Below are 224,834 nucleotides of genomic sequence, written 5' to 3' on the forward strand. Positions count from 1 at the left end.
TGGGGGGGGGGGGGGGGGGGCGCGGGGGGGGGCGCCCCCCCGGCGCGGGGGGGGGGGGGGGGGCCCCCACGCCCCCGGCCTTCGGCCGGGAGGTGCCCCCACCGCATGGACTCCCTCCTCCGCACCGCCGATGCACGCACTCCAACGCCGCCCACTGATCCGACGTGACCCGAAAGACAGGCCCTCGTCGTCGTTCCGGCCCGGGCCCGGGACCGGGGCCGGGGCCGGTGCCGCCTCCGCTGCCGGTGCCGGTCAGCTCCGGTGCGGGCGCAGGGCGGCGCGCAGCCGGGCGTCGGGGAGGGCGGCCGGGCCGATCATCGCGACGGCGGTGAGCAGTTCGCGCTCGTCGTCGTCGGTGAGGCCGTGCTGGCGCGGCGGGCGGACCTCGCGCAGCACCTCCTGGCCGACCGGGGAGGCCCAGTGGGTGTAGGGGTAGACGTCGACCCGGGCCATCAGCAGGGTGCCCGAGGTGAGCACCAGCGGCAGCGAGAACCAGGCCAGCGGCGCCAGCGCGTCACCGTTCGAGAACCCGCCGACGGCCAGCGCTGCGGCCAGCAGCACCAGCGTCAGCAGCAGGGCGTGCCGGACCTGCCGGACCACCAGGACGGTGCTCTGCTGCACCAGTGCCGGGGTGGCCAGGCCGGCCAGCGCGAGCCGGCTGCCGATCTCCAGCACGGTGGGGTGGCAGGCCATCACCCGGCGCAGGTCGGCCGTGCGGCACTGGCCCTCCGGTCCGACGGTGGCGACCACCGCGCGCTCCAGGCGGCTGCGGCCCTTCGGGTCGACCACGGTGGTCCAGCCGGTGTGGGCGAGGTGCAGCCGGCCCCGGGAGGCCATCAGGACCAGGGCCAGTTCGACCACGCGGCCGGGCCCGCCGGCCAGGTACGCCGTCTCGTACAGCCCGATTCCGACGGCCTCGGGCGGCCTTGGCCCCTCCTGCCCGGCGAGCGCGTCGGCGGTGGCGGTCATCCGGACCAGCCGGATGCAGGAGAGCACCGCGGCGATGCAGGCCGGGATCAGGAAGAGCAACCACATGGCCTTGTTGTAGACCCGCTTCCGCTGTGAGCGGTACGAATTTCCGGACCGCGATACCGAACTGTGACTCGCAGGGGCCGGTCGGCCGTCAGGATCCGCAGCTGCTGCCGCCGCCGCAGCTGGACGAGGAGCCGCAACTGGACGAGGAGGACCCGCAGCTGCTGGAGGAGGAGCCGCAGCTGGACGAGGAGGACCCGCAGCTGCTGGAGCTGGAGCCGCAGCTCGAACCCGAGGAGCCGGAGCCGGAGGAGCCGCACCAGGTGCCCCCGCCGCAGGAGGAGGTGTAGACGGCGGAGGAGCAGGAGGTGCCCGAGCCGGAGGTGGCCGCCGAGGACCCGTACTTGGCGGTCAGCAGCTCGGCCGAGGCCGCGGCGAGCATCGCCTGCTGGAGCTCCGCGTCGTCCAGCCCGGAGGAGGACACCCCGCTGAGCGCGACCGCGCCGAGCAGGACGGCGGAGCCGGCCGTCCCGGGGATCAGGCCCGAGTTGGGCTTCCACGGCTTGCCGATCGCCATCAGGCCGAGCTGGCGGCGCCCGGCCGGGGTGATCCGGCCCTTCAGCGGCCAGCTCGCGATCAGCGAGACCAGGCCGACGGCCAGCAGGATCGGCGGGATCCACGGGGCCGGGCGCTCGGAGCCGGCGCTGCCGTCGTCGAGCAGGAAGGCGAGTCCGGTGGTCACCGCCGCGGCGAGGACGGCCAGCCAGAGCAGCCGCCGCGCCGTCTTCGCCCGGCGCATCCGGGCGGGGTTGCGCAGCAGACCGCGCTCGGCGAGCCCGTCGCCGATCTTCTGGACGGCGGGCGAGCGCATCACCTCGTGCCGCAGTGCGGCGAGCGGCCGCTGCCGGTCCGGGCCGGCGGCCTCGATGATCGCCTGGTCGACGGAGTCGTAGGGCCGTTCGGCGGTGATGGTGACCAGGCCGGAGCGGTTGACGACGACCTGGCCGGCCTGGTGCATCCGGACGAGGGCGGTGTCGAAGACCCGGCCGGGCCCGCCGGAGAGGAAGGCGGTGTCCAGCAGCGGCAGCCCGCGGCCGGGCAGGCCCTTGGCCTGCGTCACCCGCCGGACCAGCTGCTTGGTGCGTGAGGCGTGGAACGAGGCCGCGACCAACAGGAGGGTCGGGATGAGGAAGTACGTGTTGTGCCACATGGGCGGTTCCCCCGGGTGGTGAGTGAGGCCCGGGACCTGTCGGCTGGACAGGCCCCAGGGCCTGTCGGACAGGTCCTAGGAGGTGCGGCCGGGCCGCAGGGCCCGGCGCAGACGGGCGAGCGGGCCGGGCGGCTGCTGCGCCGCCGGGTCGAGCCACTGCTGTACGGCCCGGCGCTGGTCGGCGCCGAGGGCCGGGGTGCCGTCCGCGGGTGTGCCGTTGGCCGGGGTGCCCCGGGTCAGCGCCCAGGCGGCGAAGGCCCGGGCGTCGGCGCGGTAGCCCCCGGTCTGCGGATGCGTGCGGGCGTAGGCGAGGAACAGCGGACCGTACTGCCGGCCGAGCAGGCGCGGCAGCTCCGGTGCCACCTTGGCGGTGGTGTCGCGGCGCTTGGCGGCCAGCCCGAGCGACTGGGCCCGGACCTGGGCCGGATCGAAACCGGGCGGCACCGGACCGCCGGCCACCAGGGCCGTCAGCAGGGCCTCCTGGCGCCGGGCGAGCGCGGCGCGGGCGGCGTCGAGGCCTCCGGGGTCGTCAACCATCGCGCCGGGCCCCGTCCAGCACCCGCCGGATGGCGTCGAGTTCGGCGGAGAGCTCGGCCGGCGGCGGGAAGGCCGCGTCCCGCTCCAGCAGCACCCCGGGCGGTGCCACCCGCGCGCACAGCTCGGCCAGCACCTCCAGCACCGGCTCGGTGACGGGGTGCGCGTGGGTGTCGTGCCAGACGCCGTCGACCATCGTGCCGCCCGCCACGTGCACGTACGCGAGCGCCTCCAGCGGCAGGCGGTCCAGCTCGGCGGCCGGGTCCAGGCCGAGGTTGACCCGGTTGGTGTGCAGGTTGGCGACGTCGATCAGGAGCCGCACTCCGGTGCGCTCGACCAGCTCGGCGAGGAACTGCCCCTCGGTCAGCTCGTCGTCCGGCCAGGCCAGCTGGGCGGCTATGTTCTCCAGCGCCAGTGGTACCGGCAGCTGGTCCTGGGCGATCCGGACGTTCTCGGCGATCACCCGCAGCGCGTCCCACGAGCGCGGTACGGGCAGCAGGTGACCGGCCTCCAGGCCGCCGGCCCGGACGAACGCCAGGTGCTCGGTGACCAGCGGGGAGTCGAGTGCGGCGGCGGTCCCGGCGAGCCGGGCGAGCCTGGCCGGGTCGGGCCGCTCGGCCCCGCCGAGGCCGAGCGAGACGCCGTGCGGGACGACGGTGACGCCGCGGGCCCGCAGGACCGCCAGCGACTCGGGGAGGTGGCCGGCGCAGACGTTCTCCGCGACCACCTCGACCCAGTCCAGACCCGGCTGGCGTTCGACCACGACGTCGATCTCGCTGCGCCAGCCTAGGCCGACGCCGAGTGTGCCGCCCTGGGCGGGCACACGGGGCTTCGTGGCAGGGGAGGTCATCGGTGCGCCCCCTTCGGAGGGCTGGGTGGGGAGGCCGTCGGACGGTGCGGGCGTCGTCGCCAGGGCCGCCGGGCCGTGTTGCTGAGGATGTCCCCGGTCGGGGCGGCTGCCAAGCCCCACCCGGTCTTCTCAGAGCATTATTTGAGCTTGGCGGCCCGGCCGTGAGGGACTTTGGTCCTGTCCGGTGCACGGAACCGCAGGTGGGGGCCGGTCCGGGCGGAAAAACCGGAGGCGTGCCGACCACCCGGCGGTTACCGTAACGCACCTATGACGACACTGACGATTCGTGACTTCCGCCCCGGCGACGCGGTGGCCGCCGCGGCCGCCCACCGGGCCGGGCGCGAGCACCTGGTGCTCACGCCCGAGGTGTTCGGCTGGCTGGACGGCCGCCAGGCCGAGGGGGAGCACTACCGCACCCTGGTCGCCGAGATCGACGCCACCGTGGTCGGCTCCGTGCGCTGCGGCCTGGTCACCGGTACCTCCACGAAGGGCGTCGGCTACGCCAACGGCAGCGTGCTGCCCGGCTACCGCGGGCGCGGGGCCTTCACCGCGCTGCTCGCCGCGGCCGAGGCGCACCTCGCCGAGCACGGCGTGGTGGAGGTGCACAGCTGGGTGGACGACGAGCCCGGGGCGCTGGCGTTCGCGGCCAACCGGGGCTACACCGAGGGGCGGATCGCCCACTTCGCCCGCCGCGACCTGTCGCTCCCGCTGCCGGACGCCGCCGACCTGCCGCCGGGTGTCGAGCTGCGCCCGGCGAGCGAGTGGGAGGACGACCCGTACCCGATCTTCGTCGTCGAGGCGGACGCGCTGCGTGACGAGCCGGGCGAGGTGGAGATGGACGCCGCCGACTACGAGGAGTTCGTGAACGGCGCCTGGGCCCGGCCGGACCTGGACCGCGAGCTGACCACGGTCGCTGTCCTCGACGGCGAGCCGGTCGCGTTCAGCGCGGTGCAGACGGACGGGGTGGACCGCTACTGGTCGGCGTTCACGGCCTGCCGGCGGGACTTCCGGGGGCGGGGCCTGACCAAGCTCGCCAAGGCGCACTCGCTGCGCCGGGCGCAGTCGGCGGGCTACCGGTGGGCGTACACCAGCAACGACGCGACCAATGCGCCGATGCTGGCGATCAACTCCTGGCTCGGGTACGAGCGCTGCGCGAGCGAGCGGAAGTTCGTCAAGCGGCTCGACGGCTGAGCGACACCGCGGGCGACACCGCGGGCGACACCGCGGGCGTCGGCTCGGGTGTCGGGGTCTGCGTCGGGGCGGGGGGGGGGGGGGGGCCCCCCCCCCCCCGGGGGCGCCCCCCCCCCCCCCCGGGTGGCCCGGGGGCGTTTTGGCGGTCCCCGGTCAACCGGGGGGGGGCCCGGGGGGCCCGGGGGGGGGCCCCCGGGGGGGGGGGGGGGGGCGCCCGGGGGGGGGGGGGGGGGGGGGGGGGGGGGGGGGGGGGGGGGGGGGGGGGGGGCCCCCCCCCCCGCCCCGGATGCCGACCACGGCCCCCGCGGGTTCACCTGGGCTCTATTGTCGGTACACTGTCAACGGCTGAGGTGACCCTGGAGGCGGATGTGACGGGGGGTCACTCGAACGAGTGAGGCGGGCGCACTTTCCGCCTTCCGCGCCGGGTGGGCTGCTGTGGCGGGAGTTCCGGGTGTTCTACGGGGCATCACCTCACGGCAGACAGTTCGTATCCGAGTCTTCCGTGCGGGGGATGGTATGGAGATCCTGCTTCAGGTGCTGATCGGATTCTTTCCGGCCGTCATCGGCTTTCTCGCGGCCCGGTTCCTCGCCCGCACCCGGCTGTTCCTGCGCTACGGATTCCTCCGGGCCCTGCTCGCGCCGTACAGCCGGGTCCAGATCATCAGCCCCAGCATCGAGGTGGCGGAGTTCGCCTTCGCCAAGGACGGCCGCCGGCTGACCAGCAGGGGCCCGAAGAACGTGCTGTTCATGCCGATGGCCGAGGCGCGGGCGATAGCCCAGCTCATAGACCTGCTGCGGAAGGTCAACCGCAAGGCGACGATCGAGCTGGTCGCGGCGGGCTCGCAGGACCCCCGGATGCCGACCTTCTCGATCGGCGGACCGAGCGTCAACTCGTACTCGGGCGGCATCCTCGGGGCCGGGTTCCCGGACTTCCGCATCGAGTACCCGGAGGCGGCCCGGGCCCGCTGGGGCGGCATGACCTTCGAGGCGCAGTACAACGCCGCGGACGAGCTGATCCGCGACCACGGCTTCATCTTCGTGACGCGCACCTCGCGGCACGCGCCCTGCATCGTGCTCTGCGGCGTCTTCGCCTTCGGGTCGGCGATGGCGGTGGAGACCCTGGCCGCGGCGGGGCGGAAGTCGCCGCTGGCGGCGCTGTTCCGGTCCGGGGAGAAAGGATTCGTCGCGGTGGAGGGCCGGGTGATCGGCCTCGACACGGTGGACGTCACGGTCGAGGTCTGCCGGGTGCTGCCGGCGGTGTGACGGACGCGGTCCGGGTCGTGTCGGGGTCGCCGGGTGTGCGCCCCCGGAGCGCGTCATCCTGACCCTTGAGACGAAGTGGTCCAGACCTCACCGGTACGAAACGGGACAGGCCGGGAGCCTCTGGGGCAGGAAGTGGCCTGAATCGCAGGGGTTTTGCTCCACCCCTGTCACATCATCGGCATAATCGCGCCCATGACGATCAGCCGCGCGAACGTAAGCGCGATTGCCAAGGACCTGTACGTGTGGCTCCCCCCGAAGCGGGGCTGGGGTCTGGCCAACTGCGGGCTGCTGGCCTCGCCGAGGACCGCGGTGTGGATCGACACCCCCTACGACCCGTCCCTCGCGGCGGAGTTCCTGGCCGAGAGCCGTCAGCGGCTGGCCGACGGGGTGGACGTCGACCGGGTGATTGTCACGCATGCCAACGGCGACCACCTCTGGGGCGCCGGGGTGCTGCCGGACGCCGAGGTGATCTCCACCCGGGAGGCGCTGGAGCACATCCACTACGAGCCCACCCCGAAGCAGCAGCACGCGCTGGTCACCGGCAGCGACCCGGCCTCCCCGCTCGGCGGCTACCTCCGGCGCCACTTCGGGCAGTTCGACTGGTCGGACACCGAGCCGGTCCAGCCGCACACCGTCTTCCGCGGCGAGCTGGAACTGCGCGTGGGGGAGTACCCGGTGCAGGTGACCGGCCTCGCGGCGGCGCACACCGGTGGCGACCTGATCGTCCATCTGCCCCACCAGCGCGCGGTGTTCACCGGCGACGTGATCTTCGGCTCGACGCCGGAGCACCCCGGCGACCACCCCGTGCACTGGGCCGGGCCCCTGGAGAACGTGATCGCCGCCTGCGAGCAGGTGCTGGCGACCGGCGCCGAGATCTTCGTCCCCGGCCACGGCCCGGTGCTCGACCGCGCGGGCGTCCGCGAGCACATCGCCTACCTGGCGTACGTCCGGGAGCGCGCGCACGCGCTGCACGCCGCCGGGATCCCCGCGCTGGACGCCGCCCGCCGGGTGATCGCCGAGCAGCGCCACCCCGAACTGGGCCTGCCCGAGCGCCTGGTGCTCACCGTCGCCGCCGAGTACCGGCACCTGGACGGCTCCGCGGTGCCGAACGTCCTGGAGGCCATGGGCCAGGTCGCCCTGGTGGCCCGGGAGCTGGACGAGGACGCGGCCCGCACCGTGCTGCGGCCCCGGAGCGGGGAGGGCGCCCCCGCGTCGGCCTGACCGGGTCGGACCGGTTTCCCGACCGGCTCCGCCCGCCCCCTTCCAGTTCCCTTCGATCGATGACGTTCGAGGACTTCGAGGACTTCGATGACGCAGATCGCGTTGGTCGCCCTGGTGGCGATCACGGTGGCCGCCCTCGCGGCGGCCGCCGTCCTGGCCCGCAGCCGGTCCCGGGCCGTCGCCCGGGCCACGGCGGCCGAGGCGGCCACGGCCCACAGCGAGGAGCGGGCCCGCGCCGCCGAGGCCCGGGTGACCCGCCGCGACCAGCACCTGGGCGAGGCGCAGACGGCCGCCCGGCAGGCGGCCGAGGAGACCCAGCGGGCCGAGAGCCGCGCGCTGGTCGCCGAGGGCCGCACGCGGGAGGCGGAGCTCCGCACCGCGGAGGCCGACCACCGCACGGCCGAGGCCGAACTGCACACCCGCGCCGCGGAGGAGCGGATCCGGGCGGCCGAGCGGCTGGCCGCCGAGGCCGAGGACCGGACCGCCGAGGCCGGCCGGCAGGCGGACGGCGCCGAGGAGCGGGCCCGGGTGCTGCTCGCCGAGATCGGCCACCTGGCCAAGGAGCGGGTGGCCGCCACCGCGCTGCGGCTCAGCCACCCCAACGCCCCGGTCGCCGGTCCGCTCGACGCGCAGGGCGTCGGCCCCGAGGCCGTCCAGGCGCTGCAGGCCGTGCTGGACGCGGCCGCCGCCGCCGTCACCGACGAGCGCGAGCGCGTCGACGCGGCCGCCCGGGCCGCCATGCGCGGTGCCACCTCCAAGATCCAGACGCTGCTCTACCAGATCCAGAGCCTCGTCCAGCAGCTCCAGCACGAGAACGACGACCCCCGGCTGCTGGAGGTCGACTTCCGCAACGAGGTCGCGCTGCGCCGGATCCAGACCATCGCCGTGCTCTGCGAGGCCTGGCCCGGTCTGGCCCGCACCGACTCCCCGCTCGCCGAGGTGGTGGTCGGCGCGCTCTCCCGGGTACCCGGCTACGCCCGCATCAAGGTCGCCAACCACCTGCGCGAGAACCGGCTGGCCGTCGTCGCCCGGGCGGCCGAACCGCTCGCCATCACGGTGGCCGAACTGCTCGCCAACGCCACCGGGTACTCGCACCCGGAGACCGACGTCCCGGTCACCGTCCAGCAGGGCGGCCGCGGCGCGCTGGTGATCATCGACGACAGCGGGATCGGGATGGAGGAGGACCAGCTGCGGCGGGCGCGCCGACTGCTGGCCGGTCCGCCCGAGGTGCTGCTCACCGAGCTGGGCAACCCGCCGAAGACCGGCTTCGCGGTGGTCGGCAAGCTGGCCCGGCAGTACGGCTTCGCCTGCCACATCGAGCCCTCGCCGTACGGTGGCATGCGGACCATCGTCCGGATCCCGGCCGCGCTGCTCACGGTGGTGGACGACGAGCAGCCGCTCTCGGTGCTCACCCCGCTGCCCCTGCGGGCCGGCTCCGGCCCGGCGCCGGCGCCCACCATGGCGGCGCTGCCGTCCGTACCGGCCGTGCGCGGCGGCGACGCGGAGGAGGGCCGGGGCGGGGCGGCCGAGCCCGCCGGGCACGGCGTGCCGGCAGGGCACGAACTGCCACTCCGGCAGTCCGCGCCGACCATGCACGTCGTGCCACCCGTGCAGGCCGTGCCGTCCGACGACAGCGGACTGCCCAGCCGCCGCCGGCGCCAGCCGCTCCCGGACCAGGCCCAGCCGCCGCAGAGCGCGGGCGGCAGCACGGGCGGCACCGTGCGCACCGCGGAAGCCCCGTCCGCCCGGACGCCCGAGCAGGCCGCCGAGCGCTGGGGCGCCCTGCAGCAGGGCACCGGCTCCGGCCGGGCCGCCGTCGCGCAGGCCGCGGACCGGTCCGCCCGGTCCGGCGCCGCCTCGGCCGACCAGCCGGGGGAGCACCCGGGGGAGCGTGCTGCGGAGCACCCGGCCCCGACGGACCGCACAGCCGACCAGACGGACCGCGCCGACCACACGGGCGAGACCGACCAGACGGACGGGACCGACCACACCGGTCACCGCCGGGCCCAGACCTCCGAAGGAGCCGAGCAGTGAGCACGCCCAGCCCTACCGCCACCGATGAGATCTCGTGGGTGCTGACCCCGCTGCTGGAGCTTCCCGGCGTCCTGCATGCGGTCATCGCGACCGGCGACGGCCTCGTCGAGGGCGCCTCGGACGGCCTCAGCAGGGCCTCCGCCGAGCGGGTCGCCGCCATGACGGCCACCGTGCACGCCGCCGCCCGCGCGTTCACCAGCGCCTTCACCGACACCGAGCAGCCGAAGCCGGTGCAGACCGTGGTGGAGTCCGAGCTGGGCTTCGCCATCGTCGTCCCGGCGGGGGAGAACACCTCGCTCGCGGTGTTCACCACCCCCGACGCCCAGCTCGGCAACGTGGCCTACCAGATGCAGGTCCAGGTCGCCGCCCTGGGACGCGCCATGGCGAGCCCGGCCAGGCAGCAGGACACCACCCTCCGGTCATGACCGCCGTACCCCGCAGGCGGATGGTGCCGGCCTACCTCGCCACCGGCGGCCGGGTCCGGTCCGGCGCACCCGGCTTCGAACGGCTCACCGTCCTGCACGCAGCCGACACCGAGCCGCCCCACGAGCTGGAGCACGAGCACCGCCGGCTCTGGGAGCTGCTGCGCCCGGGCGCGCTGACCGTGGTGGAGGCCGCCGCGCACCTGCGGCTGCCGGTCAGCGCCACCGTCTTCCTGGCCGCGGACCTGGTCGAGGCGGGCTGCTTACGCGCCCGCAGTCCGATCCCCCGCGCCCAGCAGACCGACCGCACGATCGTCGAGAGGCTCCTCGTTGGACTCCGCACTCTCCGGTAGCGCCGCCGGCGCCGGGGACCCCGCCGGCCGGACGGGCCGCGTGGGCTACCTGCCCGACCGGGACCAGACCCTGATGAAGCTGCTGATCGCCGGCCCCTTCGGGGTCGGCAAGACCACGCTCATCCGCACCCTCTCGGAGATCCAGACCCTCCACACCGAGGAGGCGATGACCGAGACCGGTGCCCCCGTCGACGACACGGCGGGCCTGCCCGAGAAGACCACCACCACCGTGGCGGTCGACTTCGGCCGCCTCACCCTGCCCGGCCAGGTGGTGCTCTACATGTTCGGCACGCCCGGACAGCGCCGCTTCTTCCCGCTCTGGCAGGACATCGCGCGCGGCGCCCTCGGGGCCCTGGTGCTGGCCGACACCCGGCGGCTGTCCGACTCCTTCGAGATCATGGACATGGTGGAGGAGCAGGGCCTGCCCTACGCGGTGGCCGTCAACTGCTTCCCCGACGCGCCCGCGCACTCGGTCGAGGTGCTCCGCGCCCACCTCGACCTGCACCCCGACACCCCGCTGGTGCTCTGCGACGCCCGCGAGCGCCGCGCCAGCCTGGACGCGCTGATCGCGCTGGCCGAACACGTCCTGGACGGCCTGCCCGCAGCGCCCACCGCCGCCCTGGAGCAGCCGTGACCGCCGACACCCGCCCGATCCCGATCCACGGCCCGGTCTTCGCCGCCGATCCGCAGCTCGTCTACGACCAGCTGCGCCGGTACGGCGCCGTCGCCCCGGTGGAGATCGCGCCCGGCGTGGAGGCCCTGCTGGTCACCGACTACCAGGCCGCGCTGGACCTCCTGCGGGACACCGACACCTTCTCCAAGGACTCCCGGGCCTGGCAGCAGACCATCCCGCCGACCTCCCCGCTGCTGCCGATGCTCGGCTACCGCCCCACCGCGCTGTTCAGCGACGGCGAGGTGCACGCCCGCTACCGCTCGGTGATCACCGACGGGCTGGCGCTGCTGGAGCCGCACCTGCTCCAGCGCCGGGTCACCGAGGTCGCGCACCAGCTGATCGACCGCTTCGAGGCGGCCGGCAGCGCCGACCTGATCGCCGAGTACGCGCGGCAGCTGCCGGTGTTCGTCTTCAACACCTGGTTCGGCGTGCCCGAGGAGCACAGCGCCCGGCTGGTCGCGGGCATCTCCGGGATGATCGAGTCCACCGAGAAGGCGGTCGCGGCGTACGGGGACCTGGTGGCGGTGGTCACCGGGATGGTCGCCGAGCGGCGCGAGAAGCCCCGGCACGACCTGACCTCGTGGTTCCTCAACCACCCCGCCGGGCTGGACAACGACGAGGTGGTCCGGCAGATCACCCTCACCATGATCGCCGGGCACCAGCCGACCACCAACCTGATCGCCAACGCGCTGCTGCGGGTGCTCACCGACGCCCGGTACGCCGGCTCGCTGTTCGGCGGGGCGATGACGGCCTACCAGGCGATCGACGAGGTGCTCTGGCACGAGCCGCCGATGGCGAACCTCTCGGCGCACTACCCGCGCTACGACATCACCTTCCACGGCCGGGAGATCCCCGCCGGGTCGCTGGTGCTGGTCTCCTACGCGGCCGCCAACTCGCAGGCCGCGCCGCCCACCGACGGCAACGAGCTGCGCAGCGGCGAGAGCGCCCACCTGGCCTGGGCGGCCGGCCCGCACGCCTGCCCGGCCCGGGACCCGGCGCTGCTGATCGCCATCACCGCGATCGAGCAGCTGACCAGCCGTCTGAGCGACCTGGAGCTCAGCACCCCGATCGAGGACCTGCCCTGGCGCCCGGGCCCGTTCTTCCGCGCCCTGGTCAGCCTCCCGGTCAGCTTCGCCCCGGTCGCCGGGTAGCCGGTTGGCACGGCACCGGACGGCGCAGGGCCCGGAGGTCGCGACGACCTCCGGGCCCTGCGCCGTCTCGGCCGGCGGCTACTCGGCCGGCCGCAGCGTCAGCGAGATGCTGTTGATGCAGTACCGCTGGTCGGTCGGCGTGCCGTAGCCCTCACCCTCGAAGACGTGGCCCAGGTGCCCGCCGCACCGCGCGCAGCGGACCTCGACCCGGCGCATCCCCATCGAGCTGTCCTCGATGTACTGCACCCGGTCCTCGGCGAGCGGCGCGTAGTACGACGGCCAGCCGCAGTGGCTGTCGAACTTGGTCTCCGAGCTGAAGAGCTCCGCACCGCACGCCCGGCAGCCGTAGACGCCGATCGTCCTGGTGTCGGTGTACTCGCCCGTGAACGGGCGCTCGGTGCCCGCCTCGCGCAGGACGCGGTACTCCTCGGGGCTGAGCTCGGCACGCCATTCGGCGTCGGTCTTCTCGATCTCGTAGCTCATGACAGCGGACTCCCGGACGCGGTGGACTCAGACGTTGGTGGCAACGTTCGCGAGGTGCTTGAGGATTTCCGGCCCGAGGTTGGTGACGTCGCCGGCGCCCATGGTGAGCAGCAGGTCGCCCGGGCGGGCCAGGCCGGCCAGCAGCGCGGGGGCCGCGTCGAAGGCGTGCTCGGCGGCGACCTCGGCGCCGGCCTGCCGGGCCGCGTCGATGATCAGCTCGCTGGTGACGCCCGGGATCGGGTCCTCCCGGGCCGGGTAGATGTCGAGCACGACGGAGGCGTCGGCGAGGGCGAGGGCCTGGCCCATCTCCTCGGCGAGCTGCTGGGTGCGGCTGAACAGGTGCGGCTGGAAGACGACCAGGACCCGGCCCTCGGTCGCCTCGCGGATGGCCTCCAGGTCGGCGGTCATCTCGGTCGGGTGGTGGGCGTAGGAGTCGATCACCTGGACGCCGCCCGCCTCGCCCTTGAGCTGGAGCCGGCGCCGCACGCCGGTGTAGGCGCCGAGCGCCTTGGCGAGGTCGGCGGCCGGGACGCCGAGCGCGACGCCGGCGGCGAGCGCGGCGACGGCGTTGTGGGCGTAGTGCCGGCCGGGCACCGAGACGGTGAAGGCCAGCTCGGCGCCGTCCAGCAGCACGACGACCTCGCTGGTCATGCCCCGGGCGGTCACCGACAGCACGCGCAGGTCGGCGTCCTCGGCGGCGCCGACGGTGACGATGTTCAGGCCGTCGCGGCCCGCCACCCGGGCGGTCAGCTCGCGTGCGCCGTCGTGGTCGGCGGAGACCACCAGGGTGCCGCCGGAGGTGATCCGGCCGACGAAGGTCTCGAAGGACTCGTAGATCTCTTCGATCGAGGCGTAGTTGGCGTGGTGGTCCAGCTCCACGTTGAGCACGATCGCCACCTCGGGCGCGTACTTGTGGAAGCTGCGGTCGCTCTCGTCGGCCTCGGCGACGAAGATCTCGCCGGTGCCGTGGTGGGCGTTGGAGCCGGGCGCGTCGAGGTCGCCGCCGATCGCGTAGGACGGTTCGAGGCCCAGCTCGCCGAGGGCGACGGCGAGCATGCTGGTGGTGGTGGTCTTGCCGTGGGTGCCGGCCACGGCCAGCGCCCGGCGGCCGCCCATCAGCGCGGCGAGCGCGTCGGAGCGGTGGACGACCGGGATGCCGCGCTCGCGGGCGGCGGCGAGCTCCGGGTTGTCGGCGCGGATGGCGCTGGAGACGACCACGCTGCTGGTGCCGTCCGGCACGTGCTCGGCGGCGTGGCCGATGTGCACGGTGGCGCCGAGGGCGCGCAGCGCGAGGACGGTCTCGGACTCCTTGGAGTCGCTGCCGGAGACGCTGGCGCCGCGGACCGCGAGGATCTTCGCCAGGCCGGACATCCCGGCGCCGCCGATACCGATGAAGTGCGGGGCGTGCAGGTCGTGCGCGGCGTCGTTCAAGGCGGGGCTCCGTACGGGCGGGGGCAGACAAGGGGACTGCGGGCGGGGCAGTGGGCGAGCGGGGCGTGCGGGGTGCGAACCGTCCTCGCGGACGGACCGCAAGGACGATTCTGCACCACCGGCGTCGGGCTCCTCGATTCCCGGCCTTCGGCCGGGAGGCACCCCCGGCTCGGGGGCGGGCAAGGGGGTCAGGAGTCGCTGGCGAAGAGCCGCAGTACCGGGACGCCCACCTTGTGCCGGGCCTGGGAGGCCCAGTCGCGGTGGAAGAACTCCTCCACGAAGTGCGGCGAGGTGAGCACGACGACCTCGTCCGCGCGGTGCTCCTCGACCACCGAGCGCAGCCGGTCCAGCGGGGCGTCCTCGACCAGTTCGCCGACCGCCTCGGCACCGGCCTCGCGCAGGTGGCGCAGGCTGTGCTCCAGCGACTCGCTGGCCACCGTCGGGCCGCTCTCGGACTCGTCGTGCTCGTGCACCACCTTGTCGAGGTGGCCGAGGGCGACGTCGTCCAGCGCCCGCAGCAGCTCGTCCTGCTTGCCGCGCGGCTGCATCAGGACGACGAAGGAGACCTTCTCCTCGCTGTGGAGCGTGGTGACCAGCTCCACGTCGGCGTCGGAGAGCGCCTTTTCGATCATCAGTACCGTCTTGAACACGTGAGTCCCTTCCAGTGGCCGGCCCCCGGGCCCCGGCGTCGGATCCCATACTGCCCGGAGGAAGCTTTCCGCACGCTGCACACCCGGCACACGGGCCACGCGGACGAAAGCCCCCAGGTGGGAGCGGGATCACGATCCGGGGGTCACGGAGTCGGCGGACGCAGGTAACGGGTGAAGAGGAATCCTTTCTGCTCGATCAATGAGACCAGCCGCATCTGCTGCACGTCAGGCATTTCCGCATCGTGGATGATGCGCGGCGCGTCGCCGGCCGTGATCAGGGGGGCCAGCGACAGGCACAGCTCGTCCAGCAGGCCCTCGGCCGCCAGCTGTCCCAGCAGTCGCGGCCCGCCCTCGCTGAGCAGCCTGGTCCAGCCGCGCTCGGCCAGGGATGCGACGGCCGAACGCAGGTCCACCGAGCCCCGGCCGGCCAGCACCACGTCGGCCACCTCGGCGGCGGCCCGCAGCCGCTCCGGCGGGGCGTCCGCGGTGGTGACCACCACCGTGCGCACCAGCGGTTCGGTGAACAGCGGCGCGGTCAGGTCCAGCTCCAGGGAGCGGGTGACGACCGCGATCGCCGGCGCCGGTTGCTGTCCGGCCGCCCGGCGCGCCGCGGCGAAGTCGGCCCGGGCCCGCCCGGGGCGGTAGCCCTCGGCGCGGACCGTCTCGGCGCCCACCAGGACCACGTCCGCCAGTGCCCGCAGCACCCCGAAGATCCGCTTGTCGGCGTCCCCGGAGAGCCCCTCGGAGAGCCCGTCCAGCTTGGCCCCGCCGTCCAGGCCGGACACCATGTTGGCCCGCAGCCACGGCTGCCCGTGATTCACCTGGTCGGGGTACGCGTACACCGCGGCGAGCGACTCCAGCGAGGCCGGATCGGCGAACGGCGCGGTCAGAGGGCTGATCAACTGCTGCATGCCCCCAGTCTTCCACCGGCGCCCCGCGGCCGGCCCGGCCCCGGCCGCGCCGCCGGCCCCGCCCCGCCGTCGACCGGCCCGGCCACGCCGCCGACCGGCCCCGACCTGACCGGTCCACGACGAGGCGTACCCTCTACTGATGTGCCCGCAGCCCCACACCCCGCCGCCGAGCCGATAGCGACCGCGACCCCCGTCGCGCTCACCGACCGGCGCCCCGTCGTCCCCGCCGAGCGCCTGGTCGCCGAGATGGTCCCGCCGCCGCGCTTCTCCGATGTCAGCTTCGGGACGTACCTCCCGGACCCAGGCCAGCCGAGCCAGTACGAGGCCGTGCAGGTCCTGGAGGAGTTCGCGGGCGCGCTCAACAGCGGAAACGGTTCCGCGCCCAAGCGCAGCTGGTTCCGCCGCACCGCGCCCGTGCCCACCGGCCCGGCCGGCGTCTACCTGGACGGCGGCTACGGCGTCGGCAAGACCCACCTGCTCGCCTCGCTGTGGCACGCCACCCCCGGCCCGAAGGCCTTCGGCACCTTCGTCGAGCTGACCAACCTGGTCGGCGCGCTCGGCTTCCAACAGGCCGTGACCACCCTCTCCGGGCACCGGCTGCTCTGCATCGACGAGTTCGAGCTCGACGACCCGGGCGACACCGTCCTGGTCTCCACCCTGCTCGGCCGCCTGGTCGACAACGGCGTCAAGCTCTGCGCCACCTCCAACACGCTGCCCGAGAAGCTCGGCGAGGGCCGCTTCGCCGCCGCGGACTTCCTGCGCGAGATCCAGGGCCTGTCCGCGCACTTCCGCCCGCTGCGGATCGACGGCCAGGACTACCGCCACCGCGGGCTGCCGGACGCCCCGCCGCCCTACTCCGACGAGCAGGTGGGCGCCGTCGCCGCCCGCACCCCGGGGGCCTCGCTGGACGACTTCGGCGCGCTGCTCGACCACCTCTCCGCCGTCCACCCCAGCCGCTACGGCGCGCTGCTGGACGACGTGACCGCGGTCTGCCTGCGCGGCGTGCGGCAGGTCGACGACCAGTCCACCGCGCTGCGCCTGGTCGTGCTGGCCGACCGGATGTACGACCGCGAGCTGCCGATCACCGCTTCCGGCATCGCCTTCGACCAGGTGTTCCCGGAGGAGATGCTGCGTGGCGGCTACCGCAAGAAGTACCTGCGGGCCGTCTCCCGCCTGGTCGCCCTCGCCCGGGACAGCGCGAAGTAGGCACCGGTTGTCAGTGGTGGGTCGTACGGTTGGACACGTGCGACCCATCACGAGCATTGAGCGGTCAGTGGCGCCCTTCGAGGTCGTCAGCCCCTTCCAGCCCAACGGCGACCAGCCCGCGGCCATCGCCGAGCTGGAGCGCCGCATCCGTGCGGGCGAGAAGGACGTCGTCCTGCTCGGCGCCACCGGCACCGGCAAGTCGGCCACCACGGCCTGGATGATCGAGAAGCTGCAGCGCCCCACCCTGGTGATGGCGCCGAACAAGACCCTGGCCGCCCAGCTGGCCAACGAGTTCCGCGAGCTGCTGCCGAACAACGCGGTCGAGTACTTCGTCTCGTACTACGACTACTACCAGCCCGAGGCGTACGTCCCGCAGACGGACACCTACATCGAGAAGGACTCCTCGATCAACGAGGAGGTCGAGCGGCTGCGCCACTCCGCGACCAACTCGCTGCTCACCCGCCGCGACGTGATCGTGGTCGCCTCGGTCTCCTGCATCTACGGCCTCGGCACCCCGCAGGAGTACGTCGACCGGATGGTCCGGCTCAAGGTCGGCGAGGAGATCGACCGCGACGTCCTGCTGCGCCGCTTCGTCGACATCCAGTACACCCGCAACGACGTCGCCTTCACCCGCGGCACCTTCCGGGTCCGCGGCGACACCATCGAGATCTTCCCGGTCTACGAGGAGCTGGCCGTCCGGATCGAGATGTTCGGCGACGAGATCGAGGCGCTCTACACCCTGCACCCGCTCACCGGCGAGATCATCAGCCAGGACGACTCCGTCCACGTCTTCCCCGCCTCGCACTACGTGGCCGGCCCCGAGCGGATGGCCCGGGCGGTCAACGACATCGAGCTGGAGCTGGAGCAGACGCTCGCCCGGATGGAGAAGCAGGGCAAGCTGCTGGAGGCCCAGCGGCTGCGCATGCGCACCACCTACGACCTGGAGATGCTGCGCCAGATCGGCACCTGCTCCGGCGTGGAGAACTACTCCATGCACTTCGACGGCCGTGAGCCCGGCTCCCCGCCGAACACCCTGCTCGACTACTTCCCGGAGGACTTCCTCCTGGTCATCGACGAGTCGCACGTCACCGTCCCGCAGATCGGTGCGATGTACGAGGGCGACGCCTCCCGCAAGCGCACCCTGGTGGAGCACGGGTTCCGGCTCCCCTCGGCGATGGACAACCGCCCGCTGAAGTGGGAGGAGTTCCTGGAGCGGATCGACCAGACGGTCTACCTCTCGGCCACCCCGGGCGCGTACGAGCTCTCCCGCGGCGACGGCCAGGTCGAGCAGATCATCCGCCCGACCGGCCTGATCGACCCCGAGGTGATCGTCAAGCCGACCGAGGGCCAGATCGACGACCTGGTGCACGAGGTCCGCAAGCGGGTCGAGCGGGACGAGCGCGTCCTGGTCACCACCCTCACCAAGAAGATGGCCGAGGACCTCACCGACTACATGCTCGGCCTGGACATCCGGGTCCGGTACCTGCACAGCGACGTCGACACGCTGCGCCGGGTCGAGCTGCTGCGCGAGCTGCGGGCCGGCCGGTACGACGTGCTGGTCGGCATCAACCTGCTCCGGGAGGGCCTGGACCTCCCCGAGGTCTCGCTGGTGGCGATCCTGGACGCGGACAAGGAGGGGTTCCTGCGCTCGGGCACCTCGCTGATCCAGACCATCGGCCGCGCCGCCCGTAACGTCTCCGGCCAGGTCCACATGTACGCGGACCGGATCACGCCGGCGATGGAGAAGGCCATCGACGAGACCAACCGCCGCCGGGAGGTCCAGCAGGCGTACAACACCAAGCACGGGATCGACCCGCAGCCGCTGCGCAAGAAGATCGGCGACATCCTGGACACCCTCGCCCGCGAGGACGTGGACACCGACGAGCTGCTCTCCTCCGGGTACCGGGGTGCGGGCGGCAAGGAGAAGGGCCGGGGCAAGGCGCCCGTCCCGGCGCTGGGCGCGGAGCGCGGCTCCGCCAAGAGCCTGCCCGCCGCCGAGCTGGCCGAGCTGATCCAGTCGATGACCGACCGGATGCACGCGGCCGCGACGGACCTCCAGTTCGAGGTCGCGGCCCGGCTGCGCGACGAGGTCAAGGAGCTGAAGCGCGAGCTGCGGCAGATGCGCGAGGCGGGGATCGCGTAGGGGCGGCCGGTCGGTGCCGCGCGTCGGGTCCGACCCCCCGGGCTTGGCCGGTTTCGACACCGGTCAAGTCCGGGGGTGTCTCAGCCTTGCCACAAACGGGTAGACGGCGATCGATGCGGTCCACCGCAGGGCCTAGGCTGGCCTGCGGTGCCGCCCGGGGCGGGCGGTGCGCAGAGTTCGTACCAGGGGGCCTCAGCCGGGGGACGGCAACGGGGTGTTCCACCGTGGAGCCGGCGCGGTGACAGACCGCCCGGCCGGCAGAGAGGACAACGCCGTGTCGGTGAACCTTGCCAAAGGGCAGCGGGTCAGCCTGCAGAAGGGGTCGGGTGAGTCGCTGACGGTCGTCCGGATGGGGCTGGGCTGGAAGGCCGCGCCCAAGCGCGGCCTCTTCGGCAGCCGCACCCGGCAGATCGACCTGGACGCCTCGGCCCTGCTGTACGCCGAGCGGACCCCGTCGGACGTGGTGTTCTTCCAGCACCTGGAGAGCAACGACGGCTCGGTGCGGCACACCGGCGACAACCTGGTCGGCGGGGCCGGCTCGGGCGACGACGACGAGGCGATCCTGGTCGACCTGGTGCACGTGCCGGTGAACATCACCCAGGTGGTGTTCACGGTCAGCTCGTACACCGGGCAGAGCTTCGCCGAGGTGCAGAACGCGCACTGCCGGCTGGTGGACGAGGGGACGGGCCTGGAGCTGGCCCGCTACGAGCTGGCCGGCGGCGGCCCGCACACCGGCCAGATCATGGCCAAGGTGTTCCGGGAGCCGGACGGCGGCTGGGGGATGCAGGCGATCGGCGCCCCGGCCCGGGCGCGGACCTTCCAGGACCTCCTCCCGGCGATCGAGCCCTACCTGTAACGGGGGCGGCCGGACTCGGCAGCGACTCGGCAGGGGCGGTTTCGCACCGTTCGTCCGGGGCTGTCAGGGTCCGTGCGAGGTGGTTCTTTACCTTCTTTACCCTTTCTTGGGATACCTGTTATCCTCGGTGGCAGCGGAGGGGAGTATTCCCCCGCAGTGGTCCCGTCATCACGGGCGTCCCGAGCGGCGTCCCGGGGCCATTGGTCCGGGCGGGCTCGCAGTGGCGGGCCGACGGGCGGAAGAGACCTCCGGCAGTGACGATGACTGTCTCGCCTACCTGCCGGAGGAGCAGTAGTGGACGTTTCCGTAACCATGTGGGTTTCGACGATCGGTGTGTTGATCGCACTGATCGTGGCCGACTTCTTCATCGGAGGGCGCAAGCCGCACGAGGTCTCGGTCAAGGAGGCCGGGATCTGGACCACGGTCTGGATCGTGCTGGCGCTGCTCTTCGGCGGCTTCCTCTGGTGGCACTCCGGTTCGAAGCCGGCCGGTGAGTTCTTCGCCGGGTACATCACCGAGAAGTCGCTCAGTGTCGACAACCTCTTCGTGTTCATCCTGATCATGGGCAAGTTCGCGGTGCCCAGGATCTACCAGCAGCGCGTGCTGATGTTCGGCGTGATCATCGCCCTGGTGCTGCGGGCGGTCTTCATCGCCGGTGGCGCCGCCCTGGTCGCCCAGTTCTCCTGGGTGTTCTTCATCTTCGGTGCCTTCCTGGTCTGGACGGCGTGGAAGCTGATCAAGGAGGCGCGGGCCGACGAGGAGGACGAGGAGTTCGAGGAGAACCGCCTGCTCAAGTCGATCGAGCAGCGCTTCCCGTCGACCGACAAGTACCACGGCACCAAGCTCTTCATCCGGGAGAACGGCCGGCGCCTGATGACGCCGATGCTGATCGTCATGCTGGCGATCGGCACCACCGACGTGCTGTTCGCACTGGACTCGATCCCGGCGATCTTCGGCCTCACCCAGGACCCGTACATCGTCTTCACCGCCAACGCCTTCGCCCTGATGGGCCTGCGCCAGCTGTACTTCCTGATCGGCGGACTGCTGAAGAAGCTGGTCCACCTCTCGTACGGCCTGTCGGTGATCCTCGGCTTCATCGGCGTGAAGCTGGTGCTGCACGCGCTGCACGAGCAGGGTGTGCACGTGCCCGAGATCGGCATCCCGTTCTCGCTCGGCTTCATCGTGGTGGTGCTCGCCATCACCACGGTGACCAGCCTGGTCGCCTCGAAGCGGCAGGCGGCCGAGGAGCCGGAGAAGATCGACGCCTGACGCCTGATCCCCGGCGCCTGACGCCTGGCGCCGTATGACGCCCGAAGGCCCGGCCACTGGACCTGAGCAAGGTCCGTGGCCGGGCCTTCGGGCGCTCCGGCACCTACCAGCCGCGCTCGCGCCACTCCTGGAGGTGGGGGCGCTCGGCGCCGAGGGTGGTGTCGTTGCCGTGGCCGGGGTAGACCCAGGCCTCGTCGGGCAGGACGTCGAAGATCTTCTCGTTGACGTCCCGGAACAGGCTCTCGAAGGCCGCCGGGTCGCCCCAGGTGTTGCCGACGCCGCCGGGGAAGAGGCAGTCCCCGGTGAAGACGTGGGGGTGGCCCTGCGGGTCGTCGTAGACCAGCACGATCGCGCCGGGGGTGTGGCCGACCAGGTGCCGGACGGTCAGCTCGACCCGGCCCACCCGCAGGGTGTCGCCGTCCGCCAGCAGCAGCCCGGTGGGGACGTCGATGGCCTCGGCGTCGACCAGGCCGGCCGCGGTGCGGGCGCCGGTGGCCGCGACCACCTCGGCGAGCGCGCCCCAGTGGTCGTGGTGGCGGTGCGTGGTGACCACGGTGGCCAGGCTCTCGCCGACCGTCTCCAGCAGCACCGGGGCGTCCGCCGCGGCGTCGATCAGCAGCTGCTCGTCGGTGGCCCGGCAGCGCAGCAGGTAGACGTTGTTGTCGTACGGGCCGACGGCCACCTTGGTGATGATCAGGTGGGCCAGCTCGCGCACGTCCGGTGGTCCGCCGACCTTCACCGCTCCGTGGTACGTCATCCGTCCGCTCCTCGTCGTGTCGGGACTGCTGCTGTCGGGAGTGCTGCTGCTGTCGTGACTACCGCTGTCGGGCCGCCGTCGGCGGGCCCTGGAGCATCGTCGCGCGGTCAGCCCAGCGGGGGAAGCACGGGCAGCGCGGCGCGGCCGTCGGGGAGCTGCTCGCCACCCCGGTGGACCTGGAGGCCGTCCCCGTCGGAGCGGCCGGAGAGCCAGGCGGTCAGCGCCCGGACGGGACCCTCGACGGTCAGGGCCGCGGCCCCGGCGGGGCCCTGGTCGGCGCCGATCCGGGCCCGGTCCGCGGTGTCGTCGGAGACCAGCTCGACCGCGGGCAGGCCCTCGGCGCCGGCCAGCCCGGCGGACAGGCGGCGGAACTCGGCCACCGCGAAGACCTCGGGCCAGTGCGCGGGGGTGTAGCCGGCGTCCAGGTCGACGTGGTGGTACTCGACCTCCATCAGTCGCTTCCAGGGGAGGTCGTAGGCGGGGAAGAGGTAGCCGGTGCGGTGGCGCATCTCGGCCGTCCAGGCCTGATCGGGCAGCAGCGCGGCCGCCGAGGTGAAGTTGCGGTCCGACTCCCGCAGGTCGTCGAGGTGGACGTCCAGCGGGCGCCCGGCGCCGGCCTCGATGTCCCGGTCGCGGGCCCCGCCGTCGGCGTACTGCGGGATGTCGGTGCCCGTCCGGGCCCCGTCGAGCAGGTTGACCAGCGAGTCCGCGTTGCGGGCGAGGTGGGCCAGGACGTGGCCCCTGGTCCAGCCGGGCAGGGCGGAGGGCTCGGCGAGGGCCTCGGACTTGAGCCCGGCGGCGGAGTCCAGCAGGTGCCCGGTGGAGACGGCGACCAGGCGCAGCCGGTCCCCGGCGAGCGCGGCGGCGGCGGAAGGGGTGGTCACGGCGTTCTGCGGGTCGGTCATCGGATGCGGCCTCCGTCGGACTGGTTGGCAGCGTTGCCCAGGAGGGCGTTCGCTCGTTGACGAGGGTGACGCTATCTCCGATGTCACGGCTGAGCAGGGCTTTTCTCGAACAGCCCCGGTCAATGCCGGTCGGGCGACTCACTCGTTCGGGTGGACTCCACTGGACAAGCTCGATAATCGAACGCGTGAGCTATAGGCTGGCTGCCGCATCCTGGAAGAAGTACACCTCTCACGCACGTCCTCCTCGCCCCGGAGAAAGGCGCCAGAAGCAGTGGCCGACCGCCTCATCGTCCGCGGTGCTCGCGAGCACAATCTCAAGAACGTCTCGCTCGACCTGCCCCGCGACTCCCTCATCGTCTTCACGGGCCTCTCCGGGTCCGGCAAGTCCTCGCTGGCCTTCGACACGATCTTCGCCGAGGGGCAGCGCCGCTACGTCGAGTCGCTGTCCTCCTACGCCCGGCAGTTCCTCGGGCAGATGGACAAGCCCGACGTCGACTTCATCGAGGGCCTCTCCCCGGCCGTCTCGATCGACCAGAAGTCCACCAACCGCAACCCGCGCTCCACCGTCGGCACCATCACCGAGGTGTACGACTACCTGCGCCTGCTGTTCGCGCGGATCGGCAAGCCGCACTGCCCGCACTGCAGCCGCCCGATCGCCAAGCAGTCCCCGCAGGCCATTGTCGACAAGGTGCTGGAGCTCGCCGAGGGCACCCGGTTCCAGGTGCTCAGCCCGGTGGTGCGCGAGCGCAAGGGCGAGTTCGTCGACCTCTTCGCCGACCTCCAGTCCAAGGGCTACGCCCGCGCCCGGGTGGACGGCGAGACGATCCAGCTGGCCGAGCCGCCCAAGCTCAAGAAGCAGGAGAAGCACACCGTCGAGGTGGTCATCGACCGCCTCACCGTCAAGGAGGGCGCCAAGCGCCGCCTGACGGACTCGGTGGAGACGGCCCTGCGGCTCGGCGGCGGCATGGTGGTGCTCGACTTCGTCGACCTCCCGGAGGACGACCCGGAGCGCGAGCGGATGTACTCCGAGCACCTCTACTGCCCCTACGACGACGTGTCGTTCGAGGAGCTGGAGCCGCGCTCGTTCTCCTTCAACTCGCCGTTCGGCGCCTGCCCGGACTGCTCGGGCCTGGGCAACCGGATGGAGGTGGACCCGGAGCTGGTCATCCCCGACGAGGAGCGCTCGCTCGACGAGGGGGCCATCCACCCGTGGTCCGGCGGCCACACCAAGGAGTACTTCCAGCGCCTGATCGACGCGCTCGCGGGCGAGCTGGGCTTCCGTACCGACATCCCCTGGGCCGGGCTGCCGGCCCGCGCCAAGAAGGCGCTGCTGTACGGGCACAAGCACCAGGTCGAGGTGCGCTACCGCAACCGCTACGGGCGGGACCGGTCCTACACCACGGGCTTCGAGGGCGCCGTCCCGTTCATCCAGCGCCGGCACCAGGAGGCGGAGAGCGACAGCAGCCGCGAGCGCTTCGAGGGCTACATGCGCGAGGTGCCCTGCCCCACCTGCCAGGGCACCAGGCTCAAGCCGGTGGTGCTCGCGGTCACCGTCGAGGGCCGGTCCATCGCGGACGTCTCGGCGATGTCGATCAGCGACTGCTCGGACTTCCTCGGCGCGATGAAGCTCAACGCCCGGGACAAGCAGATCGCCGAGCGGGTCCTCAAGGAGGTCAACGAGCGGCTGCGCTTCCTGGTCGACGTCGGCCTGGACTACCTGTCGCTGAACCGCGCGGCGGGCACCCTGTCCGGCGGCGAGGCCCAGCGCATCCGGCTGGCCACCCAGATCGGCTCCGGCCTGGTCGGCGTGCTCTACGTGCTGGACGAGCCGTCCATCGGCCTGCACCAGCGCGACAACCACCGGCTGATCGAGACCCTGGTCCGCCTCCGGGACATCGGCAACACCCTGATCGTCGTCGAGCACGACGAGGACACCATCAAGATGGCCGACTGGGTGGTCGACATCGGCCCGGGCGCGGGTGAGCACGGCGGCAGGGTGGTGCACTCCGGCTCGATGAAGCAGCTGCTCGCCAACAAGGAGTCGCTGACCGGCCAGTACCTCTCCGGCAAGCGCTCCATCCCGATCCCGGCGACCCGCCGCGAGCGGGACAGGAAGCGCCAGCTGACGGTGCACGGCGCCCGCGAGCACAACCTCAAGGACGTCACGGTCGGCTTCCCGCTCGGCACCTTCACCGCGATCACCGGGGTCTCCGGCTCGGGCAAGTCGACGCTGGTCAACGACATCCTCTACACCCACCTCGCCCGGGAGCTGAACGGCGCCCGCAGCGTGCCCGGCCGGCACACCCGGATCACCGGCACCGACCTGGTGGACAAGGTGGTGCACGTCGACCAGTCGCCGATCGGCCGCACCCCGCGCTCCAACCCGGCGACGTACACCGGGGTGTTCGACCACGTCCGCCGGCTCTTCGCGGAGACGCAGGAGGCCAAGGTCCGCGGCTACCTGCCCGGCCGGTTCTCCTTCAACGTGAAGGGCGGCCGCTGCGAGAACTGCTCCGGCGACGGCACCATCAAGATCGAGATGAACTTCCTGCCCGACGTCTACGTGCCGTGCGAGGTCTGCCACGGCGACCGGTACAACCGGGAGACGCTGGAGGTGCACTACAAGGGCAAGTCCATCGCCGAGGTGCTCAACATGCCGATCGAGGAGGCGCTGGACTTCTTCGAGGCCGTCCCGGCGATCGCCCGGCACCTCAGGACGCTCAACGACGTCGGCCTCGGCTACGTCCGGCTCGGCCAGTCCGCTCCGACGCTCTCCGGCGGCGAGGCGCAGCGCGTCAAGCTCGCCTCGGAGCTGCAGAAGCGCTCCACCGGGCGGACGGTCTACGTGCTCGACGAGCCCACCACCGGTCTGCACTTCGAGGACATCAGCAAGCTGATCAAGGTGCTCTCCGGGCTGGTGGAGAAGGGCAACACGGTCATCGTCATCGAGCACAACCTCGATGTGATCAAGACCGCCGACTGGATCGTCGACATGGGCCCCGAAGGCGGCTCCGGCGGCGGTTCGGTGGTCGCCGAGGGCACCCCGGAGCAGATCGCCGCGGTGTCGGAGAGCCACACCGGCAAGTTCCTGCGGGACATCCTGCCGGGTGGGTTCGCCGACGCCCCGGTCGCCCCGGTGAAGGCGAAGGCACCGCGCAAGCGGGCCGCCGCCGCGAAGAAGTAGGCGCCCACGGGGTCGGCCGTACCGGGGATCACCGGTACGGCCGACCCTGCGGCGCATAGACTTCCGCCGGACCGGACCGGCCACCCGGGCCTGCCGCGTGGGCCCGCACCGCCGACCCGCACCGCAGACCCGCCACCCCGACCGGCCGTCGTCGAGCAGCCGTCACCGACCCAGGAGCACGCACCGATGTCCGAGGCCTTTGAGAGCCCCGCCGCCTCCCGCCGTACCGTGCTCTGCGGAGCCGCCGCCGTGCTTGCCGCCGGTGGTGCGGTCGCGGTCACCGGGTGCGCCTCCTCGGGCTCCGGCTCCTCCTCCTCCGGCTCCGGGTCCGCCGGGTCCGCCAAGGGCGGGCTCAAGGATCCCGTGGTGGTCGGCCCGGCCGCCGACATCCCGGTCGGCGGCGGCAAGGTCTTCCGCGAGCAGAAGGTCGTCGTCACCCAGCCCTCGCCCGGCACATACGAGGCCTTCAGCGCGGTCTGCACCCACGCCGGATGCGTGGTGGACAAGGTCGAGAACCAGCTGATCAAGTGCCCCTGCCACGGCAGCACCTTCAACGCCACCACCGGCGCCCGCGTCGAGGGCCCGGCCCCCACGGGGCTTCCCCAGTACCAGGCGGAGGTCCAGGGCACCGACATCAAGGTGTCCCCGCGATCCAGCAGTTGATCTCGACTCCACGCCGTCGGCGCGACTCGGTACGGTGGACCCATGGCTGACCCGTCCACCTACCGACCGTCCCCGGGAGCGATCCCGACCTCCCCGGGGGTGTACAAGTTCCGCGACGCCCACGGGCGGGTCATCTACGTGGGGAAGGCCAAGAGCCTGCGGCCCCGGCTGTCGTCCTACTTCCAGGACCTCGCCGGGCTGCACCCGCGCACCGCGACGATGGTCACCACCGCGGCCTCGGTGGAGTGGACGGTGGTCGCCACCGAGGTCGAGGCGCTCCAGCTGGAGTACTCCTGGATCAAGGAGTTCGACCCCCGCTTCAACGTCAAGTACCGCGACGACAAGAGCTATCCGGAGCTGGCGGTCACCCTCAACGAGGAGTACCCGCGGGTCCAGGTGATGCGCGGTGCGCACAAGAAGGGCGTGCGCTACTTCGGCCCCTACGGGCACGCCTGGGCGATCCGCGAGACCGTCGACCTGATGCTGCGGGTCTTCCCCGTCCGCACCTGCTCCAACGGCGTGTTCAAGCGCGCGGCGCAGGTCGGCCGCCCCTGTCTGCTCGGCTACATCGGCAAGTGCGCCGCGCCCTGCGTCGGCAAGGTCAGCGCGGACGAACACCGGGCGCTCGCCGAGGAGTTCTGCGACTTCATGGCCGGGCGCACCGGCAACTACCTGCGCCGGCTGGAAGAGCAGATGCAGGAGGCCGCCGCCGAGCTGGAGTACGAGAAGGCGGGCCGGCTGCGCGACGACATCGGGGCGCTCAGGCGCGCGATGGAGAAGAACGCGATCGTCCTCGCCGACGCCACCGACGCCGACCTGCTCGCCCTCGCGGAGGACGAACTGGAGGCCGCCGTCCAGATCTTCCACGTGCGCGGCGGCCGGGTGCGCGGACAGCGCGGCTGGGTCACCGACAAGGTCGAGGACGTCGACACCGCCGGCCTGGTCGAGCACGCGCTCCAGCAGCTCTACGGGGGCGGCACCGAGTCCGTCCCGCGCGAGGTCCTGGTGCCGGCGCTGCCCGAGCCGGTCGGACCGGTCAAGGAGTGGCTGGCCGGACTGCGCGGCAGCCAGGTCGACCTGCGCATCCCGCAGCGCGGCGACAAGAAGGACCTGATGGCCACCGTGCAGCGCAACGCCCTCCAGGCGCTGGCCCTGCACAAGACCAAGCGCGCCTCCGACCTCACCACCCGCAGCCGCGCCCTCCAGGAGATCGCCGACGCGCTGGAGCTGGACTCCGTCCCGCTGCGCATCGAGTGCTTCGACATCTCCCACCTCCAGGGCGAGGACGTGGTCGCCTCGATGGTGGTCTTCGAGGACGGCCTGGCCCGCAAGAGCGAGTACCGGCGCTTCCAGATCAAGGGCTTCGAGGGCCAGGACGACGTCCGCTCGATGCACGAGGTGATCAGCCGCCGCTTCCGCCGCTACCTCCAGGAGCGCGAGCAGACCGGCGAGTGGGCCGTCCCCGAGGCCGACGACCCGGGCGGCCAGGACGCCGTCGGCTCGGACACCGGTCATGACGCCGCCGGCCAGGACGCAGGCCAGGACACCGGCCCCGACGTCGCGGGGACCAGGGACGAGACCGGGCGCCCGCGCCGCTTCGCCTACCCGCCGCAGCTGCTGGTGGTCGACGGCGGCCAGCCGCAGGTCGCGGCCGCCCAACGGGCCCTGGACGAACTCGGCATCGACGACATCGCCCTGTGCGGCCTGGCCAAGCGCCTGGAGGAGGTCTGGCTGCCGGGCGAGGACGACCCGGTGGTGCTGCCGCGCAGCAGCGAGGGCCTCTACCTGCTCCAGCGGGTCCGCGACGAGGCGCACCGCTTCGCGATCGGCTACCAGCGCAACAAGCGTTCCAAGCGACTCACCGCCGGGGAGCTGGACTCCGTCCCCGGCCTCGGCGAGACTCGCCGCCAGGCGCTGCTCAAGCACTTCGGCTCGTTGAAGAGGCTCCGGGCGGCCACCGTCGACGAACTCTGCGCCGTACCCGGCATCGGACGGCGGACGGCGGAAACTGTTGCGGCAGCGTTGTCGTCCCGTCCACCCGCGGCACTCGCCGTGAACACCGCCACGGGCGAGATCATCGATGACAGCGCCGACGTGGCCGTCGGGCCGGCGCGCGCAGTGCCCGAGACCCAGACCGCACCATCCCAGGAGACGCCATGACGGCCGACGCCGCCCGTCAGCCGGTGCGCCCTGCATTCGCCCGTCCGAGTGAGACGGGGAAGCCTGGCCGCACCGCGCGCGTTCTCCTCAGCAGAACCATCGAGAGCGGGGAACCGAAGTGACCGTGTCCGATCATGGGGGTACCACCCGGCCGGAGGCCGGGGGAGAGAACACCCCGGAGCTGGTGATCATCTCCGGCATGTCCGGAGCCGGCCGATCAACCGCCGCGAAGTGCCTGGAGGACCTGGGCTGGTTCGTGGTGGACAACCTGCCGCCGGCCCTCATCCCGACCATGGTCGACCTCGGCGCCCGCTCCCAGGGCAACGTGGCCAGGATCGGCGCCGTGGTGGACGTCCGGGGCCGGCAGTTCTTCGACGACCTGCTCACCTCGCTGGACGAGCTGGAGAAGCGCGGCGTCCGGCTCAGCGTGGTGTTCCTGGACAGCTCGGACGACGCCTTGGTGCGCCGCTTCGAGAGCGTCCGGCGCCCGCACCCGCTGCAGGCCGACGGCCGGATCGTCGACGGCATCGCCCAGGAGCGGGACCTCCTGCGCGAGCTGCGCGGCGAGGCCGACCTGGTGATCGACACCTCCAACCTCAACGTCCACCAGCTGCGCGCCAAGCTCGACGCCCAGTTCGCCGACCACGACGAGCCCGAGCTGCGGGCCACCGTGATGTCCTTCGGCTTCAAGTACGGTCTTCCGGTCGACGCCGACCTTGTGGTGGACTGTCGCTTCCTGCCGAACCCGCACTGGGTCCCCGAGCTGCGTGCCCGTACCGGCACCGACAGTGATGTCGCCGACTACGTGTTCCAGCAGCCCGGAGCCAACGAGTTCCTCAACGGGTACGCCGAGCTGCTGCGGATCGTCACCGAGGGGTACCGCCGCGAGGGGAAGCGCTACATGACGCTTGCCGTAGGCTGCACCGGTGGCAAGCACCGCAGCGTCGCGATGTCCGAGCGCCTGACGAAGCGTCTCATCGCGGACGGCGTCGAAACGGTGCTCGTCCACCGTGACATGGGACGGGAGTAGCCGCCGTAACCCTGCCGGGCCGCCGGCGGAGACCGGCGGCCGGCAAAGGGAACGCGAGGTAGGTGTGACGGGATACGTGCCCGGGCGGCAGCTTCAGCACAGGGCCGCCGATCGGACAGGAGTCCCGGCGCGCACCGCCACGCCCGGTCGGGCGCGCACCAGCCCGGCCCGCACCAACCCGGCACCCAGAATCACCGCCCTCGGCGGCGGCCAGGGCCTGTCCGCCTCGCTGTCCGCGCTGCGCCGGCTCACCAGCGACCTCACCGCCGTGGTCACCGTCGCCGACGACGGCGGCTCCAGCGGACGGCTGCGCGAGGAGCTGGGCGTGCTGCCCCCGGGGGACCTGCGCAAGGCGCTGGCCGCCCTCTGCGGGGACGACGACTGGGGCCGCACCTGGTCCGAGGTGATCCAGCAGCGCTTCACCGGCAGCGGTGAGCTGGGCGGCCACGCGGTGGGCAACCTGCTGATCGTCGCCCTCTGGGAGAAGCTGGGCGATCCGGTCGCCGCCCTGGACTGGGTGGGCCGGCTGCTGAACGTCCAGGGCCGGGTCCTGCCGATGTCGGCCGTCCCGCTGGACATCGAGGCGGTCGTCCGCGGCCACGACCCGGACCGGCCCGGCGAGCTGTCCGCCGTGCGCGGCCAGGCCAGCGTGGCGGTCACGCCCGGCACCGTGCAGTCGATCCGGCTGCTGCCGGACGAGCCGCCGGCCGTCCCGCAGGCCGTCACCGCCGTCCGGGAGGCGGACTGGGTGGTGCTCGGCCCCGGCTCCTGGTTCACCAGCGTGCTGCCGCACCTGCTGGTGCCCGAGCTGGCCGAGGCCCTCACCGAGACCCGCGCCCGCCGCCTGCTCACCCTGAACCTGGCCCCCCAGCCCGGCGAGACCGAGGGCTTCACCCCGCAGCGCCACCTGGAGGTCATCGCCGACCACGCCCCCGGCCTCGCGGTGGATGCGATCCTGGTGGACGAGCGGGCCGTCACCGGCGGCGCGTTCGGCCAGGCCGACCTGGCCGGGCTGGAGAAGGCCGCCGAGCGGATGGGCGCGGCCCTGGTGCTCGGGCAGGTCGCCCGCACCGACGGCTCGCCGCGACACGACCCGGAGCTGTTGGCAGCCGCGTACGACCGGATTTTCCGGACACATGGAAGGATCGGGCCATGGCGATGACTCCAGCGGTGAAGGACGAAATCAGCCGGCTCCCGGTCACGAGGGCCTGCTGCCGCAAGGCGGAGGTGTCGGCGATCCTGCGTTTCGCGGGCGGGCTCCACATCGTGAGCGGCCGCATCGTGATCGAGGCGGAGCTGGACACGGGCGCGGCGGCCCGGCGACTGCGCAAGGACCTGCTGGAGATCTTCGGACACTCCTCGGACCTGGTGGTGATGGCTCCCGGCGGCCTGCGCCGGGGCAGCCGTTACGTGGTGCGGGTGGTCAAGGACGGCGAGCTGCTGGCTCGGCAGACCGGACTCGTCGACGGGCGGGGCCGGCCGATCCGGGGCCTGCCCCCGGCCGTCGTCTCCGGCGCGACCTGCGACGCCGAGGCGGCCTGGCGGGGTGCCTTCCTGGCGCACGGCTCGCTCACCGAGCCCGGCCGGTCCTCCTCGCTGGAGATCACCTGCCCCGGATCCGAGGCGGCCCTCGCCCTGGTCGGCGCGGCCCGCCGGCTCGGCATCCCCGCCAAGGCCCGCGAGGTGCGCGGCGTCGACCGGGTGGTCATCCGCGACGGCGACGCCATCGGCGCGCTGCTGACCCGCCTGGGCGCCCACGAGTCCGTGCTGGCCTGGGAGGAGCGCCGGATGCGGCGCGAGGTCCGCGCCACCGCCAACCGCCTGGCCAACTTCGACGACGCCAACCTGCGCCGCTCGGCCCGCGCCGCGGTCGCGGCCGGCGCCCGGGTGCAGCGCGCGCTGGAGATCCTCGGCGAGGAGGTGCCGGAGCACCTGGCCGCCGCCGGCCAGCTGCGGATGCAGCACAAGCAGGCCTCGCTGGAGGAGCTGGGGGCGCTGGCCGATCCGCCGCTGACCAAGGACGCGGTGGCCGGCCGGATCCGCCGCCTGCTGGCGATGGCCGACAAGCGCGCCTCGGAGCTGGGACTGCCCAGCACGGAGGCGAACCTGACCGACGAGATGGCGATGAACTAGGCCCCGTTCTAGCGCAATCCCGTCTCACAGAGTGAACGGCCGGCGTCCTGGATCATGGACGCCGGCCGTTTCGCGTCCGAACTTCCCGAAGGGCCGGTTTTGCGGCCCGCTCCGATGGCCTGGACCAACTGCCGCCGGAGCCAAGGGTGGAAGCCCTGCTCGGGCCCTCTTGACACGCCACGCCAAGGTGTCCCACCCGGGCTGATGTGCCCTCCCAGCCTTGGGAGAGGTAGGGTCATGGGTGGTCGGGGACATCCCAAATTCCACCCCGTCGGCATAGTTCCGGCGTACCTAACGAGGAGATCGGTTCGTGACGATCCGGGTAGGCATCAACGGATTCGGCCGCATCGGCCGCAACTTCTTCCGGGCGGTTCAGTCCCAGGGCGCGGACATCGAGATCGTCGGTGTCAACGACCTCACCGACACCAAGACGCTGGCGCACCTGCTCAAGTACGACTCGATCCTGGGCACCTTCCCGGGCGAGGTCTCGCACACCGAGAACAGCATCACCGTCAACGGCAAGACCTTCAAGGTCATCGCCGAGCGCGACCCGGCCAACCTCCCCTGGGGCGAGCTGGGCGTGGACATCGTGATCGAGTCCACCGGCATCTTCACCAAGGCCGAGGCGGCCAAGAAGCACGTCACCGCCGGTGCCAAGAAGGTCATCATCTCGGCGCCCGCCACCGACGAGGACGTCACCATCGTGATGGGCGTCAACGACGAGAAGTACGACGCCGCGAAGCACACCGTCATCTCCAACGCCTCCTGCACCACCAACTGCGTGGCGCCGCTGGCCAAGGTGCTGAACGAGAACTTCGGCATCGTCAAGGGTCTGATGACCACGGTGCACGCGTACACCAACGACCAGGTCACCCTGGACTTCCCGCACAAGGACCTGCGTCGCGCCCGCGCCGCCGCCCTGAACATCATCCCGACCTCCACCGGTGCCGCCAAGGCCACCGCGCTGGTGCTGCCGGAGCTGAAGGGCAAGCTGGACGGCACCTCGCTGCGCGTCCCGGTCCCGACCGGTTCGATCACCGACCTGGTCGTCACCCTCGAGCGCGACGTCACCGTCGAGGAGGTCAACGCCGCCTTCCAGAAGGCGTCCGAGGGCTCGCTCAAGGGCATCCTGCAGTACACCGAGGACCCGATCGTCTCCTCCGACATCGTGAACTCGCCGTTCTCCACGATCTTCGACTCGCTGATGACCATGGTTCAGGGCAACCAGGTCAAGGTCTTCGGCTGGTACGACAACGAGTGGGGCTACTCCAACCGCCTCGTCAACCTGACCTCCCTCGTCGGCGGCCAGCTCTGACGCAGCGGGAGCTGACGTGAAGTAAGGGGGGAGGGCCCGGACGACTGCGCACCACCGTCCGGGCCCTCCCCCTGCGCCAACCCTCAACTCCCTGGCGGCCCGCCGTCGTGCCGCCGACCGCAGCGCCCGTATCTCCCCAGGAGACCGAAGACAGTGAAGACCATCGAAGACCTCGACGTCACCGGCAAGCGCGTGTTCGTGCGCGCGGACCTGAACGTCCCGCTGTCCGACGGCACGATCACCGACGACGGCCGGATCCGCGCCGTCGCCCCGACCATCGCCAAGCTCGTTGAGCGCGGCGCGAAGGTCGTCGTCGCCTCCCACCTCGGCCGCCCCAAGGGCGAGCCGGACCCGCAGTTCTCCCTCGCGCCGGTGGCCGTCCGCCTCGGCGAGATCCTCGGCACGTCGGTGGCGTTCGCGACCGACACCGTGGGCGAGAGCGCGAAGGCCACCGTCGCCGCCCTGGCCGACGGCGAGGTCACGCTGCTTGAGAACCTGCGCTTCAACGCCGGTGAGACCAGCAAGGACGACGCCGAGCGCGGCGCCTTCGCCGACGAGCTGGCGGCCCTGGCCGACCTGTACGTCGGTGACGGCTTCGGCGCCGTGCACCGCAAGCACGCCTCGGTGTACGACCTGCCGGCCCGCCTGCCGCACGCCGTCGGCGACCTGATCGCCACCGAGGTGGGCGTCCTCAAGCGGCTCACCGAGGAGGTCGAGCGCCCCTACGTGGTCGTGCTCGGCGGCTCCAAGGTGTCCGACAAGGTCGGCGTGATCGACAACCTGCTCGGCAAGGCCGACCGCATCCTGATCGGCGGCGGGATGGCGTACACCTTCCTGTACGCGCTGGGTCACGAGGTCGGGCTCTCGCTGCTTCAGAAGGACCAGGTCGACACCGTCCTGGAGTACCTGGAGCGGGCGAAGGAGAACGGCGTCGAGTTCGTGCTGCCGGTGGACGTCGCGGTCTCCGGGAAGTTCCCCGACACCAAGACGCACGCCCCGGTCGAGGACTTCGCGGTCGTCGACGCGGACGCGATCCCGGCGGACAAGGAGGGCCTGGACATCGGCCCGAAGACCCGGGCGCTCTTCGCGGAGAAGCTGGCCGACGCCAAGACGGTGTTCTGGAACGGCCCGGTGGGCGTCTTCGAGCACCCGGCGTTCGCCGAGGGCACCAAGGCCGTCGCGCAGGCTCTACTCGACAGCGACGCGTTCACCGTGGTCGGTGGCGGCGACTCCGCCGCGGCCGTTCGCATCCTGGGCTTCGACGAGACGAAGTTCGGGCACATCTCGACCGGCGGTGGCGCGAGCCTCGAGTACCTGGAGGGCAAGACCCTCCCCGGTCTCGCCGCCCTGGAAGGCTGAGGCAATGACTGAGCGTCTCCCGCTGATGGCGGGCAACTGGAAGATGAACCTCAACCACCTTGAGGCCATCCAGCACACCCAGAAGCTGGCCTTCGCGCTGGCCGACAAGGACTACGAGGCCGTCGAGGTCGCCGTCCTGGTGCCGTTCACCGACCTGCGCTCGGTGCAGACCCTGGTCGACGGCGACAAGCTGAAGATCAAGTACGGCTCGCAGGACATCTCGCAGCACGACTCCGGCGCGTACACCGGCGAGGTCTCCGGCCCGATGCTGGCCAAGCTGAAGTGCGCCTACGCGGTGATCGGCCACTCGGAGCGCCGCCAGTACCACGGCGAGAACGAGGAGATCGTCAACGCCAAGGTCAAGGCCGCCTACCGCAGCGGGATCACTCCGATCCTGTGCATCGGCGAGCCGCTGGACATCCGCAAGGCCGGCACCCACGTCGAGTACACGCTGGCCCAGCTCGACGGTGCCCTGCAGGACGTCCCGGCCTCCCAGGCCGAGTCCATCGTGGTCGCCTACGAGCCGGTCTGGGCGATCGGCACCGGCGAGGTGGCGACCCCCGAGGACGCCCAGGAGGTCTGCGCGGCGATCCGCCGGCGGATCGCCGAGCTGTACGACGCCGAGCTGGCCGACAAGGTCCGCGTGCTGTACGGCGGTTCGGTGAAGTCCTCCAGCGCGGCCGGCCTGATGGCCAAGCCCGACGTCGACGGCGGCCTGATCGGCGGTGCCTCCCTGGACGCCGACGAGTTCGTCAAGATCGTGCGTTACCGTGAGCAGGCAGTAGGCTAACGCCGCTGCAGCAACGTAGGCTTTGGGGCCGGACCGCATCTTGGCGGCCCGGCCCCTTCGCCGAAGATACGAGAGAGTTGGTCCCGTCGTGGTTCTCGGGTTCTCGATTGCCCTGATCATCTTCAGTCTGCTGATGATCCTCCTGGTGCTGCTGCACAAGGGGAAGGGCGGCGGTCTGTCGGACATGTTCGGCGGCGGCGCGATGTCCACCGGCGGCGGCTCGGCGGTGGCCGAGCGCAACCTGGACCGCATCACGATCATTGTGGGCGTTGGCTGGTTCGCATGCATCGTTGTGCTCGGCCTGGTGCTCAAGTACAAGAGCTGACGTATCTCTGACGCCCTGTCGCCCCGCGGCCTATGCTGGAACGGTCCGGGGCGGAGGCGGTGGTGGTGGAACCTTAACTGCTGCTTACACTAGGACGACTTTCGCCACCGGCGCGCACGCGGCGGGTCGGCGCACCAGCACGCAGGGAGTCAGACCGTGGCAAGTGGCAACGCCATCCGTGGCAGCAGGGTCGGAGCCGGCCCGATGGGTGAGGCGGAGCGCGGCGAGTCCGCCCCCCGCAACCGGATCACCTTCTGGTGTGCCAACAAGCACGAGACCCGTCCGAGCTTCGCCGCCGAGGCCGTCATCCCGGACACCTGGGACTGCCCGCGCTGCGGTTTCCCGGCCGGGCAGGACGAGCACAACCCGCCGGCCCCCTCGCGCAACGAGCCGTACAAGACCCACCTCGCGTACGTCCGCGAGCGGCGCACCGACGCCGACGGCGAGGCGATCCTCGCCGAGGCGCTGGCCAAGCTGCGCGGCGAGATCTGAGAGCACCCGTCGCAGTGCCCCGAGGCGGCTCTGCGCCGCGAGGCGGGCGGCGAACCGCAGGACGAACCACGGAAGGGCGTCACCGTTCGAGAACGGTGACGCCCTTCGTGTGTCGGCGCCCGGTCGGCGCCGGGGTCGCTCAGGCCGAGGACGGCGGGTACAGCTGGGGCGGGATCTGCGCCGCCGCGGCCCGGTCCAGCAGCCACAGGGTGCGGCCGCGCCCGTACGCGCCCGAGGCGGGCGCCTGGAGCTCGCCGGGGCCGGACAGGGCCAGCGCGACCGCGCCCGCCTTGTCCTCGCCCGCCGCCAGCAGCCAGACCTCGCGGGCCGCCCGGATGGCCGGGAGGGTCAGCGAGACCCGGGTGGGCGGGGGCTTGGGCGCGCCGCGCACGCCGACCACCGTCAGCTCGGTCTCCCGGACGCCCGGGTGCTCGGGGAAGAGCGAGGCGACATGGGTGTCCGGGCCGACGCCGAGCAGCAGCACGTCGAAGGCCGGGACGCCGAGCCGGTCGCCGGGGCCGGCCGCCTTCGCCAGCTCCTCCGCGTAGCGGGCTGCGGCGGCCTCGACGTCCGAGCCGTCCACGCCGTCCGAGGCGGGCATCTCGTGCACCCGCGCCGGGTCGAGCGGGACGGCGTCGAGCAGCTCCGCCCGGGCCTGGACGGCGTTGCGGTCCGGGTCCTGGGCGGGGACGAAGCGCTCGTCGCCCCACCAGAGGTCCAGCCGGGCCCAGTCGACCGCGTCCCGGGCCGGGGAGGCGGCGATGGCGGCCAGCAGGGCGTTGCCGTTGCGGCCGCCGGTGAGCACCACCGAGGCGGAGCCGCGGGCGGCCTGGGCGTCCACGATCCGGGTGATCAGCCGGGCCGCGGCCGCCTGGGCCATCAGCTCCTTGTCCCGGTGGACCACCAGCTGCGGGGTGGCGGCGGTCATCCGCGCACCTCGCCGGAGCCGCCCGGCCCGGGGCGGGCCGGGCGCCCGGCCCGCCCGCTCACGAGCCGCTCCGCTTGGTGGTGCGCTTGGCCGCGGGCTTCGCCGCCGCCTTGCCGGAGGCCTTGGTGGAGGCCTTCGCCGGGGTCTTGGCCGGTGCCGCCTTGGCCGGAGCCTTGGCGGGGGCCTTGGCGGGGGCCTTCTTCGCCGTGCCGGCCTTCTTGTCGGCGGGCTTCCCCGCCAGTGCCTCGGTGACCGGAACCTCGGTGACCGGAGCCTCGGCGGCGGCGGCCTCGGTGACCGGCACCTTGGCCGTCACCTGGACCGGCGCGGCCACGGCGGCCTCGGAGACCGACTGGGCGACCTTGCCCGCCGCCGCCGTCTCGGCGTTGTCCGGCTCGCGCAGCCGCTCGACGGGCGTGCGCACGGCCGACGCGTAGATGTCGTCCGGGTCGAGCCGGCGCAGCTCCTCGGCGATCAGCTCCGAGGTCTCGCGGCGCTTGAGCGCCACCTGGCGGTCCGGGGAGCCGGGCATCGAGAGCGTGCCCATCAGGCCGTCCGGCCGGTCCAGGGTGATGTCCCCGTCCTTGGTGCGCAGGTGCACCGCGGTGATGCCGGGGCCGCCGGTGACGACCCGCTCGACCGGTACGTGCAGCCGGTTGTGCAGCCAGAGGCCGAGCAGTTCGACGCTGGGGTTGTACGACTCGCCCTCGACCACCGCGGAGAGGATCGTGGCGGGCCGCTGGTCCAGCGCGGCGGCCAGCATCGAGCGCCAGCCGGTGATCCTGGTCCAGGCGAGGTCGGTGTCGCCCGGGGTGTAGCTCTGGGCCCGCTGGGCGAGCTGGCCGACCGGCGACTCGGCGGTGACCGCGTCGGTGATCCGGCGCTGGGCGATCGAGCCCAGCGGGTCCTGCGCGGGGTGCGCGGGGGAGTTCTCCGGCCACCAGACCACCACCGGGGCGTCCGGCAGCAGCAGCGGCAGGACGACCGACTGGGCGTGCGAGGCGAGCTCGCCGTGCATCCGCAGGACGACCGTCTCACCGGAGCCGGCGTCGGTGCCGACCAGGATCTCGGCGTCCAGGCGGGTCTCGGCGCGGGCCCGGGGCGAGCGCCCGGCGCGCTTGATGACCGCGAGGGTGCGCGAGGGGTGCTCGCGGGAGGCGTCGTTGGCGGCCTTGAGGGCGTCGTACGCGCTGCCCTCGTCGGTCACGATCACCAGGGTGAGCACCATGCCGGCGGCGGTGGAGCCGCTGGCCCGGCGGGCCTCCATCAGGGACGCGTTGATCTTGCTGGACGTGGTGTCCGTGAGGTCGATCTTCATGGCCGCCGCCAGCTCCTGCCGTCTCGTGCGAGCATCTCGTCCCCTTCGACGGGACCCCAGGTGCCCGCCGGGTACTGAGCGGGCTTGCCGTGGGTGTCCCAGTACGTCTCGATCGGGTCGAGGATCTGCCAGGACAGCTCGACCTCCTGGTGGCGCGGGAACAGGTTGGCGTCCCCGAGCAGCACGTCGAGGATGAGCCGCTCGTAGGCCTCGGGGCTGGACTCGGTGAAGGACTCGCCGTAGGCGAAGTCCATCGTGACGTCCCGGACCTCGAAGGAGGTGCCCGGCACCTTGGAGCCGAACCGCACCGTCACGCCCTCGTCCGGCTGGACCCGGATGACCAGGGCGTTCTGCCCCAGCTCCTCGGTCGCGTAGGAGTCGAACGGCAGGTACGGCGCCCGCTGGAAGACCACCGCGATCTCGGTGACCCGGCGGCCGAGCCGCTTGCCGGTGCGCAGGTAGAACGGCACACCCGCCCAGCGGCGGTTGTTGATCTCCAGCTTGATGGCCGCGTAGGTGTCGGTCGTGGAGTCCGGGTTGATGCCGTCCTCGTCGAGGTACCCGACGACCTCCTCGCCGCCCTGCCAGCCGGACGCGTACTGGCCGCGCACGGTGTGCTTGCCGAGGTCGGCCGGGAGCTTGACGGCGCTGAGCACCTTGAGCTTCTCGGCCACCAGCGCCTTGGGGTGGAAGGACGCCGGCTCCTCGATGGCGGTGAGCGCCATCAGCTGCAGCAGGTGGTTCTGGATGACGTCGCGGGCGGAGCCGATGCCGTCGTAGTAGCCGGCCCGGCCGCCGATGCCGATGTCCTCGGCCATGGTGATCTGCACGTGGTCGACGTACGACCGGTTCCAGATCGGCTCGAACATCTGGTTGGCGAAGCGGAGCGCCAGGATGTTCTGGACGGTCTCCTTGCCCAGGTAGTGGTCGATCCGGAAGACCTCGTCCCGGGGGAAGACCTCGTGGACGATCCGGTTCAGCTCCTGGGCGCTCTCCAGGTTGTGGCCGAAGGGCTTCTCGATGACGGCGCGGCGCCACGAGCCCTGCGGCGGGTCGGCCAGGCCGTGCTTCTTCAGCTGCTGGACGACGGTGGGGAAGAACTTCGGCGGGACGGACAGGTAGAAGGCGAAGTTGCCGCCCGTGCCCTGGGCCTTGTCGAGCTCCTGGATGGTCTCGCGGAGCTTGTCGAAGGCGTCGTCGTCGTCGAAGTTGCCCTGGACGAAGCGCATGCCCTTGGCGAGCTGCTGCCAGACCTCCTCGCGGAAGGGGGTCCGCGCGTGGTCCTTGACCGCGTCGTGGACCTCCTTGGCGAAGTCCTCGTCCTCCCACTCGCGGCGGGCGAAGCCGACGAGCGAGAAGCCCGGCGGCAGCAGGCCGCGGTTGGCCAGGTCGTAGATGGCCGGCATCAGCTTCTTGCGGGACAGGTCGCCGGTGACCCCGAAGATGACCAGGCCGGACGGCCCCGCGATGCGCGGGAGCCGCCGGTCTGCCGGGTCACGAAGCGGGTTGACGTGGGCCGGCGAGGCATCGCCCGCGTCCGAGTCCGATGTCAACTCAGGGAAATCAGTGCTCACTTGATGGGCTCCGCTTTCGTGCGCTGGCTGTGAGCAGGGGTCACTTCTCGTCGGCGAAGGAGGCGAGCGAGGCGGTGACGGTGTCGAGCAGCTCGTTCCAGGACTGCTCGAACTTCTCGACGCCCTCGTCCTCCAGGACCTGCACCACGTCGTCGTAGTCCACGCCGGCCGCGGCGATGGCGTCCATGACGGCCCTGGCGTCGGCGTAGTTGGGGACGATGGTGCCGCCGGTGACCACGCCGTGGTCGCCGGTGGCGTCCAGGGTGGCCTCGGGCATGGTGTTGACGGTGCCCGGGGCGACCAGCTCGGTGACGTACAGGGTGTCCGGCAGGGCCGGGTCCTTGACGCCGGTCGAGGCCCAGAGCGGGCGCTGCGGCTTGGCGCCGGCGGCCTCCAGGGCCTTCCAGCGGTCGCTGCCGGCGGCCTTGCCGTCGACGCTGCCGAAGACCTCCTCGTACGCCTGGTAGGCGAGGCGGGCGTTGGCCAGGGCGGCCTTGGACCGCAGCTGCCGGGCGTCGCCGCCGACCTTGTCCAGGCGCTTGTCGATCTCGGTGTCCACGCGGGACACGAAGAAGGAGGCGACCGACTCGATCTGGGAGAGGTCCAGGCCCTTGGCCTTGGCGGACTCCAGGCCGGTCAGGTAGGCGTCGATGACCGCGCGGTAGCGCTCCAGCGAGAAGATCAGCGTGACGTTGACGCTGATGCCCTTGCCGATGACCTCGCTGATCGCGGGCAGGCCGGCCTTGGTGGCGGGGATCTTGATGAAGACGTTCGGGCGGTCGACCAGCCACCACAGCTGCTTGGCCTCGGCGATGGTGGCGGCCGTCTCGTGGGCCAGGCGCGGGTCGACCTCGATGGAGACCCGGCCGTCGCGGCCGTTGGAGGCGTCGTAGACCGGGCGCAGCACGTCGGCCGCGTCGCGCACGTCCGAGGTGGTGATCATGCGGACGGCCTCGTCGGTGGTGACCTTGCGGACGGCGAGGTCGCGCAGCTGGCCGTCGTACGAGCTGTGCCCGCCGCCGATCGCCTTCTGGAAGATGGTCGGGTTGGTGGTGACGCCGACCACGTGCTTGTTCTGCACCAGCTCGGCGAGGTTGCCGGTGTTCAGCCGCTCGCGGCTGAGGTCGTCCAGCCAGATCGCCACGCCTTCGTCGCTGAGGCGCTTCAGTGCGTCAGTCATGGTGCTTCAGTCCTTTTTTTCTTGGCAGTCTGTCTGTGGGGTCGTCAGACCGGGCCGCGCGCCCGACGTGCGGGCCGGGCGCGCGGCCCACGGTGTCAGCGGTTGACGGCTTCGAGCGAGCGAAGCGCGTTGTGGGCCTCGGCGACGACCCGCTCGGAGGTCAGGCCGAACTCCTCGTAGAGCACCTTGTAGTCGGCGGAGGCGCCGAAGTGCTCCAGGGAGACGATCCGGCCGTGGTCGCCGACCAGCTCGCGCCAGCCCTGGGCGATGCCGGCCTCGACCGAGACCCGGGCCTTGACGGTGGGCGGCAGCACGCTGTCGCGGTACGCCTGGTCCTGCTCCTGGAACCACTCGAAGGACGGCAGCGAGACCACCCGGGTGGCGATGCCCTCGGCCTCCAGGACCTCGCGGGCCTTGACGGCCAGCTGGACCTCGGAGCCGGTGCCGAGCAGGATCACCTGCGGGACGCCGTTGGACGCCTCGGCCAGGATGTAGCCGCCCCTGGCGGTGCCCTCGGCGGAGCCGAAGGACTCGCGGTCGAAGGTCGGGACGTTCTGGCGGGTGAGCGCCAGGCCGACCGGGCCCGGGTGGGTGGTCTGCCGCTCGATCACGGTGCGCCAGGCGACGGCCGTCTCGTTGGCGTCGGCCGGGCGGACCATGGACAGGCCGGGGATGGCGCGCAGCGAGGCCAGGTGCTCGACCGGCTGGTGCGTCGGGCCGTCCTCGCCGAGGCCGATCGAGTCGTGCGTCCAGACGTAGGTGACCGGCAGCTTCATCAGCGCGGCCAGGCGGACGGCCGGGCGCATGTAGTCGGCGAAGACCAGGAAGGTGCCGCCGAAGACGCGGGTCCTCCCGTGCAGGGCGATGCCGTTCATGGTCGAGCCCATGGCGTGCTCGCGGATGCCGAAGTGGATGGTGCGGCCGTACGGGCTCGCACTCTTCAGCGGGTTGCCCTCGGGGAGGAAGGAGCTGTCCTCGTCGATGGTGGTGAGGTTGGACTCCGCGAGGTCGGCCGAGCCGCCCCACAGCTCCGGGATCACCGCGCCGAGCGCCTTGAGGGTCTCGCCGCTGGCCTTGCGGGTGGCGATCTCCTTGCCGGCCTCGAACGCCGGGACGGCCTTCTTCCAGCCCTCGGGCAGCTCGCCGGCCTGGATGCGGTCGAACTCGGCGGCGCGGTGCGGGTTGGCGGAGCGCCAGGCGGCGAAGGACTGCTCCCAGCCGGAGCGGTCGGCCTTGCCGCGCTTGATCACCAGGCGGGCGTGCTCGATCACCTTGTCGCTGACCTCGAAGGTCTTCTCCGGGTCGAAGCCCAGGACCTTCTTGGTGGCGGCGATCTCGGCGCCGCCGAGCGCGGAGCCGTGCGCCTTGGCGGTGTTCTGCGCGTCCGGGGCCGGCCAGGCGATGATGGTGCGCATCGCGATCATCGAGGGGCGGGCGGTCTCGGCCTTGGCCGCGGCCAGGGCGTCCGCGAGGGCCGCCACGTCGATGTCGCCGTTGGACTTCGGGGCGACCCGCTGGACGTGCCAGCCGTAGGCCTCGTAGCGCTTGAGGACGTCCTCGGAGAAGGCGGTCTCGGTGTCGCCCTCGATCGAGATGTGGTTGTCGTCGTACAGGGCGACGAGGTTGCCCAGCTTCTGGTGCCCGGCGAGCGAGGAGGCCTCGGCGGAGATGCCCTCCTCCAGGTCGCCGTCGGAGACGATGGCCCAGATGGTGTGGTCGAAGGGGGACTCGCCGGCCGCGGCGTCCGGGTCGAACAGGCCGCGCTCGTAACGGGCGGCCATCGCCATGCCCACCGCGTTGGCGATGCCCTGGCCGAGCGGGCCGGTGGTGGTCTCGACGCCTGCGGTGTGGCCGTGCTCCGGGTGGCCCGGGGTGCGGCTGCCGGCGACCCGGAAGGCCTTGAGGTCGTCCAGCTCCAGTCCGTAGCCGGACAGGTAGAGCTGGGTGTAGAGGGTCAGGCTGGTGTGCCCGGGGGAGAGGACGAACCGGTCGCGCCCCGCCCAGGCCGGGTCGGTCGGGTCGTGGCGCAGGAAGCGCTGGAAGATCAGGTACGCCGCGGGGGCCAGCGACATGGCCGTCCCGGGGTGTCCGTTGCCGACCTTCTGGACCGCGTCCATGGCCAGGACCCGGGCGGTGTCCACCGTCCGCTCGTCCAGCTCGGACCACTCGAATGCATTCGTCGGCGTCGTGCTCACCCTGTCTCAGGGCTCCTTCCGTATTGAAGAGTGACCCCGTGAAGGGGACCGGGTCGGCCACGTCGCTGTGGTCCGGACGCTTGGGTGGTGCCGGTCACGGAGGGTAGATCCCGCTTCTTCGGGCGAGCCTACCGTCCGGGCCGTGGCTCACCCTCCGTGCTGAGACAACGGGGAATTCCGTATGGCGATTCCCACGAGGGTTCGATGGGCGGTTTTGTCCCAGGCTCTCCCGGTTTCCCGGTGTCTGCCCGCCCGATGGTCAGGACGGGGGACCGGTGCCGCACGGGGCCGGGTTCGTCGGTTCACCCAGGGGTGTGCGTTCCGCCCCGCCGGGGGACCCCGGAGCCGGTGGGGAGATATGGAGCGTCTAAGGTGGCGTGGTACGCGCAGAGCGGACGATTCGGGAACTTCGTTCCCAGGGACGCCTGCGAAGCTTCATCTTCAGTTGGGGTGTTAGTGACCGCCGTCGAATCCCGTCCCGCCGGGGTCACCGGGGCGAAGCCTGCGCACCGGCCGTTCGGGGCCCGTGTCGGTGCGTTCGTCGCACTGACCAAGCCTCGGATCATCGAGCTGCTGCTGATCACCACCGTGCCGGTGATGTTCCTGGCGCAGCGCGGTGTCCCGGATCCGTTGCTGGTCCTGGAGGTGGTCGTCGGCGGCTACCTGTCGGCCGGCGGTGCCAACGCCCTCAACATGTACATCGACCGGGACATCGACGCGGTGATGTCGCGGACCGAGCGGCGGCCGATCGTCACCGGCATGGTCTCGCCGCGCGAGGCGCTGGTCTTCGGCATCACGCTGGCGATCGCCTCGACCGTCTGGCTGGGCGTCCTGGTCAACCCGCTCGCCTCGCTGCTGGCGCTGGCCGCACTCCTCTTCTACGTCTTCGTGTACACGCTCGGGCTGAAGCGGCGCACCGCGCAGAACATCGTCTGGGGCGGCATCGCCGGCTGCATGCCGGTGTTCGTCGGCTGGGCGGCCGTCACCAACACGGTGTCGTGGTCCGCGCTGGTGCTCTTCCTGGTCATCTTCTTCTGGACGCCGCCGCACTACTGGCCGCTGTCGATGAAGGTGCGCGAGGACTACGAGCGGGCCGGCGTGCCGATGCTGCCGGTGGTCAAGGGCAACCTGGCGGTCGCCAAGCAGATCGTCATCTACTCCTGGGTGATGGTCGCCGTCTCGATGGCGCTCTGGCCGCTGGCCGAGACCAGCTGGCTGTACCCCGTCTCGGCGCTGGTGCTGGGCGCGGCCTGGCTGAAGGAGGCGCACGGGCTGTACGCCCGGGCCAAGGCCGGGGTGGTGGGCGCGAAGCTGAAGGAGATGCGGCTGTTCCACTGGTCGATCACCTATCTGACGCTGCTCTTCGTGGTGATCGCGGTGGACCCGTTCGTGAAGTAGTCGTCACCCGCAGTGTTCGCGAGGGGCCCCGGTCGGTGACCGGGGCCCCTCGGCGTTCCTCCGGGCCGGGGCTCAGCGGGACGGCAGCGTGCTGGGCCCGACGTGGCCGTCCAGCCAGTCCTTGAGGGGTTGGGAGACCCGCAGGAAGCCGGTGATCCGGTCGTAGGCGGCGGGGGTGCCGAGCCAGGCCTCGGGCGGCCACTCCTGCCAGGCGACCAGGCCCTTGTGGCGCAGCAGCCCGATCCTCGGGTGGTCCTTGGGGTAGCCGCGCGGGGCGGTCTTCAGGGAGTCCCGGCCGACCACCTGCGGGCCGGCCCCGCTCACCCGGGCGATCACCCGCTCCAGCTCGGCGCCCGCGACGTCCTCGGCGACGGCGGACCGGTAGCGGTCCAGCTGGTCGGGGGCGAGCTGGTAGAGGCCGTTGCCGCAGGCCAGGCCGTCGGCGGAGAGCTGGATGTAGCCGCCCGCCTGGAGGTGGGCGCCGATGTGCGTCTTGTACGGGGACTTGTCGGCGCTGAACCGGACGTCGCGGTTGGGCCGGAAGATCTTGCCCGGGCCGAACTCCGGCTCCAGCCGGGCCAGCAGGTGCTCCATCGGCTCGCGGACGTCCTGCTCGTACCGGGCCTTGTGGTCCTGCCAGAAGGTCTTGGAGTTGTCGGCCTCCAGGTGCGCGTAGAAGTCGAGCGCCTCGGCGGGCCAGCCTTGAAAGGTCACCCCTCCAGTATGTGGTCCGGTGCACACGCCGCTCCCGTCGCGAGTCGCGCTACCGGTCGGTAGCATGCGGCTATGAGCAGCGCAGAGACCGCCACCACCGCCGCGCCGGACGCCCGCGTCGAGCGCCGCGCCAAGCGCATCGCCAAGCACCTCACCGCCTTCGCCAAGCAGCACGGGGGCAGCGCCGACGGCGTCGTCGAGTACGTCGGCGCCGTGGCCACCCGGATCGTCCTGGTCGGTGCCGACGGCGCCTGGGGCGACCAGGTCGCCCCGAGCTACGCCGTGGGCCGGCGGGCCGCCGAGCTGGCCGGGCTGACCCTGCACGACGACTTCGAGGGCGAGCTCGGGCTCCGGGTGAAGACCGGCCCGTACGAGTGGAAGCGGATGGCCGGTATCCAGATCGGCGGCTGATCCCGTCACGACGACGGCCCGGTTCCCCCGCGCGGGGGAACCGGGCCGTCGTGTGTGCTGTCGCGGGTCGTCCGGTGGGCCGGCCGGTCAGGCGGTGGCGGCAGCCGGGACGGGCAGGGTCTGGGCCGGGAGGGCCTCCTGCTCCCTGGTCCGCAGCGCCAGCGGGATCCGCAGGGCGGCGATCCAGGTGAGCGTGGCGCCCAGCATGTGCAGGCCGACCAGGATCTCCGGGACGTCCGTGAAGTACTGGACGAAGCCGAGCACCCCCTGGACCAGCAGGACCAGGAACAGCTCGCGGGCCCGGGCCCGGGCGGCGGGCGGCGCCTTCACCGCGGCGAAGACGAAGACCACCGCGATCGCCAGGCCGACCGAGACGAACGCCAGGTCGGCGTGCACCTGGGCGAGGCGGTCGTAGTCGAGCGGGATCCGGGGCACCAGCTTGTTGTCCTTGGGCGTGCCCGGGTGGTGGCCGGCGCCGGTCACCAGCGTCCCGGCGGCGACCAGCAGGCCGATCACGGTGACCAGGACGTAGGTCAGCTGGACGATCGGGCGGGCCACCGCGGGCTGCGGCGGACCGTCGCCCTCCTTCGCCCGCTCCCACATCTGCAGCGCGACCCAGACCAGGGCCATCGCGGCGATCAGGTGCAGCGCCACGGTGTAGGGGTTGAGGCCGGTCAGCACGGTGATGCCGCCGAGCACGGCGTTGCTCATCACCAGCCAGAACTGGGCCCAGCCGAGCCGGGTGAGGCCGCGCCGCCGCGGGCGGTGGCAGCGGGCGGCGAGGATGGCCCAGCCGACCGCGGCGCTCAGGACGTAGGTGAGCATCCGGTTGGTGAACTCGACGACACCGTGGAAGCCCATCTCGGGCGTCGGCGTCAGGCTCTCGCCGGTGCAGCGGGGCCAGGTGGTGCAGCCGAGGCCGGAGGCGGTGAGCCGGACGGCGCCGCCGGTGACCACGATGACCACGCTCATCACCAGCGCGGTGAACGCGGCACGCCGGACCATGGCGGCGGAGGGCTGCCAGCGATCGGCGAGCAGGGAGAAGGGGGTACGCACGGGGTCAATCGTAGGCGGCCTTACAGCCGATCTTGGGGCGGGGCGGGCGGGTGCGCCGCGCCGCCCGGTGGGCGCCCTTCGCGGCCGGGGCGCCGGCCGGCCCCCGCGGGTAAACAGGACTGTTCGGTCATATCGGATATTGGTCTTGACCAATCACAGGTCCGGTCGAGAGAGTGCGGTTGGTCCATACCATTTTCGGGCCGCCCCCACCCCCGCACGTCAAGCGGAGATCCTGCACATGCGCATACCCATGCCCGCCGCTGCGCTCGCACTCGGCGGATCCCTCGCACTGGCCGGTCTGGTCGCCCCGGTCGCCGCCCAGGCCGCCGAGCCTGGCCAGCAGTGCCTCAACCTCGGGGTCGCCAACCTCTACGGCGAGTTCATCGAGGGTGACGACACCCACACGCCGGACGCCGAGGGCGCGGTGGCGGTCGGCGGCAACGCCGACTTCACCGGCGGCTTCTCGGTCGGCCAGGAGCTCACCGCCGAGCAGGTGGCGGCGCTGCCGGGCGGCAACGCGCTGGTCGTGGCCGGCAAGCTCACCGGGCACAACACCCAGGTGATGAAGGGCAACGGCGTCTACGGGTCGAAGGCCGAGGGTGCCGTGGTCGAGGCGCACCAGGGCAAGATCTCCCAGGGTGCCTCGCCGATCGACTTCGGTGCGGAGTTCGCCCGCCAGCGCGCGGTCTCCACCACGCTGGCCGCCCAGGCGCAGACGGCCGCGGCCAAGGTCGAGGCCAAGGGTGCGGACCTGTACCTGAGCAGCTCGGACGCCAGGATCAACAGCCTCACGGTGAGCGCCGCCACGCTGCAGGGCGCCACCAACGTCTTCCTCAAGGTGCCGGTCGGCTCGGTCACGGTGGTCACGGTCACCGGCGACGTGTACGACATGGCCGCCGCCAGGACCACCGGCTTCCACCTGTGGGACGAGGCCAAGAAGACGTACGTCCTGGACGACAAGCTGCAGAGCGCGGCGGGCGGGGCCGTCCGCTCCAAGCTGCTCTGGAACCTCCCGACCGCCACCAAGGTGGTCAAGAACAGCGCGGCCGCCTGGCCCGGCACCGTGCTGGCGCCGAACGCCGCCTTCGACCTCGGCAGCGGCGGTCCGGTCAACGGCTCGGTGATCGCCAAGTCGCTGACCGGCAAGGGCGGCGCGGAGACGCACCACTACCCGTTCACCGGCTGCCTGACGGTCGAGGTGCCGCCGACCGCACCGCCGACGGTGCCGCCCACCGTGCCGCCGACCGTCCCGCCGGTGGTGCCGACCGGCACGCCGTCGGCGAGCGTCACGCCGAGCGCCCCCGGTACGCCGGGCGGCTCGGCGAGCCCGAGCGGCTCGGCCAGGCCCAGCGGCTCCGCCTCGGCCAGTGCGTCGGCCTCGGCCTCCGGCTCGGTTGCCGCCTCGGCCGCCGCGTCGGCTTCGGCGGGCGCGCCCGCCGCCTCCGCCTCGGCGAGCCCGTCGGCGTCGGCCAGCGGCGGGGGCAGCCTCGCGCACACCGGATCAGGTCCGGTCGTCCCGCTGGCGATCGGCGGTGCGGTGGTGATCGCCGCCGGTGCCGCGATCGTGGTGGCCACCCGTCGTCGGGCGGCCAGGAAGGCCTGACCGTCGCCCGCTGATCGTTTCGGCGCCCCCGGTGATTGAACCCAATCGCCGGGGGCGCCGTTCTTCATGTCGGTGTGACGAAGTCCGGTCAACCTTGCCCGATCCGCATCCTGGGAGGTGGCGGGTGTGATGGGCTGGCTCGTGCACATCCTAGACAGGACGGACAGACGGATTCCGGTCTTACAGCGGGTGTGGAGAGGCGCGGGAGTGCCGGTAGAGTCCCCGGGACACTCGTGGCGGGCCAACCGCGAAGCACTCAAGATGCCTGCTGCACAAGACCGTTCGGAGGGACAACGAAATGGCGCGACAGCAGCGGCAACTCGGTATCAGGAAGACGGCACTCGTCGGGGCGGCGGCCGCGGCCGTCCTTATGCCGGTGGCCCTGGCCACCAACGCGTCGGCCCACGCGCCGACTTGGCAGGTGACCTGTGACAAGGTCACGATCGATCTGACCAACTACAGCGACTCGAACGGCATAAAGAACTCGGTCAGCCTCACCATCGCCGGTGAGAAGGTGCTCGACCAGAAGCAGTTCGGCAAGGAGTACCACGGGAGCTTCCCGGTGAAGGACCACTCGGAGCCGGTCACCGCGACCTTCGTGGTGACCACCACCGAGGACCCGAAGAACGCCGACTGGAACAAGACGGAGAGCAAGACGATCCCGGTCTGCCACACGCCGACCCCGACGCCGACTCCCACCAAGACCCAGACCCCGACCCCGACGCCCACCCCGACCCAGACCCCGACCCCGACTCCGACTCCCACGAAGTCCTCGACCCCGTCCCCGTCCCCGACGGTGGCTCCGAGCCCGAGCGCCTCGGCCACGCCGAGCCCGAGCGTGTCGCCCACCGCGGCCAAGACGCCCTCCCCGGTGGCCAGCTCCCCGGCCCCCGTGCTCGCCCAGACCGGTAGCAGCGACTCCACCCCCGTCCTCGCGGCGGCCGGCGCCGGTGTCCTCCTGGTCGGCGGCGCCCTCGTCCTGCTCGCCCGCAAGCGTCGCAGCGGCAACCAGGGCTGACCCGTTCGCCTGGTGACGACGGCGGCCCCCTGCTCGGTCGAGCGGGGGGCCGCTTCGCTGTGCGGGCCCGGGGTCAGCGGTCCTTGAACTCCTCGATGGCCTCCCGGACGGTCCTGGTCATCGCGTCGCTTCCGACGTGTCCCGAGTCCTCGAAGATGTGCAGCCGCGCGTCCGGCCACGCCTTCGCCAGCTCCCACGCCGTCTGCACCGGGCTGCCCATGTCGTGCCGGCCGTGCACCAGCACCCCCGGGATCCCAGCCAGCCGGTGGGCGTCGCGCAGCAGTTGGTCCTCCTCCAGCCAGGCGCCGTTGCTGAAGTAGTGGGCGCAGATCCGGACGAACGCGATCCGCGCGTCGAGCTCCCGGTCGCTGTACATGCCGGGGATCCCGTTGGGCTCGTCCGAGACGACCGCGTCCTCCCAGGCGAGCCAGTCGTCGGCGGCCTTCTGTCGGACCGCCCGGTCGGGGTGCTCCATCAGCCGGGCGTAGGCCGCGAGCAGGTCGCCCTCCCGCTCGTCCGCGGGGACGCCCTCGCGGAACCGGTCCCAGGCCTCGGGGTGGAACCGCCCGGCGCCGCGGTAGAGCCAGTGGGTCTCCTCGGCCCGGGTCATCGTCACGGCCTGGATGATGATCTCGCTGACCCGCTCGGGGTGCTGCTGGGCGTAGGCCAGCAGGAGCGTCGAGCCCCAGGAGGCGCCGTTCAGCAGCCACTTCCCGATGCCGAGGTGGTCGCGCAGCCGCTCCATGTCGTCGATCAGGTGCTGCGTGGTGTTGAGCGCCATGTCCGCCGCAGGGTCGCTGGCGTGGGGGGTGCTGCGGCCGCAGTTGCGCTGGTCGAAGCGGATGACGCGGTAGCGCTCCGGATCCCAGGCCCTGGTCGGCCGCTGCGGGGTGCCCGCCCCCGGGCCGCCGTGGACCTGCAGGACGGGCTTGCCCTCGGGGTGGCCGAGCTGCTCGTAGTAGACGCGGTTGCCGTCTCCGGTGTCGAGCATGCCGTGGTCGTAGGGATGGGTCGGGGGATAGAGGTCAACCATGGCCGTCGATCCTAGGCCGCGACCGCGGCCGGGTGCTCGGACTTTCTCCCAAGTTGCCGTGCTGCCACGGAGCTTGATCCGGAGTGGGAAGTCGGACCGGCCGACTTCCCACTCCCGGGGAGAGCTCGCGCGGGCTGCTACCTCGGGGCGGCGGTCGCGAGGACGCCCCGCACGGCCGTGCCGTCCGGCCAGACCCACCCGGCGACGAGGTCCACGGACGGGCCCTGCGCGGGCTCCGTCGGCCGCAGCACGCGGTTGAGCCGAACGTCGGGCGCGTCGCCGAGCCCGGTTCCGTGCACGGTGACGGTCGGGTCGGGGGTGTCGCTCGTGCTCTGGTGCTGCGGCACCGCCTCGCCCCGCAGCAGCGCCTGCAACTGCGCCTTCACCACCGGGTCGTGGACGCCGTCGTAGATCCACCGGGTGCCCAGCACCCCGTGCTCGGAGGTGCCGATCAGCGCCTCGTCGTCGGCGCCCTCCAGCGCTGCACCGCGGTAGGCCAGGGGCACCAGGTACGCCACCGGCTGCCGCCCGGCGGAGTCCACCACGACCATGAACTCGATCCCGACCGCACCCTCCGGATCGTCCAGGCGGAAGCCGCCGGCCCGCACCAGCTCAGGGGACCCGGCATCGCCCGCGTACCAGCTCTGCTTCGGCAGCCAGCCGGTGAGCAGCTCCAGCTTGGTGGGCGTCATCGTGGTGTGGTGAATGGCGGCCATGAGCTCCCTCATGCGTTGGTCCGGGCCCGTCGTGCCACGGGATGTGCTCGAACCTATCGGAAGCGGCCGCGCCGCCCGCGCAGCGGCGGAGGGACAAATGGCGGAGGAACAAAAAGAAGGTGGCTCGCCCGCACGACATCCCGCCGACTCGCGTAGTCATGAGGGGTATGCACGGGGATCACGAAGCAAGCGAACAGGCGGGGACCGAGTGAAGTCAGCACAGGAGGATGCGTACCTGGAGTTCGTGGCCGCGAGGACGAAGCCGCTGTACCGCTCGGCGTACGTGCTCGCCGCCGGCGACGCGCATCTCGCCGAGGACCTGGTCCAGGAGACCCTCAGCCGGGTGTACGTGCACTGGAACCGGGTGTCCGGTGCGCAGAACCCGGCGGCCTACGCCCAGACGGTCCTGGTCCGCACCTTCCTCAGCCTGCGGCGTCGGCGAAGCACCGGCGAGCGCCCCACCGGGACCATGCCCGACGGCGCGGCGACCGCCCCGGACACCGCCCTGCGGCTCACCCTGCTGGACGCGCTCGGCCAACTGCCGCCCCGCGACCGGGCGGTGCTGCTGCTGCGCTACTGGGAGGACCGCAGCATCGAGGAGACCGCCGAGATGCTCAGGCTGAGCAGGAGCGCGGTCCGCTCCCAGGGCACCCGGGCGCTCGCCAGGGTGCGTGCGCTGCTCGGCGACAGCCTCTCCGACCTGGTTCCGCACTGAGCACCGGTGTGCGCACAGGTCACAACCGCCGCAAGGCCCTCCATCAGCGACAGAACAGCGACAGAACAAGGTGACGCCAGCATGCCGTTCGAAGCAGACCTCGCCCATGCCCTGGACCGTACGACCGACTCCCTCGAACCCGATCTGACCGCGCTCATGGGCCGGGCCGTCGAGCGCGGACGCAGCCGACGGCGCCGGCGCAATATCGGGATCGCCGCGGGTGTCGGCGCCTGCGCCGTGATCGCGGCCACCGTCGTGGCGCTGCCCGGTGTGCTCGCCGCGGGCCGCTCCGCCGGATCCGACTTCGAGCCGGCGGCGCTGGCGCTGCCCCGCTCCGCGATCACCGACACCCAGATGATCGAGGCCCTGGAACGGACCTTCCCCGGGGGCCGGTTCAGCCAGGTGACCGGTCAGAGCAACAACCCCTCGGACCCGTCCGGCGGGCTCGTAGCCAACGCCGGGCTCGTCCTCGACGACGGCCAGGGCGCGGCCTTCGTCGGCGTCTCGACGGTGCGGCTCAAGATGCCGCTCGGGGACGGCGGCGGGCTGAGCTGCAAGCAGACGCCCGCCCGCGCCGCAGGTGACACCTGCACCCTGCGTGAACTGCCGAGCAGCGCCGAGCTTCCCGGCGGGGCCGTGGTGATGTCGGAGAAGAGCGCGGCCGAGCACCCGGTCCGCGCCGACACCGCCCACCGCTGGACGGTGACGGTGACCCTGAAGTCGACCGGTGCGCAGCTCCAGCTGGTGGAGTGGAACAGCATCGGCGGCGGCACCGGCAGCGAGACGCCGAAGCTGACCCGCCCCGCTCCGCCGCTCTCCGAGCAGCAGGTGGTGGACGCGCTCACCGGTGCCGTCTGGGCGCCGATCCTCGCGGCCGTCGCCTAGGCCCGGACGGGGCCTAGCCTGCCGGGGCCCCTGCTCAGGGAGTGGGCACCTGCTACCTCATTCACCGTAACGCCGATGCGGCGGCGCGGCGCGGGGTGTCCCCGGCGGGGCCGACTTCCCGTTCCGGCCGGTGGGGTGGGGGCAGCGGCGGCCGTGGCGGGGTGCGGTGTGAGACCCTTCGGTCGCGGTCGGCGGGGGCGTCGCGCAGGGCAACGATGGGGGAGACGTGGAAGCTGACGGGTCTGGGCGCGTGGGGCCGACGCCGGTGGAGACCGCCGGGCACCTCCTGGAGCGGATCCGGGAGGGCAGCCTCCACGTCCGGAGGAAGAAGCGGACCTTCCGCCTGGCCTCCTCGGCCCTGAAGGTGCTGACGCTCCTGCTGTCCGCCGCCTCGACGATCATCCTCGGCCTACAGGACCTGGACTTCTGGGCCGGGCTGGGCTTCGCCCTCGTGGCCGTGGTGACCCTGCTGGGAGCCGTCGAGTCGTTCTTCAACTGGCGGTCGCGCTGGGTGCTGATGGAGGAGTCGCAGTACCGGTTCCAGCGTCTCGCCGCCGAGTTGGAGTACCTCATCGCCTCGACGCCCGCCGACGACCTCACCCAGGACCGGCTGCGCCCGCTCTTCGACGAGTACCAGGGCGTGTGGGCGCGGCAGAGCGAGCGCTGGCTCCAGGACCGCCGCACGCAGGGCTCCCAGCCCGGCGGCGGTTGAGCCGGGAGGCGCTGACCCGCCGGGCCGATTCAGGGCCTGCTGTTCCGCCATTTCTCCAGTCTCCGGAGGTGTGTCTCCTCGTCCACCGTCTGGGTGCTGTGCTGGATCAGGTCCTCGGAGGTCGGGGGAATTCTGGAGGCCAAGGTGTAGGTCCGGGTTCTGGTTTCGGCAAAGATGTGCACGCCGATGACCTTTCCGTCCTCCTGGGACACGATGGCCGCACCGGAGTCCCCGTCCAGACCGTTACCGCCCTCGATCTGTGTGCACGGGCCGAGGCTGATGTACCCCTGCTGGTTGTCTCCTCGGAACACCCAGCGGTCGACGTCCACCACCCTCCCGTGCTGAACGGCTCCTGTGCTCTTGCCGAGCCAGCTCACGACCTCGCCGTCCTTCGGATCCCGCGTCCCCAGCGGACCGTCGCCGGTGTAGATCCCCGGGATCTGTGAGACCGTCTCTCCCGCCACCGGAGCCATCCACGCGAAGTCGTAGAGCATGTCCTCGCGGCGCGCCGTGTATTCCACCGCGTCCCGGTAGGTGAAGTACTTCGACCGCCCCGAAACGCGCCCGATGATGTGCACGTCCTCACGGCGCCTACCGTGCCATGAGGGCTGGAAGACCGGCGCGCCGACCGAGTCCACCACGTGGCCCGCCGTGATGGACGCCAACTTGCCGTCCCACATGACGGTCGCCCCCAGGGTGCCGTAGGCCATGACGTCGGCGGCCTGGATCTGGTACCCGCCCGGACACTCCTTCATGAACTGGTCGAGCGCCATGTCGATCGGCTTCCAATCTCCGGGCCGGGTGGGCCCTGAGGTGACGTGGGAGACGGGTGGACCGATCGCCGGACGGGCGTGACGCGTGGCTCCGTGGCGGTCCTGGGCACCTGCCGTCCCCTTCACCGTAACGCCGATGCGACGGTGCGGCGCGGGGCGTTCCCGGTGGGCCGTGTGCACCGTACGGGGGCGTGGTTCGGTCGCGCACACCGCCGGCGGGCCGCCGGAACGGCCACTGCGTGCCTCCGCCATAGCGGTCGCGCCGCACACCACGGGCCCGGGCCACCTCGCGGTGGCCCGGGCCCGTTGGTGCTGCGTCAGGCTGGGACCGGCTCAGCCCTGCTGGGAGCCGTCGGAGGCGTCCCACGGCTCCGTGTCGTGGGGGTCGCAATCGATCCGGATCTCCAGGCAGTGCTCCTGCTCCACGTTCTGCGCGTGGTCGTCCGAGCGGTACTCGACCTCGTGGCGGCCGTCGCCACTCACCGTGAACGGGTCGGTGTAGCGCGTCCACGCGCCGCCGTCGACCCGGTAGTCGGTCATCGCGACGCCGCTGATGTCGTCGGTGGCGTCGAGGGTGACCAGGACGTCCGAGTGGTAGACACCGTGCCGGTCGGGCCCGGGGTGGGTGCGCGCGGTGGTGACCGGCGGCAGGGTGTCGAGCGGCAGCTCCATGGCGGCCTCCTCCAGGGTGATCTCGTTCTCCTCGGTCGGTGCCGGAACCCCGGCTGCGCCCGAGTGCGCGATCGAGCCGCCGCGCAGCTGGATGTTGTCCCAGTCGCCGTGGCCGGGCAGCGTGGTCTGGGCCCCGTCGTTGTTGGTGTCGAACGCGACGATGTTCGGGCTGATCATGCCGTCACAGTTCCAGTCGACCTGGGCGGCGCTCGCCTGGACGGTGACGAACCGGGAGCCCTGCTTGGTGTTCGGGCACCAGTGCATGACGTCGTAGCCGGCGGAGCTGGCCGGGAACTGGCGCTCGTTCAGCGTCGGCTCGGTCAGCGAGCCCACCGCCCGCGAGTAGTCCATGACCCCGGTGGTGGTGCCGATCGACAGGCCGCCCAGCTGGTAGGAGTAGTTCATCACGCTGAAGTACTGCGGCTGGTGGTTGGGCGTGTCGGTGTTTCCGCCGTGCTTCAGGCCCAGGTCGTGCCCCAGCTCGTGCATCAGCGTGCCGGCCTGCTGGTTGGTGTTGCCGACCTTGTTGTCGAAGCTCCCCAGGCTGATGATGAAGTCGCTGCCCGGCACGCCGGCGGCGATGCCGCTGTACGTGACGCCGGGCTGGAGGTTGTGCGCCGCGATGGCGTAGTGGAAGAGCGAGCTCCGCCCGGTGCTGATGAAGCCGCCCTTGGCCGTCTTGATCTTGTTGAAGTCGTTCCACAGGTAGCGCCCGTTGGCGTCCACCGTGCCGAGGTTGGCCGCCTCGGTCTGCTTCTTCGCCTTGCTGAGCGCCCCCCAGGTGGTGTTCTTGCTGTAGTCGAGGAAGCTGTCCGGCCCGGCGTCGACGTGCAGGTTGATCCCCGTGGTGGGGCTGTGCCGGTTGAACGGGGAGTTCTTGAAGGCGTCGACGACCTTCCTGATCGCGTCGTTGGTGAGCGCGTGGCTGTGGGTGTCGTCGGCCATCCAGTCGACCTGGACGAAGATGTCCGGCTTGTTCACGTCGGCGCCCATCGCCTTGAGGTCGATGAACTGGTCGGGGCTGCCGTCACTGGGCTTGATCGTGACGCCGTTGCGCTTCCAGTCGTCCGGGATCCCGTCGCAGGTGGTGGAGTTGCAGTCGACGGTGAAGGTGACGGGGGTGAAGGCGTCGGTGCCGCCGGTGTGGCTCGCCACGTAGCCCGTGGGCACGGCCTCGGTGAAGGTGTTCGGCTGGTCGAGCGGGGCCGGGACGTTCCAGCCGAGCGTGATCAGGGTGCCCTGGCTCTCGCCGCCCACCTGGTAGCTGACGGTGCCCGAGGCGCCGTTGGAGCCCTCGCACACGCCGACGTTGAACTGCCCGGTGCCGCCGAGGGCGGCGAGTCGCGCCGGCGGGTTGGTGTAGGCACAGCCGTCGGTGACCTGGAGGGTGGTGAAGGTCAGGTCGCGGTCGCTGCTGTTGACGAGGTTCACCCCGAGCAGGCCGCCCACCCGGCGCGCGGCCGCGGCGGGGGTGATGGTGGCGACGAGGGTGAGCAGGGCCAGGGCCAGCACGAACAGTGGCGCGAGGCCGGGGTGCCGGACGATCCGCGAGGGCGCGGCGACACCGGAAGGATGATCTGTGGTCATTCCGTCACGCTAAGTGTCAATCCGTCGCGAACCTGTCACGACCCGTCGAACAGTCACCCCGTCGGCGGCCCCTTGCGAGGAGCAAGGGGCCGCCGGAACGGCTCGCTACAGGGGGGAGGCGTGGTGGTCGAACTCGCCGGCCTTGATGCCCTGGACGAAGGCGGCGAACTTGGCGGGGGTGGTGCGGACGATGATGTCGCCGTCGTCGGACTCGCGGACCTCGACCAGCCCGTCGGCGGTTCGCACCTCGACGCAGTTCTCGCCGGCGCTGCTAAAGGACGACTTCTGCCAGTTGGCATCAGGCATTGTGGTTCTCCCATAGGTCTCGTGCTGCTGGTCCTCAGGCGCTGCGGTCGGCGTGGTGGTCGAACTTGCCGGCCTTGGCGTCCTGGAGGAAAGCGGCGAACTTGGCGGGGGTGGTGCGGAGGATGATGTCGCCGTCGTCGGATTCGCGGAGCTCGACCAGGTCGTGGGTGGCACGTACCTCGACGCAATTGTCACTGGAGCTACTGAAGGACGACTTCTGCCATTTGATCTGAATCATTTCAGTCTTTCAGCGTTCGAACCGTATCGTGGATCATGTTTCGCGAATCTTCCTCGGTGAGTGCCGCCTTTTCGATACGGTCAAAGATGGCGCGATAGGACGCAAGCTCACTCGGGGCGTCGAAGAAGATCGGGCCTCGCGAGGACTCCATTTCGACCGTGTCGAGCTCGGGAACCTTGCCGAAGCTGTAGATGATGCTCTCGATCGGTCCTGGATGGGTGTGGACGTTGAAGGGGACTACACGGATGCTTATGTTGTCCCGGAACGAGTCGTCGATCATGCGTCGAAGCTGGTCGCGCAGGGCTTCAGTGCCGCCGAAGCGGGTGAGGAGGCTGGACTCGTGTACGTATGCCTCCAGCCTCTTCTGAGGGCTTCGGAGGAGCATGTTTCTGCGCTGAGTGCGGAAGCCCGTGTGTAGATCGATCTCGTCGGCCGTGAGGCGGGGGATCCTCCGACTGAACATCCCGTTCGCGTAGTCACTGGTCTGCAGGAGTCCCGGAAGGAACGCCGAGGTCCAGACCTTGAGCGTTCCTGATGCGAAGTCCTCGTGCTCGGCGGATTCGAGGAAGACGCTGGGTAGTAGTCCGCGATACTCCTCCCACCAGCCCTTTGTCCGGTCCTGCGTCATATTGCCGAGTGCGTCGATCAGTGGCTCGTTCAGGCACTTGCAAGCGTTGGCGATGTCCCGCAGGCGCTGACGGCTGACCCCGATCCTGCCGGACTCCATCTGGCTGACCTGGCTCACGTCGATGTCGAGAATCCTGGCCAGCTGCGGCCCGCGGAGCGCCGAAGCCTCGCGAATCCTCCGAAGCTCGGCGCCGAGTCGGCGTTGCCTCAAGGATGGGTTGCGACGTGGCGGCATTCGTTCGTTCCTTACGTGAAGTGTGCCAAGTCTGCCGCCTGCCAGGCGTTTCGGTCCACCAATCGGCCTCTGCGTACCGCCTGCGGGTGACGTTCAGGCGAATGAGTTCCTCATGTGAAACTCTTGCTGTAGCGTCAGCGTTCGTCACGATCCGACGGATCGTCAGTAACGCCTGTTTCCAGGGCAGTAGGCGCCTGCTGCCCTCGCACCGCAGAGCAGCCATGTCCTGGCCTGGCTCACGGTGGCGTATCCGCCGGTGATCGACGAACCCCACTCCACTGACCTCATCCGGAGGTTCCCCATGTGTGCCCTCAACCCCCCTGACTGGTCCGCCGCCCGGGAGGCGTTGCGCGACGTCCTCGCCGCCGTCGGCTGGCCGGACGACCTGATCCGCGACGCCGAACTCGCCCTGCATGAGTTGTTCGTCAATGCCTGGCGCCACGCGGGCAGCCCCGCGCCGACCGTGGTCGTCTCCCTCCTCGCCGACCGCACCGTCCGCGTCTCGGTCGCGGACGACAGCCCCGTCCTGCCCGAACCGCGCACGTCCGCCGATCCCTACGAGCTCTCCGGCCGGGGCCTGCACCTGGTCCGCTCGCTGACCGACCGCTTCGGCGCGGCGCCGCTCAAGCGGGGCAAGGGCAAGTTCGTCTGGTTCGAGCTGGACGCCGTCGCGTGAACGACAACCGCTCCCCGATCGCGCCCGACGACCCCCGGATGCGCGACTACACCGAGGCCCAGGTCACCGAACTCCTCCGCGAACTCCACGCCAAGGGCGCCGAGTTCGGCATCCGGTGGGGCTCCGCCACCACCCACCACGGCCCCGTGGACGGCCGCATCCTGATCAACTTCGGCCACGCCCCGCTCGCCACCCTCGTCAACCTCCTCCAGCTGCTCCGCGACACCGGGAGGAGCGAGCCGTGGGAGTCGTGATCCCGATGGTGACGGCCTCCACCCACGTGGAGCGCACCACCGTTGCCTACCTCACCGTCGAGACCGTCCCCGACGCCGCCGTCCAGCTCCGGCTGGCCGTCGACCTCGACGTGCACGCCGGGCCCGGCGAGCAGCTCGCCCTCCCGCTCACCCGCGACCAGGCCGAGGAGCTCCTCCACTCGCTCGCCGCCCACCTCGGGCGCCGCGTGATCGGGATCCGCCGATGAGGACCGGCACCGCGAGCTTCCTGGTCGGCGCGGCCCTGCTCACCCTCCTCGCGCTGGCCCTGGCCACCGTCGCCCTCGGCGTCCTCACCGCCCTCAAGGTCAACGACGACACCCAGCCCCTCGCCCCGAAGCCGATCACCCGCCACGGCCGCTGGGAACTGCGCCAACTCCCCGACGGCACCGCCGAGTACGCCTGGATCGCCCGCCAGGCCGGCCACTACGGCCCCGAAACCCACCACCGCAACACCACCGCCAACCCCCAGGGCCGCCACCGCATACCCACCTGAGCGCGACACGAAGGCCCCCGCCCACTCAGGGCGGGGGCCTCGCCGCACCCCGCCGCCCTCGCGCGCCGGGCGCGGTCGGAAACCGATGGGGCTGCCCGTGACCGCCGGGCGGGTCGCCCGTGCGGGCGGACCGGTACGGCCGCGTCACGAGCGCCCGCCAAGGGCCGGGCGGGCTACGCTCACAGCCAGGACAGGACCTCGGGGATCCAAGGAGCGCATGACGGCCCAGACCAGCCGCGAGCGCGTCATCAGAACGCTGACGTTCTGGCTGCGCCCGGCCTTCGCCCTGCGCTGCGTCAGCCGCTTCCAGAAGCTCGTGGGCTTCGACCGCTCGATGGCCCTGGCCGCCGGGGCACTGGCCGCGACGGTCCCGCTCTCGATCCTCGTCGGCAGCATCCTGACGCACACGGGGCACCAGGACGCGGCGGACCGGATCATCAACCGCTACCAGCTCACCGGGGAAGGCGCCGAGGCCGTCCGGGAGGTCCTCTCGCTGTCGTCCGACACGAGTACGACCGTCGGCATCTTCGGGGCGGTGTTCCTCGTGATCTCGGTGCTGAGCTTCGCGCGTGCGGTCCAGCGCCTGTTCGAACAGACCTGGGAGCTCAGGCCGCTCAGTGTGCGCAACACGCTGAACGACCTGTTGTGGGTGGCCGGCCTCGCGGGCTACGGGACGGTCACCGGCCTGGTCTACGGGTTCCTCGGTCACGGGCGCCTGGGGGTGGCCGCGGCCGCGGTCGAGGCGCCGGTGACCGCGGTCTTCCTCGTCTGGAGCGGTTGGATCCTCACCGCGCGGCGGATCGCCTGGCGCGCCCTGATCCCGTTCGGAGCCGTCGGGGGCGTCCTGGTGGCGGTGTACTCGGTGGGCGCGACGGTCTACCTGCCGCACCTGTTCAGTTCCTCGGCCACCCGCTACGGCGCGGTGGGCGCCGTCTTCGCGACGCTCTCGGCGCTCTTCGGCGCCATGCTCGTCATCGTCGGGTCGGCCGCACTCGGGCGGGAGGTGCGCGAGGAGCTCGTCGGCATCGCCAGGGGCGAGCGACCGCCCGACGACGAGATCCGCCGCGAGTGGCACACCGTGATCGACCAGGCGCGACTGCGGTGGCACAGCACCCGGCAGCAGATCGCCCGCTACCGCCGACCCAGGGAACCGGATGAACCGGACGAACCCTGATCCTCAGATCCTCAGGACGCGGCCCGGCCGGGCCGCGCGGCGAGCCCGCCCCCGCCACTCACTCCCAGCGGAAGAAGCGGGCCGCCGCGGCCAGGCCGAGTACCGCCCAGCCGGTCAGGATGCCGAGGTCCGCCCACGGCACGCCCGCGCCGGTCTGGAGGACGGACCGCAGGCCGTCGGACAGTGCGGCGATCGGGGTCAGCTCCAGCACCGACTGGACGGCGGAGGGGAACCTGCTCAGCGGCACGACCACGCCGCCGGCCAGCAGCAGCAGGATGAAGACCAGGTTGGCCGCGGCCAGCGTGGCCTCCGCCTTGAGCGTCCCGGCCATCAGCAGGCCGAGGCCGGAGAACGCGGCCGTCCCGAGGGCCAGCAGGGCGACGACGCTGAACGGGTCCCCCTGCGGGGACCAGCCGAGCGCCAGCGCGATCACGCTCAGCAGCGCCACCTGCAGCGCCTCAGTCACCAGCACGCAGCCCGTCTTCGCGGTCAGCAGCGCCCAGCGCGGCAGCGGGCTGGCGCCGAGCCGCTTCAGCACGCCGTACCGCCGCTCGAAGCCGGTGGCGATGGCCTGCCCGGTGAAGGCGGTGGACATCACGGCCAGCGCCAGCAGGCCGGGCGCCAGGAAGTCGACCCGCTTGCCGGGGCCCTCCACCGCGACGATGTCGACGGAAGAAAAGAGGACGAGCAGCACCGTCGGGATGATCACCGTGAGCAGCAGCTGTTCGCCGTTGCGCAGCAGCATCTTCGTCTCGAAGGCGGTCTGCGCGAGCAGCATCCGGCCGACGGGCGCGGCGCCCGGCTTCGGGGAGTAGTCCACGGAGGTCATGAGCGGAGGTCCCGTCCGGTCAGGTCGAGGAAGACGTCTTCGAGGCTGCGGCGCTGCACGGAGAGCCGCTCGGGCAGGATGCCGGAGGCCGCGCACCAGCCGGTGACGGTGGCCAGCAGCTGCGGGTCCACGGGAGCCCCGATCAGGTAGCCGCCGGGGGTGGGCTCGGTGGCGGTGGCGCCCTCGGGCAGCTCCTTGAGCAGCGGGCCGAGGTCCAGCCCGGGCGGCCCGTCGAAGCGCAGCGTGGACTCGGCGCCGCCGCGGCAGAGCTCCTCGGGGGTGCCCTCGGTGACCACCCGGCCGCGGTCGACGATGGCGACCCGGTCGGCGAGTTGTTCGGCCTCGTCCATGTGGTGGGTGGTGACGACCACGGTGACGCCGTCCCGGCGCAGGTCGCGGACCAGCTCCCAGGTGGCGTGCCGGGCCTGCGGGTCGAGCCCGGCGGTGGGCTCGTCCAGGAAGACCAGCTCCGGGCGGCCGACCACGGCCATGGCGAGGGCGAGCCGCTGCTGCTGGCCGCCGGAGAGCCGCCGGTAGGTGGTGCGGCCGCAGGAGCCCAGCCCGAGCCGCTCGACCAGGGCGTCCACGTCCAGCGGGTGGGCGTGCAGCTTGGCGGTGTGGCGCAGCATCTCGACGGCGCGCGCGCCCGCGTACACGCCGCCGGACTGCAACATCACGCCGATCCGGGGGCGCAGCTCGGCGCCCCGGGCGACCGGGTCGAGGCCCAGGACGCGGACAGTGCCGGCGTCGGGGCGGCGGTAGCCCTCGCAGACCTCGATGGTGGTGGTCTTCCCGGCGCCGTTGGGGCCGAGGACGGCGGTGACGGCGCCGCGCGCGATGACGAGGTCGAGACCGTCCACCGCGGTCTTCTCGCCGTAGCGCTTGACCAGCCCGGTGATCTGGACCGCGGGTTCGGAGTGCATACCGGCGAGTCTAAGAGGACCGAACACGGCGGCCGGACGGGAGGCCGGGCCGCGGCGGCGGGCCGGGGCGGCGGGGGTTGCGGAGGGTCGGATTCCAGATGGGTGGGCTTCCCGCAGGCGGGCCCGGAACGGCCGCAGTGACCGGTGGGGAGAGGCCTCCACTGATCGTTTTCGCAGGTCAGGTAAGCCTTACCTGCGTGACAGATGCCACGGATGAGGCGTGGGTCACGGCTTGTCCTCCCGGAAGTAATTACGCAACACTGGTGTTGTGAAAAACATGCGCGAGCACTCCACGCAGCAGGAGGCCGAGTCGGCCCCCGGCTGCGCCGTGCCCGCGACGGCGGCCGAGGTGCTGCTGGACGGCCACCGCGCCACCCGGGACCGGGTCGCCCGATCGATCCTGGACCACGGCCCGTCCTCCGCCACCGACCTGGCCAACCGGCTCGGTCTGACCAGCGCGGCGGTCCGCCGCCACCTGGACGGACTGGCCGCCGCCGGCCTGGTCGACGCCCGCGAGCAGCGGGTGTACGGCAGCCGGGGCCGGGGCCGCCCGGCCAAGGTCTTCGCCCTCACCGACGCCGGTCGGGACGCCTTCTACCAGGCGTACGACCAGCTCGCCGCCGACGCCCTGCGCTGGATCTCCGACGCGGTCGGCGGCGGCAAGGCCGGCGAGGAGGCGGTCGCCGCCTTCGCGCGGGCCCGCTTCGGCAAGCAGGGCGAGCGGTACCTCGACGCGCTGGACCAGGTCGAGGCCGCGGAGCGCACCGAGGCGCTCGCCCAGGCGCTGAGCGCCGACGGGTACGCTGCCACGGTGCGGAGAGTCCCGTCGGCCGCGGCGAAAGCCCCGGCGGGCGCCCAGCTCTGCCAGCACCACTGCCCGGTCGCGCACATCGCCGAGCAGTTCCCGCAGCTCTGTGAGGCGGAGACCGAGGTCTTCTCCCAGCTGCTGGGCACCCATGTGCAACGGCTGGCCACGATCGCCCACGGCGACGGGGTCTGCACCACCTATGTGCCGGCACCCGGTGCCGCATCGTCGCCCGCCCTGCGCTCCGCAGGCGGCTCCGATGCAGTGCCGACTGCCGGTACGTCCACCGATGATTCAGCCTCCGCGCGTTAGGAAGCTCGCATGACTGACACCGTTTCGCACCCGGAGCTCGAAGGCCTGGGCACCTACGAGTACGGCTGGGCGGACCCGGACACCGCCGGTGCCACCGCCAAGCGCGGGCTCAGCGAGGACGTCGTCCGCGACATCTCGGCGAAGAAGAGCGAGTCCGAGTGGATGCTGAACCTTCGCCTCAAGGGCCTGAAGCTGTTCGGCAAGAAGCCCATGCCGACCTGGGGCTCGGACCTCACCGGCATCGACTTCGACAACATCAAGTACTTCGTCCGCTCGACCGAGAAGCAGGCCGAGTCGTGGGAGGACCTGCCCGCGGACATCAAGGCGACGTACGACCGGCTGGGCATCCCGGAGGCGGAGAAGCAGCGGCTGGTCGCCGGTGTGGCCGCGCAGTACGAGTCCGAGGTGGTCTACCACCAGATCCGTGAGGACCTGGAGGAGCAGGGTGTCCTCTTCCTGGACACCGACACCGCGCTCAAGGAGCACCCGGAGATCTTCAAGGAGTACTTCGGCACGGTCATCCCGGCCGGCGACAACAAGTTCGCCGCGCTGAACACGGCCGTCTGGTCCGGCGGCTCCTTCATCTACGTGCCGAAGGGTGTCCACGTCGACATCCCGCTCCAGGCCTACTTCCGGATCAACACCGAGAACATGGGCCAGTTCGAGCGGACGCTGATCATCGTCGACGAGGACGCCTACGTCCACTACGTCGAGGGCTGCACCGCGCCGATCTACTCCTCGGACTCGCTGCACTCCGCGGTCGTGGAGATCATCGTCAAGAAGGGCGGCCGCTGCCGCTACACGACCATCCAGAACTGGTCGAACAACGTCTACAACCTGGTCACCAAGCGCGCCGTGGCGTACGAGGGCGCGACCATGGAGTGGGTCGACGGCAACATCGGCTCCAAGGTCACCATGAAGTACCCGGCCGTCTACCTGATGGGCGAGCACGCCAAGGGCGAGACCCTGTCGATCGCCTTCGCGGGCGAGGGCCAGCACCAGGACGCCGGGGCCAAGATGGTCCACATGGCGCCGAACACCTCCTCCAACATCGTCTCCAAGTCGGTGGCGCGAGGCGGCGGCCGCACCTCCTACCGCGGTCTGATCGAGATCGGCGAGGGCTCCAAGGGCGCCAAGTCCAACGTGCTCTGCGACGCGCTGCTGGTCGACACCATCTCCCGCTCGGACACCTACCCGTACGTGGACGTCCGCGAGGACGACGTGTCGATGGGCCACGAGGCGACGGTCTCCAAGGTCAGCGAGGACCAGCTCTTCTACCTGATGAGCCGGGGCATGACCGAGTTCGAGGCGATGGCGATGATCGTCCGCGGCTTCGTCGAGCCGATCGCGCGCGAGCTGCCGATGGAGTACGCGCTGGAGCTGAACCGGCTGATCGAGCTGCAGATGGAAGGCTCTGTCGGCTGACACGCAGCCGCACACGGTCCCGTCCGCATTCCTAGGAAGAGAGCACCACGACAGCCATGGCTGACGTCAACACCCCCACCGGCTCCACCACCGCCGGTTCGATCGAGGTCGGTACCGCCGGCGCGGGCGCGCAGCTCGCCGGCCCCGGCACCGGCCGCGCCACCGTCCAGCAGCCGATCGACGCCCGGGTCGCGGTCAAGCCCTCCTTCGAGGTGGGCGACTTCCCGGTGCCGACCGGGCGCGAGGAGGACTGGCGGTTCACCCCGCTGCACCGTCTCGGCGGCCTGCACGACGGCACCGCCGCCGAGGCCGAGAAGGGCGAGGACAAGGTCGAGCTGAGCCTGCCGGACGGCGTCACCGCCGAGACCGTCGGCCGCGACGACGCCCGCCTGGGCAAGGCCGGCAAGCCGGTCGACCGGGTCGCCGCCCAGGCCTTCAGCGCCTTCGAGCAGGCGCTCGTGGTCACCGTCCCCAAGGAGACGGTGCTCACCGAGCCGGTCAAGATCGACGTGCACGGCGAGGGCGGCACCCGCTTCGCCCACGTGGTGGTCGACGTCAAGCCGTTCGCCGAGGCCGTCGTGGTGATCAACCACACCGGTACCGGCACCCGGGCCGCCAACGTCGAGCTGCTGGTCGGCGACGGCGCCAAGCTGACCTTCGTCTCCGTCCAGGACTGGGACCGGGACGCGGTGCACGTGGCCCAGCAGACCGCCCTGGTCGGCCGGGACGCCTCGCTGAAGTCCGTGGTCGTCAGCTTCGGCGGCGACGTCGTCCGCATCCACCCGCGGATCTCCTACGCCGGACCGGGCGGCGAGGCCGAGCTCTTCGGCCTCTACTTCGCCGACGCCGGCCAGCACCTGGAGCACCGTCTGGTCATCGACCACGACACCCCGCACTGCCGCTCCAACGTGGTCTACAAGGGCGCGCTGCAGGGCAAGGACGCGCACGCGGTCTGGGTCGGCGACGTGCTGATCCGCGCCGCCGCCGAGGGCACCGACACCTACGAGCTCAACCGCAACCTGGTGCTCACCGACGGCGCCCGGGTGGACTCCATCCCGAACCTGGAGATCGAGACCGGCGAGATCGTCGGCGCCGGCCACGCCTCGGCGACCGGCCGCTTCGACGACGAGCAGCTCTTCTACCTGCAGGCCCGCGGCATCCCGGCCGACGAGGCCCGCCGCCTGGTGGTCCGCGGCTTCTTCGCCGAGCTGGTCCAGCAGATCGGCGTCGCCGAGATCCAGGACCACCTGATGGAGAAGATCGAGGCCGAGCTGGAAGCGGCGGTCTGATGAGTTTTCTCCGTGCCTGCGCGCTGAGCGAGCTGGCCGAGGACGTGCCCCGGCGCGTCGACCTCAACGGCGTGCCGGTCTCCGTCGTGCGCACCGACGAGGGGGTGTTCGCGATCAACGACACCTGCTCGCACGCGAACGTCTCCCTCTCCGAGGGCGAGGTCGAGGACTGCATGATCGAGTGCTGGCTGCACGGCTCCAGCTTCGACCTGCGCACCGGCAAGCCCTCCGGCCTGCCCGCCACCAAGCCGGTCGCTGTCTACCCCGTAAAGATCGAAGGGGACGATGTGCTCGTCTCCGTCAACCAGGAGTCCTGAGTACACATGGCAACCCTTGAAATCCGCGACCTGCACGTCTCCGTCGAGGCCGAGAACGGCCCCCGGGAGATCCTGAAGGGCGTCGACCTGACCGTGAAGCAGGGCGAGACCCACGCGATCATGGGTCCGAACGGCTCCGGCAAGTCCACCCTGGCCTACTCGCTGGCCGGCCACCCGAAGTACACCGTCACCGGCGGCTCGGTACTGCTGGACGGCGAGGACGTCCTGGAGATGTCCGTCGACGAGCGCGCCCGGGCCGGCGTCTTCCTGGCCATGCAGTACCCGGTCGAGGTCCCCGGTGTCTCGGTCTCCAACTTCCTGCGCACCGCCGCCACCGCCGTCCGCGGCGACGCCCCCAAGCTGCGGCTGTGGGTGAAGGAGGTCAAGGAGGCGATGGCCGCCCTTCAGATGGACCCGGCGTTCGCCGAGCGCAACGTCAACGAGGGCTTCTCCGGCGGCGAGAAGAAGCGCCACGAGATCCTCCAGCTGGAGCTGCTCAAGCCGAAGATCGCGATCCTCGACGAGACCGACTCCGGCCTGGACGTCGACGCGCTGCGCATCGTCTCCGAGGGCATCAACCGGGTCCGCTCGACCGGCGAGGTCGGCACCCTGCTGGTGACCCACTACACCCGCATCCTGCGGTACATCAAGCCCGACTACGTCCACGTCTTCGCGGCCGGCCGCATCGTCGAGTCCGGCGGTGCCGAGCTGGCCGACAAGCTGGAGAACGAGGGCTACGAGTCCTACGTGAAGGGCGGCGCTTCCGAGTGACCCATACTCACGAGTCGGCGGTTCTGTCGGGCCTGCTCGACACCGATGCGATCCGCAAGGACTTCCCCGTCCTGCAGCGGCTGCTGCACGACGACAAGCCGCTGGTCTACCTGGACAACGCGGCGACCTCGCAGAAGCCGCGCCAGGTGCTGGAAGCCCTGAACGCCTACTACGAGCGGCACAACTCCAACGTCCACCGCGGCGTGCACGTGCTCGCCGAGGAGGCCACGGCGCTCTACGAGGGCGCCCGTGACAAGGTCGCGGCCTTCATCAACGCGCCGAGCCGCAACGAGGTGGTCTTCACCAAGAACGCCTCGGAGTCGCTCAACCTGGTCGCCAACATGCTGACCTGGGCGGACGAGCCGTACCGGGTCGACGCCGAGTCCGAGATCGTCATCACGGAGATGGAGCACCACTCCAACATCGTCCCGTGGCAGCTGCTCTCGCAGCGCACCGGCGCGAAGCTGAAGTGGTTCGGGCTGACCGACGAGGGCCGGCTCGACCTGTCCAACATCGACGAGCTGATCACCGAGAAGACCAAGGTCGTCTCGTTCACGCTGGTCTCCAACCTGCTCGGCACGGTCAACCCGGTCGAGGCCATCGTCCGCAAGGCCCAGTCGGTCGGCGCGCTGGTCGTCATCGACGCCTCGCAGGCCGCGCCGCACATGGTGCTGGACGTGCAAGCGCTGGAGGCGGACTTCGTCGCCTTCACCGGCCACAAGATGCTGGCGCCGACCGGCATCGGCGTGCTCTGGGGCCGCCAGGAGCTGCTGGAGGACCTCCCGCCGTTCCTCGGCGGCGGCGAGATGATCGAGACCGTCACGATGGGCTCGTCCACCTACGCCCCGGCGCCGCACAAGTTCGAGGCCGGCACCCCGCCGATCGCCCAGGCGGTCGGTCTCGGTGCGGCCATCGACTACCTGTCGGCCATCGGCATGGACCGGATCGCCGCGCACGAGCACGCGATCACCGAGTACGCGGTCGAGCGGCTGCTGGAGGTCCCGGACCTGCGGATCATCGGCCCGCGCACGGCCGTGGACCGCGGTGCGGCGATCTCGTTCACGCTGGGAGACATCCACCCGCACGACGTGGGCCAGGTGCTGGACGAGCAGGGCATCGCCGTGCGCGTCGGACACCACTGCGCACGGCCGGTCTGCCTGCGGTACGGAATTCCGGCGACCACGCGGGCGTCGTTCTACCTGTACTCGACGCCCGGTGAGGTGGACGCCCTGATCGACGGGCTCCACCACGTCCGGAACTTCTTCGGCTGACAGGACGGCCCACGACATGAAGCTCGACTCGATGTACCAGGACATCATCCTGGACCACTACCGCAACCCCCACGGCAAGGGACTGCGGCCCGGTGACGCCGAGGTGCACCACGTCAACCCGACGTGTGGCGACGAGATCACCCTGCGGGTGCGGCTCGACGGCGCCACGGTCGCGGACGTCTCGTACGAGTCCCAGGGCTGTTCGATCAGCCAGGCCAGCGCCTCGGTGCTGAACGACCTGGTGGTCGGCAAGAGCGTCGGCGACGCGCAGGCCGTCCAGGAGGCCTTCCTGGAGCTGATGCAGAGCAAGGGCCAGGGCGAGGGCGACGAGGAGGTGCTGGAGGACGCGGTCGCGTTCGCCGGCGTCTCCAAGTACCCGGCCCGGGTCAAGTGCGCGCTGCTGAGCTGGATGGCTTGGAAGGACGCCACCGCCAAGGCGCTCGCCGAGCACCCCGCCGTCAACGACTGAAGCAGAAGAGGAGGACAGACACATGAGTGACACCGAGACGCCCGCCCCTTCCGCTGAGGGCGGTCCGACCGTCATCGTCGGCACCACCGCCGGCACCGTCTCCGTCGAGGACCTGACCGAGGCCCTGATGGACGTCGTCGACCCCGAGCTGGGCATCGACGTCGTCAACCTGGGCCTGATCTACGGCATCCACATCGACGAGTCCGACGTGGCGACCATCGACATGACGCTCACCTCGGCGGCCTGCCCGCTGACCGACGTCATCGAGGACCAGGCCAAGACGGCCACCGACGGCCTCGTCCAGGACCTGCGCATCAACTGGGTCTGGATGCCGCCGTGGGGCCCGGACAAGATCACCGACGACGGCCGCGACCAGCTCCGCGCGCTCGGCTTCAACGTCTGAGACCGGTCGACCGTCAACCCGCTGCCGCGCGAGTCTCCCCTTCGGGGGAAGTGCTCGCGCGGCAGTGGTCTGTCTGCGAGCGGGCGGCGAGGTCGGGGCATGCCCTCTGTCGTCGTGTCCGGGCGGTGGATCTTGCCGAACAAGGCCGAGGGGAGTTGCGCGGTGCTCGGCGAACGGTCGTTCGGTGAGCTGGTGAAGCCGCCCGAACCGTTCGGGTTCGAGATCCACCCGGACACGTGGAAGCCCTGGGCGAGTTGAGCCCGCGAACGCCGCTGCCCGGTACGGAGGTCCGTACCGGGCAGCGGCGTTCGCGGCGGTCAGGCGCGCTTGGGGGAGCGGGCTACGGCGACGGCCAGGGCCACGCAGGCGAGGGCGGCCAGGGCGGCGAACCCGCTGGTGGCCGGGAGCAGGCCGTAGTGCTGGACGAGGGCGCCGACGCCGACGATGGGCAGCGAGGAGCCGAGGTAGACGATGACCCACAGGGAGCTCAGCTCGGAGCCCCGGCGCTCGGGGTTCATCGCGGCGACGGCGGAGGTGAACAGGGACCGGAAGGCGACGCCCTGGCAAGCGCCGCCGAGGACGCTGCCGATGAACAGCAGAGCGGCGGTGCCGGTGTACTGGGCGGTGATGACCAGGGCGAGGCCGGAGGCGAGGCCGGCCATGCCGAGCGCGATGACCAGGCGGTCGGCGGTCGGCGGGACGAGCAGCTGGGCGGCCGCGGACGAGCCGAGCAGCAGGGCCGCCACCACCGCGCCGGTCAGCCGGGAGTCGCTGTGCAGCACCTTGGCCGAGAAGGCCGGGGCCAGGCTCAGGTAGACGCCGAAGACCGCGTAGGAGACGAAGCCGGCCCCGGACGCGAGCAGGAACTCGCGGCGGCCGGTGGCCGGCAGGGCGAGGCGCTGCGGGCGCAGGTGGGCCGGGGTGGTGATGCGCGGCGGGGCGGCCGGCGGGCGGTTGCGGCCGGGCATCCGGGGGTGGACCAGGGCCAGCGGCACACAGAGCGCCAGCAGGGCGACGGCGTGCAGCAGGAAGGGCGTCAGCAGCGGGTCCGAGCCGCCGGCCAGCAGGGCGCCGACCACCGGGCCGAGGGCGACGCCGCCCGCCGAACAGGCCAGGGTGAGCTTGGCGGCCAGGGTCGGGCGGTCCGGCAGCAGATCGCCCAGCGCCGCTCCGGCGGCGCCGGTGGACAGGCCGACCGCGATGCCCTGGACGGCCCGGCCGAGCGCCAGCTGCCAGAAGCTCCCCGCGGTGGCGAACACCACGTCCCCGGCGGCGGCCAGCGCCACGGCCGGCAGGATCAGGGCGCGCCGGCCGAGGTGGTCCGACCAGTGGCCGACCACGGCGAGCACCGGGACCAGCGCGAACACGTAGACGGTGAACAGCAGCGTGGTGTCGAACGGGCCGAGGGCCAGCCGCTGCTGGAGCAGCGGGTAGATCGGGGTCGCCAGGTTGGCTCCGACCAGCATGAACAGCAGGGCGGCGGCCACCAGGCCGACGCGGATGCCGCGCAGCGCGTTCCAGCGGCTGATCGCGGCGAGCTGGAGCTGGGCGCGGGGCGCGAGCTCCAGGGGAAGCAGGGCCTCCGACAGTCGGCGTCCGTCGAACTGCGCGGTGCGCAGGCCGGAGCCGGCAGGGGAGAGGTCCGCCATGGCAGGGGTCTCCTGTGGCCGGGCACCACCGGGGTCGGCGGGGTGTGCCGATGCGCCCGTCCTGCGGCGCTGTGGTGGTGGCCTCGGTGCGGGACTCCCTGGTGGAGCAGGTGAGCGTGGGGCCCCTCCGGCCCGGTGCCCGGGAGAGGAGGGAAAGGGGGCGTCATTGCCCGGTGGCCCGCGCGGGGTGTGCACGGCACCATTTCGAAGGATAAGGGGTGGGCGCACGGTTGCGGCGCGCGCCCCTGGAGGCCGGGCATCGAGGGTGCCCGGCCTATACGCTGAGGTAATAGACCGGTTACACGGAGCCGATGCTCCGCGGACCGGTCGGCTGACCGCTCGCTGTAGGGAGAACGCGCAACGATGGCCGGACGACGTCGAAAGAACGCTGGGGCCGATTCGGCGGGCGGACCCGCCGAGGGGGCGGCCGAGGCGGTGCTCCCGGCCGACCTGGAGCTGCAGGACCTGTACGGGGCGTTCGCCGCGCACGGGCTGGACGACGACGACCTCGACGACTCCGCCGTGCTGGTACCCCCGGTGCGGCTGCCGTCCGAGGACGAGCTGGCCGCCCAGGCGAAGGCCGTACCGATGCTGGGGTACGCGCTGCAGCTCGCCCGCTGGACCGCCCCGCACCGCCCGGTGGACGAGCTCGGGGACCTCACCGGCCCGGACCGGGCGCCCGCCGCGCGGCTGCTCGGCCTGGCCCCCGAGGAGGGCGAGGCGCCGGAGGAGGCCGTGGTCGAGGCGATGCGGGCCTGGTCGCTGGCCTGCGACCTGGACCTGATCGAGATCGGCACCACGGCGGCCGGCGAACACGTGGCCATCCCCGGTCCCGACCTGGAGCCCGCCGAGCAGGGGGACGCGGAGACCGTCCTGGAGCTGTGGCTGACGGCCGCCGGGATCGTCCGGGAGCTGGCCGTGGAGGCGGACTCGCTGCCCGACGAGGCGGAGGGCGAGGGCCCCGAGGACGGCGAGGAGGACGAGGAGCGGCTGGCCGAGGTCGAGGAGGCCCGGGAGGCGGCCGCCGAGCTGCTCGACGAGGCGCTGCAGGTGCTGTACGAGACCACCGCCTTTGCCGAGCCCGGTACCGAGACCGTGCCGCTGGGGGTGCTGGCCGCGCTGCTGGTCGTCCCGGAGGGCGAGGAGCCGAGCGAGGAGCTGCTCGGCGACATCACCGATGTGATGGTCACCCTGGACCCGATGCTCGGGGACCTCGCCGAGCTGGGCCTGCTGGACTACCGCCCGATCGACCCGGAGCTGTTCGACGAGGAGGAGGGCGAGGCGCCCGCCGAGGCCGCGCTCGGGGAGGAGCCGCTGGATGAGGAGGAGTCCGCCCGCTTCGGCCTGGTCCGGCTGACCCCGCTCGGCCAGTACGGGATCCGGCAGTGGCTGCTGGAGGACGGCTACGACGCCCCGCTGGTCGGCGAGCTGGCCCAGGGCGACGCCGCGGACCTGCTCCGCGGGATCTGCGAGGCGACCAATGTGCTGCCCGAGCAGGAGCTGCTGGCCTGGGTCACCGGCCGGGAGCCCGTGGCGGCGGCGCGCGAGCTGCTGGAGGCGGCGCGCGGCCATGACGCGTACGCCCCGATGCGGCGGATGCTCTGCCAGCTGGCGCTGGGCATGATCGGGCCGGAGGCCGAGCCCGCCGCCCGGGAGGTGCTGGACGACCCGGAGCTGGGCGGGGGCGTGCGGGCCTGGCTGACCTCCGTCGACGCGGCCGACGTACCCGCGCCGGAGCGGTCGATGGCGCTGTGGACGGTGGTCGACACCTTCGCCGCCCAGCTGCTCGACACCGGCGGTGACGCCGAGCTGCTGCGCGAGCTGATCACCGGGCTGCCGGTGACGGACAACCCGGCGAGCTACTTCGGCGAGCTCTGGCGGGTGGACCACCCGTACACGGCGGACGTGCTGGAGGCGGTCGGCGAGCTGCACCTGGACCGGACCGTCGCCAAGGAGGCGCGCAAGGCGGCCTTCAAGGCACGGTCGAAGGGGTAGCGAAGGGGCGGCAGGGGGCAGGCAGGGCAGGCAGCGGGCGGGCGCTGCGGCCGGTCGTGGCGGAACGTCGCCGCGGCCGGTCGTGGCGTCGGCCGTGGCGGCCGGTCGTTACGGAAGGTCCAGCGAGCCGTCCTCGGTGAAGGGGAAGAACGGGTTGTGGGCCAGCTCCCAGAGGTGGCCGTCCGGATCCTCGAAGTAGCCGGAGTAGCCGCCCCAGCTGGTCGCGGTCGGCGGCTTCACCACCGTGGCGCCGGCGTCGACGGCGGTCTTCAGGGCGGCGTCCACCAGCTCGGGCGACTCCAGGTTCACCGCGAGGGTGACGCCCCGGAAGGACGGCTCGCCGCCGCCGGGCACGCCCGCGTCGGCGGCCAGCTCGTCGTGCGGGAAGAGGCCGAGCACCGAGTCGGCCGTCCGGAACCAGACGATCTCCGGGCTGGAGGCGGAGGACCGCCGCCACCCGAGGTCCTCGTAGAAGCGGGTGCTGCGGTCGAGGTCGGCCACCCCGAGGGTGACGATGCTGAGGCGGGCCGGGAAGTCCTGGTGTGCTGTCATGCCCGACAGCGTAGGAAGGGTGACTGACAAACACCCGTGCTGACACGAACCCGGAAGGCCCGATCCGTCGTCCGGCCGGGAGGAGCTGATGACCCGGCAGGTCCCGTCCACGTATCGTTTCCCGCAGGCGGCGCGAGCGCGGCAGGGCACGGCGAGTACTCGGGGGTGCGGCACAGGATGGTGCGGGAGAGCGACGGCAGGCCCCAGGAGCAGGACGAACTCCGGCGAAAGGCCCCCCGCCGCGGGGGTCTCCGGGAGGAGGGCCGACTCGACGACCGGCTCGCCGAACAGGAGGAGTTCTCCCGCCGGACCCTCGCCGCGGCGGACTTCCCGGTGTACGGCGTGGAGGGGGCGGACCCGGACGGCGACGCGCTGGCCGCGTTCGAGACCGCCAACGGCGAGCTGCGCTGGGTGGAGGTCCGCTCCGGCGACTGGACCTCCCCCGCCGGCCCGTACATCACCGTCCGCACCTACCGGCCCGGCACCGAGTACCAGGACCCGCTGCCCGAGCTGGAGGACGTGGTCGAGGACGAGCGCGACCGGGTCTACGAACAACTGGGCATCGACGAGGGCGACTGCCCCGGCCGGGTCCGGGCGCTGCGCGAGTGGATCACCGTGGACGGCGAGCCCCGCGCGGTGGAGGTCCACGAGGACCGGCGCGCCCTCTGGGCCGGGCCCGACGCCACCGCGTCCGGATCGGGCCCGGTCTGGGCGGGCCGCCTGTGGGTGGACGGACTGACCGTCGTCGTCTGCGGGCGGGGCGTGCCGCCCGGCGCCGTCGAGCTGGCCCGGATCGGCGACTTCGAGCGGTACCTGCTCGGCCGGACCGACCTGCTGCGCCGGCTCGCCGCCCGGCGCGGCCGGAGCATCCCGGTCGAGGAGCGCGAGCTCACCCCCGCCGTCGGGCTGGAGGCGCACCGCGAGGTGATCCACCAGACCATCGCCGAGTCCGCCGCGATGGAGGCGCAGGTCCGGGCCGGGCGCACGCCCCGGCTGCCGCGAGCCCTGCGCGGGGAGACCGGCCTGCTGCGCTGGGAGGCCGCCGTCCGCCAGCAGATGCGGCTCGCCTCGGAGACCCGGGAGGAGGCGGTGGCCGCGGTGACGACGATGGTGAACCACCTCAACCGGCTCTCCCGGCAGACCCAGTGGGTGGTCGGCACCCCGGAGGGCGCGGCCGCCGTCGAGGAGGTCATCCGGTACACCGTGTTCGCCAGCGAGGTGGCGAGCCTGCCGGCGCAGCGGGCCTGGGAGCAGCTCTGGCGCGACCGGCCGGGCGGCTCCGGCTGGGAGGAGCACCGGCTCGGCGAGCAGCTGTGGCTGTCGGCCTGGGAGCAGTGGCGGGCGGCGCGCAGCGGGAGGTGAGCGGGCCCCGCGGGCGGCCCGGGTTGTCGGAGGACGGCAAAGAGGAAGTCATGAGTTCGAATACGGTCGGCAAATGACCACCCTGACGAGGTGTCCGCTTCACCGTGCGTTCACCGGACGGGCGGAGTCTGCTGGGCGTCGGACACCTCCCTCGACACCTCGCACGCCACGCGCCGGGCCCCGCCCCGGTCGGCGGCCCACCTCTCAGGAGTGACTGCCATGTCGCTGTCCCGCCGGGACTTCGTCAACCGTTCCACCCTCGTCGGGGCCGGTGTGCTGATCGCCGGCAGCGCCGAGGCGCTGGCCAGCGCCCCGGGCGCGATCGCCGCCCCGGTCGGCGGCGAGGTGCAGGACGCCACCACCGCCGACGCCGAGCGTGCCGCCGTCGGCTACGGCGCTCTGGTGAAGGACCCGGAGAACCTGCTGTCGCTGCCCAAGGGCTTCAAGTACACGGTCGTGAACCGGACCGGTGTCACCAAGCTGCGCACCGGCGAGTTCACCCCGAGCAACCACGACGGCACCTCGGCCTTCGAGGACGAGCGCGGCGGCAACCTGCTGGTCGTCAACCACGAGCTGAGCGGCGCCCGCGCCAACTGGCCGCACCCCGTGCCGCTGATCGAGGGCCACGTCTACGACCCGGGCGCGGCCGGCGGCTGCACCATCGTGCACGCCAAGGCCAACGGCAAGGTCGAGCAGTGGGTCGGCATCGCCGGTACCTCCACCAACTGCGCCGGTGGCGTGAGCCCGTGGGGCACCTGGCTGTCCGGCGAGGAGACCGAGGACAAGGCCGGCAAGAACGGCTTCACCAAGGACCACGGCTACATCTTCGAGGTCGACCCGTTCGACGACGAGTACAACCAGAACCCGCAGCCGGTGAAGGCGTTCGGGCGCTACGCGCACGAGGCCGTCGTGGTCGACCCCAAGCGCGGCCAGGTCTACCTGACCGAGGACGCCTCCAACCCGAACGGCCTGCTGTTCCGCTGGACCCCGCCGGCCGGCTTCAAGCACGGCCGCTACCAGCTGCGCAAGCTCGCCGACGACGCCGGCGTGCTCGAGGCCTTCAAGGTGTTCGACGCGCAGGGCAAGTTCATCGACGACCTGTCGCGCGCCACCAAGGTCGGCACCACGTACGGCGTGGACTGGGTCAAGGTCCAGGACCGCGACGCCAGGACCGTCTCCGTCCGCAAGCAGTTCAAGGACGGCGAGGTCACCCGCGCCCGCAAGCTCGAGGGCATGTGGTGGGGCGACGGCGGCTTCTACTTCGTCTCCAGCTTCGCCCGCTCGGAGAGCCCGCTCCAGCACGACGGCCAGGTCTGGTTCTTCAACCCGGTCCGCCGCACCATCACCCTGAAGGTGCTGCTCGGCGTCAACACCGACGTCTTCGGCGACCACGACAACTACGACGGCCCGGACAACATCACCGTCTCGCCCTACGGCGGCATCGTGATCGCCGAGGACGGCGAGGGTGTCTCGCACCTGTTCGGCGCCACCGAGGACGGTCTGGTCTACCCGATCGCCCGCAACGACCTCAACATCGGCACCGCCGAGAAGCCCGAGTTCAGCGAGTTCACCGGCGTCACCTTCTCGGACGACGGCAAGACGCTGTTCGCCAACATCCAGGTCCCGGGCATCCAGCTGGCCATCACCGGTCCTTGGCACCGCCTGAACGAGCACAAGCGCGGCCAGGGCTACGGCGCCTGATCCGTCGCCGCCAGGCACACGCGGTCGCCGCCAGGCACGCAGGGGAGGGGCCCGCTTCGGCGGGCCCCTCTCCGCCGTCTCCTCCGCCGTCCTCCGCCGTCCGGGCCGTGCCTTGGCCCGGCGGCTCAGTCCTCCGGCAGCCGCAGCTGGAGCATGGCCAGCAGCCGCTGCTGCGGCTGGGACAGGTCGATACCGGTCAGCTGCTCGGCCCGGCGCACCCGGTAGCGCAGGGTGTTGGGGTGGATGTGCAGGGCGTCCGCGGCGACCCGCACCTCGCCCAGCGCGTCCAGCCAGGCCAGCACCGACTCGGCCAGCCGGGTGCCGTGCCGCCGGTCGTACGCGGCCAGCGCCGTCAGCCGGGGGTCGCGCAGCCCGGCCCGCTCCTGCAGCAGCGCCAGCATCTCGCTGACCAGCACCTCCGCCTGGACGTCGATCAGCGCGGCGACCTCCAGATCCACCCCGCCGCGGCCCATCGCGTCCAGGATCCGGTCCGCCTGCGCCCGGGAGTCGGGCACCTGGGCCAGAGCGTCCACCGTCGAGCCGATCGCCGCGCGCAGCGGGATCCCCAGGTGGTCCCGGGCCGCCTCGACCACCTCGTGGGCCCAGTCGCGGACGGTGGTCATCGGCAGCCCGGCGGGCAGCTCGGGCAGCAGCACGTACACCCGGGAGTCGATCGGCGCGAGCAGCGCGCTGCGGTGCCGGGCGGCCGTGTGCACCGAGATCAGGCCGGTCACGTCGGCCCGGGCGAGCGCCTCGGTGGTGTGCGCGCTGTACGCCAGGACGGTCGCCGGGCGGCGCAGGTCCAGGCCCAGGTGGGTGGCGAGCGACTGCGGGCCGGTCGAGCCCTCCAGCAGGCCGGTGAGCAGGGTGCGGGTCAGCCGGACGTCCGCCGACAGCTCCCGGCGCCGGCGCACCAGCTGCGCGGCGGCCACCCGGGCCGCACCGACCAGGGCCTGCTCGGCCAGCGGGGCGAGCGGCTGGGCGCCCTCCTGCACCCAGATGGTGCCGAGCGGCTGCGCCCCGGCCCGGATGCCGATCGCCAGCCGACGGCGCAGGCCGAGCTCCGGGTGCGGATCGACCGCGATCGGGGCGTCCGAGCTGCGCAGGTGCTGGAAGATGCCCCACTCGCGGAGCTTCGACAGGTACGGCTCGGGGCCCTGCCAGCCGAGGATGGAGAGCCGGCGGAGGTCGTCCACCTCGTCGGAGTCGGAGGAGCGGGAGTAGGCCAGCACCCGGCTGGAGGTGTCCTCGATCGAGACGATGCCGCTGGTGAGGACCGCGACGGTCTGGGCGAGGGAGAAGAGGTCGCCGGCGTTGTGCTCGGGGGCGCCCGGCGCGTCCGGGGCGTCCGGTCCGGCGATGATCGCGCGGGCGAGCGAGTCCAGGTGCTCCCAGCGGGTCTCCCGGCGGACCGAGAGCAGGGCGACGCCGGCCTCGGTGGCCGCCTCGCGCAGCGCGTCGGCCTGTCCGGGGCCGTCGAGCTTGACGGCGACCGCCGCCGCGCGGGACCGGCCGGCCGCGCGCAGCGCCGGGAGGGCGGCCCGGCCGCGGGCGCCGATGGCGAGGACCAGCTCGCCGGGGGCGGCGGTCGGCGGATCCTCCGGGTCGAGGATCGCGACGTCGCGCACCGGGACGTCCAAGCCCTGCGGCGCGGCCTGGAGTTCGACCAGCGGCTCGCCGAGGGACATCAGCAGCTGTCGGAGCGGGAGGCCCGGGGGCTGGGACATGCGGCCTTCCTTCATCCGCCCGGACAACGCCGTGGGGGCGATTCAGTGCTGTGGACGAAGCCGGGAGGGGCTGCGGCGGACGGGCGGGGCACGGGGTGGCGGCCGGGAGGGTGCGGGCGGGACGGCCCGGCCGGGAGGGTGTGGGGGGCGGCGGCCGTGACCGCGCCGTAATCCCTTCGTCGGCCCGGACAACGCCGTACGGATGACTTTAGCCGCCCGGCCAATCATGTGGCCCCCGGTGCAGGAATAGCGTTCGTCCTGTGGCCGACGTGCGACCCACGTCGGCATCCCCCATGAACCGAAGGAGAGCGTGCGCTCATGGATGCTGTGACCCAGGTCCCCGCGCCGGTGAACGAGCCGGTCCACAGCTACGCCCCCGGCAGCCCCGAACGGGCCCGCCTGGAGGCGAAGCTGAAGGAGCTGGGCGGCCAGGAGCCGGTCCAGCTGACCATGACGATCAACGGTGAGCGCCGCATGGGCGCCGGCACCGAGATCCACGTCGTCCAGCCGCACAACCACGCGGCGAGGCTCGGCACCCTGCGCAACGCCACCCAGGCCGACGCGCAGGACGCCATCGACACTGCCCTGGCCGCAGCCCCGGCCTGGCAGGCGCTCTCCTTCGACTCCCGGGCCGCGATCTTCCTCAAGGCCGCCGACCTGCTGGCCGGCCCCTGGCGCGAGACCCTGGCCGCCGCCACCATGCTCGGCCAGTCCAAGACCGCCCAGCAGGCCGAGATCGACACCCCCTGCGAGCTGGTCGACTTCCTGCGCTTCAACGTGCACTTCGCCCGGCAGATCATGGCCGAGCAGCCGATCTCCTCGGACGGCGTGTGGAACCGCAGCGACCACCGCCCGCTGGAGGGCTTCGTCTACGCGATCACCCCGTTCAACTTCACCGCCATCGCCGGCAACCTGCCGACCGCGCCGGCGCTGATGGGCAACGTGGTGCTGTGGAAGCCCTCCCCGACCCAGCAGTTCTCCGCGCACCTGCTGATGCAGCTGCTGGAGGAGGCCGGGCTGCCCAAGGGCGTCATCAACATGGTGACCGGTGACGGCCTGGACGTCTCCGCCGTGGCGCTGAAGCACCCGTCGCTGGCCGGCATCCACTTCACCGGCTCGACCGCGACCTTCCAGCACCTGTGGCGCTCGGTCGGCGAGAACATCGCCGGCTACCGCACCTACCCGCGGATCGTCGGCGAGACCGGCGGCAAGGACTTCCTGGTCGCCCACCCGTCCGCCGACCCGGCCGTGCTCAAGACCGCGATGACCCGCGGCGCCTTCGAGTTCCAGGGCCAGAAGTGTTCGGCGCTGTCCCGGGCGTACGTCCCCGCCTCGCTCTGGGCCGGTCTGAAGGACGCGTTCCGCGACGAGGTCGAGGGCCTGACCATGGGCGACGTCACCGACCTGTCGAACTTCATGTCCGCCGTCATCGACGAGCGCTCGTTCGCCAAGAACAAGGCCGCCATCGACCGGGCCCAGGCGGACCCGAAGGTCGAGGTGCTGGCCGGCGGCACGTACGACGACTCGGTGGGCTACTTCGTCCGCCCGACCGTGCTGGTCTGCGAGGACCCGGAGAGCGAGTACTTCCGGGACGAGTACTTCGGCCCGATCCTCGCCGTCCTGGTGTACGAGGACGAGAAGTACGAGGAGATGCTGGCGCAGATGGAGTCGGCCTCGCCGTACGGCCTGACCGGCGCGATCATCGCCCAGGACCGCGCCGCGGCCCAGGACGCGATGCACAAGCTGCGCTTCGCGGCCGGCAACTTCTACATCAACGACAAGCCGACCGGCGCGGTGGTCGGCCAGCAGCCCTTCGGCGGCGGCCGGGCCTCGGGCACCAACGACAAGGCCGGTGCCAAGCAGAACCTGGCGCGCTGGACCTCGACCCGCTCGGTCAAGGAGACCTTCGTCCCGCCGACGGACTACCGCTACCCGCACATGGGCTGAGTGCCCCACCGCGCCCGGCCCCGCAGCCGGGCGCACCCGGGCGGCGGACCCTACCCCCGGTCCGCCGCCCGTTTTCTGCCACCCTTAGAAGCACCAGCTCCAGGAGTCACGATGCTCCGTTCCGCCCTCCTCGCGGCCTCCCGCTCCCCGCAGGTCCGCACCGTCGTCGAGAAGTTCCCGCCGACGCACGCCATAGTCGAGCGCTTCGTCGCCGGCGAGGCCCTCGACGACGCCGTCACGGCCTGCGACGACCTGGTCGCCACCGGCCGCAAGGTCACCCTGGACCACCTCGGCGAGGACACCCAGGACGCCACCCAGGCCGCCGGCACCGCCGAGGCCTACGAGCACCTCCTGGCCGCCCTCAAGGACACCGGCCTCGCGGTCGGCGCCGAGGTCTCGGTCAAGCTCTCGGCCGTCGGCCAGTTCCTCCCGGTGGACGGCGAGAAGATCGCCCTGGAGAACGCCCGCCGGATCTGTGCCGCCGCGGCGGACGCCGGCACCACGGTGACCCTCGACATGGAGGACCACACCACCACCGACTCCACCCTCGCCATCGCGCGGGAGCTGCGGGCCGACTTCCCGTGGCTGGGCGTCGTGCTCCAGGCCTACCTGCGCCGCACCGAGGCCGACTGCCGCGAGTTCGCCGGCGCCGGTTCGCGGGTGCGGCTGTGCAAGGGCGCCTACAAGGAGCCCGAGTCGGTCGCCTTCCAGGGCAAGCACGAGGTCGACCTCGCCTACGTCCGCGCGCTGAAGGTCCTGATGGCCGGCGAGGGCTACCCGATGATCGCCTCGCACGACCCCAACATGATCAAGATCGCCGGCCAGCTCGCCCAGTGGAACGGCCGCAAGCGCGACTCCTTCGAGTACCAGATGCTCTACGGCATCCGCCCCGAGGAGCAGCTGCGGCTGGCGGCCGAGGGCAACACCATGCGGGTGTACCTGCCCTACGGCCAGGAGTGGTACGGCTACTTCATGCGCCGGCTCGCCGAGCGCCCGGCCAACCTGACCTTCTTCCTGCGCGCCATGGCGACGCGCGGCTGAGGCCCCCGTAACGCGAACGGCCCGCACCCCTTGTGGAAGGGGGGTGCGGGCCGTTCGTCGTGCCGGGCCGGGCTACAGGAAGGGCTTGGTGTCCAGCTCGAAGCCGAAGGGGGCGGGCAGTTCGAGCGGTTGGCCGAAGGGCGCGAGGTGGACCTCGGTGTACTCGTCGCGCAGCGGCCTGCTGAAGATGCTGACCTGGGACTTCTCGCGGTCGACGAGCTCCTTCAGGTGTGAGTCACGCTAGCGAGGGTTTCGGTGAGATATGCCGTGCACGGCCGGTTTTCACTCGAGGGTGTGAGCGTGTCGGCCGCCCTAGGATCGCGGCACTGGTGAACTGTGGTCGGATCACGACGAGTTGGGCAGGTGGCTGTGGTGCTGAAGGCCTTCGCGGAGCTGTCGACGCCGTTGGTGGCGGACGCGTGCGTGCGGTCGGGGGTGGAGCTGCGGGCGGCGCCGGCGGGGATCCGTGCGGTGGTGGCGGGGCAGCGGGTCGCGGGGCGGGTGCTGCCGGTGCGGCACTACGGGAGCGTGGACGTCTTCCTGGAGGCGTACGGTGCGGCCGGGCCCGGGGACGTGCTGGTCGTCGACAACGGCGGGCGGGTCGACGAGGCGTGCGTCGGGGACCTGGCCGTGCTGGAGGCGCGGGCCGCCGGGGTGGCCGCGCTGGTGGTGTGGGGGCTGCACCGGGACACCCCGGAGCTGGTGGAGATCGGGCTGCCGGTGTTCAGCTACGGGGCTCTGCCGCTCGGCCCGATGCGGCTCGACGAGCGGGAGCCGAAGGCGCTGACCGAGGCCCGGTTCGGGCCGCACGCGGTCGGCGCGGACGACGTCGTGTTCGCCGACGCGGACGGTGTGCTGTTCGTCCCGGTCGCGCGGCTCGACGAGGTGCTGGAGACGGCCGCCGGGATCGCGCGGACCGAGCGGGCGCAGGCCGAGCGGATCCGCTCCGGCGACACGCTGCGCCGGCAGACCGCGTTCGACGAGTACCTGGAGCGGCGGGCCGCCGATCCCTCGTACAGCTTCCGGCGGCATCTGCGGCGCGTCGGCGGCGCGATCGAGGAGTAGCGGGCGGGCCCCGGGGGTTCAGAGCGCGCGGTGCATGACGTGCAGGCCGACGTAGCCGTGGACGGGGTGGTGGAAGCCCTCGGGGAGGGTGCCCAGGATCTCGAAGCCGAGCGACCGGTACAGCTTCACCGCGCGCTCGTTGGAGGCCACCACCGCGTTGAACTGCATGGCGCGGAAGCCCGCCGCCCGGGCCCAGTCCAGGGTGTACTCGGTCAGGGCACGCCCGACGCCCCGGCCGGAGTGCGCCGGGTCGACCATGTAGCTGGCGCTCGCGATGTGCGAGCCGTTGCCCTGGTGGTTGCGGTTCATCTTGGCGCTGCCGAGGACGGTGCCGTCCTCGTCGACCGCCACCACGGTGCGGCTCGGGGCCGGGAGGAGCCACCAGTCACGACCCTGCTCGAAGCTCAGGTCGAGCGGGTAGGTGAACGTCTCGCCGGCGGCGGCGATGGCGTGGAAGAACGGCCAGACGGCCGGCCAGTCCCCGGGGGTGGCTTCCCTGATCAGCATCCGGACAGGATGCCAGGCCGGTCGGCCGGGTGACCAGCCGTTTTCGGGTGCCCGGGCGGTGGGCCCGGGCACCCGGAGGGTCAGAGCATCGAGGAGGCGGGCTTGACCATGGCGCGGGCGGTCTTGGCGTCGACGTACTCGCCGATCGCCGTCATCACCCACTCGCCGGAGAACTGGCGGACCAGCTTGCACATCACCACGCCGGTGTGGGCCTCGGACTGGGTGAGGTCGAAGCGGACCAGCTCCTGCCCGGAACCCGCGTCCACCAGGCGGCAGTAGGCGTTCTTGACGTCGGTGAACTTCTGGCCGGAGAAGGAGTTCACCACGAACACCAGGCCGCAGACCTCGGGCGGCAGGCCGTTGAGGTGGACGGTGATCGACTCGTCGTCCCCGCCGCCCTCGCCGGTGAGGTTGTCACCGGAGTGGGCGATGGCGCCGTTGAAGATGCCGAGCTTCATGAACCAGGCGGTGTCGAGCTTCTCGCGCTTGGCGTCGAAGGCGATGCAGGAGGCGTCGAGGTCGATGTTGCGGCCGCGGCCGGCGGGCTCCCAGCCGAGGCCCATCCGGATGGAGGAGAGGAAGGGCTTGCCGTTCTTCTCCAGCGAGACCGAGCCGCCCTTGGTGAGGCTGACCCGGCCCTTGTCCAGGGTGACCTTGGTGAGGGACGGCGCGGGGGCCTCGGCGGGCGGCGCGGGCGGGGCCGGGGGAGCGAACTGCGGGGCCGGCGGGGCCTGGGCCGGGGGCGCGGGCGGGACGGGCGGCGCGACCGGGGCCGGTGCGGGCGGTGCGACCGGGGCCTGGACGGGGGCGGCCGCCGCGGGGGCGGGCTCGTCCTCGACGGTGACGCCGAAGTCGGTGGCGATGCCGGCCAGGCCGTTGGCGTAGCCCTGGCCGACCGCGCGGACCTTCCAGGCGCCGCCGCGCTGGTAGACCTCGACCACGATCAGCGCGGTCTCGCGGCCGAGCTGCGGCGGGGTGAAGGTGACCAGCACCTGGCCGGAGTCGGCGTCGCGGACGGTGGCGGTGGGCTCGATGCCCGCGAAGGTCGCGCCCGCCTCGTCGGGGCTGGCCGTCACCACGATCTTGGTGATGCCGGCCGGGACGGCGGCGGTGTCGATGGTGATGGCGTCCGGGGTGCCGCCGGAGGCGGGGCGGTGGGTCACGCCCGGGCCGTGGGGGGCGTTGAAGAACACGAAGTCGGCGTCCGAGCGGACCTTTCCGGCGTCGGTCAGCAGCAGGCCCGAGACGTCCAGCGCCTTGGGCGCGGTGACCTCGACGGTCACCCGCGCAGCGGTCAGCGGGGCGTTGCCGCCTTGGGTCAGGACCGTGGACACGAGATCCTCCTCGGATGCGGTGGCGCGGTGTGCGGGGCCGTTGAGGTGCCACCGCGCCGAGTGGTACCCACAGTAACGAACGGGGTTGCTGAGAGGAGCCCGAGACGGCCCGTGACCTGTCGGGTTGTCGGATCGGGCCGGGTGGTGCGGGCGGACCGGCGCGGCCCGCCGGGGCGGGTCGGCGGGTCGGGTCAGCGGGTCGGTGCGAAGGTGCCGAGCGCGGCGACGGCGCGGGGGTGGCGGATGCCGAAGGCGGCGGCGTTCCAGGTCTCCGCGGGGGTCGTCCGGCAGGGCCTCCCGGCGGGCCGGGCGGACGGCGACGCGGACGCCGATACGGACGGTGCGGGCTGGGCGGAGGGCGTGGCCGGGGCCGCCGGGCGGGTGCCGCGGACGCCGAAGGTGTACTGCCCGGGCCGGACGTCGGTGCCGGGCGGGGCGGTGAAGCGGTAGACGAGCGTGCCGCGCTCCTGGTGGGCGGTGACCACGGCGCCGGAGAGGTCGGTCCAGGCGGTGCCGGGAGCGGCCGCCGCCTCACCCGGGGCGAGGCGGAACTCGGCCTGGAGGGCGGTGAGCGGCTCGGTGACGGTGAGGGTGAGCAGGTGCCGGGTGCCGTCGCGGCCGAGCGTCTGGACGAAGGCCGCGCCGGTCAGGGCGGAGTCGCCGACCTCGGCGGGGTCGGGCTTGGGGGCGTCGGGCTTGGGGCTGTCGGGCCTGGGCGCGGTGCCCGGCTCCGCGGCGTCGGCGGGTGCGTCGGGCACCGGGGTGCCGGGGGCGCCGGTGAGCGGGCGGGCGGAGGGCGGCTGCGGTGCGGTCGGCTGTTCGGGAGGGATGCCGGCCAGCGGGGTGTCGGCCAGTGGGGCGTCGGCCGGTGGGGCGTCGACGGCCTGGGTGTGCGCGGTCGGACCGGCCGTCGGCGAGGCGGCGGGCGGCTCGGTGCCGGGCCGGGACCGGGCGGGGCCGAGCGCCTGGGCGGACGGGTCGCCGCCGGCGTGCGGGGCGGTCGCGGAGGCGCCGGCCACGGGGCGGGCCGTCGCCGGGACGGCGGGCGCCGAGGCGCGGGCGGTGGGCGTGCCGGAGGCGGCCGGGCGGGGTGCGGACGCCCCGGGCGAGGGGGCGTCGGCGGGGAGGGCGGGTGGCTCTGGCGCGGCGGGGGCGTGGTCGGCCGCCGCCTCGGCCCGGTCGGTCGCGGCCGGGCTCGGCGGGGGCGCGCTGGAGCCGACCCGGGCGACGCCGGCCCGGCGGCCCACGCCCTGCTGCTCGTTGAGCAGCAGGGTGGTGGCGATGCTGATGCCGACGACGGTGGACATCGCCATCGCGGCGCCGGAGAACCGGAGGGTGGGCAGTCGCAGGCGGCCGCCGAACGGCCTGGGCCTGCCGTGCCGGCCGCGCCGCTCGTGGCACCGGGCCTGCTCGCCGTGCACGTCCCGCTCGGTGTCCTCGCGCAGAGCCACCGGACCCCCTCCCCGAAGTCGCCGTCGCAGTCGCCGTATTCTCCCACGCACCACAGGCGGGCCCGAATCACCGTCACGGACGGACCACCGCCGGGCAGCGCCCGTGCGGGTCCGCCGGTGTACGCGCGCGTGTCCGCGCCGGCAGGGGCCTGAGCGTAGCAGCGGGTGGCGGTCACCCGGCCGGTCTTCGCGCAGAACCGGTCGATTTTATGGAAAGCCTTTTGGGAAAAGGAAGTTGACGTTCTGTCTGACAAGACCGGGTAAGGGCCGCCCGGCGCCGACGGGGATTATTGCAACCTCCTTGCAACCCTTGCCCGCCAGGCGGGCGGTGGCGCAGGGTGGTGGAATCCCACGCCGTTCCGGAGAGACCGTCATGCCGTCCGACCCGCTGTCAGCACCTTCCAGTGCCCCTCTCGCCGCTACCCCCACGGGCGGCGATGAGGAAGGCTCCACCGCCGCTCCGGCGGCGGTGGAGGAGGTGCTGACCCTGCGGATCTCGTTGGGCGAGGAGGTGGTCGGCGAGGTCCGCACCAGGTTCCGGTTCGACGCCGAGCGCCCGTACGAGGTGCTGCTGACGTTCCATCTCGGCCGGCCGGACGAGGCCGACTGGGTGTTCTCCCGCGACCTACTGCGGGACGGCCTCTGCTCGTTGAGCGGCCAGGGCGACGTCAAACTGTGGCCGGCGTACTGCCCGTGCCACGGTTCGACGTTGCACCTGGCGCTTGAATCGCCGCACGGCAGCGCCCTGCTGGAGGTCTCCAAGCCCAGGGTGCAGGCGTGGCTGGACCGCACGTACGCGCTGGTGTCGGAGGAGGCGGAGCGCGCCTACGGGCCGACGGACGCCCAGCTCTCCGCGCTGCTCGCCGGGGGCTGAACGGCCCGCGCCCGGGTGGGCGGCGGCTGCACCCGCTGGGCGGGTAACGAGACCGCGCCCGGCAGGCGGACCGTGCCGGCCGCCAGGCCCGTGCGCAGCCGGCGGACCGCCGGGGCCGAGGAGACCGGCAGCAGGTTGTAGGGGTCGTCCGGCCCGAGGACGGTGACCAGTACCGACTCGGCGAAACGATACGGCCGGTGGGCCAGCAGGCCGCCCAGGTAGCGGCGCAGCCGGGAGAGCTCGGCGCGCACCGTGACCGTCCTGCCCGGATCCCCGAACAGCGCGTCCGCGAGCTGCGCGGCACTGTGCCCCTCCCGCTCGGTGGCGAGCAGGAGCAGCAGCTCGGCGTGGCGCGGGGAGAGCGTGTGGGACCAGCTGCCGGCCGCGCCCTGGACGGACAGTTCGGGGCGGTCGGGGCGGCGCAGGTCGAGCCGGAGCCGGGCGCCCTCCGCCTGCTCGGCGGTGGCGCCGCCGTCCGTCGGGTCGCCGTGGTCCAGGGGTTGCACCGGTCGGACCAGCCAGCCGTCGGCGAGCGGTTCTATCGCGCACTCGCCGAGGCCGGGCAGCCAGTGCACCGCGGCCGCGCCCCAGCCCTCGGCGGGCAGCCGCAGCCGGGTGGGCGGCGGGAAGCCGGCCGCGGCGGCCGTCCAGCCGGCCGCGTCCACCACCAGGGCCGGGCCGCTCACCCGGGCCAGCAGCGGGGCGGCCAGGGTGCGCAGGTGGTGCAGGGACTCCAGGCGGCGGGCGCGCAGCTCGGTCTCGGCGAGCCGGGCGGCGGTGGCGGTCAGCTGCAGCAGGTACGGCTGGACGTGGTGGGCCGGGCCGCTGAGGTTGACCGCGCCGACCAGGCGGCCGGTGCCGGGGTCGTGCACGGGGGCGGCGACACACGTCCAGGAGTGGTGGCTGCGCAGGTAGTGCTCGGCGGAGTGGACCTGCATCGGGCGCTGGGCGCGCAGGGCGGCGGCGATGCCGTTCGTGCCGACGCTCTCCTCGATCCAGCGGGCGCCGGTGAGGAAGCCGATCCGGTCGGCGCTGCGGCGCAGGCCGCGCTCGCCCTCCTGCCAGAGGATGTGGCCGTCGGCGTCGGCGATGGCGAGGATCAGCGGGGCCTGGCCGGACTGGTCGAGAAGGGTGTCGCGCAGGACGGGGAGCAGCGGGTCGAGGCCGCTGGTGCGGCGCCGGTGTTCGAGCTCGGCGGGGCCGAGGTGGACGGCGGCGGCGCCGGCGTCGGGGTCGAGGCCGAGGCGGCGCAGGCGGGCCCAGGAGTCGCCGATCTCGGGGCGGGGCTGGGGGAAGGCCTCGGCGCCGGCGGTGTCCCGGGCGGCGCTGCGGGTGGCGGCCTCGGCCAGGGTGCGGTCGTGGACCTTGGCCAGCTCCGCCGCGCTCTGCGGGGTGCGACGCTCCGGTCGCCGGGTCTGCTGTCCGGTCTGCCGCACTCGGGTTGCTCCTCGCCGCCGTTCGAGGGCGCGTCGGGGTCGGCGCGCTGACGAAAGAGTACGGGGGCGGCCGGGGGATGGGGATGGGGTCCGCCAAGTCGGAACGGGGGGCGGGGCGGGTGCCGCGGCGGGGTCAGGGGGCGGCGGGCCCGCGCTGGGCGGCCTCGACGGCGTGGTGGAGGTCGGCGGTGGCGTCCAGGGTGGCGGCGGCGGTGAGGGCCAGGCAGGCGGTGAGGGCCAGGGCGGCGGCGCGGCGGCGGGGGGCGGTGCCGGCGGCGGGGTGCAGGAGGGCGGCCACCCGGCGGGGGACCGGGCCCGTGTGGGCGGCGGCGGCCCGCTGCGGGCGGGCCGGGCGGGGGGTGCGGCCGGCGGCGAGGGCGGCGCGGCCGACGGCGCGGGCGGTGGTGGCCCGGTCGCCGATGCGGGCGGCGGCGGTCTCGTCGGCCCAGCGTTCCAGGTGGTAGGCGAGGGGGCCGCGCAGTGGGCGCAGGGCCGGGTGGATGGTGGCGGCGTGCTCGGCGAGGGCGAGGAAGAGGTGGTGGCGCCCGTCGAGGTGGGCGCGTTCGTGGGCGAGCAGGGCGGCCCGTTCGGGGGCGTCGAGGGCGCGCAGCATGCCGGAGGTGACCACGATCCGGCCCGGTTCGGCGGGGTGGCCGGGGCGGCGGAGGCGGCCGGGGAGGGCGAAGGCGTCGGCGCGTTCGTCGTCCAGGACGGTGAGGGGGTGCTCGGTCGGGCGCAGGAGCGCACGGGCCCGGGTGAGCTGTTGCCGCAGGGCGTACGGGGGTCGGGCGCGCGCCCGGCGCACTGGTGCGCGGGTGGGGCGCTCGGTCGTGGCGGCGGGGGTGGGGTGCTCGGCCAGGGCGGCGCGGGTGCGGCGGAGTTCGCTTCGGTGCCGGCGGGCGGTGCGCGCGGTGAGGGCGGCCAGGGCGGCGAGGACCGGGCCGGCCAGTGCCGCCGACGGCGCGGCCCGGGGTGCGGCGGCGGAGAGCCAGTGGGGCGAGAGGTGGCCGAGGGCGGCGACCGGGGGGAGCTGGAGGAGGCCGGCGGCCATGAGCAGGCCGAGTGAGCAGAGGGTGCCGCCGGCCAGGGCCGCGGCGGAGACGGCCAGGCTCCAGGCGGCGGCCCGGGGGGTGAGCGCGTCGGCGAGGCGGCGGGCGGGCGGGGCGGCGAGGAAGGGCAGCAGCAGCGGCGCCCAGACGGCGATGATCACGAGGTGGCGGGGTGGTCGCGGCCGTCGCCGAGGAGTTCGCGCAGCAGCCGCTCGTCCTCGCTGGAGAGGTCGGAGACGAAGCGGGCCAGCACGGTGGGGCGGTCCGGCTCGCGGCCCAGCTCGGTGTGCATCCGGCGGGCGGCCAGGCCGGCCGGGTCCTGGACGGTCGGGGTGTAGGCGTAGGCGCGGCCCGCCCGGGTGCGTTCCACGGTGCCCTTGTCGTGCAGCCGGGCGAGGATCGTGGCGACGGTGGTCCGGGCGAGGCCGCCGCCGAGGGCGGCCTGGACGTCCTGCGGGGTCAGCGGGTGGCGTGCGGTCCAGAGGGCGGCCAGCACCTCCGTCTCCAGTTCACCGGCGGGTCGGCGGGCGGAGGCCGGGTCGGACGCCGGGTCGGGCGCCGTCTCGGGCGCCGGGTGCGGCCTCGGGTCGGTCCGCGGATCGGGCGGCAGGTCGAGCATGGCGGCGATTCCTCCCGGTTTGGTCTACAGTCACGTAGACCGTCTACATCACTGTAGACGGTCGAGGGCGTGCTCCGCTGGTGCCGCCCTCCCACGTACGGAGGTCCGCCAGCCTTGCTCCAGTCGCCCGCCGCTCCAGCCGTGCACGCCCTGGCCTCCCACGCCCTGGCCTCCGGTGCCCTGGCCGTGAACCCGTTGGACGCCTCCTCGCTGATCGCGGCCTTCGGCGCGATCGGCATCGGCGTCGTGCTGTTCGCCGAGACCGGCCTGCTGGTCGGGTTCTTCCTGCCCGGCGACTCGCTGCTGTTCACCGCCGGCCTGCTCTGCGTGCCCGGCGCCACCCGCGGCCCGCAGCTGGAGCTGTACCAGGTGCTGCCGTCGGCCCTCGCCGGGGCGCTGCTCGGCGCCCAGACCGGGTACGTGATCGGGCGGCGGGGCGGGCGGACGCTGTTGCGGCGCTCGAAGCGCAGGAGCCTGCAGGAGGGCGTGGAGCGGGCCGAGGTGCTGCTCGCCAGGTACGGCCACGGCAAGGCGATCGTCCTGGCGCGGTTCATCCCGATCGTCCGAACGGTGCTGAACCCGCTCTGCGGCGTCATGGACGTGCCGGTCCGCTCGTTCACCCTCTGGCAGGTGGTGGGCGGCACGGTCTGGGTGGTCGGCGTGGTGATGGCCGGATACCTGCTCGGCTCGTCGGTGCCCAGTATCGACCGTTATCTGCTACCCATCATCGGTCTGGTAGTAGTTGTCTCCGTGATCCCGATTGTTCTTGAAGTGTTCCGAGCCCGGCGGGCCCGGCGTCGCGACGGTGACGCCTGATGGCGCCCCGGCGGCTCGCCGTGTACGACGGCAGCGGAATCGACGGCGGCCTCTACACCCGGGTGACCGGGTGGGCCGACCGGGCGCCGCACTGGCTGGACCAGCTGGTCACGGTGTGGTCGGCGGTCGGCCTCGGCCTGTTCGCGGTGTTCATGCTCTACGCCTGGTGGCGGGCGCGCGGCGCCGGATCGGCGGTGATAGCGCGGGTGCTGGCCTCGCCGCTGATCGTGGTGGTGGCCTACGCCGTCAACTCCGGGTTCAAGGGGGCGGTGGAGGAGGTCCGGCCGTGTGCGCAGATCGCGGGCACCGTGTCGCTGGAGGCCTGCCCCGGGGCGGGTGACTGGTCCTTCCCGAGCAACCACACGGTGATCGCGTTCGCGGCCGCGACCGCGCTCTGGTTCGTGAACCGGCGGCTCGGCGCGGTGGCGTACGTGGCCGCCGTGCTGATGGGCGCCTCGCGGGTCTGGGTCGGCGTGCACTACCCGCACGACGTGCTGGTCGGCGCGGTGGTCGGCGTCCTGGTCGCCGTCCCGCTCGCGCTGGCCGCCGGGCGGGCCGCGCCGCTGGTGGACCGGGCGCGCAGCGGGCCGCTGCGGCCGCTGCTCGGTGCGGGCGCCGTCGCGGTGTCGGCGGCCGGCGGGCCGCCACTGGAGGCGCAGCGCCGCTGAGTTCGGGCGGTCCTGGCCCGGCCCTTGTGTGGCCGCGGCGACGGGGAGAGCATGTGAGCCGGGCGTGGGGCCCCTGTCGATCGGGCGCCCGCCCGGCTCAGTCGTGCCGGGCGCCGTTGTGCCGGCTCGGCCGTGCCGGCTCAAGCCGTGTCAGCTCAGCCGTGCCAGCGGGAGGGATGCGCCGATATGCCGTACAGACTTGAGATCCAGCAGGGGGACTGGCCCGCCGAGGAGCTCCACAAGGGGGTGGAGGGCCTGCTGGCGGAGGCGATGGTGCTCACCCTCGCGACCGCCGGCCACGAGCACGGACCGCACGCCAACCTGGCCTTCTTCGCGTACGACGACGACCTCGTCCTGTACTTCGTCAGCGAGCGCTCGACCCGGCACAGCCACCACCTGGCGGAGGAGGCGCGGGCCGCGGCGACGGTCTTCCTGCCGCCGCCGGCCTTCGGCGAGCAGCTGCGCGGCGTCCAGCTGACCGGCGGCGCCGGCGAGGCCTGGGGGCTGCAGGCGGAGGCGGCGCTGGCCGCGTACCAGGCGCGGTACCCGTCGTTCGCGCAGGACGAGGAGGTGCGGCGGCAGTTCCTGACGGGCGGCGGTGCGGCGGCGCTGTACCGGTTCCAGGTGGAGGAGCTGACGGCGGTGGACGAGCCGAACTTCGGGCGGCGCAACTACCTGCGGGCGGCCGTGCTGCGCTGACCCGGCGGGAGGGGGCCGGCCGGGCCCTTCCGAGGGGGTTGCCCGAGGAGGTTGCCCGAGGGTTGCCCGAGGGTTGTCTGTACAACTTTTCGGTCGGTTCACCTGGGCGCTGCGATCCGGACGCCCCGCGGACACCTCGCGGCATCAGCCTGGCCGCATGAGAGTCATCGTCGTAGGAGCAGGCGTGCTCGGCACCATGCACGCCTGGCAGGCCGTCGAACGCGGCCACGAGGTCGTCCACCTGGAGCGCGAGGCCGAGGCGCGCGGCGCCTCCGTCCGGAACTTCGGCCTGGTCTGGGTCAGCGGCCGCGCGGGTGGCGAGGAGCTCGACACCGCGCTGCGCGCCCGCGAGCTGTGGGAGCGGATCGGGGCGCAGGTGCCCGACCTCGGGTTCCGGGCCAACGGCTCGCTCACCGCCATCCGCACCGAGGCCGAACTCGCGGTCGCCGAGCAGGCGCTGACCCTGCCCGACGCGGCCGAGCGCGGCTTCCGGCTGCTCGACGCGGACGAGGCCGGGGCGGCCAACCCGGCGCTGCGGGGCAGGCTGCTCGGCGCCCTCGCCTGTGAGCGGGACGCCGCCGTCGAGCCGCGGACCGCCCAGCCCGCGCTGCGCGCCGCCCTCGCGGCGAGCGGCCGGTACACCTTCCTGCCCGGACGCGAGGTCCGGGAGGTAATCGGCGAGCACGCGGTGCGGGACGACCACGGCCAGGTGCACAGCGGTGACCTGGTGATCCTCTGCACCGGCGCCTGGCTGGGCGGGCTGGTCCGCGAGCTGGCACCCGAACTGCCCGTCCGCAAGGTGCGGCTGCAGATGATGCAGACCGACCCGCTGGGCGAGACGCTGACCACCTCGGTCGCCGACGGCGACAGCTTCCGCTACTACCCCGCCTTCGCCGGCGCCGCGCTGGAGCGCCTGAAGGAGGCGCAGCCGCAGCCGCCGGTGGCCGCCGAGCACAAGATGCAGCTGCTGATGGTCCAGCGCCTCGACGGCGGCCTCACCATCGGCGACACCCACGAGTACGACCAGCCGTTCGGCTTCGACGTGGTCGAGGACCCGTACGACCACCTGGTCGGCGTGGCCGAGGAGCTGCTCGGCCGCCCGCTGCCCCGGGTGCGCCGCCGCTGGGCCGGCGTGTACGCCCAGTGCGTCGACACCACCCGGGTGGTCCACCGCGAGCGGGTCCGCGACGGCGTCTGGCTGGTCACCGGCCCCGGCGGCCGCGGCATGACCTGCTCACCGGCCATCGCCGAGACCACCGCCGAACTCGCCAACCTGTAGAGGTAGTTGACATGTCGATTGATATCCGCCTGGTCGTGCTCGACATGGCCGGCACCACCGTCGCCGACGACGGCCTGGTCGAGCAGGCCTTCCAGGCCGCGGCCGGCGCGCTCGGCGTCGAGGCCGGCAGCCCCGAGCACGCCCGGATGCTGGAGCACGTCCGGGCCACCATGGGCGAGTCCAAGATCTCCGTCTTCCGGCACCTGTTCGGCGAGGAGGAGAAGGCCCGGCGGGCGAACGCCGGATTCGAGGCCGCCTACCACGACCTGGTCGACGCCGGGCACTGCGCCGCGCTCCCCGGCGCGGCCGAGGCGATCGCCGAACTGCGCGGCCAGGGGCGGAAGGTGGTCCTCACCACCGGCTTCTCCCGGTCCACCCAGGACCGGATCCTGCGCGCCCTCGGCTGGGAGTCGGTCGCCGACCTCACGCTCTGCCCCGCCGAGGCCGGCCGCGGCCGCCCGTACCCCGACCTGGCCCTGAGCGCGCTGCTGCGCACCGGCACGGACGACGTCCGGCAGATCGCCGTCGCCGGGGACACCGGCTACGACATGCTGACCGGCGCGCGGGCCGGCGCCTCCGTGGTGGCCGGGGTCCTCACCGGTGCCCACGGCGAGGAGCGGCTGCGGGCGGACGGGGCGACGCACGTGCTGAAGTCCGTCGCCGAGCTGCCGGGGCTGCTCGCGGGCTGAGCCGCCGACGGAGGCGGGGGGCCGGCCGGGCCGGCCCCCCGCTCCCGCCTAGGACCGGACAGGCCTAGTGCAGGGTGCCCGCGTAGCGCTGGGTGAAGCGGGTGCCGGTGGGGGCGGTGACGGTGACGTCGTAGCGGGACTGGTCGAGCGGGTAGCCGACCGAGGCCGTGGAGGCGGGGGCGACCCGGACGGTCTGCGGGGTGCCCGCGTAGTCGTTCGGGGTGAGGGTGAACGTGATCGCCGTCTGCCCGGCGTTGGTCAGGTCGAAGGCCAGCTCGGTGCCGCCGGGGCGGGCGGTCACGACGGGGACGGCGATGTCGTCCTGGTCGGCGCGGACGACGGTGCCGGCGAAGCGGCGGACGAAGCCGTCGGGGCCGTGGACGGTGAAGTCGTAGCGGCCGTCGGTGGCGGCGGCGTCCCAGGTGTGGGTACGGGTGGCGCCGGGGGCGACGGTGTAGGGCGTGCCGGCGAAGGCGTACACGATGTTCGGGTACACGGTGAACGGGAAGGCCGCCGTGCCGGTGTTGGCCAGCGTGCAGGTGATCAGGCCGGTGGCCCGGTCGACGGCGACGTCCGCCCAGGGCCGGTACGGCAGTCGGCGGTGCGGGCGCGCACCCGGCTCCTGGACGGGCATGGACTGCGCTCCGACGGCGGGGAGTTGGACGCCGGGGAGCTTGCTGCCCGCGTCCGCCTTGGCCATCAGGGCCACGGTGTCGGGGAGCCCGGGGATCGAGTAGTCGGGGGAGGAGAAGTCGAAGCAGCTGGTGAGGTCGCCGCAGACCGAGCGGCGCCAGGCCGAGATGTTGGGCTCGGCGACGCCGGTGACCAGCTCCATGAAGCGCAGGACCGACGTGTGGTCGAAGACCTGGGAGTTGACGTACCCGCCGCGCGACCAGGGTGAGGCGACCCAGAGCGGTACCCGGTTGCCGAGGCCGATGGCGCGTCCCTGGGTGAACTCCTCGGGGGTGCCCGGCTCGGGGGTGGGCGGGACCATGTGGTCGAAGTAGCCGTCGTTCTCGTCGTACATCACCAGGAAGACGGTGTGCTGCCAGACGGCCGGGTTGGACATCAGCGACTGCAGCGCGGTGTTGACCCAGTGCGCGCCGTAGTCCGGGCTGGCGGTGGGGTGTTCGGAGAACAGGTAGGGCGCGACCAGCCAGGAGATGGTGGGCAGGGTGCCGGCCCTGCAGTCCCGGTCGAAGGCGGCCGGGTCGAACTTCGTCATCGCGTTGACGTAACGCGGGTCGGTGGCGGGGAAGTTGTGGAACTGCTTGAAGTAGGAGAGCGCGTTGTCGTCGTAGTCGCCGGTGCGGTCGTCCTTGCTGGGGTTGTGGTACACCCGCCAGGAGACGCCGGCCGCCTGGAGGCGCTCGGCGTACGTCGTCCAGTCGGCCACCGGGTTGTCGGTGACGGGGGTGTTGTCGATCCACGGGCCGGTGGTACCGTCCCGGCCCGGGCCCGCGGTGCCCGTCCAGAGGTAGAGGCGGTTGGGGTCGGTCGGACCGGCCAGCGAACAGAAGTACGCGTCGCAGAGGGTGAAGGCGTCCGCCAGGGCGTACTGGTAGGGGATGTCGGCGCGGGTGAAGTAGCCCATGGTGCGCTCGCCCTTGGCGGCGATCCACTTGTTCATCGCGCCGTTGTTGATCGCCTGGTGGCCGGTCGCCCAGTCGTGTGCGAGGCCGCCGGCGTTCTGCGCGTTGTACTTCGCGGTGTCCATCCGGTACGGCAGCATCGCGCCGCCGTCGCTGCGCCCGGTGTCCGGCTGGCGGAACACGTCGGTGCCGTCCGGGAACTGGAGCGCCTGCCGGTCCCCGAAGCCCCGGACGCCGTTCAGGGTGCCGAAGTAGTGGTCGAAGCTGCGGTTCTCCTGCATCAGGACGACGACGTGCCTGACGTCGGAGATGCCGCCACCGGTGGCGGCCTTCGCGGAGGCGGCGGGGAGGCCGGTCAGGGCGGCGGCGCCGGCGGCCGCGGTGGCGCCGACGAAGGTGCGGCGGGAGAGTTCGGGCATGGCGGTCGGGCCTCTCAGAGCTGGAAGGTGGCGACGGCGGCGGCGCAGTCCGAGGGCCAGCCGTTTCCGGCGGCGTTCGGGTCCGGCTGCGGCCAGCCGGTGGTGAGGGTGTGGGCCTCGACGAGGGTGAGCGGCCCGGCGCTGTGCACGGCGGCGATGCGGTCCTGCGGCTCGGGCTTGGGGCCGCGCTGCTTGCGGGTCGGCGACCAGGTGGCGCCGGGGGCGGCCGCCGGGTCGGGGTGGGCGGCGCGGTAGGCGTCGGTGAGCCCGGCGCCCTGAAGGGCCGCCGTGACCGGCCAGGCGAGCGGGCCGACCCCGCCGTGCGCGGCGGCGGTGGCCGCCGTCCAGTCCAGGTGGGACGGCGAGGCCAGGTCGGCGCCGAGGACGACCGTCCGGCCGGCCGTGCGCTCGCCCTGGACGGCGGCGGCCAGGGCCTTGGCCTGCTGGAGGCGGACGGAGGCGTTCTCGGTGGCCAGCACCTGGGCGGCGCTCTGGCCGTCCTGGACGGCGTACGGCCCGTAGTTCGCCTCGTCCAGGTGCGCGGCCCAGAACCGGACGGTCCGGCCGCCGGGCAGCTGGACGGTGGCCCCGGCGGCGGGCAGCGCGGTGGTGACGGCCGTGACGGCGCTCAGCGGGTAGCGGCTGAGGATGCCCACGCTGCCCGCGCTCTGGTAGGCGTACCAGCCGAGCGCGGTGGCCAGCGTCTGGGCGGCGGTGCCGGCGGTCTCCAGCAGGGCGAGGACGTCCAGGCCCTGGGTGAGGACGGTGCGCAGCTGCTTCTCCGGGGCGTCGGTGAAGGCGGCGCCCGCGTTGGCGAGGTTCCAGGCGGCCGTCTTCAGCCGCATCGGGGCGGCCGGATCGACGACCGGCACGGTGACGGTGATGGTGTCGGCGCCGCCGGCGTCCTTGACGCCGACCAGCAGCTGCACCTCGCCGGTGGTCGAGGGTGCGGTGCCGGTGACCGTGCCGTCGGCGGCCACCGCGAGCCAGGACGGACCGCTGATCTTGCGGAAGGTGGGCGTGCCGGCGGCCCGGCACCAGAGGCCGCCGAGCTTGACGGAGACGGCGGCGCCCGGCGCGACGGCGGTCGCGGTGAGGGCGTCCACGGCCAGGTGCGGGCGGACGGGTGCGGGCTTGGGGCGGAAGGTGAACGGCGCGGTCTGCGCGAGGATGCCGTAGCCGTCCTTGGCCAGCAGGTACGCGGTGTACGGGCCGCCGGTGAGCGCGGAGGTGTCGAGCTGGATGTCGCCGGAGGCGCCCGGCGTGTACTTCCAGAGCAGGGAGGAGCCGGTGCCGGGCTGACGGGTGCCGTCGTAGATGCCGACCCAGTTCTTGGTGTCGGGGGCGGTGGTGGTCCAGTGGAAGGTGAGCCTGTCACCTTCGACGGGGCCGGCCGGCGAGGCGAGGGTGAGGGTGCTGCCTGTGGCCACGAGGGTCCTTCGGGTCAGGGAGGGCGTCCAGTTGGCTGAACAACTAGACGCCTATTGACCCGAAGAGCGACATACTCCGTGTGAACGAGACATGACCGGACGCCGGGAGGATGGACAACTCCGCCTTGAATAACGATCGTTGGCGAACCGGCTGGGGCTGGTGTGACACCGGTGACCCCTGTGGCGGCCGGGGTCGGCGGCGGTCCGTGCGGCGGCCGTCCGGGTTGGCGAGAACCCGCCCTTACCGGCGGGCGGGGGCGCGGGGGCGGGCGCTGCCCTCGCCCGACCGCCCCGCCGGCGGCCGCGCCCCGGCGGCGAACGAGCAGGTCGCGACAGGGGCGCACGGGGTGGTGCACAGGGTGCGCGGAAGGAGGCTTTCGGCCAGTTCCGCCCGCCGGTGTGCGCGGGTCTCGATTGGATAACCGCTGCTGGGCCGATGTCCAGGCGTGCGCGGCGACACCGCTACGAACCCGATGAAACCGGACGTCCGTTCCACGGACGGGCGTTGACACCAGGTCAGGACGCCTCGACAGTGATCGCCGTCGGGGGGCGGCGAACAACGGCACCCCCATGGGACGGGGGGCGTCGGATGGCCAGCAGTACCCGCAGGAATGCGCTTCGTGGGAGAACGGGTGCCGGTCGAACCGGCGTGCACCGGCCCGCAGGAGCACTGCTCGGTGCACTTCTGCTGATCGCCGGACTGGCCGAGGCCGCCCCGGCTGCCGCCCACGGGAGCACACCCCCCGCCGCGGAGCGCACCGAGGTGGTGGCCCTGCGGACCGAGACCTCGCAGACCTTCGCCAACCGTGACGGCACGTACACCTACGAGAGCACCGTCCGGCCGCGCTGGACCCGCCAGGGCGGCGGCTGGGCGCCGGTGGACTCCACGCTGCGCCGCACGGCGAGCGGTACGTACGCCCCGGTGGCCGTCCCGTCCCGGCTGGAGCTGTCGGGCGGCGGCAAGGGCCCGCTGGCCGTGCTCACCACCGAGGACGGCCGCCGGCTCGCGCTGAGCTGGCCCGCCGAACTCCCCGTGCCGGTAGCGCAGGGCGCCGCCCTGACCTACCCGGACGTGCTGCCCAGCGGTGTCGACCTGCGGGTCGCCGCCAGCCCGACCGGAGGCTTCGAGGAGGTCCTGGTCGTCAAGAACGCCGAGGCCGCCGCGGATCCGGCTCTGTCCGGCCTGCGGCTGGCGGTGGAGGTCGGCGAAGGCCTGACCCTCGGCGCCCGGGACGGCGGCACGGTGGCCGTGGCGGACGCGCACGGCCGGGTCGCCTTCGACTCGCCGCCGGCCCTGATGTGGGACTCCTCCACGGCGGCGGGCCCGAGGACCGCACCCGCGTCGGCGAGGGCGTCCGGTGTCCGCGAGGGGCAGGACGGCCCGCAGGACGTGTCCACGGCCGACCGGCCGGGCCGGTCGGCCCGCGTCGCCCCGGTGGCCACCACCGTCGTGGACGGCGCCATCGCCGTCCAGCCGGACCAGCGGCTGCTCACCGGCGCGGAGACCGTCTACCCCGTCTACATCGACCCCGCCTTCGAGCCGCACCCCGCCTCGGCCGCCACCCAGGGGTACGCGGAGGTCAAGGAGGAGTACCCGAACGGCGCCTACTACAACTCGCCGCCCGGTGCGGGCCTCGCGATCGGCTACAACGGGTGGGCCGCGCCGTACGGCCGGCACCGCGTCTACTACCAGCTGGGCCTGCCCGCGAACATCGCCGGCAGCCATGTGCTCGGCGCCGATCTGGTCGCCACCCAGGTCTTCGCGCCGAGCACCGGGGCCCAGGCCACCGCGGAGCTCTGGCAGTCCGGGTCGATCGGCTCCTCGACCACCTGGATCAACCAACCCGCCGTCAGCGGCCCGGTCTCCAGCAGGGCCTACACCACGGTCGGCTCCAACGGCAGCTCCTCGATCAGCCTCGACGCCACCCAGCCGGTGGCCGCGGCCGTGCTGGGCGGCCAGTCGTCCGTCACCCTCGGCCTGCGCCAGCAGGGCGAGAGCGACAAGCTGCGGTACACCAGGTTCGCCCCCGACCCGGTGCTGACGATCCGGTACGACACGGCGCCCCGCACGCCGACCGGCTTCACCGTGACGCCCGGCACGACGGTGGGCGCCGCCGTGTACAGCACCGACAGCCGGCCGGCGTTCACCGCCACCGCCACCGATCCGGACGGCGACCAGGTGCAGCTGGAGTTCCAGGTGCTGGCCGGTTCGACGGTCGTTGCGTCCGGCACCTCCGGTGCGGTCGCCTCCGGCAGCCCCGGAAGCTGGACCCCCTCCACCGCGCTGGCGGACGCCGCCTACACCTGGCAGGCCCGCGCGTTCGACGGGCAGGACCGCGGTGCCTGGTCGGCCGCGCAGTCGCTGACGGTGGACACCACGGCGCCGCCGGCGCCCACGGTCGCCGCCGCGGCCTACCCGGCCGGGGCCTGGACCGCTCCCGCGGCCGGCCCCGTCGCCTTCGACCTCACCGCCCCGGCGGGGGCGAGCGGCCTGCAGTACGGCCTGGACGCACCGGCGAGCGTCCCCGCCGCCACCGGCCCGGTGCAGCTCAACCCCGCCGCCGGCTGGCACAGCCTGAACGTCGTCGCCCTCGACGCCGCCGGCAACCGCTCGTCGACCGCCGCCTACTCCTTCGGCGTCGGGGCGGCCGCGGTGACCGCACCCGCCAACGGCGCCTCCGGCGACGGCGGCGCGGTCGCGCTCGGTGCCACCTCGGCCCCGGGGCTGACCGGGGTGCGCTACCAGTACCGCCTCGGCACCACCGGGACGTTCACCGATCTGCCGGTCGGCGATGTCACCGCCGGCGGCGCCGCGATCGCCGCCTGGCCGGTGTCCACCGCCCCGAACGGAGCCGCGCCCGGGCTGAGCTGGAACGCGGCCCGGACCGTCACCGGCGGCGGGGCCGTCCAGCTCCGGGCGGTGTTCACCGACCCGTCCGGGCGCACCGCCACCTCCACCCCGGTCGGCTACACCGTCGTCCTCCCGCTCCCCGGCGGCGCACCCGTCGGAGTCACGGCGGCGGGCCGGGACGGCGGCGCCCGGATCGGCTGGACCGCACCGGCCGGTGGCGGCTTCACCGGCTACCGGGTGACCGTGACCGGCGGCCTGACCGGCGGCGGCAGCGTGGTCGGCGTGCCCCTCGCGCTGCCGGCGGATGCCACCACGGCCACCGTGACCGGACTGGTCAACGGCACCGGCTACACCGTCACCGTGGCCGCCACCAACGCCAACGGCGCCGGCCCGGGGGCGAGTGCCACCGTCACCCCGCAGGCGGCCGTCGCACCCGGCGCGGTCACGGCGCTCGCGGTGACCCCCGGGGTCGGGCAGCTCGCGGTGTCCTGGACGGCACCGGCGGCCGACGGCGGATCCGACCTGGCGGCCACCGTGGTGGAGATCCACGCGGCGGCAGGGGACGCGTTGCTCGGCACGCAGACCGTGCCCGCGCCGGGCGGCACCGCCACCGTGGGCCAACTGCCGTCCGGCGCCGTCGTGTACGCCGTGGTCCGGGCGCGCAACGCGGCCGGCCTGACCGGTCCCGCGGTCCGATCGGGCAACGTCGGCCTGGTGACCGGGCTCGGCGTCACCGCGCTCGGTGCCTGGCGGACCACCGACCCCGGCAGCGGGGCCCCGATGGTCTGCCTGATCTGGCACTTCGCCGGCCTGCACCCGGAGACCGTCAGCGGGCGCCTGCACTACCAGGCCGCACCCGTCGCGGGCGGTGCCCCCGACGCGGCCACCGACTGGTCGGTCGACTTCACGCCGGAGGGCAACTACTCCGGTGCCGGCGGCGAGTACTCCTGGTGCGCCGATACCGACCAGCTGCCGCTCTCGCCCGCCGGTACCAGGTGGACCCCGGTGGCACTGACCGCCGACGACGCCCACGGCAACCAACTGAGCGCGACGGCCGCCGGCCTGGCGGGCCTGAGCGTGGTCGACCCGGACGGGGTGACCGACCCGCCGACCTTTGTGATCGGGGCCCAGGGCAAGGCCGCCGCGGTGCGGTCCGCCGGGCGCCCCGCCAAGGTCTGGCACCTGGTCGGCCGGGAGCTGGTGGGTTCCGCATGAGCGGGCCCTGGGCCGCCGCACCCATCCGCATGTCCACGAGTCACATCCACAGGGGGAGTTCATGAATCGCCGGGTGCGTTTGCGCTGGATAGGGGCGCCGGTCGCGGCCGCCCTGCTGGCGGGCCTGCCGGCCCCGCCGGCCTTCGGGCTCATGCCCCTGGCGGGTGGCGGTCCGGCCAAGGCCTCGGCTCCCGCCAGGGCCGGAGCCCCGACGGCGCCCGATGACGACAGCCCCACCGAGCCCCGGCGGCCGGTGACCACGCTCCCGGCGCCGAAGCCGCCGGTCCCGACGGCCGCCGCCGCGGACCCGTCGGGCGCGGCCGAGGGTGCGCAGGCCGACGGCCCGGCGGGTCGGAGCCCGGCCGCCAAGGACGGGACGCACGGTGCTGCCGCGGCCGCGCAGCGTCCGGCCGGCGCACCGCGGCGGCCGGACGGCCTCGTCATCCTTGAGCCCGAGCCGGTCAAGACCGACGACAGGGGCCGGCTGACCGGGCCTGCCGCCCTGGTCGAGCCGCCCGCCCCGCCCGCCCCGACCGTCGCGGCGGCAGCACCCGCCGACGCGCCCAAGGCCGACGCGCCCAAGGCCGACGTGCCCAAGGCCGCCGAGCTCGCCAAGGCGCCCGCCGAGGAGCAGAGCGCCGCCGCGGCCTCCGCCCCCGGAGTGCCCACCGGCATCTCGGCGATAGCCCGGGACGGCGGCGCCAGGATCTCGTGGACGCCCCCCGCCTCCGACGGCGGCAGCCCGATCACCGGCTACACCGTCGCGGCCTCGCCCGGCGGAGCCGGTGTGACGGCCCCCGCCGGTGCGACCAGCGTCAGCCTGTACTACCTGACCAACGGCACCCCCTACACCTTCACCGTCGCCGCGGCCAACGCAACGGGCAGCAGTGCGGCCTCCGCCGCCTCGGCACCGGTCACCCCGAAGGCGGCCACCCAGCCCTCCGGGGTCGGCAACCTCCAGGTCGCGCCCGGGAACGCGCGCGCCACGGTGACCTGGACCCTGCCCGCCTCCGACGGCGGCGCCGACCTGACCGGGCAGATCCTGCAGGTCTACCGCGCCTCGGACAGGTCCTTCGTCGGCAGCGGCTCGCTGTCGGCGACGGCGACCAGCGCCAGTATCGGGAACCTGCCCGTCGGCACCGCGTTCTACGTCACGCTGTACGCCAAGAACCGGTCCAACTACGTCGGCCCGATCGTCACCTCGGCCGACTTCACCCCCGTGGCGGGCCCGCAGCCGGCCCCGCCGGCCAGCGTCCTGGCCAGCCCGGGCACCGGCGCGGCCACCGTCACCTGGACCCCGCCGGTCCAGGACGGCGGCTCCCCGGTGACGGGGTACACCGTGCGCACCTACGACGCGGCGAGCAACGCCGTCGGCAGTCCGGTCACGGTCGGCGCGAGCGCCCGCTCCGCCACCATCTCCGGTCTGACCAACGGCAGTTCATACTTCTTCGGAATCTCGGCCGCCAACGCCAGCGGCGCCGGCCCCGCCTGGTACACCGCCCTGGTGACCCCGGCCGCCGCTCCCGGCGCGCCGGGCGGGATCGTCTCGCACCCGGCCAACAAGGCCGCCTTCATCGAATGGGCACCGCCGCCGACCGACGGCGGCAGCCCGATCACCTCGTACACCGCGACCCTGACCGGCTCCGACGGATCGACCGTCAACAAGCAGGTCGGCTCGGCCAGCGCCCTCTTCTCCGGGCTGGACAACGGCGTCTCCTACACCGTGTCGGTCAAGGCGGCGAACGCCGTCACCAGCGGCCCCGTCTCGGCGTCCGCGCAGGCCGGCGCCCTCAGCTCCAAGGCCACCCGCCCGGTCGGAGACGTGAAGCACTCGCCGAAGACGGCCGGCCCGCCGGTCGGCGGACCCTTCGTGGAACAGCGCTACGCGGCGAAGCTCTCCGGAAACGGACGCTTCCTCTTCTACTACGCCGAACTGGCCGCCGGGAACTCCGCGGTGCAGAGCGGCTGGTACCGCTACGACATGCAGACGGGCGCGACCATCCCGGTCTGGAACTACGCCTCCGCAAGCGAGATCCCGCTCCAGCTCTTCGCTGAGCACCCGGAGTCCGTCAGCTTCGACGGCAAGGTCTTCAGCGGCTTCGGCGGCGAGCAGCTCTACGTCTGGTACGCCGACACCGGCGAGGTGGTGCGGGCCAGCAACAACGCCGCGGGCGGGCCGACCGCGGGCCGGGTGCACGCGGGCACCCTCTCCGGCGACGGCCGCTTCCTGACCTTCGTGGTGGAGGGCAGCAGTGACATGGCCTCCCACGGCGACGGCTGCGGGGTGGGCCGCAACTACAGCGGCGGCCCGACCGAACCGGTCGACGTCTACCGCTTCGACACCTCGATCCGGTACCTCTCCCGGATCCAGATCTCCTTCACCAACGAGAACGCGTTCATCGACTGCGTCCTCCCGGACGAGACCAACGCGAAACCGGCCGTCACCGCCGACGGCGGTCGCCTGCTGCTGCGGATCGACTTCGTCTACCACAACGCGGGCGGCTCGACGCTGCGCCGCTTCAACCAGGCGGTCGTCACCGACATCCCCGTCGTCGGCCCGGCGGCCAGCACCTGGATCCCGCTCCAGGAGGGCTACAGCTTCGGCATCAAGGAGCCGGTCTACCTGAGCGACGACGGGCGCACCGGCATCGGACAGCTCCAGTCGGCGACGGGACAGGCCTTCGTCCGCTTCGACCCCGACACGCCCACCGCGGCGCCGGCCGCCTTCGCCGGCGGCGACAGCGCCTGGGACTACACCGTCTCGCGGGACGGCCGGACGCTGGTGGCACTGGTCGGCAGGGGGTCGAGCGACGGCCACCAGACCCAGACCGCGGTGATCGACACGGTCTCGGGCCAGCTCACCGTGGCCTCCCAGATCAACGGCGAACTGTCCAACGCCGGCATGGACGCCGGCTACAACTCCGCGGACGTGGACGGGACGGGCCGCAAGGTCGCCATCGTCTCGATGGCGCCGAACATGCTCGGACGCACCGACTGCGAACCCGTCACCGACACCAACGCGGGTCGGCGCTGCACACCGGACGTCTCCCTGGTCGACCTTGCGACCGGCGCGGTCGGCGTCCTGCCGACCCAGACCCTGGGCTGCGTCTGCCGCACCAGCCGGGTACCGACCTCGGCCCTGCAGTCCTTCGTCGGCGACCCGGTCAACACCGCCACCGGCTCCTACACCGAGTCCGTCCAGGACGGCGTCCTCCAGGGCGAGGGCCTGCAGTTCGACCTGCGCCGCAGCTACAACTCGGCGGCGGCCGGCGTGGCCGGGCCGTTCGGACCGGGGTGGTCCGCGCCCTACGGCATGTCGCTCACCCCGACCGCCGCGACCGTCACGCTGACCGACGAGGGCGGCGCCGCGGCCGTCTACACCAAGCAGCCGGACGGCTCCTACCGGGCCCCGGCCGGCGTCCGGTCCGCCCTGGCCGCGAAGAGCGGCGGCGGATACACCCTGACCACCCCCGACGGGCAGGTCGACACCTTCGACCAGAACGGCCGGCTCACCGCGATGACCGACCGGGACGGCCGCGGGCTCACCCTCGGCTACACCGGCGCGCAGCTCACCGGCGTCACCGATAGCGGCGGCCGGACGGTCGGGTTCGACCGCGACCCGTCGAGCGGGCAGATCAGCAAGCTGACCATGCCGGACGGCCGCACCACGAGCTACGGCTACGACACCGCCAAGCGGCTCACCACGGTGACCACCGCCGACGGCGCCACCACCTACGGCTACGACCCCGGCGGCCGGCTCACCACGGTGACCGACCCCGCGGGCCACCTCCTCGTCACCAACACCTACGACCCGGCGACCGGCCGGGTGGTCGCCCAGGCCCAGAACGGCGGCTCCCGGCTCACCCTGGCCTGGGACGCCGCGAGCGGCACCGCGACGGCCAAGGACGCCGAGAACCACACGACCACCGACTACTACGCCGACAACGTCCTGGTCTCGCACGTCGACGCGGTCGGCGGCCGGACCAGCTACACCTACGACGACAGGCTCAACCTGACCTCCGTCACCGACCCCAACGGCAACACCGCCCGGATGTCCTACGACGAGGCCGGCAACCTCGTCTCCCGGACGCTGCCCGGCAGCCCGTCCGGCACCGAGAGCTGGACGTACGACACCCGTCACAACCCGCTCACCCAGACCGACGCGCTCGGCAACACCACCACCTTCACCTACGACACGGCCAACCACCTCCGCTCCGCCCTCACCCCGGGCGGCAGCCGCACGGAGTTCGGCTACACCTCCGGCGGGCTCGTGGAGACCGTGACCCGCAACGGGCACACCACCACGAACGGCTACGACCAGGCCGGGAACCTGGTCTCCACCACCGACCCGACCGGTGGCCGGACGACGTTCGGCTACGACGGCGCAGGCCGGCTGCTCACCCGAACCGACCCGCGCGGCAACGCCCCCGGGGCCAGGGCGGCGGACTACACCACCGGCTTCGAGTACGACGGCGTGGGCCGGGTCGCCAAGCAGACCGACCCGCTCGGACGGGCCACCCGCAACGGCTACGACCCGGCGGGCAACCTGACCACGGTCACCGACCCGGCGGGCAAGATCGTCCACTACGCCTACGACGACCTCGGCCGGCAGACCGGGCGCACCGACGCCAACGGCCACACCACCACCACCAGCTACACCCCGGCAGGCCGGGTGGGCTCCGTCACCGACGCGGCCGGCGCCCGGACCACCTTCACGTACGACGCCGAAGGCCGACTGCTGACCACCACCGACCCGCGCGGCAACGCCGCCGGGGCGACCGCCGCGGACTACACGACCACCCGCCGCTACGACGCGGCGGGCAACCCGATCGCCGTCACCGACCCGCTCGGCAACACCACGAAGACCGCGTACGACGCCGCCAACCGGCCGGTCTCGGTGACCGACCCGCTCGGCCACACCACCGTCACCGGCTACGACCAGGCCGGCCGGCCGGTCTCCGTCACCGGCCCGACCGGCGCCGTCACCCGCAGCACCTACGACAAGGACGGCCGGCTGACCGCCGCCACCGACCCGCTGGGCAACACCACCAGGTACGCCTACGATCCGGACGGCCACCCGGTGCTGCGCACCACGCCGCTCGGCGCGAAGACCAGCTGGACGTACGACGCCGCAGGGCGCCAGCTGACCGAAACCGACCCGCGCGGCAACACCCCCGGCGCCGACCCGGCCGCCTTCACGACCGTCCGCGCCTACGACGTGTCCGGACTGCCGTACTCGGTCACCGACCCGCTCGGCGGGAAGACCGGCTACCGCTACGACGGCGCAGGCCAGCTGACCGCCGTCGTCGACCCGCTCGGCAACACCACCGGCTACGGCTACGACCTCGCGGGACGGCAGAACACCGTCACCGACCCGAACGGAAAGGTCCGCACCACCGGCTTCGACGCGGCCGGCCGCGCCGTCGAGACCGTCGACGAGCTCGGCAACCGGACCGGCTACAGCTACGACGCGGCGGACCGCCCGGCCTCCGTCACCACACCCCGCGGCAACGCCGCCGGAGCCCAGCCCTCCGCGTACACCACGCGGTACGGCTACGACCCGGTCGGCAACCGCACCTCCGTCACCGACCCGCTGGGCGGGGTCACCCGCACCGCCTACGACGCCGTCAACCGGCCGGTCTCGGTGACCGACCAGCTCGGCCACGCCACCGCCACCGAGTACGACAAGGCCGGCCAGGTGGTCAAGGTGACCGACCCGACCGGCGCCGTGGTCCGCAGCGGCTACGACCCGGCCGGCCGGCTCACCGGCTCGACCGACCCGCTGGGCAACGTGACCACCTTCGGCTACGACGCGGCCGGACACCAGCAGCGCCGGGTGTCCCCGCTCGGGGCCACCCTCACCCGCGGCTACGACGCGGACGGACGGGTGGTCTCCAGCACCAGCCCGCGAGGCAACGCGAACGGCGCCAACCCCGCCGACTTCACCACCCGCTACGGCTACGACCCGGCCGGCAACCAGACCTCGGTCACGGACCCGCTCGGCCATGCCACGACCGTCGGCTACGACGCCCTCAACCGCCGCATCACCGCCACCGACCCGCTCGGCAGGCTGACCGGCTACACCTACGACAAGGCCGGCCGGATCACCGGGGTGACCGACCCGACCGGCGCCGCCACCGGCTACGGCTACGACACGACCGGCAACCTGACCACCCGGCAGGACCCGAACGGCCACACCACCGGCTACACCTACGACGACGCCCACCAGCTCCTCGGCGTCCTCGACCCGCTGTCCCGGACCACCGCCTACGGGTACGACCCGGACGGCAACCGCATCACCACCACCAACGCGCGCCACACGGTCAGCACCGCGACCGTCGACGCCCGCGGCCTGACCACCAGGCTCAGCCACAGCGACGCCACCCCGGAGGTGTCCTACACCTACGACCCGGCCGGCCGCCGGACCGGCATCACCGACGCCACCGGCAGCCGCACCCTCACCTACGACGACGCCGGCCGACTGCTCACCAGCACGGTGGGCGGCGGGATCAGCGGCAGCTTCGGCTACGTCTACGACAAGGCCGGCCGGGTCACCGGCCGCACCTACCCGGACGGTGCCACGACCGCGTTCGGCTACGACAGCGACGGCCGCCGCACCTCGCAGACCGTCGGCTCCGCCACCACGGCCTACGGCTACGACGCCGACGGCAACCTCACCGGCACCACCCTGCCGGCCGCCGTCGGCCGCTCCGAGAACCGCGGCTACGACCCGGTCGGCCGCCTCACCTCGGCCTCCACGAGCCGGGCGGGCGCCGTGACCTCCTCCTGGACGGTCACCCGCGACGCGGCCGGCCGGACCGTCGGCCTCGACACCGTGACCGCCGGCAGCCCGCAGCCGCAGCAGACCTACGGCTACGACAACGCCGACCGGCTCACCTCCTGGTGCACCGCGCCGGCCGCCGGCACCGCCGGCTGCCCGGACGGGTCGAGCCAGGTCGCCTACGGCTACGACAAGGTCGGCAACCGCACCTCGCTGACCAGGGCCGGCCGCACCACCACCTACACCTACGACGCCGCCGACCAGCTCACCCTCAGCGCCTCGGGCCTGGTCCGGCAGAACTACACCTACGACGCCGACGGCAACTACACCGGCAACGGCTCCTCAGCCAACACCATCGCCTACGACGCCGGGAACCGCCCGATCAGCGCCGTACAGGCCGGGGTGGCCTTCACGTTCACCAACGACGACCAGGGCAACCGCGTCACCACCCGGGTGGCCGGCGCGGTCAGCCGCACCGCCGTCTGGGACGCCAACAACCCGCTGCCCGAGCTCGCCACCCAGACCGACGGCTCCGGCGCCCTGCTCGGCGACTACCGCACCGACCCGCTCGGCCGCCCGCAGTCCACGCACACCCCGGCGGGCGACAGCTACGAACTGCACGACCAGCTCGGCTCGGTCGCCGAGGTGGCGGGCGCCGACGGCACCGCCCTGGCCCGCTACGGCTACGACCCGTTCGGGGTGCAGACCACCGCCGCCCCCGGCACCCCGGCCGCCGGCGAGGCGTTCGGCTTCACCGGGGAGCTCAACGACCCGGTCCTGACCGGCAAGCAGGACCTGCGGGCGCGCTCCTACGACCCGGTGACCGGTCGCTTCACCGGCCGCGACCCGATCGGGCTGCGCCCGGCCGAGGCCTACACCTCCGACTACGCCTACGCCGCCAACCGCCCCACCGACCTCACCGACCCCAGCGGGCTCGCGCCCGAGCCCACCCCCGGCAACGGCTGGTGGGACGGCGGAGGAGGCGAACAGCACGACTTCGTCCTGCAGATGGCCTACGAGCAGGAGGTCGCCCTGCACGGCGTGGAGAACGTCTACGCCGACCTGGCCGGAACCCCCCGGTCGGCCTGGGGCAACCAGCTGATGAACTACCCCACCTACTGGTCCGACTACGCCGAGCCGGACCTGGTCGCCGCCGGGGTGCTCACGCCCCGCGGCCGCGGTTTCGCGCTCTGGGACGTCAAGCCGGCGTCCGCGTACGGCCGCAGCCTCACGGCCTCCGTCAACAAGCTGGCCGGCTACATCCGCGGCTTCAGCCAGATGTCCGGCTGGCCCGCGATGGCGGGCGACCCGATCGTCCCGGAGATGCGCCCCTACCCGCGGGACCGGCGCGGCGCCGAGGGCCTGATGCTGATGTTCAACGGTGCCAACTGGAGCACGTTCGGCGCCCCCGAACCGAAGGCCAACGGCCTCTACCCCGATGCCGACATCGCACCGGTCGGGGACACCTCCGGCCTGATCTACTACCGGCTGCTGCGGCACTCCAGGAACCAGGGCTGGTCCGAGCGGCTCGCGGCGCTGCAGGCGCTCTCCGCCCAGGGCGCCCAGGCCGGCACCTCCGTGACGGTCTGCCAGCCGACCGGTGTCGCCACCGCCGTCCACGAGCCGCTGCGCACCATCGGCCAGGCCACCGGCGCGGACATCTCCAGCGTCGCCTCGCTGACCGCGCTGACGGCCTTCCCGGCCGGGCCGATCGACGTGATCGACCCGAACCCGCTGTACATGCCGCCGGCCCCCGAGCCGGTCAGGGTGAGCCACGGATACGGCTCCTCCGGCTCCTACCACGGGGGCTCGGACGACTTCGACTTCGTCGGACCGATCCGGGACGCGCTGCACGGGCTCGCCTGGGATCTGATCCTGGCCGGGGCCGGGTCCGTGCGCCTGGTCGGCCGGGGCGCGAAGGTCGTCGGCCAGGAGCTCTTCGGGCTGGCCGCATGACCGGCGGCCCGGGGACGGGGAACACTGGAGCGCACGAGTGACGAGGAGGGGAGGGGCGCGATGAGCATCGAGTTCACGATGTGGCGGATCACACCGGAGACCTACCGGCAGGCGCTGGACACCCGGCACCTGGACGGCGTCCACACCGCCGAGGACGGCCGGATCGCCAAGGGGTGGAGCGTGCTGCTCCGGCTGCTCACCCCGCCCGGCGCCGGGCCGCTCGCCGGGGCGGCGATCACCGGGGGAGTGGTGCTGGAGGACGGGGAGGACGCCGACTACGGCGGTACCCGGATGCACGCGCCCGAGGAGGTCGCGGCGATCGCCGCCGAACTCCAGGGGCTCGCGGAGGAGGAGATCCGGCGGCGCTGCGCCACGGTGGACCTGACCGGGTGCCACGGTGCCGAGGACGGGGTGCTGCTGGACCCGCCGGAGCGCTACGTCCGGCACTTCCGCGAGCTGCGGGACTTCTACACCGCCTCGGCCGCCGAGCGGGCGGCGATGGTGGTCTGGCTGGGGTGATCCCCGGTACGACGGCGCCCCGCACCACCCTCCGGTGGTGCGGGGCGCCGTCGTTCGGCGGGGAGGCTCAGTGGCCGCCCTTCAGGTTGAGCACCACCACGCCGACGATGATCAGCGCCAGGCCCAGCCACTGCATCCGGCCCAGGGACTCGCCGAAGGCGACCACGCCTATCCCGGCCACCGCGGCGGTGCCGGCGCCGGACCAGACGGCGTAGGCCACCGACACCGGGATGTGCTTCAGCGCCCGGCCGAGCAGGGCGAAGGAGAGCACGTAGCCCACGGCGACGCCGATGCTCGGCCAGAGGCGGGTGAAGCCCTCGGTGAGCTTGAGGGCGCTGGTGGCGCAGACCTCGCTGACGATGGCGAGGGCGAGCAGGAGATAGGCCATGGCCGGTCAAACCGCCGGTGCGGCGGTGAGCTTCCCGAGCAGCGCGAGGTCGGCGTGCTCCAGGCTGTCGAGCAGGGTGACCCGGGAGCCGCCCGGGATCGGCACGTCCGAGGAGGGCACCGCGAGGACGGCGCAGCCCGCGGCGCTGGCGGAGGCGACGCCGGTCGGGGTGTCCTCGACGGCCACGCAGGCCGCCGGGTCCAGGCCGAGGCGGGCGGCGGCGGCGAGGTACGGGTCCGGGGCGGGCTTGGTCCGCTCGGTGTCCTCGGCGGCGAGGGTCACCGCGAACCAGTCGCGGCCGATGGTGGAGAGCACCAGGTCGACCACCCGGCGCGGGGAGGCGGAGACCAGCGCGGTGGGCACGTGGGCGTCCCGCAGCTCGGCGAGCAGGGCGAGCGCGCCGGGGCGGGGGACGGTCTCGGCGGCGACCTTTCCGGCGAAGGAGTCGCCGAGCCGGTCCGCGAGTTCGGCCTCGCTGAGCGCGGTGCCGCTGACCCGGTGCAGATGGGCGGCGGTGTGCTCGATGGCCTGGCCGAGCACCTCGGGGACGTCGGAGTCGGTCAGCGCGTGGTGCAGCTCGTCGGCGAGTTCGGCGGCGGCCTGCCACCAGAGGTGCTCGGTGTCGACCAGGGTGCCGTCCATGTCGAACAGGACGGCGGCGGGTGCGGCGGCTTGGAGCGGGGGGTTTTCAGGCATGGCGGTACCTTCGGTGGTTCATCAGGAGCGTGCGGACGGATCAGACGGTACGGCGGTCCACCAGCACCGGGCGCTCCGGGAGGGCCAGGTCGGCGGTGGAGCCGATCGGCAGCGCGGCGGCGGCCTCGGTCGGCAGGTCGGCCTTGACCTCGGTGCCGTCGGCGAGCCGGACGGTGAGGCGGGTGACGGCGCCCAGGAAGGAGGCGCCGACCACCAGGGCGGGGCCGTGCGCGGAGGGGGTCAGCGAGACGTTCTCGGGGCGGACCAGCACCTGCAGCGAGCCGTCGGCCGGCAGCGCGCCGTCCACCGCGTGCCGGCGGCCGAGCACCTCGACGCCGTCCGCGGTGCGGGTGCACGGGATGCGGCTCATGGTGCCGACGAACTCGGCGACGAAGGCGGTCGCCGGGCGGGCGTACAGCTCGGACGGCGTGGCGCACTGCTCCAGCCGGCCCGCGCGCAGCACCGCGACCCGGTCGGCCATCGAGAGCGCCTCCTCCTGGTCGTGCGTGACGAACAGGGTGGTGATCCCCAACTCCTGCTGGAGGCGGCGGATCTCCTCGCGCAGGGTCAGGCGCACCTTGGCGTCCAGCGCGGACAGCGGCTCGTCCAGCAGCAGGACGCGCGGCTGCAGGGCCAGCGCGCGGGCCAGGGCGATGCGCTGCTGCTGGCCGCCGGACATCTGGTGCGGGTAGCGGTCGGCGTGCTGCGGCAGACCGACCAGCTCCAGCAACTCCTGGGCGCGCTTGCGGCGTTCGGCCTTGCCGGTGCCGCGCATCCGCATCCCGAAGGCGACGTTGTCGGCCGCCGTCAGGTGCGGGAAGAGGCTGTACGACTGGAACACCATGCCGGCATCGCGGCGGTGGGCGGGGATCTGGGTGATGTCCTTGCCGTCCACCAGCACCTGGCCGGAGTCGTGCTGTTCGAAGCCGGCCAGGATGCGCAGCGCGGTGGTCTTGCCGCAGCCGGACGGGCCGAGCAGGGCGACCAGTTCGCCCGGGTGGACGGTCAGGTCGAGGCCGTCCAGGGCGGTGGTCGCGCCGAACGAGCGGCGCAGGGTGCGGAACTCGACGGTCGCGCCGCCGGGTGCGAGGGGGACGCCGGCGACGGGGGCGGTAACCGTGGTCATGGTGGGTAACTCCGGGGGCTTCAGGAGGTGGTGGTCTTGTGGCGGCGCTCGCGGCCGACGGTGGCCAGCAGGAGCAGCAGCAGCCAGGTGATCAGCAGGCTCAGGATGGAGACCGCGACCGACATGTGGGCCTGGCTGTTGCCGACCGAGTAGATCCACACCGGGAAGGGCTGGTAGCCGAGGATCGAGGCGGCGGTGAACTCGCCGAGCACCAGGGCCAGGGTGAGGAAGGAGGCGTTCAGCAGCGCGCCGCGCAGGTTGGGCAGCACGACGGTGAACACCGCGCGCGGCCAGCCGGCGCCGCAGTTGCGGGCGGCCTCGACCAGGGTGCGGACGTCCACCGCGCGCAGACCCGCGTCCAGGGCCCGGTAGGCGAGCGGCAGGGACATCAGCACGTAGGCGATGACCAGCACGAGCGGGAAGTCCGGGTCCTGGATGAACACGAAGGTCTGGAAGAACGGCGTGTCCATCAGGTAGTCCGGGCCCCAGCGCAGCACGCCGATCAGGCCGGCGGTCAGCGCGACCGGCGGGACGACCAGCGGCAGGGTGCAGAGCACGTCGATCACCGGGCGCAGCCGCGGCGAGCCGAGCCGGACCGCGATCAGCGCGGGCACCAGCAGGAGCAGCAGCACCAGGACGGTGACGACGGCGAGTTCCAGGGTGAGCCAGAGGCTGTCCAGGAAGCCGGGGGCGCCGAGCAGGCCGGTGTACGCCTCGAAGGAGTAGCCCTTCGGGTCGTCGACGGAGAAGTAGCCGGCGGCGGCGAGCGGGACGATGAAGTACACGCCCGCGACCAGCAGGACGGCGCCGCGCCACCAGCGCAGCTTGGGCCGGGTGGACCGGGGGCGGGCGGAGGTCAGCTGAGCCATCGGGCACTCCGGCGCTGGAGGGGCAGGTAGACGGCCATCACCAGGACGGCGACCACGATCATGTTGAGGCTGAGGGCGAGGGCGAGGTTGCCCTGGCCGACCAGCACGTTGCCGGAGAGCGCGTCCGCGATCGAGCGGCTGACCAGCGGCACGGTGGCGCCGACCATGGCCGCGGCGGTGGCGTACGCGGCGAAGGCGCTGCCGAAGAGCAGGACGAATCCTCCGAGCAGCGAGGGCAGCAGGATCGGCAGTGCGACGTGCCGCCAGTACTGGAAGGTGGTGGCCCGGTTGTTGTGGGCCGCCTCGCGCCACTGCACCCGCAGGCCGTCCAGGGCCGGGGTGATGGTCAGCACCATCAGCGGGATGAGGAAGTACAGGTAGACGATGGTGAGGCCGGTGAAGGTGTAGAGCGACCAGCCGTGGTCGGTGAGGTGCAGCAGCTCGGTGACCTCGCCGGCGTTGCCGAGGGTGGCGACGAAGGCGAAGGCGAGCGGCAGTCCGCCGAAGTTGGCGAGTACACCGGAGGCGGTGAGCACCGCCTGGCGCAGCCAGGTGAACCGGGAGGTCACCACGGCCTGGGCGATCGGCAGGCCGATCACGGTGGAGAGCAGCGCGGTGAGCGCGGAGAGCTTGAGGCTGCTGACCATCGCGGTCCAGTAGGCGCCCTGGACGGAGGCGGTGACGTTGTCCAGGGTGAACTGGCCGCCGCCGCCCTCCGCGTCGGTGGAGGTGGTGAAGGCGCCGATCACGATGGCGACGGCCGGAAGGCCGAAGCCGATGGCGAAGAAGACGAACAGCGGGGCGGTGGCGAGCCAGGAGCCGCCCCGGATGCGCAGGCGCGGACGCCTGCGGGGGGTGGGGGTGGTGGTCGCGGTGGACGCCCCCGCGCCGCCACCGGTTTCGGTGGCGGCGGGGGTGGTCGGCACCGGGGTGGGAGCCGTGGTCATGAGGTGGGTTCTCAGCCTGTCCGGTTGGGCCGGGTCAGCCGGCGATGGCCTTGGTCCAGTTCTCGGTCACGACCTTCTTGGCGGCCGTGATCTGGTCCTGGGTGGGGAAGGTGGTGAAGGGCTTCTCGACGACGGGCAGCTTGGCGGCGGCCGCGGTGTCGAGGGTGCCGTCCTTCTTCAGCGCCTCGAAGGTCGCCGGGGTGGCGTAGCCGCCGAGGAAGAGGTTCTGGCCCTCGGTGCTGAAGAGGTACTCCTGCCACAGGCGGGCGGCCGCCGGGTGCGGGGCCCACTTGTTGACGCCCTGGTTGTAGAACTGGGCGTAGCTGCCGTCGACCGGGACGGCGACCTTCCAGTCGACGCCCTTCTCCTTGAACTCGTCGGTGTAGCCGGCGTTCAGGTAGGACCAGTCGATCGAGATCGGGGTCTCGCCCTTCTCGATGGTGGCCGGGGTGGACTCGACCGGGTTGAAGTTGCCGGCCTGCTTCAGCTTGCCGAAGAAGTCGATGCCGGGCTGGATGTTGTCCAGCGAGCCGCCGTTGGCGAGCGCGGCCGCGTAGACGCCGCCGAAGGCCGAGCCGGACTTGGTCGGGTTGCCGTTCAGGGCGACCTGGCCCTTGTACTCCGGCTTGAGCAGGTCGGCGAAGGTCTTCGGGCAGTTGGCGATCTTCTTGGCGTCGCAGCCGATGGAGACGTAGCCGCCGTAGTCGTTGACGGCGGCGCCGTTCGCGTCCTTCATGGTGTCCGGCACCTTGGCGAAGGTGGCGACCTTGTAGGGGGCGAGCAGGCCGTCCTTGACCGCCTGCAGGGCGAAGGCGCTGCCGAGGTCGACGACGTCGGGGGCGCGGTCCTGGCCCTTGCGGGAGGTGATCGCGTTGATCTCGTCCTGGCTGGAGCCGTCCGGGTTCTCGTCCTCGATCTCGATACCGTACTTGGCCTTGAACGAGTCCATGATCTTGCCGTAGTTCGCCCAGTCCTTGGGCAGCGTGATGACGTGCAGCTTGCCCTCCTTCTTGGCGGCGGCGACCAGCGCGTCCATTCCGCCGAAGTCGGCGGCGGAGGTGGCCTCCTTGGCGTCCTTGGCGCCGGCCTTGGCGGCGTCGCCGGACTTGGTCGAACCGGCGGAGCCGCAGGCGGTGAGGGAGAGCGCGGCAGCGGTCAGTACGGCCGCGAAGGCGGCGGCGCGGGCACGGTGCACGGTCACTGGTCAGTCTCCTGATCGGGGCGTACTGCGGGGAGCGTTCGGGGGAGGGGCGGCGAGCCTGGGGCTGGTCCGCGGGGCGTCCGCTGTGAGTTCGGATGCCCCCGAGTTGACTAGCCAACTTCGCCGACGGGGGTAAGTACGCCGGAGCCCGGTGACGGGAAGGTGAACGGACGGCCCAGAACCGGGGTCGGCTGCGGGAACGGTCGAATCAGGCCCTCGGAGGGCGATCTCCCGGGTGCGATGCTTCGAGGGCGCAGCGGGATAAGGTCGGGCTGTCCGCGCCGGTACGGCTGTGCAGGACACCGCCCCAGGAGGGATCTTGACTGACGTGGCACTGGAGCCCGGCCGATCCGCCGCCGAGGAACGCGGCCGACCCGCCGCCGAGGAGCGCGGCTCCGGCGCGCTGTACCGCAAGGTCGCCGCCGACCTTCGGGAGGCCATCACCACCGGTGCCTTCGGCGAGGCCGGCCGGCTGCCCGCCGAGGGCGCGCTCGCCGAGCAGTACGGGGTCTCGCGCGGCACCGTGCGCCAGGCGCTGGCCGTGCTGCGCTCGGACGGGCTGGTCACCTCGCGGCGCGGCACCCGCCGGGTGGTGCTGGGCACCGCCCGGGTGCAGAGCTTCTCCGAGCTGCTGAGCTTCACGCACTGGGCGTACTCGATGGGCGAGGAGCCCGGCGGCATCCTGGACTCGCTGGTCCGCCGCCCGGCCGACGCCGCCGAGCGCGAGCAGCTGCGGCTGGAGCCGGGCGCCGAGGTGTTCGTGACGGTGCGTCTGCGCACGCTCTCCGGGACGCCGGTGATGGTCGAGCGGACCGTCTACCCGTCCCGGGTCGGCGAGATCGTGGCGCAGCTGCCGGCCGACGTGGTCTCGCACACCGAGGTGCTGCGCGAGCACGGCATCCTGTTCACCGACGCCGACCACACCATCGACATCGTGGCCGCCAACGCGGAGGACGCCCGGCTGCTCGGCTGCCGGCGCGGCGGCCCGCTGCTGCGCGAGCGGCGGCGCACCACCGACCCGACCGGGACGCCGGTGGAGTGGTCCCAGGACCGCTACCTGCCGGGAACGGTGGCGTTCAGCATCCACAACTCGCTGGCCACCTCGGCGCTTTCGCGGCACGCCCGGGAGGGCGACTGAGCCCGCCGGGCTGGGCGGGGAGCCGGCCGCGCCGACTCCCCGCCCCGTCTCAGCCCATGAGGGCGGCGAGCAGCGGGCGGAAGTGCTCGAAGCCGGGCGTCACGGCGCCCGCCTGTTTGGCCCGGTCGTCCCAGCGGCGGACGGCGACGGCGTCGGCGGCCCCCGGGAGGGCGGCGAAGGCGGCGGCCTGCCCGGCGCTCATCGGGCCGCCCTGCACCTGGAGGGTGTACTCGGAGGCCTCGGAGAGCCGCGCCCGGTACTCCGGCTCGACGGTGCACAGGTAGCGCTTGGCGGCCACGTGCAGCCGGATCGGCCCGGTGACCTCGGGGCCGAACCAGCGGGCCAGCCAGTCGGCGCCGGTGTCGCTGTGGTGGTTGTCCTGGCCCTGCATCAGATCCCGTCCGTGCAGGGCGCCTTCGAAGTGGCCGACATCGTGCAGCAGGGCGGCCGCGACCAGGTGCGGGGGCGCCCCGGCGGCCTCGGCGAGCGCACCGGCCTGGAGCATGTGCTCGGCCATGGTGACCGCCTCGCCCAGGTACTCCCCGGCGCCCTCGCCGGCGAACAGGTCGGCGAGCGCGTCCAGTCCGGCGCCCCGGTGGTGCAGCACGGCCAGTGTGCTGGTCAGCGAGTCCAGGTCGGCGTAGCAGCCCTGGAGGTGGCGCGAGCCGTCCTGCTCGAACGCCGTCCGGGCGTGCAGCAGTCGGACGTTGTCGAAGATCAGGCAGTCGCCCGGGTCGAGCCGGAGGTCCAGCCGCAGCTCCGGGCGCAGGGTGATCGCGGCGAAGCGGCGGTACGCGGCGTAGAAGGCCTCCAGCTCCTCGGCCGGGCCGCGCAGGGTGCCGATCGAGCGGTTGTTGAACCGCACCTCGCGGATCCGGCCGAGCGGGTCCACCTCGATCAGCGGCCGGTCGGCGCGCAGTTCGGTGCCCCGGTCGCGGAAGACGAACGGGACGACCGTGCGGGTCAGCACGGCGAAGTCCGCCGGGGCCTCGGCGCGCAGCAGCGCCGCCGCCTGGAAGCCGTCCACCAGGCCGGAGTCGCCGCCGGCCGCGGAGTTGTCCAGGCAGTGCAGCAGTTGGAGGGTGGGCACCGGGTCCCGGTAGGGGTTGTCGGTGTGCGGGGCGATCGCGACGCTGGTGAAGGCGAGGTTGTTGGGGTCGGGCTCGACCCGGACGTCGAACAGCTCGCCGTAGTTGGTCACCCGTACGAAGCCGAAGGTCTCCGCCACCGCCAGCACCTGGCGTTCGGCCACCGGCACCCCGTGCAGCACCGCGAAGCCGCTGCGCCGGACGGCCCCGAGCACCGCGGCGCGCTCCGCCGGGTCCTCGACGTACGCCGTCCACTGCGCCGACGGCAGCCCGTCCGCGAAGTCGGCGGCCGTCCAGAGCCGCTTGTCCGCCTCCGTCCGCCCGTCCCCCTCGGCGCCCTGCGCCAGCCACTCCAGCGGGTAGCGGGAGCGGTGCCCGTCCGACCAGAGCACCTCCAGCCGCCCGCCGGACTCGGTGTGCGCGGCGACGGCCAGGTCGTCCGGCAGGTCGGTGATCTGGAACAGCTTCTGCCCGCTCCGGGGATCCCGGCACTCGGCACACGGGCAGTTGTCGCGCAACCAGTACGGCGGCAGCTCGGACACGGTGCTCCTCCTCGGTGATCCGTGAAGTTGTATAGCCAACTTCACCTCGTGGGGAGCCTGCCCGGCGATGGTGAGATCCGGGTGGCGCGGCGGTGAACCCCTCGGGAACAGGGCGCCTACGCGCGGGCATCGGACACCGGGCCGGCCGCTCGGGCGGCCGGCCCGGTGTCCGATGCCGTCAGTGCCGGACGGCGGCCTCCCAGGCCTGCTCCGCCGCCCGGCGGGCCGCGGCGGGGTCGGCGGCCAGGGTGGTGGCCAGGGCGGTCAGGACGCCGAGCACCGTCTCCAGTGAGGCCGCCCGGCCGTAGTGGTTGACGCGGAGCATCCCGGCGGCCAGCGCGCCGCCGCCGGGCTGGACGGGGAGGGCCGGGTCCAGCCGGAGCAGCTCGGCGGCGAGGGCGGTGGCCGCGAGGCCGGGCGGGGTGCGCACCGTGGTGGCGACGGGGGCGGCGTGGGCGTCCTCGGGGACGAACGGGGTGAGGGTGCCCAGGGCGCGGACCCCGGCGCGGGTGGCGGCCGCGGCCGCGCGGTGGCGGGTGATCACGGCGGGCAGGCCGTCCGCGGCGATCCGGTCCAGGCAGGCGCCCAGCGCCAGCATCTCCAACTGGGCGGGCGCGTGCGGGAGTACGGTGCGGCCGGCGTCCGTCCAGCGCTCCTTCCAGTCCAGCAGGGAGAGGTAGGAGCGGCGCGGGGCGGCGGGGTTGGCGGCGATCCGCTCCCAGGCGCGGTCGGAGACCGAGACGGCCGAGACGCCGGCCGGGCCGCCCATCGCCTTCTGGCCGCCGACGACGCACAGGTCGACGCCCCACTCGTCGGTGAGCAGCGGCTCGGCGGCCACCGAGGCGACGGCGTCCAGCATCAGCAGTGCGCCGTGCGCGCGGACCACCGCGGCGATCTCGGCCACCGGGTTGGTGTTGCCGGTGGCGGCCTCGGCGTGGACCAGCGAGACGAAGTCGATCGCCGGGTGGGCCTCCAGCGCCGCGGCGACCTGCTTGGCGCTCACCGCCCCGTCGAAGGGGACGGCCAGGTCCACCACCTCGGCACCGCAGTCGCGCAGCCAGTTGCCGAAGGTCTGCCCGTACGGGCCGGTGACGATGTTCAGCGCGGTGGAGCCGGGGTGCGCGGCGCCGCGGATCGCGGCCTCCAGCGGCAGCAGCGCCTCGCCCTGGGTGATGATCACGTCGGCGGAGGTGTGCAGCAGTGCGGCGACCCGGTCCTCGATCGCCGCGAAGTCGGCGGCGCTGAGCGGGGGCAGGTCGAGGAAGGGGCTCACGGTGGCGGCCGGCCTTTCACAGGTGGGGCGGTTCGGGCAGGGACGAGTCTGCCGCACTTCCCCTGCCCGCCGGGAACGGCCGCCTCGGTAGAGTGCGGCCATGAGCGATGGCGCGGTGCTGCACGTCCGGGGGCGGGTCCTGGTCGGTCCGGAGGACGTCCGGGACGAACTCTGGGTGGTGGACGGGCGGGTGAGCCTCTCGCGGCCGCCGGCCGCGGACGACGTGCGGACCGTCACCGGCTGGGTGCTGCCCGGCCTGGTGGACGCGCACTGCCACGTCGGCCTGGACGCGCACGGCGCCGTCGACGCCGAGACCAGCGAGAAGCAGGCGCTCACCGACCGCGACGCCGGCACCCTGCTGATCCGCGACGCGGGCTCGCCCGCCGACACCCGCTGGATCGACGACCGCGAGGACCTGCCGCAGATCATCCGGGCCGGCCGGCACATCGCCCGCACCCGCCGCTACATCCGCAACTACGCGCACGAGATCGAGCCCGGCGACCTCGCCGCCTACGTCCGGGCCGAGGCCCGGCGCGGTGACGGCTGGGTCAAGCTGGTCGGCGACTGGATCGACCGGGACCGCGGCGACCTCGCCGCCTGCTGGCCCGGCGACGCGCTCGCCGAGGCGATCGCCGCGGCGCACGAGGAGGGGGCGCGGGTCACCGCGCACTGCTTCGCCGCCGAGTCGCTGCCGGACCTGCTGGCGGCCGGCATCGACTGCGTCGAGCACGCCACCGGGCTCACCGAGGAGCTGATCCCGGCCTTCGCCGAGCGCGGGGTCGCGATCGTGCCGACGCTGGTCAACATCGCCACCTTCCCGGCGCTGGCGCTCGGCGGCGAGGCCCGGTACCCGGCCTGGTCCGCGCACATGCGCCGGCTGCACGAGCGCCGCTACGACACGGTGGGCGCGGCGCACGACGCGGGCATCCCGGTCTTCGTCGGCACCGACGCGGGCGGCTCGCTCGCCCACGGCCTGGTCGCCGAGGAGGTGGCCGAGCTGGTGAAGGCCGGGCTCAGCCCCACCGAGGCGCTCTCGGCGGCGAGCTGGGGGGCGCGCGCGTGGCTGGGCCGCCCGGGCCTGGAGGAGGGCGCCCCCGCGGACTTCGTGGTGTACGCGCAGGACCCGCGCGCCGACGTCCGGGTGCTCGCGGACCCGCAGTTGGTGGTGCTGCGCGGGCGCCCGGTCGGGTGACCGACCAGGGCGGGGCCTGGGGGCGCCGGGCTGTCGGGGTAGGCCGATAGGGTGGCGCCCATGGCACCGCGTCCCCTGAACGAGATCGTCGAACCCGGCTGGGCCACCGCCCTGGAGCCGGTGGCCGGGCGGGTCGCCGCCATGGGCGACTTCCTGCGCACCGAGCTGGCCGCCGGCCGGACGTACCTGCCCTCCGGGCCGAACGTGCTGCGGGCCTTCCAGCAGCCCTTCGCCTCGGTGCGGGTGCTGATCGTCGGACAGGACCCGTACCCGACGCCCGGCCACGCCGTCGGGCTCAGCTTCTCGGTGGCGCCGGACGTCCGGCCGATCCCGGCCAGCCTGGTGAACATCTTCGACGAGTACGGGCGCGACCTCGGCCTGCCGCAGCCGACCACCGGGGATCTCACCCCGTGGACGGAGCAGGGCGTACTGCTGCTCAACCGGGCCCTGACCACCGCCCCGCGCAAGCCCGCCGCGCACCGCGGCAAGGGCTGGGAGGAGGTCACCGAGCAGGCGATCCGGGCCCTGGTGGCGCGCGGGGGCCCGCTGGTGGCGATCCTCTGGGGGCGCGACGCCCGCAACCTGCGCCCGTTGCTGGGCGAGGTGCCGGCCGTCGAGTCCGCGCATCCGAGCCCGTACTCGGCGAGTTCGGGCTTCTTCGGCTCGCGGCCGTTCAGCCGGGCGAACGAGCTGCTGGTGCAGCAGGGCGCGCAGCCGGTGGACTGGCGGCTGCCGTAGCTCTTGAGGGGGCTGCGGGCGGGCTTTCCCCCTTTCCCCGGCCGCAGGTCAGTGTTCGGCGTCAAGCTCACTCGAATGAGTGAAATGACGTTCTGTGTGACTCATGTGACGGATTGTTCGAGAAGACTGGCGGCTCATCGTTCGGAGCGCCGGCCCCTTACCCCGTCCCGCGGGTGATGTCGGAGGCGCGCTCCACCGCAGCACCACCCGTGGGGGTACCGCCATGTCTTCTTCTTCGCGTTCCGTCTCCGTCGCCGCCGCGGTGGTGGCCTCGGCCCTGCTCGCCGTACCGCCCGCGTACGCCACCGGGCCGGCCGGGGCGCCGCCCGCCGCGGCGAGCCCCGGCAAGGCGCGCGCCGTCACCGCCGAACTCGACCTGGACGTCAGCCTGTTGAACAAGACGGTGGACGTCCCGGTGAACGTCTCGCTCAACAAGGTCGAGACCCCCGCGCAGCGCGACGGCTCGATGCTCACCGCCACGGTCGACGGCGTCGACCAGAAGGGGCCGGTCACCCTGGTCAAGGCGGACGTGGGCACGTCCGTGACCAGGTCCGACGCCAAGGGCACCGCCGCCTCCGTCCGACTGGTCAACGCCGACGTGCACGCCCCGGGCCTGCCGGCCACCACCCTGCTGGGCCTGGAGGCGCTCAGCTCGGAGGTCACCTGTCCGGTCGACGGGCCGCCGACGGCCGACGTCGTCGCGCCCGCCAGGCTGACCGTCCTCGGCAAGCCCGTCACCCTCAGCCTGTACGGGCCGACCAAGGTGGACGTGCCGCTGATCGGCAGCGTCTCGGTGGAGTTCTCGAAGAAGAGCACCACCTCGGCCACGGCCGCCGCCTCGGCCCTGGAGGTCCAGGTCGAGGTGAACCCGCTGAACCTCAACGTGGCCAAGGTGAGCGGGAAGATCACCGTGGCCTCGGTGAGCTGCGAGAAGCCGACCGCGCCCGCCACACCTACCGCCGCGCCTTCGTCGAGCGCGCCCGTCGCCCCCGCGCCCTCCGGCACCGCGCCCGTCGGCACCGCGGCCGTCCAGCCGGTCGCCGACGCGACGTCCCCGGCCGGCCGCCGGGCCGTCCCGCAGGCCGCCACCGCGAGCCCGACGGGCAGCCTCGCCGCCACCGGCAGCAGCAGCTCCACCGGCCCGATCGCCGCCGGGGCGGTCGCCCTGCTCGCGGCCGGCGGCTGCGCCCTGCTGGCCACCCGCCGGCGCCGCGCCGCGCACGCCCGCCGGCACTGACCGGGCGCGCCCGGCAACGGCGCGCCACCCCGCGGTGCGGGAGTGCCACCCGCGGCACTCTCGCACCGTGACCGTGTCAACGCGGACGGTTGGTTCACCTGCGCGTTACATGAGGGGAACAACCGGGAAACGGCGGCTTGCGACGCTACGCGGGCACCCACCACCCAGCTTGCGAGGTTCACCGCCGTGGCAATCAAGGCCGAGTACATCTGGATCGACGGCACCAAGCCGACCGCCAAGCTCCGTTCCAAGACTCGGATCCTGGCCAACGCGGACAAGATCCCCACCTGGGGCTTCGACGGTTCCTCCACCAACCAGGCCGAGGGTCACGCCTCGGACCGCGTGCTCGCGCCGGTTGCCACCTTCCCGGACCCGATCCGCGGCGGCGACAACATCCTCGTCCTGTGCGAGGTCAACGAGATCGACGGCACCCCGCACGAGTCGAACACCCGCGCCCTGCTGCGCCCGATCGCCGAGCAGTTCGCCGCTCAGGAGTCGATCTTCGGCATCGAGCAGGAGTACACCTTCTTCAAGGGCTCCCGCCCGCTCGGCTTCCCCGAGGGCGGCTTCCCGGCCCCGCAGGGCGGCTACTACTGCGGCGTCGGCGCCGAGGAGGTCTTCGGTCGCGAGATCGTCGAGCTGCACATGGACCGCTGCCTCGCGGCCGGCCTGTCGCTCTGCGGCATCAACGCCGAGGTCATGCCCGGCCAGTGGGAGTTCCAGATCGGCCCGGTCGACGCGCTGACGGTCTCCGACCACATGTGGGTCGCCCGTTACCTGCTCTACCGCACCGCCGAGGAGTTCGGCATCGACGCCACCCTCGACGCCAAGCCCGCCCGCGGCGACTGGAACGGTGCCGGCGCGCACACCAACTTCTCCACCAAGGCGATGCGCGAGAACTACGACGCGATCATCACCGCCTGCGAGTCGCTCGGCGCCTCCCAGGAGATCGTCCTGGAGCACGTCACCCAGTACGGCGCCGACATCGAGTCGCGCCTGACCGGCAAGCACGAGACCGCCCCGTGGAACGTCTACAGCTACGGCGTCTCCAACCGCGGTGCCTCGGTCCGCATCCCGTGGCAGGTCGAGGTCGAGCAGAAGGGCTACATCGAGGACCGTCGCCCGAACGCGAACGTCGACCCGTACGTGGTGACCCGTCTGCTGGTCAACACCTGCTGCTCCGCCCTGGAGAAGGCCGGCCTGGTCTGAGCCTTCCGGCTCCCCGGCTCACCGCTTTCCAAGCCCGCAGGCCCTTCCCGTATCGGGGAGGGCCTGCGGGCTTCGCCGTGCCTGCGACCCGGCCCGGTCCAGCCCTTGATCCTGCTGCTCCGGTGGTCGGATAATCACCGTCATGAACGCCCCCGCCCGCCACCCCCTGGTCCGACGGCTGCACGTCGACCTGGTGCGCGTGTGCGCGGCCGCCTGTCGCCCCTGAGTCCCACCGAGCCCCGTCGAGCCCGCACCGGGCTCCCGCTCGGTACTCGCGGCCCCGTCCCACAGGCGACCCCCGGCGCAGGAGCGTACGTCCATGTCCCTCGGCTTCCACTGGTTCCTCCCCACCAACGGCGACAGCCGGCAGATCGTCGGGGGCGGCCACGGCTCCACCCCCGGGACGGCCGGGTCGGACCGGCCGCCGAGCATCGGCTACCTCGGCCAGATCGCCCGCAGCGCCGAGCAGCTGGGCTTCGAGGGGGTGCTGACACCGACCGGCGCGTGGTGCGAGGACGCCTGGCTGACCACGGCGATGCTGACGCAGGTGACGGAGCGGCTGAAGTACCTGGTCGCCTTCCGGCCGGGGCAGATCAGCCCGACGCTGGCCGCGCAGATGGCGGCGACCTACCAGCGGCAGTCCGGTGGACGGCTGCTGCTGAACGTGGTGACGGGCGGGGAGTCGGCGGAGCAGCGGGCGTACGGGGACTTCCTGGACAAGGACGCCCGGTACGCCCGGACCGGGGAGTTCCTCGACATCACCCGGCGGCTCTGGGCGGGGGAGACGGTCGACCGGGACGGCGGGCACCTGCGGGTCGAGCGGGCGCGGCTGAACCGGCTGCCCGATCCGGTGCCGCCGGTGTACTTCGGCGGCTCCTCCCCGGCGGCGGGCGAGGTCGCGGCGCGGTACGCCGACGTGTACCTGACCTGGGGGGAGCCGCCCGCACAGGTCCGGGAGAAGATCGCCTGGATCCGTGGACTGGCCGCCGCCCAGGGCCGGGTGGTCCGGTTCGGGATCCGGCTGCACGTGATCACCCGGGACACCTCCGCCCAGGCCTGGGCGGAGACCGAGCGGCTGCTCGCGGGGATGGACCCGCAGCGCGTCCGGGAGACCCAGCGGGCCCTCGCCACGAGCGAGTCGGAGGGCCAGCGCAGGATGCTCGCCCTGCACGGGGGCTCCGCCGAGCGGCTGGAGGTCCACCCGGGGCTGTGGGCCGGCATCGGCCTGCTGCGCGGGGGAGCCGGAACGGCGCTGGTGGGAAGCCACCGGGAGGTCGCCGACCTGGTCTCCGAGTACCACGAACTGGGCGTCGACGAGTTCGTGCTGTCGGGGATCCCCCACCTGGAAGAGGCATATTGGTTCGGCGAGGGCGTGCTTCCCCTGCTGGCCGCCCGCAACCTCTGGAGCCGATCGTGAGCGACGCCTTCCACCCCCGCCTGCACCACGTCCCGGCCGGCTCGCTGGACGCGGACACCGCCCAGACCGGCGGCATGCACCGCTTCGCCGCGATCAGCGGCGGGCGGGTCGGCGCCGAACGGCTCTGGATGGGCCAGACCCACGTCGCGCCCCAGACGGCCTCGGCCGACCACCACCACGGCGACTCGGAGACGGCGATCTACGTGCTGAGCGGCCGCCCCGAGTTCGTGTTCCTGGGCGAGGACGGCACGGAGGAGCGGATCCGCACCGGCCCGGGGGACTACGTCTTCATCCCGCCCTTCGTCCCCCACCGCGAGGAGAACCCCGGGCCGGAGGAGGAGGCCGTGGTGGTGATCGCCCGGTCGAGCCAGGAGGCGATCGTGGTCAACCTGCCCGGCGGCCTCGGATCGGCCTAGGCGGGATTGGCGCAGTGGGAAGTCGGCGGGGCCGACTTCCCACTCCTTTGCCCGGGCGGTCCAGGACTCCTGCTAGAACTCGTCGGCGCCGTTGCGCAGCTCGGGCGTCCAGTAGCCGGTGGCCCAGACGGCCGGGTCGACGGCGATGCCGCCCTCGCCGGGGGCCTTGACGGTGGCCAGGCCGGTGCTGCCGCCGAGCCCGACGGAGAACGCGGACACGGGCTCGTTGTTCTCGTGGACCCCGCCGTTGGACAGCCGCACCAGGGCGTAGGCGGGGGCGCCGGCGGCGAGGACGACCGGGGTGCCCGGCTTGCTCTTGGCGACGGCCGGCACGTTCTCCCGGTGGCTCTCCAGGAACCGGATCTGCGGGAACTCGCTCAGCCGGCAGCTGTGGCCGGAGGTGTTCCGCGCGGTCAGGACGATGTGGGTGTAGGGCGGCCCGTCCTGGCGGGCGGCGCTGATGGCGAGGTCCTTGACGGCGCACAGCGGCGTGGCCGCCGAAGCCGCCGAGGGCGCGGCGGCCGGCTCGACCGGCGGCTTCGGGGAGGCGGTGGCGGGCTGGGCGGCGCCGGAGCCCTTCCCGGCCGGCGCGGCGGGTGCGGCGGGTGCGGCGGGTGCGGCGGGTGCGGCGGGTGCAGCCGGTGCGGCAGGTTCAGCGGGTGCGGCCGCGGGGGCCGCGGGTGCCCCCGGTGCGGCGGGTGCCGCCGCACCAGCGGGCTTCGGGTCGCCGGCCTTGGGGCTCGCGGGCGCCGGGTCCGGACCACAGGCGGCCAGGGCCAGGGCGAGTACGGCGGTACCCGTCGCGGTCAGGACGGCGGTGCGGCTGTGGAACGTACGCATGGGAACTCCCCCGGGTCTGTGCTGCGGTGACGCGTGCTCTGGTCGATCTGCAACGACCATGGCCCAGACGTCGTCCCACCCGCCAGAGCCGACGGCCAATCCGGGACGCCGGGACGTTCCAGCCCCTCTGACCTGCGGAAACGCGCGAGCCTGGAACGCCGGAACGGGACGCTCGCCGGAGCGGGCGGGGGGTGGGAGGGCTCAGACGCGCGGTTCGGCCCCGGCGGTGGTCCAGGCGAGGAGCATCCGGAGGGCGTCGTGGGAGGGGCTGCCGGGGGCGGCGCCGTAGGTGATCAGGGCCTGGTCGGGGTCGTCGGCGGCGCGCAGGGTGTCGTAGGTGAGGGAGAGGGTGCCGACGAGCGGGTGGTGGAAGCGCTTGGTGCCCGCGGTCTTGTCCTGGACGGGGTGCTCGGCCCACCAGCGGCGGAAGTCCTCGCTCTGCATGGACAGCTCGCCGATGAGGGAGGCGAGCCGGGGGTCGTCGGGGTGGCGTCCGGCCTCCAGGTGGAGGTAGGCGACGTTCTCCCGGGCGCAGGAGTCCCAGTCCGCGTAGAGGTCGCGGGAGGTCGGGTCGAGGAAGGTGATCCGGGCGATGTTGCGCTCGGCGGGGGCCATGGCGCCGTAGTCGCCGAGCAGGGCGCGGGCGGCCGGATTCCAGGCCAGGATGTCCATCCGGCGGCCCATCACCAGGGCCGGGACGTCCCGCAGCTCGGCCAGCAGCCGCCGGAGCATCGGCCGCACCGGCTGCTCGGGCCGGGGCGGCTGGTCCAGCGGCGGGCGGCGCGGGGCCGGGCGGGCCAGGTCGTGCAGGTGGCGGGTCTCGTCGGCGGTCAGCCGCAGGGCGCGGGCGAGGGCGTCGAGCACCCCGCCGGAGGGGTTGGGGACGCGGTCCTGTTCCATCCGCGTGTAGTAGTCGACGCTGACGCCGGCGAGCAGGGCGAGTTCCTCGCGGCGCAGGCCGGCGACCCGGCGGGTGCCGCCGTAGTCCGGCAGGGCCACGTCCTGCGGCCGGAGGCCGGAGCGGCGCGAACGGAGGAAGTCGCCGAGGCTGGTCGCGGTGGTCATGGAAGAAGTGTCGCCGGTTGCGCGCGGCGCTGCCTGGCCCTGGCGGGGCCAGGCAGCGGGCGGCCGGCAGGCGGGGCGGTGGGACGGCGGCCGGAGGTCAGGCCGGGAGGGCGTTGACCAGGCCGCCGTCGACGGCGAGGTCCTGGGCGGTGATGTAGGAGGAGGCGGGCGAGAGCAGGAAGGCCACCGCCTCGGTGACGTCCTCGGCCCGGCCCAGCCGCCCCAGCGGGATCCGGGCGCGGATGCCCTCGTACACGGCGGGGTCGTCCGGGATGAGCGCCTCGAACATCTCCGTGACGATGTAGCCGGGGCTGACCGAGTTCACCCGGATCCCGCGCGGGGCGAGGTCGCTCGACAGGGTCCGGGCGAGGTTGTGGACGGCGGCCTTGGTGGCCGCGTACACGGGTGCCTCGGCCATACCGCGGTGCAGCGTCCAGGAGGCGTTGATCACGACGGAGCCGCCGCCGGCCGCGTCCAGCAGGGGCAGGGCCTGCTGGATGGTGAAGAAGACGCCCTTGAAGTTCACGTCCACGGTGTGGTCGAAGTCCTGCTCGGTGACGTCGCAGCCGCGCTGGAAGATCCCGACACCCGCGTTGGCGAAGACGCCGTCCAGCCGCCCGTGGCGGTCCCGGATCGTCGCGGTCAGCCGGTCGAGGCCGGCTCGGACGGCCACGTCCGCCCGGACGGTCAGCAGGCGTCCGCCGGGCGTGGACGGGCTCCCGGTCAGCCGCTCGGCCGCCCGGTCGAGGCGGTCCTGGTCGCGGCCGGTGATGACGACGTGGGCGCCGCGCTCCAGGAGCAGGCGGGCGGTGGCCAGGCCCATCCCGCTGGTGCCGCCGGTGATCAGGACGACGCGGTCGTGGAAGTCGTGGAAGGTGCCCGGGGAGGAGGTGGGGTTGCTCATGGACCCCAGCGTGGTCGGCGCCGCCGGACGCAACCAGGCCCGTCGCAACCCGGGTGCGCCAGGGCCAGGCAGACGCGCTGCCGTCGGGCGCTGGGCCGGGCGCCGGGGCCGGGCCGGGGTGCTGACGCCGGGCTATGCTGACGCGGTGTCGGATTCACGAGCGCTTCGGGAGTTCCTCGACCACTGCCTGGACAGTGCGGAGAAGGTGGGCTTCTCGCTCGCCGACGGGCGGGACTTCCTCGGCTGGGTGGCCGAGGTGGAGGACGGCCGGATCCTCGCCTCCTGGGCGCCGAGCCCCTTCGCGCCGGACCCCGGGGAGGAGTGGCTGCCGATCACCGCGATCCTGCCCGGTTCGGCCGCCCGTTACGACAGGGCCCTGAGACGCTGGGTGGAGCACTACGGGTGATCCCCGGGCGGGTCGGGGCGGCGTCGACCCGGCCCGGGACGCCGGGCCCGGACACTGCGGCCATGACACGTACCCGCCTCACCACCGCGCTCTGCGCGGCCCTGCTCACCGCGGCGAGCTTCCAGGTCACGGCCGGCGCCGGCCCCGCGACCGCCACCGGTCCGGAGGTTGCCGCCGCCCCCGAGGGAGCACCGCACCGGCCCTGCGTCGCCTCGCCGCCACCCGACGGCGGCCCGGCCGCCGAGGTGCTGCGGATCGCCGGGCAGGCCAAGCAGGAGCTGGATCTCAAGTCGGTGATCCTGCGCGTCACCCAGGACGGCCGCGAGCTGGTCACCGCCGGGCTCGGCGAGTCGATGACCGGCGTACCGGCCGAGCCGGCGATGCACTTCCGGGCCGGCTCGGTGGGCATCGCCTTCATGGGCACCGCCCTCCTCCAGCTCGTCGACGAGGGGGTGGTGAGCCTCGACGACCCGGTCGCGCGCTGGCTGCCCGACCTCCCGCACGGCGACGAGATCACCCTGCGGATGCTGGGCAGCTCCACCACCGGGATCGCCGACTACGTCACCGACCCGGACTTCCTCGCCGCGCTCTACGCGGCGCCCTTCCGGCAGTGGACGCCGCAGGAGGTGCTGGACATCGCGCTCGCCCGGCCGCGCTGGTACGACCCGGGCACCAACTGGAGCTACTCGCACGCCAACTTCGTGCTGCTCGGCCAGGCCCTGGAGAAGATCACCGGCACCCCGCTGGACCGCCTGCTCCACGAGCGGATCTACCGCCCGCTCGGCCTGCACGAGACCTTCGACGGCACCACCCCCGAGATCCCGGCGCCCGTCCTGCACGCCTTCACCTCCGATCGGGGCATCTACGAGGAGTCCACCTTCTGGAACCCGTCCTGGACCACCGTCCCCGGGGCGGTCATCACCACCGACATCTGCGACCTGGCCCGCTCGGCGGTGGGCATCGGCGCCGGTGAGCTGCTCTCACCGCACTCCTACCAGGAGCTGCTGAACCCCGGCACGGTGGGCCTGGGCGGTGCGACCAAGACCTGCCCGGCGGAGATCTGCCTGGTGAACACCGAACAGAAGCACTTCGGGTTCACCGCGATCGTGGTGAACGACTGGGTCCTCCAGAACCCCTCCTTCACCGGCTTCGCGGCCATCCAGGCCTACCTGCCCTGCGACCGGCTGGCCATCGCGGTCTCCGTGACCAAGGGCCCGGACTCGCCGGACGTCAACTCCGCCGACACCATCGCGAGCCGGATCTCCGAGGCGCTCGCCCCGGGCCACCCGCTGCAGTTCGGCTGAGCAACCCCGGTCGACCACGCGGGTGCCGCACCGCGGCACCCGCGCCCACCGAAAAACGGTGGCCCCCGATGGCACCCCGCGCCAGGATGCCGGTATGCCGCAACCCGCCGAGCCGCCGCACCACCGCCCGGCGGGCCGCGGTCCTTGCGGCCGCTCCTGTTCCTGGACGTCGACGGTCCGCTGAACCCCTACGCCGCGAAGCCGCACAGGCGGCCCGAGGGGTACCTGACGCACCGGGTCACGCCGGACTCCTGGGTCGCCCGCTTCCCCCGCGGGCCAGGCCTGCACGTGCGCCCGCTGCGACTGTGGCTCAACCCGCGGTACGGCCCAGAACTGCTCTCACTGCCCTGCGAGTTGCTCTGGGCCACCGCCTGGAGGAACGCACTGCCCTTGCACCGGGGGCTCACGGCATCGTCTTCCGCCCCGGAAGCCGTATCGGCGACCAGGGCAGCGGGGCCGTGGGGCGCATTCCGGTGGCCTCGTCCAACGGCCGGACGCGGTGGTCGGCCTTGAGCATCTGGTCGCGGAGCCAGTTCGGATCGCAGCCGTACATCGTGCCGATGATCCTCATGCCCACACCCGACTCGTAGCGGCGGGCAATGGCGGGCAAGGCGGCGATCACGGGCTTCTTGAGCATGGCCTGCCGGTCGGGCTCGGTGTTGGCCCACATGGGAGTCCTCCGGGTTGAGAAGGACCCCCGCCCTGTGGCCGCGGGGGCAGTCACAGGGCGGGGGCGTGCCCGCCGCTGGGGGTTGAGGGCGGCGGGGGCGCGAGTTGGCCAGTACGTGTCGAAGACCTGGACCTTGAACCCCAGACCCTTCTGCCAGACCTCCACCGTTCGCCGGTCGCCGACGCGGGCGCACCGGAGCGTGCCGAGGTCCGCGGCATCCCGGGGCGTGCGGTAGTACCGGACGCCGGTCACGGCGTAGACGGGCAGGGCGAGGACAAGGACAGCGCGTTCCATGGGGTGCTCCGGTTGTACGGGGACGAGCTGGCGACCGATGGCGGCCGGATGGTGTAGGTGAGGAACCCGGCGTGCTCTGCGGTCGGTGCGAACCCGGCCTTCACTAGGACGCGGCCGGAGGCGGGGTTGTCCGGGTGGTGCTTGGCGCTGACCTCCGGCAGCCCGAGGAGGCCGAAGGCCAGGGCGAGAACTTTGCGGACGCCCTCGGTGGCGTGTCCCCGGCCCCAAGCATCCGGTCGCAGGATGTAGCTGATCGCGGCGACGGGCCGGTCCAAGTGGAGCTTGACGACTCCGAGGAGGTCGCCGGCCGCGACCAGCCCGAGGGTGTACAGCGGGCGCGGGCTCTGCGCTGCGGAGGCTGCGATGGTGCGGGCGTAGGATCGGGCCTCGGCGGCGTCCATCGGGGCCCTGCCCAGGTACTTCGTCGCCTCCGCGCTGTAAATGCGCAGTAGGGCGTCGGCGTCGCCGGGGACCAGCTCCCGCAGCTCGATCACGCGTCCGCCGCCTTCACGAGCCCGGTCAGCTCAGCGGCAGTCGGCCGTTCGTCGGGGGCGGCCAGCAGCACGTGGCGCAGGCGTGCTTGGAGGGACGGCCAGGGCAGCGAGGTGGCCAGGGGTGCGGCGCGGTGGGCGATGGCCTTGCGCTTGTCCTCCACCGGGGCGTCGCTGCCGATTCCGCCAGCCTCGTAGTCCAGCGGCCAGCGGCCGGTGATGCAGGTCAACAGGGTTCCGGCGAGGGCATAGACGTCGGCGGTCTGCGTGGTCTCAACAGGTTGAGGGCCGTTGATGATCCGGGCGGCCAGTTCGGGCGCGGTGAGGTGGATCATCGTGCCGTCGAACGTCGACCAGGGGGTGATGCCGAGCCGCCGGGACCACGCGAAGTCCAGGAGGCGGACGCCGTCCTCGGTGTGGATGCCGTGCTGGGGCTGGAGGTCCCCGTGCACCCAATCGTTGGCGTGCAGGTCGGCCACCACGCGGCATAGGGCGACCGCAGCAGCGAGGGCTTCCTCCCTCCCACCCTCGTCCCTGCGGACGGGGCGGAAGACGTCCCAGGTGGACGGTCCGGCCAGCCACGGGGTGACGAACCAGACCCCGCCGTCGAAGTGGCCGACGGTCACGGTGTAGTCGGGGAGCTGGTCTAACACGGAGGCTTCGCGAGCGGTGACCTCGGCGGCCTCGCCGGTGCCGAGCTTGATGCTCACCACCCCGCGCGGGCCGCTGGCCTTCCACACCGCCGAGCCCCGCCGGTCGCTGATCTCCTCCAGCTCCAGCGGCCCGCAGTCGGCCTCCGCCGCCGTCAGTGCTGCTCTGGCCTCGGAAGGGAACTCGCCCATTCTCGTACCGCCTTCCACTCGCAGGGGATGTGCTCGAAGACGTCCCCGCCGTCGTCGGCCGCCACGGACAGTGCCATGGCGAGGTCGGGTGTCGCCTCCAGAAACTTCGGGTCCAGCGGCCGAACGCCCGCCCGCACCGGGAGGAACGAGAACGGCGGTGGCGGGATGCTCTGGCCGCGCCGGCCGGTCTCGGCCGCGCCTTGGGCGAACTTCCCGAACATGATGCCGACCTGGGCGTACAAGTTCTTCAACGCCCAGTGCGGCCACGCCATCAGCTCACGGTGGTCCGCCCCCTCGCACTGCCCGACCAGCACGATGTTCTCGCATGCGAGGACACCGTACGGGCGGCCCATGAGCGGGCGGACCCACTCTGCTGCCTGGACCCCGGCGTGGAACAACTCCGCTTCCACCGCGTACCGATGGCTACCCGGGGTGATCTCGTAGACGGTCCACCCGGCCATGCCCCGTCGGGTGGAAGGGCGCAGGAACGGGCAGTGCTCGTACAGCCCAGCGAGGTAGCCGTCCACGTCGACGCTGGCGGGGTTCTCCGTCCGGGCCTCGGTGAGGCGGAGCGCCCCGGCGGTGGGCCGGGACGGTCCGTCGAACGGTGCTGTGATCACAGGTAGGAAGCCGCCGAGGTCAGGTCGTCGCCGTCGCCGGGGCCGGGCTTGGGGCCGCAGTCCCACTCGGCGGTGACGGTGCCGGTCTCCCGGTACTGGGCGAGGGCTTCGGTGTTCACGGTGCCGTCGGCGTCGGTGAACCACACCTCCGGCAGGGGGCCGTACGCCTCCTCGTACGCGGCCACCCAGGCGATGGGCCCGAAGCCCTGCATCTCGACGTGCTCCAGCTTGCGGCCGGCGTGCCGGAGCGCGAACGCGTCGTGCGCGGCGGGGTCCGCGACGAGGGTGTGCCACGCCGCGTCGATCGCGGCGGAGAACATCTGCGGCGCGGTCTCGCCCGCGTCGATCCGCCGCGCGGTGATCCTGAAGAACTTGCCCAGCTCGTCCAGCTCCACGGTGGAGCCGGTGATGGTGGCGGTGCTCACGTGCCTCTCCAATCGGGTTGGCTCTGCCCGCCCGGGTGCGCGCGAGCAGTCGTGCGTGGTGCCCCGGCCCGTAAGAAGCTTCACGACGGGCCGGGAGTTCATGGCGACCGGGGGCACAGGGGTGGCGGTCAGTAGCGGCCGGAGGTGATGAGCGCGGTTGCCACGACCGCCAGCAGGACCAGCGCGACCGTCTGGGCGATGGCGACCGGCAGCGGCGTCGGGAGTCCACGGGCGGTCCGGTCGGCAGCCTCGCGGTACTCCTCCCGGCCGTCGTCCACGGCGGCCTACGCCGGGCGCTTGTCGAGCGCGGCCCGCATCGCGGCGCGGCGCTGGGGCCGACGGGCACGGTCGATGCAGTCGTCACAGATCGAGTGGCAGATGCCCTCGGTCTCGCCGGGGGCCTGGAGCATGGTGCCCGCGCAGACCAACGTCTCCCGGTGGCAGGCCCAGCAGGTCCCTTGCCGGTAGCCGTCGGGGCGGTCCACGACCATCCCCTCGCCCGTGATCCGGACGGGCGGCGGCGGGGTACCCGCTCGGACGGGCAGCGGCGTGGTCACGCGGACGGGCGGCGGCGGGGTACTCACTCCGCGGACTCCAAGTCGGTCAGGAGGACCATCTGCGGGTAGGGGTCGTTGGAGCTGTGGCGTACTCGGCCGGCAGTAGGAAGCCGTAGCGCCCGCAGATGCCGCAGCCCCAGGTGTCGTCGGTGGGCGACGGGGAGTCATACATCGTCTGGAGGAAGCAGGCCGGGCACGACGGCGGCGGTTCCATACCCTGGCGGATGGCCACGAGGTCACCCGGCCGTTCGGTAAGCCGCGCAATCCGAGCAGGGGCAGGTGGAACGCACGGCGTCGCGCTGTATCAGCGAGCCCCCGGAGGGGGCACTGCGCGAGGCGTTGGCCGCCAGGTAGTCGTCCAGCGGGTTCCAGTCGGCCTTGGGCTGGTTCAGCTCGTGCTTCGCTGGGCCGGTCACGACCTCGCGGTACTCACGCTCGGGGTTACGTCTCGCCATCGGTCTGTCCTCCTTCGCCGTGGCGGTGGGGGGTGCGTGATAGACCGTAGGAGTTTCAGCCAGACGCTCTCCAGCAAGTTGCACGTAGTTGCAACGCAGTCACCCGAGAGAGTCAATCGCCTCTGTGATCAGGGCGCGAGCGGCAGCGCCGTGCACGGCATCTGTGGACAGTTCCGCGAACCGGCTGACATACATGGCCACCTCGGAAGGCTGTGTGATCTGGAGGTACCCGGAGACGAGTTCGACGTTGGCCCGTGACGAGTCGTAGAGCGAGAACGCTTCGACGTGCATCGAGTGACGCAAATAGCCCCTCGGAACGATCCCCAGGCTCACGTTCGCCAGGGACGCGACGGCGATCAGGTGGGTGAGTTGGCCGGCGGCTACCTCCGTGCCGCCGAGGCCGTGGTGCAGGCATGCCTCTTCGATGATGAAGGCGAAGGTCTTCCCGTGGTCTCTCAGGATCTCCTGTCGCTCCATACGCACCTGCACGGCCTCTTCCACGTCGTCCACGGCAACACGACGGCGTTGGGTGGCTTGGAGTACCGAGCGGGTGTAGTCCCGGGTCTGTAGGAGCCCGTGCAGGATGCCAGGTGTGTACGCCCGGAACCGCGTGGTTCGCTCGTACAAAGGCAGGACCATCTCTTGGGCGCGTTTGAGTCCGCTCCGCTCCATGCGTCGCCATTCGGTGAACATGGTCTCCACCGAGCGAAGGGAAGCCACCAGGTCTGCGGCGCAGTCGTCTGCGCCGCACGCTCGACACCAATCCCTGATGTCCTGCTCGGAAGGTGCGGTGATCGCGTTCTCGATGCGGGAGCACTTCGACTTGCTCCAACCGCATGCGAGGGCGAGAGCAGGCCCGGTGAGCCCGGAGTCCCTCCGAATCTCCTTAAGCCGTTCGGCTAGAGCCTTCCGGGCCTGCTGAACGCTCGATGAGCGGGAGGTGCGCATCTCGTACGGCTACTTAAGCACGTAGTCCTTGTGCGGCGTCGCCCTATGCCACACGGTCTCGAAGGCGCTCTTTACGAGCTGAACGACGTCAGGCTCGGTGGTCCACTCCCGGTCCACCACATCCCCGTCGCCTGAGAAAAAGGTGAACATGATCTTGGAGTCGTCGAACATCCACAAGTCAGTCCCGGGCAGAGCGATGTCTGCCGCCGACCGGCGCGGAAGCCAGCGAACCTGCTCGCCGATAGCCACGTTCAGGAATGTCACGTGGTGCTCGTAGCGGATGTACTCCGTGACCGGCTCGGAGACGATGCGAGCCCGACGCATGATCACGCCACGGTCAATCGCCTCTCCAGCGAAGTTGGTCCAGTACTGGAACCACTCCGGCCGGTCGTCCGGGTTGTAGCGAAGACCCTCCCGATAGCGCTGGAACTGCGGGTCGTTCGGCGTGTAGTTGTCGCGCATCTCCAGGTGCACGGCAGAGAACCTGGCCTCTGCCATGGCCGTGGCGATCGGGTTGGCCACGCTACTCCCTCTCGTCCTCTTGAGTGGCCAGCCTTGCGGCGAGGTCCACGATGAACTTGATCATTTCTTCCGGGAGGCGGATCACGGTCTCGTGGTCGGGCACGTCAGTCGAGTGCCCAGGGACCGAACCAACCTCCTTGCAGCGGCTCAAGTCCTCATCGCTGGCCTTGTAGGACTGGATGAGCAGGTCACCGTTCTCCGGGTCGCGCCAGATGGTCGGCGAGTCAACCTCTGGCGTGTTGGAGATGATCCCGATGAACTGTAGAGGCTCCACGATGCTCCCTGGGACTCTGGTTCTGCGTAGTTGTACAACCGGCGGGCTCATCCTGGCGCGTACACGACCTGCCTGTCAGGCGTTTTCCTTTCTGGCGAACTGCCAGTTCAGCCGCACGGCGTCCTCCGAGAGCGCAAGTAGCCGGGCGGGTACGCGGAAAGCCAGGCTCGCCCCACTGTTCGACAGGCCCTGGGCCGTAGACAGGGGTTGCGAAGGGTGGCGGGGGTGGGGCCTGATGCCACCGGCCGACGGGGCTGGTTGGGCAGGCCTCAATGGAGTCGGCGGGGGTGGGCCCTGGTGTCCGCTCGCTGATCTCGACGCCGTCGGCGAGGAGCTGCCGTACGGCGGCGTCGACCTGGTGCTCGAAGCGGTGGCGGGAGATAAAGTGTCCGTTCTCCCGAACCTCGTAGGAGTCGTGGGCGAAGTCGCGGTCGTTGAGGGTGACTTCGAAGCGGCGGTCATGGCCGGACCCGGTGATGGCCCAGCGGCCGGCACCTACCGCGGACCACGTCAGCTCGATGCCCTCCCCGGTGCGGGCCCGCTCGGCGCGCTCGCGCTCGGCGGCGAACCACCAGGGGGAGGCGATGGTCCTGCGGATCGGCGCCCGACTCGGGGTGCGGGAGGGGGGCTTCGCGATGGTGTGGGAGTGGGCGGCGTGAGGGTCGGAGTGGTGGAGCGGCTGCGGCGGTACCCGGTGAAGTCGATGCTCGGGGAGGAGCTGCGGTCGGCCGGGGTGTCGGCGTGCGGGATCGACGGGGACCGCGGCCGGGCGCTGGTGGACGTGGCCGGCGGGCGGGTGGTGAGCGCCAAGAACCCGCGGCTGTGGGCCGGGATGCTCGGGTGCACCGCCGTGCTGACGGCGGACGGGGTCGCCGTCACCGGCCCCGACGGGCGGGCGGTCGGCGAGCGGGAGCTCTCCGAACTGCTGGGCCGGTCGGTCCGGTTGGTGGACGAGCCGCCACCCGGGGCAATGCTGGAACGGGCCGTCCCGGAGGAGGTGCTGGCCCACGGTATCGAGGCGGAGGTCGCCGTCACCGTCAACGGGCTCGGCCGGGCGGCCCCCGGCGGGACGTTCTTCGACTTCGCGCCGCTGCACCTGCTCACCACCTCCACCCTGGACGCCGTGCCGGTCGAGGCCGAGCGCTACCGCCCCAATCTGGTGATCCGTACCGAGGGGGAGGGCTTCGTCGAGAACGCCTGGGTGGGGCGGGAGTTGGGCATCGGCCCGGAGGTTCGGGTGCGGGTGGTCGTGCCGACGCCGCGCTGCGCCGTCCCCACCCTCGCTCATGGCGAACTGCCGCGCGACACCGCCGCCCTGCGCACCCTCGCCGAGCGGAACCGGCTGGTCCCGATGGAGGGGATGGCGGCGCTGCCCTGCGCGGGGGTGTACGCGCAGGTGGTGGAGCCGGGAGCGGTGAGGGTGGGGGACGTGGTCGAGCTGTGCTGATCACTGTGGCGGTGTCCGGCGCCGGTCTAGGGCGGTCTCGGACCAGCTGAGGCCCCGGAGGAGCGAGGCTGCGAGGGTCGTCCACCAGACGATGCCGGCGGTGCCGCGCCGGTCGGGGCCGACCAGCGCGGCCGCACCGAAGGCGAGCGCGATGCTTGCGGCGAGCACGAGGACGGTGGCGGCCACTTCGAGGGGCGTCGGCCGGTTCACCGGTCCGTCCCGCGGCGGATGAGTGCGGCGAGCCGGACGACCACCTCGGGGCGGGCCCGGCCGAGTTCCACCGGTACCTCACCGGTGAAGAGGGAAGGGCTGTCCACGCCGGATGACGGCAGGACGATGTTCGCGGTGGCCAGGGCGTCGGTCGGCTCGGCGACGGCCGCCCTGGCCTGCTCGCGTTGCCGGTGGGCGTGCCGGCCGGTACGGGATTGCATCGGCGCTCAACTCCGGGGCGGTGAGTACGGGTTCTGGTCGTCGTCGAGCAGGACGCGTACCCGGACGCGCTTGCCCGTACCGCGTCGTATGACTACCCCGAAGTCGAAGGCCGGCTCGCGGACGAGCTCGATCCCCCGCCCGCCCTCGCTGAAGTGACGGGGGCGTCGGTCCCGGAGCCCACCCCACCCGGCGAGTTGCTGGCGGTGAATTTGATGTTCTGTTGGGAATTCGGAACGTGGCACAGACATGGTTCGGCAGCGGAGGAATTCGACAAACGGTCGCGAATGCGCTCCAGGCGCTCGGAACAATGGTTTTGACCGATCGTCAATCATCAAGGATCAGACGCCGGGGACGGCGTCCTTGGCGCTGGTGTGCCAGTTGGTGACGACCGGCTTGTCGACCTTGACGGTGCCGACGGGAATGCTCACCGGGTTCGGGTCCCCGTTGCCGATGCCGATGATGACGTCCTTGAACTCGATGACCTGGTTGGTGTTGGTGCTCTTCGGGTTGATCCCCGCGTAGGCGACGGTGGAGCCGCTGAGGGTGATCGGCGCGCCAACGGCCTGCTCGGCGTTGGCGGCCTCGATGCCGCCCGAGCCGAAGGCGATGACCGGGTGCTCGCCGGACAGGACGCAGGTGATGCCGGGCTTGGCCTTGGCGGAGATCTGGATGTAGCCGCCGGCCTGGGTCTCCAGCTTGGCGCTGAAGGTGAGGTCGTTGGCGCCGCAGGCCTGGCCGTAGCCGGTCTTGTCGCCCGCGCCCGGGGCGGGGGTCGACGGCTTCGCCGGCTTGGAAGGTGCGGCGGAGGTCGGCGCGGCGGTGCTCGGCGCGGCAGCCGGGGGAGCGGTGGTCGGCGCGGCGGTGCTCGGCGCGGCAGCCGGGGCAGTGGTCGTCGGGGCGCCGCCCACGGCCGTCGGCGCGTCGCTGTTGTCGGGGCCGCAGGCGGTCGCGGTGGCCGCGAGAGCGGTGACGGCAAGAGCGGCGAGGGCGATTCGCGAGCGCATGGAGGGCCCAACTTCCTTCTGTCCGGGGTGGATCGCTGTCTGCCTCCACGGTAGGTCGAGCCTGATCACCGGCTGGTGCTTGAAATGTCCCGGTCCTGTCCCAGGGGTTCAGGCGTCGGCTCGGGAGGTACGCGGACTCGCGCCCAGCACCGCGTCGAGCGCCGCCAGGAAGCGGTCCGTCGTCGCGGGATCCCGGACGGCGATGCGCAGCCAGTCGGGCCCCAGCCCGGGAAAGGTGTCCCCCCGCCGGACGGCGAAGCCGCGCTCGCGCAGGCGCTCGCGGACGGCCGCTGCTCCGGGCAGCTCGATCAGGACGAAGGAGGAGGCCGGCTCGCCGTGCACCCGCACGGACGGGACGCCGGCCAGCCCCTTCAGCAGGTGCGCACGGTGTCCGGCCAGGTCGGCGGCGGCCTCCTCGGCCTCGGCGAGGGCGGCCGGGGCGCTGCAGGCCTCGGCGGCGACGAGGGCGGGAGTGGAGACGGGCCAGAGCGGCTGGGCGGCGGCGAGCCCGGCGATCAGCGGCGCCGGGCCGAGGACGTAGCCGATCCGCAGGCCGGCCAGGCCCCAGGTCTTGGTCAGGCTGCGCAGGACGACCACCTGCCCGGGCAGGTCCCGGACGGAGGCCAGCGACTCGCTCTCGCCGGGCACGGTGTCCATGAACGCCTCGTCCACCACCAGGGTCCGACCGGGCCGGGCGAGGGCGGCGACGGCGGCGGCCGGGTGCAGGACGGAGGTCGGGTTGGTGGGGTTGCCGAGGACCACCAGGTCGGCCTCCTCCGGGACGGCCGCCAGCCGGAAGCCGTCCGCGGGGGAGAGCAGCACCCGGTGGACGGTGTGCCCGGCATCCCGCAGGGCCGCCTCCGGCTCGGTGAACTGCGGGTGCACCACCGTAACATGACGTGGCGTCAGAACTCGGGCGAGCAGCACGAAGGCCTCGGCCGCACCCGCCGTGAGCAGGACCTCCGCCACCGGCCGCCGGTGCCGGTCCGCGACGGCCGCGCGGGCGGCGGCCGGGTCGGGGTAGGTGGCGAGATCGCCGAGGGTGGCCGCGAGGTGCTCGCGCAGCCACGGCGGGGGCGTGCCGGTGCGGACGTTGACGGCCAGGTCGACCAGGCCGGGGGAGCGCACCTCCGCGTCGCCGTGGTGGCGCAGGTCGGGCTCGGTCCGGGGGGTGGCGCTGGTCACGAGGGATCTCCTGCACGGGGGAGGGGCGGGGCGGGGACGCGGATGAGGTCGTAGGGGCCGGGCTCCACCGGCAGCGCGCAGGCGCCTCCGGGGACGGCGAGGACGACGGCCTGCCCCTGGGTGGCGAGCGCGACGGCGGTGTCGAGGTGGTCCGCCACGGCGACGCGGCGGGCGGTCGGCCGCAGCACGGGGGTGAGGCGGTCGAGTACGCCGGGCGCACCGACGACCAGCGACGCGCGCCGCAGCTCCGCCGTACCGCGCCCGGTGAACGGGTCGGGCCCGTCGAGGCGCAGGCCGACCACCGCCAGCCGTCCGCGGGCCGCCGACCGGGCGATCGCGGCCGTCGCCGCCCCCGACTTCCGCTTGGGCACGACGAGCCGGCCGCCGGGCGCACCGAGCAGCGCCGCCGCCTCGGCGACGCTCGCGGTGCCGACGGCGGCCCGGACCCCGGCCGAGGGGTTGGGCACCCGCACCGCCGCCAGGGCGGCGGCCGGGTGGCCTCCCACCGGCACGTCCAGCAGGGCCGCGGCCCGGCGCACCGCCGGGTGGTCGGCCTTGCCGTCCACGGTGGCCAGCCGGGCGACGGACGCGGTGGCCAGCCCGGCGGCGGCCAGCGACTCCAGGACCAGGTCGAGCACGTCGTCGGGCCCGGCCGCGCTCCCGGCGCCGACCCCGACGGTCAGGGTGCGCGGGTGCACCACCGGCGCGTCCCCGGCGGCGACTGCCCGGTCGGTGAGCCGTGGCAGCCACCCGTCCGCCGGCTCCCCGGTGTCGACCGGCCGGGTGCCCAGGACCGCCGACACCTCCGCGGCCAGCGCCCGGGCCTCCTCGGCGCCCCCGGCCAGGGCGACGGCCCGGCGCCGCGAAGGGTCCACGCAGACGAGGGCGGGCCGCCCCGGCAGGCTGTCGGGCCGCCCGTACGGGCCGTCGGGCCGCTCCAGGAGGTCAGGCGGGACCGCACAGAGCAGCCCCACGACGGTTGGGGCGGGCCCGAGGCAGACCACCCGGCGGTACCGGCCCAGGGCCGAGCCCAGGGCCTCCAGCGGGCTCCCGCCGCCGGGACCGTCCACGGCCGTCGGCAGGGTCGTCGACGGGGTCGTCGGCAGGGCTCCCGGCCACGCCGCCCGCAGCTCCGCGGCGAGCGTGCGGCCCGCCGTGTCGACGGCGACCAGACCGATCACGTTCCGCTCCCTCGGCAGCACGGCCGCCTTCCTCCGAAAGCCGCACGGTCAGGAGGCGGCGGCCGGGAAATCCCACCATGGTGGTGACGGACGGGTCAATCGGGACGGCTGTGACGTCCGCCGCCGCCCGGCGACCCCGACACCGACGACGGGAGGGCCGCTGTTCGCCTGTTCTTCACCTGCCTTGCGCGGTCCACGCCACCGCCACCCTCCTACTGTTTGCGGCGCTCTGAATCCGCAGCTTCACGACGCACGGAGGACACCCATGGCCTTCGCACGACTCCGCCCCGCCGCCGCGCCCGGCTCCCGCCGCCCGCTGACCGCGCTCGCCGCCGGCCTCGGCCTGATGGCCGGCTCGCTCGGCCTCTGGGCCGCCACCGGCAGCACCGCGCAGGCCGCCGCCCTGCCGGCCCCCGACCACGTGGTCGTGGTGGTCCTGGAGAACCACGCCTACTCGCAGGTCATCGGCAGCTCCAGCGCGCCGTACATCAACGGCACGCTCAAGGCCGGCGGCGCCACCCTCACCCAGTCGTACGGGCTGACCCACCCGAGCGAGCCCAACTACTACATGCTGTTCTCCGGCGCCACCCAGGGCCGCACCGACGACAGCTGCGTGCCGGTCGGCTCGATCAACAAGCCCAACCTGGCCTCCGAGCTGATCGCCGCGGGCAAGACCTGGGCCAGCTACAACGAGGGCCTGCCGAGCCAGGGTTCGACCACCTGCAGCAGCGGCAAGTACGCGCAGAAGCACAACCCCTGGTTCGGCTTCAGCAACGTGCCGACCAGCAGCGCGTTCACCTTCACCCAGTTCCCCACCGACTACACCACGCTGCCGAAGGTCTCCTTCGTGGTGCCGGACCTCTGCAACGACATGCACGACTGCTCGGTCGGCACCGGCGACACCTGGGTGAAGAACAAGCTCGGCGCCTACGCGACCTGGGCCAAGACCCACAACAGCATCCTGGTCGTCACCTTCGACGAGGACAACAAGCTCTCCGGAAACCGCATCCCGACGGTCCTGTACGGCGAGCACGTCACGCCCGGCAGCACCACCGCCACCACCTACAACCACTACAACGTGCTGCGCACCGTGGAGGACCTGGCGGGTCTCACCAGCCACGCGGGCAACGCCGCCACCGCCGCCACCATCACCGGCATCTGGAACTGACGCCCGTGTACCTCGCGGACTCCCGCAGCTCCAAGGCCCCCGCCGCCCCGGCTGAGAAGTCGGGGCGGCGGGTGGCCGCCGTCCCCGCCACCGTGCTGGTGCTGGGCACCGTCAGCCTGATCACCGACGTGTCCTCCGAGATGGTCAGCGCCGTCCTGCCGCTCTACCTGCTCACCGGGCTCGGCCTGTCCCCGCTCGGCTTCGGGCTGCTGGACGGCATCCAGAACGGCTTCAGCGCACTGGTCCGGCTCACCGGCGGCCACCTCGCCGACCGGCGCGGCGCGGACGGCGCACCGCGGCACAAGGCGGTCGCGGCGGTCGGCTACGGGCTGTCGGCGCTCTGCAAACCGCTGCTGCTGCTCGTCCACACCGTGCCGCTGATCGGCGCCGTGATCGCGGCCGACCGCACCGGCAAGGGGCTGCGCACCGCGCCCAGGGACGCGATGATCTCGCTGGCGACCGAACCCGAGCACCGCGGGCGCGCGTTCGGCGTGCACCGGGCGATGGACACGGCCGGCGCGCTGCTCGGACCGCTCACCGCCTTCCTGGTGCTGCGCCTCGCGGGCGGGCCGATGCTCGCCGACAACGGCGAGCGGCACGGCTACAACGCGGTGTTCACGGTCAGCGCGTGCGTCGCGGTGCTCGGCGTCCTGGTGCTGCTGCTGTTCGTGCCGAGCCGGCTGCGGGCCGACGGCCCGCCGCGGACGGCCCCGTCGCTGCGGGACGGGCTCGCCCTGCTGCGGCGCCCGGCGCTGCGCCGGCTCGCGCTCTGCGCGGTGCTGCTCGGGCTGACCACCGTCAGCGACTCCTTCCTCTACCTGCTGGTCCAGCGCCGGTTCGGCCTGGCCACCCACCTCTTCCCGCTGCTGCCGCTCGGCACCGCCGCCGCCTTCCTGCTGCTCGCCGTCCCGCTCGGTGCGCTCGCCGACCGGATCGGCCGCCGCCGGCTCTTCCTCGCCGGGCACGGCCTGCTGCTGCTGGCCTACGGGCTGCTGCTCTCGCCGCTGGGCGGTCTGCCGGCGGTGGTCTGCGTGCTGGTGCTGCACGGCGCGTTCTACGCGGCGACGGACGGCGTGCTCGCCGCCGCCGCGGCCGACGCGGTGCCCGCCGAGCAGCGCGGTGCCGGGCTCGCCCTGGTCGGGACGGGCCAGGCGCTCGCCCGGTTCGCCTGCTCGCTGGCGTTCGGCGCGCTGTGGAGCGCCGTCGGCGGCACCACCGCCCTGGCCTGGTCGGCCGCCGCCCTGGCCGGCTGCGTCGTCGGGGCGTCCTTCGTCCTTCGCCCGTCCCCGGAGGGTCCGCAGTGAACCAGTCGCTCCAGACGCGCGGCCGGGTGGTGATCCTGCTGGTCGCCGTCCTGCTGCTGGGCTCGGTCGGCACCGGCGCCGTGCTGTACGCGTCCGGCCAGTCGGCCCGCAAGGACCAGGTGCAGCCGGGCGGCCCGGTGGTCACCAAGGGCCCGGTCTCGCTGGACGCCTCCGGTGACGGGCGCCGGCTGGTGTTCCGCAACATGGCCTGGGGCCCGCACCGCGACGAGCTGGCCACCGTGCCCGCCGACCACCCGGACGGCCCGCGGACCGCCTCGGGCGTGCAGTGCCTGCGCTTCCACACGGCCGGCGGCACGGGCGTCTGCCTCCAGGCGGAGCGCGGTGCGCTCCAGGACACCTACCGGGCCGTCGTCCTCGACGACCGGCTGCACGAGCTGCGGTCCTTCCCGGCGGCCGGCATCCCGACCCGCTCCCGGGTCTCGCCGTCCGGCCACCTCGCGGCGTGGACGGTCTTCGTCAGCGGCGACTCCTACGCGGGCACCGACTTCTCCACCCGGACGTCCATCGTGGACGTCCGGGACTGGAACCTCCGGGACAACCTGGAGGCCTTCGACCTGACCGTGGACGGCAAGCCGTACCGGGCGCCCGACGTCAACGTCTGGGGCGTGACCTTCGCCGACGACAACGCCTTCTACGCCACCGTCGCGACCGGTGGCAAGACGTACCTGGTGCGCGGCGACCTCGCCGCCCGTACGCTCACCACCCTCCACGAGAACGTCGAGTGCCCCTCGCTCTCCCCGGACGGGACGCGGATCGCCTACAAGAAGCGGGTGGCCGGGGCCTCGCCGGACGCCCCCTGGCGGCTCTACGTGCTCGACCTCGCCACCATGGCGGAGACCCCCACCGCCGAGCAGCGCAACATCGACGACCAGGCCGTCTGGGCCGACTCCTCGACCCTGCTCTACGCGCTGCCGGGCGACTTCGGGGCGGACCTCTGGACCGCCCCGGCGGACGGCACCGGCGAGCCGCGGCGGCTGCTGGAGGCGGCCGTGGCACCGGCATTCCCGGGCTGACCGGTCCGCGTCGGGTCGGGTGTGGGAGGCTGCGGGGGTGGCGCCGACCGTGGACCGACGGCGCACGGTGGGCTCCGGAACGTCGGGGGAGAGGCCCACGTCGAGCAGAGCGAGGGCACGGGGGCGTGCCGACTGACGGGGGAGCGGGACGGTGAAGGTGAGGGAGCCGGGCGGAGCACGCGGGGGCGGCGGGCCGGCGGGGGAGCGGACACCGGGTGACTCGTGGCCGGCCCTGCAGGGCCGGCCGGTGCTGCGGCGCTCGATCGCGGTGGGCCTGGTGCTCTGTGTGGCGTTCATGGGCGTGCTGCTGGTCCGGGGCGTCAACGCGCTGACGATCGGGCGCCCGGTGCCGGAGACCGACCGGGACCGCGCCGAGCTGCTGGCTGGCCTGCACCCGTCCCAGCACCCGGGGGCGGGGCGGTACTACGTGCCGGTCGGCGCGGTGTACACGCACACCCCGGACGGCGTGCCGGTGGCCTATCTGCACTACCGGCTGGGCAGCGGGCGGCCGGTCGACGTCGCCGACTTCCTGCGCACCTACGACCTGCCCGCGCCCGGTCCGCTGGCCCCGCTGCCGGCCGACCTGACGGCGGCCCTCGGCGGGGACGAGCCGGCCGAAGCCTCGGAGCTGCCGGAGGTGGGGACGGCCGGGACGCCCTCCCTGCCGCCCTCCGGGACGACCGCGCCCGAGGAGTCGCCCTCGGCCTCGCCTTCGCCGTCGCTCGCGGAGCCGCCCGCACCGACGCCGGGCCCGATGGCCAGCCCGACCGCGACGGCACCGCCGGACCCGCAGCCGTCGCCCTCGTCGCCCGAGACCTCGCCCTCGCCGTCCGACCCGTGCACCGCCTCCGCGAGGCCGACCGGAGAGTCCGCGGAGGGGGACGACGAAGGCGACGAGGAGGGGGACGGCGAGGAGGCGGCGCAGACACCGAGCCCGACCCCCACCGTGTCCGCGACCGAGGCCCAGACCCAGGCCCAGACCCAGGCCCCGGTACTCGTACCGGCCGCGGCGGTGGCCGAGCCCGAGCCCGTACCGACGGCCGCGCCGAGCCCCACCGTCACGCCGAGTCCCACGGCCACCCCGAGCCCGACGGTCATCCGCACCCCCACCGCCGGCCGCCGGATCTACGTCGCGACCACCTCCGGCGGCCTCACCGGCGCCACCGACATCTACGTGCGCGCCTCCGGCTGACCGCCGCTCCGCAGCCACTCCGGCGTCAACTACGCGCCGTCCCAAGAGGTCACGGCGCAAGCCCGTCGGCGCCCACAGGATGACAACGTTTCAGTTTCGGTGCGGTGCCGATCCGGCTGAGGCCTTCCGGTTGTGATGCGACATGTGAAATTTTACATGTCATACATCAAACGGTTACGTCCCCAACACGTGACCACTACGGCCCCCGGAGGCCCCCACAGATGCGCCTCTCCCGGATATCAAAGGCCAACGCGCGCAGAATCCCTGCACTCGGCGCGGCCTTCTTCATCGCGCTCGGCCTGTTCACCCCGCAGAGCCAGGCCACCCCCGTCGGCGCCACGGCGGCCCCGGCCGGCGCGAGCACCGCCGGAGCCGCGGCCCCCGCGCCGCGGTCCATCCCGGTCCCCAAGTCGCCCGAGGCCACGAACAGCAGCACGTTCAAGCTCTCCTCACAGGACTACGGCAAGGAGCCCACCGCGCCGGGAGCGCCGGTCTCCGCGCCCGTCAAGGCGGCCAAGCAGTTCTCGGCCGCCGCCGGGGAGCCCTGTCCGAACCTGTCCGGGCTGGTCAACGCCACCGGCAGTGCGCTGGTCCAGCAGCTCAAGGCACTGCCGAACGTCCCCTGCGCCTACCCGCTGTTCAACCTCACCGGCACCGACGCCGCGAACGCCTTCGGCGAAGCCAAGATGGTGACCGTCGCCAACGCGCTGCGCGACACCTCGGCCACCTACCCGGGCGACAACAGCACGTCCGTCGGGCAGCTGGTGATGTTCCTGCGCGCCGGCTACTACCTGCACGAGGTCAACCCGGGCGTCATCGGCACCTACGGTCCGGCGCTGGAGACCGCGGCCCACGGCGCACTGGACGCCTTCTTCGCCGCCCCGCACAGCAAGGACATCACCGACGCCAACGGCGACATCCTCAACGAGGTCGTCACGGTGATCGGCCAGACCAAGACGCTCGGCCGGTACGACGGCGTCCTCCAGCGGATGCTGGCCGGCTACAACGGCACCTGGCCCGAGCGGATGAACCTGTCCCTGAAGCACTTCGACTGGATCATCGAGGAGGCCTTCGACCCCAAGGCCGACAGCCAGGGCCTGAAGGCGGCCCTCAAGGCCGATAGCGGCCTGCTCACCACCTGGGCCGACTTCATCACCCGCAACGAAGACCTGCTGAACCGCGACGACATGGTCAGCAACATGGGCCGCTACCTCGGCTACGCCCTCGTGGTGCCCGAGCTCAAGACCCAGCTCCGGCCGCTGCTCAAGGACCTGATCAACCGGTACCCGAACGTCGGCCCCACCGCCCCGATCACCATGAACCTGGCCTGGGCGACCCGCAAGTTCGACAAGGGCAACTGCGCGGCCTACGGCATCTGCGACATGAACACCCGCCTGATGCCGGTGATCCTGCCGACCCAGCACACCTGCAACCCGGGGCTGAAGATCCGCGCCCAGGACATGTCCGCCGCGCAGCTGGCCACCACCTGCACCAGCCTGGTCAACCAGGACGCCTACTTCCACAAGGTGATCGGTGACAAGGGCGCCATCCCCGGTGACGTGAACACCAACCTTGAGGTCGTCGCCTTCGACGACTACTACAACTACTCGCTGTACGCCTGGTCCTTCTACGACATCGACGTCGACAACGGCGGCATGTACGAGGAGGGCAACCCGGCCCTGCCCGGCAACCAGGCCCGGTTCATCGCCCACGAGGCCAGCTGGCTGCGCCCGAGCTTCCAGATCTGGAACCTCAACCACGAGTACACCCACTACCTCGACGGCCGCTACAACATGTACGGCGACTTCGAGGCCGGCATCGTCACCCCGACCATCTGGTGGGTCGAGGGCATCGCCGAGAACGTCTCCTTCGGCTACCGCAACGCGCGCAACAGCGACGCGATCGCCGAGGCCGGCAAGAAGACCTACAAGCTCAGCGAGCTCTTCGACACCGTCTACGACCAGACCGGCGACCCGGACGTCAACTCGAACCGGGTCTACCGCTGGGGCTGGCTGGCCGTCCGCTACATGCTGCAGGAGCACCCGGCGGACATCCAGGCCGTGCTCGCCAAGTACCGCACCGGGGACTGGAACGGCGCCCGCACCATCCTGAAGCAGACCATCGGCACCGGCTACGACGCTGGCTTCGACACCTGGCTGACGACCACCTGTGCGACCAACGACTGCGGCCCCCTGCCGGACGCCCCGGTCGTCCCGGCCACCCCGCTCTGCACCATCGCCGACCCGCGCCAGTTCGACAAGAACTGCCGCCGGGACAACCTCGCGGCCACCACCGGCAACTACAGCTACCACTTCCTGTACCTGCCGGCCGGCGTCCAGCAGCTGACCATCACCAGCGGCGGCGGCACCGGCAACGCCGACCTCTACTACGGCGGCGGCACCTGGGCCACCACCGGCAGCTACCAGGCGAGGTCCACCAGCGCCGGCAACGGCGAGACCCTGACCATCGCCAACCCGCCGTCCGGCTGGGTCTACTTCAGCCTCGCCGCCTCGCAGGACTTCAGCGGCGTCAGCGTCACCACCCAGTACAACTGACCCACCCCACCGGGCCCCCTGGGCCCAGGTGAACGCGGACCACGCCCGAACGGGCGGCGGTCCCCGCCCTCCCCAGCGGACGGCAGGGGCCGCCGTCCGCGTCCGCGCCCCGCGAGCGCGGGCTCACCGGACGGCGTGGAGCGCACCGGTGACGACCGGTCGCACCCTGGTCAGCATCAGGTCGAGGAAGCGGTCGGGGTGCAGGAAGGACGCGAAGTGGGCGGCGTCCTCGATGAGGGCGAACTCCTTGACCGGCGCCTGCACGTCGTCGAGGAAGCGCCTGGCCCGGTCGGCCGGGGTGAGCACGTCCTGGTCGCCCTGGAACACGAAGAACGGCAGGTCGAAGCGGGTGCCGTCGGCCCAGTCGTCGAAGCCGGCGGTGGCGGGCAGGATCTGCTCGGAGAGCTTCATGCCCTTGCCGAGGGTGCCCAGGTCGCGCAGCGAGTGCAGCGGGGAGAACCAGAGGGACTTCAGCACCACGGACTTCACGGTCCGGAAGGTCAGCGGGTCGCTGGTGGCGGCGATCTTGTTGTAGACGCCGTACTGCTCGGCGGTCCAGGTGCGCCGGTCGGAGCCGAGCTCCTCGACGGCGGCGAGTTCCCTGCCCTTGCCCGCGGCGCGCAGCCGGGCCAGCAGCGCCCGGTGGGCGCAGTCGTCACGGCCGGCGTCGTGGATGTTCTGGTCGGTGCCGACGTAGGCGGAGTAGCGGTCCGGGTACTGCCGGGCCAGCCGGAGCCCGAAGGTGCTGCCGAAGGAGTTGGCGACCAGGACGACCTGGTCGACGCCCATCCTGGCGCGCACGTGGTCGGTGACCTCGACGGCGTCCCGGTACATCCGGGCGAAGCACAGCTCGCCCTGGCCGTCGGCGCCGGAGCGGCCGAGGGTCCTGCCGGTGCCGCGCATGTCCCAGCGGACGACGGTGAAGTGCTTCTCCCAGGCCCGGGTGCGCGGCCCGTAGACCGTGTTGGAGGCGCCGGGGCCGCCGTGGATCTCCAGCACCACCGGGTTTCCCCGGTCCTCCCCGCGGACGGAGATCCACTGCTCGATGCCGCCGATGCGGACGAAGCCCTGCTCGTCGACGCCGTTCGGCGTGGTGATCCGCATCAGCCGGGCGCCGGCGGCCTGCCGGAGGCGGCGGTGGCCGAGGGCGCCGGCGACGGGCACGGCGAGGGCGGCGGCGGAGGCGATGAGAACGGCGCTGATCACGGTTACTCCCCTGAACTGTGTATCGGCTAAGCAATTGAGTCTATGTTATACACAGTTTCGAACCGACCGTCAACGCACCGAGCGCAGAGCACCCCGAGCGCACCGAGGAGGGCCCGCATGGCCGCGAGCAGGGCGAGCAAGGAGAAGAAGCGCGACCCCAGGGCCAGCCTGGCGCTGCTGTGGGGCGAGCAGGACCAGCCCCGGCGCGGCCCGAAGCCGTCACTGACCGCCGAGCGCATCGTCGCCTGCGCCGTCGAACTCGCCGACGCGGAGGGCCTGGACGCCGTCTCCATGCAGCGCGTCGCCGCCGTCCTCGGCGTCACCACGATGGCCCTGTACCGCTACTTCCCCGGCAAGGCCGAACTGGTCGACCTGATGGTGGACGCCGCCCTCGGCGTCCCCGTCGAGGCCGTCGACCCGTCCGAGGGCTGGCGCGCCGGACTCGCCGACTGGGCCCGCCAGTGCTGGGCGCTGTACCGCCGCCACCCGTGGATCCTGACCGCCACCGCGATGCGTCGCCAGCTGATGGGCCCCAACCAACTGGCCTGGCTCGACGCCGCCCTGGCCACCCTGGCCCCGACCGGGCTGCCCGCCGCCCAGCAGCACGACACCGTCCTCCTGGTCATCGGCCACATCCGCAACCTCGCCCAGCAGCTCGTCGACCGCGACGAGGAGGGCGACCAGGAGTGGAACCGCCTCTCCGCCGACGTCCTCGAACGCCACGGCCACCGCTACCCCGCCCTGACCGCCGCCATCGCCGCCGGAGCCTTCGCCCCCACAACCGCCGACCCCCTGACCTTCGGCCTGGACCGCATCCTCGACGGCACCACCCTCCTCATCACCCGCAGCTGACCCGGCCCCGGCCGGGGAGCGCCGCCGGCGCACGGCCGAGGGCCCCGACCGTCCGGCGGTCGGGGCCCTCGGGGCGGGCCGGAGAAGGCGTCAGGGGCGGGCCTCGGCCTGCTGCTGGAGCAGGCCGGCGATCCGGTTCAGGTCGTTGAGGATGTCGAAGAAGGTGTCGATGTTCGGCGTCGAGGCGCCGTTCACGGCCAGGTAGAAGGTGTGCAGCCGCCCGTGGCCCGCCGCGAGGTAGCCGCCGAGGGTCTCACCGCCGACGGCGAGCCGGTCGTTGACGGCGTCGTAGCCGATCACGGAGCCGGGCTTCGCCCACACCTTGCCCTTGCCCGGGCAGGTCGGGCAGCCGTCGCAGGCGGAGGCGAGCGAGCCGTCCACCCCGAGGATCGGCAGCGCCTCCCGGAACCGGTCGGCGTCCGGGGTGCCCTGCCAGTAGTGCAGGATCTCGTTCTCCACGTCGGGCGTGACCCGGTCCACCGGGTTGCCGCCGCGCCCGTCCAGCAGCTGCACCTTGGTCGGGTCGATCCCGGCGCCGCTCAGGAAGTCCCGCAGCACGGGGAAACCGTCCGCGCACTGGTGGCTGCCGGTGGCCACGGCCATCAGGCAGATGGCGAGGTTGGCCCCGAGGTTGTGGCTGACCTTGAGGATCAGCCGCGCGTACTGCTCGAAGACCGGGGAGACGTACGCGGCGACGCGCTGGGTGCCGTCGTAGGAGTCCGGCAGCAGGCCGACCGGGTTGGGCCCGGTCGGCGGCGCGGTGACGGTGACGCCGGCCCGGGCGAGCGCCTCGATCAGGGCGGTGCGCCCGAAGGCGTTCGGGTCCTGGACGTGGGAGACGCGCAGGGTCGGCGGTGCGTCGGCCGCGATCGTGCCGGAGAGGGTGATGTGGGTACCGTCCGGCGAGGCGGAGACCGCGATGGCGGTGGCGCCGCCGGCCTCGACCGTCCGCACGGTCGACTCCACCTGGTACGGCGCGACCTGCGGCCGCCAGCTGAGCTGCGCCGGCTGCCCGGGGGTGGTGGCGGTGGACAGCAGGTCGATCAGGTTGTCGTTGACGATCAGCGGGGTCGGGGTCGGGTCCAGCTCGGTGTCGGGGGCGAAGAGCCGGGGGTCGATCGCCACGTCGCCCCGCACCTCGGTGATGCCGGTGTCGCGCACCTGGCCGGCGATCAGGTCCAGCCCGGCGAGCGGGTCCTCGGGGGTGAGCGTCGCGCCGGGGACGTCGTTGGCGTAGGTGTGGTCGATCGGGGTGAAGGCGACGGTGCCGTCCGGCTTGGTGCGGCCGCCCATCGTGAGGTCGCCCTGGGCGATCAGGGCCAGCGAGCCGTCCAGGACGGAGCCGCTGCGGGTGCCGAGGGCCTGCACGGGTGTGGTGAACCGGTGGTCGGTGCCGAGGGTGTGCCAGGCGCCGGAGACGCTGACCAGCTTGGCCGTCGACCCGGGGATGAAGAACTGGTCGGGGTACTGGGAGTGGATGACCTCGCCGGTCGTGTCGTCGATCTCCAGCAGGCCCCACTGCGCGTGCTCGTAGGCGGGCTTGTGCATGATCGCCAGGATGTCCGGGCTGAGCCCGTCGGATCCGGCGGGCGCCGCGCTCGCGGTGCCCGCGGTCATGGCGGTGGCCGCCGCCGCGGTGACGGCGGCCACGGCGCGCAGACCTCGGGCGATCGCTCTCGATCTCATCAATCCACCTCTTCCGGGCGCACGCGGTCGCCCTGACGGGTATTCGACCCAGGCAGGGATACCGCCGCGGGCCGGTTCGCCGAACGTCCGGCCGGGTCCGTTCACCCGCATGTCCCGAACGCTGCGCGTCCGGGGCGGTGCGGGGTGCGGGGTGCGGGGGAAGAGGTGGAGGGGGAGAGGGGGGAGGTGGGGGGAGACGGTGGGGCCGAGGTCACTCGACCTTGACGTCCACCTTCATCTCGTCCGCGCCCGCCGTGCCGGCCACCGTGACCGTGACGCCGGTCCAGTGCCCGTCCGGCAGGTTGAGCGCGGGGTTGCTCGTCTGGCCGACGAGCCGGTTGGAACCGGAGGGGTAGAGGTCGTCGGCGTCGCCGCGGTTGCCCTGGCGGAAGATCGCCGCGAGGTCGCGCCGGCCGTCGGCCTGCAGGAGCTCGATGGCGAGGTTCTCCTCGTCCTCGACGTCGAGGATGTCCTCGTCGACCACGTAGACGGCGATGCCCTCGTCCGGCAGGAAGGCGTCCTGGCCCTTCCTGCGCCGGTACTCGACGACGATGTACTGCTTCTCCTTCATCGTCCGGGCGTTCTGGATGAACAGCATGCCGCCGCCCTCGGCGGCGGGCCGCAGGGTGATGTCGGGGGTGGTCCGGGTGATGCGCTGGGGGCTGGTCCAGCCGTGGAACATCCGGAGCATGCCGTTGGCGAAGACCGGGGTCTGGCCGTTGTCGCCCCAGTTGCCGGAGGCCATCAGGCAGTAGTCCCCGAGCCCGGCGGACTTGGTCAGGGCGAAGTCGCCGATGTCGTAGTAGTCGTCCCACCGGGCGGCGAGGTGGCCCCACTCATGGGCGCAGAGGCCGACGCTGCAGTCCTCCGGCACGGTGAGGAAGGTGCCCACCCGCAGGCCGGGGGCGACCTCCACACCCTCCGGACCAGGGGGGTCCAGGAACGGCGGGGGCGGCGGGACGTTCCACTTGAGGCTCCAGAAGTTGTTCACGTTGCCCTTGGTGGCCTCGGCGCCCCGGCCGGCGTGCACGATGAACAGCGCGGTGACGAACCCCTCCTTGAGGGCGTCGAAGGGCGTGAAGTCGATGCCCTGGGCGCGCGCGGCCGCGATGGCGTCCCGGGCCATGCCCTGGGAGTTGCGCGGGAACGTGCCCTGGCCGGTCCGGCCGTCGACGTAGAAGGAGATCGGCTGCGGCAGCCGCAGCCAGCCGTGCACCTCGCCCACGACGTCGATGCCGTGGGCGCCGTCCGGGTCGAAGCCGCTCAACTGCCGGTAGTAGTCGCGCAGGCTGCCGCTGGGGAAGGTGTGGTTCTTGCTGAACAGCAGCTGCTCGTAGTGGCCCGGGGTGAACTCGCTCTGGTGCGGCTTGTCGGGGAAGTCCACCAGCAGGACGAGGGTGTGGACCTCGCCCTTCAGCGGGGTCTCGGGACGGGAGATCAGCTGCGCGCCCACGGCCGGGGCGGGGCTGGTGGCGCCGTCGTCGAGGCCGACCATGCCGCCGCCGCGCCGTTCGGCCCGCCAGACGACGTAGAACTGGTCGAAGGTGATGTCGGGCGGCAGCCGCCGGGACTGTTTGAGATTCAGGTACTCGGCATAGAGCTGCCCCAGCGACTTCGGGGAGAGAGGCGCGAGGCAGGGTTGGTCGGCGGAGTGATGGTGGTGATGCAGCGGGGTTAACGTGTGACGCATGGTGACGGCTCCCTAGGGCCGGCTCACTGGCGAGGCGTGTCCGCACGCTCCGTCGGATCCGCGGGGCCGTCGGCGGTCGGTCGGCGCGCCGGAAGGCGGTCGGGTCACCGGCACCGAGTGCGGGTGGAGCGATTTGCGGCTATCTGTCCCTATTTTGACGCCCCGGACGGTGATAACACCAGACCCTTCGCCTGCCTACTGCAGGGGGATCGCGGCGGCCGCCGCGACGAACGAGGCCGCCAGCTGCGGTGATCCTGCCCAGTGAAGGTGCAGATACGAAGCGTGAACACCGCCGGCGGTGAAACCCTCCGTCCGCGACCCGGTCGGCAGCCGCCAGCCCCAGGCGGGCTGTTCGCCCGAGCCGGGCTCGCAGACCGTCCGGTGGAACTCGTGGCCGCGTACCCGGGTGCCGGCCGGGCCCAGAGGCGAGTCGTGCAGCGCGACGGCCTCCCGGTACCCGAGGGTCAGCCGCTCGGTCATCCGGGCCGTGGTGTCCAGCACGCCGCACATCGGCAGGCCGTCCAACTCCCTCCCGAGATAGAGCAGTCCGGCGCACTCGGCGGCGATCGGGGCGCCCCGGCCGGCGAGTGCGGCGATCGCGCTGCGCAACCCGGTGTTCGCGCTGAGCTCCCGGACGTACAGCTCGGGGAAGCCGCCGCCGATCACCAGGCCCGCGGTGCCCTCGGGCAGGGCGTCGTCGTGCAGCGGGTCGAACGGCACGACCTCGGCGCCGGCCGCCGCCAGCAGTTCGGCGTTCTCGGCGTACGAGAACGAGAACGCCGCGCCGCCGGCCATCGCGATCCGGGGCGCGCCGGACACTGCTCCGGCCGCCGTGCCGGTCACCGCGCCGGCGGCCGCGGCCACCTCGGCGGCCGGGTCCCAGGGTGCACCGTCCAGCGGGGGAGCGGTCCGGGCCAGCGCCAGCAGCGCGTCCAGGTCCACCGAGGAGGCGACCAGTTCGCCCATGTCCCGGACGGCCTGCAGCGCCTGCGCGGAGCGCTCCACGGCGGGGATCAGGCCCAGGTGGCGGGAGGGCGTGGCGACCGCCGCCGAGCGGCGCACGGCGCCCAGCACGGGCACGCCGGAGCCCTCCTCCAGGGCCTCGCGCAGCAGCTGCTCGTGCCGGTCGGAGGCGACCCGGTTGAGGATCACCCCGGCGAGCCGCACCTGCGGGTCCCAGGAGGCGAAGCCGTGCACCAGCGCGGCCACCGAACGGGACTGCGAGGAGGCGTCCACCACGAGGACCACCGGCGCCTTCAGCAGCTTGGCGACGTGCGCCGTGGAGGCCAGCTCGCCGCGCCCCGACGCCCCGTCGAACAGCCCCATCACGCCCTCGACCACCGCCACGTCGGCCCCGGCCGCGCCGTGCAGGAACAGCGGCGCGATCCGCTCCGGCCCGCACATGAAGGCGTCCAGGTTGCGGCCCGGGCGCCCGGCGGCCAGCGCGTGGTAGCCCGGGTCGATGTAGTCCGGGCCCACCTTGTGCGGCGACACCGCCAGACCGCGGGCGGCGAGCGCCGCGATCAGACCGGTGGCGACGGTGGTCTTGCCGGAGCCGGAGGACGGCGCGGCGATGACGAGACGGGGGATGTTCACGTGTTCCGACTTACCACTCGATACCGCGCTGGCCCTTGCGGCCGGCGTCCATGGGGTGCTTCACCTTGGTCATCTCGGTTACCAGGTCGGCGAGTTCGGTGAGCGGCTCCTTGGCGTAGCGGCCGGTGATCACCACGTGCTGGCTGCCCGGGCGGTCCCTGAGAACGGCCACCACCTCGTCCACGTCCACCCAGCCCCAGTGCATCGGGTACGTGAACTCGTCCAGCACGTAGAAGCGGTAGGTCTCGGCGGCCAGGTCGCGCTTGACCTGCTCCCAGCCCTCCTTGGCCGCCTCCTCGCTGGACTGCTCCATCTCGGTGGACCGCTGGACCCAGGACCAGCCCTCGCCCATCTTGTGCCAGTCCACCGTGCCGCCCTCGCCGGAGGCGCCGAGCACGCGCAGCGCGTTCTCCTCGCCCACCTTCCACTTGGCGGACTTGACGAACTGGAACACCCCGATCGGCCAGCCCTGGTTCCAGGCCCGCAGCGCCATGCCGAAGGCGGCCGTGGACTTGCCCTTCCCCGGGCCGGTGTGCACGGCGGTGATCGGCAGCGTACGGCGCTGGCGGGTGGTCAGGCCGTCGTCGGGGACGTTCTCGGCTACGCCCTTGGGCATGGGGATCAGGCCGCCTTTCGGTGGAGGTCGGTGGTGCGGTGGGCCTGGACGAGCGCCGCCACGCCCTCGGCGCGCAGCTCGGCCAGGGAGACGGCGGAGGCGCCCAGGCGGGCCGCCAGCTTGTGGGCGAGGCCGAGCCGCACCGGCCCGGACTCGCAGTCGAGCACCACGCTGGCGATGCCCTGGGCGGCCAGCAGCCCGGCCGCCCGGTCGGCGGCGGGCAGCGCGTCGCGGCCGCCGGTGGCCCGGCCGTCGGTGACCACGACCAGCAGCGGGCGGCGGTGCGGATCGCGCATCCGCTCCACCCGCAGCACCTCGTGGGCGCGCAGCAGACCGGCCGCCAGCGGGGTCCGGCCGCCGGTCGGCAGGGACTCCAGCCGGGCCGCGCCCACCTCCACCGAGGAGGTCGGCGGCAGCGCCAGCTCGGCGCCGCTGCCGCGGAAGGTGACCAGGCCGACCTTGTCGCGCCGCTGGTAGGCGTCCATCAGCAGGGACAGCACGGCACCCTTGACGGCGCCCATCCGCTGCCGGGCGGCCATCGAACCGGAGGCGTCCACCACGAACAGCACCAGGTTGGACTCCCGGCCCTGGCGCACCTGCTCGCGGAAGTCGTCCGGGCGCAGCTCCAGCGCCCGGCCGCTGCGACCGCGGGCGGCCTGGTACGGGGCGGCGGCCTGCAGGGTGGCGCTCAGGTGCAGCCGGGCGAGCCGGCCCTGCGGGCGGCGGGCGCGGATGGTGTGCCCGCCGTCGGTCTCCGCGGGGGAGCGGCGGCCCTGGGCGCCGCGGCCGGTGCCGGGCACCTTGAACAGCCTGGTCCGGTACGGCTCGCCGGCCGCGACCGGGGCCGACTCGCGGGCGCCGCCCTGGCCCTGCCGGGGGATCGGCTCCCCGTCGGCCGGCTGCTCCTGCTCCGGTTCCGCGGCGGCGGAGCCGTCGGGGGCGCCGGGGGTGTCCGCGGGGTCGGGTGCGCCGCCGCCCCCGCCGTTGTCGGGGCCGCCGTCCGGGCCGGGCCCCTCGTCCTCGGGGCCGCCGCCGTCGGGGCCACCGCCGTCGGGGCCGCTGCCTTCCGGGCCGTTGTCGGGCTGCTCAGGCTCGGGCTGCTCGGGCTCCGCGTGCTCCTCCAGCGTGCGGTCCAGCTGCTCCTCGTCCAGACCGGGTGCGTCGAAGGGGTTGCGCCGGCGGCGGTGCGGCAGGGCCAGCTGGGCGGCCTTGCGGACGTCCTCCTCCAGCACCTCGGTGCGGCCCGCCCAGGCGGCCAGCGCGACGGCGGTGCGGGCCATCACGATGTCCGCACGCAGCCCGTCCACCTCGAAGGCCGCGCAGACGGCGGTGAGCTGGCGCAGCGCCGCGTCGGTCAGCTCGACCTCGGGCAGCAACTCCCGCGCGGTGGTGATCCGTTCGGCGAGCCGCCGCTCGTCCTCGGCGAACCGGGCGGCGAAGCCGGCCGGGTCGGCGTCGTACGCCAGCCGGCGGCGGACCACCTCGGCGCGCTCCGCGGGGTCCCGGGTGGCGGCGATCTCCACGGTCAGGCCGAACCGGTCGAGCAGCTGCGGACGCAGCTCGCCCTCCTCCGGGTTCATCGTGCCGACCAGCAGGAACCGCGCCGCGTGCCGCACCGAGACGCCCTCGCGCTCGACGTAGGAGCGGCCCATCGCGGCGGCGTCCAGCAGCAGGTCCACCACGTGGTCCTGGAGCAGGTTGACCTCGTCGATGTAGAGCACGCCGCGGTGGGCGCGGGCCAGCAGCCCCGGCTCGTACGCCTTGACGCCCTCGGACAGCGCCCGCTCCAGGTCCAGCGAGCCGACGATCCGGTCCTCGGTGACGCCGACCGGCAGCTCGACCAGCAGGGCGGGGCGCTCGGAGGCGTCGGCGGTGTGCGCGCCGTCCGGGCACTGCGGGTCCGGCGCTGCCGGGTCGCAGGCGAAGCGGCAGCCGTCCACGGTGGCGATGGACGGCAGCAGGCCGGCCAGTGCGCGCACCATGGTGGACTTGGCGGTGCCCTTCTCGCCCCGGACCAGCACCCCGCCCACGGCCGGGGAGACGGCGTTGAGCAGCAGCCCGAGCCGCAGGTCGGCCATGCCGACGATGGCCGTGAAGGGATAGCGGACGTCACTCATGATTCTCCAAGAGGGCTCCGGGCGGGAGGAACGGCAGCGACCCCGCCGCCGGTACCCCGCCCTCGATCAGCTTCCACAGCGCGTCGGTGTCCGCGTGCTCCTCGATCAGGTCGCCCAGCCGGTCCAGCCGGGCCTCGCGCGCCTCGGCGAACGAGGTGTCCGGCGCGGGCACGAACGCCCGGCCCGCCGCCTGCGCCACCTCGCGCAGCAGCTCGCGCCGGAAGCCGTCGTTCTCCAGCGCGCCGTGCCAGGTCGTGCCCCACACCGCCCCCACCCGGCAGCCGTCCAGGAAGGCCTCCCCGCCCTCGACGGTCACCACACCGTGGTGGATCTCGTACCCCTCGACCCGCTGCCCGTACGCCTCGCCGACCGGTCGGCCGAGCACCTTCGCGGCGCCGAAGCGGACCCGGGTGGGCAGCAGGCCGAGACCGTCCACGGAGCCGGCCTTCGACTCCACCTCGTCCACGATCGTGCCGGCCAGCATCTGGTAGCCGCCGCAGACGCCGAGGACCGGCTGCCCGGCCGCCGCCCGCGCCCTGAGGGCCGGCTCCAGGCCGCGCTCGCGCAGCCAGGCCAGGTCGGCGACGGTGGCCCGGGTGCCGGGCAGGATCACCAGGTCGGCGTCGGCCAGCTCCTCGGGCCGGGTGGCCCAGCGGACCAGTACGCCCGGCTCCTGGGCCAGCGCGTCCATGTCGGTGAAGTTGGACAGCCGCGGGAAGCGCAGCACGGCCACCCGCAGCACGTCCGCGCCGAGCGGCCCGCGGCCCTCCGTGCGGTCCACCACGGTGGTCAGGTCGAGCGAGTCCTCGGCGTCCAGCCAGAGCCCGGACAGCATCGGCAGGGTGCCGAGCACCGGCCGGCCGGTGAGCCGGTTCAACATGTCGAGGCCGGGGGCGAGCAGCCGCGCGTCGCCCCGGAACTTGTTGACGAACCAGCCCGCGACGTGCCGCTGGTCCTCGGCCGACAGCAGCGCCAGCGTCCCGTACATCGCGGCGAACACCCCGCCGCGGTCGATGTCCCCGACCACCACCACCGGCAGCCCGGCGGCGGTGGCCAGGCCCATGTTGGCGATGTCCCGGTCCCGCAGGTTGATCTCGGCGGGCGAGCCGGCGCCCTCGCAGACCACCACGTCGTAGCGGCCGCGCAGGTCCGCCAGGCACTCCAGGGCCCGCTCCAGCAGGAGGGGCTTGCGGTCGCGGTAGTCCATCGCGCCGACCTCGGCGACGGCCCGGCCCAGCAGCACCACCTGGCTGCGGCCGTCCGCGCCCGGCTTGAGCAGCACCGGGTTCATCGCGGCCTCGGGCTCCACCCGGGCCGCCTGCGCCTGCATCGCCTGCGCACGGCCGATCTCGGCGCCGTCGGCGGTGACGAAGGAGTTCAGCGACATGTTCTGGGCCTTGAACGGCGCCACGGCGACGCCCTGGCGGGCCAGCCAGCGGCAGATGCCCGCGGTGACCACGCTCTTGCCCGCGTCCGAGGTCGTCCCGGCGACCAGCAGCGCGTTGCTCATGCGCTCCCCCTCCGCTTCCGTGCCGTGAGCCCCGGCAGAAGTCCTGCCGGGGGTGCTGCCGTCCGGGCCGGCGTACGCCGCGCCGTCAGCCCCGTCCGGAGGGCCTGCCCGAGGGCGTGCCCGGCGACCGCCGTCCCCAGGGCGAGCAGCCCCACCCGGCGGGAGAGCCGGCAGGCCCGCTCGATGTCGTCCACCGTCACCGGCCGCAGCTCGCCGCCGAGGACGGGCCGGTGCTCCACCCTGGTCCCGTAGGCCAGCGTGCCGCCCAGCCGCACGCCGATCGCCCCCGCGAAGGCCGACTCGGCCTGGCCCGCGTTGGGGCTGGGGTGCGCGGAGCCGTCCCGGCGCCAGACCCGCCAGGCGGTCCGGGGCTCGGGCGAGGCGGCGACGGTCAGCAGCGCGGTCAGCCGGGCGCCCGGCCAGCCCGCCACGTCGTCCAGCCGGGCCGAGGCCCAGCCGAACCGGGCGTAGCGCGGCGAGCGGTGGCCGACCATCGCGTCCAGGGTGTTGACGGCGCGGAACGCCAGCAGTCCGGGCGTGCCCGCGAGCGCGCCCCAGACCAGGGCGTTCACCACGGCGTCGGCGGTGTTCTCGGCGACCGACTCGACCACCGCGCGGGCGATCTGCTGCTCGTCCAGCGCACTCGGGTCGCGGCCGCACAGGTGCGGCAGCCGGCTGCGGGCCGCCGCCAGGTCGCCCGCGGACAGCGAGCGGCCGATGGTGCGGGCCTCCCGGGTCAGCGAGGTGCCGCCGAGGACCGTCCAGGTCGCGGCCGCGGTGAGCGCGGCCCGCCCGAGCGGCCGGCGGCCGAGCGTCCGGTCGGCGGCCACCGCGCCGGCCGCGACGGTGCCCACGCAGAGCGCGGTGTAGGCGGCGCCGGCGCCGCGGTGGTCGCGCCAGAGCGGCCGTTCCAGCCGGCCCGCCGCGCTGCCGAAGGCGGCCACCGGGTGGCCGCGCCGCGGATCGGCGAAGCGGGCGTCGGCGAGATGGCCCGCGACGGCGCCCAGCGCGAAGGCGGCGGCGCGGGTCAGCGGGCGCACGGCGGCGGGCAGCCGGGGGCTCGGTCGGTCGGGGCAGCCTGCATCGCGTGCGTGTCCTCACTCAGGGTCCGCGCCCTGGATCGACGTACCGGCGGCGAGAGTCTCCTGGCTTCCGGGTCCGAACGCACCTCCGGGCCTTCCAGCGGCTTCTGACGGCCTGCCGATGGGCACCCCCCGCCCCGCTGACGGGTGAGGAGGTGACTCTCCGAACGTGCTCCCCGGTGACAGTGGCGGGACCGCGCCGGACTCGCACCGGCTTCCTCTGCATGCCTCCGTATTGGCTGAAGGATCCCATCACGCGGCCGAACCGGGAGTCAACCAAGGTCACGGAGGGTTTGGTCACACCCCCCGGAGGTTTCCCGCCCCCCTCCCGCTCCCTTCCCGCCCCGTCGCTACCTCCGAGTCGCGGCCCCCGCAGGGGCATGACAGCCTGTGGGATCGTCCAGCGCCCTGTAGACGCCTACAGCCGCGCTTCGTGTGTTCGGCGGCTGGGGCGCCGATGCACCAAGGCCTACCGTCTGGTCCCATGCGACGCAGACGGCCCCCGGCCGTGCCCCCGGTGCCCTTCTCGCCCACGGCCGCCCGCGCGCACCGCGCCGGACTCGGGCTGACCCCGGCCCAGGTCGCCGAGGGCATGGCGGCGCACGGCGTCCGGCTGCTGCCCTCCCACGTACTCGGCTGGGAGAGCGGCGAGCTGCGCCCCGCCGAGGAGGAGTTCATCGCACTGGCCCGAGCGCTCTGGTGCCCGCCCGCCCAGCTGATGGGCACCCGCCCGGCCCGGCTGCGGGACTTCCGGGTCGCCCGGGAGCTCAACCAGGAGGCCGCCGCCCGGCGGATCGGCATCCCGCTGCGGCACTACCAGGCCGCCGAGGCCACCGGCCGCTGGGACGGCGACGAGGAGCAGACGTACGCGCTCGCGCAGGTGCTCGGCCTGACGCTGCGCGAGCTGGTCGCGGTGACGGACCGCAGGGAGGAGCTGGACCAGCGGCTGCGCCAGTGCGTGGACGGCCGCTGGCAGGCGCAGACCCGCGCGATCGGCCGGATCGTGCCGGTGCACGAGAGCGACCTCGCCGCGGTGCTGACGGCGTTGCAGGGCGAGTACCAGGTCGCCTCGCACTGGGGCGCAGGCAGCTGGGGCTCCCCGGCCCCGGCGGCCCGCCCGGCGCAGCCGCAGGACCGCCCGGTCGGCGAGCGGTTCTGGGAGCTGCTCGGGCGGCGGCCGACCGACATCCCGGTCTGAGGCCGGTCCGGTCCGGCCCCGGGTGACCCGGACGGCCCTGTCCGGTGGCCGTCGCCCGCCCCCGCGAGTGGACTGGGGCTGTCTGTCCGAGCAACCCCCGCCGGGCGTGCGCGGCCGGGGAGGCGCCCGGCCCAGTCCGCGATCAACAGAGCGGGGAGCGAGTATGCGTTGGGGAACCGCAGCCGTCGTGGCGGCAGCCGTCGTCGGGACCGGGGCGGCCGTCCTGGTGATCGGCCGGAAGGCGTCCGAACGGATGGTCCACCCGGCGGCCGCGCGGCGGCCGGCGGGCCCCGTGCTGGTGCAGAGCCTGGCCGCCGGGCGGGCCACCTTCACCCGCAGCCAGGCCAGCGCCCGCCCCGGCCGCTGGGCCGTCGAGTGGGGCGAGGACGGCCACGCGGTGGTCGGCGAGATCCTGCACCAGGACGGGCAGGGCGTCACCCGGCGGCTGGAGCGCGCCGACCGGGGCACCCTGAAGGCCGGTACCGCCGTCCGCTTCACCCCCGACGTCTACCGCGGCGACCCGACGAGCGCGCTCGGCCTGGACTTCACCGAGACCGCCGCCGAGGGCGAGCTGGGCGCCCTGCCCGCCTGGTGGCTGGACGGCAAGCGCGGCACCTGGGTGCTGCTGGTGCACGGCCCGGACACCGACCGCCGGCAGACCCTCCCGGTGCTGCCCGTCCTGCAGCGGTTCGGCCTGCCCGCCCTCGCCGTCACCTACCGCGGCGACCAGGGCGCGCCCGCCTCCCCCGACGGGCTCGGCCACTTCGGCGAGACCGAGTGGCGGGACGTCGAGGCGGCGCTGCGCCTGGCGCTGGACGCCGGTGCGGGCCGGGTGATCCTCTACGGCTGGTCGCTGGGCGCCACGATGGTCCTGCAGACCGCCGCCCGCTCGGCCTGGGCCTCCGCGATCAGCGGTCTGATCCTGGACTCGCCGGTCCTCGACCTGTCGGCCACCGCGCGCCGCGGCGCCACCCGGGCCGGGTTCAGCCCCCCGGCGGCCGAACTGGGCGCGCTGGCCGCCGAGGGCCGCACCGGCGTGGATCTGGCCGACTTCGCCCGGATCGCCGACGGCACCGATCTGCGGGTGCCCACCCTCCTCCTGCACAGCCCGGACGACCCGGTGGCGCCCTGGCGGGCCGCCGCCCGGCTCGCCGACCGCCGCGGCGACGTGGTCGGCCTCCAGGCCTTCCCCGGGGCCGACCACGCGGCCCTCTGGAACGCCGACCCCGACCACTACACCGAGCTCCTGCGCCGCTGGCTCACCCCGCTCCTCTAGGGCCTCTCTTTCGGGTCACGCCGGCTTGTCGTCGGTCGCCGATGGCCCCCGGCCTTCGGCCGGGAGGTGCCCCCACCGCATGGACTCCCTCCTCCGCACCGCCGATGCACGCACTCCAGCGCCGCCCACTGACCCGACGTGATCCGAATGACAGGCCCTGGGCCCGGCCCCGGCTGGACCCGGCCCCGGGCCCTGTCCGGCCGGGTCGCGCCGGCCCCGGACCCGCCCGGCCCGCTGACCTGGCGTGTTCGTGTCACAAAGATCCGGCCAGGCGGTTTGGCCTCTGTTGCCCGATCTTGTGGACCCGCCGCGGCCCCCTCCCCAAGCCGGTGGCCAAGCGGATGTGACAGAAGGCCGGTACAAGGGGAAGACTGCTCGACGTGACGTCTCGGAACCCGCGCGACCGTGATGCCCCGCTCCCGCCGACGATCGGTACCGGTGCGACGGTGACCCGTCTCCCCGGTACAGCCCACCGACCCGCAGGCGCCAGGCCGGGCGGGTCCGGCGTACCCCGCCGACGAGGCCCCGCACCCGCCCCCGGCCGTGGCCGGGTCCCGGTGCCCGAGGGCTTCCCCGCCCCTGCCGAACTCGCCCCGCTGGCCCGCCGCATGCTGGTCGACGCCGTCCGGATCGCCCGCTGGGCCGGCGAGCTCGGCGAGGTCGACAAGCGCGGCGAACTGCTCCCCGAGGACGCCCGCGCGGCCGGCCGCGCACTCGCCATGACGGTGGGCGCCGCCGCCAGGGCCTGGGGCCAGGCCCTGCTGGTCGGTCTGGTCGAGGCCCGGGACGGCGGCGCCGCCCCCGGCTGGCGCCTGCACGCCTGGGAGCACGACGACGAGGCCGTGGTCCGCGGCTGGTCCGCGCTGTTCGACGCCTGGACGCTGCTCGCCCCCGTGCCGCCCGCCGCACTGCGCGGGGTCTTCGCGGTCCTCGCCGGGCAGGCCGTCGACCAGGCGCCGCAGCTGCTCTCCTTCCTGCACCTGGTGGCCGGCCCGGTCCCCGACAGCGAGCTGCTGGAGCTGCTCCGCCGCGGCCTGGACGAGCGCCGGGTCGGCGGCGGCACCGGGGCGCTGGGCCTGTCGCCCGTCCCGCACGCCGCCTCCGCGGTGTCGGCCGTCCGCGGCACCTGCCGCGAGCCGCAGATCGACACCCCGGCCGCGTCCGCCGACGTCGCCGCCGTCCTGGACTGGATGCTGGACGGCCTCGCCGCCGTCGGCGCGGTGGTCCGCAAGGACGACGCCGCCGAGCTGTCCCCGCTCGGGCACTGGGCGGTGCGGGCCAAGCTGGAGGAGATCTGCACCGTCGCCCAGACCGCCGCCGGGCACATCGAGCAGAGCGCCCTGGAACTGCTCAACGCCTGCGCCGACTACTCCCCGGGCCCGGCCCGCGCCGAGTACCGCGCCTGGGTGGCCGCCCGCCCGGCCGACCGGGCCGTCGCCGAGCTCCTGGACGCCGCACAGGGCGACGACGCGCTGGTGCGCGGCCTGGCCTTCGAGGCGCTGCGGGTGGCCGGCGGCACCGCCGAGCAGGCCGTCCGGGCCGCCGTGGACGAGCCGGTGCTGCGCCCGTACGCGCTGCTCTGGCTGGCCGAGCAGTCGGACGAGGGGGTCTCCCCGGCCGACGTGCTGGGCGCGGAGGACGCCGCCTGGCTCTGGGTGGACACCGCCGCCGCCGTCCTGGACCACGGTGAGACGGAGCTGCTGGTCGGCCACGTCGAGGGCGCCTCGGCCGGCGACCCGGTGCGGCTGTTCGCCCGCGCCCGGCAGTCCGGGCACCCCCGGGCCGCCTCGGTGCTGACCGCCGTCTCCGGCGTCCACCCCGACCCGGCCGTGGCCCGTGCGGCCCGCCGCTCGGCCTTCAGCGTCCACCGCGGCGGGGCCTGACCGACCGCACGACGAAGGGCCCGGATCCTTGACCGGATCCGGGCCCTTCGTCGTGCCCCGGCGTGGCGCCCGGGCGGTGTGCTTCGGCGGGTCAGCCGACCCGCGACTCCGCGCGGCGCGCCCGCACGTCGCCGACCTTCTGGCCGACCTTGCGGCGGATGACCAGCAGCGGGGCCATCGCGGCCAGCGCGATCTGGGCGAAGGCGCCGACGTGCAGCAGCATGTCGCCGCCCGGCAGACCGGTGGCCCAGGCCGCCAGGCAGCCGATGGAGACCACGATCCAGCAGAGCGTGGCGGTGGCCAGCAGCCCCTGCGGCTTCGGGTACTCGATCCGGCTCATCATCAGGTACGCGGTGCCGGCGATGGCGAGCAGACCGGGCAGGAACGGCGGGTCGAGCAGCACGATGGCGATCACCGTCATCGCGCCCATCGGGCAGGGCATGCCCTGGAACACCCCGGGCCGCATCTTCACGGCCGAGAAGCGGGCCAGCCGCAGCACCACGGACAGCAGCACCGTCAGCGCGATCAGCGCCGAGAGCCGGCTGTCGGAACCCGGGGAGACCATGCCCCAGACCGCGACGAAGTAGGCCGGCGCGATACCGAAGCTGATCAGGTCGGCCAGGTTGTCGAGCTCGGCCCCGAGGGCGGAGGAGCGCAGCTTGCGCGCCACCAGCCCGTCGAAGAGGTCGCACATCGAGCCGATCAGCAGCAGCGTCACCGCGGTGGCGGCGCTGTGCCGGTCCGGCGCGACGTCCGGGTTGGTGATGTGCGGGACGAGCACCCCGGTGGTGATCGAGTAGATCGCCAGGAAGCCGCAGACGGCGTTCCCCAGGGTCAGGAAGTCGGCGGTGGACAGGTGCTGGGGAGAGCGCGGAGCACGCAGCTCGCGGTCGCGCGCCCAGCGGCGCCGGCGCAGGGCCGTCTCCTCGTCGTCCAGTCCGACGATCGTCTCAGGTTCAGTCACGGTCAAGGCGCGTCACCCCGGCTGTGGTCTTCTGGCCGACCTCGACGCCGACCTCGACGCCGGCCGGCAGGTAGGTGTCGACCCGGGACCCGAAGCGGATCAGACCGATCCGTTCGCCCTGCTCGACCTTGGTTCCGGCATCCACGTACGGCACGATGCGACGGGCCACGGCCCCCGCGATCTGCACCATCTCGATGTCGCCGAGCTCGGTGTCGAAATGCCAGACGACCCGCTCGTTCTGGTCGCTGTCCTTGTTGAACGCGGGCACGAAACCGCCCGCGACGTGCTCGACGGACGTCACCGTGCCGGACAGCGGCGCCCGGTTGACGTGCACGTTGAGCGGGCTCATGAAGACCGCCACCCGGGTGCGGCCGTCCGGCCAGGCGTCGATGCTCTGCACCACGCCGTCAGCGGGGCAGATCACCGAGCCGGTGCCGATCTCACGCTCGGGGTCGCGGAAGAACCACAGCATGCCCGCACTGAGCGCGCAGGCGGGTACCGCCGCCAGGGCCCACTTGCCGCTGCGCCGGGTGAGGGCGGTGGTCACGGCGGCCGTGGCGAGGGTGGGGACGAACCAGGGGGTGGCTCCGCGCGCGATGGTCACGCGGGGTCGCCGACCGGCCGTCGTGGCTGCGAGGGCATCGCGGTCCGTGACGGAGGTGTGAGGGGACGGGCTGATGGGCATCGAAGACCTTTGTCGCGGGGGATCATGGCCGCTGGACGGGGGCCACCGCGGGGATCGAGTAATAAAGGGACGGCTGCTGTCCCGGTGGATGCTATCGGGAGCACACGGTGGGTGGGCAACCCGCCTGCTCGGTCAGGTGTCCTGTGCAAGGCGCCGATGCGCCTCCTGTGTATACGACCGTAGCTCGGCCCCGTCCGGTTCCCAAGGGTCCGGACAGACCTGGTGACACTTGTCTCAACGGGCGTGTCGGATGAACCGTGCCCGGGGCAGGGCGTGTCGGGGCGGCGCGCGGGCATGTGGGAGCGGCCGCAGGGCGCGTCTCGGCAGCTACGCGCCCTGCGGCCGCTCCTCGGTGGCCGTGCCGGGCCCAGGCGGACCAGGCCGGGCCCCGGCGGCACGGCACCGTGCCGGGACGGGCCCGCACGCCCGTCGACCGGCCGTCCTTCGGGGAGCGCCTACTCGGCGATCCGGTACTCCTCCAGCAGACGACGACCGACGATCATCTTCTGGATCTCCGCAGTACCTTCACCGATGAGCAGCATCGGGGCCTCCCGGTAGAGGCGCTCGATCTCGTACTCCTTGGAGAAGCCGTAGCCGCCGTGGATCCGGAAGGAGTCCTCGACGACCTCCTTGCAGTACTCCGAGGCGAGGTACTTGGCCATGCCGGCCTCGAGGTCGTTGCGCTCGCCGCCGTCCTTCTTGCGGGCGGCCATCACCATCATCTGGTGGGCGGCCTCGACCTTGGTGGCCATCTCGGCGAGCTTGAACTGGATGGCCTGGTGCTCGGCGATCTTCTTGCCGAAGGTGGAGCGCTGCTGGGCGTAGGAGATGCCCAGCTCGAAGGCGCGCCGGGCGACACCGCAGCCGCGGGCGGCCACGTTGACCCGGCCGACCTCGACGCCGTCCATCATCTGGTAGAAGCCCTTGCCGGGGACGCCGCCGAGGACGCGGTCGGCCGGGATGCGGACGTCCTGGAGCACCAGCTCGGTGGTGTCGACGCCCTTGTAGCCCATCTTCTCGATCTTCCCCGGGACGGTGAGGCCGGGGACGGTCGGGTTCGGGCCGAACCCGGCCGTCTTCTCGATCAGGAAGGTGGTCATGTTCTTGTACGGGCTGCCGCCGCCCTCGTCGGTCTTGCAGAGCACCGCGACGAGGGTGGAGGTGCCGCCGTTGGTGAGCCACATCTTCTGGCCGTTGAGGACGTAGTGGTCGCCGTCCCGCACGCCCTTGGTGGAGATCGCCGAGACGTCGGAGCCGAGGCCCGGCTCGGACATCGAGAAGGCGCCGCGGATCTCGCCGGCCGCCATCTTCGGCAGGAAGTAGTCCTTCTGCTCCTGGGTGCCGTGCGCGTTGATCATGTGCGCCACGATGAAGTGGGTGTTGACGATGCCGGAGACGGACATCCAGCCGCGGGCGATCTCCTCCACCACCAGGGCGTAGGTGAGCAGCGACTCGCCGAGGCCGCCGTACTCCTCGGGGATGGTGAGGCCGAAGAGGCCCAGCTGCTTCATCCCCTCGACGATTGCGGTCGGGTACTCGTCCTTGTGCTCCAGCTCCGTGGCGACCGGAATGATCTCCTTGTCGACGAAATCCCGCACGGTGGCGAGGATGTCCCGCTGGATCTCGGTGAGGCCGTCGGTCTGTGCGAGGCGTCCCATCGTGCGGCTCCTGTGGAGATAGGGAAGAGGGTGGGGGAGAGGGAGGGAGAGCGGGGGGGGGGATTGCCGGGGGCCCTGCCGGCGTGGCTGCGGCAGCAGGGCCCCCGTTCCGGAGTGGGGATCGGCCGATGACGGCGGCCTACCCGTCCGGGGTCTGGGAGGGGCGGGTCAGGACAGCGGGGTGGGACGGCCGGGCTGCTCCCCGCCGCGCTCCTTGATGTAGGTCGCGGTCGGCACCATCACCTTGCGGCGGAAGACGCAGACGACCGTGCCGTCCTGCTTGTACCCCTTGGTCTCGACGTAGACGATGCCCCGGTCGTCCTTGGACTTGGAGGGCCACTTGTCGAGCACGGTCGTCTCGCCGTAGAGGGTGTCGCCGTGGAAGGTCGGCGCGATGTGGCGCAGCGACTCGATCTCCAGGTTGGCGATCGCCTTGCCGGAGACGTCCGGGACGGACATGCCGAGCAGCAGCGAGTAGATGTAGTTGCCCACCACGACGTTCTTGCCGAAGTCCGTCGTCTTCTCCGCATAGTTGGTGTCCATGTGGAGCGGGTGGTGGTTCATGGTGAGCAGGCAGAAGAGGTGGTCGTCGTACTCGGTGACCGTCTTGCCGGGCCAGTGCTTGTAGACCGCGCCGACCTCGAACTCTTCGTAGGTGCGTCCGAACTGCATCTCAGTGGTCCTTAGGGGGTCAGGCCTGCGGGGGCTCGAACTTGGAGGTGCGCTGGAACCCGGCGGCCCGGCCCTTGCCGGCGATGACCAGGGCCATCTTGCGGCTGGCCTCGTCGATCATCTCGTCGCCGAGCATCGCGGAGCCCTTGGCGCCGCCCGCCGCGGAGGTGCACCAGTCGTAGGCGTCGAGGATCAGCTCGGCGTGGTCGTAGTCCTCCTGCGAGGGCGAGAAGATCTCGTTCGCGGCGCCGACCTGGTCCGGGTGGAGCACCCACTTGCCGTCGAAACCGAGCGCGGCGGCGCGGCCGGCCACCTCGCGGTAGCCCTCCTGGTTGCGGATCTGCAGGTAGGGGCCGTCGATCGCCTGGAGGTCGTTGGCGCGGGCGGCCATCAGGATGCGCATCAGGATGTAGTGGTACGCGTCGGCCGGGTAGCCGGCCGGCTGCTCGCCGACCACCAGGGACTTCATGTTGATCGAGGCCATGAAGTCGGCCGGGCCGAAGATGATCGTCTCCAGGCGCGGGGAGGCCTCGGCGATCGCGTCGACGTTGATCAGGCCCTTGGCGTTCTCGATCTGCGCCTCGATGCCGATCTTGCCGACCTCGAAGCCCATGGTCTTCTCGATCTGGGTGAGCAGCAGGTCGAGTGCCTTGACCTGCTCGGCGTCCTGGACCTTGGGCAGCATGATGCAGTCGAGGTTCGGGCCGGCGCCCTCGACGACGGTGATCACGTCGCGGTAGGTCCAGTGGGTCGTCCAGTCGTTGACACGGACGACCTTGGTCTTCTTGCCCCAGTCGCCGTTGTTCAGCGCGTCGACGATGTGGTGCCGGGCGCTCTCCTTGACCAGGGGGGCGCAGGCGTCCTCCAGGTCGAGGAAGACCTGGTCGGCGGGCAGGCCCTGGGCCTTCTCCAGGAAGCGCGGGTTGGAGCCCGGCACGGCGAGGCAGGAGCGGCGGGGGCGGAGCCTGTTGACGTTGGCCATGAGGGTGGGTCAGTCCTTCCGGGGTCAGCTGGTGGTCGTCGCGGCGGGGGCGGGCGTCCACGGCTGGAGCCTGTTGGCCAGCCGGATCTCGTCCACGATCCGGCCGATGATGGTGGTGATGCCGAAGTCCTTCGGGGTGAACACGGCAGCGACGCCGGCGGCCTTGAGGGCCTCGCCGTCCGCTGCCGGGATGATGCCACCCACGATCACTGGCACATCCTCCACCCCGGCCCGGCGCAGCCGGTGCAGGACGTCGGGCACCAGCTCGGGGTGGGCCCCGGAGAGGATCGACAGGCCCACGCAGTGCACGTCCTCCGCGACGGCCGCGGAGACGATCTGCTCGGGCGTCAGCCGGATGCCCTGGTAGACCACCTCGAACCCGGCGTCGCGGGCCCGGACGGCGATCTGCTCGGCGCCGTTGGAGTGCCCGTCCAGGCCGGGCTTGCCGACCAGCAGGCGCAGCTTGCCGGCGCCCAGCTCGGCGGCGGTCGCGGTGACCGCCTCGCGGACGGCCGCCAGCTCGCCGCCGGGCTCGGCCGCCACCGCGACCGGGGCGCCGCCGACGCCGGTGGGCGCGCGGTACTCGCCGAAGACCTCGCGCAGGGCGAAGGACCACTCGCCGGTGGTGACCCCGGCGCGGGCGCAGGCGAGCGTGGCGGGCATCAGGTTGGCCTCGGTGCGCGCGACGCTCTTGAGCTCGTCGAGGGCCAGCTGGGCGACGGCCTCGTCGCGGCTGCCCCGCCACTGCTCCAGGGCGGCGAGCACGGACTGCTCGGAGGCCGGGTCGACCACCATGATCGCGGTGTCGAGGTCGGCCGTGAGCGGGCTCTCCTCGGTGGTGTCGAAGCAGTTCACCCCGATGATCTTGTCCTCACCGGACTCGATCCGGGCCCGGCGGGCGGCGTGCGAGGCGACCAGGTTGGACTTGAGGTAGCCGGACTCGACGGCCGGGATGATGCCCCGGTTGCCCGCCTTGGCGCCCATCTCCAGCACCTTGGCGATCTCGGCCTCCGCGCCGGCCAGCAGCTCGGCGGTCTTGGTCTCGATCACCTCGGAGCCGTTGAAGATGTCCCCGTACTCCAGCAGGTCGGACTCGTAGGCGAGCACCTGCTGGATGCGCAGCGACCACTGCTGGTCCCACGGGCGGGGCAGGCCGAGCGCCTCGTTCCAGGCGGGCAGCTGGACGGCCCGGGCGCGGGCGTCCTTGGAGAGCGTGACGGCGAGCATCTCCAGCACGATCCGCTGGACGTTGTTCTCCGGCTGCGCCTCGGTCAGGCCCAGCGAGTTGACCTGGACGCCGTAGCGGAAGCGGCGCTGCTTCGGGTCCTGGATGCCGTAGCGCTCCAGGGTGACCTTCTCCCAGAGGCGGGCGAAGGCGCGCATCTTGCACATCTCCTCGACGAAGCGCACGCCGGCGTTGACGAAGAAGGAGATCCGGGCGACCACCTCGCCCATCCGCTCGGCCGGCACCTGGCCGGAGTCGCGGACCGCGTCCAGCACCGAGATCGCGGTGCACATCGCGTAGGCGATCTCCTGGACCGGGGTGGCCCCGGCCTCCTGGAGGTGGTAGCTGCAGATGTTGATCGGGTTCCACTTGGGGATGTTCCCGACCGTGTAGGCGATCATGTCGGTGATCAGGCGTACCGAGGGCCCGGGCGGGAAGACGTGCGTCCCGCGCGAGAGGTACTCCTTGACGATGTCGTTCTGGGTGGTGCCGGTGAGCTTGGCGATGTCGGCGCCCTGCTCCTCGGCGACCACCTGGTAGAGCGCCAGCAGCCACATCGCGGTGGCGTTGATCGTCATGGAGGTGTTGGTCTGCTCGAGCGGGATGCCGTCGAACAGGGCGCGCATGTCCCCGACGTGGCCCACCGGCACGCCGACCCGGCCGACCTCGCCGCGGGCGAGGATGTGGTCGGAGTCGTAGCCCGTCTGGGTCGGCAGGTCGAAGGCCACCGAGAGGCCGGTCTGGCCCTTGGCGAGGTTCCTGCGGTACAGCGCGTTGGAGTCGCTCGCGGTCGAGTGCCCCGCGTAGGTCCGCATCAGCCAGGGCCGATCACGCTTCTGATCAGTCATCGGATCGCCTTAGATGTCGCGGCTGGACCGGTCGGCCCGCTCGGAGGCCTCGCGGAACAGGTTGATCGCGGGCAGGTGCTTCTCGCGCAGCTCGGCGTTGCGCACGCCCAGGCCCTCGGTCGGCGCGAGGCAGAGCACGCCCACCTTGCCCTGGTGCTTGTTCTGGTGGACGTCGAGCGCGGCCTGGCCGGACTGGTCGAGGCTGTAGACCTTGGAGACGGTCGGGTGGATCTTGCCCTTGGCCACCAGGCGGTTGGCCTCCCAGGCCTCGCGGTAGTTGGCGAAGTGCGAGCCGACGATCTTCTTCAGCGACATCCACAGGTAGCGGTTGTCGTACTGGTGCATGAAGCCGGAGGTGGAGGCGCAGGTGACGATGGTGCCGCCCTTGCGGGTGACGTACACCGAGGCGCCGAAGGTCTCGCGGCCCGGGTGCTCGAAGACGATGTCCACGTCCTCGCCGCCGGTCAGCTCGCGGATCCGGCTGCCCAGGCGCTTCCACTCGCGCGGGTCCTGGGTGTTCTCGTCCTTCCAGAACCGGTAGCCCTCGGCGGAGCGGTCGATGATCGCCTCGGCGCCCATCGCCCGGCAGATGTCGGCCTTCTGCTCGTTGGAGACCACGCAGATCGGGGTGGCGCCGCCGGCCAGCGCGTACTGGGTGGCGTAGGAGCCGAGGCCGCCGCTGGCGCCCCAGATCAGCACGTTGTCGCCCTGCTTCATGCCCGCGCCGTTCCGCGAGACCAGCTGGCGGTAGGCGGTGGAGTTGACCAGGCCGGGGGAGGCGGCCTCCTCCCAGGTCAGGTGGGCGGGCTTGGGCATCAGCTGGTTGGTCTTCACCAGGGCCAGCTGGGCGAGGCCGCCGAAGTTGGTCTCGAAGCCCCAGATCCGCTGCTCCGGGTCCATCATCGTGTCGTTGTGGCCGTCGGAGGACTCCAGCTCGACCGAGAGGCAGTGGGCGACGACCTCGTCGCCCGGCTTCCAGGCGTTGACCCCGGCGCCGGTGCGCAGCACCACGCCCGCGAGGTCCGAACCGAGCACGTGGTACGGCAGGTCGTGGCGCTTGGTGAGCGGGGAGAGCCGGCCGTAGCGCTCCAGGAAGCCGAAGGTGGAGACCGGCTCGAAGATCGAGCTCCACACGGTGTTGTAGTTCACGGCGCTGGCCATGACGGCGACCAGTGCCTCGCCCGGGCCCAGCTCGGGCAGGGCGACCTCGTCGAGGTGGAGGGACTTGCGGGGGTCCTTGTCGCGGCTGTCGAGGCCCGCGAACATCTGCTCCTCGTCCTTGTGGAGCGTGACGGCCCGGTAGGACTCCGGCAGCTTGAGCGCGGCGAAGTCCGCGGAGCTGCTGTCGGAGCTGAGGATCGCGTCGAGGATTTCCTTCATGGCTGCCTCCGAAGGCGTACCTGTGTGAGGGGCACAGGGCGTCTGGGGGAGCCGGGAGCGGACACCGGCTTCGCTGAGATGGGTGGTGGGTGGGTTCGGCTGGTAGGCCTGGCTGCTGCTCGCCCCCGGGGTGTGGGAGCGCCTGACGACGGCGCGCCGAGGTGGGGAGCCGCGGCGCCGCGACTGGTGGGTAACAAGGTAGTGGCACCCTGTGCCACTCGTAAAGACACCGGGTGTCATCAATTCAGGTGAATCAAATCCCCGTTCGACCGCCCGGTCGCGGGCCTTGCGCGGGCATGCGAAGGGCCCGTACCGGCAATCCGGTACGGGCCCTGGAAAACTGCTCCGACCTGCGGAAATGCTCCCGCTCAGGCCTCCCGTGCGCCGCTCAGCGCGGCTCTGATGCTGTCCACCACCACGTCCAGCGGGGCGTCGGTGCGGGCCACTGTGATGAGTACCTCACCTCCGGGGCTGGCACTCAGTGCGCTCACGGCGGCGGCCTCCAGCGGCGTCACACTGGCACCGGGTGCCACCAGAGACCCACGCCGACGGGCGCCCGGTGCCGCGGACGCCCAGAAGGTGCCCCGGATCACCTCGAAGGAGTGGTCCAGCTGCGCCTCCACGTCGCCCCGGCCGCCGGCCCGCAGCCAGCGCCGCAGCACGTGGTTGTGCGCCGCCACGACCGCCGCCGCCGACACCTCGGCCAGCATCGAGTCGTCCTCGCCGCCGCGCTGCCAGCCCGGCGGGATCTCCTCGGCGGTGTCGAAGCGCCCGAGCAGGTAGCGGGTGAACAGCCGCTCGTAGCGGGCCACCACCGCGATCTCCCGCTCGCGCAGCGCCGGGACCTGACGGATCAGCTGGTACCGCGCCACCGACACCGCCGGGGTGGAGGCGTACATCCGCAGCACCTCCTTGATGCCCCGGCAGACCACGTCCAGCGGGTGCTCCTCGGACTCGGCGCTGGCCAGCAGGTCGGCGACCCGGACCAGGGTGTCGTCGTGGTCCGGGAAGATCGCCTCCTCCTTGGACCGGAAGTACCGGAAGAAGGTCCGCCGGGCCACTCCGGCGGCGGCCGCGATCTGGTCGACCGTGGTCTCCTCGTAGCCCTGCGAGGCGAACAGCTCCATCGCGGCCGTGGCCAGGTCCTGGCGCATCTGCTGGCGCTGGGCGGCCGCCCGGCGGCTGCCCGGCCCCGGCTCGGCGGCGGCCGGCCCGGCACCGGACGGCCGGTCGGCGCCGCGCGGTACGGCGGAGTGCTGCGGGGAGGCTGACTGAACCCGATCCATGGCCGGAACGCTACACGCCCCCGGCCCCGGCCCTGCGGGCCTTCCCCGGCGGACCGGCGCGACCGGGCCGGTCACGGCCGGTCTCGGCCACCGGGCGGACACCGTACCGGGGATCCAGCCGGTCCGCGGCTGCCCGGTCGGCACCGCTCCGGTCGGCACCGGGCCGACCGGCAGCGCGCCCCCGGCCGACGCGCCGCCGCCCACCGGGCCCGCGCCGGGCCCGCCCGCCGACGGCGTGCTCACCGGCGCGCGTGGTCGCGGAAGCCGCGGCCGGTCTTGCGGCCCAGGCAGCCCGCCGCCACCAGGTGCTCCAGCAGCGGCGCCGCCGCCAGCCCCGGCTCGCGGAACTCCTGGTGCAGCACCTGCTCGATGGTCAGCGAGACGTCCAGGCCGACCACGTCCAGCAGCTCGAACGGGCCCATCGGGTAGCCGCAGCCGAGCTTCATCGCGGTGTCGATGTCGTCCACCGTCGCGTAGTGCTCCTGCAGCATCCGCACCGCGTCGTTCAGGTACGGGAAGAGCAGCGCGTTGACGATGAACCCGGCCCGGTCGCCGCACTCCACCGGGTGCTTGCGCACCTTGGCGCACAGCTCCAGCGCGGTCGCGGTGACGTCCGGGGCGGTCAGCACGGTGGAGACCACCTCGACCAGCTTCATGGCCGGCGCCGGGTTGAAGAAGTGCATGCCGACCACGTCCTGCGGCCGCGAGGTGGCCGTGGCGCAGCTGATCACCGGCAGCGAGGAGGTGGTGGTGGCGAGCACCGCACCCGGCTTGACGATCTTGTCCAGGGTGGCGAACAGCTCCTGCTTGACCGCGAGGTCCTCGGCGACCGCCTCGACCACCAGGTCCACCTGGGCCAGCTCGGCGTACTGCCCGACCGGCGTCACCAGGGCCAGCGCCGCGTCGCGCTGCTCCTCGGTCAGCCGGCCCTTGGCCACCGAGCGGTCCAGCGACTTCGCCAGCTGGACCTTCGCCCGGTCCGCCTTCTCCTGGCTGCGGGCGGCCAGCAGCACCGGGTGGCCGGCCTTGGCGAACACCTCGACGATGCCGGTGGCCATGGTGCCCGAGCCGCAGACGCCGACGCTGCGCACCTCGCGGCCCGGCACCCGGGCGGTGGCGCCGCCGGCGGCCGCGTCGACCGCCTTGGAGGAGCCCGGTGCCTCGTAGGTGTAGAAGCCCCGGCCCGACTTGCGGCCCAGCAGCCCGGCCGCCACCAGCTGGCCGAGGATCGGCGCGGGCGCGTGCAGGCGGTCCCGGGACTGCTCGTACATCGCCTCCAGCACCGTGCGGGCGGTGTCCACGCCGATCAGGTCGAGCAGCGCCAGCGGGCCCATCGGCAGGCCGCAGCCGAGCCGCATCGCGGCGTCGATGTCCTCGCGGGTGGCGTACCGGGACTCGAACATCGCGGCGGCCTGGTTCAGGTACGCGAAGAGCAGGCCGTTCACCACGAAGCCGGCCCGGTCGCCGGCCGCGACCGGCTCCTTGCCGAGGTCCCGGGCGAAGGCCGAGGCGTCCACGGCCACCTGCGGGGCGGTCAGCACGGTGCGGACCACCTCGACCAGCTTCATGGTGTGCACCGGGTTGAAGAAGTGCAGGCCCAGCACCCGCTCGGGGCGGGCGGTGGCGGCGGCGATCCGGGTCACCGACAGGGCGGTGGTCCCGGTCGCCAGCACCGTCTGCGGCGGGCAGATCCGGTCCAGCTCGGCGAACAGCTCCCGCTTCAGCTCCAGCTGCTCGGGGACCTCCTCGATCACCAGGTCCGCCTCGGCGGCGGCCTCCAGCGAGGTGCCCACCGTGATCAGCGCGAGCGCCGCGGCCCGGTCCTCGGCGGTGATCCGCTCACGTGCCACCGCGTGCGCGGTCGCCTCCTCGATCCGGGCGAGCGCCCGGGCGGCGGAGTCCTCGTTGGCCTCGATGCCGATCACCCGGCGGCCGCTCTGCGCGACCGCCACAGCGACGCCGGAGCCCATCGTGCCGAGGCCGACCACGGCGACCGTGGGGAAGGGACGCTTCATTGTCCTGACTCCTTGTCATGGGAGGCCCGCGCGCGCTCCGGCGGGCGCGCCGCCGCGCCCGTACGCCGGGGGCGGCCGCCGCCGGAGGAGGGTTCGCGCGCGGGGGCTTGGGAGATGACGGTTGCGGCGCACGCGCGCAGCCGCCGGTCCGCTCCGGCCGTGCTGCAGGTGTGCCGTGGTACTCAGGCGCTCAAGGTGAAGGAAGCGGCTCTGATACGAGGAGAGAATCCGGCCCGCCGCGATCCGCGGCACCGGCCGGTGAAAGACGCACCGCCAACCGCCGCCCGCCACGCGCGAATCCCGCGCGCCGACGAACGACCCCGCCGGTGCGGCTCCCGAAGCCCGGCGGTGGTGCGTGCGGTCACTGTAGCGAAGCTACCGCCGAGTAGGAAGAGGGCGGAGGAGCCCTTCTGCGGAAATTCGTTCGGTGCACCGAGCGGGCTTCGCTAGGGTGGGCGGCGCGGGGGCGGCTCCGCGGCGTGCTTCCTTCTCTCATCTCCAAAATGACCCGAGTGCGCCCACTCTCCGCCCCCGCTTCGTCGTATCTCCGGGGGATCCACCAGTGAAGAAGCAGAGCACCACCGCGCCCGACACCCGCCTCGACGACTACCTGCTGCGACGGCTCGGCGCCGTCGCCGTCCCCGGCGGCGGGGCCGGGGAGTCCGACCCGTGGAGCGCGCGCGGGCTGCTCGCCCTGGAGGCGGACCTCGCCCAGCGCGGACACCTGCTGACCGCTCCGCTGCGCGCCGCGCTCGGGCGGCTGCGGCCGGCCGCGCTGGCCGACACGGGGCAGGCGCTGCTGCGCCGGCTCGACGCGGCGACCGGCGCCGACCGCAAGCACCAGGCGCTGTTCCGGCGCTTCCCCGACGGCGTGCCGGACCACGCGCACAGCTACTACTCCGCGCACGTGCGCGCCTTCCTGCTCAACCAGCCGAACCAGATCTGCGCCTGCTGCGAGTGCGTCGGCGCCGAGTCCGGCATCGGCGCCCTCGCGCCCTGCGCCCACCTGCTCTGCGGCGACTGCTACGACGAGCTGGCCGACCACGCCTGCCCGCTCTGCGGCACCCCGATCGCCGAGCAGCGCCACCTGTCGCTGGACGCCAAGGCCGTGCGCAACGCCGCCCGCGAGCACGGCCAGGACACCCTGCTGCGCCCGCTGCGGCTGGCCGAGGGCACCGACCCGGCCGCCGCCGCGGCCGCCGAGCTGGGCCGGCTGCTGGGCCGCCGCACCCCGCTGAACCCGCAGGACCGCGAGGACCTCGCCCTGCTGCTCGACCACGCCCCCGCCGACCCGGCCGACTGGCTGCCCGCCGACATCCCCGTCCGGGAGAGCCGGGCCACCGTCCTCACCGCCCTGCTCCGCAGCGACCAGGCCACCGCCCGGCCGCTGCTCGCCGCCCACCTCACCACCGCCACCGACGTGCTGCGGCTGATCTGGGCCTGGTCCGGCGCCGAGCCCGACCTGCTGCCCGCCACCGCCAAGGGCCTGCGGCTGCGCAACCTGCCCCGCCCGCTGCGCCGCGACCTGCTCGCCGTCCTGGACGCGCTCCCGCTCGGCACCCTCGCCGAGGACCTCGGCCGGCACCGCGCCGCCTGGCTGCGCGCCGGCGAGCTGCTGCACCCGTACGAGCACCGGGCCCGGTTCCCGTACGCCACCGCCGCGTTCGCCGTGCTCCGGCAGAGCGACCTCGACCTGCACGGCCTCGGACCCGAGCTGCGCGAGGCGCCCGCCCCGCTGCGGGTCGCCGAGACCCCGGGCGGCCACACCCGGCTGGTCGTCGCCACCTTCGCCGCCCGGGTCGAGCGGGCCCTCGCGGGCGGTGACGTGCCCGCCGCCGTCGCCCTGCTGGCCCGCCGCCCCGGCGAGCTGGTCCGCCGACTGCACCACCTGCTGCGGGTGCACGCCTCCTGGAGCCCCGGCGAGCCGCTGCCCGCCGCACTCGCCGAGGCCCTGCCCGCCGCCCTGCGCAAGGTCGCGCCCGGCCCGCTGCTCGGCGCGTACGGGCGGCTGCGCGGCCCGCGGGAGGTCGGCGAGCGCCGGCTCTACTTCCCGCGCGGGCGGGTCTCGCTGGCGCACGCCCGCGACGACTGGGGCACCGAGGTCCCGGCCGCGCTCAGCGCCCCCGTCTGCACGCTGATCGAGGCCGAGCTGCTGCGCCGGGCCGGCGGGCACGAGCGCTTCGACCTCGCCGTCCTCGACGAGGGGCTGGCCGACCTGGTGGTCCCGTTCGCCGAGCGGGCCAGTGCCAAGACGCTGGTCGCCCTGCCGCGCGGCAGCGTCCAGCGGCTGCCCGACGGCGGCCGGGTCCGGCTCTTCCTGCACTGGATGCAGACCCCGCACCAGCGGGTGGACCTCGACCTCTCGGTGGCGCTGTACGACGAGCGGTGGGAGTTCGTCGGCCTGTGCGACTACACCCGCCTGGTGTACGGCAAGCGCGCCGCCGTGCACTCCGGCGACTTCACCTCGGCCCCGCCCCCGCACGGCGCCACCGAGTACGTGGACCTCGACCTGCCGGCGCTGGCCGAGGGGGGCGCCCGGTACGCGGTCGTCATCGTCTTCAGCTACAACGACGTCCCGTTCGAGGAGCTCGCCGACGCCTTCGCCGGGTTCATGGAGCTGGACGCCCCGGAGGCGGCCCGCCACCGCAGCGGCCACTTCCGGGCGGAGGCCGTCCGCCAGCGGCTCGACCTGAGCGGGGACGCCAAGATCTGCGTCCCGATGATCGTCGACCTCGGCCGGCGCACGTACACCTGGACGGACCTCAACACCGGCACCTCCGGCGCCTTCCACAACGTCTGGCGCTACCGGGACCGGATCGGCGCCCTGGCCTCGGACGTGCTGGCGCACTTCGCCGAGGGCTCCCGCGCCACGCTCTGGGACCTCGCCTGCGCCACCGCCGCCGCCCGCACCGACGAGGTGCTGGTCCGGGACCGCTCCGGCGGCGTGCTCAGCAGCTACCGCCGGGCCGCCGGCGAGCCGGTGGCGGACTTCGCCGAGCGGCTGCGCGAGGGGTACGGGGCCGACGGCAGGGTGACGGGCCCGGGCCTCGACCGGGTGCTGGCCGAGCAGCTGGTCCTGCGCCGGGTGTTCACCGCACTGGTGCACGCCGACGTCCCGGTGCCCGTCCCCGTCTCGGGCGCGCTCTACCGGCTCTACCCGGGCCCGCTGGACGCCGCGCCCGACACCCTGGAGCGGCTCACCGCAGGGGATCTGGTGGCCCTGTTCGACCCGGAGGGGTGAACGGGCGGACGGGCGTCCGCCCGAACCACCCGATAGGGGAATTCCCCCTGGTCAGCGGGCGCGGCAGCATGGAGGAATGAGCACCGGAACCGTCGCGTCCGCAGGCCTCGCCGACTCCTCCGAGCCGCCCGTCGGCCCCACCGGCCCTGCCGGCCCCGCCGGTCCGGCCGCCGTCGCGCTGCCGCCGCGCGCCGAGCGGGCCGAGCGGGCCCGGCAGGCCGCCGAGCGGCTGCGCGCGGGCGGGGTGGAGGCGGTGGCCGTCACCTGGGTGGACAACGCCGGGATCGCCCGGGCCAAGGCGGTACCGCTGGACGGCCTGGTGCACGCGGCCCAGTGGGGCGTCGGCGCCGCGCCCTGCTTCGACGTCTTCCTGGCCGACGACTCCATCACCACCAGCCGGCTGATCGGCGGCCCGACGGGCGATCTGCGGCTCTACCCGGATCTCGACCGGGTCGTCCCGCTGGCCGCCCAGCCCGGCTGGGCCTGGGCGCCGGGGGAGCGGTACACCCAGGCGGGCGGCCCGCACCCGGGCTGCCAGCGGCTGTTCGCCCGCCGGATGGAGGCCGCCGCCGCCACCCGCGGGCTCGGCGTCAAGGCCGGCATCGAGGTCGAGTGGACGGTCGCCCTGGCCGGCCCGCCGCAGCAGGAGCCGCAGTACCCGACGTACGGCCCGGCCTACGGCATGCAGCGGCTGACCGACCTCTCCGACTACCTGCGGGACGTCCTGCGCGCGCTCGGCGAGCAGGGGCTGACGGTGCTCCAGATCCACCCCGAGTACGCCCCGGGCCAGTTCGAGGTGTCGCTCGCCCCCGAGGGCCCGGTCGGCGCCGCCGACACCTCCGTTCTGGTCCGGCACACCATCCGGGCGGTCGGCGCCCGGCACGGGCTGCGGGCCTCCTTCGCCCCCGTGGTCGAGGCCGGCGCGGTCGGCAACGGCGGCCACCTCCATCTGAGCCTGTGGCACGACGGGCAGAACCTCGGCCGCGGCGGCCCCGGCCCGCACGGGCTGACGGCCGAGGCCGAGGGCTTCCTCGCCGGGGTGCTCGGCGCGCTGCCCGAGCTGCTGGTGCTCGGCTGCTCCAGCCCCGCCGGGTACCTGCGGCTGGTGCCCTCGCACTGGGCCGGCGCCTACCAGTGCTGGGGCCTGGAGAACCGGGAGGCCGCGCTGCGGCTGGTCACCGGCTCCTCGGGGGAGCGCTCCACCGTCGCCAACGCCGAGGTCAAGTGCTTCGACGCCACCGCCAACCCGTACCTCGCGGTCGGTGCGGTGCTCGCGGCCGGCCTCGCCGGACTGGACCAACGGCTCGCGCTGCCACCGGAGTTCACCGGCGATCCGGCCCATGCCGCACCCGGGACGGTCCCCCGGCTGCCGGCCGGCCCGGCCGAGGCGGTCGCGGCCTACCAGAAGTCCGCGGTGCTCCGCGAGGCGCTCGGCGACCCCCTGTTCGAGGCGGTGCTGGCCGTCCGGCAGGCGGAGGTCGAGCAGTACGCCTCGGCCACCCCCGAACAGCTGGTGGCGGCCACCCGCTGGCGGTACTGACCGGTGGCCCCGCTGGACGTCCCCGCACTGGTCGACCACCACTGCCACAGCGTGGTGGCGGCCGAGCTCGCCGACGACGTCCTGGCCGGGCTGCTCACCGAGTCCGACCGGCCGCCCGCGCCCGGCTGCTCGCCGTTCGACAGCGCGCTCGGCCTCGCCGTCCGCCGCTGGTGCCCGCCCGCGCTCGGGCTCCCGGCACACGCCCCGGCCGCCGACTACCTGGCCCGCCGGCGCGAGCTCGGCGCCGCCGAGGCCACCCGGCGGCTGCTCGCGGCCGCCGCCCTGGACACCTGCCTGGTGGACACCGGGCTGACCACGGCGGGCGGCCACCCGCTGCTGCCGCTGGGCGAGTTCGCCGAGGTGTCGGGGGCCCGGGTGCGCGAGGTGGTCCGGCTGGAGGCCGTCGTCGAGTCGCTCGCCCCGGCGGCCGCCGACTGGCCGGCCGCCGTGCGTGCGGCGCTGGAGTCGGCGGCGGCCGGCGCGGTGGCGGTCAAGTCGGTGCTGGCCTACCGCAGCGGCCTGGCGGTGCCCCCCGAGCGGCCCGCCACCCGGGAGGTGGTCGCCGCCGCCGGGGCGCGGCTGCGGGCCGGCCGCGGGCGGCTGACCGACCCGGTCCTGCTGCACCACCTGCTGTGGACGGCCCTGGACGTCTGCGCCGGGCTCGGTCTGCCGCTCCAGCTGCACACCGGCTTCGGGGATCCGGATCTGACCCTGCACCGGGCCGACCCGTCGCTGCTGACGGGGTTCGTCCGGGCGGCCGAGCCGAGCGGCGTGCCGCTGGTGCTCCTGCACTGCTACCCGTACCACCGGCAGGCCGGCTGGCTGGCCCAGGCCTTCCCACAGGTGTACACCGACCTCGGGCTGACGGCCTCCTACGTCGGCCCCCGGGCGGCCGCCGTGCTCGGCGAGATGCTGGAGCTGGTGCCGTTCGGCAAGCTGCTGTTCTCCACCGACGCCTACGGCCTGCCGGAGCTGTACCTGGTCGGCGCGGCCCAGTTCCGGCACGGCCTGGGCAGCCTGCTGGACGGCTGGCGGGCCGACGGCGCCTGCACGGCGGCCGACGCGCAGCGCCTCGCCCGGCAGGTGGCCGCCGGCAACGCCCGCCGCCTGTACCGGCTCTGACCGCCACCCCGGCCCGGCGTCGAACGCTGCCCGGCCCGGCTCCGACCGCCACCCCGGCCGGGTGCTGACCGCCACCCCGCCCCCGCCCGGTGCCGGGGAATCGGCCGAGGGCGCGCCGCCGTCACCCGTCTGGCGGGTTGTTCGCGGTGGATCGTCTGCGCTCGGCCGAATTGACGGCGCGGGGAAGCCAGTTTATTCACCGTATGGATTGACATCCCGTCCGTGGCCTGGAGTCATCGACCTCGCAAGTGTTCGAACTGTGTCGATTAGATGACTACCTCTTGCGGATTGCAACGCATGTTCACTAGCGTCCCGATCATTCCAGTGCACCTGCCAACCGCAGTTGTGCATGACGACTCGGGAGGGCCAACCCCTATGAGTGTTCCTCGGATCAGCCGGACCCGGTACGCCGCGGTGGGCCTCGTCCTCGCCACGGCCGGCGCCATGGTGCTGCCGGCCGGTACCGCCGTCGCGGCCACCGGGGCCGAGCCGACCACCGGACCGCTGCTCAGCTACGTCGTGAACACCCAGGCCAACCACGGCCAGGTGCAGAAGGTCGAGAAGGCCATCACGACCCTCGGCGGCTCCGTGGTGTACTCGTACGAGCAGATCGGCGTGGTGATCGCCCGCTCGACCGACACCCAGTTCGCCGCCAAGCTGCGGGGCGCCAAGGGCGTCCAGTCCGTCGGCGCCAGCCGCACCAAGGGCATCACGGCCGCCGAGACCCGGAAGGCCGAGGTCGCCGCCGACCCGACCCCCGAGGCCGTCGCCGCCGCCGCGGCCGCCGGCGAGGAGCCCAACTGGGCCAACCAGTGGGACATGCGCCAGATCGGCGTGGACAAGGCGCACAAGCTCTCGCTCGGCAGCAACAAGGTCACCGTCGGCGTGCTGGACTCCGGCATCGACGCCAACCACGAGGACCTCAAGGCCAACGTGGACGCCTCGCAGTCGGTCTCCTGCATCGACGGCGGCAAGCCGAACACCGCCTTCGAGGCCTGGCAGCCCGGCGTCGACGGCGACCACGGCACCCACGTGGCCGGCACCATCGCCGCCGCCAAGAACGGCAAGGGCATCGAGGGCATCGCCCCGAACGTCAAGCTGGCCGCCGTCAAGGTGGTCGACGACGGCGGGTTCATCTACCCGGAGTACGCGGTATGCGGCTTCGTCTGGGCCGGTGAGCACCACTTCAAGGTGACGAACAACAGCTACTTCGTCGACCCGTGGATGTTCAACTGCCAGAACGACGCGGACCAGGCGGCGATCACCACCGCCGTCCGCCGCGCGGTCGAGTTCTCGCAGCGCAAGGGCGTCCTCAACGTGGCCGCGGCGGGCAACGAGAACATCGACCTCGCCCACAAGACCAAGGACGTCGCCAGCCCGGACGACACCACCCCGGGCGAGCGCCCGATCACCCAGGACTGCCTGAACCTGCCGACCGAGCTGGACGGCGTCGTTTCGGTCTCCTCGGTGGGTGTCAACGGCGACAAGTCGTACTACTCCAGCTACGGCAAGAACAAGGTCACCGTGGCCGCCCCCGGTGGCGACCGCCGCTACCAGATCCCGGACACCCCGGACAAGAACGGCCGCACCCTGTCCACCATCCCGGGTGGCAAGTACGGCTACATGCAGGGCACCTCGATGGCCTCGCCGCACGCCGCCGGCGTGCTCGCCCTGCTCGCCAGCACCTTCCCGTGGGCGAGCCCGGAGGAGCTGACCGAGATGCTGACCAGCCAGGCCGAGTCGCACGCCTGCCCGACCGCCCCGTTCAACCCGGGCGGCGCCGGTGAGTGGACCGCCAACTGCGAGGGCGGCGCGGACGACAACGGCTTCTACGGCGCGGGCATCATCAACGCCGAGAAGGCGGTCCAGTGGTGGCGCTGAGGCGCTGACACCCCGCCGGACCGGGCCTGACGGCCTGACCCGGCACTGAACCACCGAAGGGTGGGGAGCGGGACTCATCGTCCCGCTCCCCACCCTTTTTTGAGTACCGGTACTCAGGTGGCGGCCCCGGCCGGATCGCCAGAATGGACCCGTCAGCGCGACCGGGAACGTCTTCGAGGAGCAGAGCGGCATGGCACAGACCTTCAGCGGATGGCAGCCCCCGGTCCGCCAGGGCGGCGGGCGGAGCTGGCCGTGGCTGCTGGTGGGCATCGCCCAGCTGCTCGCCGCCGGCCCGATGCTGGGCCTGATGGCCGGCGGCGGGCTGGTGGTCGGTGTGATGGGGCTCGCCTCCGGCGCGGGCGTCGGCGATGTGCTGCCGGTGCTGCTGGGGCTGGTCGCGGGCCCCCTGGCGGGCCTGGCGGTACCGGCGCTGGCGCTGTTCTCGCCCTCGGTGCGCCGGGTGAACCGGGCCGCGCTCTTCGCGCTGCACTGCCTCGGCCTGCTGGTCGGCACGGCGGTCGCCTACTTCGGCTGGGTCCGCCCCGCGATGGGCTGACCGAAGGCCCGGGGCACGCCGTCGAACCCCGCCTGCGGGCCGGTCACTCCACGTGCCGGCCCCACTGCGTCCCGACGGAGGGCTTGCCGTGCAGGTCCGGGACCTCCTGGAGCCAGGCGGGCCGCCCCGCCCTGGACCGGGCGGCCCGGCGGGCCTCGGCCTCGCGCAGCTGCTCGGTGGTGGCGAAACCCTCCGGCAGCCACTCGGGCGAGCGGGCCGCCCGGGCGGCCAGATGGGCGACGTACGCGCGGCGCAGCGCCGCCACCGAGTCGAAGCCGGGCTCGTCGGCCAGCCACTGCTCGGGGACGAGCGCGAGCACCTCCTCCAGCAGCCCGGTGGTGACCAGCGGACCGAGCTCCTCGTCGGCCAGCCGGACGTCCGGCCGGTAGCCGCCGAGGGCGTGGGCGCTGAGGTCGTAGCGCTTGCCGACGGCCGCCTCGGCGCCGGCCCAGCGGTGGTGGAAGATCAGCGCGGCGCCGTTGTCGATCAGCCAGAGCCGGCGGTGCCAGACCATCAGGTTGGGGTTGTGCACGGTGCGGTCGACGTTGCCGGTGAGCGCGTCCAGCCAGACCACCCGCCCGGCCTCGGCCGGGTCGACGGGGATCATGCCGGGCTTGAAGTCGACCGCGCCGGGCAGCAGGTCCATCCCGAGGTTGATCCCGCCGCTGGCCCGCAGGACGCCCTGGATCTCGGCGTCGGGCTCGCCGTCGGCGACCGCCGGGTCGAAGTCGACCAGCCGCAGCTCCGGGACGCGCAGTCCGAGCCGGCGGGCGAGCTCGCCGACGATCACCTCGGCCACCAGCGCCTTGCGGCCCTGCGCGGCGCCGGTGAACTTCACCACGTAGGTGCCCAGGTCGTCGGTCTCCACGACGCCGGGTACCGAGCCGCCGGCCCGTAGCGGGTCGACGTAGCGCACTGCTGTCACCTGATCGAGCACACCGGCCACCCTAGCGCGGCCCTCCTACCGGCCGGGGCCCGCCACCTCGCGGGCGTCCGCCAGCGCCTGCCGGACGGCGCCCGGGATGTCGGTGACGGGGAAGACGGCCCGGCGCACCACCCGCTCGCGGTCCAGCACCAGGATCGCCCGCTTGAGCCGCAGGCCCTGGCCGACGTGGAAGGTGGGCAGCCGCAGGGCGGCCGCGAGCCGGACGTCGAGGTCGGACAGCAGCGGGAAGGGGATCTCCTCGGCCTCGGCGAACTCCCGCTGCTCGTCCGGTCGCTGGGTGGAGATCCCGCGCAGCGCCAGCCCGGCCGCGCGGAACTCCGGGTAGGCCTCGCGGAACAGCCGGTTCTCCAGGGTGCAGCCGGCGGCGCCGGGGATGGCACCCCAGGAGGCGGGCAGCGGCGCGGGCCGGCCGGTGGCGGGGTAGCAGAACAGCACGGTGGCGCCGGCCGCCGGGTCGACCGGGTCGAGCTCGCCGCCGGTGTGGGCGGGCAGGGTGAGGGCGGGCAGCCGGGTGCCCGGGAGCCCGGCCATCCGGGCGGCCTCGGCGCTGTCGGGCGCGGCGGAGCCGGAGAGCGAGCCGTCGCCGAGCAGCCAGCGGTCGGCCCAGTCCTGCATGGCGACCAGGACCGGCAGCAGCGCCCGCCCGGACTCGGTCAGCCGGTACTCGTAGCGCACCGGACCCTGCTGGTACGGCACCCGTTCCAGGACGCCGGACTCGGTAAGGTGGCCGAGCCGCTCGGTGAGCACCTTGCGGGAGATGCCCAGCTCCTGCTGGAGCTCGTCGAAGCGCAGCCGCCCGCGGGCCGACTCGCGGACGATCAGGATGCTCCACCAGTCGCCGATCACCGCCGCCGACTGGGCGATCGCGCAGTGCGCATCGTGTGCGGGCACGTCTCTGAGCACCGTTGATCCTCCTCACCGATCGAGCGGTCCATCCTTGCACCCCCTTGCGGGTTCCGAAAGGAAACTTGTAAGTTCCTTATCGGAACTCATTGAGAGATCGGGGGAACACGGATGCCCGTCGCCTGGGCGACCCTGCACCGGACCTGGACCATGACCAGCCGGGCCTACCCGTGGTCGTACGCCGTCGGCTGCCTGCTGATCGGCGTGTTCACCATCGGACTGTCCTACCTGGGCCTGCACGCCATCGGCGGCGGCTCGGTGGCCGAGGACTTCACGGCCCGCACCGGCGGCGCCGACTACCTCGGCTACATCGCGATCGGCGCGGGCGGCTACATGTTCACCGTGCGGATGCTGCTCTGGAGCAGCAAGGCGCTGATCACCGAACAGCGCCAGGGCACCCTCGGGGCGCTGCTGATCGCCCCGGCCACCCGGCTGCCGTACCTGCTCGGCTTCACCGGATTCGCGCTGCTCAACACCGCCGTCGAGGTCGGACTGCTCGGCGGCTTCGCCGCGGCGCTCGGCATCACCCTGCCGGCCTGGCACCCGCTGGCCGCCCTCGCCGGGGTGCTCGCACTCAGTGCGGCCGTGTTCGGCGTCGCCGTGCTGCTCGGCGCGCTGATGATCGTCGCCGGCGAGGCGCACATCTCGCAGAACACCGTCTTCCTCGCGGTCTCGCTGCTCTGCGGCATCACCTTCCCCAACAGCTACCTGCCCGCGCCCGCCCAGTGGCTGGCCGAACTGCTGCCGATGACCTCCGCGATGGACGTGCTGCGCGGCGCCCTCGGCGAGGGGCGGCCGCTCGCCGACCTGCTCCCGAGGCTGGTCACCTGCCTCGCGCTCAGCATCGGCTACCTGCTGCTCGGCCTGCGCCTGCTGCCCGCCGCCGAGCGCCGCGCCATCGAACGGAGCTTCTGACCGTGAACCGGACCACCCCGCACCCGGAGCCGCTGACATGATCCGCACCCACGCCCTGCGCAAGACCTTCCAGACCCGGGAGAAGGGCCTGTTCGGCCCGCGCACCGTGAAGACCGCCGTCGACGGCCTCGACCTGGAGATCCCGCGCGGCCGGGTCACCGGGCTGCTCGGCCTCAACGGCGCCGGCAAGACCTCCACCATCAAGATCCTCGCCACCCTGCTCCGCCCCAGCTCCGGCAGCGTCACCCTGGACGGCCTGGACGTGGTCGAGCACGCCCGCGAGGCCCGCCGCCGGATCAACCTGATCGCGGGCGGCGAGCGGATGGTCTACGGCAGGCTCACCGGCGCCGAGAACCTGCGCTACTTCGGCCGCCTCTACGACGTCCCCACCGCCGTGCTGCGGGTGCGGATCGGCGAGCTGCTGGAGCTGGTCGGCCTCACCGACGCCGCCGACACCCCGGTCGAGCGGTACTCGCGCGGCATGACCCAGCGGCTCTCCATCGCCCGCGGCCTGATCAACGACCCGGCCTACCTGCTGCTGGACGAGCCCACCCTCGGACTGGACGCGCCGATCGCCCGCGACCTGCGCCGGGTGGTCGCCGAACTCGCCGCCGAGGGCCGGGGCGTGCTGCTCACCTCGCACTACCTGGCCGAGGTCGAGGAGCTGTGCGAGCACGTGTACGTGATCTCCGGCGGCCGCCACCTGGCCGCGGGCAGCCCGGCCGCGCTCAAGACGGCGACCGGCAGCCACCGCAGCGTCCGGGTCACCGTCACCAACCCCTCGCCGGAGCTGTCGGAGCGGATCGCCGCCTTCACCCGCGGACTCGGCGGCCGCACGGAGCTCGAGGGCACCGGGGAGGGCGCCCTGCTGGTCACCGTCCGGCACCCGGAGGACATCGCCGGACCGCTGGCCGGTGCGATCGTGGCCGCCGGCGGGTCGATCGGCGGCCTGGAGGTCACCGAGGCCAGCCTGGAGGACGCCGTCCTCGCGCTGACCGACGCCCCCCTGGCGGTGGCCGGATGACCGGCCCGACGCCCGTCGACGCCCCGCTGTTCGCCCTGGCCGACCGCGCCCTCCCGCCGCCGCTCCCGGTGGCCCCGCCCGAGCCGCGGCCCCAGGCCCCGCACCCCGGCCGGCAGGCCCGGCGCCCCGGCCGGGCGCTGCGGCACGCCGCCAAGGTGTTCGCCGCCGAGGCGCTCAAGCAGCACCGCACCCTGTTCGGCCAGCCGCTGGTGCTCGCCTCGATGCTGCTCTGGCCGCTGCTCCAACTCGCCGCCACCTACTACACGTTGCACCCGATCGCGGCCGGCTCGGCCGCCGCCGCCCGCTGGCCGCTCGCCGCCGACCCGGCCCGGCTGCTCGGCTTCCTCGCCACCGGCGCGCTGGCCTGGGCGTTCTTCTTCTCGCTCGTCCAGTCCGCGTGGAACCTCACCTACGAGCGCACCACCGGCACCCTCGAACTGCTCTTCCTCTCGCCCGCCGACCGGCTCGTTCTGATGATCGCCAACGGCGCCGGCGCACTGCTGCAGAACGCCTGGCTGCTCACCTGCTTCCTGGGCGCCGCCGGGTTCGGCTTCGGCGCCCTGGACGTGGCCGGGCCGTGGATGTACCCGGTGGTGCTGCTCGCCCTGCTGCTGCCCGCGGTGGCCTGGGGCGCGCTGCTCAACAGCCTGATGGTGTTCTCCCGGGACTCCGCCTTCGTCTACACCGTGCTGGACGACCCGATGTGGTTCGTCGCCGGGGTCCGGCTGCCGACCTTCGCGCTGCCGGGCGTCCTGCGGGTCCTCGGTGCGGCGCTGCCGCTCACCGGCAGTCTGACGGTGGTGCGCGGAGCGCTGCTGGAGCGGCGGGGCCTCGGCGAGCTGGCCCCGGACCTCGGTTGGCTGGTGCTCCTGTGCGGGCTGCTGCTGGCCGGCGCGGCGCTGGCGCTGCGCCTCGGCGAGGCCCGGGCGCAGCGCACCGGAGGCCTCCGGCTGGCGTGACCGCCGCGCTGTGGTTGGCTTGCCGGTGAAACCGGACGTCTTCACGAGGAGAGCAGGACATGGGACAGGTGCTGGCCACCACCGAGCGGGAGTACGACGCCGCTCCGGAGCGGGTCTACGAGGCGCTCGCCGACTACCAGGTGACCCGTCCGAAGCTGCTGCCCGCCCAGTACAGCGAGTACGAGGTGCGGGCCGGCGGCACCGGTGCGGGGACGCAGGTGCACTGGCGGCTGCAGGCCACCGAGAAGCGGGTGCGGGACTGCCTGTTCACCGTCTCGGCGCCGGCGCCCGACCAGCTGGTGGAGAAGGACGCCAACTCCAGCATGGTGATCACCTGGACGGTCTCGGCGGCCGGCGAGGGCCGGTCCAAGGTGACCGTCTCGGCGACCTGGCAGGGCGCGGGCGGTATCGGCGGCTTCTTCGAGCGGACCTTCGCGCCGAAGGGCCTCAACCGCATCCACGACCAGGTGCTGGCCAACCTCGCCGCCGAGGTCCGCTGACCCCCTGCTCGGCGCGCCGCCCGACTCGTAAGAGGATTCGATGAGTTCGGACACCCGTACGAGCCGAACGCCGTACGGGTGGACGGCCGCCACCTGAGGGTGACGGTAGCGGCCCGGCCCGGTGGTGCCACCCTAGGCTCGCCGCCGTGCATATGACGATCCTTCACATTTCCCAGCCGGTGGACGGCGGGGTCGCCCGCGTGGTCACCGACCTGGTCCGCGGCCAGCGCGAGGCCGGCCACCGGGTGCTGGTCGCCTGCCCGCAGGGCGGGCGACTGGCCGAGGCGGCCGCCGCGGTCGGCGCGCTGGTCCAGGACTGGCCCGCCCACCGCTCACCCGGTCCGGCCGTCGCCGCCGAGGCCTGGCGGCTGCGCCGGATCGTCCGGGCCGCCGCGCCCGACATGGTCCATCTGCACAGCGCCAAGGCCGGGTTGGCGGGCCGGCTGGCCATCCGCGGCGCGGTGCCGACCGTCTTCCAGCCGCACGCCTGGTCGTTCGCCGCGGTCGACGGCGCCCTGGCCGCCGCCACCCTGCGCTGGGAGCGGTACGCGACCCGCTGGGCGCACCGGCTGCTCTGTGTCAGCGTCCAGGAGCGGGCCGACGGCGTGGCGGCCGGACTGCACGCCGACTGGGCGGTGGTGCCCAACGGCGTCGACGTCCGGCACTACGCGCCCGCCGAGCGCCGGGCCGCCCGGATCGCACTCGGCCTGGACCTGGACGCCCCGCTGGCCGTCTGCGTGGGGCGGCTGTGCCGGCAGAAGGGCCAGGACGTGCTGCTCGCCGCCTGGCCGGAGGTGCTGCGCCGGGTGCCGCAGGCCCGCCTGGTGCTGGTCGGCGGCGGCCCGGACGAGACCCGGCTGGCCGACACCGTCCGGGAGTCGGCCGAGCCCTCCCGGGTGCGCCTCGCCGGGGACGTACCGGATCCGCGGCCCTGGCTGGCGGCGGCCGACCTGGTGGTGCTGCCCTCCCGCTGGGAGGGGATGGCGCTGGCGCCGCTGGAGGCGATGGCGGCCGGCCGGCCGGTGCTGCTGACCGACGTGCCCGGGGCCAGGGAATGCCTGCCGCCGACCGAGCGGGAACGCGCCGTGGTGCCGCCCGAGGACGTGTCCGCGCTGACCACCCGAATGGCCGAAGCGCTGTCCGATCCGATCGAATGCGAGCGACGCGGCGCGAGGCTGCGTGAGCATGCCGTCGCACGCCATGACGTGCGTTCGGTGGTCGAACAGGTGGACGCTCTCTATCGCGACCTGCTGGGCGCCGGTCCGGCGGCCGGACGCCGCCGAGCCCGTGTCCCAGAGCGGATCTGATCGTTTCACATGCCGTGAATGCCCGCCGTTCTGGCGCTGTCGTATTCGCACCTCAACCGGATGTGGGCGAGGCGTCAAGTCGGAAATACCTATTAATGGGCGGCTGGAATGAAATGGCAAGTCGACTTCCAGCATTCCGTCCGGTGCTCGGTATTGTCTGATTTCGCCTGCTTCGTTTCGATTTCACTCCGGAAATTCGAGAGAAAACCGAATGCCGCCAGCGGCAGCAGGTGCTGTCAGGACCGCGCCCACCGGGCCGGGACGGCCGCCCCGGGCCAACCGGTGCCGGTGCGCCGCCACCCCGGGCACACAGCAGGGGAGTTCGTGCGCTGATGACCATTGACCACGACAGCGTGCCACGGCCGGGACGGCCCCTGGCGGGCCCCCGGCGGCCCGCCACCGGCGTACTGGACCGCCCGGCCAGGACCGCCCAGGCCCGCAGCGCACCGCCGGTCCGCCGGCGCCGCCGGCCGGTCCGCTCGCGGCTCGCCCTGCCCGCCGCCCTGATCGCGGTCGACGCCGTCGCCCTGTGCACCGCCACCGGCCTCGCCAACCGGGCCCTGGACCCGGCCCTGCGGGTCGACCCGCTGCTCGGCGTCGCCGCCCTGCTGCCGCTGCTGCTCGTGCTCAACCTCGCCGGCGGCCTCTACCGCACCCGGCTCACCCTCTCCGTCCTCGACGAGCTCCCGGCGCTGAGCGTCCGGGCCGTCGTCGCCACCGCCTTCGCCGTCACCCTGGCCGGCTGCCTCGACGGCCGCTGGCCCGACTGCGGCCCGGCCACCCCGGCCCGGCTGACCGCCCTGCTCGGCGCCCAGCTGCTGCTCGCCGTCTGCGGCCGGGCCGTCGCCTACCACCTCGTCCGCCGGATCCGGCGCAGCCGCCCCAGCCCCGTCCTGGTCCTCGGCGCCGGCCGGCTCGGGCGCCGGGTCGCCGCCGCCCTCAGCGAGCGCGGCGAGTACGGGATGCGCCCGGTCGGCTTCCTCGACCCCGACCCGCCGCTGCTGGCCGGCGACACCGACCTGCCCGTGCTCGGCGGCCGCGAGGTGCTGGAGCGCGAGGTCCGCCGCCACCGGGTCCACCACGTGGTCGCCACCGCCGGCGCCGCCGACGAGGCCGAGACCGCCGCCGCCCTGCGGGACGCCGCCCGGCTCGGCTGCCAGGTCTGGCTGGTGCCCGCGCTGCGCGAGTACGGCTCGCTGGAGACCGGCCGCACGGTCGGCGGCGACCACCTCTGGGGCTTCCCCTGCCTGCGGGTGGGCCGCACCGCGATGCGCCGCCCCGGCTGGGCCGGCAAGCGCACCCTGGACGTCACCGCCGCCGCCCTCGGCCTGCTCGCCCTCGCCCCGGTGCTCGCCCTGTGCGCGCTCGCCGTCCGCTTCGACACCGGCCCCGGCGTGCTCTTCCGCCAGCAGCGCACCGGGCTCGACGGCCGGGTCTTCACCGTCCTCAAGTTCCGCACCCTGCGGCCCAGCAACGAGCACGAGTCGGCGACCCGCTGGAACATCTCCCAGGACCACCGGATGGGCGCCGTCGGCAGGTTGATGCGCCGCAGCTCCCTGGACGAGCTGCCGCAGCTGTGGAACGTGCTGCGCGGCGACATGAGCCTGGTCGGCCCGCGCCCCGAGCGCCCCTACTTCGTCATGCGGTTCAGCCAGACCTACCCCGAGTACGCCGACCGGCACCGGGTCCCGGTCGGCCTCACCGGCCTCGCCCAGGTCAACGGCCTGCGCGGCGACACCTCCATCGAGGACCGGGCCCGGTTCGACAACCGCTACATCGAGAGCTGGAGCCTCTGGCAGGACGTCAAGATCCTGTTCCGCACCGCGGCCCTGATGCTCCACCCGGACGGGAGCTGACACCAGCGTGGCCCTCACCCTCGACCTCGGCCCCCACCCCGCCCGGGCGTTACACCGGGCGGGCGCCGCCCTGGCCGCCCGGCCCAGCCTGCTCGCCGCGGCCACCGTGCTGCTGGTCTGCGTCCCCACCGGCGAGAAGGACGTGACCGCCGCCGTCCACATCACCGCCGCCGACCTCGCCTCGCTCGCCCTGGTCGCGCTCACCGCCGTGGACCTGCTGCGCGGCCGGCTGCCCGCGATCGACCGCGGCACCGGCGCGCTGTTCGGCCTGATCGTGCTCTCCGCCGCCGTCGCCACCATCGGCTCGATCGACCCGGCCACCAGCCTCACCGGCTTCGTCCGGCTCACCCAGGTGTTCGTCCTGGTGCCCGCCGCCGTGCTCTGCGCCCTGCGCGACCGCACCGACCAGCGGCTGATCCTCGGCTCCTTCGTCGCCGCCGCGCTGATCCAGGGCGTGGTCGGCGCCCACCAGTACCTCACCCGCACCGGCGCCTCCTACACCGGCCAGCCGATCCGGGCCGTCGGCACCTTCGGCGCGCTCGACATCATGGCGATGTCCACCGTGGTCAGCTACGGACTGCTGGCCGCGCTCGCCCTCGCCCTCGGCGAACGCGGCCCCGGCGGCGACCGGCGGCTGCGCCGGGCGATGTACGCGTCCGCCGCCTTCCTCGCCTTCCCGCTCGCGGTCTCCTTCAGCCGGGGCAGCTGGATCGCCACCGCAGCCGCCGCCGCCGTCCTGCTGCTGCGCGCCGACGCCCGGCTCGCCGTCCGCAGCGCCGTCCTGGGCCTCGCCGCCGCCGTCGTGCTGATCGGCGGCCTCGGCCTCGGCGCCTCCGGTGTCACGGCCCGGATCGGCAGCATCGGCTCCGTCTCCGCCGCCCCCGACCAGTCCGTCTCCGACCGCTACGACCTGTGGGGCACCGCCGAGCGGATCTGGCAGGACCACCCGGTCAGCGGCGCCGGCCCCAAGGCGTTCCAGCAACTGCGCGACAGCCACGCCCCGTTGCGGCTGTCCTCCGGCAGCGACGCCGCCGACGCCACCATCGGCTTCCAGCGCGAACCGCTGCTCTCCCCGCACAACATGTACTTCCTGGTGCTCAGCGAACAGGGGCTGATCGGCATCGTCGCCTACGCCGCGCTCTTCCTCGGCCTCTTCCTCGGGTGCCTGCGGCACGCCCCCGCCGGACAGGGGCTGGCCGCCCTGGCCCTGCTGACCTGGGTCCTGGTCGACTTCCTGTACGCGGACATCGGCGGCACCACCACCGTGCTGACCTCCGTCGTCCTCGGCCTCGCCGCCCGCACCGCCCGGCCCGCGAGGGGACACGTCCGGTGACCACCGACCAGCCCGCGCTCGTCCCCGTTCCGGTACCCGCACCCGTCGCCGCCGGCGCTCCCGTGGCCGTCCCCGTCCCCGCCGCCGTCCCCGCACCGGGCCGGCGGGGCGCGACCGGTCCGGGCACCCCGGAGGCGGCCGGCCGGGGGGCGGGCGGCTTCCTCGTCAAGGCCTTCGGCGTCACCGCCGTACTCAGCGCCGCCGGCTCCGCCCTCGGGCTCCTGCGCGACCTGCTGCTGGCCCGCTACTTCGGCGCCAACCAGGGCACCGACGCATTCCTGGTCGCCTGGACCGTCCCCGAGACCGCCGCGCCGCTGCTGATCGAGGACGCCATGTCCTTCCTCATGGTGCCCGCCTTCGCCCTCGCCCTCGTCCTGCGCGAGGACCACCCCGACGGCCCCGACCCGGTCCGCCAGCTGGTCCGCGCCACCCTGCCCTGGCTGCTGCTCGCCCTCGGCGCCCTCTCGCTCGGCGCGGCCCTCGGCGCCCCCCAGCTGGTCGACCTGCTCGCTCCGGGCCTCGCCGACCCCCGGCTCGCCGTCACCTGCACCCGGATCACCGCGCTCACCGTGCTGCCGTTCGGCGTGGCCGGCTACCTGGCCGCCGCCCTGCGCGCCCACCACCGCTTCACCGCCCCCGCCGGGATCTACGTCGCGTACAACGTCGGCATCCTTGGCATCCTGCTCAGCGCCCACGCCCTGTGGGGCGTGCGCTCCGCCGCGATCGGGGTCGCCGTCGGCAGCGTGCTGATGGCCGGTCTGCTGATCGTCCCCTTCCTGCGCCGGCTGCGCACCGGCCGCCCCAGCCGGGGCCGCCGCTCCCGCAACTCCCTGGTGCTGATCCCGCTCGCCCTGCTGCCGGTCGCCGCGTTCACGCTGACCCGGCAGGCCCAGGTCTTCATCGAGCGCTTCCTGGGCTCCGCACTGCCGGCCGGCACCATCTCGCACCTCAACTACGCCGCCAAGGTCTCCCAACTCGCCATGACGGCCGCGATCCTGATCTGCACGGTCACCTTCCCGCTGGTCGCCCGGGCGCTCGCCGCCGGAGACCTCACCGCCGCCCGCGACCGGGTCGAGAAGGACCTCGGCCAGGCCGCCGCGGTCGTCCTGCTCGGCACCGCCTTCCTGCTGGCCTGCGCCCCCTCCGTGGTCGCCCTGCTCTTCGAGCGCGGCGCCTTCGGCCCGCGGGACACCGCCGCCACCGCCGCCGTCATCCGCGTCTACAGCTTCGGCCTGCCCGCCCAGGCTCTGATCGGCGTGATGATCCGCCCCTACTTCTCGCTGCGCCCGGTGGTCCGCCGGGCCGGCGACCCGCGCCCCGAGGACGGCGGGCGCCGACTGCTCGACTGGTACCCCGCCGCCGCGATGGTCCTCGGCCTGGTCGTCACCGTCACCGTCGGCCTGCTCGCCACCCCCCGCTTCGGCGCCCTCGGCCTGGCCGCAGGCAACGCGGCCGGCATCACCACCACCGCCGTCCTGCTGCTGCGCGGACTGGTCCTGCGCGGCATCGCGCTGCGCCTGCGCCGGGTGCTCGGCGGCCATGCCCGACTGCTCGCCGCCGCCGCCGGCGCCGCGGCCCTCGGCACCCCCGCCGCCGGGCTGCCCGCCGACCCCCTGCTCTCGACCCTGCTCGGCGGCGCCACCGTGGCGCTGGCCTTCGCGGCCCTCGGTACCGGCCTCGGCGCCCGTGAGGTGCGCGGCCCGGTCCTCGCCGCAGTCCGGGCCCTGTGCCCGCCACCTGTAGCCGATGAAGGGAAGGTTCCCCATGGACGCTGAACGGGGATCGGTCCGTTCGGTCCTGTCGGGCGTACGCCGCTCCGTGGTGCCGACGGCGACCGGACCGCGCGCCGACGCGCCGCGCACCGAGGTCCGCCGCCCGCAGGCACGGCTGCCGAGAAGCCGCCGGCCGGTGTCCGCCCCGCTCCCGGGCACGGGCCCCGCCTCGCCGTGGATCCTGATGTACCACTCGGTGGCCGTCGAGCAGGAGGACCCGTACCTGCTGACCGTCAGCCCCGAGCGGTTCGCCGACCAGATGGCCTGGCTGCACCGCTGCGGCCGGCGCGGCGTCTCGGTACGCGACCTGATGCGTGCCCGGGCCGCCGGACGGGACGCCAAGCTGGTCGGCCTGACCTTCGACGACGGCTACGCGGACTTCGCCCGGCACGCGGTACCGATCCTCCAGGAGTACGGCTTCACCGCCACCGCCTACGTGGTCGCCGATCTGCTCGGCCGGGCCAACGACTGGGACGCCGAGGGCCCGCGCAAGAAGCTGCTCACCGTCGACCAGGTCACCGAACTCGCCGCCGCCGGCTGGGAGATCGGCTCGCACGGCCTCGGCCACCAGGCGCTGCCCGGCCTGCCCGCCGACGTGCTCGCCACCCAGACCAGGGAGAGCCGCCGGGCCCTGGAGGAGGTCGTCGGAGGGCCCGTCACCGGCTTCTGCTACCCGTACGGCGCCGTCGACCTGCCCGCCACCCTGGCCGTGCGCGACGCCGGCTACGACTACGCCTGCGCCATCGCCCACTCCCCGCTCACCGGCCGGTACGCGATGCCCCGCTGCTACGTCGGCGACCGCGACGGCGCCTGGCGGCTGCGCGCCAAGCGCGGCCGCCACCGGCTGCGCGACACCGTCACCGAACTGCGCCAGAGCCGCCTCGCCACCCGCCCCCGCCCCGAGCCGAAGGGGCGCGCCGCCGCAGAGGGCGAGGACCGGCAGGGCGGTGCGGCAACGGCCGGCGAGCGCAGCGCCGGCAGCGGGCCGGAGCGCTCCGGACGCAAGCGGACCGGCAGGAAGGCGCTTCGATGAGGGTGCTGCACATCGTCACCGGCCTCGCCTCCGGCGGCGCCGAGCGCCAGCTCCACCTGCTGCTGCGCCACCTGCCCGCGCACCAGCAGTGCGAGGTGGTGGCGCTGACCAACCCCGGTGCGGTCGCCGCCGCGCTGCGCGCCGACGGGGTGACCGTCCACCACCTCGCGATGCGCGGCAACCGGGACCTCGGCGCGCTGCCCCGGCTGGTCCGGCTGATCCGCGCGGGCGGCTACGACCTGGTGCACACCCACCTCTACCGCGCGGGCCTGTACGGCCGGCTGGCCGCCCGGCTGGCCGGGGTCCGGGCGGTGGTCGCCACCGAGCACTCGCTGCACCCCGGGGTGATCGAGGGCCGCCCGGTCACCCGCGGCGTCAAGGGCCTCTACCTGGCCGCCGAACGCCTCGGCAGCACCACCGTCGCGGTCTCCCGGCAGGTGGCCCAGACCCTGCACTCCTGGGGCGTGCCCCCGGGCCGGGTGGAGCTCATCCCCAACGGCATCGACGCCGCCCGCTACACCTGGGCGGACGCGGACCGGGCCGCCCTGCGCCACCGGCTGCGCGCCGAGCTGGGCCTGCCGCCGGACAGCTGGGTGGTCGGCGCGGTCGGCCGCCTGGTACCGGGCAAGCGCTTCGACATCCTGCTGGAGGCGCTGGCCGGGCTGGACCCGGGCGCCCGGCTGGTGCTGATCGGCGAGGGCCCCGAACGCACCGCCCTGGAGCGCCGGGCCGAGGCCCTCGGCGTCCGGGACCGCCTGGTGCTCACCGGCGAACGCGACGACGTCCCCGAACTCCTCGCCGCGCTGGACGTGCTGGCCGCTCCCTCCACCGCGGAGACCTTCGGCCTCGGCGTGCTGGAGGGCCTCGCGGCCGGCCTGCCGGTGCGGCACAGCGCCTGCCCGGCCCTGGACGAACTGCCGCCCGCCGCGGCCCCGCAGGCCCGCCGGATCCCCTCCGAGGCGGACGCCTACACCGCGGCCCTGCGCGAACTGCGCCATCTCAACGACCACAGCACCGACCCGCTGCCCCGACCCCCGGCGGTCGGCCACTACGACATCGTCCGGGTGGCCGCCGACCTGGGAGCCCTCTACGACCGCCTGGCACCCGCTTGAGCGGCCGGCAGCCCGCGCCCGGCCGGGCCGCCCACCGGTCGGCCCCCATATCCAAGGAGCACCGCATGTCCGAACCGCGCCGAAGCGCCCGAACCCTGGCCCGTCGCTGGTGGCCGGTGGCCCTGGCGGTGCCGCTGGGCGCCGTGGCCGGCGCCGGGTACGCCGTCGTCGCGCACCCGTCGTACGCCGCCAACTCCTATGTGATCGTGGTGCCGCAGACCACGGGGGAGAGCGCCACCGCGATCAACTTCGCGCAGGCCTACGGCCGGCTGGCCGGGCAGCCGCAGGTGCTCGCGGCGGCCGCCGCCGACACCGGCCACACCCGGACGGAGCTGGAGGCCCTGGTGCACGGCACCACCTCCCCGGACGCCCCGATGATCGAGATCACCGGCACCGGGGCCCGGCCGCAGGAGGCCGTCCAGGCCGCCGACGCGGTGGCCCGCTCGCTGGTGGCCTTCGCCAACGCGAGCAGCAGGGAGACCGGGGTCCGGCTGGTCCCGCTGGCCCCGGCCGCCGAGCCGGACAAGCCGACCACACCGTCGGCCCAGCTGGACGTCGCGGTCGGCGGCGCGGCCGGACTGCTGGTCGGTGCGCTGGTGATGATGACCCGGCGCCGGGGCACCGCCGTCGGCCCGCAGACCGCTCCCGCGCCGGCCCCCGGGGCCCCGCAGGACCCGGTGACCCCCACCACCCCGCGCCCGAGGTCCGAGGAGGCCCCCGCCGAGCGGGACCCGGCGGAGCCCGGGGAGCAGAAGGATCTCAGGGAGTCCAAGCAGCCCAAGGAGGCCAAGGAGCCCAAGGAGTCCGCCAAGGCCGCCGGCAAGGAGAAGACCGTCACCGCCGGGAGCGGCCGATGAGTACCGAGGCCGACACCGGGACGGGCGCCATCGCCCTCCCCGTGCAGGCGGGCCGTCCGCGCTGGACCACCGAGCTGCGCCGCGAGGACGACGCCCTGGACGTCCTCGCCGAGGAGTGGGACGACCTGGTCACCCGCTGCCGCACGGCCACCTTCTTCCAGGCCGCCGCCTGGCAGCGCTCCTGGTGGCGCCAGTACGGCCGGCCCGGCGAGCTGGTGGTGGTGCTGGTGCGCCGCTCCGGCCTGCTGGTCGGCGCGGGCGCCTTCCAGCGGCGCGGCGGCCCGTTCGGCGGCCTCACCGGCCTCGGCGACGGGCTGATCGACTTCACCGACATCCTGCTCGACGACGGCTGCGCCGACCGGGCCGCCGCCGAGTTCGCCGCCGCCCTCCCGCTCACCCGCCCCTGGCACAGCCTGGACCTGCGCGAGGTGCACCCCGAGGCGGCGGTGCAGCGGGTGTTCGAGCACTGGAGGGGCCGGCGCCGCCGCTTCACCGACTCGCTCTGCCAGTACCTGCCCGCCGTCCCGATGGAGGAGCTGCTCAAGCGGGTGCCCGGCAAGACGGCGCAGCGCAGCCGGGTGAAGCTCCGCAAGATCGCCGAGTCCGGGGTGGAGGTCCGCTCGACCGCGCCCGACGAGGTGCCGGAGGCACTGGAGGGCCTGCTGCGGCTGCACTTCCTGCAGTGGCAGGACCGCGGGGTCACCCCGGAGCACCGCACCGAGCGGTTCGCCCGCCACCTCGCCGAGTCCACCACCGGCCTGGTCGCCACCGGCCGTGCCGCCGTCCACCAGTACTGGCTGAACGGCGAGCTGGTCGCGGTGAACCTGCTGCTGCTCTGCCCGTCCTTCGGCGGCCTCTACCTGTACGGGGCGCACCCGGAGCTGCGCGACCGGCTGGACATCGCCGGGCTGCTGTTCGGCGCCGCGCTGGACGAGACGGTCGGCGCGGGCATCCCGGTGCTCAGCCTGCTGCGCGGCCAGGAGCCCTACAAGCAGCGCTGGCGGCCGGACCGGCTGCCGAACCAGCGGCTGCTGTTCGGCCCGCGCGGCCCGGCTCCGGCGGCGGCCTGCCGGGGCGGTACGGTCCGGGCCCGGCAGGCGGCCGTGTACGTGCTGCGGACCAGGCTGCCGAGGCTCAAGGAGGCGCTAGCGTCTCGCCGCCGGAGCTGACCGGGCCGCCGTCGGGCTCGCCGGGGCGGGGTCGGCCGCGGCCGACGTGCCGGGCGAGGCCGCTGTGCTGCCCGTGGCCGGTGTGCCGGGCGAGGTCGCTGCGCCGCCCGAGGCCGCTGCGCCGCCCGAGGTCGCTGTGCCGGGCGACGGCGCCGCCTCCGGCCCCGCCGAGGGGGAGCCGCCCGGGGAGGCGGTGGGGGAGGCGCCCGGGTCCGCGGTGGCCTTCGGGGACGGCGTGGCGGGGGGCTTCGGCGAGGGCTGGGGCGGGGGCGTCGACGCCGCGGTCGGCGCCCCCTTGGACCCCGACATCAGCTGCTTGAAGCGGGCACCGGACTTCGGGTTCCGGTCGCACTGCCAGAAGCCGTGCGGGCAGTAGTCGGTGACGGTCTGGTAGCTGGTGTCGTGGGTGCGGATCCACTCGACCATCCGCTGGACGAAGTCGGGGTTGTCCCCGTTGCGGAACAGCCCCCACTCCGGGTACGAGACGGGCTTGCCGCGCTTGGCCGCGAACTCGACCTGATCCTGGAGCCCGTACGGCTCCCGGACGTAGTCGTCGAAGGTGGCCCCGGCCGGCTGGTCGTAGCTGTCCATGCCGATGATGTCGACCACGTCGTCCCCGGGGTAGCACTTGGTCCACGGGATGGCGTCCACGCCCCGGTTCGGGGCGAAGTCGAAGCGGAACCGCTGGCCGGGCACCGAGCGCATCACCCCGACGATCCGCCGCCAGTAGGCCTTCCAGGCCGTCGGGTCGGGCTTGCAGCGGTGGGTGTAGGTGACGCCGTTCATCTCCCAGCCGAGGGTGAGCACGGTGTCCGCCCCACCGAGCGCGACCAGCCGGCGGGCGAGCTTGAGGAAGTGGCGGTCGAAGTCCCCGCGGACGCCCTGGCCGAGCAGCTTGGCGACCTCGCCGTCCGACACGCCCGTCTCGTTGGGCACCAGCATCGGCACGCCGAGGACCAGCATCCGGTTCGGGTCGGCGAGCCGCCACTGCGACCACATGCCGAGCACCACCGGCTCGCCCTCGATGTCGGCCCAGCCGTTTCCGGCCAGATAGGTGTGGCCGACCTGCATGTTGGCGTTGTTCAGCCACTGGGCGTAGCGGCCGATCTGGGGGATGTAGTTGTCCCAGGAGCCGACGAAGGCGCCGAAGGGCGGCTCGTGCCGGGGTCGCTGGACGGTCGGGCGGGGCGCGGCGCCGCGCGGCTCGAAGGCGTCCGAGGAGAGGGTGTGCCGTTCGGTCTGGCTGAGCGGGGTCCCCGCGGGGACCCCGGCGGTGGTCAGCAGCAGAAGCGCGGCGGCGGCCAGCGTCAGGCGGCCGTATCGCATGGGTCTCTCTCCTCCGGGCGGTCGCTGAGCGGGAGGCAGGGCGGACGGACCGTGGTGCCCCGCTCGCCGACAGTAGGCCCAGCGGGCGTCGGAAAAGCCGAATGTCACCCTAAAGTGGGCGGTATTCGAACGCCGTCTGCCGCAATGCGCCGTGTATCACCTCTGTAACAGTCCGGGCGGGCTCGGAGGCCCTACCCGGCGGGCCCGCGGCGGCGGCCGTCCGGGCGGTGCGGCCGTGACGGCGCAGGTCGGCGGGCAGGTGGGGGCGAAGGGCGCAAACCGGCCGTCGGCAGGTCCACCGTTCGGACGCACGGGCAAGTCCGGCTGACTCGCGCGGGTGGTGAAAGGTACGCTCCGCCCGTGTCCTGGAAGCCGCTGCGTGTTCTCACCCCCCGATCGATCCTCCCTGCCCTGGCCGTGCTGCTGGTCCTTGTGGCGGGCGCGGCCGCGCATGCCAACAAGCCGGTGCCGTTCGGGGACCGGGTGGCCGAGCCGGGCGGCGCGGACGCCAGCCCGATCAACGCGCAGTCGCTGGACACGGGCGGTCTGGAGCTGAAGGTGGGCCCGGGCCTGGAGGCCTACAACCGCGCGAGCGGGGAGCACGCCTGGTCCTACCGCCGGGAGGGCGCCACCGCGCTGTACCTGTCGATGGCGGGTGAGAACGCCGTGGTGCTCTGGGACGACGGCCTGGTCACCTCGGTGCGGCCGAGCGACCACGAGGTGCGCTGGCACCGGGCCGTGCCCGGCCTGGCGGACTGGCTGAAGGGCGAGGACGAGCCGAACGCCGACAAGCGCACCGAGGCGCAGCGCAAGCAGACCGCGCTGGAGCGCGCCGCCTCGGCGCTGCACACCGTCCAGGACTCCTCGCCGTGGGTGGCGGTCGTCACACCCGGTCTGACGATGGGCTTCCGGGACGCCGACGGTGACCTTCGCTACAACTCCAAGCCGGCCGGCAACTGCGTCTACGACCCGACCCGCACGGTCGGGACGGACTACGCGGTGCTGGTACCGCGCAGCTGCACCAGCAGCAGCGGCCAGGCGATGTCCGGCGGCATCAGCGGGTACCGGCTGGACAGCACCGGCTGGCAGCTGAACGCAGGCCCCGCGGTGGCGCTGAAGGCGCTGGACGGCCAGCGGGTGCTGATCTCGGACGGCCCGATCGTCGGCACCAAGGTCTTCGACACCAAGGCGGCCGCCCCCGAGGCGGCCTGCGGCAGCCCGGCCGAGCCCTTTGCGGCGGTCCGTCCGCAGGGCTCCTGCCCGGTTCCGGAGGGCGACCCGCAGCCGTAAGGACGTGTTCCCGGGCCTTCGGCGGGCCCCCGGCCGGTACCCCACCGCGGTAATTGCCCCGGGCGTTCCCGCGGGGCCCGGTAGACTTGCCGTCATGGCTGTTCTCTCCGGGCATTAGCGGGCGAGCGGTGCCGCCCTGTGCGGCGCACCGGTCGACGTACGACGCCCTTCCCGCTGCCCCGGCCCTGTGCCATGCCCAGGCGCCCGCCCACGTCCCAGGAGTACCCCGGCCATGATTTCCGCCAACGCCCTTGAGCTGCGCGCCGGCGCCCGTGTCCTGATCGAGTCCGCGAGCTTCCGGATCGCCCCCGGCGACCGGATCGGCCTGGTCGGGCGCAACGGCGCCGGCAAGACCACGCTCACCAAGGTGCTGGCCGGCGAGGGCATCCCGGCCGGCGGCACCGTCACCAACTCCGGCGAGGTCGGCTACCTCCCGCAGGACCCGCGCACCGGCGACCTCGACGTGCTGGCCCGCGACCGCATCCTCTCCGCGCGCGGCCTCGACACCGTGCTGAAGAAGATGCGCGAGAACGAGGAGCGGATGGCCAACGGCAAGGGCGCCACCCGCGACAAGGCGATGAAGAAGTACGCCAACCTGGAGACCGAGTTCCTCACCAAGGGCGGGTACGCCGCCGAGGCCGAGGCCGCGACCATCGCCGCCGCCCTCGGGCTGCCGGACCGCATCCTCGCCCAGGAGCTGCACACCCTCTCCGGTGGTCAGCGCCGCCGTGTGGAGCTGGCCCGGATCCTCTTCTCGGACGCCGACATCCTGCTGCTCGACGAGCCCACCAACCACCTCGACGCCGACTCGATCGCGTGGCTGCGGGACTTCCTGAAGACGTACAAGGGCGGCTTCATCGTGATCTCGCACGATGTCGAGCTGGTCGAGACGGTCGTCAACAAGGTGTTCTACCTGGACGCCAACCGCTCCGCGATCGACATCTACAACATGGGCTGGAAGCAGTACCAGCAGCAGCGCGAGGACGACGAGAAGCGCCGCCGGCGCGAGCGCGCCAACGCGGAGAAGAAGGCCGCGACCCTCAACTCGCAGGCCGACAAGATGCGGGCCAAGGCGACCAAGACGGTGGCCGCGCAGAACATGGCCCGCCGCGCGGAGAAGCTGCTGGCCGGCCTGGAGCAGGTGCGGGTCTCGGACAAGGTCGCGAAGCTGCGCTTCCCGGACCCGGCCCCCTGCGGCAAGACCCCGCTGACGGCCGAGGGCCTCTCCAAGTCCTACGGCTCGCTGGAGATCTTCACCGACGTGGGCCTGGCGATCGACCGGGGCTCGCGGGTGGTCATCCTCGGGCTCAACGGCGCCGGCAAGACCACCCTGCTGCGGATGCTCGCGGGTGTCGAGCAGCCGGACACCGGCGCGGTCACCCCGGGCCACGGTCTGAAGATCGGCTACTACGCCCAGGAGCACGAGACCCTGGACCCGGACCGCTCGGTGCTGGAGAACATGCGCTCCTCGGCCCCGGACACCGACCTGGTGCAGATCCGCAAGATCCTCGGCTCGTTCCTGTTCTCCGGCGACGACGTCGACAAGCCGGCCGGAGTGCTCTCCGGTGGTGAGAAGACCCGGCTCGCACTGGCCTCGCTGGTGGTCTCCAGCGCCAACGTGCTGCTGCTCGACGAGCCCACCAACAACCTCGACCCGGCCAGCCGCGAGGAGATCCTCGGCGCGCTGCGCGAGTTCTCCGGCGCGGTCGTGCTGGTCACCCACGACGAGGGCGCGGTCGACGCGCTCCAGCCGGAGCGGATCATCCTGCTGCCGGACGGGATCGAGGACCTGTGGAGCCCGGCGTACGCCGATCTGGTCTCGCTCGCCTGACCCGGCCCCGGCCTTCCGTCTGCCCCGGGGTAGACACCTCGTCCGTTCTTTGCACCAGAAAAACTAGTCCTTACGGCGTGTCCGGGAATGAAGAGGTCCGGGATTCCGTTTGAGGAGCTTCCGTCGGCCCGCCATTCGATCGTGGTCGGGCCGACGCTGCTGATCAGCCCTTTCGCCCCGGATGGCGGTATCACCCCCGGGGGCGTGCACTCAGCGTGAGCGCCCTTGTGCGCTCGGATCACCACCGGCGGACCACGCATTCCCGACATCGACCTTGCCGAATGGGTGGCCAGGACGCGGTGGATGGGTGATCATGGGAATCTGACCGAGCAACGCTACGAGGAGGCACGGGTGGCCGAGACTCTGAAAAAGGGCAGCCGGGTGACCGGTGCCGCGCGTGAGAAGCTCGCGGCCGATCTCAAGAAGAAGTACGACTCCGGGGCGAGCATTCGCGCTCTCGCGGAGGAGACCGGTCGCTCGTACGGCTTCGTGCACCGGATGCTGAGCGAGTCCGGAGTGATCCTCCGGGGTCGCGGTGGTGCCACGCGGGGCAAGAACAAAGCTACTGCTGGGACTGGTTCCTGACGGTCCGTCAGTTCCTTCGACGGATGACTCGGCGGCAGGGCGCCGGCTGGGAGACGACGGTTGGTCGTTCGCTCCCGGTCCGGACGAACCGGCCGCCGATCGTCATGTCGACCCCCTGCCGACCGGGTGCCGTCCGGGCGCGATCCGGATGTCGGCCCGTTTCCGGCGGCAGCCCCTGCCGCCGCGTCCACAACTTTGTTACTCTCCGGTAGCCAAGCACCCTCGCCACCGGAGGTCCCCGCATGACCGCCCCCGCCACCGATCCGCAGGCCCCGAGCTGGGAGCAGGACGGCGTCCGCCTGGAGGTGGACGGCGAACTCGCCGTCGTCACCCTCTGTCAGCCCAAACGGCGTAACGCCCAGTCGCCCGCGATGTGGCGTGCGCTGACCGCCGTCGGCCGCGAACTGCCGGGCGCCGTCCGGGTGGTGCTGCTACGCGCCGAGGGCGTCTCGTTCTCCGCCGGGCTCGACCGCGCGATGTTCACGCCCGAGGGGATCCCCGGCGAGCGCAACTTCCTCCAGCTGGCCGCCGCCGAGGACAAGGACCTCGACGACACCATCGCCTCCTACCAGGAGGCCTTCACCTGGTGGCGCCGCCCTGACCTGGTCTCGATCGCCGCAGTCCAGGGCCACGCCGTCGGCGCGGGCTTCCAGCTCGCCCTCGGCTGCGACCTGCGGGTGGTCGCCGACGACGTCCAGTTCGCGATGAAGGAGACCTCGCTCGGTCTCGTCCCCGACCTGGCCGGCACCAAGCCGCTGACCGAACTCGTCGGCTTCGCCCGGGCGCTGGAGATCTGCGCCACCGGCCGCTGGGTCGGCGCCGAGGAGGCGGCCGCGACCGGTCTGGCCAACCTGGCCGTCCCCGCCGCCGAGCTGGACGCCGCCGCCCGGGACCTCGCCGCCGCGCTGCTGGCCGCCCCGCGCAACGCCGTGATCGAGACCAAGGCCCTGCTCCAGGGTGCGGGCGGGCGCTCGTTCGACGAGCAGCGCTCGGCCGAACGGGTGGCGCAGGCGCGCCGGCTGCGCGACCTGGCCGGCCTCGGCGACTGACGCCGGTCCGTGACCGCTGGGCCCGACTCCCCGAGGGGGTCGGGCCCTCGGCGTCTGCGCAGCCCGGCGGAGCGGCCCGCCGGGCCGGACACCGCTCCAGGGGCGGGAATCGTGGCGAAATGCCAGAGTTGAAGCGATTTGCGATATAGCTGGAGCCGTACGACGGGAGAAGCGCCCATGCCTGACACTCCGACGCCCGCCACCATGCACAAGAACCCCTCCGCCGGTGCCACGGCCGTTGCCGCGACGCCGACGAGCAGCGACAGCACCAAGCCGCTGGCCGACCGGGGCCGCACCGCGCTGGCCGTCGGCGTGGTCGAGAAGATCGCCGGGATGGCCGCCCGCGAGGTCGTCGGCATCCACGCCCTGGGCTCGGGGCTCTCGCGCACCTTCGGCGCGATGCGCGACCGGGTGCCCGGGGGGAAGTCCAGCATCGGGCGCGGGATCAAGGCCGAGGTAGGGGAGAAGCAGACCGCCATCGACATCGCCCTGGTCGTCGAGTACGGCGTGGTGATCCCCGAACTGGCCCGCCAGGTACGGGAGAACATCATCGACGCGGTCGAGCGGATGACCGGCCTGGAGGTCGTCGAGGTCAACATCGCCGTCAACGACGTCCACCTGCCCGACGAGCCGGACGTCGAGGAGGAGGAAGAAGAGGTCCCCTCCGCGGGGCAGCGGCCCAAGCTGAAGTAACGCCACCCGGCTGGAACAGCCGGACCGACCGCCCGGCGCCGGGCCGGTACAGACGAGGAGGAGCGGATGAACCTGGCCATCGTCGGCCTGGTGGTGGGGATGGCGCTGGGCTTCGCCGGCTATTTCGGCGGGTTCGCGGCCTTCCTGCTGGTGGCCGCGCTCGGAGTGGTCGGCTTCGTGGTCGGACGGCTGCTGGAGGGCGACATCGAACTCGGGGACCTCGGCGACCTGCTGCGCGGCCGCGACCGGCGCCGTTGATGGCGGCCGTCGCGGCCGGCCGACGTGAGCCGGGTGCCCGGGGCCGGCTGCGGGTCGCGGACCGGGTCTACGCCCGGATCGCGGCCCGGGCCGCCCGCGAGGCCCTCGACGACGCGTGGAGCGGCCGGGCGGAGCGCGGCCGCCCGCCCAGGGTGTCGGTCGCCGCGCCGGGCAGCACCGTCACCGTGCGGGTCGCCGTCGAGCTGCCCTTCCCGGCCGATCTCGCGCGGCTGGCGGGTACCGTGCGCGACCGCATCGCCGAGCAGGTCGGCGGCCTGACCGGGACGAGGGTCGCCGAGGTGGTGGTGGTCGTCGAGCGGCTGGTGACAGGGGGAGCGGCATGACCGGGCAGCCGCCGCCGGGGCCGTCGGCCCAGGAGCCGGAGCCGTTGGGATCGGAGCCGTTGGGATCGGAGCCGTCGGGACCGGAGCCGTTGGGATCGGAGCCGTTGGGATCGGAGCCGTCGGTGGGGTCGCTGGAGGCGGGGCCGTCCGAGTCCGGGCCGACGGGGCTGCCGCCGGAGCCGGAGCAGGTCGCCGTGAAGGTGCCCCGGTTGCGGGCCCCGCGCACCGTGGCCGCCGCGGTGGTCGCCACCGTCGCGCTGGTGATCGCCACCGCGTTGCTCTACGACGTGATCGCCGTCCGGACCGGCCACCCCGCCCGCCGCTGGCGTGCCGACGCCGCCGACGAACTCGCCACCCGGCACCTCGACGACCTCGGTGTACTGCTCGGCGCCGGGGCGGCCACTCTGCTCGGCGGCTGGCTGCTCTGGCTCGCGCTCGCCCCCGGCCTGCGCCGCTGGCTCCCGCTGCGCCCGCACGGCGACACCGCCGCCGCGATCGACCGCGGCGGGGTCGCCACCCTCCTGGTCGACCGTGCCGCGAGCCTGCCCGGGGTGGACCGCACCGCCGTCCGGATCAACCGCCGCAGGGTCAAGGTCACCCTGACCGGCCCGGCCGACCCGGCCTCCGTCCAGCGCCGGCTGCGCGAGGAGCTGGCCAGGGTGACCCTGGCCCGTCCGCTGACCCTGGAGGTCCGGACGGCCCGCCGCCGGGCCGGCCGCCGGGCCGCGGCGGCGGGCGGTCCTGAAACGGGCGGCCCGGCGGGCGGCGACGGGTGAGCCGGGCCCGGTGCGGGCGGCGGGCATCGGGGGACGGGCGGAGCAGACGAGCGGACAGAGGGAGGGCGCGGTGAGTCGAACCACCGTCAACCGGCTGCTGCTGGGAGTGGCCGGCCTGGTGCTGCTGGCCGCCGGGGTGCTGGTGCTCGCGGGCGGCCTCGACCTGTACGGGCGGCTGGGGGTGGAGCCGCCGAGCCGGTGGCCGCTCACCTCACCGGACCAGCCGGTGTTCGGCACCGGCTCCCGCACGCGCTGGGTGGACCAACCCTGGTGGTGGCCCGCCGTCATCGGCGGGCTGGTGCTGGTGATGGCCGGCACGCTCTGGTGGCTCTTCGCCCAGCTGCGCCGCAACGGCCCGGCGAGCATCGCCGTCCCGACGCCGGGCGCGCCCGGCCTCCGGCTGCGCCTGCGCACCCGGGCCCTGGAGGACGCGCTGGAGACGGGCACCGTGGAGCTCCCCGAGGTCGAACGGGTGGGCATCCGGCTGGTGCGCGGGCCGAAGCACCCGCGTCTGCGCGGCACCGTCCGGCTGGCTCCGGGCGGCGATCCGGCGGCGCTGGTCGAACACTTCGAGACCGGCCCGCGCGCCGACGCCCGGAGCAGCCTCGGCCTGGCCGGGCTGCCGGCCGACCTCCGGATGCGGGTGGTGGCCGCGAAGCCGGCCGCGCCGAGCCGGCGGAACCGGCGCAGGCACCCGCGCGTGCAGTAGGCCGAGGCGTCCGGCCCGCGTCCGTGGGGCGGTCAGAGGCCGCGCAGGGCGCCGCCGTCGACCGGGACCATGACGCCGGTCAGGTAGGAGGCGGCGGGGGAGAGCAGGAAGGCGGCGACCTTGCCGAACTCCTCGGGGGTGCCGTAGCGGCCGAGCGGGATCGCGGCGCTGTGCTGGGCGCGGGCGGCGTCCGGGTCGCCGCCGAGGGAGTCGAGCTCGCGGACCCGGTCGGTGTCGATCCGGGCCGGGAGCAGGCCGACCACCCGGATCCCGCGCGGGCCCAGCTCGTCGGCCAGCGACTTGGCGGCCATCGCCAGGCCCGGCCGCAGGCCGTTGGAGATGCCGAGGCCGGGGATGGGCTGGCGGACCGAGCCGGAGAGCACGAACCCGATCACCCCGCCCCGGTCCAGCGCCCCGGCCGCCGCACGGGCGATCCGCAGGGCGCCGAGGAAGACCGCCTCGAAGGCGTCGCGCCAGGCCTCCTCCGGGGCGGTGGAGACCGGGCCGGCCGAGGGGCCGCCGACGCTGATCAGCACGCCGTCCAGCCGGCCGAAGTGCTCGACGGCCGCGGCCGTCAGGCGCTCTGGGGTGCCCGGATCGGCGTTGTCGGCCACCAGGCCGTGCGCCGCCCCGCCGCCGTCGAGGGCGGAGAGCTCGGCGACGGCCGCGTCCACCGACTCCCTGCCGCGCCCGCTGACCAGCACCCGGGCGCCGTCGGCGACCAGTTCGCGGGCGGCCGCGAAGCCGAGGCCCCGGGTCGCTCCGGTGACCACGTACACCTTGTCCTGCAGTCCAAGATCCATGGCCCCATCCTGCCGGGTGGCGGGAGCGTCCGGGTAGTGGCGGGGGAGGCGCGGGGCGGCGTGTGCCGCCCGGACCGTGCTGGCCTTGACGTCGGCGTCAAGGTCTACCGTCGTTCCCGGCGGCGTTCGACGGCGCCCGGAGGCGGCCGGAAGGGGCCGGAAGGAGCTGAGCGGGCATGCGGATCGGTGAGCTGGCGGAGCGGGCGGGCACGACCACCCGGACGCTGCGGTACTACGAGCAGCTCGGGCTGCTGCCCGCCCGGAGGTCCGGCAACGGCTACCGCGCGTACGGCGAGGAGGACCTGCGGCTGCTCCGGCAGATCCGGATGCTGCAGGACTTCGGCTTCGGCCTGGAGGAGACCCGGCCGTTCGTGGAGTGTCTGCAGGCCGGGCACCCCGAGGGCGACTCCTGCCCCGCCTCGCTGGAGGTCTACCGGCGCAAGCTGGCGGAGCTCGACGAGTGCATCACCCGGCTCCAGGAGGTCCGGGTGCAGGTGGGCGCCCAGTTCGCCCGGGCGCAGGCCGCCCGGGACGAGCTCGCCTCCGGGGGTGCTGGCGAACAGCCGCAGTGCGAGTTGGCGATCGAGTGGGAGGAGACGTAGGCGATGGTGCAGATCACAGGGGTGCCGGCGGTCACGGACGAGACCTTCGCCGCCGAGGTGCTGGCGGCCGAGGGCCCGGTGCTGGTGGACTTCACGGCGGACTGGTGCCCGCCGTGCCGGATGATGGCGCCGGTGCTGGCGGACATCGCGCGGGAGGAGGCGCACCGGCTGACCGTCGTCCAGCTGGACGTGGACACCAACCCGGAGACCCAGGCGGCGTACGGGGTGCTGTCGATGCCGACCCTGATGGTGTTCCGGGGCGGCGAGCCGGTCCGGTCGGTGGTCGGCGCCCGGGCCAAGGCGCGGCTGCTGCGCGAGCTGGCGGACGTGCTGTAACGGACGTGCTGTAGCGGTCGGGCCGGTCGAGGCCGGGCCGGGTCAGACCGGGAGGGGCTCCGGCTCGGTCGAGGCCTCGGCCTCGGCGGCCTCCTTGGCCCGGTCCCTGGCCTCGCGTCGGACCAGCACCCACAGGCCCACCGGGACCATCGCGGTGAACAGCCACCACTGGATCGCGTACGCCATGTGCGGCCCGATGTCGGAGTGGTTGGGCTCGGGCAGCAGCTCCGGCTGGTCGGCAGGGGCCGGGGAGGTGGCGGTGAGCTCCAGGTAGCCGCCGAGCAGGGCGGCGCCGGTCTCCCTGGCCTGCTGCGCGGTGCTGATCAGGTTGAACTGGCGGTCCGGCAGCCCGGCCCGGTCACGGATGCCGCTGCCGGCCGAGGTCTCGTCGGCCCGCAGCCTGCCGGTGAGGACGACCTCGCCGGCGGGCACGGACGGGACGGCCGGGTAGGCGGTGGCGGAGTCGCCGGAGGCCACCCAGCCACGGTTGACCAGGACGGTGCCCCGTCCGTCGGACAGCTTCAGCGGGGTCACCACGAAGTAGCCGATCTTGTCCCCGCTGGAGTCGGTCCGCTTGCGGACCACGAACTCGTGCTCCGGGTCGTACTGCCCGGTGGCCGTCACCGCGCGCCAGGTGAGGTCCTTGGGCACCGTGAACCCGGGGGCCGCCGACAGGGTGTCGTACGGCACCGGCTGGGCGGTCAGGGACCGGGCGATCAGCTCGTTGCGGGCCACCCGCGCCTCGTGGCGGTGCAGCTGCCAGAACCCCAGCTCGATCGTGGTGGGGATCAGCAGCAGGGCGACCAGGACGGTGATCAACCAGCGCCAGGAGAGCAGAAAACGGTACACATGGGCACGGTACGCCCACCTCACAACGGGATCACGCACCGGGGTGCGGGGCGACCTCGCGCAGCAGTTGGAGGAAGGCGTCCTCGCCGACCACGGGGGTGCCGACCTCGCGGGCCCGGCGGGCCTTGCCGCTCCAGCTGCCCGGTTCGTTGGTCACCAGCAGGCTGGTGAGCCGGCTCACCGACCCGGCGATGTGCAGTCCGGCCTCCACCGTGCGGTCCTCCAGCACCTCGCGGTCGGTCGCGGTGTCGCCGGTGAACGCCACCCGCATGCCCTGGACCAGCGGCTTGCCGTCCTCCCAGCGCCCGGGGTTCGGGTACGGGCACGGCGGGCGCTTCTTCGCCTGGCGGTAGGAGGAGCCGGTCCAGGAGCTGCGGGCGGGCGAGGCGGGCTCGTCCTCGCCGAGGTCGGTGACGGCGACGCAGGTCTGCAGCGGCAGCGGGACGCCCCCCTGGCGGGCCAGGTGCAGGCTGGGGCGGAACGCCTCGGCGAGCACCCGGGCGTCGTCCAGCGCGTTGTGCGCCCGGCGCTGCTGGACCCCGAAGTAGGCGGCGAGCGTGGACAGCTTGCCGTTGGGCAGCGGGAGCCGCAGGTCGCGGGAGAGCACCATGGTGCACAGCCGCTGGTCCACCGGGGCGCGCAGGCCGGCCCGGGAGAACTCGCGGGAGATCATGTTCCAGTCGAAGAGCGCGTTGTGCGCGACCATCACCCGGCCCTGCAGCCGCTCGGCGAGGTCCTCGGCGATCTGCGGGAAGGTCGGCGCGCCGGACAGCACCTCGTCGGTCAGGCCGTGGATCCAGACCGGGCCCGGGTCCCGCTCGGGGTTGACCAGGGTGTACCAGTGGTCGGTGACCTCGCCGTCGGCGTCCAACTGGTAGACACCCGCCGAGATGACACGGTCCGAGCGGCCGAGGCCGGTGGTCTCGACGTCCACCACGGCGAACCCCTCGGCGGGGGAGGTGGAGCGCTGGGCCGGGACGGGGACGGTCCGCGGTGCGCCGTACGTCTCGGGCTGGATCGCATGCATGGTCAAACAGAATAAGCGCCGCGGGGACCTCTCCCGGTCGAAATGTTCGACTGGGCGGGCCGGAATAGAGTGGTCGACGTATTCGTCGTACATCCAGTCGAATATCCCCCGGCCGCCCCCCACCCCTCGGGCGGCCGTCTCCCCGAAGGACGAACCCCCATGCGCGCCACCGTGATCCACGGCCCCAACGACATCCGGATCGAGGACGTACCGGACCCGGTGATCCAGCATCCGACGGACGTCGTGGTCCGGGTGGTGAACGCCTGCATCTGCGGTAGCGACCTGTGGGCGTACCGGGGTGTGGCGGCCCGCGAGGCCGGCCAGCGGATCGGCCACGAGTTCCTCGGCGTGGTCGAGGAGGCCGGGTCCGAGGTCCGCGACTTCAAGCCGGGCGACCTGGTGGTCGCGCCCTTCGTCTGGTCGGACGGCACCTGTGACTTCTGTCTCGAAGGCCTGCAGACCTCCTGCCCGCACGGCGGCTTCTGGGGCCAGGTCGGCTCGGACGGCGGCCAGGGCGAGGCGGTGCGCGTCCCGTTCGCCGACGGCACGCTCGTCCGGCTGCCCAAGGAGGCGGCTGGGGACGAGAAGCTGCTGACCAACCTGCTCGCGCTCTCCGACGTGATGGCCACCGGCCACCACGCGGCCGTCACCGCGGGCGTCCGCCCGGGTGCCACCGTCGCGGTGGTCGGCGACGGCGCGGTGGGCCTGTGCGGCGTGCTGGCCGCGCACCGCCTCGGCGCGGGCCGGATCATCGCGCTCGGCCGGCACACCGCCCGCACCGACCTGGCCCGCCGTTTCGGCGCCACCGACGTGGTCGCCGAGCGCGGCGAGGCCGCGATCGAGGCGGTGAAGGAGCTGACCGGCGGCCAGGGCGCGCACGCCGTGCTGGAGGCCGTCGGCACCGAGGAGTCGATGCGCACCGCCGTCTCGATCGCCCGCGACGGCGGCGCGGTCGGCTACGTCGGCGTCCCGCACGGCGGCAGTGCGGGCGTGGACATCGGCCAGATGTTCGGCCGGAACGTCTCGCTCCGGGGCGGCGTCGCCCCGGCCCGTGCCTACATCCCCGAGTTGCTCCCCGACGTCCTGTCCGGTGCCATCGAGCCCGGCCTGGTGTTCGACCGCACGGTCGGCCTGGACGGCGTCCCGGACGGCTACCGTGCGATGGACGACCGCTCGGCCCTGAAGGTCCGCATCGCGTTCTGACCCGCCCGCGGTAGCGGCAGCGGCCCGTGCCACCCCCTCCCGGGGTGGCACGGGCCGCTGCCGTTGTGGGCGCAGCCCCGGGGTGACGATTTCGGCCCGGTCTCGTTGTCCGGAAACCGGCGGGCCGACGGAGTGTGAATCGGGCGCCCGATCGGAAGTCCGAACTCGTGACGATCACATGAGTGGCAGGAGGTGGTCACTGGGAACCGAGGCCCCGCAGGGGGTCGTTCGGATGCCCCGCAGCTCGCCGGAATGGTCTGATTTCAGCCAATTGACTACTGCGAGGGGGTGAACGGCTGGCTGGTCGCGGTCAACCCCTTCCGGGGCGGGCGCGGCACTCCTAGCATTGCGCGGCGCGCATCCGGACTGTGACGCCGCTCACGTCCGGTCGTTCCCCTGGTGCGACCGCTACGCCGAAGGAGTGAGGAGACAGAGTGGAATCGCCGTCGATCACCACTGGCCCTACGGAAGTGCAACTCATCGAGGAGGGCGAGGAGTTCCGAACGCTGCGGAGCTCGTTCCGCAACTTCGCCTTCCCCGTCACCATCGGCTTCGTGCTCTGGTACCTGCTCTACATCCTGCTCTCCAGCTACGCCCCGGGCCTGATGGGAACCAAGGTGGTCGGGCACGTCAACGTCGCCCTGGTGCTGGGGCTGCTGCAGTTCGCCACCACCTTCGCCATCGCGGCCTGGTACGCGCGCTACGCGGACCGGCGGCTCGACCCGCCCGCCGCTGTGATCCGCGAACGCCAGGGCGCCGTGGTCCACGCCCCCCGGGAGGCCGCCGAATGACCCTGCTCGCCAGCTCCGCCACCGAGCACCGCGGCCTGACGATGAGCCTGTTCGGGTTCTTCGTCCTCGCCACCCTGGCCATCACCGTCTGGGCCGGGCGGCAGACCAAGGACGCCGCCGACTTCTACGCCGGCGGGCGCAGTTTCACCGGCTTCCAGAACGGCCTGGCCATCTCCGGCGACTACATGTCCGCCGCGTCCTTCCTCGGCATCGCCGGGGCCATCGCGCTCTCCGGCTACGACGGCTTCCTGTACTCGATCGGCTTCCTGGTCGCCTGGCTGGTCGCGCTGCTGCTGGTCGCCGAGCCGCTGCGCAACTCCGGCCGGTACACGATGGCCGACGTGCTCGCCTTCCGGATGCGCCAGCGCCCGGTGCGCACCGCCGCCGGTGTCTCCACCATCGTGGTGTCGATCTTCTACCTGCTCGCCCAGATGGTCGGCGCCGGGACGCTGGTGGCCCTCCTGCTCGGCGTCAGCGGTGACGGCGCCAAGCGGCTGACCATCGTCGCGGTCGGCGCGCTGATGGTGGTCTACGTGGTGATAGGGGGAATGAAGGGCACCACCTGGGTGCAGATCGTCAAGGCCGTGCTGCTGATCGCGGGCACCGCACTGATGACCGTCCTGGTCCTCGCCAAGTACCACTTCAACCCCTCCGCGCTGCTGGGCGCCGCCGCCGACGCCAGCGGGAAGGGCGCCGCGTTCCTCGAACCGGGGCTGAAGTACGGCGCCAGCGGCACCAGCAAACTCGACTTCATCAGCCTCGGGATCGCGCTGGTCCTCGGCACAGCCGGACTGCCGCACATCCTGGTCCGCTTCTACACCGTGCCCACCGCCAAGGCGGCCCGGAAGTCGGTGCTCTGGGCGATCGGCATCATCGGCGGCTTCTACCTGATGACCCTGGCGCTCGGGTTCGGCGCCGCGGCCATCGTCGGCCACAAGGCGATCGAGGACACCAAGTCCTCCGGCAACACCGCCGCCCCGCTGCTCGCCGAACAGCTCGGCGGCGGCGCGGGCACCACCGGGGGCGCGATCCTGCTGGCGGTGATCTCCGCCGTGGCCTTCGCCACCATCCTCGCCGTGGTGGCCGGGCTGACCCTGGCCTCGTCGGCCTCCTTCGCCCATGACCTGTACGCCAACGTCATCCGGCGCGGCCGGGCCAGCGAGAAGGAGGAGGTGCGCTCGGCGAAGTGGGCCGCCGTCGCGATCGGCGCGGTCGCGATCGTGCTCAGCCTGTTCGCGGGCAAGCTCAACACCGCCGCGCTGGTCGCCCTGGCCTTCGCGGTGGCCGCCTCCGCCAACCTGCCCACCCTGCTCTACTCGCTGTTCTGGAAGCGGTTCACCACCGTCGGCGCGGTCAGCGCGGTCTACGCCGGCCTGATCAGCTCGGTGGTGCTGGTGGCCTTCTCGCCGGTCGTCTCGGGCGGCAAGAACTCGCTCTTCCCGCATGCGGACTTCCACTGGTTCCCGCTGGAGAACCCCGGCCTGGTCTCGATCCCGGTGGGCTTCCTGGCGGGCTGGATCGCCACCCTGCTGTCCAAGGATCCGGCCGACCCGGCGAAGTACGCTGAACTGGAGGTCCGCTCGCTGACCGGACTGGGCGCCCACTGACCTCAGGGCAGTAGCTAAGCTGGCCCGGCCCCGCCGTGACGGTGGCCGGGCCGGCCGCGTCTTTCGGGAAGGAACCGCCGTGCTCCTCGACACCTTCGGCCGGCAGGCGGTGGACCTGCGGGTCTCCCTCACCGACCGGTGCAACCTGCGCTGCACCTACTGCATGCCCGAGGAGGGCCTGCAGTGGCTGGCCAGACCGGATCTGCTGACCGACGAGGAGATCGTCCGGCTGGTCTCGATCGCCGTCCGCGACCTGGGCGTGCGCGAGGTCCGCTTCACCGGCGGGGAGCCGCTGCTGCGGCCCGGGCTGGTCGCCGTGGTCGCGGCCTGCTCCGAACTCGAACCGCGCCCGGAGCTGTCGCTCACCACCAACGGGATCGGCCTCACGCGCACCGCCGAGGCACTGCGCACCGCGGGGCTGGACCGGGTCAACGTCTCGCTGGACACCCTCGACCCGGACACCTTCCACACCCTCACCCGCCGCCGGCGCCACCAGGACGTGCTCGACGGGCTGGCCGCGGCCGAGGCCGCCGGACTGGCGCCGGTCAAGCTGAACGCCGTCCTGATGCGCGGGGTCAACGACCACGAGGCGCCCGACCTGCTCGCCTGGTGCCTGGAGCACGGGTACGAGCTGCGGTTCATCGAGCAGATGCCGCTGGACGCCCAGCACGGCTGGGACCGCTCCTCGATGATCACCGCCGAGGAGATCCTGGAGCGGCTCGCCACCCGGTTCGCGCTCACCCCCGAGCCCTCGGCCCGCCGGGGTGCGGCGCCCGCCGAGCGCTGGCTGGTGGACGGCGGGCCGGCGGTGGTCGGCGTGATCGCCTCCGTCACCCGCCCGTTCTGCCGCGCCTGCGACCGCACCCGGCTGACCGCCGACGGCCAGGTCCGCAACTGCCTGTTCGCCACCGGTGAGACGGACCTGCGGACGGCGCTGCGCTCGGGCGGCAGCGACGCCGAGATCGCCGGGCTGTGGCGGGCGGCGATGTGGGGCAAGAAGGCCGGGGCCGGAATCGACGACCCGGAGTTCCTCCAGCCCGAGCGGCCGATGTCGGCGATCGGCGGCTAGGGCTAGGGCTCGGGCGGTTGGGGCTCGGGCGGTTGCGAGGCCTCGCGGCTAGGAGGCCTCGGTGTCGGGGGTCCAGTCGGCGAGGGCGACGACCTCCTTGAGGAAGCCGCGCACCCCGAGGAACTGCGACAGGTGCTCCCGGTGCTCCTCACAGGCCGCCCAGGTCTTGCGGCGGTCGGGGGTGTGCAGCTTGGGGTTGTTCCAGACCAGCACCCATCGGGCGTCCGCCCGGCAGCCCTTGGCGGAGCACATCGGGGTCTGCGGGGAGTCCATCGGGCCGTCCTCGAACGTTGGCGGGTGGTCTGCACCGCCAGTCTTGCACGCGCCCGGGCCTCGCCCGGATCCGGGCATGGCGACGCCGGGCAGCCACGGGGGGAGCCGCCCGGCGTCGGTCCGTCGCTCCGACGGGGGATGCGGAGCGCGTACGCAGTATGTCACGGTCGGACCCGCGTTTGGGGAGGTCTTGCATGATTAATCTGAGCTTCTTTTGAGCTTTCTGCTAGCCAGATCGCATGAAACCACTGCAAAGCAGACAGTCAGCTTGAGCTCTGTGAAGAATCGGTGGCCGAGGCCTTCGCCTCACCGGCACCGGGCGCCGCGCCCGCCCCGCCCGTACCGCCGGGGCCGAGCATCAGTGGAACGTCCGGCGGCATGTCGAAGGTGCTCGGCAGCCCCGGAGCCCGCTCCCGCCCCGCGTTGGCGATCAGCACCGCGAAGTACGGCAGCAGCACCGCGCCCCCGAGGGCGGCGAAGGCCAGCACCCGCTGGACGTCCCACAGCACCACCGCGAGCAGGACGCAGAGGGTGCGGGCCAGCATCGAGACCACATAGCGGCGCTGTCGCCCCCGGACATCCTCGGAGAGGCTGCTGCGTGCCCCCGTGATCCGGTGGACCTGCCCACCGCTGGCGCTCTTGCCCATGTCCTACCGCCCTCGTCCCAGCACCCGCGCCTCGCCGCGCGGCCTCCTCACGGTACGCCGCGCGACGGGCGCCGACGAGACCGGGTCGGGCGGGACACGGCACTCAGGGCTGAGCGAGGTACTCCGGCGGGACGGCGTCGGTGAGCCAGACGCCGTTGGCGCTGATCCGGAACTCGTGCCCGGCCGCGGCCATCGCGGCGGCGTCCACCGTCAGGACCACCGGGCGGCCGTGTCGGGAGCCCACCCGCTCGGCCGTCCCGGTGTCCGCGGAGAGGTGGACGTCCTGCCGGGCCATCGGCCGCAGGCCCTCGCGGAATATCGCGTCCAGGTTCCGGGTGGCGGTGCCGTGGAACAGCACCGCCGGGGGCTCGGCGGCGGCCAGACCGAGGTCGACCGCCACCGTGTGCCCCTGGCTGGCGCGGATCGAGAGACCGTCCTCGGAGTAGGCGAACCGGCGCTTGTTGTTGGTCGCCACCACGTGGTCCAGCTCGGCCCTGGTCAGCCGGCCGCCCTGCGCCGCCAGCGCGGCGAGCAGGACGTCCACCCGGACCCAGCCCGCCGCGTCCAGGGCGATCCCGACCCGGCCGGGGTCGTGCCGCAGGATGCGGGAGAGCATCTTGCTGGTCCTGACCGTGCGCTTCTCGTCCACGCTCTCTCGATTCCCCCTGGCAGGCCCCGCTACGAGGCCTGGCTGACCGAACTCATGTTGAAGTCCGCGACCCGCACCGGCGGCATCGCCGTCCGGGTGAACCAGTCGCTCCACTCGCGCGGCAGGCAGCGCTCGGTGCGGCCCACCTCGGTGATCCGGCCGAGCAGGTCGACCGGGGACTCGTTGAACCGGAAGTTGTTCACCGCGCCGACCACCTCGCCGTTCTCCACCAGGTACACGCCGTCCCGGGTGAGGCCGGTGAGCAGCAGCGTGGCCGGGTCCACCTCGCGGATGTACCAGAGGCAGGTGAGCAGCAGACCGCGCTCGGTGCGGGCGATCATCTCGTCCAGGGTCGGCGCGGCGGCCTGGTCGGCCGTCTCCAGGACGAGGTTGTCGACGGCCGGGCGCAGCGACAGGCCGGTGAGCCCGGCGGAGTGCCGGGTGGTGATCAGCTCGGTCAGCGCGCCGTCCCGGATCCACTCGGTGGCGGACAGCTCCAGGCCGTTGTCGAAGACCGAGCTGTCCCCGCCGGTGGAGTGCGCCAGCACGAACGGCGCCGCCTCCAGGCCGGGCTCGGCCGGGTCGGAGCGCAGCGTCAGCGGCAGCGCCGTGAGCTTGTCGCCGATCCGGGTGCCCCCGCCGGGCTTGGAGAACACCGTCCGGCCCTCGGCCGCGTCCCGGCCGCCGCTGGACCAGCTCAGGTAGACCATGAGGTCGGCGACGGCCGCGGGCGGCAGCAGCGTCTCGTAGCGGCCGGCCGGCAGGTCGATCCTGCGGGTGCCCCAGCCGAGGCGCCGGGTGGCGTCGGCGTGCAGCGCGCTGACGTCCACATCGGTGAAGTCGCGGGTGCTCGCGCCGACCCAGGCCGAGCCGGACAGGTCGGCCGTCTTGGCGTTGAGGTCGAGCGTGCCGGTCGGCTGGTCGTGGCGCAGCCGCAGGCCGGTGGACGTCCCCAGGTAGCTGGAGACCACCTCGTGCCGGGCGAAGCCGTACAGCAGCTCGCCCTGCGCGGCGGCCCGGGCGAAGGCCTCGCCGAGGGCGGGCGCGAAGGCGGCGAACACCTCGACGGAGGTCTCGGCGGGCGGCTCGGTGAAGGCGGGCGAGGACGGCCGGTCGGCGATCAGCGGCTGGGCGTCCTCGGCCGGTCCGGCCGACCGGGCGGCGTCCTCGGCGGCCCGGACCAGGCCCTCCACCTCGTCGGTGGTGACGGCCTCGCGGGAGACCACGCCGGAGGCGGTGCCCTCGCCGCCGGCGACCGTGGCGATCACCGTCAGCCGGCGGCCGCGGGTGACGCCGTTGGTGGTCAGGGAGTTGCCCGCCCAGCGCAGGTTGGCGGTCGACTCCTCGTCGGCGATCACCACGCAGCCGTCCGCGCGGGAGAGGCCGAGCGCCAGCTCGACGAGTTCGTGGGGCTGCATCGAGGCCATCAGTGACCCGCCTCCTGCTGGGTGTTGAGCACGTTGACGTTGCGGAACAGCGCCGAGGGGCAGCCGTGGCTGACCGCCGCGACCTGGCCGGGCTGCGCCTTGCCGCAGTTGAAGGCGCCGCCGAGGACGTAGGTCTGCGGGCCGCCGACGGCCGCCATCGAGCCCCAGAAGTCGGTGGTGGTGGCCTGGTAGGCGAAGTCCTTGACCTGGCCGGCGAGTTCGCCGTTCCTGATGGCGTACGCGCGCTGGCCGGTGAACTGGAAGTTGTAGCGCTGCATGTCGATCGACCAGGAGCGGTCGCCGACGATGTACAGGCCCTTCTCCACGCCCGCGAACAGGCCCTCGGTGTCGGGGCCGCCGGCGGCGGGCTGCAGCGAGACGTTGGCCATCCGCTGCACCGGGACGTGGTCGGGGGAGTCGGCGAAGGCGCAGCCGTTGGAGCGGTCGAAGCCCTTCAGCGCGGCCATCCCGCGGTCCAGCTGGTAGCCGACCAGGACACCGTCCCTGACGAGGTCCCAGGACTGGGTGGCGACGCCCTCGTCGTCGTAGCCGATGGTGGACAGGCCGTGCTCGGCGGTGCGGTCGCCGGTGACGTGCATCAGCTCGGAGCCGTACTTAAGCGAGCCCAGCCTGTCGAAGGTGGCGAAGGAGGTGCCCGCGTAGGCGGCCTCGTAGCCGAGCGCGCGGTCCAGCTCGGTGGCGTGGCCGATCGACTCGTGGATGGTCAGCCAGAGGTTGGACGGGTCGACGACGAGGTCGTAGCGGCCGGCCTCGACGCTCGGCGCCTTCATCTTCTCGGCCAGCAGGACGGGCAGTTCGGCCAGCTCGGCGTCCCAGTCCCAGCCGCTGCCGGTCAGGTACTCGTAGCCGCGGCCGACCGGCGGGGCCAGGGTGCGCATCGAGTCGAAGGCGCCGGTGCGCTCGTCGACCGAGGTGGCCTCCAGGACGGGGTGCAGCCGGATCCGCTGCTGGGTGGTGACGGTGCCGGAGGTGTCCGCGTAGAACTTGTTCTCCTGGACCGTCAGCAGGGTGGCCTGGACGTGCGAGACGCCTCCGGCGCGCAGCAGCCGGGTGCTCCAGTCGGCGAGCAGGGCCGTCTTCTCGGCGTCCGGCACCTCGAAGGGGTTGACCTCGTACGCGGAGACCCAGGTGGCGTCCGGGTACACCGGCTCGGCGGCCAGCTCGACGTGCTCCCTCGACCCGGCCGCCCGGCTGATCCCGCCGGACATCCGGGCCACCGCGACGGCCTGCTCGGCGACCCGCGCCGCCGCGTCCGCGGTGAGGTCCACCCCGGCCGCGAAGCCCCAGGCGCCGTCGAGCAGCACCCGGACGGCGAAGCCGAGCTGAAGGCTGTCGGAGGTGCCGGCCGGGCGGGCGTCGCGCAGCCGCCAGGAGGCGCTGCGGACCCGCTCCAGCCGGAAGTCGGCGTGGGAGGCGCCGAGTTCCCGGGCCCGGGTGAGCGCCGCGTCGGCCAGCGTGCGCAGCGGATAGGCGAGGAACAGCGGGTCGACGGCGCGCCCGCGCGGGGCGCGGGCGGTGGTCGCCGGGGGCATCGGAGGCAAGCGGGCTCCCTGGTCGCGGGACGAGCGGGTGGTGCGGGCGCCCCGCACAGGGGCCCCGCACCGCATCATTTCCCGTCCAGGGGCTTTCGGCCAGCGCATTTCCCAGGTGACACGCGGTCCGGGGAGGCGTCAGGCGACGGTCTCCCACCAGCCGTCCAGCTCCGGCGGACTGTCGACGTCCACCCGCTCGCCCGGCCGCGGCACCGCGAGCGGCACGGCCTGCGCCTTGGCCTCGGCGAGCAGCCGCTCGATCGGCTCGGCCCACGGGTGCAGGCCCAGGTTGAAGGTGCACCAGTGGACCGGCACCAACAGGCCCGCGTTCAGGTCGAGGTGGGCGCGGACGGCGTCCTCCGGCGTCATGTGGATGTCCGCCCAGGCCGCGTCGTACGCGCCGATCTGCACCAGCGCGGCGTCGAACGGGCCGTGCTGCGCGCCGATCCGCTCGTAGCCCTCGAAGTAGCCGGAGTCCCCCGTGTAGAAGACCCTGCGGGTCGGGCCGGCTATCACCCAGGAGCCCCACAGGGTGGTGTTGCGGGTCAGGCCGCGGCCGGAGAAGTGGTGCGCGGAGGTCAGGGTGAGCACCAGCTCGCCGAGGGTGCAGGTCTCGTCCCAGTCGAGCTCGATGATCCGGTGCTCCGGGACGCCCCAGCGGCGCAGGTGCCCGCCGATGCCGAGCGGCACCGCGAAGGGCGCGGACTGGCTGCGCACCAGGCGCCTGACCGTCGCCATGTCGAGGTGGTCGTAGTGGTCGTGCGAGATCAGCACGGCGTCGACCTGCGGAAGCTCCTCCAGCTCCACCGGCACCGGGTGCAGTCGGCGGGGGCCGACGTGCGCGGAGGGGGAGCAGCGGTCGCTCCAGACCGGGTCGAGCAGCACCCGGGAGCCCTCGATCTCGACCAGCGCGGAGGCGTGGCCGTACCAGGTGATCTCCACGCCCTCGGCGGCCGGGCGCGGACCGCCGGCCGGGCGGACGGTCGGCACCGGGTGGGCGGGCACCCGGCCCTCGCGCCGGAACAGCATCCGGCGCACGGTGTCCCGGTCGAAGTCCGGGGTGGGATTGGCCCGGGCCAGCGTGGAGGGCGCGTTGTGGAACACTCCGTCGCGGTACTGCGGAGAGTCGCGGACCCGCTCCTCCCGCTCGCCGTCCGGCCTGCGCCCGAACGCCGCCGGCAGGTCGCGCAGCGACCAGGCGGCGGCCCCCGCGCCGGCCGCCAGGGCGGCCAGGGCCAGCAGTCGTCCGCGCCGGTGGGTGGTACCGGGCTGTGCCTCGCTCATCCGTGCTCTGCCTTCGCTCGTCTTCGCTCGTCTTCGGGACGTGTCCACAGGGCGGTGCGGCCGACCCCGCTTCGTCGCGCACCACCGGGGCAACGGGCACGCCCGTGCGTGTTGTTCCCGTCCGAGGGTGCCACGATCGTCCGGACCCGGGTTGTCGGATTGCGACAGTTCCACCGGTACTGAGCTGTGGGAGCCCGATTCGTCGCAGCTGCGGGCCGACCGATAGCGTCACACTGCGTGCGCATTTCCGTCGCACGCGCCGATACGGAGAGAGGTGGATCGTTGAGCCGCTCGGTTCTCGTCACCGGAGGAAACCGGG

The 224,834-nt window shown here is 73.3% G+C and carries 203 protein-coding genes, 2 pseudogenes and 1 riboswitch (1 of these 206 cut by a window edge); of the genes and pseudogenes, 113 read left to right on the forward strand and 92 right to left on the reverse strand.

What is annotated here, in order from left to right; all coding sequences use genetic code 11:
- Window positions 1-252: 252 nt before the first annotated feature.
- The 3 genes and pseudogenes from ACGFZP_RS22635 to ACGFZP_RS22645 all read right to left on the reverse strand — a co-directional run bounded on the left by ACGFZP_RS22635 (window position 253) and on the right by ACGFZP_RS22645 (window position 3,566).
- A complete protein-coding gene (locus ACGFZP_RS22635) occupies window positions 253-1,035 on the reverse strand; it encodes a TIGR04222 domain-containing membrane protein (RefSeq protein WP_392935805.1) in 783 nt (260 codons plus the stop codon).
- 88 nt (window positions 1,036-1,123) lie between these two features.
- Window positions 1,124-2,182, reverse strand: a complete 1,059-nt coding sequence (locus ACGFZP_RS22640; RefSeq protein WP_392935808.1) for a TIGR04222 domain-containing membrane protein — start codon at window positions 2,180-2,182, stop codon at window positions 1,124-1,126.
- 75 nt (window positions 2,183-2,257) lie between these two features.
- Window positions 2,258-3,566 (reverse strand): annotated as a pseudogene (locus tag ACGFZP_RS22645) (DUF692 domain-containing protein).
- Window positions 3,567-3,833: 267 nt separating this feature from the next.
- On the opposite strand from ACGFZP_RS22645, the gene ACGFZP_RS22650 reads away from it, so the two are divergent.
- The 8 genes from ACGFZP_RS22650 (at window position 3,834) to ACGFZP_RS22685 (ending at window position 11,874) form a co-directional block, all read left to right on the forward strand.
- Entirely contained in the window at window positions 3,834-4,757 is a 924-nt protein-coding gene (locus tag ACGFZP_RS22650) for a GNAT family N-acetyltransferase (protein WP_392935810.1), read from the forward strand.
- Window positions 4,758-5,273: 516 nt separating this feature from the next.
- On the forward strand, window positions 5,274-6,020 hold the full coding sequence (locus tag ACGFZP_RS22655; protein WP_392935813.1) for a hypothetical protein: 747 nt from the start codon (window positions 5,274-5,276) through the stop codon (window positions 6,018-6,020).
- Between the two features lie 192 nt (window positions 6,021-6,212).
- Complete coding sequence (locus ACGFZP_RS22660) at window positions 6,213-7,241, forward strand: MBL fold metallo-hydrolase (protein WP_392935815.1); 1,029 nt, start codon at window positions 6,213-6,215, stop codon at window positions 7,239-7,241.
- A gap of 87 nt (window positions 7,242-7,328) precedes the next feature.
- Window positions 7,329-9,275, forward strand: a complete 1,947-nt coding sequence (locus ACGFZP_RS22665; RefSeq protein ID WP_392935818.1) for an ATP-binding protein — start codon at window positions 7,329-7,331, stop codon at window positions 9,273-9,275.
- Window positions 9,272-9,700, forward strand: a complete 429-nt coding sequence (locus tag ACGFZP_RS22670; protein ID WP_392935821.1) for a roadblock/LC7 domain-containing protein — start codon at window positions 9,272-9,274, stop codon at window positions 9,698-9,700. The genes ACGFZP_RS22665 and ACGFZP_RS22670 overlap by 4 nt, the downstream gene beginning before the upstream one ends.
- Window positions 9,697-10,050: a DUF742 domain-containing protein gene (locus ACGFZP_RS22675; RefSeq protein ID WP_392935824.1), complete on the forward strand. Its 354-nt coding sequence runs from the start codon at window positions 9,697-9,699 to the stop codon at window positions 10,048-10,050. Before ACGFZP_RS22670 ends, ACGFZP_RS22675 begins: the two co-directional genes overlap by 4 nt.
- A 73-nt stretch (window positions 10,051-10,123) precedes the next feature.
- Window positions 10,124-10,684 (forward strand): ATP/GTP-binding protein, encoded by a 561-nt coding sequence (locus tag ACGFZP_RS22680; RefSeq protein WP_392936328.1) that lies wholly within the window; start codon window positions 10,124-10,126, stop codon window positions 10,682-10,684.
- The gene (locus ACGFZP_RS22685) at window positions 10,681-11,874 is read left to right on the forward strand and encodes a cytochrome P450 (protein WP_392935827.1); all 1,194 of its coding nucleotides are present in this window, start codon (window positions 10,681-10,683) and stop codon (window positions 11,872-11,874) included. The genes ACGFZP_RS22680 and ACGFZP_RS22685 overlap by 4 nt, the downstream gene beginning before the upstream one ends.
- 78 nt (window positions 11,875-11,952) lie before the next feature.
- Here ACGFZP_RS22685 and msrB read toward each other — a convergent pair whose 3' ends face one another.
- The 4 genes from msrB to ACGFZP_RS22705 form a co-directional block, all read right to left on the reverse strand.
- Window positions 11,953-12,357: a peptide-methionine (R)-S-oxide reductase MsrB gene (msrB, locus tag ACGFZP_RS22690; RefSeq protein WP_392935830.1), complete on the reverse strand. Its 405-nt coding sequence runs from the start codon at window positions 12,355-12,357 to the stop codon at window positions 11,953-11,955.
- A 27-nt stretch (window positions 12,358-12,384) separates the two neighbouring features.
- A complete protein-coding gene (gene murC / locus ACGFZP_RS22695) occupies window positions 12,385-13,728 on the reverse strand; it encodes a UDP-N-acetylmuramate--L-alanine ligase (protein WP_392936331.1) in 1,344 nt (447 codons plus the stop codon).
- A gap of 248 nt (window positions 13,729-13,976) precedes the next feature.
- Window positions 13,977-14,438 carry an indole-3-glycerol phosphate synthase gene (locus ACGFZP_RS22700; protein ID WP_392935833.1) on the reverse strand — a complete coding sequence of 154 codons (462 nt, stop codon included), beginning with the start codon at window positions 14,436-14,438 and terminating at the stop codon, window positions 13,977-13,979.
- 143 nt (window positions 14,439-14,581) lie between these two features.
- Window positions 14,582-15,349: a pyrimidine reductase family protein gene (locus tag ACGFZP_RS22705; RefSeq protein ID WP_392935836.1), complete on the reverse strand. Its 768-nt coding sequence runs from the start codon at window positions 15,347-15,349 to the stop codon at window positions 14,582-14,584.
- Between the two features lie 141 nt (window positions 15,350-15,490).
- Between ACGFZP_RS22705 and zapE the strand changes: the two genes are divergently transcribed.
- The 4 genes from zapE (at window position 15,491) to ACGFZP_RS22725 (ending at window position 20,823) form a co-directional block, all read left to right on the forward strand.
- Complete coding sequence (gene zapE / locus ACGFZP_RS22710) at window positions 15,491-16,555, forward strand: cell division protein ZapE (protein WP_392935839.1); 1,065 nt, start codon at window positions 15,491-15,493, stop codon at window positions 16,553-16,555.
- Window positions 16,556-16,592: 37 nt separating this feature from the next.
- Window positions 16,593-18,698 (forward strand): excinuclease ABC subunit UvrB, encoded by a 2,106-nt coding sequence (gene uvrB, locus ACGFZP_RS22715; protein WP_392935842.1) that lies wholly within the window; start codon window positions 16,593-16,595, stop codon window positions 18,696-18,698.
- A 274-nt stretch (window positions 18,699-18,972) separates the two neighbouring features.
- The gene (locus ACGFZP_RS22720; protein WP_392935845.1) at window positions 18,973-19,554 is read left to right on the forward strand and encodes a TerD family protein; all 582 of its coding nucleotides are present in this window, start codon (window positions 18,973-18,975) and stop codon (window positions 19,552-19,554) included.
- Between the two features lie 294 nt (window positions 19,555-19,848).
- On the forward strand, window positions 19,849-20,823 hold the full coding sequence (locus tag ACGFZP_RS22725) for a TerC family protein (protein WP_392935847.1): 975 nt from the start codon (window positions 19,849-19,851) through the stop codon (window positions 20,821-20,823).
- Window positions 20,824-20,926: 103 nt separating this feature from the next.
- Here ACGFZP_RS22725 and ACGFZP_RS22730 read toward each other — a convergent pair whose 3' ends face one another.
- Window positions 20,927-21,580 carry an MBL fold metallo-hydrolase gene (locus ACGFZP_RS22730; RefSeq protein ID WP_392935850.1) on the reverse strand — a complete coding sequence of 218 codons (654 nt, stop codon included), beginning with the start codon at window positions 21,578-21,580 and terminating at the stop codon, window positions 20,927-20,929.
- A 107-nt stretch (window positions 21,581-21,687) separates the two neighbouring features.
- Window positions 21,688-22,485, reverse strand: coding sequence for a maleylpyruvate isomerase family mycothiol-dependent enzyme (locus ACGFZP_RS22735; RefSeq protein WP_392935853.1), 798 nt, complete (start codon window positions 22,483-22,485; stop codon window positions 21,688-21,690).
- A gap of 271 nt (window positions 22,486-22,756) precedes the next feature.
- Between ACGFZP_RS22735 and uvrA the strand changes: the two genes are divergently transcribed.
- The 11 genes from uvrA (at window position 22,757) to ACGFZP_RS22790 (ending at window position 35,936) form a co-directional block, all read left to right on the forward strand.
- Window positions 22,757-25,669: an excinuclease ABC subunit UvrA gene (uvrA, locus tag ACGFZP_RS22740; RefSeq protein WP_392935855.1), complete on the forward strand. Its 2,913-nt coding sequence runs from the start codon at window positions 22,757-22,759 to the stop codon at window positions 25,667-25,669.
- Window positions 25,670-25,855: 186 nt separating this feature from the next.
- Window positions 25,856-26,332: a Rieske (2Fe-2S) protein gene (locus tag ACGFZP_RS22745; protein WP_392935861.1), complete on the forward strand. Its 477-nt coding sequence runs from the start codon at window positions 25,856-25,858 to the stop codon at window positions 26,330-26,332.
- A 42-nt stretch (window positions 26,333-26,374) separates the two neighbouring features.
- Window positions 26,375-28,492 carry an excinuclease ABC subunit UvrC gene (uvrC, locus tag ACGFZP_RS22750; RefSeq protein ID WP_392935863.1) on the forward strand — a complete coding sequence of 706 codons (2,118 nt, stop codon included), beginning with the start codon at window positions 26,375-26,377 and terminating at the stop codon, window positions 28,490-28,492.
- A gap of 124 nt (window positions 28,493-28,616) precedes the next feature.
- Window positions 28,617-29,522 carry an RNase adapter RapZ gene (gene rapZ / locus ACGFZP_RS22755; protein WP_392935865.1) on the forward strand — a complete coding sequence of 302 codons (906 nt, stop codon included), beginning with the start codon at window positions 28,617-28,619 and terminating at the stop codon, window positions 29,520-29,522.
- Between the two features lie 64 nt (window positions 29,523-29,586).
- Window positions 29,587-30,684 carry a uridine diphosphate-N-acetylglucosamine-binding protein YvcK gene (gene yvcK / locus ACGFZP_RS22760; RefSeq protein ID WP_392935867.1) on the forward strand — a complete coding sequence of 366 codons (1,098 nt, stop codon included), beginning with the start codon at window positions 29,587-29,589 and terminating at the stop codon, window positions 30,682-30,684.
- Window positions 30,675-31,655, forward strand: coding sequence for a DNA-binding protein WhiA (whiA, locus tag ACGFZP_RS22765; RefSeq protein ID WP_387941660.1), 981 nt, complete (start codon window positions 30,675-30,677; stop codon window positions 31,653-31,655). The genes yvcK and whiA overlap by 10 nt, the downstream gene beginning before the upstream one ends.
- Before the next feature lie 310 nt (window positions 31,656-31,965).
- Window positions 31,966-32,970, forward strand: coding sequence for a type I glyceraldehyde-3-phosphate dehydrogenase (gene gap, locus ACGFZP_RS22770; protein WP_392935869.1), 1,005 nt, complete (start codon window positions 31,966-31,968; stop codon window positions 32,968-32,970).
- A gap of 153 nt (window positions 32,971-33,123) precedes the next feature.
- Window positions 33,124-34,329, forward strand: coding sequence for a phosphoglycerate kinase (locus ACGFZP_RS22775; RefSeq protein ID WP_392935872.1), 1,206 nt, complete (start codon window positions 33,124-33,126; stop codon window positions 34,327-34,329).
- Window positions 34,330-34,333: 4 nt separating this feature from the next.
- Window positions 34,334-35,119 (forward strand): triose-phosphate isomerase, encoded by a 786-nt coding sequence (gene tpiA, locus ACGFZP_RS22780; protein ID WP_392935874.1) that lies wholly within the window; start codon window positions 34,334-34,336, stop codon window positions 35,117-35,119.
- An 88-nt stretch (window positions 35,120-35,207) separates the two neighbouring features.
- Window positions 35,208-35,444, forward strand: coding sequence for a preprotein translocase subunit SecG (gene secG / locus ACGFZP_RS22785; RefSeq protein WP_387941652.1), 237 nt, complete (start codon window positions 35,208-35,210; stop codon window positions 35,442-35,444).
- 204 nt (window positions 35,445-35,648) lie between these two features.
- The gene (locus tag ACGFZP_RS22790) at window positions 35,649-35,936 is read left to right on the forward strand and encodes an RNA polymerase-binding protein RbpA (RefSeq protein ID WP_063349510.1); all 288 of its coding nucleotides are present in this window, start codon (window positions 35,649-35,651) and stop codon (window positions 35,934-35,936) included.
- Window positions 35,937-36,075: 139 nt separating this feature from the next.
- Here the strand turns inward: ACGFZP_RS22790 and pgl are convergent, their stop codons facing one another.
- The 5 genes from pgl to tkt form a co-directional block, all read right to left on the reverse strand.
- Window positions 36,076-36,864, reverse strand: a complete 789-nt coding sequence (pgl, locus tag ACGFZP_RS22795) for a 6-phosphogluconolactonase (protein WP_392935877.1) — start codon at window positions 36,862-36,864, stop codon at window positions 36,076-36,078.
- A gap of 58 nt (window positions 36,865-36,922) precedes the next feature.
- Complete coding sequence (gene opcA, locus ACGFZP_RS22800; RefSeq protein WP_392935880.1) at window positions 36,923-38,182, reverse strand: glucose-6-phosphate dehydrogenase assembly protein OpcA; 1,260 nt, start codon at window positions 38,180-38,182, stop codon at window positions 36,923-36,925.
- On the reverse strand, window positions 38,179-39,735 hold the full coding sequence (gene zwf / locus ACGFZP_RS22805; protein WP_392936334.1) for a glucose-6-phosphate dehydrogenase: 1,557 nt from the start codon (window positions 39,733-39,735) through the stop codon (window positions 38,179-38,181). The genes opcA and zwf overlap by 4 nt, the downstream gene beginning before the upstream one ends.
- A 61-nt stretch (window positions 39,736-39,796) precedes the next feature.
- Entirely contained in the window at window positions 39,797-40,936 is a 1,140-nt protein-coding gene (gene tal, locus ACGFZP_RS22810; RefSeq protein ID WP_392935882.1) for a transaldolase, read from the reverse strand.
- 95 nt (window positions 40,937-41,031) lie between these two features.
- Window positions 41,032-43,131 (reverse strand): transketolase, encoded by a 2,100-nt coding sequence (tkt, locus tag ACGFZP_RS22815; protein ID WP_392935885.1) that lies wholly within the window; start codon window positions 43,129-43,131, stop codon window positions 41,032-41,034.
- Window positions 43,132-43,587: 456 nt separating this feature from the next.
- Between tkt and ACGFZP_RS22820 the strand changes: the two genes are divergently transcribed.
- Entirely contained in the window at window positions 43,588-44,529 is a 942-nt protein-coding gene (locus ACGFZP_RS22820) for a heme o synthase (RefSeq protein ID WP_392935887.1), read from the forward strand.
- 72 nt (window positions 44,530-44,601) lie between these two features.
- Here the strand turns inward: ACGFZP_RS22820 and ACGFZP_RS22825 are convergent, their stop codons facing one another.
- Window positions 44,602-45,243, reverse strand: a complete 642-nt coding sequence (locus ACGFZP_RS22825) for a DUF2461 domain-containing protein (RefSeq protein WP_392935889.1) — start codon at window positions 45,241-45,243, stop codon at window positions 44,602-44,604.
- A gap of 72 nt (window positions 45,244-45,315) precedes the next feature.
- On the opposite strand from ACGFZP_RS22825, the gene ACGFZP_RS22830 reads away from it, so the two are divergent.
- Window positions 45,316-45,654: a hypothetical protein gene (locus ACGFZP_RS22830; RefSeq protein ID WP_392935892.1), complete on the forward strand. Its 339-nt coding sequence runs from the start codon at window positions 45,316-45,318 to the stop codon at window positions 45,652-45,654.
- Between the two features lie 87 nt (window positions 45,655-45,741).
- Here ACGFZP_RS22830 and ACGFZP_RS22835 read toward each other — a convergent pair whose 3' ends face one another.
- Window positions 45,742-46,710: a heme A synthase gene (locus ACGFZP_RS22835; RefSeq protein ID WP_392935894.1), complete on the reverse strand. Its 969-nt coding sequence runs from the start codon at window positions 46,708-46,710 to the stop codon at window positions 45,742-45,744.
- 238 nt (window positions 46,711-46,948) lie between these two features.
- Between ACGFZP_RS22835 and ACGFZP_RS22840 the strand changes: the two genes are divergently transcribed.
- Both ACGFZP_RS22840 and ACGFZP_RS22845 read left to right on the forward strand, forming a co-directional pair.
- Entirely contained in the window at window positions 46,949-48,313 is a 1,365-nt protein-coding gene (locus tag ACGFZP_RS22840; RefSeq protein ID WP_392935896.1) for a choice-of-anchor A family protein, read from the forward strand.
- Window positions 48,314-48,611: 298 nt separating this feature from the next.
- Window positions 48,612-49,331, forward strand: coding sequence for an LAETG motif-containing sortase-dependent surface protein (locus ACGFZP_RS22845; protein WP_392935898.1), 720 nt, complete (start codon window positions 48,612-48,614; stop codon window positions 49,329-49,331).
- A gap of 73 nt (window positions 49,332-49,404) precedes the next feature.
- Here the strand turns inward: ACGFZP_RS22845 and pip are convergent, their stop codons facing one another.
- Window positions 49,405-50,364, reverse strand: coding sequence for a prolyl aminopeptidase (pip, locus tag ACGFZP_RS22850; protein WP_392935900.1), 960 nt, complete (start codon window positions 50,362-50,364; stop codon window positions 49,405-49,407).
- Between the two features lie 137 nt (window positions 50,365-50,501).
- On the reverse strand, window positions 50,502-51,080 hold the full coding sequence (locus ACGFZP_RS22855; RefSeq protein ID WP_392935903.1) for a 1,4-alpha-glucan branching protein: 579 nt from the start codon (window positions 51,078-51,080) through the stop codon (window positions 50,502-50,504).
- 208 nt (window positions 51,081-51,288) lie between these two features.
- On the opposite strand from ACGFZP_RS22855, the gene ACGFZP_RS22860 reads away from it, so the two are divergent.
- From ACGFZP_RS22860 to ACGFZP_RS22870, 3 genes are all read left to right on the forward strand, one after another.
- Complete coding sequence (locus ACGFZP_RS22860; protein WP_392935904.1) at window positions 51,289-51,795, forward strand: SigE family RNA polymerase sigma factor; 507 nt, start codon at window positions 51,289-51,291, stop codon at window positions 51,793-51,795.
- An 81-nt stretch (window positions 51,796-51,876) separates the two neighbouring features.
- Window positions 51,877-52,680, forward strand: a complete 804-nt coding sequence (locus ACGFZP_RS22865) for a hypothetical protein (protein ID WP_392935907.1) — start codon at window positions 51,877-51,879, stop codon at window positions 52,678-52,680.
- 250 nt (window positions 52,681-52,930) lie between these two features.
- Window positions 52,931-53,392 (forward strand): DUF4231 domain-containing protein, encoded by a 462-nt coding sequence (locus tag ACGFZP_RS22870; protein WP_392935910.1) that lies wholly within the window; start codon window positions 52,931-52,933, stop codon window positions 53,390-53,392.
- Between the two features lie 29 nt (window positions 53,393-53,421).
- Here the strand turns inward: ACGFZP_RS22870 and ACGFZP_RS22875 are convergent, their stop codons facing one another.
- From ACGFZP_RS22875 to ACGFZP_RS22895, 5 genes are all read right to left on the reverse strand, one after another.
- On the reverse strand, window positions 53,422-54,165 hold the full coding sequence (locus ACGFZP_RS22875; RefSeq protein WP_392935913.1) for a hypothetical protein: 744 nt from the start codon (window positions 54,163-54,165) through the stop codon (window positions 53,422-53,424).
- A 333-nt stretch (window positions 54,166-54,498) separates the two neighbouring features.
- Entirely contained in the window at window positions 54,499-56,424 is a 1,926-nt protein-coding gene (locus tag ACGFZP_RS22880; protein ID WP_392935917.1) for an OmpL47-type beta-barrel domain-containing protein, read from the reverse strand.
- 105 nt (window positions 56,425-56,529) lie between these two features.
- Window positions 56,530-56,730, reverse strand: a complete 201-nt coding sequence (locus tag ACGFZP_RS22885; RefSeq protein ID WP_392935919.1) for a DUF397 domain-containing protein — start codon at window positions 56,728-56,730, stop codon at window positions 56,530-56,532.
- A gap of 34 nt (window positions 56,731-56,764) precedes the next feature.
- Complete coding sequence (locus ACGFZP_RS22890; protein ID WP_392935921.1) at window positions 56,765-56,968, reverse strand: DUF397 domain-containing protein; 204 nt, start codon at window positions 56,966-56,968, stop codon at window positions 56,765-56,767.
- A gap of 1 nt (window position 56,969) precedes the next feature.
- Entirely contained in the window at window positions 56,970-57,830 is an 861-nt protein-coding gene (locus ACGFZP_RS22895) for a helix-turn-helix domain-containing protein (RefSeq protein WP_392935924.1), read from the reverse strand.
- 301 nt (window positions 57,831-58,131) lie between these two features.
- On the opposite strand from ACGFZP_RS22895, the gene ACGFZP_RS22900 reads away from it, so the two are divergent.
- The 5 genes from ACGFZP_RS22900 to ACGFZP_RS22920 all read left to right on the forward strand — a co-directional run bounded on the left by ACGFZP_RS22900 (window position 58,132) and on the right by ACGFZP_RS22920 (window position 60,448).
- Window positions 58,132-58,506: an ATP-binding protein gene (locus ACGFZP_RS22900; RefSeq protein ID WP_392935926.1), complete on the forward strand. Its 375-nt coding sequence runs from the start codon at window positions 58,132-58,134 to the stop codon at window positions 58,504-58,506.
- Entirely contained in the window at window positions 58,503-58,760 is a 258-nt protein-coding gene (locus ACGFZP_RS22905; protein WP_392935929.1) for a hypothetical protein, read from the forward strand. Before ACGFZP_RS22900 ends, ACGFZP_RS22905 begins: the two co-directional genes overlap by 4 nt.
- Window positions 58,748-58,987 (forward strand): hypothetical protein, encoded by a 240-nt coding sequence (locus tag ACGFZP_RS22910; protein ID WP_392935931.1) that lies wholly within the window; start codon window positions 58,748-58,750, stop codon window positions 58,985-58,987. Before ACGFZP_RS22905 ends, ACGFZP_RS22910 begins: the two co-directional genes overlap by 13 nt.
- Window positions 58,984-59,274: a hypothetical protein gene (locus ACGFZP_RS22915; RefSeq protein WP_392935933.1), complete on the forward strand. Its 291-nt coding sequence runs from the start codon at window positions 58,984-58,986 to the stop codon at window positions 59,272-59,274. Before ACGFZP_RS22910 ends, ACGFZP_RS22915 begins: the two co-directional genes overlap by 4 nt.
- A gap of 217 nt (window positions 59,275-59,491) precedes the next feature.
- A complete protein-coding gene (locus tag ACGFZP_RS22920; protein WP_392935936.1) occupies window positions 59,492-60,448 on the forward strand; it encodes a YhjD/YihY/BrkB family envelope integrity protein in 957 nt (318 codons plus the stop codon).
- Between the two features lie 58 nt (window positions 60,449-60,506).
- Here the strand turns inward: ACGFZP_RS22920 and ACGFZP_RS22925 are convergent, their stop codons facing one another.
- Both ACGFZP_RS22925 and ACGFZP_RS22930 read right to left on the reverse strand, forming a co-directional pair.
- Window positions 60,507-61,277, reverse strand: coding sequence for an ABC transporter permease (locus tag ACGFZP_RS22925; RefSeq protein ID WP_392935938.1), 771 nt, complete (start codon window positions 61,275-61,277; stop codon window positions 60,507-60,509).
- Window positions 61,274-62,200, reverse strand: a complete 927-nt coding sequence (locus ACGFZP_RS22930) for an ABC transporter ATP-binding protein (RefSeq protein ID WP_392935940.1) — start codon at window positions 62,198-62,200, stop codon at window positions 61,274-61,276. The genes ACGFZP_RS22925 and ACGFZP_RS22930 overlap by 4 nt, the downstream gene beginning before the upstream one ends.
- 277 nt (window positions 62,201-62,477) lie before the next feature.
- Between ACGFZP_RS22930 and ACGFZP_RS22935 the strand changes: the two genes are divergently transcribed.
- The 9 genes from ACGFZP_RS22935 to ACGFZP_RS22975 all read left to right on the forward strand — a co-directional run bounded on the left by ACGFZP_RS22935 (window position 62,478) and on the right by ACGFZP_RS22975 (window position 69,520).
- A complete protein-coding gene (locus ACGFZP_RS22935) occupies window positions 62,478-63,317 on the forward strand; it encodes a helix-turn-helix transcriptional regulator (RefSeq protein WP_392936336.1) in 840 nt (279 codons plus the stop codon).
- A 9-nt stretch (window positions 63,318-63,326) separates the two neighbouring features.
- Entirely contained in the window at window positions 63,327-64,742 is a 1,416-nt protein-coding gene (gene sufB / locus ACGFZP_RS22940) for a Fe-S cluster assembly protein SufB (RefSeq protein WP_387941605.1), read from the forward strand.
- 56 nt (window positions 64,743-64,798) lie between these two features.
- Window positions 64,799-66,031, forward strand: coding sequence for a Fe-S cluster assembly protein SufD (sufD, locus tag ACGFZP_RS22945; RefSeq protein WP_392935943.1), 1,233 nt, complete (start codon window positions 64,799-64,801; stop codon window positions 66,029-66,031).
- The gene (locus ACGFZP_RS22950) at window positions 66,031-66,348 is read left to right on the forward strand and encodes a bifunctional 3-phenylpropionate/cinnamic acid dioxygenase ferredoxin subunit (RefSeq protein WP_209411713.1); all 318 of its coding nucleotides are present in this window, start codon (window positions 66,031-66,033) and stop codon (window positions 66,346-66,348) included. The genes sufD and ACGFZP_RS22950 overlap by 1 nt, the downstream gene beginning before the upstream one ends.
- Window positions 66,349-66,354: 6 nt before the next feature.
- A complete protein-coding gene (gene sufC / locus ACGFZP_RS22955; RefSeq protein ID WP_392935946.1) occupies window positions 66,355-67,119 on the forward strand; it encodes a Fe-S cluster assembly ATPase SufC in 765 nt (254 codons plus the stop codon).
- 23 nt (window positions 67,120-67,142) lie between these two features.
- The gene (locus ACGFZP_RS22960; protein ID WP_392936339.1) at window positions 67,143-68,390 is read left to right on the forward strand and encodes a cysteine desulfurase; all 1,248 of its coding nucleotides are present in this window, start codon (window positions 67,143-67,145) and stop codon (window positions 68,388-68,390) included.
- A gap of 16 nt (window positions 68,391-68,406) precedes the next feature.
- A complete protein-coding gene (gene sufU, locus ACGFZP_RS22965) occupies window positions 68,407-68,859 on the forward strand; it encodes a Fe-S cluster assembly sulfur transfer protein SufU (RefSeq protein ID WP_392935948.1) in 453 nt (150 codons plus the stop codon).
- A gap of 22 nt (window positions 68,860-68,881) precedes the next feature.
- Window positions 68,882-69,262: a metal-sulfur cluster assembly factor gene (locus tag ACGFZP_RS22970; RefSeq protein ID WP_387941597.1), complete on the forward strand. Its 381-nt coding sequence runs from the start codon at window positions 68,882-68,884 to the stop codon at window positions 69,260-69,262.
- Between the two features lie 99 nt (window positions 69,263-69,361).
- Window positions 69,362-69,520, forward strand: coding sequence for a hypothetical protein (locus ACGFZP_RS22975; RefSeq protein WP_392935951.1), 159 nt, complete (start codon window positions 69,362-69,364; stop codon window positions 69,518-69,520).
- 59 nt (window positions 69,521-69,579) lie between these two features.
- Here ACGFZP_RS22975 and ACGFZP_RS22980 read toward each other — a convergent pair whose 3' ends face one another.
- Window positions 69,580-70,911: an MFS transporter gene (locus tag ACGFZP_RS22980; RefSeq protein ID WP_392935954.1), complete on the reverse strand. Its 1,332-nt coding sequence runs from the start codon at window positions 70,909-70,911 to the stop codon at window positions 69,580-69,582.
- Between the two features lie 363 nt (window positions 70,912-71,274).
- On the opposite strand from ACGFZP_RS22980, the gene ACGFZP_RS22985 reads away from it, so the two are divergent.
- Entirely contained in the window at window positions 71,275-72,906 is a 1,632-nt protein-coding gene (locus ACGFZP_RS22985) for a hypothetical protein (protein WP_392935956.1), read from the forward strand.
- 108 nt (window positions 72,907-73,014) lie between these two features.
- Here the strand turns inward: ACGFZP_RS22985 and ACGFZP_RS22990 are convergent, their stop codons facing one another.
- On the reverse strand, window positions 73,015-73,458 hold the full coding sequence (locus ACGFZP_RS22990) for a VOC family protein (protein ID WP_392935958.1): 444 nt from the start codon (window positions 73,456-73,458) through the stop codon (window positions 73,015-73,017).
- Window positions 73,459-73,635: 177 nt separating this feature from the next.
- Here ACGFZP_RS22990 and ACGFZP_RS22995 point away from each other — a divergent pair, with 177 nt between their 5' ends.
- Together ACGFZP_RS22995 and ACGFZP_RS23000 are read left to right on the forward strand one after the other, a co-directional pair.
- Window positions 73,636-74,820 (forward strand): hypothetical protein, encoded by a 1,185-nt coding sequence (locus ACGFZP_RS22995; RefSeq protein WP_392935961.1) that lies wholly within the window; start codon window positions 73,636-73,638, stop codon window positions 74,818-74,820.
- Between the two features lie 219 nt (window positions 74,821-75,039).
- Window positions 75,040-76,521: an alkaline phosphatase PhoX gene (locus ACGFZP_RS23000; protein ID WP_392935963.1), complete on the forward strand. Its 1,482-nt coding sequence runs from the start codon at window positions 75,040-75,042 to the stop codon at window positions 76,519-76,521.
- Window positions 76,522-76,646: 125 nt separating this feature from the next.
- Here ACGFZP_RS23000 and ACGFZP_RS23005 read toward each other — a convergent pair whose 3' ends face one another.
- Window positions 76,647-78,248: a PucR family transcriptional regulator gene (locus ACGFZP_RS23005; RefSeq protein ID WP_392935965.1), complete on the reverse strand. Its 1,602-nt coding sequence runs from the start codon at window positions 78,246-78,248 to the stop codon at window positions 76,647-76,649.
- Between the two features lie 318 nt (window positions 78,249-78,566).
- On the opposite strand from ACGFZP_RS23005, the gene pruA reads away from it, so the two are divergent.
- The 3 genes from pruA (at window position 78,567) to ACGFZP_RS23020 (ending at window position 82,301) form a co-directional block, all read left to right on the forward strand.
- Window positions 78,567-80,195 (forward strand): L-glutamate gamma-semialdehyde dehydrogenase, encoded by a 1,629-nt coding sequence (gene pruA, locus ACGFZP_RS23010; protein ID WP_392935967.1) that lies wholly within the window; start codon window positions 78,567-78,569, stop codon window positions 80,193-80,195.
- 111 nt (window positions 80,196-80,306) lie between these two features.
- A complete protein-coding gene (locus ACGFZP_RS23015) occupies window positions 80,307-81,236 on the forward strand; it encodes a proline dehydrogenase family protein (RefSeq protein ID WP_392935970.1) in 930 nt (309 codons plus the stop codon).
- Window positions 81,237-81,608: 372 nt separating this feature from the next.
- Window positions 81,609-82,301, forward strand: coding sequence for an RraA family protein (locus tag ACGFZP_RS23020; RefSeq protein ID WP_392936342.1), 693 nt, complete (start codon window positions 81,609-81,611; stop codon window positions 82,299-82,301).
- 18 nt (window positions 82,302-82,319) lie between these two features.
- Here the strand turns inward: ACGFZP_RS23020 and ACGFZP_RS23025 are convergent, their stop codons facing one another.
- From ACGFZP_RS23025 to ACGFZP_RS23035, 3 genes are all read right to left on the reverse strand, one after another.
- Entirely contained in the window at window positions 82,320-82,808 is a 489-nt protein-coding gene (locus ACGFZP_RS23025; RefSeq protein ID WP_392935972.1) for a GNAT family N-acetyltransferase, read from the reverse strand.
- Window positions 82,809-82,888: 80 nt separating this feature from the next.
- Complete coding sequence (locus tag ACGFZP_RS23030; protein WP_392936344.1) at window positions 82,889-84,130, reverse strand: TerD family protein; 1,242 nt, start codon at window positions 84,128-84,130, stop codon at window positions 82,889-82,891.
- Between the two features lie 203 nt (window positions 84,131-84,333).
- Window positions 84,334-85,593 carry a hypothetical protein gene (locus ACGFZP_RS23035; RefSeq protein WP_392935975.1) on the reverse strand — a complete coding sequence of 420 codons (1,260 nt, stop codon included), beginning with the start codon at window positions 85,591-85,593 and terminating at the stop codon, window positions 84,334-84,336.
- Window positions 85,594-85,966: 373 nt separating this feature from the next.
- Between ACGFZP_RS23035 and ACGFZP_RS23040 the strand changes: the two genes are divergently transcribed.
- Entirely contained in the window at window positions 85,967-86,467 is a 501-nt protein-coding gene (locus ACGFZP_RS23040; protein ID WP_392935977.1) for an SsgA family sporulation/cell division regulator, read from the forward strand.
- Here the strand turns inward: ACGFZP_RS23040 and ACGFZP_RS23045 are convergent.
- The 3 genes from ACGFZP_RS23045 to ACGFZP_RS23055 form a co-directional block, all read right to left on the reverse strand.
- Window positions 86,419-87,903 carry a GAF domain-containing protein gene (locus tag ACGFZP_RS23045; protein WP_392935978.1) on the reverse strand — a complete coding sequence of 495 codons (1,485 nt, stop codon included), beginning with the start codon at window positions 87,901-87,903 and terminating at the stop codon, window positions 86,419-86,421. The two genes, ACGFZP_RS23040 and ACGFZP_RS23045, sit on opposite strands and share 49 nt — an antisense overlap.
- A gap of 133 nt (window positions 87,904-88,036) precedes the next feature.
- Window positions 88,037-89,113 (reverse strand): M48 family metalloprotease, encoded by a 1,077-nt coding sequence (locus ACGFZP_RS23050; RefSeq protein WP_392935981.1) that lies wholly within the window; start codon window positions 89,111-89,113, stop codon window positions 88,037-88,039.
- On the reverse strand, window positions 89,110-89,571 hold the full coding sequence (locus ACGFZP_RS23055) for a BlaI/MecI/CopY family transcriptional regulator (protein WP_392935984.1): 462 nt from the start codon (window positions 89,569-89,571) through the stop codon (window positions 89,110-89,112). The genes ACGFZP_RS23050 and ACGFZP_RS23055 overlap by 4 nt, the downstream gene beginning before the upstream one ends.
- A gap of 150 nt (window positions 89,572-89,721) precedes the next feature.
- On the opposite strand from ACGFZP_RS23055, the gene ACGFZP_RS23060 reads away from it, so the two are divergent.
- From ACGFZP_RS23060 to ACGFZP_RS23080, 5 genes are all read left to right on the forward strand, one after another.
- Window positions 89,722-90,387 (forward strand): DedA family protein, encoded by a 666-nt coding sequence (locus ACGFZP_RS23060; protein WP_392936347.1) that lies wholly within the window; start codon window positions 89,722-89,724, stop codon window positions 90,385-90,387.
- Window positions 90,387-91,055: a phosphatase PAP2 family protein gene (locus ACGFZP_RS23065; protein WP_392935986.1), complete on the forward strand. Its 669-nt coding sequence runs from the start codon at window positions 90,387-90,389 to the stop codon at window positions 91,053-91,055. Before ACGFZP_RS23060 ends, ACGFZP_RS23065 begins: the two co-directional genes overlap by 1 nt.
- Before the next feature lie 186 nt (window positions 91,056-91,241).
- The gene (locus ACGFZP_RS23070; protein WP_392935988.1) at window positions 91,242-91,754 is read left to right on the forward strand and encodes a pyridoxamine 5'-phosphate oxidase family protein; all 513 of its coding nucleotides are present in this window, start codon (window positions 91,242-91,244) and stop codon (window positions 91,752-91,754) included.
- A gap of 157 nt (window positions 91,755-91,911) precedes the next feature.
- The gene (locus tag ACGFZP_RS23075; protein WP_392935991.1) at window positions 91,912-93,033 is read left to right on the forward strand and encodes a TIGR03364 family FAD-dependent oxidoreductase; all 1,122 of its coding nucleotides are present in this window, start codon (window positions 91,912-91,914) and stop codon (window positions 93,031-93,033) included.
- 11 nt (window positions 93,034-93,044) lie between these two features.
- Complete coding sequence (locus ACGFZP_RS23080) at window positions 93,045-93,722, forward strand: phosphonatase-like hydrolase (RefSeq protein WP_392935992.1); 678 nt, start codon at window positions 93,045-93,047, stop codon at window positions 93,720-93,722.
- 64 nt (window positions 93,723-93,786) lie between these two features.
- Here ACGFZP_RS23080 and ACGFZP_RS23085 read toward each other — a convergent pair whose 3' ends face one another.
- The gene (locus ACGFZP_RS23085) at window positions 93,787-95,733 is read right to left on the reverse strand and encodes a phosphocholine-specific phospholipase C (protein ID WP_392935994.1); all 1,947 of its coding nucleotides are present in this window, start codon (window positions 95,731-95,733) and stop codon (window positions 93,787-93,789) included.
- A gap of 14 nt (window positions 95,734-95,747) precedes the next feature.
- On the reverse strand, window positions 95,748-97,163 hold the full coding sequence (locus ACGFZP_RS23090) for a hypothetical protein (RefSeq protein ID WP_392935995.1): 1,416 nt from the start codon (window positions 97,161-97,163) through the stop codon (window positions 95,748-95,750).
- Window positions 97,164-97,812: 649 nt separating this feature from the next.
- Between ACGFZP_RS23090 and ACGFZP_RS23095 the strand changes: the two genes are divergently transcribed.
- The 3 genes from ACGFZP_RS23095 (at window position 97,813) to ACGFZP_RS23105 (ending at window position 110,485) form a co-directional block, all read left to right on the forward strand.
- Window positions 97,813-101,229 carry a fibronectin type III domain-containing protein gene (locus tag ACGFZP_RS23095; RefSeq protein WP_392935997.1) on the forward strand — a complete coding sequence of 1,139 codons (3,417 nt, stop codon included), beginning with the start codon at window positions 97,813-97,815 and terminating at the stop codon, window positions 101,227-101,229.
- Between the two features lie 73 nt (window positions 101,230-101,302).
- Complete coding sequence (locus ACGFZP_RS23100; RefSeq protein WP_392935999.1) at window positions 101,303-109,966, forward strand: fibronectin type III domain-containing protein; 8,664 nt, start codon at window positions 101,303-101,305, stop codon at window positions 109,964-109,966.
- 60 nt (window positions 109,967-110,026) lie between these two features.
- The gene (locus ACGFZP_RS23105) at window positions 110,027-110,485 is read left to right on the forward strand and encodes a DUF1877 family protein (RefSeq protein ID WP_392936001.1); all 459 of its coding nucleotides are present in this window, start codon (window positions 110,027-110,029) and stop codon (window positions 110,483-110,485) included.
- 67 nt (window positions 110,486-110,552) lie between these two features.
- Here the strand turns inward: ACGFZP_RS23105 and ACGFZP_RS23110 are convergent, their stop codons facing one another.
- Genes ACGFZP_RS23110 through ACGFZP_RS23135 form a run of 6 tightly spaced genes read right to left on the reverse strand, consistent with a single transcriptional unit; the run spans window position 110,553 to window position 115,712 of the window.
- Window positions 110,553-110,873, reverse strand: a complete 321-nt coding sequence (locus ACGFZP_RS23110) for a DMT family transporter (RefSeq protein WP_392936003.1) — start codon at window positions 110,871-110,873, stop codon at window positions 110,553-110,555.
- Between the two features lie 6 nt (window positions 110,874-110,879).
- Window positions 110,880-111,569: an HAD family hydrolase gene (locus tag ACGFZP_RS23115; protein WP_392936005.1), complete on the reverse strand. Its 690-nt coding sequence runs from the start codon at window positions 111,567-111,569 to the stop codon at window positions 110,880-110,882.
- A 40-nt stretch (window positions 111,570-111,609) separates the two neighbouring features.
- A complete protein-coding gene (locus tag ACGFZP_RS23120; protein ID WP_392936006.1) occupies window positions 111,610-112,695 on the reverse strand; it encodes an ABC transporter ATP-binding protein in 1,086 nt (361 codons plus the stop codon).
- Between the two features lie 20 nt (window positions 112,696-112,715).
- A complete protein-coding gene (locus tag ACGFZP_RS23125) occupies window positions 112,716-113,564 on the reverse strand; it encodes an ABC transporter permease (RefSeq protein ID WP_392936008.1) in 849 nt (282 codons plus the stop codon).
- The gene (locus ACGFZP_RS23130) at window positions 113,552-114,511 is read right to left on the reverse strand and encodes an ABC transporter permease (protein ID WP_392936011.1); all 960 of its coding nucleotides are present in this window, start codon (window positions 114,509-114,511) and stop codon (window positions 113,552-113,554) included. Before ACGFZP_RS23130 ends, ACGFZP_RS23125 begins: the two co-directional genes overlap by 13 nt.
- Before the next feature lie 34 nt (window positions 114,512-114,545).
- The gene (locus tag ACGFZP_RS23135; RefSeq protein WP_392936012.1) at window positions 114,546-115,712 is read right to left on the reverse strand and encodes an ABC transporter substrate-binding protein; all 1,167 of its coding nucleotides are present in this window, start codon (window positions 115,710-115,712) and stop codon (window positions 114,546-114,548) included.
- 328 nt (window positions 115,713-116,040) lie between these two features.
- Here ACGFZP_RS23135 and ACGFZP_RS23140 point away from each other — a divergent pair, with 328 nt between their 5' ends.
- Window positions 116,041-116,850, forward strand: coding sequence for a GntR family transcriptional regulator (locus tag ACGFZP_RS23140; protein WP_392936349.1), 810 nt, complete (start codon window positions 116,041-116,043; stop codon window positions 116,848-116,850).
- A 49-nt stretch (window positions 116,851-116,899) separates the two neighbouring features.
- Here ACGFZP_RS23140 and ACGFZP_RS23145 read toward each other — a convergent pair whose 3' ends face one another.
- Entirely contained in the window at window positions 116,900-118,480 is a 1,581-nt protein-coding gene (locus ACGFZP_RS23145; RefSeq protein WP_392936015.1) for a TauD/TfdA family dioxygenase, read from the reverse strand.
- A 178-nt stretch (window positions 118,481-118,658) separates the two neighbouring features.
- Window positions 118,659-119,753: a pyridoxal-phosphate-dependent aminotransferase family protein gene (locus ACGFZP_RS23150; RefSeq protein WP_392936017.1), complete on the reverse strand. Its 1,095-nt coding sequence runs from the start codon at window positions 119,751-119,753 to the stop codon at window positions 118,659-118,661.
- Between the two features lie 100 nt (window positions 119,754-119,853).
- On the opposite strand from ACGFZP_RS23150, the gene ACGFZP_RS23155 reads away from it, so the two are divergent.
- The 6 genes from ACGFZP_RS23155 to ACGFZP_RS23180 all read left to right on the forward strand — a co-directional run bounded on the left by ACGFZP_RS23155 (window position 119,854) and on the right by ACGFZP_RS23180 (window position 125,962).
- A complete protein-coding gene (locus ACGFZP_RS23155; protein WP_392936019.1) occupies window positions 119,854-120,945 on the forward strand; it encodes an amidohydrolase family protein in 1,092 nt (363 codons plus the stop codon).
- 60 nt (window positions 120,946-121,005) lie between these two features.
- Window positions 121,006-121,683, forward strand: a complete 678-nt coding sequence (locus ACGFZP_RS23160) for a uracil-DNA glycosylase (protein ID WP_392936022.1) — start codon at window positions 121,006-121,008, stop codon at window positions 121,681-121,683.
- A 223-nt stretch (window positions 121,684-121,906) separates the two neighbouring features.
- Window positions 121,907-122,920 (forward strand): SCO1860 family LAETG-anchored protein, encoded by a 1,014-nt coding sequence (locus ACGFZP_RS23165; RefSeq protein ID WP_392936024.1) that lies wholly within the window; start codon window positions 121,907-121,909, stop codon window positions 122,918-122,920.
- 186 nt (window positions 122,921-123,106) lie between these two features.
- Window positions 123,107-124,129: a glutamine synthetase gene (gene glnII / locus ACGFZP_RS23170; protein ID WP_392936027.1), complete on the forward strand. Its 1,023-nt coding sequence runs from the start codon at window positions 123,107-123,109 to the stop codon at window positions 124,127-124,129.
- Window positions 124,130-124,448: 319 nt separating this feature from the next.
- Window positions 124,449-125,546, forward strand: coding sequence for an LLM class flavin-dependent oxidoreductase (locus ACGFZP_RS23175; RefSeq protein WP_392936028.1), 1,098 nt, complete (start codon window positions 124,449-124,451; stop codon window positions 125,544-125,546).
- Window positions 125,543-125,962 carry a cupin domain-containing protein gene (locus ACGFZP_RS23180; RefSeq protein ID WP_392936030.1) on the forward strand — a complete coding sequence of 140 codons (420 nt, stop codon included), beginning with the start codon at window positions 125,543-125,545 and terminating at the stop codon, window positions 125,960-125,962. The genes ACGFZP_RS23175 and ACGFZP_RS23180 overlap by 4 nt, the downstream gene beginning before the upstream one ends.
- A 72-nt stretch (window positions 125,963-126,034) precedes the next feature.
- Here ACGFZP_RS23180 and ACGFZP_RS23185 read toward each other — a convergent pair whose 3' ends face one another.
- The 3 genes from ACGFZP_RS23185 to ACGFZP_RS23195 all read right to left on the reverse strand — a co-directional run bounded on the left by ACGFZP_RS23185 (window position 126,035) and on the right by ACGFZP_RS23195 (window position 128,771).
- Complete coding sequence (locus ACGFZP_RS23185; RefSeq protein ID WP_392936033.1) at window positions 126,035-126,802, reverse strand: DUF4232 domain-containing protein; 768 nt, start codon at window positions 126,800-126,802, stop codon at window positions 126,035-126,037.
- Window positions 126,803-127,003: 201 nt separating this feature from the next.
- On the reverse strand, window positions 127,004-127,867 hold the full coding sequence (locus ACGFZP_RS23190; protein WP_392936035.1) for a helix-turn-helix domain-containing protein: 864 nt from the start codon (window positions 127,865-127,867) through the stop codon (window positions 127,004-127,006).
- A gap of 97 nt (window positions 127,868-127,964) precedes the next feature.
- Window positions 127,965-128,771 (reverse strand): SDR family NAD(P)-dependent oxidoreductase, encoded by an 807-nt coding sequence (locus tag ACGFZP_RS23195; protein ID WP_392936038.1) that lies wholly within the window; start codon window positions 128,769-128,771, stop codon window positions 127,965-127,967.
- Window positions 128,772-128,916: 145 nt separating this feature from the next.
- On the opposite strand from ACGFZP_RS23195, the gene ACGFZP_RS23200 reads away from it, so the two are divergent.
- From ACGFZP_RS23200 to ACGFZP_RS23210, 3 genes and pseudogenes are all read left to right on the forward strand, one after another.
- A complete protein-coding gene (locus ACGFZP_RS23200) occupies window positions 128,917-129,177 on the forward strand; it encodes a hypothetical protein (protein WP_392936040.1) in 261 nt (86 codons plus the stop codon).
- Between the two features lie 62 nt (window positions 129,178-129,239).
- Window positions 129,240-130,481, forward strand: coding sequence for a serine hydrolase domain-containing protein (locus ACGFZP_RS23205; protein WP_392936042.1), 1,242 nt, complete (start codon window positions 129,240-129,242; stop codon window positions 130,479-130,481).
- A 144-nt stretch (window positions 130,482-130,625) separates the two neighbouring features.
- A pseudogene (locus ACGFZP_RS23210) lies at window positions 130,626-130,856 on the forward strand (hypothetical protein); the annotation flags it as partial.
- Between the two features lie 28 nt (window positions 130,857-130,884).
- Here ACGFZP_RS23210 and ACGFZP_RS23215 read toward each other — a convergent pair.
- The 11 genes from ACGFZP_RS23215 to ACGFZP_RS23265 form a co-directional block, all read right to left on the reverse strand.
- Entirely contained in the window at window positions 130,885-131,151 is a 267-nt protein-coding gene (locus tag ACGFZP_RS23215) for a hypothetical protein (RefSeq protein WP_392936360.1), read from the reverse strand.
- A 248-nt stretch (window positions 131,152-131,399) separates the two neighbouring features.
- A complete protein-coding gene (locus ACGFZP_RS23220; protein WP_392936044.1) occupies window positions 131,400-131,939 on the reverse strand; it encodes a GNAT family N-acetyltransferase in 540 nt (179 codons plus the stop codon).
- Window positions 131,936-132,778, reverse strand: coding sequence for a hypothetical protein (locus ACGFZP_RS23225; protein WP_392936047.1), 843 nt, complete (start codon window positions 132,776-132,778; stop codon window positions 131,936-131,938). The genes ACGFZP_RS23220 and ACGFZP_RS23225 overlap by 4 nt, the downstream gene beginning before the upstream one ends.
- The gene (locus ACGFZP_RS23230; protein ID WP_392936049.1) at window positions 132,742-133,398 is read right to left on the reverse strand and encodes a hypothetical protein; all 657 of its coding nucleotides are present in this window, start codon (window positions 133,396-133,398) and stop codon (window positions 132,742-132,744) included. Before ACGFZP_RS23230 ends, ACGFZP_RS23225 begins: the two co-directional genes overlap by 37 nt.
- The gene (locus ACGFZP_RS23235) at window positions 133,395-133,823 is read right to left on the reverse strand and encodes a hypothetical protein (protein ID WP_392936050.1); all 429 of its coding nucleotides are present in this window, start codon (window positions 133,821-133,823) and stop codon (window positions 133,395-133,397) included. The genes ACGFZP_RS23230 and ACGFZP_RS23235 overlap by 4 nt, the downstream gene beginning before the upstream one ends.
- A 128-nt stretch (window positions 133,824-133,951) precedes the next feature.
- Window positions 133,952-134,101, reverse strand: a complete 150-nt coding sequence (locus ACGFZP_RS23240; RefSeq protein ID WP_392936052.1) for a hypothetical protein — start codon at window positions 134,099-134,101, stop codon at window positions 133,952-133,954.
- Between the two features lie 6 nt (window positions 134,102-134,107).
- Window positions 134,108-134,407, reverse strand: a complete 300-nt coding sequence (locus ACGFZP_RS23245) for a hypothetical protein (RefSeq protein ID WP_392936055.1) — start codon at window positions 134,405-134,407, stop codon at window positions 134,108-134,110.
- A 209-nt stretch (window positions 134,408-134,616) separates the two neighbouring features.
- Window positions 134,617-134,835, reverse strand: coding sequence for a hypothetical protein (locus ACGFZP_RS23250; protein WP_392936057.1), 219 nt, complete (start codon window positions 134,833-134,835; stop codon window positions 134,617-134,619).
- 99 nt (window positions 134,836-134,934) lie between these two features.
- A complete protein-coding gene (locus tag ACGFZP_RS23255) occupies window positions 134,935-135,783 on the reverse strand; it encodes a helix-turn-helix domain-containing protein (protein WP_392936059.1) in 849 nt (282 codons plus the stop codon).
- Between the two features lie 9 nt (window positions 135,784-135,792).
- Complete coding sequence (locus ACGFZP_RS23260; RefSeq protein ID WP_392936061.1) at window positions 135,793-136,305, reverse strand: DUF6879 family protein; 513 nt, start codon at window positions 136,303-136,305, stop codon at window positions 135,793-135,795.
- 1 nt (window position 136,306) lies between these two features.
- Window positions 136,307-136,579, reverse strand: a complete 273-nt coding sequence (locus ACGFZP_RS23265; RefSeq protein WP_266301549.1) for a hypothetical protein — start codon at window positions 136,577-136,579, stop codon at window positions 136,307-136,309.
- 476 nt (window positions 136,580-137,055) lie between these two features.
- On the opposite strand from ACGFZP_RS23265, the gene ACGFZP_RS23270 reads away from it, so the two are divergent.
- Window positions 137,056-137,238: a hypothetical protein gene (locus ACGFZP_RS23270; protein ID WP_392936064.1), complete on the forward strand. Its 183-nt coding sequence runs from the start codon at window positions 137,056-137,058 to the stop codon at window positions 137,236-137,238.
- Window positions 137,235-138,026, forward strand: a complete 792-nt coding sequence (locus ACGFZP_RS23275; protein WP_392936067.1) for an MOSC domain-containing protein — start codon at window positions 137,235-137,237, stop codon at window positions 138,024-138,026. The genes ACGFZP_RS23270 and ACGFZP_RS23275 overlap by 4 nt, the downstream gene beginning before the upstream one ends.
- Here the strand turns inward: ACGFZP_RS23275 and ACGFZP_RS23280 are convergent, their stop codons facing one another.
- The 5 genes from ACGFZP_RS23280 to ACGFZP_RS23300 all read right to left on the reverse strand — a co-directional run bounded on the left by ACGFZP_RS23280 (window position 138,027) and on the right by ACGFZP_RS23300 (window position 141,828).
- Complete coding sequence (locus ACGFZP_RS23280) at window positions 138,027-138,236, reverse strand: hypothetical protein (protein WP_392936069.1); 210 nt, start codon at window positions 138,234-138,236, stop codon at window positions 138,027-138,029. It abuts the gene before it with no gap.
- The gene (locus tag ACGFZP_RS23285) at window positions 138,233-138,457 is read right to left on the reverse strand and encodes a hypothetical protein (protein WP_392936071.1); all 225 of its coding nucleotides are present in this window, start codon (window positions 138,455-138,457) and stop codon (window positions 138,233-138,235) included. The genes ACGFZP_RS23280 and ACGFZP_RS23285 overlap by 4 nt, the downstream gene beginning before the upstream one ends.
- A gap of 339 nt (window positions 138,458-138,796) precedes the next feature.
- The gene (locus tag ACGFZP_RS23290) at window positions 138,797-139,462 is read right to left on the reverse strand and encodes a hypothetical protein (protein ID WP_392936074.1); all 666 of its coding nucleotides are present in this window, start codon (window positions 139,460-139,462) and stop codon (window positions 138,797-138,799) included.
- Between the two features lie 108 nt (window positions 139,463-139,570).
- Window positions 139,571-140,647: an Rv2231c family pyridoxal phosphate-dependent protein CobC gene (cobC, locus tag ACGFZP_RS23295; protein WP_392936077.1), complete on the reverse strand. Its 1,077-nt coding sequence runs from the start codon at window positions 140,645-140,647 to the stop codon at window positions 139,571-139,573.
- On the reverse strand, window positions 140,644-141,828 hold the full coding sequence (locus ACGFZP_RS23300) for a cobalamin biosynthesis protein (protein WP_392936079.1): 1,185 nt from the start codon (window positions 141,826-141,828) through the stop codon (window positions 140,644-140,646). Before ACGFZP_RS23300 ends, cobC begins: the two co-directional genes overlap by 4 nt.
- 265 nt (window positions 141,829-142,093) lie before the next feature.
- On the opposite strand from ACGFZP_RS23300, the gene ACGFZP_RS23305 reads away from it, so the two are divergent.
- From ACGFZP_RS23305 to ACGFZP_RS23325, 5 genes are all read left to right on the forward strand, one after another.
- Window positions 142,094-142,996 carry an alkaline phosphatase family protein gene (locus tag ACGFZP_RS23305; RefSeq protein ID WP_392936081.1) on the forward strand — a complete coding sequence of 301 codons (903 nt, stop codon included), beginning with the start codon at window positions 142,094-142,096 and terminating at the stop codon, window positions 142,994-142,996.
- 5 nt (window positions 142,997-143,001) lie between these two features.
- Entirely contained in the window at window positions 143,002-144,300 is a 1,299-nt protein-coding gene (locus ACGFZP_RS23310) for an MFS transporter (RefSeq protein ID WP_392936084.1), read from the forward strand.
- Entirely contained in the window at window positions 144,297-145,334 is a 1,038-nt protein-coding gene (locus ACGFZP_RS23315) for a TolB family protein (RefSeq protein WP_392936087.1), read from the forward strand. Before ACGFZP_RS23310 ends, ACGFZP_RS23315 begins: the two co-directional genes overlap by 4 nt.
- 151 nt (window positions 145,335-145,485) lie before the next feature.
- On the forward strand, window positions 145,486-146,526 hold the full coding sequence (locus tag ACGFZP_RS23320) for a hypothetical protein (RefSeq protein WP_392936090.1): 1,041 nt from the start codon (window positions 145,486-145,488) through the stop codon (window positions 146,524-146,526).
- 221 nt (window positions 146,527-146,747) lie between these two features.
- Window positions 146,748-149,081, forward strand: coding sequence for a collagenase (locus ACGFZP_RS23325; RefSeq protein WP_392936093.1), 2,334 nt, complete (start codon window positions 146,748-146,750; stop codon window positions 149,079-149,081).
- Window positions 149,082-149,204: 123 nt separating this feature from the next.
- Here ACGFZP_RS23325 and ACGFZP_RS23330 read toward each other — a convergent pair whose 3' ends face one another.
- A complete protein-coding gene (locus ACGFZP_RS23330; protein ID WP_392936095.1) occupies window positions 149,205-150,287 on the reverse strand; it encodes an alpha/beta fold hydrolase in 1,083 nt (360 codons plus the stop codon).
- A 117-nt stretch (window positions 150,288-150,404) separates the two neighbouring features.
- Here ACGFZP_RS23330 and ACGFZP_RS23335 point away from each other — a divergent pair, with 117 nt between their 5' ends.
- Window positions 150,405-151,139, forward strand: coding sequence for a TetR/AcrR family transcriptional regulator (locus tag ACGFZP_RS23335; RefSeq protein WP_392936098.1), 735 nt, complete (start codon window positions 150,405-150,407; stop codon window positions 151,137-151,139).
- A gap of 90 nt (window positions 151,140-151,229) precedes the next feature.
- Here the strand turns inward: ACGFZP_RS23335 and dacB are convergent, their stop codons facing one another.
- From dacB to ACGFZP_RS23370, 7 genes are all read right to left on the reverse strand, one after another.
- The gene (gene dacB, locus ACGFZP_RS23340) at window positions 151,230-152,825 is read right to left on the reverse strand and encodes a D-alanyl-D-alanine carboxypeptidase/D-alanyl-D-alanine-endopeptidase (RefSeq protein ID WP_392936101.1); all 1,596 of its coding nucleotides are present in this window, start codon (window positions 152,823-152,825) and stop codon (window positions 151,230-151,232) included.
- Between the two features lie 211 nt (window positions 152,826-153,036).
- On the reverse strand, window positions 153,037-154,515 hold the full coding sequence (locus tag ACGFZP_RS23345; protein WP_392936103.1) for a M6 family metalloprotease domain-containing protein: 1,479 nt from the start codon (window positions 154,513-154,515) through the stop codon (window positions 153,037-153,039).
- Between the two features lie 195 nt (window positions 154,516-154,710).
- A complete protein-coding gene (locus ACGFZP_RS23350) occupies window positions 154,711-156,111 on the reverse strand; it encodes a cobyrinate a,c-diamide synthase (protein ID WP_392936106.1) in 1,401 nt (466 codons plus the stop codon).
- A 10-nt stretch (window positions 156,112-156,121) separates the two neighbouring features.
- Window positions 156,122-156,727: a cob(I)yrinic acid a,c-diamide adenosyltransferase gene (cobO, locus tag ACGFZP_RS23355; protein WP_387941478.1), complete on the reverse strand. Its 606-nt coding sequence runs from the start codon at window positions 156,725-156,727 to the stop codon at window positions 156,122-156,124.
- Between the two features lie 5 nt (window positions 156,728-156,732).
- Window positions 156,733-158,844: a putative cobaltochelatase gene (locus tag ACGFZP_RS23360; protein WP_392936110.1), complete on the reverse strand. Its 2,112-nt coding sequence runs from the start codon at window positions 158,842-158,844 to the stop codon at window positions 156,733-156,735.
- Window positions 158,837-160,354, reverse strand: a complete 1,518-nt coding sequence (locus ACGFZP_RS23365; RefSeq protein ID WP_392936113.1) for a cobyric acid synthase — start codon at window positions 160,352-160,354, stop codon at window positions 158,837-158,839. Before ACGFZP_RS23365 ends, ACGFZP_RS23360 begins: the two co-directional genes overlap by 8 nt.
- Complete coding sequence (locus ACGFZP_RS23370; RefSeq protein WP_392936116.1) at window positions 160,351-161,394, reverse strand: cobalamin biosynthesis protein; 1,044 nt, start codon at window positions 161,392-161,394, stop codon at window positions 160,351-160,353. The genes ACGFZP_RS23365 and ACGFZP_RS23370 overlap by 4 nt, the downstream gene beginning before the upstream one ends.
- Before the next feature lie 98 nt (window positions 161,395-161,492).
- A riboswitch (cobalamin riboswitch) is annotated at window positions 161,493-161,658 on the reverse strand.
- A 262-nt stretch (window positions 161,659-161,920) separates the two neighbouring features.
- On the opposite strand from ACGFZP_RS23370, the gene ACGFZP_RS23375 reads away from it, so the two are divergent.
- The 3 genes from ACGFZP_RS23375 to ACGFZP_RS23385 all read left to right on the forward strand — a co-directional run bounded on the left by ACGFZP_RS23375 (window position 161,921) and on the right by ACGFZP_RS23385 (window position 165,793).
- On the forward strand, window positions 161,921-162,634 hold the full coding sequence (locus ACGFZP_RS23375; RefSeq protein ID WP_392936119.1) for an XRE family transcriptional regulator: 714 nt from the start codon (window positions 161,921-161,923) through the stop codon (window positions 162,632-162,634).
- A 163-nt stretch (window positions 162,635-162,797) separates the two neighbouring features.
- On the forward strand, window positions 162,798-163,910 hold the full coding sequence (locus ACGFZP_RS23380) for an alpha/beta hydrolase family protein (protein ID WP_392936122.1): 1,113 nt from the start codon (window positions 162,798-162,800) through the stop codon (window positions 163,908-163,910).
- Between the two features lie 380 nt (window positions 163,911-164,290).
- On the forward strand, window positions 164,291-165,793 hold the full coding sequence (locus ACGFZP_RS23385; protein ID WP_392936125.1) for a hypothetical protein: 1,503 nt from the start codon (window positions 164,291-164,293) through the stop codon (window positions 165,791-165,793).
- Between the two features lie 91 nt (window positions 165,794-165,884).
- On the opposite strand, the gene ACGFZP_RS23390 is transcribed toward ACGFZP_RS23385, so the two are convergent.
- The 9 genes from ACGFZP_RS23390 to ACGFZP_RS23430 form a co-directional block, all read right to left on the reverse strand.
- Window positions 165,885-166,763: a CDP-alcohol phosphatidyltransferase family protein gene (locus ACGFZP_RS23390; RefSeq protein WP_387941466.1), complete on the reverse strand. Its 879-nt coding sequence runs from the start codon at window positions 166,761-166,763 to the stop codon at window positions 165,885-165,887.
- Window positions 166,750-167,442 (reverse strand): phosphatidylserine decarboxylase, encoded by a 693-nt coding sequence (locus ACGFZP_RS23395; protein WP_387941464.1) that lies wholly within the window; start codon window positions 167,440-167,442, stop codon window positions 166,750-166,752. The genes ACGFZP_RS23390 and ACGFZP_RS23395 overlap by 14 nt, the downstream gene beginning before the upstream one ends.
- A gap of 455 nt (window positions 167,443-167,897) precedes the next feature.
- Window positions 167,898-169,100 (reverse strand): acyl-CoA dehydrogenase family protein, encoded by a 1,203-nt coding sequence (locus ACGFZP_RS23400; RefSeq protein ID WP_392936130.1) that lies wholly within the window; start codon window positions 169,098-169,100, stop codon window positions 167,898-167,900.
- 168 nt (window positions 169,101-169,268) lie between these two features.
- Window positions 169,269-169,772, reverse strand: coding sequence for a MaoC family dehydratase (locus tag ACGFZP_RS23405; protein WP_392936133.1), 504 nt, complete (start codon window positions 169,770-169,772; stop codon window positions 169,269-169,271).
- Window positions 169,773-169,791: 19 nt separating this feature from the next.
- Entirely contained in the window at window positions 169,792-170,754 is a 963-nt protein-coding gene (locus ACGFZP_RS23410; protein ID WP_392936135.1) for an HpcH/HpaI aldolase/citrate lyase family protein, read from the reverse strand.
- A 24-nt stretch (window positions 170,755-170,778) separates the two neighbouring features.
- Window positions 170,779-172,827: a protein meaA gene (locus ACGFZP_RS23415; protein ID WP_392936138.1), complete on the reverse strand. Its 2,049-nt coding sequence runs from the start codon at window positions 172,825-172,827 to the stop codon at window positions 170,779-170,781.
- Between the two features lie 9 nt (window positions 172,828-172,836).
- On the reverse strand, window positions 172,837-174,207 hold the full coding sequence (gene ccrA / locus ACGFZP_RS23420) for a crotonyl-CoA carboxylase/reductase (protein ID WP_392936141.1): 1,371 nt from the start codon (window positions 174,205-174,207) through the stop codon (window positions 172,837-172,839).
- 368 nt (window positions 174,208-174,575) lie between these two features.
- A complete protein-coding gene (locus ACGFZP_RS23425; protein ID WP_392936143.1) occupies window positions 174,576-175,493 on the reverse strand; it encodes a TetR family transcriptional regulator in 918 nt (305 codons plus the stop codon).
- 239 nt (window positions 175,494-175,732) lie between these two features.
- Window positions 175,733-177,508: a 3-hydroxyacyl-CoA dehydrogenase family protein gene (locus ACGFZP_RS23430; RefSeq protein WP_392936146.1), complete on the reverse strand. Its 1,776-nt coding sequence runs from the start codon at window positions 177,506-177,508 to the stop codon at window positions 175,733-175,735.
- 562 nt (window positions 177,509-178,070) lie between these two features.
- Here ACGFZP_RS23430 and ACGFZP_RS23435 point away from each other — a divergent pair.
- The 5 genes from ACGFZP_RS23435 to ACGFZP_RS23455 all read left to right on the forward strand — a co-directional run bounded on the left by ACGFZP_RS23435 (window position 178,071) and on the right by ACGFZP_RS23455 (window position 185,848).
- On the forward strand, window positions 178,071-180,749 hold the full coding sequence (locus tag ACGFZP_RS23435) for an MXAN_6230/SCO0854 family RING domain-containing protein (protein ID WP_392936149.1): 2,679 nt from the start codon (window positions 178,071-178,073) through the stop codon (window positions 180,747-180,749).
- Between the two features lie 76 nt (window positions 180,750-180,825).
- On the forward strand, window positions 180,826-182,289 hold the full coding sequence (locus ACGFZP_RS23440) for a glutamine synthetase (RefSeq protein WP_392936152.1): 1,464 nt from the start codon (window positions 180,826-180,828) through the stop codon (window positions 182,287-182,289).
- A 3-nt stretch (window positions 182,290-182,292) separates the two neighbouring features.
- Entirely contained in the window at window positions 182,293-183,411 is a 1,119-nt protein-coding gene (locus ACGFZP_RS23445) for an amidohydrolase family protein (protein ID WP_392936155.1), read from the forward strand.
- A gap of 375 nt (window positions 183,412-183,786) precedes the next feature.
- A complete protein-coding gene (locus ACGFZP_RS23450; RefSeq protein ID WP_392936158.1) occupies window positions 183,787-185,292 on the forward strand; it encodes a S8 family serine peptidase in 1,506 nt (501 codons plus the stop codon).
- A 190-nt stretch (window positions 185,293-185,482) separates the two neighbouring features.
- Entirely contained in the window at window positions 185,483-185,848 is a 366-nt protein-coding gene (locus ACGFZP_RS23455) for a hypothetical protein (RefSeq protein ID WP_392936161.1), read from the forward strand.
- Between the two features lie 43 nt (window positions 185,849-185,891).
- Here ACGFZP_RS23455 and ACGFZP_RS23460 read toward each other — a convergent pair whose 3' ends face one another.
- Window positions 185,892-186,785 (reverse strand): HipA family kinase, encoded by an 894-nt coding sequence (locus ACGFZP_RS23460; protein WP_392936164.1) that lies wholly within the window; start codon window positions 186,783-186,785, stop codon window positions 185,892-185,894.
- Window positions 186,786-186,809: 24 nt separating this feature from the next.
- Complete coding sequence (locus ACGFZP_RS23465; protein ID WP_392936167.1) at window positions 186,810-187,697, reverse strand: winged helix-turn-helix transcriptional regulator; 888 nt, start codon at window positions 187,695-187,697, stop codon at window positions 186,810-186,812.
- Between the two features lie 111 nt (window positions 187,698-187,808).
- Between ACGFZP_RS23465 and ACGFZP_RS23470 the strand changes: the two genes are divergently transcribed.
- From ACGFZP_RS23470 to ACGFZP_RS23525, 12 genes are all read left to right on the forward strand, one after another.
- Window positions 187,809-188,612 carry an ABC transporter permease gene (locus ACGFZP_RS23470; protein ID WP_392936169.1) on the forward strand — a complete coding sequence of 268 codons (804 nt, stop codon included), beginning with the start codon at window positions 187,809-187,811 and terminating at the stop codon, window positions 188,610-188,612.
- A gap of 37 nt (window positions 188,613-188,649) precedes the next feature.
- Window positions 188,650-189,636 (forward strand): ABC transporter ATP-binding protein, encoded by a 987-nt coding sequence (locus ACGFZP_RS23475; protein ID WP_392936172.1) that lies wholly within the window; start codon window positions 188,650-188,652, stop codon window positions 189,634-189,636.
- Entirely contained in the window at window positions 189,633-190,595 is a 963-nt protein-coding gene (locus ACGFZP_RS23480) for an ABC transporter permease (protein ID WP_392936174.1), read from the forward strand. The genes ACGFZP_RS23475 and ACGFZP_RS23480 overlap by 4 nt, the downstream gene beginning before the upstream one ends.
- 59 nt (window positions 190,596-190,654) lie before the next feature.
- The gene (locus tag ACGFZP_RS23485; RefSeq protein ID WP_387941428.1) at window positions 190,655-191,095 is read left to right on the forward strand and encodes an SRPBCC family protein; all 441 of its coding nucleotides are present in this window, start codon (window positions 190,655-190,657) and stop codon (window positions 191,093-191,095) included.
- Window positions 191,096-191,247: 152 nt separating this feature from the next.
- Entirely contained in the window at window positions 191,248-192,402 is a 1,155-nt protein-coding gene (locus ACGFZP_RS23490) for a glycosyltransferase (protein WP_392936177.1), read from the forward strand.
- 332 nt (window positions 192,403-192,734) lie between these two features.
- Window positions 192,735-194,258 carry an exopolysaccharide biosynthesis polyprenyl glycosylphosphotransferase gene (locus ACGFZP_RS23495; protein WP_392936179.1) on the forward strand — a complete coding sequence of 508 codons (1,524 nt, stop codon included), beginning with the start codon at window positions 192,735-192,737 and terminating at the stop codon, window positions 194,256-194,258.
- A gap of 7 nt (window positions 194,259-194,265) precedes the next feature.
- Complete coding sequence (locus ACGFZP_RS23500; protein ID WP_392936182.1) at window positions 194,266-195,591, forward strand: O-antigen ligase family protein; 1,326 nt, start codon at window positions 194,266-194,268, stop codon at window positions 195,589-195,591.
- Complete coding sequence (locus tag ACGFZP_RS23505; protein WP_392936185.1) at window positions 195,588-197,366, forward strand: lipid II flippase MurJ; 1,779 nt, start codon at window positions 195,588-195,590, stop codon at window positions 197,364-197,366. Before ACGFZP_RS23500 ends, ACGFZP_RS23505 begins: the two co-directional genes overlap by 4 nt.
- Window positions 197,356-198,396, forward strand: coding sequence for a polysaccharide deacetylase family protein (locus tag ACGFZP_RS23510; protein ID WP_392936187.1), 1,041 nt, complete (start codon window positions 197,356-197,358; stop codon window positions 198,394-198,396). Before ACGFZP_RS23505 ends, ACGFZP_RS23510 begins: the two co-directional genes overlap by 11 nt.
- The gene (locus ACGFZP_RS23515; protein WP_392936190.1) at window positions 198,393-199,508 is read left to right on the forward strand and encodes a glycosyltransferase; all 1,116 of its coding nucleotides are present in this window, start codon (window positions 198,393-198,395) and stop codon (window positions 199,506-199,508) included. Before ACGFZP_RS23510 ends, ACGFZP_RS23515 begins: the two co-directional genes overlap by 4 nt.
- A 65-nt stretch (window positions 199,509-199,573) precedes the next feature.
- Window positions 199,574-200,365 (forward strand): YveK family protein, encoded by a 792-nt coding sequence (locus tag ACGFZP_RS23520; RefSeq protein WP_392936193.1) that lies wholly within the window; start codon window positions 199,574-199,576, stop codon window positions 200,363-200,365.
- Window positions 200,362-201,534 carry a GNAT family N-acetyltransferase gene (locus ACGFZP_RS23525; protein ID WP_392936196.1) on the forward strand — a complete coding sequence of 391 codons (1,173 nt, stop codon included), beginning with the start codon at window positions 200,362-200,364 and terminating at the stop codon, window positions 201,532-201,534. The genes ACGFZP_RS23520 and ACGFZP_RS23525 overlap by 4 nt, the downstream gene beginning before the upstream one ends.
- Here ACGFZP_RS23525 and ACGFZP_RS23530 read toward each other — a convergent pair.
- Window positions 201,511-202,860 (reverse strand): glycosyl hydrolase, encoded by a 1,350-nt coding sequence (locus tag ACGFZP_RS23530; RefSeq protein WP_392936199.1) that lies wholly within the window; start codon window positions 202,858-202,860, stop codon window positions 201,511-201,513. The genes ACGFZP_RS23525 and ACGFZP_RS23530 overlap by 24 nt on opposite strands.
- A 360-nt stretch (window positions 202,861-203,220) precedes the next feature.
- Between ACGFZP_RS23530 and ACGFZP_RS23535 the strand changes: the two genes are divergently transcribed.
- The 9 genes from ACGFZP_RS23535 (at window position 203,221) to ACGFZP_RS23575 (ending at window position 210,395) form a co-directional block, all read left to right on the forward strand.
- Entirely contained in the window at window positions 203,221-204,150 is a 930-nt protein-coding gene (locus ACGFZP_RS23535) for a hypothetical protein (protein ID WP_392936202.1), read from the forward strand.
- A 232-nt stretch (window positions 204,151-204,382) separates the two neighbouring features.
- Window positions 204,383-205,981 carry an ABC-F family ATP-binding cassette domain-containing protein gene (locus ACGFZP_RS23540; protein WP_392936205.1) on the forward strand — a complete coding sequence of 533 codons (1,599 nt, stop codon included), beginning with the start codon at window positions 204,383-204,385 and terminating at the stop codon, window positions 205,979-205,981.
- Window positions 205,982-206,332: 351 nt separating this feature from the next.
- Window positions 206,333-206,566: a helix-turn-helix domain-containing protein gene (locus ACGFZP_RS23545; protein ID WP_387941908.1), complete on the forward strand. Its 234-nt coding sequence runs from the start codon at window positions 206,333-206,335 to the stop codon at window positions 206,564-206,566.
- Between the two features lie 242 nt (window positions 206,567-206,808).
- Entirely contained in the window at window positions 206,809-207,615 is an 807-nt protein-coding gene (locus tag ACGFZP_RS23550; RefSeq protein WP_392936208.1) for an enoyl-CoA hydratase/isomerase family protein, read from the forward strand.
- 177 nt (window positions 207,616-207,792) lie between these two features.
- Entirely contained in the window at window positions 207,793-208,308 is a 516-nt protein-coding gene (locus ACGFZP_RS23555; RefSeq protein WP_392936211.1) for an Asp23/Gls24 family envelope stress response protein, read from the forward strand.
- Between the two features lie 66 nt (window positions 208,309-208,374).
- Entirely contained in the window at window positions 208,375-208,566 is a 192-nt protein-coding gene (locus ACGFZP_RS23560) for a hypothetical protein (RefSeq protein WP_392936213.1), read from the forward strand.
- Complete coding sequence (locus ACGFZP_RS23565) at window positions 208,566-208,910, forward strand: hypothetical protein (RefSeq protein WP_392936216.1); 345 nt, start codon at window positions 208,566-208,568, stop codon at window positions 208,908-208,910. Before ACGFZP_RS23560 ends, ACGFZP_RS23565 begins: the two co-directional genes overlap by 1 nt.
- A 104-nt stretch (window positions 208,911-209,014) precedes the next feature.
- On the forward strand, window positions 209,015-209,686 hold the full coding sequence (locus tag ACGFZP_RS23570; RefSeq protein ID WP_392936218.1) for a DUF6286 domain-containing protein: 672 nt from the start codon (window positions 209,015-209,017) through the stop codon (window positions 209,684-209,686).
- Between the two features lie 70 nt (window positions 209,687-209,756).
- Window positions 209,757-210,395, forward strand: a complete 639-nt coding sequence (locus ACGFZP_RS23575; RefSeq protein WP_392936221.1) for an alkaline shock response membrane anchor protein AmaP — start codon at window positions 209,757-209,759, stop codon at window positions 210,393-210,395.
- Between the two features lie 32 nt (window positions 210,396-210,427).
- Here the strand turns inward: ACGFZP_RS23575 and ACGFZP_RS23580 are convergent, their stop codons facing one another.
- Window positions 210,428-211,198: an SDR family oxidoreductase gene (locus tag ACGFZP_RS23580; RefSeq protein ID WP_392936224.1), complete on the reverse strand. Its 771-nt coding sequence runs from the start codon at window positions 211,196-211,198 to the stop codon at window positions 210,428-210,430.
- 176 nt (window positions 211,199-211,374) lie between these two features.
- Between ACGFZP_RS23580 and ACGFZP_RS23585 the strand changes: the two genes are divergently transcribed.
- Together ACGFZP_RS23585 and trxA are read left to right on the forward strand one after the other, a co-directional pair.
- Window positions 211,375-211,800, forward strand: a complete 426-nt coding sequence (locus tag ACGFZP_RS23585) for a MerR family transcriptional regulator (RefSeq protein WP_392936227.1) — start codon at window positions 211,375-211,377, stop codon at window positions 211,798-211,800.
- 3 nt (window positions 211,801-211,803) lie between these two features.
- Window positions 211,804-212,136: a thioredoxin gene (gene trxA / locus ACGFZP_RS23590; protein ID WP_392936230.1), complete on the forward strand. Its 333-nt coding sequence runs from the start codon at window positions 211,804-211,806 to the stop codon at window positions 212,134-212,136.
- Window positions 212,137-212,178: 42 nt separating this feature from the next.
- Here the strand turns inward: trxA and ACGFZP_RS23595 are convergent, their stop codons facing one another.
- Window positions 212,179-212,985 (reverse strand): SURF1 family protein, encoded by an 807-nt coding sequence (locus ACGFZP_RS23595; protein ID WP_392936232.1) that lies wholly within the window; start codon window positions 212,983-212,985, stop codon window positions 212,179-212,181.
- A 31-nt stretch (window positions 212,986-213,016) separates the two neighbouring features.
- The gene (locus ACGFZP_RS23600; protein ID WP_392936235.1) at window positions 213,017-214,012 is read right to left on the reverse strand and encodes a DEDDh family exonuclease; all 996 of its coding nucleotides are present in this window, start codon (window positions 214,010-214,012) and stop codon (window positions 213,017-213,019) included.
- A gap of 159 nt (window positions 214,013-214,171) precedes the next feature.
- Between ACGFZP_RS23600 and ACGFZP_RS23605 the strand changes: the two genes are divergently transcribed.
- From ACGFZP_RS23605 to moaA, 4 genes are all read left to right on the forward strand, one after another.
- Complete coding sequence (locus ACGFZP_RS23605; protein ID WP_392936238.1) at window positions 214,172-215,215, forward strand: zinc-dependent alcohol dehydrogenase family protein; 1,044 nt, start codon at window positions 214,172-214,174, stop codon at window positions 215,213-215,215.
- Between the two features lie 470 nt (window positions 215,216-215,685).
- Window positions 215,686-216,006, forward strand: coding sequence for a DUF485 domain-containing protein (locus ACGFZP_RS23610; RefSeq protein ID WP_387941382.1), 321 nt, complete (start codon window positions 215,686-215,688; stop codon window positions 216,004-216,006).
- Window positions 216,003-217,613: a cation acetate symporter gene (locus tag ACGFZP_RS23615; protein ID WP_392936241.1), complete on the forward strand. Its 1,611-nt coding sequence runs from the start codon at window positions 216,003-216,005 to the stop codon at window positions 217,611-217,613. The genes ACGFZP_RS23610 and ACGFZP_RS23615 overlap by 4 nt, the downstream gene beginning before the upstream one ends.
- A 79-nt stretch (window positions 217,614-217,692) precedes the next feature.
- Window positions 217,693-218,682 carry a GTP 3',8-cyclase MoaA gene (gene moaA, locus ACGFZP_RS23620; protein ID WP_392936243.1) on the forward strand — a complete coding sequence of 330 codons (990 nt, stop codon included), beginning with the start codon at window positions 217,693-217,695 and terminating at the stop codon, window positions 218,680-218,682.
- A gap of 48 nt (window positions 218,683-218,730) precedes the next feature.
- Here moaA and ACGFZP_RS23625 read toward each other — a convergent pair whose 3' ends face one another.
- The 6 genes from ACGFZP_RS23625 to ACGFZP_RS23650 all read right to left on the reverse strand — a co-directional run bounded on the left by ACGFZP_RS23625 (window position 218,731) and on the right by ACGFZP_RS23650 (window position 224,515).
- Window positions 218,731-218,955 (reverse strand): hypothetical protein, encoded by a 225-nt coding sequence (locus tag ACGFZP_RS23625; RefSeq protein WP_392936246.1) that lies wholly within the window; start codon window positions 218,953-218,955, stop codon window positions 218,731-218,733.
- A 263-nt stretch (window positions 218,956-219,218) separates the two neighbouring features.
- Complete coding sequence (locus ACGFZP_RS23630; protein ID WP_392936248.1) at window positions 219,219-219,602, reverse strand: DUF3099 domain-containing protein; 384 nt, start codon at window positions 219,600-219,602, stop codon at window positions 219,219-219,221.
- 103 nt (window positions 219,603-219,705) lie between these two features.
- Entirely contained in the window at window positions 219,706-220,251 is a 546-nt protein-coding gene (locus ACGFZP_RS23635) for an RNA 2'-phosphotransferase (RefSeq protein ID WP_392936251.1), read from the reverse strand.
- Between the two features lie 29 nt (window positions 220,252-220,280).
- Window positions 220,281-221,678 carry a metallopeptidase TldD-related protein gene (locus tag ACGFZP_RS23640; protein WP_392936254.1) on the reverse strand — a complete coding sequence of 466 codons (1,398 nt, stop codon included), beginning with the start codon at window positions 221,676-221,678 and terminating at the stop codon, window positions 220,281-220,283.
- The gene (locus ACGFZP_RS23645) at window positions 221,678-223,231 is read right to left on the reverse strand and encodes a TldD/PmbA family protein (protein ID WP_392936352.1); all 1,554 of its coding nucleotides are present in this window, start codon (window positions 223,229-223,231) and stop codon (window positions 221,678-221,680) included. Before ACGFZP_RS23645 ends, ACGFZP_RS23640 begins: the two co-directional genes overlap by 1 nt.
- A 138-nt stretch (window positions 223,232-223,369) precedes the next feature.
- A complete protein-coding gene (locus tag ACGFZP_RS23650) occupies window positions 223,370-224,515 on the reverse strand; it encodes an MBL fold metallo-hydrolase (RefSeq protein ID WP_392936257.1) in 1,146 nt (381 codons plus the stop codon).
- Window positions 224,516-224,797: 282 nt separating this feature from the next.
- On the opposite strand from ACGFZP_RS23650, the gene fabG reads away from it, so the two are divergent.
- A protein-coding gene (gene fabG, locus ACGFZP_RS23655; protein WP_392936260.1) for a 3-oxoacyl-[acyl-carrier-protein] reductase crosses the window boundary here: on the forward strand, window positions 224,798-224,834 show its 5' portion. The gene runs 683 nt beyond the window's last position; 37 of the gene's 720 nt are visible here — the first part of the coding sequence; it begins with the start codon at window positions 224,798-224,800; its stop codon lies beyond the right edge, outside the window.

The organism is Kitasatospora sp. NPDC048239 (genome assembly GCF_043202015.1).
In the GTDB taxonomy this organism is placed as follows: domain Bacteria; phylum Actinomycetota; class Actinomycetes; order Streptomycetales; family Streptomycetaceae; genus Kitasatospora.

What these genes read in the sequence shown, in the direction of transcription:
- ACGFZP_RS22635 (WP_392935805.1), bottom strand. Translation starts at nt 1,035, where the DNA reads ATGTGGTTGCTCTTCCTGATCCCGGCCTGCATCGCCGCGGTGCTCTCC.
- ACGFZP_RS22640 (WP_392935808.1), bottom strand. Translation starts at nt 2,182, where the DNA reads ATGTGGCACAACACGTACTTCCTCATCCCGACCCTCCTGTTGGTCGCG.
- ACGFZP_RS22650 (WP_392935810.1), top strand. Translation starts at nt 3,834, where the DNA reads ATGACGACACTGACGATTCGTGACTTCCGCCCCGGCGACGCGGTGGCC.
- ACGFZP_RS22655 (WP_392935813.1), top strand. Translation starts at nt 5,274, where the DNA reads ATGGAGATCCTGCTTCAGGTGCTGATCGGATTCTTTCCGGCCGTCATC.
- ACGFZP_RS22660 (WP_392935815.1), top strand. Translation starts at nt 6,213, where the DNA reads ATGACGATCAGCCGCGCGAACGTAAGCGCGATTGCCAAGGACCTGTAC.
- ACGFZP_RS22665 (WP_392935818.1), top strand. Translation starts at nt 7,329, where the DNA reads ATGACGCAGATCGCGTTGGTCGCCCTGGTGGCGATCACGGTGGCCGCC.
- ACGFZP_RS22675 (WP_392935824.1), top strand. Translation starts at nt 9,697, where the DNA reads ATGACCGCCGTACCCCGCAGGCGGATGGTGCCGGCCTACCTCGCCACC.
- ACGFZP_RS22680 (WP_392936328.1), top strand. Translation starts at nt 10,124, where the DNA reads ATGAAGCTGCTGATCGCCGGCCCCTTCGGGGTCGGCAAGACCACGCTC.
- msrB (WP_392935830.1), bottom strand. Translation starts at nt 12,357, where the DNA reads ATGAGCTACGAGATCGAGAAGACCGACGCCGAATGGCGTGCCGAGCTC.
- murC (WP_392936331.1), bottom strand. Translation starts at nt 13,728, where the DNA reads ATGTCCGGCCTGGCGAAGATCCTCGCGGTCCGCGGCGCCAGCGTCTCC.
- ACGFZP_RS22705 (WP_392935836.1), bottom strand. Translation starts at nt 15,349, where the DNA reads ATGCAGCAGTTGATCAGCCCTCTGACCGCGCCGTTCGCCGATCCGGCC.
- ACGFZP_RS22730 (WP_392935850.1), bottom strand. Translation starts at nt 21,580, where the DNA reads ATGACGTACCACGGAGCGGTGAAGGTCGGCGGACCACCGGACGTGCGC.
- ACGFZP_RS22735 (WP_392935853.1), bottom strand. Translation starts at nt 22,485, where the DNA reads ATGACCGACCCGCAGAACGCCGTGACCACCCCTTCCGCCGCCGCCGCG.
- ACGFZP_RS22745 (WP_392935861.1), top strand. Translation starts at nt 25,856, where the DNA reads ATGTCCGAGGCCTTTGAGAGCCCCGCCGCCTCCCGCCGTACCGTGCTC.
- uvrC (WP_392935863.1), top strand. Translation starts at nt 26,375, where the DNA reads ATGGCTGACCCGTCCACCTACCGACCGTCCCCGGGAGCGATCCCGACC.
- whiA (WP_387941660.1), top strand. Translation starts at nt 30,675, where the DNA reads ATGGCGATGACTCCAGCGGTGAAGGACGAAATCAGCCGGCTCCCGGTC.
- tpiA (WP_392935874.1), top strand. Translation starts at nt 34,334, where the DNA reads ATGACTGAGCGTCTCCCGCTGATGGCGGGCAACTGGAAGATGAACCTC.
- ACGFZP_RS22790 (WP_063349510.1), top strand. Translation starts at nt 35,649, where the DNA reads ATGGGTGAGGCGGAGCGCGGCGAGTCCGCCCCCCGCAACCGGATCACC.
- pgl (WP_392935877.1), bottom strand. Translation starts at nt 36,864, where the DNA reads ATGACCGCCGCCACCCCGCAGCTGGTGGTCCACCGGGACAAGGAGCTG.
- opcA (WP_392935880.1), bottom strand. Translation starts at nt 38,182, where the DNA reads ATGAAGATCGACCTCACGGACACCACGTCCAGCAAGATCAACGCGTCC.
- tal (WP_392935882.1), bottom strand. Translation starts at nt 40,936, where the DNA reads ATGACTGACGCACTGAAGCGCCTCAGCGACGAAGGCGTGGCGATCTGG.
- ACGFZP_RS22830 (WP_392935892.1), top strand. Translation starts at nt 45,316, where the DNA reads ATGAGCAGCGCAGAGACCGCCACCACCGCCGCGCCGGACGCCCGCGTC.
- ACGFZP_RS22840 (WP_392935896.1), top strand. Translation starts at nt 46,949, where the DNA reads ATGCGCATACCCATGCCCGCCGCTGCGCTCGCACTCGGCGGATCCCTC.
- ACGFZP_RS22845 (WP_392935898.1), top strand. Translation starts at nt 48,612, where the DNA reads ATGGCGCGACAGCAGCGGCAACTCGGTATCAGGAAGACGGCACTCGTC.
- pip (WP_392935900.1), bottom strand. Translation starts at nt 50,364, where the DNA reads ATGGTTGACCTCTATCCCCCGACCCATCCCTACGACCACGGCATGCTC.
- ACGFZP_RS22855 (WP_392935903.1), bottom strand. Translation starts at nt 51,080, where the DNA reads ATGGCCGCCATTCACCACACCACGATGACGCCCACCAAGCTGGAGCTG.
- ACGFZP_RS22865 (WP_392935907.1), top strand. Translation starts at nt 51,877, where the DNA reads ATGCCGTTCGAAGCAGACCTCGCCCATGCCCTGGACCGTACGACCGAC.
- ACGFZP_RS22875 (WP_392935913.1), bottom strand. Translation starts at nt 54,165, where the DNA reads ATGGCGCTCGACCAGTTCATGAAGGAGTGTCCGGGCGGGTACCAGATC.
- ACGFZP_RS22880 (WP_392935917.1), bottom strand. Translation starts at nt 56,424, where the DNA reads ATGACCACAGATCATCCTTCCGGTGTCGCCGCGCCCTCGCGGATCGTC.
- ACGFZP_RS22885 (WP_392935919.1), bottom strand. Translation starts at nt 56,730, where the DNA reads ATGCCTGATGCCAACTGGCAGAAGTCGTCCTTTAGCAGCGCCGGCGAG.
- ACGFZP_RS22890 (WP_392935921.1), bottom strand. Translation starts at nt 56,968, where the DNA reads ATGATTCAGATCAAATGGCAGAAGTCGTCCTTCAGTAGCTCCAGTGAC.
- ACGFZP_RS22895 (WP_392935924.1), bottom strand. Translation starts at nt 57,830, where the DNA reads ATGCCGCCACGTCGCAACCCATCCTTGAGGCAACGCCGACTCGGCGCC.
- ACGFZP_RS22900 (WP_392935926.1), top strand. Translation starts at nt 58,132, where the DNA reads ATGTGTGCCCTCAACCCCCCTGACTGGTCCGCCGCCCGGGAGGCGTTG.
- ACGFZP_RS22915 (WP_392935933.1), top strand. Translation starts at nt 58,984, where the DNA reads ATGAGGACCGGCACCGCGAGCTTCCTGGTCGGCGCGGCCCTGCTCACC.
- ACGFZP_RS22920 (WP_392935936.1), top strand. Translation starts at nt 59,492, where the DNA reads ATGACGGCCCAGACCAGCCGCGAGCGCGTCATCAGAACGCTGACGTTC.
- ACGFZP_RS22925 (WP_392935938.1), bottom strand. Translation starts at nt 61,277, where the DNA reads ATGACCTCCGTGGACTACTCCCCGAAGCCGGGCGCCGCGCCCGTCGGC.
- ACGFZP_RS22930 (WP_392935940.1), bottom strand. Translation starts at nt 62,200, where the DNA reads ATGCACTCCGAACCCGCGGTCCAGATCACCGGGCTGGTCAAGCGCTAC.
- ACGFZP_RS22935 (WP_392936336.1), top strand. Translation starts at nt 62,478, where the DNA reads ATGCGCGAGCACTCCACGCAGCAGGAGGCCGAGTCGGCCCCCGGCTGC.
- sufB (WP_387941605.1), top strand. Translation starts at nt 63,327, where the DNA reads ATGACTGACACCGTTTCGCACCCGGAGCTCGAAGGCCTGGGCACCTAC.
- sufD (WP_392935943.1), top strand. Translation starts at nt 64,799, where the DNA reads ATGGCTGACGTCAACACCCCCACCGGCTCCACCACCGCCGGTTCGATC.
- ACGFZP_RS22950 (WP_209411713.1), top strand. Translation starts at nt 66,031, where the DNA reads ATGAGTTTTCTCCGTGCCTGCGCGCTGAGCGAGCTGGCCGAGGACGTG.
- sufC (WP_392935946.1), top strand. Translation starts at nt 66,355, where the DNA reads ATGGCAACCCTTGAAATCCGCGACCTGCACGTCTCCGTCGAGGCCGAG.
- sufU (WP_392935948.1), top strand. Translation starts at nt 68,407, where the DNA reads ATGAAGCTCGACTCGATGTACCAGGACATCATCCTGGACCACTACCGC.
- ACGFZP_RS22970 (WP_387941597.1), top strand. Translation starts at nt 68,882, where the DNA reads ATGAGTGACACCGAGACGCCCGCCCCTTCCGCTGAGGGCGGTCCGACC.
- ACGFZP_RS22975 (WP_392935951.1), top strand. Translation starts at nt 69,362, where the DNA reads ATGCCCTCTGTCGTCGTGTCCGGGCGGTGGATCTTGCCGAACAAGGCC.
- ACGFZP_RS22980 (WP_392935954.1), bottom strand. Translation starts at nt 70,911, where the DNA reads ATGGCGGACCTCTCCCCTGCCGGCTCCGGCCTGCGCACCGCGCAGTTC.
- ACGFZP_RS22985 (WP_392935956.1), top strand. Translation starts at nt 71,275, where the DNA reads ATGGCCGGACGACGTCGAAAGAACGCTGGGGCCGATTCGGCGGGCGGA.
- ACGFZP_RS22990 (WP_392935958.1), bottom strand. Translation starts at nt 73,458, where the DNA reads ATGACAGCACACCAGGACTTCCCGGCCCGCCTCAGCATCGTCACCCTC.
- ACGFZP_RS22995 (WP_392935961.1), top strand. Translation starts at nt 73,636, where the DNA reads ATGGTGCGGGAGAGCGACGGCAGGCCCCAGGAGCAGGACGAACTCCGG.
- ACGFZP_RS23000 (WP_392935963.1), top strand. Translation starts at nt 75,040, where the DNA reads ATGTCGCTGTCCCGCCGGGACTTCGTCAACCGTTCCACCCTCGTCGGG.
- ACGFZP_RS23005 (WP_392935965.1), bottom strand. Translation starts at nt 78,248, where the DNA reads ATGTCCCAGCCCCCGGGCCTCCCGCTCCGACAGCTGCTGATGTCCCTC.
- pruA (WP_392935967.1), top strand. Translation starts at nt 78,567, where the DNA reads ATGGATGCTGTGACCCAGGTCCCCGCGCCGGTGAACGAGCCGGTCCAC.
- ACGFZP_RS23015 (WP_392935970.1), top strand. Translation starts at nt 80,307, where the DNA reads ATGCTCCGTTCCGCCCTCCTCGCGGCCTCCCGCTCCCCGCAGGTCCGC.
- ACGFZP_RS23025 (WP_392935972.1), bottom strand. Translation starts at nt 82,808, where the DNA reads ATGCTGATCAGGGAAGCCACCCCCGGGGACTGGCCGGCCGTCTGGCCG.
- ACGFZP_RS23040 (WP_392935977.1), top strand. Translation starts at nt 85,967, where the DNA reads ATGCCGTCCGACCCGCTGTCAGCACCTTCCAGTGCCCCTCTCGCCGCT.
- ACGFZP_RS23055 (WP_392935984.1), bottom strand. Translation starts at nt 89,571, where the DNA reads ATGCTCGACCTGCCGCCCGATCCGCGGACCGACCCGAGGCCGCACCCG.
- ACGFZP_RS23065 (WP_392935986.1), top strand. Translation starts at nt 90,387, where the DNA reads ATGGCGCCCCGGCGGCTCGCCGTGTACGACGGCAGCGGAATCGACGGC.
- ACGFZP_RS23070 (WP_392935988.1), top strand. Translation starts at nt 91,242, where the DNA reads ATGCCGTACAGACTTGAGATCCAGCAGGGGGACTGGCCCGCCGAGGAG.
- ACGFZP_RS23075 (WP_392935991.1), top strand. Translation starts at nt 91,912, where the DNA reads ATGAGAGTCATCGTCGTAGGAGCAGGCGTGCTCGGCACCATGCACGCC.
- ACGFZP_RS23080 (WP_392935992.1), top strand. Translation starts at nt 93,045, where the DNA reads ATGTCGATTGATATCCGCCTGGTCGTGCTCGACATGGCCGGCACCACC.
- ACGFZP_RS23085 (WP_392935994.1), bottom strand. Translation starts at nt 95,733, where the DNA reads ATGCCCGAACTCTCCCGCCGCACCTTCGTCGGCGCCACCGCGGCCGCC.
- ACGFZP_RS23105 (WP_392936001.1), top strand. Translation starts at nt 110,027, where the DNA reads ATGAGCATCGAGTTCACGATGTGGCGGATCACACCGGAGACCTACCGG.
- ACGFZP_RS23110 (WP_392936003.1), bottom strand. Translation starts at nt 110,873, where the DNA reads ATGGCCTATCTCCTGCTCGCCCTCGCCATCGTCAGCGAGGTCTGCGCC.
- ACGFZP_RS23115 (WP_392936005.1), bottom strand. Translation starts at nt 111,569, where the DNA reads ATGCCTGAAAACCCCCCGCTCCAAGCCGCCGCACCCGCCGCCGTCCTG.
- ACGFZP_RS23120 (WP_392936006.1), bottom strand. Translation starts at nt 112,695, where the DNA reads ATGACCACGGTTACCGCCCCCGTCGCCGGCGTCCCCCTCGCACCCGGC.
- ACGFZP_RS23125 (WP_392936008.1), bottom strand. Translation starts at nt 113,564, where the DNA reads ATGGCTCAGCTGACCTCCGCCCGCCCCCGGTCCACCCGGCCCAAGCTG.
- ACGFZP_RS23130 (WP_392936011.1), bottom strand. Translation starts at nt 114,511, where the DNA reads ATGACCACGGCTCCCACCCCGGTGCCGACCACCCCCGCCGCCACCGAA.
- ACGFZP_RS23155 (WP_392936019.1), top strand. Translation starts at nt 119,854, where the DNA reads ATGAGCGATGGCGCGGTGCTGCACGTCCGGGGGCGGGTCCTGGTCGGT.
- ACGFZP_RS23160 (WP_392936022.1), top strand. Translation starts at nt 121,006, where the DNA reads ATGGCACCGCGTCCCCTGAACGAGATCGTCGAACCCGGCTGGGCCACC.
- ACGFZP_RS23165 (WP_392936024.1), top strand. Translation starts at nt 121,907, where the DNA reads ATGTCTTCTTCTTCGCGTTCCGTCTCCGTCGCCGCCGCGGTGGTGGCC.
- ACGFZP_RS23175 (WP_392936028.1), top strand. Translation starts at nt 124,449, where the DNA reads ATGTCCCTCGGCTTCCACTGGTTCCTCCCCACCAACGGCGACAGCCGG.
- ACGFZP_RS23185 (WP_392936033.1), bottom strand. Translation starts at nt 126,802, where the DNA reads ATGCGTACGTTCCACAGCCGCACCGCCGTCCTGACCGCGACGGGTACC.
- ACGFZP_RS23190 (WP_392936035.1), bottom strand. Translation starts at nt 127,867, where the DNA reads ATGACCACCGCGACCAGCCTCGGCGACTTCCTCCGTTCGCGCCGCTCC.
- ACGFZP_RS23195 (WP_392936038.1), bottom strand. Translation starts at nt 128,771, where the DNA reads ATGAGCAACCCCACCTCCTCCCCGGGCACCTTCCACGACTTCCACGAC.
- ACGFZP_RS23205 (WP_392936042.1), top strand. Translation starts at nt 129,240, where the DNA reads ATGACACGTACCCGCCTCACCACCGCGCTCTGCGCGGCCCTGCTCACC.
- ACGFZP_RS23215 (WP_392936360.1), bottom strand. Translation starts at nt 131,151, where the DNA reads ATGTGGGCCAACACCGAGCCCGACCGGCAGGCCATGCTCAAGAAGCCC.
- ACGFZP_RS23225 (WP_392936047.1), bottom strand. Translation starts at nt 132,778, where the DNA reads ATGGGCGAGTTCCCTTCCGAGGCCAGAGCAGCACTGACGGCGGCGGAG.
- ACGFZP_RS23250 (WP_392936057.1), bottom strand. Translation starts at nt 134,835, where the DNA reads ATGGCGAGACGTAACCCCGAGCGTGAGTACCGCGAGGTCGTGACCGGC.
- ACGFZP_RS23255 (WP_392936059.1), bottom strand. Translation starts at nt 135,783, where the DNA reads ATGCGCACCTCCCGCTCATCGAGCGTTCAGCAGGCCCGGAAGGCTCTA.
- ACGFZP_RS23270 (WP_392936064.1), top strand. Translation starts at nt 137,056, where the DNA reads ATGGCCCAGCGGCCGGCACCTACCGCGGACCACGTCAGCTCGATGCCC.
- ACGFZP_RS23285 (WP_392936071.1), bottom strand. Translation starts at nt 138,457, where the DNA reads ATGCAATCCCGTACCGGCCGGCACGCCCACCGGCAACGCGAGCAGGCC.
- ACGFZP_RS23290 (WP_392936074.1), bottom strand. Translation starts at nt 139,462, where the DNA reads ATGCGCTCGCGAATCGCCCTCGCCGCTCTTGCCGTCACCGCTCTCGCG.
- ACGFZP_RS23305 (WP_392936081.1), top strand. Translation starts at nt 142,094, where the DNA reads ATGGCCTTCGCACGACTCCGCCCCGCCGCCGCGCCCGGCTCCCGCCGC.
- ACGFZP_RS23325 (WP_392936093.1), top strand. Translation starts at nt 146,748, where the DNA reads ATGCGCCTCTCCCGGATATCAAAGGCCAACGCGCGCAGAATCCCTGCA.
- ACGFZP_RS23335 (WP_392936098.1), top strand. Translation starts at nt 150,405, where the DNA reads ATGGCCGCGAGCAGGGCGAGCAAGGAGAAGAAGCGCGACCCCAGGGCC.
- dacB (WP_392936101.1), bottom strand. Translation starts at nt 152,825, where the DNA reads ATGAGATCGAGAGCGATCGCCCGAGGTCTGCGCGCCGTGGCCGCCGTC.
- ACGFZP_RS23345 (WP_392936103.1), bottom strand. Translation starts at nt 154,515, where the DNA reads ATGCGTCACACGTTAACCCCGCTGCATCACCACCATCACTCCGCCGAC.
- cobO (WP_387941478.1), bottom strand. Translation starts at nt 156,727, where the DNA reads ATGCCCAAGGGCGTAGCCGAGAACGTCCCCGACGACGGCCTGACCACC.
- ACGFZP_RS23360 (WP_392936110.1), bottom strand. Translation starts at nt 158,844, where the DNA reads ATGAGTGACGTCCGCTATCCCTTCACGGCCATCGTCGGCATGGCCGAC.
- ACGFZP_RS23365 (WP_392936113.1), bottom strand. Translation starts at nt 160,354, where the DNA reads ATGAGCAACGCGCTGCTGGTCGCCGGGACGACCTCGGACGCGGGCAAG.
- ACGFZP_RS23375 (WP_392936119.1), top strand. Translation starts at nt 161,921, where the DNA reads ATGCGACGCAGACGGCCCCCGGCCGTGCCCCCGGTGCCCTTCTCGCCC.
- ACGFZP_RS23380 (WP_392936122.1), top strand. Translation starts at nt 162,798, where the DNA reads ATGCGTTGGGGAACCGCAGCCGTCGTGGCGGCAGCCGTCGTCGGGACC.
- ACGFZP_RS23395 (WP_387941464.1), bottom strand. Translation starts at nt 167,442, where the DNA reads ATGCCCATCAGCCCGTCCCCTCACACCTCCGTCACGGACCGCGATGCC.
- ACGFZP_RS23400 (WP_392936130.1), bottom strand. Translation starts at nt 169,100, where the DNA reads ATGGGACGCCTCGCACAGACCGACGGCCTCACCGAGATCCAGCGGGAC.
- ACGFZP_RS23405 (WP_392936133.1), bottom strand. Translation starts at nt 169,772, where the DNA reads ATGCAGTTCGGACGCACCTACGAAGAGTTCGAGGTCGGCGCGGTCTAC.
- ACGFZP_RS23410 (WP_392936135.1), bottom strand. Translation starts at nt 170,754, where the DNA reads ATGGCCAACGTCAACAGGCTCCGCCCCCGCCGCTCCTGCCTCGCCGTG.
- ACGFZP_RS23415 (WP_392936138.1), bottom strand. Translation starts at nt 172,827, where the DNA reads ATGACTGATCAGAAGCGTGATCGGCCCTGGCTGATGCGGACCTACGCG.
- ccrA (WP_392936141.1), bottom strand. Translation starts at nt 174,207, where the DNA reads ATGAAGGAAATCCTCGACGCGATCCTCAGCTCCGACAGCAGCTCCGCG.
- ACGFZP_RS23425 (WP_392936143.1), bottom strand. Translation starts at nt 175,493, where the DNA reads ATGGATCGGGTTCAGTCAGCCTCCCCGCAGCACTCCGCCGTACCGCGC.
- ACGFZP_RS23430 (WP_392936146.1), bottom strand. Translation starts at nt 177,508, where the DNA reads ATGAAGCGTCCCTTCCCCACGGTCGCCGTGGTCGGCCTCGGCACGATG.
- ACGFZP_RS23440 (WP_392936152.1), top strand. Translation starts at nt 180,826, where the DNA reads ATGAGCACCGGAACCGTCGCGTCCGCAGGCCTCGCCGACTCCTCCGAG.
- ACGFZP_RS23450 (WP_392936158.1), top strand. Translation starts at nt 183,787, where the DNA reads ATGAGTGTTCCTCGGATCAGCCGGACCCGGTACGCCGCGGTGGGCCTC.
- ACGFZP_RS23455 (WP_392936161.1), top strand. Translation starts at nt 185,483, where the DNA reads ATGGCACAGACCTTCAGCGGATGGCAGCCCCCGGTCCGCCAGGGCGGC.
- ACGFZP_RS23470 (WP_392936169.1), top strand. Translation starts at nt 187,809, where the DNA reads ATGCCCGTCGCCTGGGCGACCCTGCACCGGACCTGGACCATGACCAGC.
- ACGFZP_RS23475 (WP_392936172.1), top strand. Translation starts at nt 188,650, where the DNA reads ATGATCCGCACCCACGCCCTGCGCAAGACCTTCCAGACCCGGGAGAAG.
- ACGFZP_RS23480 (WP_392936174.1), top strand. Translation starts at nt 189,633, where the DNA reads ATGACCGGCCCGACGCCCGTCGACGCCCCGCTGTTCGCCCTGGCCGAC.
- ACGFZP_RS23485 (WP_387941428.1), top strand. Translation starts at nt 190,655, where the DNA reads ATGGGACAGGTGCTGGCCACCACCGAGCGGGAGTACGACGCCGCTCCG.
- ACGFZP_RS23490 (WP_392936177.1), top strand. Translation starts at nt 191,248, where the DNA reads ATGACGATCCTTCACATTTCCCAGCCGGTGGACGGCGGGGTCGCCCGC.
- ACGFZP_RS23495 (WP_392936179.1), top strand. Translation starts at nt 192,735, where the DNA reads ATGACCATTGACCACGACAGCGTGCCACGGCCGGGACGGCCCCTGGCG.
- ACGFZP_RS23510 (WP_392936187.1), top strand. Translation starts at nt 197,356, where the DNA reads ATGGACGCTGAACGGGGATCGGTCCGTTCGGTCCTGTCGGGCGTACGC.
- ACGFZP_RS23515 (WP_392936190.1), top strand. Translation starts at nt 198,393, where the DNA reads ATGAGGGTGCTGCACATCGTCACCGGCCTCGCCTCCGGCGGCGCCGAG.
- ACGFZP_RS23520 (WP_392936193.1), top strand. Translation starts at nt 199,574, where the DNA reads ATGTCCGAACCGCGCCGAAGCGCCCGAACCCTGGCCCGTCGCTGGTGG.
- ACGFZP_RS23525 (WP_392936196.1), top strand. Translation starts at nt 200,362, where the DNA reads ATGAGTACCGAGGCCGACACCGGGACGGGCGCCATCGCCCTCCCCGTG.
- ACGFZP_RS23530 (WP_392936199.1), bottom strand. Translation starts at nt 202,860, where the DNA reads ATGCGATACGGCCGCCTGACGCTGGCCGCCGCCGCGCTTCTGCTGCTG.
- ACGFZP_RS23540 (WP_392936205.1), top strand. Translation starts at nt 204,383, where the DNA reads ATGATTTCCGCCAACGCCCTTGAGCTGCGCGCCGGCGCCCGTGTCCTG.
- ACGFZP_RS23550 (WP_392936208.1), top strand. Translation starts at nt 206,809, where the DNA reads ATGACCGCCCCCGCCACCGATCCGCAGGCCCCGAGCTGGGAGCAGGAC.
- ACGFZP_RS23555 (WP_392936211.1), top strand. Translation starts at nt 207,793, where the DNA reads ATGCCTGACACTCCGACGCCCGCCACCATGCACAAGAACCCCTCCGCC.
- ACGFZP_RS23560 (WP_392936213.1), top strand. Translation starts at nt 208,375, where the DNA reads ATGAACCTGGCCATCGTCGGCCTGGTGGTGGGGATGGCGCTGGGCTTC.
- ACGFZP_RS23565 (WP_392936216.1), top strand. Translation starts at nt 208,566, where the DNA reads ATGGCGGCCGTCGCGGCCGGCCGACGTGAGCCGGGTGCCCGGGGCCGG.
- ACGFZP_RS23580 (WP_392936224.1), bottom strand. Translation starts at nt 211,198, where the DNA reads ATGGATCTTGGACTGCAGGACAAGGTGTACGTGGTCACCGGAGCGACC.
- ACGFZP_RS23585 (WP_392936227.1), top strand. Translation starts at nt 211,375, where the DNA reads ATGCGGATCGGTGAGCTGGCGGAGCGGGCGGGCACGACCACCCGGACG.
- trxA (WP_392936230.1), top strand. Translation starts at nt 211,804, where the DNA reads ATGGTGCAGATCACAGGGGTGCCGGCGGTCACGGACGAGACCTTCGCC.
- ACGFZP_RS23600 (WP_392936235.1), bottom strand. Translation starts at nt 214,012, where the DNA reads ATGCATGCGATCCAGCCCGAGACGTACGGCGCACCGCGGACCGTCCCC.
- ACGFZP_RS23605 (WP_392936238.1), top strand. Translation starts at nt 214,172, where the DNA reads ATGCGCGCCACCGTGATCCACGGCCCCAACGACATCCGGATCGAGGAC.
- ACGFZP_RS23615 (WP_392936241.1), top strand. Translation starts at nt 216,003, where the DNA reads ATGACCCTGCTCGCCAGCTCCGCCACCGAGCACCGCGGCCTGACGATG.
- ACGFZP_RS23625 (WP_392936246.1), bottom strand. Translation starts at nt 218,955, where the DNA reads ATGGACTCCCCGCAGACCCCGATGTGCTCCGCCAAGGGCTGCCGGGCG.
- ACGFZP_RS23630 (WP_392936248.1), bottom strand. Translation starts at nt 219,602, where the DNA reads ATGGGCAAGAGCGCCAGCGGTGGGCAGGTCCACCGGATCACGGGGGCA.
- ACGFZP_RS23640 (WP_392936254.1), bottom strand. Translation starts at nt 221,678, where the DNA reads ATGGCCTCGATGCAGCCCCACGAACTCGTCGAGCTGGCGCTCGGCCTC.
- ACGFZP_RS23645 (WP_392936352.1), bottom strand. Translation starts at nt 223,231, where the DNA reads ATGCCCCCGGCGACCACCGCCCGCGCCCCGCGCGGGCGCGCCGTCGAC.
- ACGFZP_RS23650 (WP_392936257.1), bottom strand. Translation starts at nt 224,515, where the DNA reads ATGAGCGAGGCACAGCCCGGTACCACCCACCGGCGCGGACGACTGCTG.